The sequence below is a fragment of the Metapseudomonas otitidis genome, from assembly GCF_900111835.1.
GTDB lineage: Bacteria > Pseudomonadota > Gammaproteobacteria > Pseudomonadales > Pseudomonadaceae > Metapseudomonas > Metapseudomonas otitidis.
On the sequence record NZ_FOJP01000001.1, the window covers coordinates 109,236 to 330,301 of the forward strand.

Consider the following 221,066-nt stretch of genomic DNA (forward strand, 5'->3'; position numbering starts at 1 on the left):
TGATGTGCCCGTCCGAGCTGCTGTTGCTCGACGAGCCCACCAACCACCTGGACCTCGACGCCATCCTCTGGCTGGAGGAGTGGCTCAAGGGCTACCCCGGCACCCTGCTGCTGATCTCCCACGACCGCGACTTCCTCGATGCCGTGGTGGACAACGTCGCCCATCTGGAGCAGCAGAAGCTGACCCTCTACCGCGGCGGCTACTCGGCCTTCGAGCGCACCCGCGCCGAGCGCCTGGCGCAGCAGCAACAGGCCTACGAGAAGCAGCAGGCCCAGCGTGCGCACATGGAGAAGTACATCGCCCGCTTCAAGGCCCAGGCCACCAAGGCCCGCCAGGCGCAGAGCCGGATCAAGGCCCTGGAGCGCCTGGAGGAACTGGCGCCCGCCCACGTCGATTCGCCCTTCGATTTCGTCTTCCGCGAGGCGGACAAGATCTCCAGCCCGCTGCTGGACGTGTCCGAAGGCCAGCTCGGCTACGGCGACAAGGTGGTGCTGCAGCAGGTCAAACTGCAGCTCGTTCCCGGCGCGCGCATCGGCCTGCTCGGCCCCAACGGCGCGGGCAAGTCCACCCTGATCAAGACCCTTTCCGGTGAGCTGGCGCCTGTGGCCGGACGCCTGGCCCGCGGCGAGAACCTCGCCATCGGCTACTTCGCCCAGCACCAGCTGGACTCCCTCGATCCCAAGGCCAGCCCGTTGCTGCACCTGCAGCGCATCGCCCCGGCCGAGCGCGAGCAGACCCTGCGCGATTTCCTCGGCGGCTTCGACTTCCGCGGCGACCGCTGCGACGAGCCGGTGCTGAACTTCTCCGGTGGCGAGAAGGCGCGCCTGGCCCTGGCGCTGATCGCCTGGCAGAAGCCCAACCTGCTGCTGCTCGACGAACCCACCAACCACCTGGACCTGGAGATGCGCCTGGCGCTGACCATGGCCCTGCAGGAGTTCGCCGGCGCGGTGCTGGTGGTCTCCCACGATCGCCATCTGCTCAAGAGCACCACCGACGAGTTCCTGCTGGTGGCCGACGGCCGCATCCAGCCCTTCGATGGCGACCTCGACGACTACGCCCGCTGGCTCGTCGACTACCGTGCCCGCCAGGCGCCGGCCAGCAGCGCTCCCTCGGCTCCCAATGGCGCCGGCACCGACAAGCGCGCCCAGCGCCAGGCCGCCGCCGCCCTGCGTCAGCAACTGGCGCCGTTCAAGAAGCAGGCCGAGAAGCTGGAGAAGGATCTGGGCAAGGTCCACGAGCAACTGGTCGAGGTGGAAACCCGCCTGGGCGACGCCGGCCTCTACGAATCGGCGCGCAAGGACGAGCTACGTGAGGCCCTGGCCGAACAGGCCCGCCTGAAGGCCCGCGAGGCCGAGCTGGAAGAACAGTGGCTGGAAGCCCTGGAGCACCTCGAGTCGCTGCAGGCCCAACTGGAGGCCGCCGACTGATGGACGAGCTCGACCTGCTGGCCGCCTGGAGCGAGCCGCTGATCCGCAGCGCACAGGTGCTGCTCATCCTGTTCCTCGCCTGGCTGGTCCAGCGCCTGGTGACGCGGGGCATCACCCGCCTGGGCAATCGCTACCCGCAGCTGCCCCAGGAGTTGCTGCTGCCGCTGCGCGGCCTGCTGCGCTGGATGATCCTGGGCAGCGCCTTCATGTTGGTGCTGGAACGCCTGGGGGTGTCCGCCGAGGTGCTGTGGACGGCCATCACCGGCTTCACCGCCGTGGCAGCGGTGGCGTTCTTCGCCATCTGGAGCGTGCTCTCCAACATGTTCTGCGCGGTGCTGATCTTCTCCCTCGGGCCGTTCCGCCTGGGCGACACGGTGGAGGTGGTGGAGAGCGCCGACAAGCCCGGCGTGAAGGGCCGCGTGGTGGCCATCAACCTCTTCTACACCACCCTGCAGGACGTCACCGAAGGGGCCGCTGGCGCGCTCATCCAGGTGCCCAACAGCCTGTTCTTCCAGAAAGCCGTGCGCCGCTGGCGCTGAGCGCCGGCCGGGGGCTGTGCAGCGAACCCGCTGCGGAGTAGGCTGCCTGACCCCAACCCTGAAATTCCCGAGGTCCTGCCATGGCTCTACACACCTGGCTCGCATTTCTGGTCGCCTGCTGGGTGATCAGCCTGTCTCCTGGCGCGGGCGCCATCGCGTCCATGTCCTCCGGCCTGCAATACGGCTTCCTGCGTGGCTACTGGAACGCCATCGGCCTGCAACTGGGCCTGGCGCTGCAGATCGCCATCGTCGCTGCTGGCGTGGGCGCCATCCTCGCCACCTCGGCCATGGCCTTCGGCCTGATCAAGTGGTTCGGCGTGGCCTACCTCGCCTACCTGGCCTACCGCCAGTGGCGCGCGCTGCCCAGTGACCTCGACGCCGGTGCCGGCGAGCGTCCTCTCGGGCGGCCGCTGACCATGGTGCTGCGCGGCTTTCTGGTGAACGTGAGCAACCCCAAGGCGATCGTCTTCATGCTCGCCGTGCTGCCGCAGTTCATCGATCCCCACGCCCCGCTGCTGCCGCAGTACCTGGTGATGGGCGCGACCATGATCACCGTCGACCTGATCGTCATGGCCGGCTACACCGGCCTGGCTGCCAAGGTGCTGCGCCTGCTGCGCTCCCCGGCCCAGCAGCGCACCATGAACCGCACCTTCGCTGCACTGTTCGTCGGCGCTGCCGCCCTGCTGGCCACCGTGCGCCGCGCCCCGGCGTGATGCAGTCGATGCCCCAAGCGTGACCCGGCGCCGCGACAGCGCGGCGCCCGGCCAATAGGCTGCCGGTCTTCTTTTGCGGAGCACCGGCATGCCGCCATCCCATACCCACGCCGGGGTCTACGGCGACTCCCCCGACCTCGCCATCGCCCCCGTCAGCCACCCGCCGCTGGAGCGTGCGCTGCATGCCGCCTGCCGTGACATGGGCTTGACCGAGGCCTACCTGGCCGCCCTGCGCGACCCCGCCATCGGCCCCGAGCCGCGCCTGCTGCTGGGCGTGACGGGCTCCGACCTGGGCGGCCGTCGGCGCCTGGCGACGCTGGTGGCGCAGATGCTGCCGGATGAGCTGGAACTGGACCTGATCGAACTGGAGGACGACAGCCTCTCCAACGCCCTGCGCGAGTGCTGCCAGGCGTTCTACCGGGTCTGAGGGAATCGGACGGGCGACCCTGTGGGCCGCCCGTCGCATCGGGTCAGCGCAGGATGCGCGCCGGCTCGTCCGGCGGCAGCGCCGGTTGCATGGGCTGGACGTCGAAGGTGGTGGTGCCACCGCCCAGCTGCTCTTCCATCTGCCGGGCGACGTCCTCGCCCAGCGAGCGCGACACCTCGCGCACCACGCGGCCACGGTTGTGGCTGATGCGTGCATCACGGCCGTTCACCAGCTTCACGTCCTGGGCTTCGCCCATGGCGGTGAAGGCCGAGGACACCTGGAAGGTCTTGGTGTCGATCAGGCTGAAGTCCGCCACCAGGGTCAGGCCCAGCACGCTGGAGTAGCTGTCGGTGTTGTCCAGGGCGTTGGTGTCCTGGCGGAAGTCCGCATCCGACACGGTGCCGAACAGCACGTAGTCGGCACCGGGGAACTGCCCGTCACGGATGCGCTGGATCACGTCGTAGATCGCCTGGCTTTCCGGGTCGCCGCTGAAGGGGCGGGCCTGGACGAGCTGGAAGCGCCCGCGCTTGATGATCTCGCCACGGATGTCCCCGGAGAACTTGCGCAGCTCGCCGCGCTCGACGTAGCTGTAGTTGCCCTCTTCCTCGTGGTAGCTGCTGGAGGAATGCCCGGTGTAGGGGCCGTACTGGGCGTTGTCCCTGGAGTCGACGGTGCGGAAGTACTGGCTCACCTGCTGCTCGTAGGCCAGGTCCGCCACCGCCACCTTGGGTGCGGCCTGGCTGGCGAAGGCCAGGGCCGCGGCCAACAGGCCGATCAGTGCTCGCATGGGTCAGCGCTCCGTGGTCTTGCGGATTTCCTTCTCGTCCATCCACTCCGCCAGGCCGCTTTCCACGTCGATCAGCTGCAGGCTGAACTTGTAGAACACGTCCTTGTAGTCGCTGCTGCGCTTGACGATGGAGCTGATGGAGCCTTCGAGACGGTACTTGGCGGCGACCATGTTGCCGGTCTTGGCGACGGTGGAGTTCTTGTACAGGCCGCTCTGGTTCTGCAGCTTGAGCTGGTCCACCTGGCTCTGCATGTCGGTGTTGTCGCTGGCGAAGCGGGCGGTGCCGGATTTCAGCAACTGGGTCTTGATGCTGGTGGTGATCTCGCGGGTGTCGATGTATTCGCTGGTCTTGTTCTTCACGTCGTAGACCTGGATCACCGGGCGGCCGCGCAGCACGCCGGACTGGGCCAGGGAACGGGTCATGGACTCGGCGATCATCTGCAGATCGGTGGAGCCGAATTCGTTGGTGATCAGCTCGACGGCCTTGCTGTCGCCGTAGCTGATGTTGCCGCCGCCGAGCACCGGCGAGGGCTTGGAGGCGCAGCCGGAAACGGCGATGACGAAGGCGGCGATGCAGGTGGTGCGGAAAAGGCGCATGGGGGCTCTCGCTTGACGGTCGGGTTCAGGGTCAGTCAGGGGTGTTCATTTCCAGGCGGAAGTCGGTGGCCTGGGGCACCGGCGCGATGGCGGGCAGGTAGGTGGTCTGCGAGCCGTAGAGGGGCAGGGCCTTCCAGGCTTCCTCGCCGGCGACCGGGAAGCCGTCCTTGTCCAGCCAGGCGAAGCGGTAGTAGAGGGTGCGGTTCTGCTTGTGGGTGTTGACCAGCTTCACCTTGACGGTGAGGAAGCCGTTCTCGCGGGCGACGCGCATGGTGTCGACCTCGATGTCCTCCACCTCGCCCATGGGGGCCAGCTTGCTGGAGGCGGTTTCGTGGCTGCAGCCGGTGAGCAGGGCCAGGGTGAGCCCGGCGATCAGTAAGGTGCGCATGTGTGTCCTCAGGGCATGTGGGTGCTGGCCACGGCGGGCACGCCGGGCGTTGGGGTTCGGGTGGCGGCGCCGTGGGCGAAGACCTGGCCGGCCACCACGCGGACGGGGATGACCTGGTAGGGCCGTTCCACCTTCAGGTCCAACTCGGCGAGCCCGTGGGCGGTGGGCAGGGTGAGGCGGTGCTCGCCCCGGCTCAGGCGCAGGCGGGCGACGCGGATGCTGTTGGGCAGGGTGCGCCAGGTGCGTTCGTCGGCGCCTTCGGTGAGGGTCGACATCAGGCCCACGGCGAGGCTCGCCCAGGGGTTGCCGTTGTCGTTCAGCTGCTTCTGTGCCACCCCACGGGAGACGGCGCGCACGGTGGTGCGCAGGATGATCCCGGGCATGTCGTCCAGCAGGGCGCGGTAGGACATGGCGCGGATGCTGCCCAGCTCGGTGAGCTCGGCGGCCTCGCCGTCGATCAGCAGGTCGGAAGGCGGGCGGGTGGTGTTGTCGTCCCGCAGTACCGGGAAGGACACGGTGCTGACCACCAGGCCCGAATCCAGGGGCAGCGGCAGGGGGATGCGCACCGAGTCACGGGCCGGGGCGAAGCCACTCTGGATCACCACCAGCACCTCGCTTTCGTCCGCCTCCGGTGGCGGTGAGTCGAGGTCCAGCAGGGCCTGTTCCAGCAGCGGCGTCTCCGGGCGCAGTTCGGCGGCCTTGCGGTAGCCGGGGGCGGCCAGGCCGCGCTCGCCGAGGGCTTCGTAGACGAAGCCGGCGAGGTAGTGGCTGAAGGCGCTCTGGTAGCTGTTCTTCAGCCCCAGCACCTCGGGGGCGTTGAGGGCGCCCACCGGGTAGCCGTTGAGGTCCTTCAGCTCGGTGGTGACGCCCTGGCGCTCGGCCTCTTCCTCGCGCTCGAGGTATTCCTTGTCGCGCAGTTCGGCGATCAGCGCCTCGCGCTCGTGGGTCTTCTTGATCTCGGTGCGGGCGCTGTCGAAGTCGTTGAGGGCCAGGTCGTTGAGGGCCATCTGCGTGGTCAGCATGACCTTCTCGTAGTCGTAGCCCTCGTAGCGGCGCATCTTGTCGTTGATCAGGTAGGCGCTGAACTCGGCCAGGTAGCGGCCCGGGTCGGCCTTGACCGCCTCTTCCCACTGGTACACCTGCTGGTCGGCCTGGCGCCAGGCGGCCTGGCTGCCGGCGAAGTCGCCCCGGGAGCGCAGCAGCTCGCCCTTCTCCAGGTAATACAGCAGGTCCTTGTCCTCGCCGTCGTTGTTGGCTTCGAGCAGGCCGATGGCGCCGTCGACGTTGCCGCTGGCGAGGTACTGGCTGGTTTCGGTGAGTTCGCTCTGGTAGCTGCGAAAGACGGTACAACCGCTGAGCGCGAGGGGGATGCAGACCGCGAGGGCGGTAAGTGCACGGGGGAGCATGACGGCCTCTTCCAATCCTTGATACTGCCAGCCGGTGAGGGCTGATCCAGGCGTGCACTGGCTGTACGGCGGCGTCCTGCCAATCCCCACGCGAGGGGGCTTCGTCACGGTGCCGGGACGAGCCGGCGCAGTATATGCGAAAAGGCCGGGCGGTGATGGCGCCCTGGTGGCAATGAAGGGGCGTACGATTCGTCTCCCGTCGGCGTCGGAGCCCGTCCGCTGGCATACTGCGCGCCCATTTCCCAGCAGGAGACGCCCATGCGTGTGTGGATCGATGCCGATGCCTGCCCCCGGGCAGCCAAGGACCAGGTCATCAAGTTCGCCCTCAAGCGCCACTTCGAGGTGGTGCTGGTGGCCGGCCAGAGCCAGGTCAAGCCGGCCTTCGCCTGCGTGCGCCTGGTGGTGGTGCCCAGCGGGCCGGATGCGGCGGACGATCACCTGGTGGAGCAGGCCGAGCCGGGCGACCTGGTGATCTGCAGCGATGTGCCGCTGGCCGACCGGCTGATCAAGAAGGGTGTGGCGGCCCTCGACCCTCGGGGGCGCGAGTTCGACGAGCGCAACATGGGCGAGCGCCTGGCGGTGCGCAACCTGATGACCGACCTGCGCGACCAGGGCCAGATGGGCGGCGGCCAGGCCCCCTATGGCGAGCGCGAGCGCCAGGCCTTCGCCAATGCGCTGGACCGCCTGCTGACACGTCTCAGCCGGGGCTGATCAGCCGCAGAGGTAGGTACCCGTCCCCACCGCCACCAGCGTGCCGTCGTCGGCATGCAGTTCCGAGCGCACCACCGCCACCTTGTTGCCCGCGCGCAGCGGCACCGCCGTGGCGGTGAACCGCGCGCCGCGCCCGGGGCGCAGGTAGTCGATGCGCAGGTCGATGGTGCCGAGCTTCGAGAGCCGCGCCATGCGCTCGCCGGTGGACAGGTGCTGGTGCCGCTGGAAGGCACCGATCAGCGCCATGGCGCCGCCGGTGACGTCCAGCAGCGAGGCGATCACGCCGCCATGGAGGATGCCGTGGACGAAGTTGCCGATCAGCTCGGGCTTCATCGGCAGGTGCATGGTCACCCGCTCGGCGGACAGCTCGTCCAGCTGGATGCCGAGGGACTGGTTGAAGGGGATGCGCTCGAAGAACTGGCGCACCGCGTCCTGCAGCTCCGGGGTGAGGATGAAGGTGTTGTCGGGCATGGCGCACCTGGGCACGAAAGGCAGGGATTCGACGCTGCCGCAGCCGTGGGTGCTCGGACAAGGGGGCTGGCCCGTGCAGCGGAGGGAATGGCCGGATCGGCCTGGAGGGGCGGCCGGGCGGCCGCTCCTCACGGGTCAGGCGCGGGTCAGGCGTGGGTCAGTTCCAGCACCCGGTCCACCAGCTTGTAGATGCCGGAGGCGGCTTCGCTGATGGATTGCGCCAGCATGTAGGCCGGGGTGCTCACCAGCTTGCGGCCTTCGTCCTCGACGATGTCGCCGACAGCGCATTCGACGTGCTGGGCGCCCATGCTTTCCAGGGCCTTGGCGGTGTCGGCGTCGTTGCCGATGGTGCAGGCGACGCCCTCGCCGTAGATCTTCGCCGCCAGGTGCGGCGCGATGCAGATCAGGCCAACGGGCTTGCCGGCCTGGGCGAAGGCCTGGGCGGCGGCGAGCACGTCCGGCTGGACCTGGCAGGCAGGGCCGTTGAAGGCGAAGTCGCTGAGGTTCTTCGCGGCACCGAAACCACCGGGGATGATCAGCGCGTCGAAGTCCTCGGCCTTCAGCTCGCGCACGTCCTTCACGGCGCCACGGGCGATCCGCGCGGACTCGGTGAGCACGTTGCGGCTCTCGGGCATTTCCTCGCCGGTGAGGTGGTTGAGCACGTGGTGCTGGGCGACGTTGGGGGCGAAGCACTGCACCTTGGCCCCGCGCTGGTCCAGGCGCAGCAGGGTGATGACGCTCTCGTGGATCTCGGCGCCGTCGTAGACACCGCAGCCGGACAGGATGACGGCAACGTGCTTGTTCATGGTTCTCTCCTTTTCACGGGGCTGCCCCCAGGGTTTCCTGGAGGAAGGCCTGGGCTTGCCGATGGGCATCCTCGGCCAGCCCGGGTTGGTAGGTATTCAGGTCACTGCGCTGGTCGAACACATGGCCGGCCCCGGCGTACTGCACTACCTGCAGCCGCTCCGGCGAAAGCCCCTCCATGGCTGATAGACACTGGCGCGGGTCGGTGATTCGATCCGCCGTGCCGAGGAACATCAGCACGGGGGCGCTACGGGCCACGCCCTGGCGCAGGTGGGCGGGGAAGCCGCAGTAGGGGTAGAAGGCGATGGCGCCGCGCACGCCGTCGAGCGCGCCGTCTCCGGCGGCGGGGAAGCCGTGGCCGGCAGCGCCGTCGTAGGCGAGCGCGTCGAGGACGGTCCAGCCGCCATGGGAGTAGCCCAGCAGGGCCAGGCGCTGGCGGTCCACCTTGGGCATCGCGCGGGCCAGGTCGAGGGCGGCGTAGACATCCAGGGCGCGCTCGTTGCCCCACAGGCGCTTGCCGTCGCAGACCGGGTGCCAGTCGCGGATGTCGCGGGCGCCGAAGCTGTCGACGAACAGCAGGGCATAGCCCTGGGGCAGCAGCCAGTCGCGGACGTTGTCGACGAAGCCGGGGCTCTGCCCGCTGCAACCGTGGAACACCAGCACCGTGGGGAACGGGCCGTCACCGGCTGGGGTGTACAGGCTCAGGTGGTCGGCCAGGCGCTGGCGCGCGGTGGGCAGGTCGTCCGCCACCGGCAGCAAGGCCTGGCGATAGGGGTAGAGGCCCAGCAGGGCGGCGCTGGCGGTGGCCAGCAGGAGAAGCGAGAGCAGTCGTCTGAGAGGTGTATGCATCTGTCGTCATATGCCGGTCGGGCTGTCATGCCGCGCCAGGGGCGGCGGGCCGCTCGGGCGTAGCATCGAGGCTGGCAATCCTAGCCCCTGCAACGTCCGAACGATACGGCCTTCCCATGAATTACGTCCTCTACGCGGTTCCCGTGTTCTTCCTGCTGATCAGCCTCGAACTGCTCGCCGACCGCTGGCGCGGCGTGCGCACCTACCGCACCGCCGATGCGATCAACAGCCTCAGCGCGGGGGTGCTGTCCACCACCTGCGGCCTGCTCACCAAGACGGTGGGCGTTCTCACCTACACCCTCGCCTGGCAGCACCTGGGGTTGCTGGCGCCGGACCCGGCGAGCCCCTGGACCTGGGTGGCGGCCTTCGTCTTCTACGACTTCTGCTACTACTGGAACCACCGCCTGGGCCATGAGCGCAACGTGCTCTGGGCGGCGCATTCGGTGCACCACCAGAGCGAGGAGTACAACCTGTCCACGGCGCTGCGGCAGACCAGCACCGGCTTCATCTTCGGCTGGATCTTCTACCTGCCGATGGCTTTGGCCGGCATCCCGCCGCTGGTGTTCCTGACGGTGGCGGCGATGAACCTGCTCTACCAGTTCTGGGTGCACACCCGCCATGTGCCGAAGCTGGGGCCGCTGGAGTGGGTGTTCATCACCCCGTCCAACCACCGGGTGCACCACGCGCAGAACCCGGTGTACATGGATCGCAACTACGGTGGCGTGTTCATCCTCTGGGACCGGCTGTTCGGCACCTTCCAGGAGGAGCTGGACGAGGAGCCAGTGGTGTTCGGGGTGACCACGCCGCTGGCCAGCTGGAACCCGCTCTGGGCCAACCTGCAGTTCTACGCCCAGCTGTGGCAGGACGCGGTGCGGGCGCGCTCCTGGTGGGACCGGCTGCGCATCTGGTTCATGCGCACTGGCTGGCGGCCGGCGGACGTGGCCGAGCGCTACCCGCTGGCCAAGCCGGACCTGGCCCGCTTCCGCAAGTACGAGGTGCCGTTGTCGCCGGCCCGCACCGCCTACGCGGCGCTGCAGTTCACGCTGTACCTGCTGGGGGGCAGCTACCTGTTGGCGAAAGGCGACGGGATGGGGCTGCCGGCATTGCTGTTGGGCGGGGGCTGGCTGGCGTTCGGCCTGTTCGCCATCGGAGCCTGGCTGGAGAACCGGCCCTGGGCGATGGGGCTTGAGCTGGTGCGGCTGGCGTCCTGCGGGGTGCTTGCCGGGGCGGCTGGGTCGGTGGGGCTGGGTGTGGTGACGATGCCGGTCGGGGTGGGCCTGGGGCTGTACCTGGTGGTCAGCCTGGGGCTGCTGGCCGGGCTGCGCATGGCCCGGCCGGTGACGGCCTGAGTCAGCTTTCCTCGCTGCTTTCTCGGCGGCGTTCCTCGCGGATGGCGCGGCTGTTGCGGATGCGACGGCGCAGCCAGAGCGCCAGGCCGATCAGCACCAGGCCGCCCAGCACCATCAGCTCGTAGCGCTTGAGGTTGCCGAGCATGCCTTCGAGCACGGCCCCGAAGTGGTAGGCGGCAAAGCCCAGGGCCAGGGCCCAGACGATGGCACCGATGCCGTTGAGGATGAGGTAACGCAGCGGCGGGTAGCCGGACAGGCCGATGGCCACCGGCATCACGGTGCGCAGGCCGTAGACGAAGCGGAAGCTCAGTACCCAGATGTCCGGGTGGCGGCGGATGTGGTCCAGGGCCTTGTCGCCCATGGCCTGCCAGCGCGGCCGGCGGGAAAGGATCTGGCGGCCCTTGTGGCGGCCCAGGTAGTACCACAGCTGGTCACCGGCGTAGCTGCCGCAGAAGGCGGTGGCGACGACCACGTTGATGTCCATGTAGCCGCGGAACGCGAGGAATCCGGCCAGGACGAGAATGGTCTCGCCCTCGAAGAAGGTACCGAGGAAGAGGGCGAAGTACCCGAAATCCTGGAGGAATTGTTGCAGCATCATCAGGCAGCGCGGCAAAAATGAACGCGAAGCCTAACCGGGATGTGGTTGCGGGGAAAGCTCCCCGGGTTGGCCAATGGCCAGCCGATGGTCGGCTTGTGAACCCGTCGGGGCTTGCGCGGTCGGGTTTTGCGCCTGTCGACGCGACCAAGGGTCGCTGTCATGCATTGTTACCATTCGGTCATAATTGCCCGCTTAAAATGTCGCACTGTGTCCGCCCCCGGACCCTGGAGTATGCCGTGAGCTTTACCCCCGCCAACCGCCTGTTCCCTGCTACCCGCCTGCGCCGCAACCGCCGTGATGACTTCTCCCGCCGCCTGGTGCGCGAGAACACCCTGACCGTCGATGACCTGATCCTGCCGGTGTTCGTGCTCGATGGCGAAAACCGCCGCGAAGCCGTGCCCTCGATGCCGGGCGTGGAGCGCCTGTCCATCGACCTGCTGCTGGACGCGGCCGAGCATTGGGTGGCCCTGGGGATTCCGGCGCTGGCGCTGTTCCCGGTGACCCCGCTGGAGAAGAAGTCCCTCGACGGTGCCGAAGCCTGGAACCCGGACGGCATCGCCCAGCGCGCCATCCGCGCCCTGCGTGCCCGCTTCCCGGAGCTGGGGGTTATCAGCGACGTGGCCCTGGACCCGTTCACCACCCACGGCCAGGACGGCATCCTCGACGAGGACGGCTACGTCCAGAACGACATCACCGTGGACGCGCTGGTCAAGCAGGCCCTGTCCCATGCCGAGGCGGGTGCCCAGGTGGTGGCCCCCTCCGACATGATGGACGGCCGCATCCAGGCCATCCGCGAGGCCCTGGAACTGGCCGACTTCCCCAACGTGCGGATCATGGCCTACTCGGCCAAGTACGCCAGCGCCTACTACGGCCCCTTCCGTGACGCGGTGGGTTCGGCGGCCAACCTGGGCAAGGCCAACAAGGCCAGCTACCAGATGGACCCGGCCAACGGTGATGAAGCCCTGCACGAAGTGGCAGCGGACCTCGCCGAAGGCGCCGACATGGTCATGGTCAAGCCGGGCATGCCTTACCTGGACATCGTCTGGCGCGTGAAGGAGGCCTTCCGCGTACCGACCTTCGCCTACCAGGTCAGCGGCGAGTACGCCATGCACATGGCGGCCATCCAGAACGGCTGGCTGAGCGAATCGGTGATTCTCGAATCGCTGACCGCATTCAAACGCGCCGGCGCCGATGGCATTCTTACCTACTTCGCGGTGCGTGCCGCAGAAATGCTCAAGAAGGGAGCCTGACTCCCCAGCAGGAACTTGAATGAACACCGACGGATTGAATACAGCCGCAACCCCCGACACCCAGACCGCCCCGGAGCAGCCGGTGGTGGAGGCCCAGGTTCCCGTACCGGCTCCCGTGGAGGCGCCCCCGCCTCCCGCGCCGATCCCGGGCCTGGATGACAGCAGCCTGTACATCCATCGGGAGCTGTCGCAGCTGCAGTTCAACATCCGTGTCCTGGAGCAGGCGCTCGACGAGACCTACCCCCTGCTCGAGCGCCTCAAGTTCCTGCTGATCTTCTCCAGCAACCTCGACGAGTTCTTCGAGATCCGCGTCGCCGGCCTGAAGAAGCAGATCAATTTCGCCCGTGAACAGGCCGGTGCCGACGGCCTGCTGCCGCACCAGGCGCTGGCCCGCATCAGCGAGCTGGTGCACGAGCAGGTGGGGCGGCAGTACAGCATCCTCAACGACGTGCTGCTGCCGGAGCTGGCCAAGCACCAGGTCAACTTCATCCGCCGCCGCTACTGGACGCCCAAGCTCAAGACCTGGGTGCGCCGCTACTTCCGCGACGAGATCGCGCCGATCATCAGCCCCATCGGCCTCGACCCGACGCACCCCTTCCCGCTGCTGGTGAACAAGAGCCTCAACTTCATCGTCGAGCTGGAGGGCGTCGATGCCTTCGGTCGTGATTCCGGCCTGGCCATCATCCCGGCGCCGCGCCTGCTGCCGCGGGTGATCCGCGTGCCGGAGGAGATCAGCGGGCCGGGGGACAACTTCGTGTTCCTCTCCTCGATGATCCACGCCCACGCCGACGACCTGTTCCCCGGCATGAAGGTGAAGGGCTGCTACCAGTTCCGCCTGACCCGTAACGCCGACCTCGCGGTGGACACCGAGGACGTGGACGACCTGGCCCGCGCGCTGCGCGGCGAGCTGTTCTCCCGTCGCTACGGCGATGCGGTGCGCCTGGAGGTGGCGGACACCTGTCCGAAGCACCTGTCCGACTACCTGCTCAAGCAGTTCGGCCTCTCCGAGGGCGAGCTGTACCAGGTCAACGGCCCGGTGAACCTGACCCGCCTGTTCAGCATCACCGGGCTGGACAGCCACCCCGAGCTGCAGCACCCGAGCTTCACGCCGGTGATCCCCAAGCTGCTGCAGAAGGCCGAGAACCTGTTCAACGTGGTGGGCAAGCAGGACATTCTCCTGCTGCACCCCTTCGAGTCCTTCACCCCGGTGATCGACTTCCTGCGCCAGGCGGCCAAGGACCCCAACGTCCTCGCCATCAAGCAGACCCTGTACCGTGCCGGTGCCAACTCCGAGATCGTCGACTCCCTGGTGGAGGCGGCGCGCAACGGCAAGGAAGTGACGGCGGTGATCGAGCTGCGCGCGCGCTTCGACGAGGAGTCCAACCTGCAGCTGGCCAGCCGCCTGCAGCAGGCCGGCGCCGTGGTCATCTACGGCGTGGTGGGCTTCAAGACCCACGCCAAGATGATGCTCATCCTGCGTCGCGAAGGCGGTGAGCTGCGTCGCTACGCCCACCTGGGCACCGGCAACTACCACGCCGGCAACGCGCGCCTGTACACCGACTACAGCCTGCTGACGGCGGACGAGGCCCTCGGCGAGGACCTGCACAAGCTGTTCAACCAGCTCATCGGCATGGGCAAGACCCTGCGCATGAAGAAGCTGCTGCATGCGCCCTTCACGCTGAAGAAGACCATCCTCGACATGATCGCCCGCGAGGCCCAGCACGCCAGCGAGGGCAAGCCCGCGCACATCATGGTGAAGGTCAACGCACTGACCGACCCGAAGGTGATCCGCGCCCTCTACAAGGCCAGCCAGAGCGGCGTGAAGATCGACCTGGTGGTGCGTGGCATGTGCTGCCTGCGCCCGGGTATCCCGGGGGTGTCCCACAACATCCAGGTGCGTTCGATCATCGGCCGCTTCCTCGAGCACAGCCGGATCTACTACTTCCTCAACGACGGCGACGAGAAGCTCTACCTCTCCAGTGCCGACTGGATGGAGCGCAACCTCGACATGCGGGTGGAGACCTGCTTCCCGGTGGAAGGCAAGAAGCTCATCACCCGGGTGAAGAAGGAGCTGGAGACCTACCTGGCCGACAACACCCACAGCTGGGCCCTGCAGCCCGATGGCCGCTACCTGCGCAACAGCCCCAGCGGCAACCAGAACCCGCGCAACGCGCAGGCCATCCTGCTGGACAAGCTGCTCAACCCGCCGATCAGCGCGCGCTGAACGCGGACATGAAAACGGGGCCTTCGGGCCCCGTTTTTCTTGCCTGGCGAATCGCCCCGGTCAGCGCACGCTGAAGGTGAAGTCGATGCGCTTGAGCCAGGTGGCTTCCTGCTCGAAGTCCGCCTGGGTCAGCGGGTTGGCCGCCAGCCAGTTTTCCGGGAACTGCACGTCCAGGCTCTGCGGGCCCACTTTCAGGCGGACCTGGGGCGTTTCCTGGTTGGTGCGAATGTGGTGGAAAAGGATGGCGAAGCGCAGCAGCACGCAGAGGCGGATCAGCTTCTCGCCCTCGTCGCCGAACTCGGCGAACTTGTCCTTGGGGATGTTGCGCCGGTGGCCGCGTACCAGCAGGGCCAGCATCTGCTGGTCCTGGCGGGAGAAGCCCGGCAGGTCCGAGTGCTCGATCAGGTAGGCGCCGTGCTTGTGGTACTGGTAATGGGCGATGTCCATGCCGATTTCGTGGACGCGCGCGCCCCACACCAGCAGGTCGCGGTGCCACTCGTCGTCCAGCTGCCAGTCGCCGGCCACCTGCTCCAGGGCTTCCAGGGCCTTGGCCTCGACCCGTGCCGCCTGCTCCAGGTCCACGTGGCAGCGCTCCATCAGCGCGCTCAGGGTGCGCTCGCGCACGTCCTCGTGGTGGTGGCGACCGAGCAGGTCGTAGAGCACGCCTTCGCGCAGGGCGCCTTCGGAGTGGGTCATGTGCTTGAGTTCGAGGGCCTCGAAGATGGCTTCGAGGATCGCCAGACCGGCCGGGAAGATGGCGCGGCGGTCAGGCTTGATACCGTCGAGGTCGATCTTCTCCACCTCGCCCAGCTTGAACAGCTTGCGCTTGAGCCAGGCGATGCCTTCCGGGTTGATCTCGCCATTGCCCAGGCCGGCGGCCTGGATCGCCAGCCCCACGGCGCGGATGGTGCCGGAGGCGCCCACCGCCTGCTGCCAGCCGAGGCGGCGCAGGCTGTATTCGATGCCCATCAGCTCCAGGCGGGCAGCCGTGTAGGCCTGGGCGTAGCGCGCCGGGGTGATCTTGCCGTCGCGGAAATAGCGTTGGGTGAAGCTTACGCAGCCCATCTGCAGGCTCTCGCGCAGCTGCGATTCGAAGCGCTGGCCGATGATGAACTCGGTGCTGCCACCGCCGATGTCCGCCACCAGGCGCTTGCCGGGGGTGTCGGCGATGCTGTGGGACACGCCCAGGTAGATGAGGCGGGCCTCCTCGCGGCCGGAGATGACCTCCACCGGGTGGCCGAGGATGGCTTCGGCGCGGCGGATGAATTCGCTGCGGTTGCGGGCCTCGCGCAGGGCGTTGGTACCGACCACGCGCACGGCGCCTTCCGGCAGGCTGTTGGTCATCTGGGCGAAGCGCCGCAGGCAGTCGAGGCCGCGTTGCATGGCCTCTTCGCTGAGCACGCGCTCTTCGTCCAGGCCTGCGGCCAGTTGCACCTTGTCCCCCAGGCGCTCGAGGATTCGGATCTCACCGTGGTCGACCTTGGCCAGCACCATGTGGAAGCTGTTGGAGCCGAGGTCGATGGCGGCGATCAGGGACAGGTTGGCGGGGCGTCGGGTCGAAGGCATGGTCCGGTGTCTCGTTTCTTAACCGCGCCATCCTGCCACGATCACGGTGACACGCCAACGCGCGCCTTCCCCGCAGGCCGTCTCCGCTGATCGGCCGGCGCGCCATAGCGCTGCCCGGCCGGACCTGTGACCCGCGCGACCGATTGCCGCGCGGCCCTTCGCGATCCGCTGTCGATCAACTTTCGCCAGCGAGCCCATAGGCACACTCAATCGGCCGCGGCTTTCGGTCACGCCCGAGGCGGGCTATGATGGCCGCCTATTTCCGCTTCCGAATCCGGAGAACATCCATGAGCGAACTCATCTCCCACGTCACCGACGCCAGCTTCGAGCAGGACGTACTGAGCGCCGAGGGCGCGGTGCTGGTCGACTACTGGGCCGAATGGTGCGGTCCGTGCAAGATGATCGCCCCCGTCCTGGACGAGATCGCCAAGGACTACCAAGGCAAGCTGAAGGTCTGCAAGCTGAACATCGACGAGAACCAGGACACCCCGCCGAAGTACGGCGTGCGTGGCATCCCGACCCTGATGCTGTTCAAGAACGGCAATGTCGAGGCCACCAAGGTCGGCGCCCTGTCCAAGTCCCAGCTGGCTGCCTTCCTGGACGCCAACATCTGATTTTCCCTCCGGGAATCTCCGTAAAAACCCCGCTCGATGCGGGGTTTTTTGTCGGCGCAGTACTGGACTCACCCGAAACCCGGTGTTAAATTCGGGCTCGCAGCGTCATTCCGCTGCCCTCTGCAAGCCGCCGTCGACGCATTCCAACTCGAATCACGCGCAGCGATCTGTCGCCTCCCTCGGCGCGGCCTCTCAAGCTCACAAGCTTTCCTTCCCTCATTTCTCATCTACGTCATTCCTATGAATCTGACCGAACTCAAGCAAAAGCCGATTGCCGAACTGCTGGAAATGGCCGAACAGATGGGCCTCGAGAACATGGCCCGTTCGCGCAAGCAGGATGTGATCTTCGCCCTGCTGAAAAAGCACTCGAAGAGCGGCGAAGAAATTTCGGGCGACGGCGTGCTGGAGATTCTGCAGGACGGTTTCGGCTTCCTCCGCTCCGCCGACTCCTCCTACCTGGCCGGCCCTGACGACATCTACGTCTCGCCCAGCCAGATCCGCCGCTTCAACCTGCGTACCGGCGACACCATCATCGGCAAGATCCGCCCGCCGAAAGAGGGCGAGCGCTACTTCGCGCTGCTGAAGGTTGACTCGATCAACTTCGACCGCCCGGAAAACGCCAAGAACAAGATCCTGTTCGAGAACCTCACGCCCCTGTTCCCCAACGAGCGCCTGAAGATGGAAGCCGGCAACGGCTCCACCGAAGACCTCACCGGCCGCGTGATCGATCTCTGCGCCCCGATCGGCAAGGGCCAGCGCGGCCTGATCGTCGCCCCGCCGAAAGCGGGCAAGACGATCATGCTGCAGAACATCGCGGCCAACATCACCCGCAACAACCCCGAGTGCCACCTGATCGTCCTGCTGATCGACGAGCGCCCGGAAGAAGTGACCGAGATGCAGCGCACCGTGCGCGGCGAAGTGGTCGCCTCCACCTTCGACGAGCCGCCGACCCGCCACGTGCAGGTCGCCGAGATGGTGATCGAGAAGGCCAAGCGCCTGGTCGAGCACAAGAAGGACGTGGTCATCCTGCTGGACTCCATCACCCGCCTGGCGCGTGCCTACAACACCGTGATCCCCAGCTCCGGCAAGGTGCTCACCGGTGGTGTCGACGCCCATGCCCTGGAGAAGCCCAAGCGCTTCTTCGGTGCCGCCCGTAACATCGAGGAAGGCGGTTCGCTGACCATCATCGCCACCGCGCTGGTCGAGACCGGCTCGAAGATGGACGAGGTGATCTACGAAGAGTTCAAGGGCACCGGCAACATGGAACTGCCGCTGGACCGCCGCATCGCCGAGAAGCGCGTGTTCCCCGCCATCAACATCAACAAGTCCGGTACCCGCCGCGAAGAGCTGCTGACCGCCGAGGACGAACTGCAACGCATGTGGATCCTGCGCAAGCTGCTGCACCCGATGGACGAGATCGCCGCCATCGAGTTCCTGCTCGACAAGCTCAAGGACACCAAGACCAACGACGAGTTCTTCATGTCCATGAAGCGCAGCAAGTAACAGGTCGTGGTGCCACGAAGGCCGGGGAAACCCGGCCTTCGCGTTTCCGGGTGTTCATTCGTCCTTCTGGAAGGCCCCCATCGGCGCTAAACTCTGCGCCCCGACCTGCACGCCCCGAGAGGCTCACGCATGCAGTATCGCGACCTGCGCGAATTCATCAGCGGCCTGGAACAGCGTGGCGAGCTCAAGCGCGTCACCGCCCCGGTCTCGCCGATCCTGGAAATGACCGAAATCTGCGACCGCACCCTGCGCAAGCAAGGCCCGGCGCTGCTCTTCGAGAACCCCACCGGCTACGACATCCCCGTGCTCGGCAACCTGTTCGGCACCCCCGGACGCGTGGCCCTCGGCATGGGCGCGGACGACGTCTCCGAACTGCGCGAGATCGGCAAGCTGCTGGCCTTCCTCAAGGAGCCCGAGCCGCCCAAGGGGCTCAAGGATGCCTGGTCCAAGCTGCCGATCTTCAAGAAGGTCATCAGCATGGCGCCCAAGGTCCTCAAGGACGCCCCCTGCCATGACGTGATCGAGGAAGGCGACGACGTCGACCTCGGCAAGCTGCCGATCCAGCACTGCTGGCCCGGCGACGTGGCACCGCTGATCACCTGGGGCCTGACCATCACCCGCGGCCCCAACAAGGAGCGGCAGAACCTCGGCATCTACCGCCAGCAGGTGATCGGCCGCAACAAGGTCATCATGCGCTGGCTCAGCCACCGTGGCGGCGCGCTGGACTTCCGCGAGTGGTGCCAGAAGCACCCGAACACGCCCTACCCCGTCTGCGTCGCCCTCGGCGCCGACCCGGCGACCATCCTCGGCGCGGTGACCCCGGTGCCGGACACCCTCTCCGAGTACGCCTTCGCCGGCCTGCTGCGCGGCCACCGCACCGAGCTGGTCAAGGCCATCGGCTCCGACCTGCAGGTCCCGGCCAGTGCCGAGATCGTGCTGGAAGGCGTGATCCATCCCGGCGAGACAGCCCCGGAAGGCCCCTACGGCGACCACACCGGCTACTACAACGAGGTCGACACCTTCCCGGTGTTCACCGTCGAGCGCATCACCCGTCGCCGCAAGCCCATCTACCACAGCACCTACACCGGCCGGCCGCCGGATGAGCCGGCCATCCTCGGCGTGGCGCTGAACGAAGTCTTCGTGCCGATCCTGCAGAAGCAGTTCCCCGAGATCACCGACTTCTACCTGCCGCCCGAAGGCTGCTCCTACCGCATGGCGGTGGTGACCATGAAGAAGCAGTACCCCGGCCACGCCAAGCGCGTGATGCTCGGCGTCTGGTCGTTCCTGCGACAGTTCATGTACACCAAGTTCGTTATCGTCACCGACGACGACATCAACGCCCGCGACTGGAACGACGTGATCTGGGCCATCACCACCCGCATGGATCCCAAGCGCGACACGGTGATGATCGACAACACCCCCATCGACTACCTGGACTTCGCCTCGCCCATCTCCGGCCTCGGCTCCAAGATGGGCCTGGATGCCACCCACAAGTGGCCGGGCGAGACCACCCGCGAGTGGGGCCGCGCCATCGTCAAGGACGATGCGGTAACCCGTCGTGTGGACAAGATGTGGTCCAGCCTGGGTATAGATTGAGCACAGGGGCCAGGGCGCCCCTGAACGCCCGCCATAACAAAGAGAACACCTCTTGAGAGTGACCTTGCAGCCCTCCGGAGCGGTCCTGCAAACCGCCCCCGGGGAAAACATCCTCGCCGCCGCCCGGCGCCTGGGCTACGACTGCCCGCAGAGCTGCCGCAACGGCAATTGCCACGTCTGTGCCGCCCTGCTGGTGGAAGGCCGGGTGCGCCAGGGCGGCCGCGAGCTGGACCATGGCGAGCTGTTCACCTGCCTCGCCGAACCCTTGGAAGACTGCGTCCTGCACTGGGACGGCGTGCTCGCCCCCGGCGAACTGCCGGTGCGCAGCCTGAGCTGCCAACTCACCGCCTGCACCCCGGTCGGCGGGGACGTCTGGCGGGTCGGCCTGCGTGCTCCGGCCGGCAAGCCGCCGCGCTACCACGCCGGGCAGTACCTGCTGATCGAGCGGGACGATGGCGAAGCGTCCGCCTTCTCCATCGCCTCCGCCCCCAGCGCCGGGCGTGAACTCGAACTGCACGTCCTCGGCCGTGAGCCCAGCGCCGCCGCCCTCCTGCAGCAACTGCAGCGCGACGGCCTGGCCCGGGTACGCCTGCCCTTTGGCGACACCCACCTGGCCGAGCTGCCCGACGGCCCCCTGGTGCTGATCGCCGCCGGCACCGGCATGGGCCAGATGCAGAGCCTGATCGAACATTGCCGCGCCGCCGGGTTCGCCCACCCCGTGTACCTGTACTGGGGCATGCGCCGGCCGGAGGACTTCTACGAGCTGGCGCACTGGGACGACTGGCAGGGCCTGCCGAACCTCACCCTGCACCGGGTGGTCAGCGACCCCTGCGACTGGCCCGGCCGCCACGGCCTGCTGCACGAGGCCGTGCGCGAGGACTTCCCCGACCTCAAGCCGTTGCACGTCTACGCCAGCGGTTCGCCCGCGATGGTCTACGCCACCCTCGATGCCCTGGTGGAGGCCGGCATGGATGCCCACCAGATGCGCGCCGACGTCTTCGCCTACGCGCCCCGCTGAACCCCGCGACGCCGGGCGTGCCCGGCGTCAGGCCAGCTCCGGGAACTCCCGGCGCAGCTCCGCCGACAGCCAGTCGATGAACCACTCCACGTCCGTGCTGTGCGGCCCGGGCGGCAGCAGCGCCTGGTAGCGCTCCAGCGGTGCCTGCAGCGGCAGCGCACGCACCAGGCTGCCGGCGGCCAGCTCCTGGTGCACCAGCACCTCGTTGGCCAGGGCGATGCCGTGGCCCTTCTCCGCCATGCTCAGGGCGTGGTCGTTGCTGATGTAGAGCACCTCGGAGCTGACCCGCAGCGGGCAGCCCAGTGCCGCCAGCCAGGCGTTCCACCACTCGCCGTCGTCGACGTGGATCAGCTTGTGCGTCGCCAGCTCTTCCGGGCCCGCCAGCGGGCCATGGGCCGCCAGGTACGCGGGCGAGCAGACCGGGAACACGTTGGGGTGCAGCAGGGTGACCGTGCGGCGGCCGTATTGCCCGGGCAGGCCGTAGGCGATGCCCAGGTCCGCCCGCTGGCCGTCCACCGCCTCGAAGGTGGGGTTGGGCTCGATGGCGATCTTCAGCCCCGGTCGCTGTTCCAGCAGGGCTTCCAGGCGCGGCATCAGCCGGCGCTTGGCGAAGGCCGGCACCACCATGATCTTCAGCCAGCGCGCCGTCCCGCCCGGGGTCAGCTCATGGCCGGCATCGGCGATCTGTTGCAGCGCGCTGGCGATCTTCTCGTAGTAGCGCTGCCCGGCCGGGGTCAGCGACACGCCGCGTGGCGTGCGGTCGAACAGGCGCACCCCCAGCCACTCCTCCAGCAGCTTCACGTGGCGGCCGATGGCCGGCTGGGTGACATGCAGGTCCCGCGAGGCGGCAACGTAGCTGCCCAGGCGGGCGGCGGCCTCGAAGGCACGCACGGCATTGAGCGGCGGCAGGCGCTGGATCGACATGGCTGAAGGGCTCGCGGTCAGGTATTAAATTTTTTAACAGCGACTGTAAGAAAATTGAGCTTTCTGCTCAACCGCCTTTCCCCGACCATCCGTCCCCAGCAGCCCCACAACAACCGGGCCCCGAGCCTGACGCTGCACCTGTCTCTAGTCCTGCCAGAACAACGACAAGACCCCCGCCCACCGGGCGCAGGGGAAGGAACCGGAGGTATTCATGAGTGCCCTGCACAGCCCGTCGACCACCGCGGCGGTGTCCATCCGCGCCGTGCGCAAGGTCTACGGCGACCCCCAGAGCGGCCCGGTGGCGCTGAAGCGCGTCGACCTGGACATCCGCGACAACGAGTTCTTCACCCTGCTCGGCCCTTCCGGCTGCGGCAAGACCACCCTGCTGCGCATGATCGCCGGCTTCGAGTTCCCCACCGAAGGCGAGATCCGCCTGTTCGGCGAGAACATCGCCGACCGGCCGCCCTACGCCCGCCCGGTGAACACCGTGTTCCAGCACTACGCGCTGTTCCCGCACATGACGATCGCCGAGAACCTCGCCTTCGGCCTGGAATCCCACCCCATGGGCCGGCGCCTGAGCAAGGCCGCCGTGGCCGAGCGGGTGCGCGAGATGCTGGCGCTGGTGCAGATGGAGGCCTTCGCCGAGCGCCGTCCGGCCCAGCTCTCCGGCGGGCAGCAGCAGCGCATCGCCCTCGCCCGTGCCCTGGCGCCGCAGCCCAAGGTGCTGCTGCTGGACGAGCCGCTCTCCGCCCTCGACCTGAAGCTGCGCCAGGCCATGCGCGAGGAGCTGAAGAGCATCCAGACCCGCACCGGCATCACCTTCATCTTCGTCACCCATGACCAGGAAGAGGCCCTGGCCATGTCCGACCGCATCGCCGTGCTCGCCCAGGGCGAGGTGCAGCAGGTGGGCGGCCCGGACGACATCTACGAGCGCCCGCGCAACCGCTTCGTCGCCGACTTCATCGGCGAGACCAACTTCCTCCCGGCCCGCCTCGAAGCACTCGACGGCCAGGTCGCGCGCTTCCGCCTGCCCGGTGGCGCGGTGCTCCAGGCACCGGCCTGCAACGGCCTGGCCATCGGGGCCGAGGCCAGCCTCTCGGTGCGCCCCGAGCGCCTGCACCTGCTGGCGGACGCCACGCCCGACAGCCTGCCGTGCCAGGTGCTGGCACGGGTCTACCTGGGCACCGACCTGCAGTACCGCGTCGCCCTGGACGACGGCACGCCGCTCACCGTGCGCCTGCCCAACAACGCCATCCAGGGACGCCAGCCCGAGGTGGGCGCCCGTGCCGGCCTGCGGGTCGAGCCGGGCAGCGCCTGCGTGCTGCTGGACTGAGGAGGACAGGACCATGCGCACCCTCACCCACAGCCTGGAACGCCGCCGCGCCCTGGCCAGCCTGCTCGGCGTTTCGCCGGCGCTGGTCGCCATCGGCCTGTTCCTGGTGGTGCCGATCCTCATCGTGGTCGGCTATTCCCTCATGCAGGCCAACCCCTACGGCGGGGTGAACCCGCAGTTCAGCGTCGAGGCCTATGTCTCGCTGCTGTTCGAACGCCAGCTGGACGACAGCCTGGCCTTCGCCGATGCCTACCTGGTGATCGCCCTGCGCTCCATCGGCATCGCCGCTGCCACCACCGTCATCACCCTGCTGGTGGGCATTCCGGTGGCCGTCTGGCTGGCGATGCAGCCGGCGCACCGGCGGGGCCTGCTGATCTTCCTCATCACCGTGCCGTTCTGGGCCAACCTGTTGATCCGTACCTACGCCTGGATCCTGCTGCTGCGCGGCACCGGCGTGGTCAACGGCACGCTGATGGGCCTCGGCCTGATCCACCAGCCGCTGAACCTGCTGTACACCGACGGCGCCGTGCTGCTGGGGCTGGTGTACACCTACGCGCCCTTCGTGGTGCTGCCGATCTACGCCACCCTGGAGCGCATGGACCTGCGCCTGCTGGAGGCCGCCCAGGACCTCTACGCCGGGCGCTGGCGCACCCTGCGCAAGGTGGTGCTGCCCATCGCCCGGCCCGGCATCCTCGCCGGCGCCATCCTCACCTTCGTGCCCTGCCTGGGGGCGATGGTGGCTCCTGAGCTGCTTGGCGGTGGTACCCGCATGATGCTGGGCAACCTGATCTTCCGGCAGTTCAGCGACGCCCGTAACTGGCCGCTGGGCTCCGCCCTGTCGCTGGTGCTGATGGCGGCGGTGATGCTGGTGCTGATGGTCTACGCCTGGCGCGCCGGCCGTGCGGCGGGAGGTGCCCGATGATCCGTGCCCTGTTCCGCAGCCGTCGCCCCGGCGTGCGTGATTTTCCCGGCTTCGGCGCCCTCAGCCTGCTGTTCTACCTGTACCTCTACGCGCCGATCCTGGTGCTGGTGGTGCTGTCGTTCAACGCCAACCAGTCGGCCACCGTGTGGACCGGCTTCAGCCTGGACTGGTACCGCGCCGCCTTCGCCAACCAGGCCTTGCGCCAGGCGGCCGGCAACAGCCTGCTGATCGCCGTGTGCGCCAGCCTGGCAGCCACCGCCATCGCCACCCTGGCGGCCCTGGGCACCTCACGCGGGGCGCGCTTCAAGGGGCTGCGGCTGTCCATGGGGACGATCATGCTGCCGCTGGTGCTGCCGGAGATCGTGGTCGGCGTCGCCACCCTGGCGCTGTTCTCCACCCTCGGCCTGTCGCTGGGCTACGGCAACCTGATCATCGCCCACACGGTGTTCTGCATCCCGTTCGCCTACCTGCCGATCCGCGCCCGGCTGAACGACATGGACCTCTCCCTGGAGCAGGCCGCCGCCGACCTCTACGCCGGCCCCTGGCGGACCTTCCGCAAGGTCACCCTGCCGCTGCTGGCGCCGGGCATGGTCTCGGGGCTGATGCTGGCCTTCATCGTCTCGCTGGATAACTTCGTGATCTCGATGATGGTGGCCCAGGCCGGCACTACCACCCTGCCGATCTTCATCTTCGGGCTGTTGCGCATGGGCGTGACGCCTGACGTCAACGCCGTTTCCACCTTGATCCTCGGGGTCTCCGTGCTGTTCGTGACCCTCTCTTATCTGCTCGGCAAGAAGAAGGCCTGAGCCCAAACCGGAGCAAGACGATGAACACATTGAGCGCTGTTGCAGGTATTTCGCTGGCCCTGGGCCTGGCGTCGGCCACCCAGGCGGCCGAGCAGTTGAACGTGGTGAGCTGGAGCGGCTACTTCTCGCCGCCGATCCTGGCCAAGTTCGAGCAGGAGACCGGCATCAAGGTTACCGTGGACTCCTACGACTCCAACGAGACGCTGCTGGCCAAGCTCAAGCAGGGCGGCGCGGGCTACGACGTGGCCATCCCCTCCCACCAGTTCGTGCCGATCCTGGTGCAGGAGAAGCTGCTGGAACGCTTCGACCCGGCCAGCCAGCCCTACTACGCCAACATCCAGGACCAGCTGAAGAAGCCCGCCTGGGACCCGGAAGGCGCCTACGCCGTACCCTTCATCTGGGGCACCACCAGCGTGGTGCTCGATCGCGCCCGCTACGACGGCCCGGCCGACAGCTACGCCGTGCTGTTCACCCCGCCCGCTGCGCTGCAGGGGCGCATCAACATGTTCGATTCGGCCAGCGAGGTGATCGACACCGCCAGCCTCTACCTGGGCATCCCGCTGTGCAGCGAGGACCCGAAGGAGATGCAGCAGGTGCTGACGCTGCTGAAGAACCAGAAGCCCTTCGTGAAGACCTACAGCTCCAAGGCCGGCTCGATCCGCGAGAACCTGGCCTCGGGCGAGGTGGACATGTCGATGTTCTGGGGCGGCTCGTCCATGAGGGCGCGGGAGATGAAGCCGAGCCTCACCTACCTCTACCCGAAGGAGGGGGTGATGGCCTGGGTGGATAACCTGGTGACCCCTGCCGGGGCGAAGCACCCGGAGAACGCCAAGCGCTTCATCGCCTTCCTCAGCCAGCCGGAGAACGCGGCGCTGACCCAGAACTTCCTCAAGCACCAGAGCCCGATCAAGGGCGTGGAGCCCTACCTGGACGCCAGCCTCAAGGATGCGCCGGAGCTGCACATTCCCGAGGGCACCCGCGTGGTGTTCAGCCAGACCTGCGGCGAAGGCGCGATCCGCCTGGCGGACCGCATCTGGACCAGCCTGATGCGCTGACCCGACTCACCCGAGGCCTGACGATGCGCGCCTGCCCCGGCAGGCGCAGCGGCATCGCTCGCCTCGGCAACGCGCCCGCACCGCGAGCGACGCGACCCGAACCCCGATGGAACTGGAAGAAGGCTGCACGCCATGAGCCCGAACACGCTTCACCCCGAACTCGTCCAGCTGCAGGCCCATGAGCTGGCCGAACGCATCCGCCAGCGCCAAGTGTCCTGCCGCGAGGTGATGCAGGCCTATCTGGCGCAGATCGAGCGCTTCAACCCCGAGGTCAACGCCCTGGTCAGCCTGCAGCCGGAGGCGCAACTGCTGGCCGAGGCCGACCGGCGCGACGCCGAGCTGGCCCGCGGCGAGTACCGCGGCTGGATGCACGGGCTGCCCCACGCCATCAAGGACCTGTCGCTGACCCGGGGCATCCGCACCACCTTTGGTTCGCCGCTGTTCCGCGACCACGTGCCCGAGCGCGACGGCATCATGGTGGAGCGCATCCGCGCGGCCGGCGCGATCCTCATCGGCAAGACCAACACCCCCGAATTCGGCCTCGGTTCCCACAGCTACAACCCGGTCTTCGGCGTCACCGGCTGTGCCTACGACCCTGTTCGCAGCGCCGGGGGCAGCAGCGGCGGCGCGGCGGCGGCACTGGCGCTGCAGATGGTGCCGGTGGCCGACGGCAGCGACATGATGGGGTCGCTGCGCAACCCGGCGGCGTTCAACAACATCGTCGGCTTCCGCCCGTCCCAGGGACGGGTGCCCTTCGATGACAGCGCCGACCTGTTCGTCGACCAGCTCGGCTACGAGGGCCCCATGGGCCGCAGCGTGCGGGACGTGGCCTTGCTGCTCTCGGTGCAGGCCGGCTTCGACGCCCGCGCGCCGCTGTCCATCGCCGAATCCGGTGCAGCCTTCGCCGGTGCGCTGGAGCGGGACTTCAAGGGCGCGCGCCTGGGCTGGCTCGGTGACCTGGGCGGCTACCTGCCCATGGAGCCCGGCGTGCTGGCGCTGTGCGGCAGCGCCCTGGCGGACTTCGAGGCACTGGGCTGCCAGGTGGAGGAAGCGGCCCTGGGTTTTGCTCCGGAGCGCCTCTGGGCCTGCTGGCGAACCCTGCGCCACTGGCTGGTGGCCGGCTCGCTGGCGGCGGCCCATGCCGATCCGGCGCGGCGCGAGCGGCTCAAGCCCGAGGCGGTGTGGGAGGTGGAGAACGGCCTGCAGCTGTCGGCCATGGAGGTGTACCGCGCGTCCGTCACCCGCAGCGACTGGTACCGCGCCATCAGCCGGCTGTTCGAGCGTTATGACTTCCTGCTGCTGCCCAGCGCCCAGGTGTTTCCCTTCGACAAGCACTGGGATTGGCCGAAGGCCATCGCTGGCAGGTCCATGGACACCTACCACCGCTGGATGGAGGTGGTGATCCCCGGAACCCTGTCCGGCTGCCCGGTGGCCAGCGTGCCGGTGGGGTTCAACGAGATGGGGTTGCCGATGGGGATGCAGGTCATCGGCCGGCACCAGGCGGATCTGGCGGTGCTGCAACTGGCCCATGCCTACGAGCAGGCGACGCAGTGGTACGCGCGTCGCCCGCCACCCCTGCTGGCGCAGGGGTGATGGGGCTGGCCCCGGCGCTGCCGGGGTCAGGGTTCAGCGGACGGTGACCACCACCTTGCCCACGGCCTTGCGCTGGCCGAGGGCGTTGATGGCCTCGGCGGCCCGCTCCAGGGGGAAGGTCTGGGACACCAGCGGCTTGAGCTTGCCTTCGGCATGCCAGGCGAACAGCTGCTGGAAGTTGGCCAGGTTGTCCTGGGGCTGGCGCTGGGCGAAGGAGCCCCAGAACACGCCGACCACCGCCGCGCCCTTGAGCAGGGCCAGGTTCACCGGCAGCTCAGGGATGCGGCCGCTGGCGAAGCCGACCACCAGCAGGCGGCCGTTCCAGGCGATGGAGCGGATGGCTTCGTCGAACAGGTCGCCCCCCACCGGGTCGTAGATCACGTCCGCACCCTGGCCGCCGGTCAGTTCCTTGACCTTCTCCTTCAGGCTGCCGGTGCTGTAGTTGATCAGCAGGTCGGCGCCGGCGGCCTTGGCCACTTCCAGCTTCTCGTCACTGCTGGCGGCGGCGATGACCCGCGCGCCCATGGCCTTGCCGATCTCCACCGCCGCCAGGCCGACGCCGCCGGAGGCGCCGAGCACCAGCAGGGTTTCCCCCGGTTGCAGGTTGGCGCGCTGCTTGAGCGCGTGCATGGAGGTGCCGTAGGTCATGCCGAAGGCGGCGGCGGAATTGAAGTCGATGCCCTTGGGGATCGGCATCACGTTGTAACCGGGCACGGCCACCTGCTCGGCGAAGCTGCCCCAGCCGGTCAGCGCCATGACCCGGTCGCCGGGCTTGAGGTGGGTGATCTTCTCGCCGACAGCAGCAACGGTGCCGGCGGCTTCGCCACCCGGGGAGAAGGGGAACGGCGGCTTGAACTGGTACTTGCCTTCGATGATCAGGGTGTCGGGGAAGTTGACCCCGGCGGCGTGCACGTCGATCAGCACTTCGTTCTTCTTCGGCTCGGGGCTGGCAACCTCTTCGAGCACCAGGGTCTCGGCGGGGCCGAAGGCCTTGCACAGGACGGCTTTCATGGGGGATTCGATCCTCGTTGGCGACCGGCCCGGCGCCGGCCCTGTGGTCAGGCAGTGTAGGCGGGGGGCAGGGTCGGTCAACGAGCATGGCCGGTCCTGATAGGGCTGCATAAGCATCGGGCTTGGGCTCGCCCCGGGCTGTGGCTATGCTAGCGGGCACGCCCCATCAGGAATCCCTCCCGTGAAGACCACTCTCGCTCTGCTGCTGGCCCTGCTGATCCCCTTCTCCGCCTTCGCCTCGGAATCCAAGGAGGAGCCCAAGGAAGGTGAGGCGCCCAAGGTGCTTTATCTCGACCTGGTGCCTGCGCTGGTGGGCAATTACGGCGCCGGCCCGAAGCTGAAGTACTTCAAGGCCGACATTTCCCTGCGGGTCACCGGGGAGGACGCGAAGAAGTCGGTGGAGTACCACGAGCCGCTGATCCGCAACCAACTGGTGATGCTGTTCGCCCAGCAGACCGACGAGTCGCTCAGCTCGGTGGAGGGCAAGGAAGCACTGCGCCAGGAAGCGCTCAAACAGGTGCAGCAGGCGCTCAACCAGGAAGAAGGCAAGCCGCTGGTCGAGGACCTGTTGTTCAACAACCTGATCGTGCAGCCCTGACGGGCTGCGGTTTCAGCGCAGGGCCAGCACGGCCTGCCATTCGGCATCGGTCACCGGCATCACCGACAGGCGCGAGCCCTTCTGCACCAGCGGCATTGATTGCAGGGCCTCTGCCTCGCGCAGCTGCGCCAGAGGGATGACCCGCACGAAGGCCTCGACGAATTCCACGTCCAGTGCGCTCCAGGGGTTCTTCTCGTGGCTGGCCTTGGCGTCGAAGTAGTGGCTCTGCGGGTCCAGGGCCGTCGGGTCGGGGTAGGTGGCGCCGACGATGCGGGCAATGCCGGCGATACCCGGCTCCGGGCAGCTGGAGTGGTAGAAGAAGAACAGGTCGCCCGGGCTCATCGCGCGCATGAAGTTGCGCGCCTGGTAGTTGCGCACCCCGTCCCAGCGCGCTTGGCCGAGGCGTTGCAGGTCGTGGATCGACAGTTCGTCGGGTTCCGATTTCATCAGCCAGTGGGGCATGAACTTTGCTCCTGAAAAGTGGTCCTTGCGCCAACGGAAAGAAATGTAACGATTAGCCGACAATCGGTTGGCGTCATAATTGCGCGTTATCACGGCTTGCCTGAAAATGCCGCACTTCGAGCCGGACGTTGCCGCACAGCCCACTCAAAAAACCAGAAAATCGCCGCAAGTCATCGCGGGCACCATGCCTTGAAGGGGGAGGCATTTCGATGAAGCGTAAACCCGATCTTCTCTGGGTACTGGTCATCATCTTCGGGCTGGGCGTGGTCACCACGGGCTACACCCAGAGCCTCTGGGAGCAGCGTCAGGGCAGCGCTCCCGCTGGCGTGATCACCCAGCAGCAACAGCCCTGATCCCCCGGGCGCCTTTCCGGCGCCCTCAGCGGTACCAGCCGCCGTCCGTCACCGTGCCCTGGAGGCGGACGTCCCAGCTCGCCAGCGGCAGCCGATCCACCTTCTGGCATTCATGGGCCAGGCCCAATAACGTCGGTTTCTGCCCGTGCTTGCGGCGTGACCGGTAGGCCAGGCTGCGGTCGTAGAAGCCGCCGCCCATGCCCAGACGGCCGCCCTCCTCGTCGAATCCCACCAGCGGCATCAGCACCAGGTCCAGCGTCCACACCGGCCGCTGCCGCGCCGTATTGGTGCGCGGCTCTTCGATGCGGAAGCGGTTGCGCACCAGGCGCTCGCTGGGCATCAGGCGCTGGAAGGCCATGCGCGTGCGCGGCCAGGCATTGAGCACCGGCAGGTAGGTGGCCTTGCCCCGTCGCTGGGCCTCGCGCAGCAGCGGTCGTGGGTCGATCTCGCCGTCGTTGGGCAGGTACAGCGCCAGATGGCGGGCACGGCGGAACAGCGGGTGCTGTGCGAGCTGACGGTACAGCGCACGGGCGGCTTTCTTCTGCTGGAGGGGGGAGAGCTGGCGGCGTTGTTGCCTGAGGAGGCGCCGCAGGGCCGGGCGGGAGAGGGTGCCGGCAGTGATCATGAAAATATGACTCCCCGGTTATGCCGCTGTCGGGTTAGCCCTTGAACCCGAAAGTTCAAGGTGGAGGTTGCAGGAGGCGTTAAGGCTTTCCGTCAGGCGGACATGCACACCGGCCCCACTTACAACCCCCGTGGTTGTGCGTATCGGCTCAGGGACATCACCGACTGGCAAACAAACCAGGGAGCTGGCGGCGAGTATACCCCAAGAAAGGTCGGTGGCGTCAGGCCCCGGGTGCATCCTGATCGGTGGCCAGGGCGTGGTCGACCCGTTCCAGCAGGTCGCGCACCCGTTCGCGGGTGGACGTGGCCTCCTGGTCGAGGCGCTGCTGCTTGTGCAGGAGCTCGTGGGTGATGTTGAGCGCCGCCATCACGGCGACGCGATCGGCGCCGATCACCTTGCCGCTGTTGCGGATCTCGCGCATCTTGCCGTCCAGGTAGCGGGCAGCGCTTTCCAGGTTGGCGCGCTCGTCCGAGGGACATGCAATGCAGTAATCCTTGTCGAGGATGTGGACGGTGACGGTATTGGACTGGGTCATGAATCCTGCTCCAGGGCTTTCAGGCGCGAAATCATCGCTTCGACCTTCTGCCGGGCCAGTTCGTTCTTTTCGATCAGATGAGCGCGTTCTTCTTTCCACATCCTCTCGTTCGCGAGCAGTTGCCGGTTGTGCGCCTTGAGCTGCTCCACGCGCTGGATCAGGTGTTCCAGGCGGGTGGCGAGTGCTTTCAGGTCGGCATCTTCCATGGGCTTTCTACTCGGCGATGAGTGGACAGGGACTATACAGGACCGGCCCGATCCAGGGACAAACCCCGCGGCGACGTCGCATGGTCTTGGCGCGCGTGCCGATGCTAGGATACGAGGCCGTCATTCTAGTGATTGCGCCCCCCGGCGCCTAGCCACCCATGCCCAGCCCGAACTCCCCGTATTCCGCATTCGCCGCGCTGCTCGCCAGCACCGGCCAGCCCGTTTCCCCTGCCGAACTCCACGGCCTGCTCCTGGGGCGCAGTTGCGCCGGAGCCGGCTTCGAGCCCGAGCCCTGGCTGGAGGATGCTGCCGAACTGCTCGGCGCCTCGCCCGAGGACAACCTGCGCCAGGCCCTGATCGGCCTGCAGGAGATGGTCAAGGGCGAACTCACCGGCGGCGAGATGGCCGTCGTGCTGTTGCTGCCCGACGACGAAACGCCCCTGTCCGAACGCGCTGCGGCCCTGGGCCAGTGGTGCCAGGGATTCCTCGGCGGCTTCGGCCTCACCGCGCGTGAAGGTGCGCTGTCAGGCGAAGCGGTCGAAGTCCTACAGGACCTTGCTTCCATCGCCCAGGTGCAGAGCGCCCTGGAAGATTCCGAGGACGGTGAGACCGACTACATGGAAGTGATGGAGTACCTGCGCGTCGCCCCCCTGTTGCTGTTCAGCGAATGCAACCGGGGCGCCGCACCGGCGCCGAAGACCTACCTGCACTGACCCGCGTCACGGGTGCCATCCCGGCACCCTCGATCAAGGAGCGCGCATGACCCGTATCCCGAAGTCCGAATTCGCCCGTCGCCGCAAGGCGCTGATGGAGCAGATGGTGCCCAACAGCATCGCCATCCTGCCCGCCGCGCCGGTCTACATCCGCAACCGCGACGTCGAGCACGTCTACCGCCAGGACAGTGACTTCCAGTACCTCAGCGGTTTCCCCGAGCCGGAAGCGGTGATGGTGCTGATCCCCGGACGGGAACACGGCGAGTACGTGCTCTTCTGCCGCGAGCGTGACCCCGAGCGTGAACTGTGGGACGGCCTGCGTGCCGGCCAGGACGGCGCCACCCGCGACTACGGCGCGGACGACGCCTTCCCCATCGGCGACATCGACGACATCCTCCCCGGCCTGATCGAAGGCCGCTCGCGGGTCTACTACTCCATCGGCACCAACCCCGAGTTCGACCACCACCTCATGGAGTGGGTCAACGTGATCCGCTCCAAGGCCCGCCAGGGCGCCCAGCCGCCGAACGAGTTCGTCGCCCTGGACCACCTGCTGCACGACATGCGCCTGTACAAGTCCGCCGCCGAGATCAAGGTCATGCGCGAGGCCGGCGAAGTCTCCGCCCGTGCCCATGTCCGCGCCATGCAGGCCGCCCGCGCCGGTCTCTACGAATACAGCCTGGAAGCCGAGCTGGAATACGAGTTCCGCAAGGGCGGCGCGAAGATGCCCGCCTACGGCTCCATCGTCGCCGCCGGCAAGAACGCCTGCATCCTGCACTACCGCGAGAACGACGCCCTCCTCAAGGACGGCGACCTGGTCCTGATCGACGCCGCCTGCGAGCTGGATTGCTACGCCAGCGACATCACCCGCACCTTCCCCGTCAGCGGCCGCTTCAGCCCCGAGCAGAAGGCCATCTACGAGCTGGTGCTGGCCGCCCAGGAGGCTGCCTTCCTTGAGATCGCCCCCGGCAAGCACTGGAACGAAGCCCACGAAGCCACCGTGCGGGTCATCACCGCCGGCCTGGTGGAACTGGGGCTGCTGCAGGGCGAGGTGGACGAACTGATCGCCCGCGAAGCCTACAAGCCCTTCTACATGCACCGCGCCGGCCACTGGCTGGGCATGGACGTGCACGACGTCGGCGAATACAAGGTCGGCGGTGAGTGGCGCGTCCTCGAGCCCGGCATGGCGATGACCGTCGAGCCCGGTATCTACATCGGCGTCGACAACCAGGACGTGCCGAAGAAGTGGCGCGGCATCGGCGTGCGCATCGAAGACGATGTCGTGGTCACCCGGAAAGGCTGCGAGATCCTCACCGGCGGCGTACCCAAGACCGTCGCCGAGATCGAAGCCCTGATGGCCGCCGCCCGCAGCGAGGCCGCCTGACATGGCCCGCACCCAACTGGCGATCGTCGGCGGCGGCCTGGTGGGTGCCAGCCTGGCCCTGGCCCTGCAACAAGGTGCCCGCGAGCGGGGCTGGAAGATCGTCCTGATCGAGCCCTTCGCCCCCGGCAACAGCTACCAGCCCAGTTACGACGCCCGCTCCTCCGCCCTCTCCTTCGGCACCCGGCGCATCTACGAACGCCTCGGCCTGTGGCCGGCCATCGCCCAGCGCGCCGAGCCCATCCTGCAGATCCACGTCTCCGACCGCGGCCGCTTCGGCGCGGCGCGGCTGGCCGCCATCGAAGAGGGCGTCCCCGCCCTCGGTTACGTCGTGGAGAACGCCTGGCTCGGACAGTGCCTCTGGCAGGCCCTCGACCCGGACGTGGTCACCTGGCACTGCCCGGCGGAAGTGGTGCGCATGGAGCCGCTGGAAGGCGGCTACCGCCTCAGCCTCAACGACGAGACCCAGCTCGAATGCGACCTGGCGATCCTCGCCGACGGCGGCCGCTCCAGCCTGCGCGAGCAGCTGGGCATCGGCGTGCGCCGCAACCCCTATGGGCAGACCGCGCTGATCGCCAACGTCAGCCCGCTGGAATCCCACCGTGGCCAGGCCTTCGAGCGCTTCACCGACGAAGGCCCCATGGCCCTGCTGCCGCTGCCGGAAAACCGCTGCGCACTGGTCTGGACCCGGCCGGGCGATGACGCCCAGCGCCTGGCCGGCCTCGATGACCGCGCCTTCCTCGGCGAACTGCAGGCCACCTTCGGCTACCGCCTGGGCGCCTTCTCCCAGGTCGGCGCCCGCCACCTCTACCCGCTCACCCTGATCGAGGCCGAGGAGCAGGTGCGCCCCAACCTGGTGGTGCTCGGCAACGCCGCCCACAGCCTGCACCCCATCGCCGGCCAGGGCTACAACCTGTCCCTGCGCGACACCGTGGCCCTGGCGGAAACCCTGCTGGCCAGCACCGCGCCCCTGGGCGACCTGGCCACCCTGCAGGGCTACCTCGCCAGCCAGCGCCTGGACCAGGACCTCACCGTCGGCTTCTCCGACCAGGTCACGCGGCTGTTCTCCAACAAGGAACCGCTGCTGGCCACCGGGCGCAACCTGGGCCTGCTCGGCCTCGACCTGTTGCCCCCGGCCAAGCGCTGGTTCGCCCGCCAGGCCATGGGCCTGGGCACCCGCCCGGTCTGACCGCGCCATGGCGGACCGCCGACTGGCGCGCAAGGCGCGCATCCTGCGCTGGGCCTTGAACCTCTACCCGCCCTACCTCGGGGCGGGTATCCGCGTGCGGCAGATCAGCGCAGACTTCCGCCGGGTGCGGGTCAAGATGGGCCTGGGCTGGTACAACCGCAACTACGTCCGCACCCAGTTCGGCGGCTCGCTCTACAGCATGACCGACCCCTTCTACATGCTCATGCTGATGCAGCTGCTGGGGCGCGACTACATCGTCTGGGACAAGGCCGCCCACATCGACTTCATCGCCCCCGGGCGCGGGCCGGTGTACGCCGAGTTCCACATCGATGACGCGCTGATCGAGCGCATCCGCCAGCACACCGCCGGCGGCGACAAGTATCTGCCCGACCTGCACGTCGACGTGCATGACGGCCAAGGCACCCTGGTGGCCCGGGTGCGAAAGACCCTCTACGTGCGGCTCAAGCCGCAGGCGCGACAAGGCGCATAAGGAACGGACATGCAAGCGGATCTGATCATCGTCGGTGCAGGCATGGTGGGCAGCGCCCTGGCCCTGGCACTCAAGGACAGCGGGCTGGATATCCTCCTGATCGACGGCAGCCCCCTCAGCGTCAAGCCCTTCGATGCCGAGGCTGCATTCGAGCCCCGCGTCAGCGCCCTGTCCGCCGCCAGCCAGCGCATCCTCGACCGCCTCGGCGCCTGGCCGGGCGTCGTCGCGCGTCGCGCCAGCCCCTACGGCGAGATGCAGGTCTGGGATGGCACCGGCACCGGCGCCATCCACTTCTCCGCCGCCAGCGTCCATGCCGACGTGCTCGGCCACATCGTCGAGAACCGTGTGGTCCAGGACGCCCTGCTGGAGCCCCTGCACGACAGCGGCATCGGCCTCATGCCCAATGCCCGCCTCGAACACCTGCGCCATTCCGGTGACGACTGGCTGCTGACCCTGGTGGATGGCCGCCAGCTCCGTGCCCCGCTGGTGATCGCCGCCGACGGCGCCAATTCCGCCGTACGCCGCCTGGCCGGCTGCGCCACCCGCGAATGGGATTACCTGCACCACGCCATCGTCACCAGCGTGCGCTGCGAGCAGCCGCACCGGCGCACCGCCTGGCAGCGCTTCACCGACGACGGCCCGCTGGCCTTCCTGCCGCTGGACCGCCAGGGCGACGAGCACTGGTGCTCCATCGTCTGGTCCGTCACCCCGGAAGAAGCCGAGCGGCTCATGGCACTGGACGACGACGCCTTCTGCAGCGCCCTCGGCGAGGCCTTCGAGCACCGCCTGGGGCGCGTCGAGCACAGCGACCCGCGCCTGTGCATCCCCCTGCGCCAGCGCCATGCCAAGCGCTACGTCGAGCCCGGCCTGGCGCTGATCGGCGATGCCGCCCACACCATCCACCCGCTGGCGGGCCAGGGGGTCAACCTCGGCTTCCTCGACGCCGCCGTGCTGGCCGAAGTGCTGCTGCACGCCCACGCCCGTGGCGAGCGCCTGGCGGACGAGAAGGTGCTCAGCCGCTTCGAGCGCCGCCGCATGCCCTACAACCTCGGGATGATGGCCGCCATGGAGGGCTTCGAGCGCCTGTTCCAGGCCGACCCGCTGCCCCTGCGCTGGCTGCGCAATGCCGGCCTGCGCTGGGTCAACCAGCAGCCCGAGGCCAAGGCGCTGTTCGTGCGCCAGGCCCTCGGCCTCTCCGGGGACCTGCCGGACCTCGCCCGCGCCTGACCGTCCGGGGCCTCGCGCCCCGGAGAAACACCCGGTCATACATGGCCGGCCTGCATGCAACTGAGATTGATTACTATCGCCAGCCTTTCCGACCACGAGAGGCATGAGCAATGAAGGCGCGCAAGACCCTTCTCACCCTGATGGCCGTCGGCCTTGGCATCCCCAGCGTGCAAGCTGCCGACGAGGTGGTGGTGTACTCCTCGCGCATCGACGAGCTGATCAAGCCGGTGTTCGATGCCTACACCGCCAAGACCGGCGTCAAGGTCCGCTTCATCACCGACAAGGAGGCGCCGCTGATGCAGCGCATCAAGGCCGAGGGCGAGAACGGCGTCGCCGACCTGCTGCTCACCGTCGACGGGGGCAACCTCTGGCAGGCCGAGCAGATGGGCATCCTCCAGCCCCTGGGCTCGGATGCGGTCAAGGCCAACATCCCCGCCCAGTACCGTTCCAGCAGCGACCAGTGGACCGGCCTGTCCCTGCGGGCCCGCACCCTCGTCTACTCCACCGAGCGGGTGAAGCCCGACGACCTCTCCACCTACGAATCCCTCGCTGGCCCGGAATGGGAAGGCCGCCTGTGCCTGCGCTCCTCGAAGAAGGTCTACAACCAGTCGCTGACCGCCGCGCTGATCGAAGCCCAGGGTGCCGAGCGTGCCGAACAGGTGCTCAAGGGCTGGGTCGCCAACCTGGCCACCGACCCCTTCGCCGACGACAACGCGGTGATCCAGGCCGTGGACGCCGGCCAGTGCGACGTCGGCATCGTCAACACCTACTACTACGGGCGCCTGCACAAGCAGAACCCGCAGCTGCGCGCCAAGCTCTACTGGCCCAACCAGGCGGACCGTGGCGTGCACGTCAACCTCTCCGGCATCGGCCTGACCCGCCACGCGCCGCACCCGGAGGCGGCCCGCGCCCTGGTGGAGTGGATGACCGGCCCCGACGCCCAGGGCCTGTTCGCCAGCCTCAACCAGGAGTTCCCCGCCAACCCCAAAGTGAACCCGTCTGACGAAGTGGCCGCCTGGGGCCCCTTCAAGGCCGACGACATGCCGGTGGAAGTCACCGGCCAGCGCCAGGCCGAGGCCATCCGCATGATGGACCGGGTGGCGTGGCGCTGAGCCCCGCCCAAGGGGTTCTGGCGAACCCCGCCAGCGGCGAGCCGGCGCCCCCGCGCTCGCCGCGTCGCCACTGGCACTGGCCGGCGTTCGCCGCCGCCAGCCTGGTGGTCCTGCCGTTGCTGGTGCTGCTGCTGGCCTGGCAGGACGTGGACCGGGAGATCTGGGCCCACCTCTGGGACACCCAGCTCCCCCGCCTGCTGGGCAACAGCCTGGTGCTGGTACTCGGCGTCGGCACCGGCGTCACCCTGCTCGGGGTGAGCCTGGCCTGGCTGGTGGCGCTCTGCGAATTCCCCGGCCGGCGCTGGCTCGACTGGGCGCTGATGCTGCCCTTCGCCATCCCGGCCTATGTCCTGGCGTTCGTCTTCATCGGCCTGTTCGACTTCGCCGGCCCGGTGCAGAGCGCCCTGCGCGAGTGGTTCGGCAGCGGCGTGCGGCTGCCCCGGGTGCGCTCCACCGGGGGCGTCATCCTGGTGCTGTCGCTGGTGTTCTACCCCTACGTCTACCTGCTGGCGCGGGCCGCCTTCCTGGCCCAGGGGCGCGGCCTCATGGAAGCCGCCCGCACCCTCGGGCAGTCCCCCTGGCAGGCGTTCTGGCGGGTCGCTCTGCCGGTGGCCTGGCCGGCCATCGGTGCCGGGCTGGCACTGGCCATGATGGAGACCCTGGCGGACTTCGGCGCCGTCTCGGTGTTCAACTTCGACACCTTCACCACCGCCATCTACAAGACCTGGTACGGCTTCTTCAGCCTGTCCAGCGCCGCTCAGCTGGCCAGCCTGCTGCTGCTCGGCGTCGGCCTGGTGCTCTACGGCGAGCGCCGTGCCCGGGGCGTGCCGCGCCCGGCCAAGGAGCGCGGCCGCGGCTCACCGCTCTACCGGCTGCAGGGCTGGCGCGCCCTCGCCGCCAGCGGCTGGTGCACCCTGGTGTTCGCCTGCGCCTTCGTCATTCCCCTGCTGCAGCTGCTGGCCTGGTTCTGGCAGCGCGGCCGCTTCGACCTGGACGAACGCTACCAGGCACTGGTGCTGCACAGCCTGGCCCTGGCCGGCCTGGCGGCGCTGATCACCGTGGGCGTCGCCCTGCTGCTGGTATTCGCCCGGCGCCAGCAGCCGACGCGGCCGGTGCGGGCCGCCGTGGGCCTGGCCAACCTCGGCTACGCCCTGCCCGGTTCGGTGCTGGCGGTGGCGCTGATGCTGGTGTTCAGCCACCTGGACCGGGCCGTCGTCGTGCCGCTGTCCTCCGCCCTCGGCGGAGCCGGCAAGCCGCTGCTGCTGGGTGGGCTCAGTGCCCTGCTGGTGGCCTACCTGGTGCGCTTCCTGGCGGTGGCCCACGGCCCGCTGGAAGGCGCGCTGGCGCGGGTCCGCCCGTCACTGCCGGAGGCGTCCCGCAGCCTGGGCGTGGGTGGGCTCGGCCTGTTCCGCCGGGTCTACCTGCCGCTGCTCACACCGGGGCTGCTGAGCGCTGCACTGCTGGTGTTCGTCGATGTGCTCAAGGAAATGCCCGCCACCCTGCTGATGCGCCCCTTCGGCTGGGACACCCTGGCCGTGCGGGTCTTCGAGATGACCAGCGAAGGGGAGTGGGCACGGGCCTCGCTGCCGGCCCTCAGCCTGGTGCTGGTGGGGCTGCTGCCGGTGGTGCTGCTGATCCGCCGTTCGGCCCGCCCGATGGGCGGCGGATAGCCGCTCGACCAGCCGGTCACCCGTCGGGTGTCCAGTCTCCGACCTTGCAGCTACAATGCGCGCCATTCGTTGCGGCCCGCCCCTCGGACCCCGTGTCACGAAAGGCCCCCGGCAGCCCTGAACGCCAGGATTGGCGGGGGCTTGAGCGCGGATCGCAGTTCGCCAAGCCCGGAAGGAGAAACCCATGGGACAGCGCACACCGCTCCATGACCTGCACTTGGCCCTTGGCGCCAAGATGGTCGATTTCGGCGGTTGGGACATGCCGCTGCACTACGGCTCGCAAGTCGAGGAGCACCACCAGGTGCGCAGCGACTGCGGCGTCTTCGACGTGTCCCACATGACGGTCGTCGACGTTGCCGGCAGCCAGGCCACGGCCTACCTGCAGCGCCTGCTGGCCAACGACGTGAGCCGCCTGCAGAGCCCCGGCAAGGCGCTCTACAGCGTCATGCTCAACGAGCGGGGCGGCGTGGTGGACGACCTCATCGTCTACCTCACCGTCGAGGGCTACCGCGTGGTGGTCAACGCCGCCACCCGTGACAAGGACATCGCCTGGATGCAGCGCCACGCCGAAGCCTTCGACGTGCGCCTGGCCCTGCGCGACGACCTGGCCCTGCTGGCCATCCAGGGCCCCACCGCGCGCCAGCGCCTGGCCGACCTGGTGAGCAGCCCGCGCGCCGCGCTGATCCATGAACTCAAGCCCTTCCAGGGCCTGCCCGAAGGCGACTGGTTCATCGCCCGCACCGGCTACACCGGTGAAGACGGGCTGGAAATCATGTTCCCCCGCGACCAGGCCGTGGACATGCTCAACGAGCTGGTCGGCGCCGGCATCTCCCCCATCGGCCTCGGCGCCCGCGACACCCTGCGCCTGGAGGCCGGCCTGAACCTCTACGGCCAGGACATGGACGAGAACACCTCGCCCCTGGCCTCCAACCTCGGCTGGACCATCGCCTGGGAGCCCGCCGAGCGTGACTTCATCGGCCGCAGCGCCCTGGAGGCCGAGCGTGCCGCCGGCCCCCACCCGAAGCTGGTGGGCCTGGTGCTGGAAGAGCGCGGCGTGCTGCGGGCCCACCAGGTGGTGCGGGTCGAGGGCATCGGCGATGGCGAGATCACCAGCGGCAGCTTCTCCCCCACCCTGGGCAAGTCCATCGCCCTGGCGCGGGTCCCGGCGGCCACTGGTGAGCGCGCCGAAGTGGAGATCCGTGGCAAGTGGTACCCGGTTCGCGTGGTCCAGCCGAACTTCGTTCGCAATGGCAGGGCCTTGATCTAAATTTCCCAGGCGGGCTGCCCGCCACTGTCCTTAGGAGCCAGAACAATGAGCAACATTCCCGCCGACCTGCGTTACGCCGCCAGCCACGAGTGGGCGCGCCTGGAAGCCGACGGCACCGTGACCGTCGGCATTTCCGACCATGCCCAGGAGGCCCTGGGTGACGTGGTCTTCGTCGAGCTGCCGGAGCTGGGCAAGGCCCTGGCCGCTGGCCAGGAAGCCGGTGTGGTGGAGTCGGTGAAGGCCGCGTCCGACATCTATGCGCCGGTCTCCGGCGAAGTGATCGCCATCAACGAAGAACTGGCCGACTCGCCCGAGCTGGTCAACAGCGATCCCTACGGTGCCTGGTTCTTCAAGCTCAAGCCGGCCAATACCGCCGAGCTGGACAAGCTGCTGGACGCTGCCGGCTACGCCGCCGTCGCCGAAGCCTGATCACGCCTGCGCCCCGCAATGGGGCGCGCCCGGCCGGTGTCATCACCGGTCGGGGCTGCGTTTATTCCCAATCGTTTGCCTTTGGATGCCAGAGCGCTGCCCCTGCCGGGCGGTGGTGGCGTGCGCTCAGTTTTCGTCCTTCAGCTGCAGCCGCGAGAGCAGCCCGATCAGCAGCACGTTGAAGAGGATCATCAGGGCGTTGCTCATCATGGCGATGAGGCTGATCAGCTTGTCGGGGAGGATCTCGTAGAAGCTGAAGCCGAAGATCGACAGCAGGCGGTCGCCGAACCAGAACATGTCGACGGCGATGGTGAGGATCAGGATGACCTTGAGGGTGGGAATCGGATTGCCCATGGGGCGCGGTCCTTGTGCCGGTTGCGGGAGGCCAGTCTAACCCGGCCTCCCATTGCGTTCCGTGCGGCGTATCGTCCGTTTCGCGTTATTCGCTGGCGAGGATGGCGCTGGCCAGCTCCTCGTCGCTGGCGGTGAGGCCGGGGTTGTCGGCACGCACCTGGCGCAGTGCGGCCTCCAGGTAAGGGCCACGGATCTGCCCGTCGCTGGCGACGAAGCTGCTGGCATCCTCGCGGGCGGCGACGATCAGCTTGTGGTCCTTGAAGGTGACGTAGGTGGAGGCGGTGGTGGCGCCGGAGGAGATCACGTTGCGCCAGAAGGTGTCGGCCATGGCCGAACCGGCGGGGAGGGCGATCAGGGCGAGGACGGTGGCAGCAAGGCGGGTACGCATGGCGGGCTCCAGGGTGTTGGGGGGGGACCTGACACCTTGGATTCTAGGCCCGTGCCCGGAGTTCCGCCGGCTCGATGCGAACCGTCGTGGCGTTACTCGCGACGCAGCGCCGGGTCGTCCGGGTTCAGTTGCTCCAGCTCGGCCAGCAGGGCCTGCACCCGCTGGATCTGCCCCGCCTCGCGCCAGTAGGCGATCAGCGCCAGGCGGGCCTCGCGGTGGGCCGGCTGGCTTTCCAGCACCAGCTCCAGGCGCCGGCAGGCCTCCTCCAGCCGGCCGGCATCGTGCAGCAGCGTGGCCAGTGCGTAGCCGTAGCCCGGGTTGCCCGGCTCCAGCCGGACGGCGTGTTCGAGGGCCTGCAGCGCGCCGCTGCGATCACCCCGGCGCAGCAGGGCCAGGCCCCGTGCATGGTGCAGGGCGCCCGCCTCGGGGTGTTGGGCCAGGACCTGGTCCAGCAGGGCCAGGGCTTCGTCGCCGCGCTGGTTGGCGTCCAGCCACTGGGCCAGGGCGACGGTGCCGGGCAGGTAGTCCGGGTTGCGTGCCAGCAGGGTGCGCAGGCGGCCTTCCACCTGGTCGGCGCGGCCGTCGGCCTGTTGCAGGGCGGCCAGGGCCAACTGCACCTCCGGGCGCTCGGCCTGGCTGCTGAGGGCGGCCTCGTATTCACCGATGGCCTGGCTCCAGGCGCGCTGGTAGTTGCCCAGCCCGGTGGTGCGCATGCCCAGCAGGTCGCGGGCGGCGGCGATGCGCACGGCACGCACGCGGTCGCTCAGCAGCGGGCCCAGCAGGTCGCGGCGCTGCTCCGGCGGCAGCAGGGCACTGACGGCGCGGATGGCCGCCTCGCGCACCTGGGGCGCGGCGTGGTTGAGGTCGTTGGCGGCCACCTTCAGCGCGCGCTCGCTGGGGTAGGCCGGCAGCTCCGCCAGCAGGGTGGCGCGGCGGATGGCCGGCAGGTCGGCACGCTCCAGCTGCTGGAACAGCGCCCGCGAGGCGCCCGGCTTGCCCTGGCGCACCAGGGCCAGGCTCTCGTCATAACGTGGCGCACCGGCCTGGGTGCGGCCGTACCAGCGCTCGAACTCGCCCACCAGGGTCTCGTTGGGCAGGTTGGCGTGGCAGGCCTGGCAGGCATCCGAGGTGCCCAGCTTCAGGGCGTGGGCCGGGTCCGGCAGGCTGAAGCGGTGGTCGTGGCGCAGGTCGTTGCCCAGCAGCGTGCGTGACGGCATGTGGCAGTCGACGCAGCGCGAGCCGGCCTCGCCGGAACGGTGGTGATGGTGGTCGGGGCTGCTGTAGTCCCGCGCCCGCAGGCCCCGGTCGTCGATGCCGGCGACAAGGCTGCGGCCCTCGGGGTTGTGGCACTGGGTGCAGAGGCCGTCGCCTTCCACCTTCAGGGTGCCGGCGTGGGGATCGTGGCAGGTGGTGCAGCTCAGGCCGCGTGCGTACATGCGGCTCTGGGTGAAGGCGCCGTATTCGTAGACCTGCTCCTTGAAGTGGCCGTTCAGCTCGTACAGCTCGCGGGTCAGGGCGGCGGGCAGGTAGTCGTCCATGAAACGGTCCTGCACCTGGTAGCCCTCGCCCAGGGGCGTGCGACGGGCGTGGCAGCGCGCGCAGCTTTCCACCTGGAGGCGGCTGCTGGCGCGGCTGAGGTCCAGGCTGAAGCCGGCCTGGGCGTGCAGGCCGCTGAATCGCGCCCACTCCAGGTGGCGCGAGGCCGGGCCGTGGCAGGCCTGGCAGCCGACGCCGGGGCTCTGCCACTGGCTGGCATAGCGGTCGGTCGCGGCGTCGTAGTTCTTCTGGAAGCCGCTGGTGTGGCAGTCGATGCACTGCAGGTTGGCGTTCTGCCCGGGCTGGGCCCAGTGGCTGTCGGCCCTGCTGTCGACGCCCTGGCCCGCCGGCAGGCGGAACCAGGCCTGGCGCTGCACGTCCCAGGCGATGTCGAGGGCCTGGTAGCGCCCGTCCGGGAAGGCCAGCAGGACCTGCTGCAGCGGTTCGACGCCGATCACCCAGGCCACCCGGTAGTCGCCTTGCTGGCCGTCCGCTCCGGCCGTGTTCACCCAGAAGCCGCCGTCGCGCTGGAAGAAGCGCGTGGCGCCGGCGCCATCCTCGAAGCGGGCGTCATTGAAGTCGCCCTTCACCGTACTGGCGCTGGCTTCCTGCAGGGCGAGCTGGTGGTGGGAGCCCTTCCAGGCACGGGCCTGGGGCGCGTGGCAGGTGGCGCACTGCTGCTCGTCCACCCACTGCGCGGGGCTGTCGTCGAGGCTTGCGCGGGGCGTGCTGGCCGGCGTGTAGGGACGCCCGCCGGCGATCCACAGCCAACTGCCCAGTCCCAGCAGCACCGCCAGCGACAGCAGCACCGGCAGCACGTAGCTGCGGCGTGGGCGGGTGGAGGGCGTGGGGCTCGGATCAGGCATGCAGACGTCCGCTGTGGCGCATGGGCACGGAAGGCGGCAGCTTCCGTGAAGGCGTGGGGGCTGTCAAACCAGCGCCTGCGGCTCGCCCGGGTGGGGCCGCTCGCGGCGCAGGTCGCCGGTGGTGGCCTGCAGCTGGTGCCGCACCCAGTTGCCGAAGGCACGCACCGCCGGGCGTTCCGCCTTCAACGGGTCGGCCACCAGGTAGTAGCCCCGGGGCGAATCGATGCTGGTCTCGAAGGGGCGCACCAGCAGGCCCCGGGCCAGGGCATCGCCGCTGAGCAGGTTGTCGCCGATGGCCACGCCCTGGGCGGCGATGCAGGCCGACTGGGCGCAATGGGCATCGGAGAAGACGATGCCGCTGGAGGCGTCCACCTGGGAGGCGCCGGCGGTGGCCAGCCAGACCCGCCAGTCGCTGTGGTCGTTCATGTGCAGCAGGGGGAAGCCCGCCAGCTCGGTTGGGTGCTTGAGCCCGCCGTGGGCATTGATCAGGCGCGGGCTGCACACCGGGAAGAAGCGCAAGGCGACGATCTGCTCCACCCACTGGTCCGGCCAGTCGCCCATGCCGTAGGCGATGAACAGGTCGGCCTGGGGGTTGCGGGTGTCGTCCGGCGTGCGGGGCGAGACCACCTGCAGTTGCACCTGCGGGTACTGGCGCTGGAAGGAGCCGATGTGGTGGCACAGCCAATAGGTGGCGAAGCCGGGGTTGCAGCTTACGCAGAGCCGCCCGGAGACCTCCTGCTGGTCCAGCCCCAGCGCGGCCTCGCGCAGGCTGGACAGCGCCCGCTGCACCTCCCGGGCGTAGCGCTCGCCCCGGTAGGTGAGGCCGATGCCACGGCCGATGCGCTCGGTGAGGGCGAAGCCGAGGGCCTCTTCCAGGCTGCTGATCTGGTGGCTGATGGCGCTGCGGGTGAGGCTCAGCTCGCGGGCGGCGGCGGAGACGCTGCCCAGCCGGGCGACGGCGTCGAGGGCGCGCAGGGCGGTCATCGAAGGGAAGCGCATGGGCGGCTCCAGGGCGGCGGTAAAGGTCCAATGGTGAGCAGGATCGAACAATAAGGCAAAAACAATTCGATTGTAGTTGCGTGTCGTTCACCAATACTGGAGCCCTTCCTCCGGCGGAAGCCGGGAGCCCATAACCAGAACAAGAGGTGCTCGCATGGCCCGTTGTGCCCAGGCGCTCGTCCAGTTGCTCGAAGGCTACGGTGTCGACACCGTCTTCGGCATTCCCGGCGTGCATACCGTCGAGCTGTACCGCGGCCTGCACGGCAGCCGCCTGCGGCATGTCAGCCCGCGCCACGAGCAGGGGGCCGGCTTCATGGCCGACGGCTATGCCCGTGCCAGCGGCAAGCCGGGGGTGTGCTTCATCATCACCGGCCCGGGCATGACCAACATCCTCACCGCCATGGGCCAGGCCTACGCCGACTCGGTGCCCATGCTGGTGATCTCCACCACCAGCCGTCGCGAGCACCAGGCCCTGGGTCACGGCTACCTCCACGAGCTGCCGGACCAGCGCGCCATGGTCGCCGGCGTCTGCGCCTTCAGCCACACCCTGCAGCGCCCCGACGAACTGCCCGAGGTGCTGGCCCGCGCCTTCGGTCTGTTCCGTTGCGCCCGCCCGCGCCCGGTGCACATCGAGATTCCCCTGGACGTGCTGGAGATGCCCGCCGATGGCCTGGACCTGCGTCCGCGCCCGCTGCCCGAGGCCGCCGCGCCGGCACCGGCGGCCGTGGCCGAGGCGGTCGCCCTGCTGGCCCGCGCCCGGCGCCCGCTGATCCTCGCTGGCGGCGGGGCCCGGGGTGCCGGCCCTGCCCTGCGCCAGCTGGCCGAGCGCCTGCAGGCGCCGGTGGCCCTCACCACCAACGCCCGGGGCCTGCTGGAGCCCGGGCATCCGCTGCTGCTCGACGGGGTGCAGTCCGCTGCCCACGGCCGGGCGCTGTTCGCCGAGGCCGATGCGGTCCTGGCCGTCGGGACCGAGCTGGGCGAGACCGACTACGACTTCTTCGGCCTCGGCCCCTTCCGCGTCGAGGCGTCGCTGATCCGCCTGGACATCGATCCGTTGCAGGTACTCGGTGCCGCCCGGGCCGACGTCGGCCTGCTGGGCGATGCCCGTCTTGGCCTGGAGGCGCTGCTGGCGGCACTGCCCGCCGGAGCGGGCGACGGTGACTGGGCCCGGGCTGCCGTGGCGCGGGTCAATACCTGCGAGCGCGACGGCTGGAGCCCCCGGCAACGGGCGATGCAGGCCCTGCTGGACACCCTGCGCGACAGCCTGCCGGCACCGATCCTGGTGGGCGACTCCACCCAGCCGGTCTACCAGGGCGCCCTGGGCTACCGGGCCCCGGCGCCGGCCAGCTGGTTCAACGCCGGCACCGGCTACGGCACCCTCGGCTACGCCTTGCCGGCGGCCATCGGTGCCAAGCTGGCCTGCCCCCGTCGCCCGGTGCTGGCGCTGGTGGGCGACGGCGGCCTGCAGTTCTCCAGCGCCGAGCTGATCGCCGCCCGCGAGGCCGGGGCCGGGGTGATCCTGGTGCTATGGAACAACCGCTGCTACGGCGAGATCCGCGACAGCATGCTGGCCCGCGAGGTGCCGCCGCTGGGGGTGGACATCCTCGCGCCGGACTTCGCCGCCCTGGCCCGTGCCTGCCATGTCCGCCACCACCGCGTGGCCGGCCTGGAGGCGTTGGGTGCGCTGCTCGGCGAGCTGGACGGGAGCGCCGAGCCGCACCTGGTCGAGCTCGACGCCGCCGACTTCCTGCCTGCCTGAGCCCGGAGCGCCCATGTCTGCCAAAGCCTTTGCCCTCGATTGGGTGGAACGCCATCGCCAGCCGCTGTCCGACTGGCACCAGGTGATCTGGCACTTCGCCGAGCCGGCCTTCCGCGAGTACAAGTCCTGCGCCTGGTACGTCGACCTGCTGCGCCGCGAGGGCTTCACCGTGGAGGAGGCCAGCGGCGGCATGCCCACGGCCTTCTGCGCCACCTTCAGCACCGGCGACGGCCCGGTGCTGGCCAGCTACGCCGAGTACGACGCGGTGCCTGGCAACTGCCAGGCCGCCACCACCCGGCCGATGCCCCGGGAGGGCCTGTCGCGCTTCGCCCCGGGCCACACCGACCCGCACTCGGCCCTGGGTATCAGCGCCCTGGGTGGGGTGCTGGCCGCCAAGGCCGCCATGCAGGCGCACGGCCTCAAGGGCACCCTGCGCTTCTTCGGCGAGCCGGCGGAGAAGCTGCGCGCCTCCAAGCCGGTGCACGCGGCCAAGGGGTACTACGACGACCTCGACGCGGCCATCAGCTTCCACCCCACCTACATGCTGCCGCTGAACAACACCACCACCTGGGATACCCACTGCGGCATCGCCTACGCCTTCATCTACAGCTTCACCTGCGAGGCGCCCCAGGACTGGATCGCCGCCGACGCCTACAGCCCGATCCCGCAGAACCACCTGGCGGCCCGCGCGCCGGGCGCCAACGACGCGCTGGTGCACTTCTACACCCTCAACGAGAGCCTGCGTCGCTCCACCCTGCCGTTCACGGGCCTGTGGAGCTTCAACGAGGCCATCCTCACCGCCGGCCAGGCCACCGCCGACAACCTGCCGCCGCACCTGGCGCAGATCCAGTACCTGCTGCGCTGCGATTCCATCGAGCAGGCCGAGACCGTCTGCCGGGTGATGGACAACAACGCCGCGGCTGCGGCCTTGGCCACCGGCTGCCAGTGGAAGAAGACCTGGGTGTGCAAGTCCCGTGGCGGGTTGCCCAACCACGTGCTGGCCCAGGCCACCTACGACAACCTGGCCGCCGTCGGTGCGCCGCAGTGGGGCGATGCGGCCATCGCCGTGGCCCGGGAGATCCAGGCCAACCTGGGGCTGGAGCCCATGGAGCGGCCCTTCCTCGCGGCCACCGAGGCCCTCATCGACCCCCGCGAGTGCGAGCGCCAGTTGCGCCTGCAGATGCCGGCCTGGCAGCGCCACCTGACCTCCGACGACTACCCGGAATACACCTGGCATTGCCCGACGGTGCGCCTGCTGGTGGCGCGGCCGATGCTCGCCGCCGCCGGCACGCCCTACCCGGACTGGGTGGCCAATGCCCTGGGCGGCATCCGCGAGACCATCGACCCGATGATCCAGGTGGCGGCCAAGACCATCGCCGCGACCCTGGTGGACCTGCTCACCCGGCCCGAGCTGCTGGGGGCCGCGCGGGACGAGTTCGTCCGGCGCACCGGTGGCGGCATCGGCGGCGAGCACTGGCAGGCACCGCTGCTGCCGGCTGATTTCGAGGCGCCGCACCGCTTCCGCTGGCCGGAGTACATCCGCACCGTGCGGGGCGAAGAGTGGTGGATTCCGGCGCGGGACGACGAATGAACGGGAGCGAAGCGATGAACCAGGCATGTGACGGCGCCACCCCGGTGGTGGCCATCGAGGGGCTGCACAAGAGCTACGGCGACCATGCCGTGCTCAAGGGCATCTCCCTGGAGGCGCGGGAGGGCGACGTGGTGTCGCTGATCGGCGCCAGCGGCTCGGGCAAGAGCACCCTGCTGCGCTGCATCAACCTGCTGGAGATTCCCGATGCCGGCAGCCTGCGCATCAACGGCGAGGCCGTGCTGCTCAAGCGTGACCGCCACGGCCATGGGCGCATCGGCGACCCGCGCCAGGTGGAGCGGCTGCGGGCGCGGCTGGCGATGGTGTTCCAGAACTTCAACCTCTGGCCCCACCGCACGGTGCTGGAGAACGTCATCGAGGCGCCCGTGCACGTGCTCGGCGAGCCCCGCGCAGAGGCCATCGCCCACGCCGAGCAGTTGCTGGAGCGGGTCGGCCTGGCGGACAAGCGCCACGCCTACCCGGCCTTCCTCTCCGGCGGCCAGCAGCAGCGCGTGGCCATCGCCCGGGCACTGGCCGTGCGGCCCCGGGTGATGCTGTTCGACGAGCCCACCTCGGCGCTGGACCCGGAGCTGGTGGGCGACGTGCTGCGGGTGATCCGCAGCATCGCCGAGGAGGGCCGCACCATGATCCTGGTCACCCACGAGATGGCCTTTGCCCGTGATGTCTCCAGCCAGGTGGTGTTCCTCCACCAGGGCCGCATCGAGGAACAGGGCCCGCCCGAGCAGGTGCTGCTGGACCCGCGCAGCGAACGCTGCCGGCAGTTCGTGATGGCCCAGGACAACCGCTGAATCCCCTGACAACAACGACCACAACCGAGGGAATCCACATGAAGAAAACCCTTCTCGCCCTGCTCCTGGCCACCGCCAGCCACGCAGCGACGGCCCAGGAGACCATCGTCTTCGGCATCGCCCTGGAGCCCTACCCGCCGTTCTCCTTCAAGAGCGGCAAAGGTGAATGGAGCGGCTTCGAGCCGGAGCTGATCCGTGCGGTGTGCGAACGCCTGCAGGCCCAGTGCCCGCTCAACGAGATGGCCTGGGACGGGCTGATCCCCGCGCTCAAGGCGCAGCAGGTGGACGTGGTGCTGAACTCCCTGTCGATCACCCCCGAGCGGCGCCAGGTGGTGGACTTCAGCGAGCCCTATTTCTTCACCCCGGCGCTGTGGGTCGCCGACCGCAGCCTGGACGTGGCGCCCACGCCGGAGGGGCTCAAGGGCCTGATCATCGGCGTGCAGGGCTCCACCACCCACTCGGCGTACGTCAAGGCGCACTACGGCAAGACCTCCACGGTGCGCTACTACAACGACCAGGACGACCTGCTCGCCGACCTGCGCAGCGGCCGTGTCGACATCCTCCTCGCCGACCAGCTGGCGGTGGAGCCGCTGCTCGACCTGCCGGACAACGCCATGCTCGCCAGCAAGGGCGTGGCGCCCCAGGACCCGCTGCTGGGCGAAGGCGTCGGCGCGGCGGTACGCAAGGGCAACGATGCCCTGCGCGAGCGCCTCAACCAGACCCTGCAGGCGCTGCGCGACGACGGCACCTACGACGCCATCCGCAGCCGCTACTTCAAGACCGACATCGCGGCGCGGCCATGATGGCGCCCGACTTCTCCCGGCTGCTGTTCGCCGACGGCTGGCTGCAGGCCCTGGCCGAGGGTGCCATCCGCACCCTGGGCATCTCCCTGGGGGCGTTCGTCCTCGGGCTGGTGCTGGGGCTGAGCGTGGCCCTGCTGAAGCTGTGGGGGCCGCGCTGGCTGGTGATCTGGGCCAACTGCTACACCACGCTGTACCGCGCGGTGCCGGAGCTGCTGCTGATCCTGCTGCTGTACTACGCCGGCTCCGACCTGCTCAACCTGCTGATGGCCGCCGCCGGCCAGCCGCCGGTGGAGGTCAACGGCTTCCTCGCCGCCATCGTGGTGCTGGGCATCGTCCAGGGCGCCTATTCAGCGGAGATCATCCGTGGCGCCATCGAGGCCATTCCGGTGGGCCAGGTGGAGGCGGCGCGGGCCTACGGCATGCGCCCGCTGCTGGTGCTGCGCCGGGTGCTGCTGCCGAGCATGCTGCCCCACGTGGTCGCCGGGCTGTCCAACCTCTGGCTGGTGCTGGTCAAGGACAGCGCGCTGATCAGCGTGGTGGGCTACAGCGAACTGCTGGGCGCGGGGCGCCAGGCGGCGGCCTCGACCAAGCACTACCTGATGTTCTACCTGGTGGTCGCGGCCTTCTACTACGTCATCACCCTGTGTTCCGGGCTGGTCTTCCGCCGTATCGAAGCGCGCTTCGAGCGGTGGATGCCCCGGCTCGCCTAGGAGGCCCCATGGACTTTTCCTGGCTGGACGGTTTCATCGGCGAGCTTTCCCGTGGCGTGCTGCTGACGGTGCAGCTGCTGCTGGTGTCGGCGGTCTTCGGCTTCCTGCTGGCCGTTGCCGTAGCGCTGGCGCGGCTGGCCCGCAACCCGCTGCTGGCCGGCGCGGCGCGGTTCTACACCAGCGTGCTGCGGGGTACGCCGCTGCTGGTGCAGATCTACATCCTCTACTACGGCCTCGGCAGCGTGTTCGCCAGCTTCCCGCTGATCCGCCACAGCCTGCTCTGGCCGTACCTGCGCGAGGGCTTCTGGTACGTGGCGCTGGCCCTGACCCTGAGCGTGGGAGCCTATGTGGGCGAGGTGCTGCGCGGTGGCCTGCGGGCGGTGCCCCGGGGCGAACTGGAGGCGGCGCGGGCCTATGGCATGCGACCCGGGCAGGTGCTGCGGCGGGTGTGGATGCCACGGGCCCTGCAGATGCTGCGCCCGGCCCTGGCCGGGGAGAGCGTGATGCTGCTCAAGTCCACGGCGCTGGCCTCCACCGTGGCGGTGACCGACCTGCTGGGGGCGGCGAACCTGGTGCGCGCGCAGACGCTGAAGGTGTACGAGCCGTTGCTGGTGGTGGCGGTGGTGTACATCGTCCTCGCCTTCCTCATCGAACAGGGCTTCGCGCGCATCGGCCGTACGCCGCAGCGCCAGGCCTGAACCCATGGACCCGGACCCCAAGGAGCCGTGCATGAAGTATTCATCCCTGGTCGGGCGCATCAGCGGCGAGACCGTCAGCGCCTGGGACATCCACTACGCCGCCTGTGCCGCCCAGGCGCGTGGCGAGGACGCCATCGTCCTGAGCATCGGCGACCCGGACTTCACCACCGCCGAGCCGATCCGCGCGGCGGCCGTCGAGGCCCTGGCCCAGGGCGACACCCACTACACCGAAGTGATCGGCCGCGCTGCCCTGCGCGAGGCCATCGCCGCCAAGCAGCGCCGGCTGCTGGGCATCCCGGTGGGCGCCGAGCAGGTGGCGGTGGTCGCCGGGGCGCAGAACGGCCTGTTCGCCACGGCGCTGTGCCTGTTCGAGGCCGGCGACGAGGTGCTGGTGCCGGAGCCGATGTACCTGACCTACGCCGCCAGCATCCAGGCCTCCGGCGCCCGCCTGGTGAGCATCCCGCAGCCGGCGGAGGGCGACTTCCGCCTCACCGCCGACGCCCTGGCGGCGGTGCTCACGCCGCGCACCCGGGGCATCGCCCTGGCGACGCCGAACAACCCCACCGGGAACGTCTACACCGCCGAGGAGCTGCAGGCGGTGGCCGAGGTGGCCCGTCGTCATGACCTCTGGGTGATTTCCGACGAGGTGTACGGGCAGCTCACCTACGAGCGCAGCCACCGCAGCATCGCCAGCCTGGAGGGCATGGCGGCGCGCACCGTGGTGCTCAACAGCCTGTCCAAGACCCATGCGATGACCGGCTGGCGGGTGGGCTGGGTGGTGGCGCCGCCGGCGCTGATCGGCCACCTGGACAACCTGATGCTGTGCATGATCTACGGCCTGCCGGGCTTCATCCAGGCTGCCGCGCTGAAGGCCCTGGAGCTGGACGAGGCGGTGGTGGGGGACGCCCGCGAGACCTACCGCCGCCGCCGCGACCTGGTGGTGCGGGGGCTCACCAATGTGCCGCTGCTGCGCTGCAAGGTGCCGGAGGCGGGCATGTTCATGCTGGTGGACGTGCGCGAGACGGGGCTCTCGGGCATGGACTTCGCCTGGCAGCTGTTCCGCGAGACCGGGGTCTCGGTGCTCGATGCCGAAGCCTTCGGCGCCAGTTGCCGGGGCTTCGTGCGGCTCTCGTTCACCGTCTCCGATGCCGAGCTGGAGGAAGCCTGCCGTCGCATCGCCGGCTTTATCCAGCGCCTGCAACGCTCGCGCTGACCCACCGCAATTCCTGACCGAACCAGGCTCACGGTGCGTTCGCGCGCCGGGCCTGGCCACGCTCGAAAATCACAAGGTGCCGCCATGACTGACGCCGACAACTTCTCCTCGACCCATTCGGCCACGGGCCATTTTGCCGACCTGATCCTCGACAACGGCCGCTTCTACACCCAGGACCCGGCGCAGCCCTGGGCCGAGGCGGTGGCCATCGGCGGGGGGCGCCTGCTGGCCGTGGGCAGCCGTGCCGCCGTGCAGGCGCTGCGCGGCCCGCAGACCCGCGTGCACGACCTCGACGGGGCCTTCTGCATGCCCGGCCTGCACGACATGCACACCCACCCGGACCTGGCCCTGGCGCCGCGCTACAGCGACGACCTCGATGTCGGTATCGAGGACCCGACGCCGGCGCAGCTGGAGGCGGCGATCCGCGCCTATGCCGATGCCCACCCCGGCGAGGGCTGGATCCACGGCCAGTACTGGGTGCGCTACACCTTCCGCGAGGCGGGCCTTGTGCCCGGCCGCGCCTGGCTCGATGCGGTGATGCCGGACCGCCCGGTGGCCCTGCTCGATCGCATGTGGGGCACCATGATGGTCAACTCGAAGGCGCTGCAGCTGGCGGGCATCGACCGCCATACCCCCGACCCGCGCAACGGCTACCTGGAGCGCGACCCGCTGACCGGCGAGCCCACCGGGCTGATGATCGACGGCGCCTACGCGATGATCCACGCCGCCATGCCGCCGACCCCGGTGGCGGTGCTGCGCCGGGCCTACCGCGATGGCGTGCACTTCCAGAGTTCGCGCGGGGTCACGGCGAGCAAGTACGTGCACGTCTGCGAACACCGCCTGCAGGCGCTGAAGGCGCTGGACGACGCCGGCGAGCTGACCGTGCGCATCGAGGCGGCGATCAGCTGGCAGGACGACATCTTCCCGGTGCGTCGGCGCTGGGAGCTGCTGGCCGGCGAGCGCCACTACTACCGCAGCGCCCGGCTGAGCGCCAACGCGGTGAAGTTCCACTTCGACGGCACGGTGGAGCCGCGTTCTTCCTTCCTGCTGACGCCCTGGCCGAACGAGTCGGACTGGCGCGGCAAGCTCAACCTCACCCCGGAACACATCACCGACATGCTGGTGGACATGGACCGCCGGGGCATCCGCGTGATCGCCCACTGCACCGGCGATGGCGCGTCCGACGTGTTCCTCGATGCGGTGGCGGAGGCGCGGCGGCGCAACGGCTTCAGCGGGGTGCGTCACCAGTGCGCCCACAGCACGCTGCTGCACCCGGGTAACCTGGCGCGCTTCCAGGCGCTGCAGGTGATCGCCGAGTTCTCCCCGGCGGCCTGGTACCCGACGCCCTTCGCCAGTGGCGCGCGTTCGGGCTACGGCCAGGAGCGGCTGAAGCGCATCTACGACTTCAAAGGGGTGCTGGAGGCCGGCGGCACGGCGGTGTTCGGCACCGACTGGCCGGTGGCGTCCATCGATCCCTGGCTGGCGCTGGAGACGATGGTGACCCGGCAGAACCCCTGGAACGACGACCCGGCCTGCTTCGGAGAGCCCATCAGCCTGCCCCAGGCGCTGCGGGTGGCCACCCTGAACGGGGCGCTCGCCATGGGGCTGGAGGCCAGCACCGGCAGCCTGGAAGTGGGCAAGGCGGCGGACCTGATCGTGCTCGACCGCGACCTGTTCGCCCAGCCGGCGCGCAATTACATCCACCGCACCCAGGTGCTGCTGACCTTCGTCGAAGGGCAACTGGTGTACGACCGTGGCGAGGCGCTGGCGGGCCTGGGGCTGCAGGCGGTGTGGCGCGGCGAGCCGCCGGTGATCGAGTCGGGGGCACGCCAGGATGGCTGAGCGCATCGCGGTCACGGTGGTGGCGGGCTTTCTCGGCGCGGGCAAGACCACGCTGCTCAACCGCATGGTGCGGCAGGCCGGGGACAGCCGACTGGCGGTGATCGTCAACGATTTCGGTGCGCTGAACATCGATGCGGCGCTGGTGGCCGAGGTGACCGATGCGGTGTACAGCCTGCAGAACGGCTGCATCTGCTGCACGGTGCAGGAGGACCTGCTGGCGCAGCTGGCCAGCCTGGCGCAGCTCTCGCCGCGCCTGGAGCGCATCGTCATCGAGTGCAGCGGTGTTTCCGACCCCCAGCGCATCGTGCAGACCCTGGGTTATCCACAGTTGCGTGACCTGCTGCGGCTGGACCTGGTGATCACCCTGGTGGACGCCACGCGGCATCTTGCGCTGGAGGGCGACTACGCACGCCTGGCCCGCGCCCAGGTGGCGGCGGCCGACGTGCTGCTGCTGAACAAGGCGGACCTGGTGGACGAGGCCACGCTGGCCTCCGTGCGGCAGGCCCTGCCGGGGCGGTCGCTGGTGCATGTCGGGGTGCAGGCCGACCTGCCGGAGGCGCTGTGGCTGGAGCCGGCGCAGCGGGCGCTGGGGTTGGTGCCGGTGGCGGGCGTGGCCCACGCCGGGCTGTTCGAGAGCTGGCTGTGGTGCAGCGGCGAGCGTTTCGACGGTGCGCGCCTGCAGGCCTGGCTGGGGCAGGTGCCGGCGGAAATCTTCCGCATCAAGGGCTGCATACGCCTGGCCGGGCGGGAGGAGAGCCTCTGGCTGCAGCAGGTGGGCGGACGCAGCCAGTTCGAGGCGATGCGGGAGCGGGCGGAGGGTTCACAGCTGGTGTTCATCGCCCGGCAGGGGTTTGCCGGGCGTGAAGCCCTGGAGCGCGGTCTGCGCGACTGCCTGGGCTGAGTGGCTCAGCGGCCGTCGCGGAAGGCGGTCCAGATCTCGTCGCGGGTGGCGCCGAGCTTCTCGGGCAGCGGCTCCAGGGCGAACAGGCGGCGCTTGGTCTCCTTGTCCGGGTAGAGGCCGGGCTGGTCACGCAGGCTGGGTTCGAGGAACTGGCGCGAGTCGACGTTGCCGTTGGGGTAGAGCGTTTCGCTGGTGATCCGGGCGGCGACCTCGGGCTGCATCAGGAAGTCGATGAAGCGGTGGGCCAGGTCGGCGCGGTTGGCGCTCTTGGGGATGACCAGGTTGTCGATGAACAGCACCGAGCCTTCGTCGGGCACCACGAAGCGCACCGGCTGGCCGGCGGCTGCGGCGTTCAGGGCGTCGCCGACCCAGGCCATGGCGACGCACAGGTGGCCCTTGTTGAGGTCTTCGATGTAGCGCTCGCTGTCGATGTAGCGCAGGTTCGGGCGCAGGCCTGCCAGGACTTCGGCCGAGCGCTTGAGGCGGCTGGGCGCGGTGCGGGCGAGGCTGCGGCCCTGGTAGGTCATGAGTACGGAGAGGGCTTCGTCCGGGGCGTCCAGCACGCTCATGCCGCAGCTGGAGAGGCGCTTGCTCTGCGCGGGATCGAAGAGCACGGCCCAGCTGTTGGGCAGCGGACCGCCGAAGGCTTTCTCGGCCTGCGGGCCGTTCACGGCGAGGCCGACGGCGCCCCAGAGGTAGGGCACGGCGTAGCGGTTGTCGGGGTCGACGCCGGCGAGCTTGCTCATCAGCTGCGGGTCGAGGTGCTTGCGGTTGGGCAGGCGGGCGAGGTCCAGCGGCTGCAGCTTGCCGGCGCGGATCAGCTCGGGAAGGTTGTTGTGGGAGGGCACCACCACGTCGGCCGCTTCGCCGCTGTCGATGACCTTGAGCAGCTCTTCGGCGCTGGTGTAGGTGCGGTAGTCGACGCGGATGCCGGTCTGCTGCTCGAAGTCCTTGAGGACCTGGGGCGCGATGTAGTCATTCCAGTTGTAGACGCGGATGCTCTCGTCGGCGGCGGCAAGGGTCGGCAGCAGCGCGAGCAGCAATGGGGCGAGGAAGCGGGGCATGGAGTCCTCCCTGGTGGATGGCGCAGCATTGTGCGGCGGCATGAGGTTCAGCAGGTTGATTCACATCAGCGCCTGGGCCTCTCTAGCTCGGGCCTTTGCGCGTTTTCCACTGCCCATTCCGCACGCGGGGAGGCGGATTGCAGGCAAAAAAACGCCGGCCCTGGGGCCGGCGCTTCTGGACTCGATTACACGGTATGCAGGTACCAGTTGTATTCGAGGTCGGAGATGGAGTGCTCGAACTCCTCCAGCTCGCTTTCCTTGCACGCGACGAAGATGTCGATGTAGTCCGGGCTGATGTACTTGGCCAGGATTTCACTGTCATCCAGTTCGCGCAGGGCGTCGCGCAGGTTGTTCGGCAGGCTCTGCTCCAGCTGCTCGTACGAGTTGCCTTCGATGGGCGCACCGGGCTCGATCTTGTTGGTCAGGCCATGGTGGATGCCGGACAGGATGGCCGCCATCATCAGGTACGGGTTGGCGTCGGCACCGGCTACGCGGTGTTCGATGCGCACCGCATCGGAGCTGCCGGTGGGCACGCGAACGGCCACGGTGCGGTTGTCCAGGCCCCAGCTCGGCGCGTTCGGCACGTAGAACTGTGCGCCGAAGCGGCGGTAGGAGTTGACGTTGGGGCAGAGGAAGGCCATCGAGGCGGCCATGGTCTCGAGCACACCGCCGACCGCATGACGAAGGGCGGCGTTCTGCTCGGGATCATCGGCAGCGAAGATGTTCTTGCCGGTCTTCTTGTCGATCAGGGAGATGTGCACGTGCAGACCGTTGCCCGCCTGGCCCGGGTAGGGCTTGGCCATGAAGGTGCTGTCCATTTCATGGTCGTAGGCGATGTTCTTGATCAACCGCTTGAGCAGGACCGCGTAGTCGCACGCCTTGAGGGCGTCGGTCACGTGGTGCAGGTTGACTTCGAACTGGGCAGGGGCGCTTTCCTTGACGATGGCGTCGGCCGGGATGTCCTGGACCTTGGCACCTTCGAGGATGTCCTGCAGGCAATCGGCGTACTCGTCGAGGTCGTCGATGAGGTAGACCTGGGTGGACTGCGGGCGCTTGCCGGAGATCGGGGAGCGCGGCGGCTGCGGACGGCCGTTCACGTTCTCCTGGTCGATCAGGTAGAACTCCAGCTCGAACGCGGCGCAGATGGTCAGGCCCAGCTCGTCGAACTTCTCCACGACCTGGCGCAGGACTTCACGCGGGTCGGCGAAGAACGGCTCGCCTTCGATTTCGTGCATGGTCATCAGCAGTTGCGCGGTGGGGCGCTTCTGCCAGGGCTCGTCGCACAGGGTGCCGGGGATCGGGTAGCAGATACGGTCCGCATCGCCGATGTCCAGGCCGAGGCCGGTGCTTTCGACGGTGGAGCCGTTGATGTCGAGGGCAAATAAGGAGGCGGGGAGGTTGATACCTTTTTCGTAGACCTTGTGGAGACTGGCGCGTTCGATTCGCTTGCCTCGAACCACACCATTCATATCTGCGATCAGGAGATCGACGAACTGGACCTCAGGATGTTCCTTAAGGAACTCGTTCGCTTCTTGAAGCTGAACGGCACGCGGGGGTACCGACATGATGCAACACCTTTCTTGTTAAAAATATCAATCACGTATTGACTAGGGGTTGAGTCAATCGAAAAGCCCCCTGGATGTCAATAGCGCCCTATTTTGCCCTAAAGCGGGGCTCGATGGCCAATTTTGGGGCGTTTCAGGGCATCTTGGCCCTGCTCGGAGCCATGCCCGGCGCGGCGTCCAGTGGGGTGTGTTCAATTTTTTACAGCCCTATTGTGTAAAAAAATGAACAACGCTAAGCTCGGCCGAAACCCATAACAGCAATAAAACGGGTGCCCCATGTCTCGCCTGCCGTTGATCGGCGTAACCGCTTGCACCAAGCAGATCGGTCCACATCCCTACCATGTTGCAGGTGACAAATATCTTCGGGCGGTAGCCCTTGGGGCTGGCGGTATTCCCCTCATCATTCCGGCGCTGGGCGATATTCTGGACATCGATGCCCTGCTGGAGAGTCTAGACGGACTCCTGTTCACCGGTTCGCCTTCCAACGTAGAACCTCATCTTTATTCCGGCCCGGCCAGCGCGCCCGGCACCCTCCACGACCCTGATCGCGATGCCATCACCCTGCCCCTGCTGCGTGCTGCAGTGGAGCGTGGCGTGCCGGTGCTGGGCATCTGCCGGGGCTTCCAGGAAATGAACGTGGCCTTCGGCGGCTCGTTGCACCAGAAGGTGCATGAGGTCGAGGGCTTCATGGACCACCGCGAGCCTGAAGACCAGCCGCTGGAGGTCCAGTACGCACCGCGCCACCCGGTTTCCGTGCAACCGGGTGGCGTGCTCGCCGGCCTCGGTGTGCCGGGCGAGTTTCTCGTCAATTCCATCCACGGCCAGGGCGTTGAACGTCTGGCGCCCGGCCTTCGAGTTGAAGCGCTGGCGCCCGACGGGTTGGTCGAATCCGTATCGGTCGAAGGCGCCAGGTCCTTCGCACTCGGCGTACAGTGGCATCCCGAGTGGCAGGTTCGCTCCAACCCCGTATATCTCGCCATCTTCCAGGCCTTTGGTGAGGCTTGCAGGGAGAGGGCGGGGCAACGCTGAGCCCGGCTATTCCAGTCGAGGCTCTCAAACCCTGAGGTCTTTATGACTACCAAGCTCGACCAGCTCACCAGCTGGCTGAAAGAACGCAAAATCACCGAAGTTGAATGCTTGATCAGCGACCTTACCGGCATTGCGCGCGGCAAGATCTCGCCGACCAACAAGTTCCTCGACGAGAAGGGCATGCGCCTCCCCGAGAGTGTGCTGCTGCAGACCGTCACCGGCGACTATGTCGAGGACGACATCTATTACGACCTGCTCGACCCGGCGGACATCGACATGTTCTGCCGCCCGGACGAGAAGGCCGTCTACCTGGTGCCCTGGGCCATCGAGCCCACCGCCATGGTCATCCACGACACCTTCGACAAGCAGGGCAACCCCATCGAGCTGTCGCCCCGCAACCTGCTGAAGAAGGTGCTCAAGCTTTACGCGGACAAGGGCTGGAAGCCGATCGTCGCGCCGGAGATGGAGTTCTACCTGACCAAGCGCTGCGACGACCCGGATTTCCCGCTGCAGGCCCCGCTGGGCCGCTCCGGCCGTCCTGAAACCGGCCGCCAGTCCTTCTCCATCGATGCCGCGAACGAGTTCGACCCGCTGTTCGAGGACATGTACGACTGGTGCGAGACGCAGGACCTGGACCTGGACACCCTCATCCATGAGGAAGGCCCGGCGCAGATGGAGATCAACTTCCGTCACGGCGATGCCCTGGACCTGGCCGACCAGATCCTGGTGTTCAAGCGCACCATGCGCGAGGCCGCCCTCAAGCACAACGTGGCCGCCACCTTCATGGCCAAGCCGATCACCGACGAGCCGGGCAGCGCCATGCACCTGCACCAGAGCGTGATCGACATCAAGACGGGCAAGAACGTCTTCTCCAACGATGACGGTTCGATGAGCGACCTGTTCCTCCAGCACATCGGGGGCCTGCAGAAGTACATCCCCGAATTGCTGCCGCTGTTCGCCCCGAACGTGAACTCCTTCCGTCGTTTCCTGCCCGATACCTCGGCGCCGGTGAACGTGGAATGGGGCGAGGAGAACCGCACCGTCGGCCTGCGCGTGCCGGATGCCAACCCGCAGAACCGTCGAGTGGAGAACCGTTTGGCCGGCGCCGACGCCAACCCCTACCTGGCCATCGCGGCCAGCCTGCTGTGCGGGTACATGGGGATGGTGGAAGGCGTGAAGCCGAGTGCGCCGGTGAAGGGCCGTGGCTACGAGCGCCGCAACCTGCGCCTGCCGCTGACCATCGAGGCAGCACTGGAACGGATGGAATCCTGCCGGGAGATCGAGAAGTACCTGGGCAGCAAGTTCATCAAGGCCTATGTGGCCGTGAAACGTGCCGAGCACGAAAACTTCAAACGGGTGATCAGCTCCTGGGAACGTGAGTTCCTGCTGCTCTCCGTCTGATCAGGAACCGGCACGCCGGCCATGAAGGCCGGCGTCGCCGAAGAGTGTTTAACGAGGTATGGAAATGAACAGCCAAGTGACCAATCCAAGGACCCTTGAGTGGCAGGCCCTCAGCCGTGACCACCACCTGCCGCCCTTCACTGACTACAAGGCGCTGAATGCCAAGGGTGCACGCATCATCACCAAGGCCGAAGGCGTCTACGTCTGGGACAGTGAAGGCAACAAGATCCTGGACGGCATGGCCGGCCTGTGGTGCGTGAACGTCGGCTATGGTCGCGAGGAGCTGGTGCAGGCCGCGGCCAACCAGATGCGCGAACTGCCCTTCTACAACCTGTTCTTCCAGACCGCCCACCCGCCGGCCATCGAACTGGCCAAGGCCATTTCCGAGCTGGCGCCGGACGGCATGAACCACGTGTTCTTCACCGGCTCCGGCTCCGAGGCCAACGACACTGTGCTGCGCATGGTCCGCCACTACTGGGCGACCAAGGGCCAGCCGAAGAAGAAAGTGGTGATCGGCCGCTGGAACGGCTACCACGGCTCCACCGTCGCCGGCGTCAGCCTCGGCGGCATGAAGGCCCTGCATGGTCAGGGCGACCTGCCGATCCCCGGCATCGTGCACATTCCCCAGCCCTACTGGTACGGCGAGGGCGGCGACATGGCCCCGGCAGAGTTCGGCGTCTGGGCGGCCGAGCAGCTGGAGAAGAAGATTCTCGAAGTCGGCGAGGAGAACGTCGCCGCCTTCATCGCCGAGCCCATCCAGGGCGCCGGTGGCGTGATCGTCCCGCCGGAAACCTACTGGCCGAAAATCCGCGAGATCCTCGCCAAGTACGACATCCTGTTCATCGCCGACGAAGTGATCTGCGGCTTCGGCCGTACCGGCGAATGGTTCGGCAGCCAGTACTACGGCAACGCCCCGGACCTGATGCCGATCGCCAAGGGCCTGACCTCCGGCTACATCCCCATGGGCGGCGTGATCGTCCGTGACGAGATCGTCGAAGTCCTCAACCAGGGCGGCGAGTTCTACCACGGCTTTACCTACTCCGGTCACCCGGTGGCCGCCGCCGTTGCCCTGGAGAACATCCGTATCCTGCGTGACGAGAAGATCGTCGAGAAGGTGAAGGCGGAAACGGCACCATATTTGCAGCAACGCTGGCAGGAGCTGGCTGACCATCCCCTGGTCGGTGAAGCGCGTGGAGTGGGCATGGTTGGCGCACTCGAGCTGGTCAAGAACAAGAAGACCCGCGAACGCTTCAACGACCTGGGCGTGGGCATGCAGTGCCGCGAGCACTGCTTCCGCAATGGCCTGATCATGCGGGCGGTGGGCGATACGATGATCATTTCGCCCCCCCTGGTGATCACCAAGGACGAGATCGACGAACTGGTGACCAAGGCTCGCAAGTGCCTTGACCTCACCGCGAGTGCAGTTCTGGGTTGAGCAAATGGGCGAGTTTGCAAACAATCGCTACCGCGAGCTGTTGTAAGCACCGCCCCCCACCCTAGACTGTGCCAGTGCGTTGGCCAGGCTCACCGGGCGGTGGCGTATTCGGTTACGACGCCGCTCGGACACTTAAACAACAAACGGAGCTACCCGCATGTTCAAAACCTTCGGCAAGACCCTGCTCGCCGTGACGCTGGCTGGCGCTGTGGCCGGCGTGGCCCAGGCAGAAGAAAAGGTGTTGCACGTCTACAACTGGTCTGACTACATCGCCCCGGACACCGTGGAGAAGTTCACCAAGGAAACCGGGATCAAGGTGGTCTACGACGTCTTCGACTCCAACGAGACCCTCGAAGCCAAGCTCCTGGCCGGCAAGTCCGGTTATGACATCGTGGTGCCCTCCAACAACTTCCTGGCCAAGCAGATCAAGGCCAAGGTCTACCAGCCGCTGGACAAGTCCAAGCTGCCGAACTGGAAGAACCTGGACCCGAACCTGCTGAAGACCGTCGAAGTGTCCGACCCGGGCAACCAGTACGCCTTCCCCTACATGTGGGGCTCCATCGGCATCGGCTACAACCCGGAGAAGGTCAAGGCCGTCCTGGGTGACAATGCCCCGGTGAACTCCTGGGACCTGCTGTTCAAGCCCGAGAACATCGAGAAGCTGAAGTCCTGCGGCGTCTCCTTCCTCGACTCGCCCACCGAGATCCTCCCCATCGCCCTGCACTACCTGGGCTACAAGCCCACCAGCCAGGACCCGAAGGAGCTGAAGGAAGCCGAGGCCCTGTTCCTCAAGATCCGTCCCTACATCACCTACTTCCACTCCTCCAAGTACATCTCCGACCTGGCCAACGGCAACCTGTGCGTGGCAGTCGGCTACTCGGGTGACGTGTACCAGGCCAAGTCCCGCGCCGAAGAGGCCAAGGGTGGCGTGAAGGTCGCCTACAACATTCCGAAGGAAGGCGCCGGCACCTTCTTCGACATGGTCGCCATCCCCGCCGATGCCGCCAACCCCGACGCCGCCTACGCCTTCATGAACTTCATCATGAAGCCGGAGATCATGGCCGAGATCACCAACGTCGTTCAGTTCCCGAACGGCAACGCCGCCGCGACCCCGCTGGTGGATGAGGCGATCCGTACCGACCCGGGCATCTACCCGAGCCAGGAAACCATGGCCAAGCTCTATGCCTTCCCGGACCTGCCGGCCAAGGTGCAGCGCGTGATGACCCGTACCTGGACCACCATCAAGTCGGGCAAGTAAGCCGTCGTACCCCGTCCCCCGGTTGAGCCGGGGGACGGTCATCTCCGAGAGGATCGCTCATGCGAAAACGTCCCTGGCTGTACGGGTTGCTGGCCAGCGCCCTCCTCATGTCCGCCGTCAGCGCGGAAGAGCGGGTGGTGCGCGTCTACAACTGGTCGGACTACATCGCCCCCGGCACCCTGGAGAACTTCCAGAAGGAGACCGGCATCCGGGTGGTCTACGACGTCTTCGACTCCAACGAAACCCTCGACGGCAAGCTCGCCACTGGCCATTCCGGCTACGACGTGGTGGTGCCCACCAACCACTTCCTGGCCAAGCAGGTGCGGGCCGGTACCTACCAGAAACTGGACAAATCCAGGCTGCCCAACCTCGCCCATCTCGATCCCGCCGTGCTGGAACGCCTGGCCAGTGGTGATCCGGGCAACGAATACTCCGTCCCCTACCTGTGGGGGACCAACGGCATCGGCCTCAACGTCGACAAGGTCCGCGCCATCCTCGGCAACGACGCGGCCCTGGATTCCTGGTCGCTGCTCTTCGATCCTGCCGTGGTGAAGAAGCTGCACGCCTGCGGCGTCGCCCTGCTGGACACCGGCGACGAAGTCATCCCGCAGATGATCAACTACCTGGGCATGTCGCCCCACAGCCACGAGCGTGCCGACTTCGACAAGGCCACCGCCGCGTTGCTCCAGGTCCGCCCCTCGGTCACCTACTTCCACTCCTCCAAGTCCATCGCCGACCTGGCCAACGGCGACATCTGCATCGCCTTCGGCTATTCCGGCGACATGCTCCAGGCCGCCACCCGCGCCCGGGAAGCCGGGCGCCAGGACGAGATCCGCTACGTGATCCCCAAGGAAGGCACCGCCATGTGGGCGGACATGCTGGCCATCCCCCGCGACGCCCAGCATGTCGAGGAGGCCCATGCCTTCATCAACTACCTGATGCGGCCCGATGTGATCGCCAGCATCAGCAACTACGTGTCCTATGCCAATGCCAACAAGGACGCGACGCCGCTGGTGGATGCCAGCGTGCGCGACAACCCCGGCGTGTACCCTGCACCGGATGTGATGGCCAAGCTTTACGTGGCCCGGGAACGCCCCCGCGAAGTGCAGCGCTGGCTGACCCGTGACTGGACCCGGATAAAGAGCGGGCGCTGAACCCCGAACCCAATGACTGCCGCCCTGCCTGCGTGCGGGCGGCCCGGCGCAAACAAGAGGACTGAAGTGTGCGAGTTTCCTTCGGCAAAACCCTGATCACCGCTGCCGTCCTGACCCTGGCCAGCCAGGCCCAGGCAGAGCAGACGGTGCACATCTACAACTGGTCCGACTACATCGGCGAGACCACCCTGGCCGATTTCCAGAAGGAAACCGGTATCCGCCCGGTCTACGACGTCTTCGACTCCAACGAGACCCTCGAGGGCAAGCTGCTGGCCGGTCGCACCGGCTATGACGTGGTCGTCCCCTCGAACCACTTCCTCGGCAAGCAGATCAAGGCCGGCGCCTTCCAGAAGCTCGACCGCGCCCAGCTGAAGAACTGGGACAACCTCGACCCCGTGCTGCTCAAGCGCCTGGAGGCCAACGACGCCGGCAACCAGTACGCCGTTCCCTACCTCTGGGGCACCAACGGCATCGGCTACAACGAAGAGAAGGTCAAGGCCGCGCTGGGCGTCGACAAGATCGACTCCTGGTCCGTGCTCTTCGAGCCCGAGAACATCAAGAAGCTCAGCAGCTGCGGCGTCGCCTTCCTCGACTCGGCCGACGAGATGCTGCCGGCCGTGCTCAACTACCTGGGCCTGGACCCCAACAGCAAGAACCCCGCCGATTACAAGAAGGCCGAGGCCAAGCTGATGGCGGTGCGCCCCTACATCACCTACTTCCATTCCTCCAAGTACATCGGCGACCTGGCCAACGGCGACATCTGCGTGGCCGCCGGCTTCTCCGGTGATATCTTCCAGGCCGCTGCGCGCGCCGAGGAGGCCGGCAAGGGCGTGAAGATCGCCTACGCCATCCCGAAGGAAGGTGCCAACCTCTGGTTCGACATGATCGCCATCCCGGCCGACGCCACCAACGTCAGGGAGGCCCACGCCTTCATCGACTACCTGCTGCGTCCCGAGGTGATCGCCCAGGTCAGTGACAGCGTCGGCTATGCAAACCCCAACACCAAGGCCGGCGAGTTCATGAAGCAGGAAGTACGGACCGATGAGTCCGTCTATCCGCCACAAGCGGTCCTGGACAAGCTCTACGTATCGGCAGAGCTGCCGCCCAAGGTCCAGCGGCTGATGACCCGCACCTGGACCAAGGTGAAATCGGGCAAGTGATAACAGGGGCGCCGCGCGGCAGGGAGCGTGCGGTGCCTACACAAGCGGGCGCAGGGCGAACCAGGATGAATGGCTCGCGCCTTTCAGGCAGTACTGAACGCGACCGGCCATAATGGCCGGCTAAGCAAGAATCTGGGAGTGTGTGGTAATGGCTATAGCCTCCGGCGCCTACAAGAAAGCCCTCGAGGGCGGCCAGCAACCCAAAGAGGTGCTGGTCAAGATCGACCGGGTAACCAAGCAGTTCGACGAGACCCTCGCGGTCGACGACGTCTCGCTGACCATCAACAAGGGCGAGATCTTCGCCCTCCTGGGAGGCTCGGGCTCGGGCAAGTCGACCCTGTTGCGGATGCTCGCCGGTTTCGAACGCCCGACCGAAGGGCGCATCTACCTGGACGGTGTCGACATCACCGACATGCCGCCCTACGAGCGCCCCATCAACATGATGTTCCAGTCCTATGCGCTCTTCCCGCATATGACTGTCGCGCAGAACATCGCCTTCGGACTCAAACAAGATCGCCTGCCCGCAGCCGAGATCGAAGAGCGGGTCAACGAGATGCTGAAGCTCGTGCAGATGACCCAGTACGCCAAGCGCAAGCCGCACCAGCTGTCCGGCGGCCAGCGCCAGCGCGTGGCCCTGGCCCGCTCCCTGGCCAAGCGGCCCAAGCTGCTGCTGCTCGACGAGCCCATGGGCGCCCTGGACAAGAAGCTGCGTTCGCAGATGCAGCTGGAACTGGTGGAGATCATCGAGCGCGTGGGCGTGACCTGCGTGATGGTGACCCACGACCAGGAAGAGGCCATGACCATGGCCCAGCGCATCGCCATCATGCACCTGGGCTGCATCGAGCAGATCGGCAGCCCGGTGGACATCTACGAGACCCCCATCAGCCGCCTGGTGTGCGAGTTCATCGGCAACGTCAACCTGTTCGACGGCGAAGTGGTGGATGACGCCGAAGACCATGCCCTGATCGCCTGCGCCGAACTGGAGCGTCCGATCTACGTCGGCCACGGCGTGACCACCTCCGTGCAGGACAAGCGCATCACCTACGCCCTGCGTCCCGAGAAGCTGCTGGTCACCACCGAGCAGCCCACCTGCGAGTACAACTGGTCCCGCGGCAAGATCCACGACATCGCCTACCTCGGCGGCCATTCGGTGTTCTACGTGCAGCTGCCCGGCGGCTCCATCGTCCAGTCGTTCGTCGCCAACGCCGAACGTCGCGGTGCCCGGCCGACCTGGGAAGATGAAGTCTTCGTATGGTGGGAGGACGACAGCGGGGTGGTGCTGCGGTCATGAAAATATCCAGCATAAAGAAGCGCCTGCCCACGGGCCGGCATGCGGTGATCGGGGTCCCGTTCCTCTGGCTGTTCCTGTTCTTCCTGCTGCCCTTTGCCATCGTGCTGAAGATCAGCTTCGCGGAAGCGGACGTGGCCATCCCCCCGTACACCGAGATCTACACCTGGGCCGACAACCAGCTGCAGATCGTCCTCAACCTCGGCAACTACCTGATGCTGAACGAGGACGAACTCTACCTGGCGGCCTACCTGGGCTCGCTGAAGGTCGCCTTCTTCAGCACCCTGCTCTGCCTGCTGATCGGCTACCCGATGGCCTACGCCATCGCCCGCGCCAGCAAGGAGTCGCAGACCGTACTGCTGCTGCTGATCATGATGCCGACCTGGACCGCGATCCTGATCCGCGTCTACGCGTGGATGGGCATCCTCAGCAACAACGGCCTGCTCAACGGCTTCCTCATGACCATCGGAGTCATCAGCGAACCGCTGCAGATCCTCAACACCAACCTCGCGGTGTACATCGGCGTGGTCTATTCGTACCTGCCGTTCATGGTGCTGCCGCTGTACGCCAACCTGGTCAAGCACGACCTCAGCCTGCTGGAAGCCGCTTCCGACCTCGGTTCGAGCAACTTCAACAGCTTCTGGAAGATCACCGTGCCGCTGTCCAAGAACGGCATCATCGCCGGCTCCATGCTGGTGTTCATCCCGGTGGTGGGCGAGTTCGTGATCCCCGAGCTGCTCGGCGGACCGGAGACGCTGATGATCGGCAAGGTGTTGTGGCAGGAGTTCTTCAACAACCGCGACTGGCCGGTGGCATCCGCCCTGGCGGTGGTGATGCTGGCGATCCTGATCGTCCCGATCATCCTGTTCAACCGTAACCAGGCCAAGGAACTGGAGGGCAAGGTATGAAGCGCTTCAGTTTCTCCAACCTGATGCTGTGGGTGGGTCTGCTGTTCATCTACCTGCCGATGGTCATCCTGGTCATCTACTCCTTCAACGCCTCCAAGCTGGTGACGGTGTGGGGCGGCTGGTCGATCAAGTGGTACGTCGGCCTGCTGGACAACACCCAGTTGATGACCTCGGTGATGCGCTCCCTGGAGATCGCCTTCTACACCGCCATCTCCGCCGTGGCCCTGGGCACCCTGGCGGCCTTCGTGCTGACCCGCATCCCGCGCTTCCGTGGCCGCACGCTGTTCGGCGGCATGGTCACCGCGCCGCTGGTCATGCCCGAGGTGATCACCGGTCTGTCCCTGCTGCTGCTGTTCGTGGCCATGGCCCAGCTCATAGGCTGGCCCCAGGAGCGCGGGCTGGTGACCATCTGGATCGCCCACACCACCTTCTGCTCGGCCTACGTGGCCATCGTGGTGTCGGCGCGCCTGCGGGAGCTGGACCTGTCCATCGAGGAAGCGGCCATGGACCTGGGCGCTCGCCCGTGGAAGGTGTTCCTGCTGATCACCATCCCCATGATCGCGCCGTCCCTGGCGGCGGGCGGGATGATGTCCTTCGCCCTGTCCCTGGACGACCTGGTACTGGCGAGCTTCGTCTCCGGCCCCGGCTCCACCACCCTGCCGATGGAGGTCTTCTCCGCCGTGCGCCTGGGCGTGAAGCCGGAGATCAACGCCGTCGCCAGCCTGATCCTGCTGAGCGTGTCGTTGTTCACCTTCCTGGCCTGGTACTTCAGCCGCAAGGCCGAAGAGCGCCGCAAGCGCGCGATCCAGGAGGCCATGGAAGCCATGGCCCTGGAAGCCGCTTCCAGCAACAAGCGCAGCGCCCAGCCGGCTTCGGCCTGATCGCCGCGTGAAACGAGAAAGGCCACCTTCGGGTGGCCTTTTTCTTGGGCGTGTCCTGGCGTGGAGCTGTACAGGCCGGCCGTACCCTGCGCGTGGGGGAAGCAAGCGGGCCTGACGTACCACGAGCACGCCGTAGCAACGACAACGCCCCCGGCCCGCTGGGGCCGGGGGCGTGCTCGGGTCACTGGGCGCGTGGCACCAGCTTCAGCGTGTCGCGGGTGTTGGCCTGCACGTCCTCGTCGCTCATGTGCATCGGCACGTACTGGCCCTCGATGTAGCGCTCGGCCTGGTCCGCATAGTGACGGTCGAACGGTACGCCACTCTGCCCCACCGGGTTGATGCCGAGCCCGTGGGCCGGGTCGGCGAGGTCGATCAGGCGGCGGGTGGACGGCCCGTAGACCACCTCCCACGGCGCCGGGCCGACCCGGTTGGCCAGGTTGTTGGGCATCTCGTGGGCGCCCGGTGCTGCAAAGGGGCCGACGTTGAACAGGCGGTCCAGCGGCTTCTGCTGACCCAGCGGGTGGCCGTGGGTGAGGGTGTGGGCCCGGCCCCAGGTCCAGTTCGCGCGGTCGGTGCCGAAGGTCTTCTCCAGGTGCGCCAGGCTGGCCTGCCAGGCGGCCTTGACCACATCCGCCCGGCTCTCCCGGGCCTCGGTGCCGCGCACGTCCCACCAGGGCGACTGGGCGTCGGCGGCCAGGCGTGGCAGGGCCACGTCCAGCACACGGGTCGACAGCAGGTTGTCGAAGAAGGCATCGCCCAGTTCGTCGTGGAAGGCGCCCTTGGCCAGTTCGTAGATCAACTGCTCGAACAGCGTGGCGGCGGTGGAATCCAGCGGGTGATCGCCCTTCCAGGCGGCCAGTTGCTCCACCAGGGCGCGCTCGTCGTCGTTGCCGGCGGCGGCCCGCAGGTCGTCCAGCAGCGGTGCCAGCAGGCGCGGGCCGTAGCCGGTGGCGGTGTCCAGTTGCAGGGCCTGGCTGTTGTTCAGGTCCCACTTCACGCTGGCGTCGGCCAGGCGGCTGTCCAGGCGCTGGCCGCGGTCCGGCAGGTTGTAGTAGCCGGGGATGGCCACGCCGGTGGGCGATTGCGGCTGGTAGTTGGCCGAGACGATGTAGCCGCGCGCCGGGTTCTCCTCATGGGGGTTGGCGCTGAAGGGCAGGAAGCCCGGCTTGTCCGCCTCGCCCTGGCTGCCGTCGAGGATGAAGTACGGGTTCACCCCGGCCGGGCGGTTCGGCAGGCGCGCGGCGGCCCACCAGCCGATGTCGCCGTCGGCATTGGCCCAGACCACGTTGAGGCCGGGGGCGTGGATCTTCTCCGCCGCCGCCCGGGCCTTGTCCAGGGTGTCGGCGCGGTTGAGCTGGTAGAAGGCGTCCAGCACCGGGTTCTCGGTCTCCAGGAAGGCCCACCACATGGCGATCGGGGTCTTGCCGGCGGTGGCGCCCAGGGCGTCGTTGACGATGGGGCCGTGGGGCGAGCGGCGCAGGGTGAGGGTGATGGGGTCGGCGCCCTTCACCTTCAGCACTTCCTCGCGCTGGGTCATGTCCACCCACTGGCCCTGGTACCAGACCTGGTTGGGGTTGTCCGGGTTGACCTTCTCCGCCACCAGGTCCAGGTCATCGTTCTGGAACATGGTCAGGCTCCAGGCGAAGCGGGCGGTGTGCCCCAGCGACGCGGTGGGGTTGAGCGCCTGCAGGTGGCCGTAGAGGTCGAAGCCCGGGTAGCTCATCTGCGCCTCGTACCACACTGCCGGCACGGCGAAGCGGATGTGCGGGTCGCCGGCCAGCAGCGGCTTGCCACTGGCGGTGCGGCTGCCGGAAACCGCCCAGGCGTTGCTGCCCTCGAACTGCGGCAGGCCGGCTTCCACCAGCGCCTGGTGGCTGACCCGGGCGAGGCTGTTGAGGGCCTTCCAGTCGGCAGCCGCCAGCTTCTGGCCCACCACCCCTTCGGGGTGCCAGTCCAGGTCGAAGGCGCGCAGGTAGTCCGCGCCCAGCTCGTCGCGGATGTAGGTCAGCACCGGCTCGGTGCGGAAGGCTGCGGCAAAGCTGTAGGCCATGTAGCCGGCCACGGCGAAGGTGTCCTCGACGGTGAACGGCTGCTTCTGGATACCCAGCAGGTCGAACTCGACCGGGGCCGGACGGCTGGCCTGGTACTGGTTGATGCCGTCCAGGTAGGCCTCCAGCGCCTTGGCCGACGGGCTGTTGCGGTCCATCCGGCGCACGTATTCCTGGGCGTGGTGGCGCAGTTCGAGGGTGCGGAACAGGCGGTCGGTCTCCACCAGGCGCGGGCCCAGCACTTCGGCCAGCTCGCCCTTGGCCAGGCGGCGCAGCATCTCCATCTGGAACAGGCGGTCCTGGGCGTGGACGAAGCCCAGCGCGCGGTACATGTCGGCTTCGTTCTCGGCGCGGATGTGCGGCACGCCGCGTTCGTCGTAGCGGACGCTCACCGGGGCCTGGAGGTTGCTCAGGGCCAGTTCGCCATCGCGCACCGGCTTCTTGCTCTGGGTGTACCAGGTGGCGCCGGCAGCAGCGGCGGCCACCACCACGGCAAGGACGGTCAGGGTACGTTTCATGGGCGGATTCTCCTTGTTGTAGTGGGCGCCATTCTGCGCAGCGGCCGCTGCGCTGGCATTGACCAGATGCCGCGAAGCGCAGAGCATTTGGTCACTCCGGAGGTGCCATGGATTTCTCGCCGTTCCCCCGCCCTGCCCTGACCCATTCCTCGACCCTGCGCCGCCTGCTCTACGAAGCGTTGGCCGAGCTTGGCCTGGACCCCACCGACACCTACCGCCGGGTGTTCGGCCTGGCGCCGTCCGTGCCCTGGCTGGACGGTCGCGAGGACCACGACAGCGCCCCGCGCTTCTGGCTGGCCATGGCCGGCATGACCGGTGACGACGACATCGGCCTGCACCTGGGCGAGGTCATGCGCCCCCGGCCGATGGACGTGATGGGCTACCTGCTGCAGGCCGCCCGCGACCTGCGCCAGGGCCTGGAGGCTTTCGTGCGCTACCAGCACGTCGCCTCCGGCGGCTTCGCCGCGCGCCTGGAGGAGCACGGCGAAGTGGCCCGGCTGGTCATCGACCTGCACTACGTCGGGGTGGGGCACCTGCGCCAGCAGGTGGAGTGCGTCGCCCTGCTGCTGAGCCGCATGCTCGGCGCGGTGCTGGGGGAGCCGCTGCCGCTGCTGGGTGTGTGCTTCCGCCACCCCGCGCCCCGGCGCCTGGCTGAGCACCGTCGGCTGTTCGGGGTGGAGCCGCTGTTCGCCCAGCCCCACGATGCGTTGCTGTTACCCCGGTCGCTGCTGGCCCGCCCCCTGGGCAGCGCCAGTCCGAGGGTGTTCGAGGTGCTGGAGCGGGAGGCCGAGCGGCAACTGGCGGAGCTGGTGGAGAACCAGCTGCAGGAGCGGGTGCGCTATTGGCTGGCCCTGCGCCTGGAGCGTGGTGACTGCACGCTGGCTGCCTGCGCCCAGGCCCTGGGCATGACCCGCAGTGCCCTGCAGCGCAGCCTGGCCGAACAGGGCACGGGCTTTCGCGCCCTGCATGACGAGGTGCGGCGCATGCGTGCCCGGGAGCTGCTCGACGCCGGCCACGGCGTGCGCGAGGTGGCCCGTGCCTGCGGCTTCGCCGAGCTGTCGCCGTTCTACCGGGCCTTCCAGCGCTGGGAGGGGCATACGCCGGGCGCCCGGCACCTGTCGGTCGCATCGGCTGGTCTATGCTCGGAATGACACCGCGTCCTCAAGGGCCATCGCGGTGGCGGCAGGGAAGGCGACCGCAGTGACAGGGGCGTCGGCCAGACCTGGATGAGGGCGGTGCAATGCTCAGATGTGTGGCAATGCTGGGGCTGCTGGCCGGGGGCGCAGGCGCCTGGGCGGCGGAGCCGGTGAAGATCTGCCTCGGTGGCGGCAACGAGTGGCCACCCTTCACCTACTGGGAGCGCTATGACGGCAAGCCTGATCAATCGCGGCTCACCGGCTCGGCCGCGACCCTGGTGCTCACCGCGCTGAAGCACCTCGGATACGACTACGACGTTAGCTACCTGCCCTGGGCGCGGGTGCAGCAGGAGCTGGCGGACTACGCCTCCCGCCAGAACTGCGAGGTGACCTGGGACGCCAGCTACACCCCCGAGCGAGCGGCGTTCGCCCACTACAGCGAGCCGCTCTACCACACCCGCCTCGGGCTGTTCTATTCCGCCATCCGCTTTCCCACACCGCCGGACATCAAGGCGCCGGGTGCCCTGGCCAACCAGCGGCTGTGCGGCGTGATCGGCTACAACTACGACCCCTACGGCATCACCGATGAGCCCCAGCGGGTGGCCAGTGTGCAGCAGGCTTTGGACCTGGTGACGCGCCAGCGCTGCGATCTGTTCCCCAGCGAGATCGAACCGCTCTACGGCGGCATCGAACTCGGTGCCTACCGGGCCGACGGAACCCTGCGCTACCTCGTGCTGCCGTCGCGCAAGGCCTTCTACCTGCTGGTGGCGCGTAGTTCGCCCCGGGGCGAGGCCCTGGTGAAGGCGCTGAATGGGGAGCTGCGGGCAATGAACGCCAGCGGTGAAACGGAGGCCATCTTCCAGCGCTTCCGCCCGGCCGGGCTGGATCAGCCGCCGGCCGGCGCCCATTCGCAGTAGCAACCCACCGCCAGGGTGTGGGTCGCTTCCACGGCTCGGCCGGCGAGCAGCGCCTCGATGATGGGTTCGATGAAGCTGTTGGCCGAGTTGCACACCGCCCCCTCGCTGTAGGGGCCGAAGTAGGCCAGCTTGCCGTCGCGGTCCCAGATGCCCACGGCAGGCGTGGCGGGAATGGCCTCGGCCCCCGGCAGTCCGGCCAGCAGCTGCATGCGCTGCAGGTTCTGCGGCAGGTGCCCCTGGCTGCCGGGTTTCTGCACCGCATAGAAGGTCACGCCCTGGTCGGCGAAGCGTTCGATCAGCTCCCCCAGGTGCTGCTGGTTGCCGACGTTGCACGGGCAGGCCGGGTCGAAGAAGTGCACCAGGCGGATCGGCCCCGGCCCGGCGAGGGAGGCCGGCAGGTGCAGTGCATCGCCGGAGAACAGCGCCGTGCGCTCGTCGAAGGGGCGGATGTAGCGCCCCTCGTACCAGCGGTAGGCCAGGCCCAGGGCAATGACGACGGCCAGGGCCAGCAGGCCGAGGAGCAGGGACTTGAGGGGAAATGAACGCATGGGAGCCGACCTTGTGCGGGGCGCATAGCTTGCCATGGCCGGCCGTGCAGCTGAATATCGGCAGCCACTGCCGCCCCGAGAAGCGGCGAGCCCGACTGCCCTGCCGCCTGGAAGCCCCGATGTCCGACGCTCCGCAACCCGAACAACTGCGCCCGCTGTTGCGCCCGCTGGCCGCCGACGCCCCTGACCTGGAGCTGGCGGCGACCTATCGTCGCTACTACGGGCTGGACCTGGCGATGCGCAAGCCGGCGCCCCATGTGCGCCTCGGCAGCCTGGACGTGGGCGGCTACCGCATCGCCACCCAGGCCTGGTGGCCGGCACAGCCCCGCGCCACCCTGGTGATGCTGCACGGTTATTACGATCACATGGGGCTGTACCGCCACCTGGTGGATTGGGCGCTGGAGATGGGCTTTGCGGTGATCGCCTGCGACCTGCCCGGGCACGGCCTGTCCAGTGGCGAGCGGGCCAGCATCGGCGATTTCGCCGAGTACCAGGCGGTGCTGGTGGCGCTGCTGGGCGAGGCCGAGCGGCTGGGGTTGCCGCAGCCCTGGCACCTGGCCGGGCAGAGCACGGGCGGGGCCATCCTGCTGGACTTCCTGCTCACCGGCTCGCCCCCGCCCGGGCTGGGGCGCACCCTGTTGTTCGCCCCGCTGGTGCGCCCGCGTGCCTGGGGTTGGTCGCGTTTCAGCTACCTGATGCTGCGCCCGTTCGTGGAGTCCATCCCCCGGCGCTTCAGCGTCAACTCCAGCGATGCCGAGTTCATCGACTTCGTCCACAACCGCGACCCGCTGCAGCCGCGCAGCCTGCCCACCGCCTGGGTCGGAGCCCTGTCGCGCTGGGTGCCGCGCATCGAAGCCGCCCAGCGCAGCCCGCACCGGCCGCTGGTGATCCAGGGCGATGGCGACATGACGGTGGACTGGCGGCACAACCTGCAGGTGCTGCAGGCCAAGTTCGATGCGCCCGAGGTGCTGATGCTGCCCGGCGCCGGGCATCATCTGGTGAACGAGTCGGCGGCCTACCGCGAGCGCTACTTCGAATTCCTCAGGCAGCGCCTGGAGTAAGTGGGCGGGCCTCGCCTCAGGGGGCGAGGCTGGAGGCGTCCTGCCCCACCGCCAGGCTGGCGCGCACGGCGGCCAGGGCGGCCTGGTAATAGGCGCGGCCTTCTCGGGATTCGGCGAAGGTGACGAACTCTTCCATTTCCGGGTCCGACAGCCCGCGATAGACGTACAGCAGGGTGTTGTCCAGGTCGTTGCCGATCTGCTCCATCAGGCGCTGGCGCTGGCCGTCGAGCATGCCCTGGGCCTGGCCGCCGCCCAGCAAGCCGGGGAGCATCTGGCTCAGGCTGTCGGCGGCGACGCCGGCCAGGGCGAGGCTGACCTCGGCACCCGCCTCCCGCGCCGGCAGGGCCTGGGCCAGGTGGCGCACCTGCAACTGGCGGGTGGCGCTGGCTTCCATGCGCGGCAGGCCGTTGGCGTTCTTGGCGAGCTGGTCACGGCGGGTGGCCAGAACCTCGGCGGCGGTGACCTTGCGCCCCAGCGGCGATTGGAAGAAGGCCAGGGCCGGGCGTGGATCGTTCAGGTTGGCGCGCAGTGCGGCGAGGGCGCGCTGGTCCATGGCCTGGCCCTGGAAGCGGCGGTTGCTGTTGTCCACCAGTGCCTGGTAGACGGCCGGCGGCAGGCTCTTCTGGTAACGCTGCTGCGCGGCGCTCAGCGCGTCGGTGAAATGCGTCCGCTGTTCCGGCCAGCCCGCCGCCTGGTAAAGGCTGGCGTGGTCGTCGGCCAACGCCGGCAGACCGAGTAGCAGGAAGGTGACAGCGAGAAGCAGGCGCATGGGATCTCCTGGGGGGAAACGAGAGCCGGTGTTGTTCTAGGACCCGGAGGGGCGGGCTCGGTTCGGCCGGGGTGCCGACGATTCACGGGGGTGGTGCGGCGCGGGCTATTTTCCGGGGGCTTGGGGTGCTTGTCGAGGCATGCCGGGGCCCTGCGCACGAAATTCGTTCTAGGCTATGAACGCCAGGCCTGGCGGGCGGTTGCAGGGACGGTAAAGCGTGCTTGCAGGAGGCTTTCGTCGGGCGTGAAAGATTTTTCCTTTCGCCCTGTAGGCGGCGTTATAGCGCCCATTTAGAATGCCCCGACCATGCCGACCCCCCCTTTCGAATTTTCCCCGGACACGCTTGCCGATGGCCTTGCCCGCCAAGGCTGGTGCCTGCTCGCCAGCGCATTGGACAACGACTTCGTGGCGGCGCTGGCCGGCGAATGCAGGGCGCGTGCTGCGGCTGGGGTGCTGAGTCAGGCCGGTATCGGCCGTGGGGACGCGCTGCAGGTCCGCGAGGGCATCCGCGGCGACAGCATTGATTGGCTGGAGCCGGGGCAGGCCGAGGTTTCCGATCGCTACCTGGCGTTGATGGACGAGCTGCGGCTGGTGCTCAACCGCGAACTGTTCCTGGGGCTGGAGGATTTCGAGGCGCACTTTGCGCTCTACCCGCCCGGCGCCTTCTACCGGAAGCACGTGGACCGCTTCCGCGATGACGACCGCCGCACGGTCTCCGCCGTGCTCTACCTCAATCCCGATTGGCAGCCCGAGCAGGGCGGCCAGTTGCGGCTCTACTTCGCCGACGGTTCGATCCGAGACGTGGAGCCGGAGGCCGGCACCCTGGTGGTGTTCCTCTCCGGCGACCTGCCCCACGAGGTGCTGCCGGCCAACCGCGAGCGGCTGTCCCTCACCGGCTGGTTCCGCCGCCGGGGCGATACGCCGCTCTGATCGCCAGGGGGCTCAGTGCCCCCAGACCTTGAGGGTGCCGCGCAGGTCGACGATGTCGCGCACCTCGATGCTGCCCAGGCTGCTCTCGCCCACGTACATGTCGGCGGCCACCCGCATGCGGATGCGCTGGGCCGGCAGCCCGGACTGGATCAACTGGTCGTTGATGGTGGTCAGGTCCGGCAGGGTCAGCACCATCTGCTCGACGCCGCTGGCGTTCTTGATCACATCCACCATCAGGGTCGGCTGGTCGACGTTGAACACCGGCAGGGTCAGGCCCAGCTGCGCCGGGCCGAGGGCGAAGCTGCCACCGGCGCCGTTGGGGCAGTCGGCGGCGCTGAGGCAGCCGTTGTCGATGCGGATGTTGCGCAGGGAGGCGTTGCCGCCGTCATCGGTCCAGGTCAGCCGGTCGATGCGGGACATCACGTCCAGGCGGATGCTCAGGCCGGATTGGCCGGTCACCTGGCCGAGTTGGCCGTTGTCCAGGACCTGGAGGTCCGCGTGGCTGGTGTTGGCGGCCAGCAGGGTGAGGCAGGCGAGGAGCGGGGGCAGGGCTTTTCTTGTTATGGGCATGGCGACTGTCCTTCGCGAAGGGGCGGCCGCAGTGTGGGCGGGGCCTGTGGCGGATGCCAGGGCCGGACGGCGTTTCCCGCCGAAGGATGGGCCAGCCAAAGGTGGGTGCGACGGGGTGTGGGGCCTCGGGCTGTTACCGGGTGTGGCCCGGGAGTACCCTGCGCGCCGAGGAGATCACCATGCAGAAGATTCTGATCAGCCGCTGCCTGCTCGGGCAGCGGGTGCGTTACGACGGCGGCGCCCACGGCCCCTATGACCTGCTGCAACGCTGGCAGGACGAGGGGCGCGTGGTGCCGGTGTGCCCCGAGGTGGAAGGCGGGCTGCCGACGCCGCGCCCGCCGGCCGAGATTCCCGGTGGGCAGGGCCTCCAGGTGCTGGAGGGGCAGGCGCGGGTGATGACCGATGGCGGTGAGGACGTCACCACGGCTTTCGTCGCCGGCGCGCGCCTGGCCCTGGAGCTGGTGCGGCACCACGGCATCGCGGTGGCCGTGCTCAAGGCGCGGAGCCCGTCCTGCGGAAACGAAGAGGCCTACGACGGTACCTTCACCGGCACCCGTATCCCCGGGGAGGGGGTGACGGCCGCCTTGTTACGGCAGGCCGGGGTGCGGGTGTTCAACGAGACGCAGCTGGAGGCCGCGCAGGCCTGCCTCGCAGCCCTGGAGGCGGACGACCTACTCTGAGGCCGCCGGTTCGGGGGTGGGCTCCGGCGCCGAAGCGGGCGCCTGCGGTGCTGTCGCGGCGGGTGCCTCGTGGCCGCCGTGCCATTTCTGTTCCAACTGCTCCAGGTGGCCCGTGCTGCGCAGCTTGCCCAGTGCATTGTTCAGGGCGCTGCGGAAGGCCGGGTTGTCGCGGCGGAAGGGAATGCCCTCCACCGGGGCGGCTGGCTTCGACGGGCTGGGCGCCAGGCCCTGGGGGGCCGGGTTCGTGGCGGCAGTCGGTGGTGCAGGTGTGTGGGTGTAGGGCTCGCTGAGTTCCAGTTGCGGGTCCTCGTAGGCGGTCTTCAGGCTGCTGCCTAGGGCGATGTCCACCTTGCCGCTGCGCAGGCTCTCCATCAGTTCCTCGGGGCTGACCGGGATGAAGTCCGCCTTCACGTTCAGCTCGTCGGCCAGGGCGTTGCCCAGGTCCACCCCGTAGCCCTGCAGCTGTTCGCCGTCGCGCAGGGCGAAGGCTGCATCGTTTTCCACCAGGGCGATCCGCAGGCTGCCCCGCTCCCACACGTCGTCGATGAGGTCCGCCCGGACCGACGGCGAAGCCAGGGGCAGTAGAAACAACAGGCAGTACAACAGGCGCATGGGAAAACCTCGGTTATGTTCTGATGGGTGCCTTCCCGCTTCTCCAGCGTAGACCTGGCGGAACGATCCGGCGGTGAACCTACGCGGCGGCGGGAGGTCTGTGTAGCTCACGAAACAAGGAGATTCGTCATGAAGCTTGCGTACGCCCCCCTTGGCCTGGCGGCCCTGCTCTCGGCCTTTTCCGCGGCCGCTCTTGCGGACATGCCCCGCACGCCAGCACCCGAGGGTGCCAAGGTCTACTTCATCGAGCCCGCCAACGGCGCCACTGTGGACAAGACGTTTACCGTCAAGTTCGGTCTCAAGGGCATGGGCGTCGCGCCGGCAGGCGTGGATGCACCGGCGACCGGCCACCACCACCTGCTGATCGACCTGGATCAGGAGCCGGCGATGAACATGCCGCTGCCGATGACCGACAACCTCAAGCACTTCGGCAAGGGCCAGACCGAAACCGAAGTGACCCTGCCGCCGGGCAAGCACACCCTGCAACTGCTGGTGGGCGACAAGAACCACGTCCCGCTGGACCCGCCGGTGATCTCCGAGAAAATCACGGTCACCGTGAAATGAGCGTGAAAACGCACGCATGAAAAAGGGAGGCCAAGGCCTCCCTTTTTACTGTCCAGCTCCGTCGTCAGGGCTCGCGAGCCAGGCGAGACAAGGCGGGAATGGTCGATAGGCGCGGTGTTCCCGACTGTGAATGAGTACTTCGGGGCCATTCTCACGGCGCATCGTTGATGCACGTGAAATCGCAGGCACGAAAAAGGGAGGCCGAGGCCTCCCTTTTACTGACCAGCTCCGTCGTCAGGGCTCGCGAGTTGGAGCGAGACAAGGCGGGAATGGCCGAGAAGCGCGGAGTTTACGACTGTGAATGAGCACTTCGGGGCCATTCTCACGTCGCATCGTTGATGCACGTGAAATCGCAGGCACGAAAAAGGGAGGCCGAGGCCTCCCTTTTTACTGTCCAGCTCCGTCGTCAGGGCTCGCGAGCTAGAGCGATACAAGGCGGGAATGGTCGAGAAGCGCGGAGTTTACGACTGTAAATGAGCACTTCGAGGCCGTTCCCAACGCCGTATCGCCGACGCGCAGCAGCCCTGAGGTTAGAACAGGACGCGGCTGCGAATGGTGCCATTCACGTGCTGCAGCTTCTCCAGCGCCAGGTCCGAGTACTCGGCGTCGACGTCGATCACCACGTAGCCGACCTTGTCGTTTGTCTGCAGGTACTGGCCGGAGATGTTGATGCCGTTGTCGGCGAACACCTTGTTGATCTCGCTCATCACACCCGGGATGTTCTGGTGGATGTGCAGCAGGCGGTGCTTGCCCGGGTGCGACGGCAGGGCCACTTCGGGGAAGTTCACGGAGGACACGGAGGTGCCGTTGTCGCTGTACTTCACCAGCTTCTCGGCCACTTCCAGGCCGATGTTGGCCTGGGCTTCGGCGGTGGAGCCGCCGATGTGCGGGGTCAGGATCACGCGGTCCAGGCCACGCAGCGGGCTGGCGAATTCCTCGTCGTTGGACTTGGGTTCCACCGGGAACACGTCGATGGCGGCGCCGATCAGGTGCTCGTCCTTGATGGCTTCGGCCAGGTGGTCCAGCTCGACCACGGTGCCGCGTGCGGCGTTGATCAGGATGCCGCCCTTCTTGATGGCGCGGATTTCCTTCTCGCCGATCATCCACTGGGTGGACGGCAGTTCCGGCACGTGCAGGGAGACGATGTCGCTCATGCCCAGCAGCTCGTGCAGGTTGCCCACCTGCTGGGCGTTGCCCAGGGGCAGCTTGGTGACCACGTCGTAGAAGTAGACCTGCATGCCCAGGGCCTCGGCGAGGACGGACAGCTGGGTGCCGATGGAGCCGTAGCCGACGATGCCGAGCTTCTTGCCACGGATCTCGAAGGAGTTGGCTGCGGACTTGATCCAGCCGCCACGGTGGCAGGAGGCGTTCTTCTCCGGAATGCCGCGCAGCAGCAGGATGGCCTCGGCCAGGACCAGCTCGGCGACCGAGCGGGTGTTGGAATAGGGGGCGTTGAACACCGCGATGCCACGGGCACGGGCGGCGTCGAGGTCGACCTGGTTGGTGCCGATGCAGAAGCAGCCCACGGCGATCAGTTTCTTCGCGCAGTCGAACACTTCTTCGGTCAGTTGGGTACGGGAGCGGATGCCGATGAAGTGGGCATCGGCGATCTTTTCCTTCAGCTCGTCACCCGAGAGCGCGCCCTTGAGGTACTCGATGTTGCTGTAGCCGGCGGCCTTCAGGGTGTCGACGGCGTTCTGGTGGACGCCTTCGAGGAGAAGGAACTTGATCTTGCTCTTTTCGAGAGAGGTCTTGCTCATCTGCGTACCTATTTGTCCCGGTAGTGAAGTCAGAAGCAGGCTGTGCGGCAGCTACCCCGTAAAACGCCTGTAAGGCATGATTCACGGGGTGCGTATGCTAGCATGCCTTCCTTTTTCCTTGCTCGGTTGCGACCTGAAACGTTCTCAGGGCGACCATGAATGATTCGAGAGTTCCTCTGATGACCAACGCCGCCCTGATCGAAGAACTGAAGACCCTGGTCGAACCCGGCAAGGTGCTGACCGACGCCGCCTCCCTGGAGGCCTACGGCAAGGATTGGACCAAGCATTTCGCCCCGGCACCGACCGCCATCGTCTTCCCCAAGACCATCGAGCAGGTGCAGGCCATCGTGCGCTGGGCCAACCAGCACAAGGTGGCGCTGGTGCCGTCCGGCGGGCGTACCGGGCTTTCGGCCGCTGCGGTGGCGGCCAACGGCGAGGTGGTGGTGGCGTTCGACTACATGAACCAGATCCTCGCCTTCAACGAATACGATCGCACGGCGGTGTGCCAGCCGGGCGTGGTGACCGAGCAGCTGCAGAACTTCGCGGAAGAGAAGGGCCTGTACTACCCGGTTGATTTCGCCTCGGCAGGTTCCAGCCAGATTGGCGGCAACATCGGTACCAATGCCGGCGGGATCAAGGTCATTCGCTACGGCATGACCCGCAACTGGGTCGCTGGCCTGAAGGTGGTCACCGGCACCGGCGAGCTGCTGGAGCTGAACCGCGACCTGATCAAGAACGCCACCGGCTATGACCTGCGCCAGCTGTTCATCGGTGCCGAGGGCACCCTGGGCTTCGTGGTCGAGGCCACCATGCGCCTGGACCGCGCGCCGAAGAACCTCACCGCCATGGTCCTCGGCACCCCGGACTTCGATTCGATCATGCCGGTGCTGCACGCCTTCCAGAACAAGCTGGACCTCACCGCCTTCGAATTCTTCTCCGACAAGGCCCTGGCCAAGGTGCTGGCCCGTGGTGATGTGCCGGCGGCCTTCGAGACGCCCTGCCCCTTCTATGCGCTGCTGGAGTTCGAGGCCACCACCGAGGAAGTCGCCAACGACGCACTGGCCACCTTCGAGCACTGCGTCGAGCAGGGTTGGGTGCTGGACGGCGTGATGAGCCAGAGCGAGCAACAGCTGCAGAACCTGTGGAAGCTGCGCGAGTACATCTCCGAGACCATCTCCCACTGGACGCCGTACAAGAACGACATCTCGGTCACCGTCGGCCAGGTCCCGGCCTTCCTCCACGACATCGACCGCATCGTCGAGGCCAACTACCCCGACTTCGAAGTGGTCTGGTTCGGCCATATCGGCGACGGCAACCTGCACCTGAACATCCTCAAGCCGGACGCCCTGTCCAAGGACGAGTTCTTCGCCAAGTGCGCCACCGTGAACAAGTGGGTGTTCGAGACCGTGCAGAAGTACAACGGCTCGATCTCCGCCGAGCACGGCGTGGGCATGACCAAGCGCGACTACCTGGGCTACAGCCGTTCCGAGCCGGAGATCGCGATCATGAAGGCGATCAAGGCGGTGTTCGATCCCAACGGGATCATGAACCCCGGCAAGATCTTCAACTGACCAGGCAGGCGGTGGAGCGATCCACCGCCTGTTTCGTATTCACCGTTCAGGAGTCGGTTAATGAGCTACCAGCACCAGTACGTCGACGGCACCCGTATCCACTTCCCCCTCGGCAAGGTCGTATGCATCGGCCGCAACTACGCCGAGCACGCCAAGGAGCTGAACAACCCGGTGCCCACCGAGCCGCTGCTGTTCATCAAGCCGGCGTCCAGCGTGGTGGCCATCGAGGGCGGGTTCTCCATTCCCGAGGACCGGGGGGCCGTGCACTACGAGGCGGAGATCGCCGTGCTGATCGGCAAGCCGCTGTCGCGCCACCCCAGTGCCGAAGAGGCCCGTGACGCCATTTCCGGCTTCGCCCCGGCGCTGGACCTGACCCTGCGTGACGTCCAGGCCAAGCTGAAGGAAAAGGGCTGGCCCTGGGAGGTCGCCAAGGCCTTCGACGGCGCCTGCGTGCTGGCGCCCTTCGTTCCGGGAGATGCCGTCGAGGCCCTGGACGACATCGGCATCCGCCTGAGCATCAATGGCGAGGTGCGCCAGGACGGCAACAGCCGCGACATGCTCAACCCCATCCTCCCGCTGCTCCAGGCCATCAGCCAGCACTTCAGCCTGCAGCCGGGCGACGTGGTATTGACCGGCACGCCGGTCGGCGTCGGCCCGCTCAGCAAGGGCGATGCGCTGGTGCTGGAGCTGGTCGGCCACAGCACCTTCGAAAGCGGCGTCATCTGAAATTCACTGGCGGGGAACTTTTCGGCTGGCATAGCATCAGACGGCCATTCGCCCGAAGCAGTCGTCGGCCATGAAGTTCCCCCGCACCCTCCGCTATTCCCTCCTGGGCGCCGCGCTGATCCTCGGTGGCGGCGCCCTGCGCTACCTGCACCTCGATGACCGTGCCCAGCTCTGGCTGAGCGAGCGCAACCTGAGCAAGGGCGAGCAGGCCGACAGCATCTGGCTGCCGGGCTACCGGGCGGTCCTCCAGGGCAAGCCGCTGGCGGGCCTGGAGAATGATGAAGCCTCGGACCTGGCCTACAACCCGGTGACGCGCACCCTGTTCACCGTGACCGGCAAGACGCCGATGCTGGTGGAAATCTCCCGCGAGGGCGAGGTGCTGCGGCGCATCCCGCTCAATGGGTTCGCCAACCTCGAAGGCGTGGCGGTGCTGGAGAACGGCAATGTCGCCGTGACGGACGAACGCCGTCGCACCCTGTCGATCTTCACCCTCGATCCGCTGACCCGCGAGCTGGATGTCCACGACGCCGACGAGTTCGACCTGGGCTTTGCCGACTCCGGCAACAAGGGGTTCGAAGGCATCGCCTGGGACCCGGCCCAAGGGCGCCTGCTGCTGGGCAAGGAGCGCGAGCCCACCGCGATGTTCAGCCTCGCCTCTGATGGCAGCCGCCACCTGGCGGGTGAACTCCAGCCACTGCCCAGCTATGGGCTGGGCATGCGCAACCTGTCGGCCCTCAGTGTCGACCCGCGTACCGGGCACGTCCTGGCACTTTCCGCGCAATCCAACCTGCTGCTGGAGCTGGACGAGTCCGGTGAGCCGGTGAGCTTCATCAGCCTGCTGGGCGGCTTCAATGGCCTGGAAAGCCGCATCCCCCGTGCCGAAGGCGTGGCCATGGATGAGGCCGGTGACATCTACATGGTCAGCGAGCCCAACCTGTTCTACGTCTTCCGCCGCAGCGCGCCCCAGGTGACGGAGCGCGGTTGAGCCGCCCTGACCGCTTAAGGTTCGCTTAAGGGGCTTTTAAGCCTCGTTTCAGCGCCCGGCCCTAGCCTGATCCCGTCAACCACACACCGATACGGGATCACTACCATGAACGCCAAATACCTTGCCCTGCTGATCGCCCCGCTGTTCTCCACCGCCGCCCTGGCGTCCAGCTACACCGGCCCCGGCGCCAACCAGGCGATCACCACCGTCGCCGCTGCCATGCAGGCCAGCGACGATGCGACCGTTGTCCTCCAGGGGCAGATCGTCAAGCGCATCAAGGGCGATATCTACGAGTTCAAGGACGCCACCGGCACCATCAAGGTTGAGATCGACGACGAGGATTGGCCGACCCAGTCCATCGACGACAAGGCCACCGTGAAGCTCACCGGTGAGGTGGATCGCGACCTGATGGGCCGCGAGATCGACGTGGAGTTCGTCGAGCGGGTGAACTGATCGCTCACGCGGAGCTGTCTCCCCTCCCCAAGGCGCACCAGCGTGCGCCCTGCGCTCCATCCGGCGGCAGCACTGTCATTGATCTGGGGAATGGTGTGTTCCGCCGGGAACATTCCTCAAGCCGAAGTGGGGTTCGCCTACAGCGGCCCCTTGAACCGAGTCACTACCATCGCCTCTCGCTCGAAGACTTAGTCATAGACCGACGAGGTGAGTCAGATGAATGTCCTGATGCTCGGCCTGGGGTTGCACGAGGATCGTTTCGTCCGTGAGCTGATTCATGAGGCGGGCACACGCTCCGGATTGGCCATCCACATTGTCGAGGACCTCTCCCTGCCTTCGCTTGAGCGCTGCGACCTGGTGGTGCTCTCCCCTGATTCCCCCTTCTCCCGCTATGCGACCGAACTGGGCCGCCGCAAGGGCCTGTCGTTGAAGGTCGTTCCTTTCATTGCCGATGGCGGCCCGCAGGACCCGCACCTCAGCTTCGCCAGTACGGTCGATGACCTTCTCCGTTTGGTCCGCCGTGCAGACAGGTCTTTCGACGGAACGCTGGTCGAGCAGCTCTGGGACATCGTCCGCCTGCAACTGGGCGGCAGCTACGTGCTCAGCGGCGCGCGCCACTCGCTCTATCTGGACTTCGATGCCGGGCGTTTCTGCGTGGAATCGGACACCGCGCCCAGTGCCTCGGAACTCCGTGCCCTGCTCCTGGAAGGCGGAACGCTGCTGGTTGCCCGGCACAAGCCCCAGGCAGAGCAGATCAACTGGCGCTCGCTGGGCGGACTGCTCTGGCAGGCCGGCCTTGCGCATCCCCGCTTGCTCAAGGGGCTGGATGGCGATGGGGCATTCTCCCTGACCAGCTGGCCCCTTCAGCCGTTGCGATCAGGCGCCTTGCAACTCGCGTCCCTGCTGAGACGCGGTTACCTGAGCGTGGACCAGATGGCCCGGCACGTGAGTCTTGCCCGTGCGGATATCCATGGGTTGCTGAACGCCTGCGCACTGAGTGGCAAGTTGCAGCAGAGGAGCGCGGATGCCGCCAGCCAGATCTCGGGTATCGGCAGGGGGTTCTTCCAGCGCCTGCGCAGCACCTTGGGGCTGAGCCTGTGACCGTGGCGACTTACAAGATCCTCTTCCTCGGCGCGAGCGGTGCCGGCAAGACGACGGCCATCGGCAGCATCAGCCACACACCACCGGTACGCACCGAGGTGGCGAACAACGATCCGTCCTTGTCCAAGGCGTTGACCACCGTGGGCCTGGATTACGGGGAAGTCACCGCCCCGGGCCAGGGCGATCAGTTGATGCTCTACGACTGCCCGGGCCAGCAGCGCTATGAATTCATGTGGGAGATCCTCGCCCGTGGCTCCCTGGGCGTGGTGATTCTCTGTGACAACCAGTCCGCGAACCCCCTGGATGAACTGCGCCACTACCTCGATGTGCTGCAGCGCTACCTGGAGGGCGACGTGGCCGTCGTGATCGGGGTGGTCAAGATGGACCTCTCCCCGACCCCGGAGCTGGAGCGCTATGCGGAGGTCCTGGAGGCTCAGGGGCTCGCGTTCCCCGTGATGGGGGTGGATGTCCGTCAGCGCGACGAGGTGCTGCTCCTGCTCGAAGCAGTGGTCTGCCAGGTTGAGGCCCGTGCCCTGTTGGAAGGTGCCCATTGAAAGAGATGACGGATATGACCAGGCGCTTGCTGGAGCGCCTGATCAACCGGTTCCGCGAAGAAAACAGCGAGATACGAAGCCTGCTCCTGACCACCGAGGACGGCTTCGTGGTGACGGCCAGCCATCACGAGGGCGATGAGTATTCCCGTCGTTTGGCGGCCATGAGCAGCTCAGCCCAGGCCATCGGCCAGGCCATGCTGCGTGAACTCGGTGCGAGGGACTACAAGCGCACCGTTCTGGAGAGCAGCGACCGGGTCGTGGTCCTGCTGTCCGTGCCTTTGCCCACCTCCATGCTGGTGCTGATGTCGGTGTCCACGAAAGACACCGCGCTGGGCCAGCAGCTCTGGAAGCTGGAGCGGTTGGTGACGAGCCTGGCTCAACTGACTGCAGATGCCTTTGAATCGTGAACCCAAGGAGTAAGGAAGACCCATGAGCAATCATCAGCAACTACTGGAAAGTCTGATCAGTGAAACCACTGGCTCCCTTTGCGCGGCGCTGGTCGACAGCAACAGCGGCATGATCCTGGCGTCGGCGGGGAGCGGGCTGGACCTGGAGATCGCCGCAGCGGGCAACACGGAGGTGGTGCGCGCCAAGCTCAAGACCATGAAGCTGCTGGGCGTGAAGGACCAGATCGATGACATCCTCATCACGCTGGGCAAGCAGTATCACATCCTCTGCCCGATCTCCCGCTTCGAGGGCGTGTTCGTCTACTTCGTGCTGGACCGGTCCCAGGCCAACCTGGCGCTGGCGCGCCGAATGGTCCACGAAACCGGCGAGCGTCTTGACTGACATGCGATTGGCCCGTTCTTGAGCGGGCCGATCAGCTGGAGATGCATTCGCACAGCCTCCTGCCAGCATGTGCCGGCAGGGGGCTGCTGGTTCAGGGCCTGGCGCTTTCGAAACCCTGCAGCACGTTGACGGCGTTGATGCCGATTTCTTCCACCGCGTAACCCCCCTCCATCACGAACAGGGTCTGCAGGCCGAGCTGGCCGATGACCTCGCCCATGCGCAGGTAATCCGGGCTATCCAGCTTGAACTGCGAGATCGGGTCTTCCTTGAAGGTATCCACCCCCAGCGACACCACAAGCGCGTCCGCGCCGTAGGCGGCGATGCGGCGGCAGGCATCGTTCAGCGCCTGGCCCCACACCGACCAGTCGCTGCCCGAGGCCAGCGGGTAGTTGACGTTGAACCCCTCGCCCACACCGGCCCCGCGCTCATCGGCAAAGCCGAGGAAGTACGGGTACTCGAAGCGCGGGTCGCCGTGGATCGAGGTGAAGAGCACGTCGGCACGGTCGTAGAAGATGTCCTGGGTGCCGTTGCCGTGGTGGTAGTCCACGTCGAGGATGGCCACCCGCTTGGCGCCGGCGTCCAGCAGGGCCTGGGCGGCGATGGCAGCGTTGTTCAGGTAGCAGTAGCCGCCCATGTAGTCGGCGGCGGCGTGGTGGCCCGGCGGGCGGCACAGGGAGAACACGCCCCGCGCGCCCTTGCGCAGTTCTGCCTGCCCGGTGAGGGCGACGTTGGCCGAGCTGGTGATGGCCTGCCAGGTGCCGGCGGTGATCGGCGCGCCGGCGTCGAAGGAGTAGTAGCCCAGGCGGCCGTCGATGTCGGTGGGTTCGGCCTGGCGCAGGCGGCGGGTCGGCCAGGCGATGGGCAGCATGTCGTGGTTGCGGCCCTTGGCCTGCCAGTCGCTCCAGGCCGTGCGCAGGAAGTTCACGAAGCCCTCGCTGTGCACCCGCATGATCGGCTCCAGGCCGAAATCGATGGGCGCCTGCACCGGGCCCAGGTTCACCGCACGGGCGCGGTCGAGCACCATGTCGGCGCGGCTGGGCTTCTCGAAGCAGGGGGTGAACTGGCCGCCGATGAGTTCGTGCTTGCCGTGGTGCAGGTGGTGGTCGTCGCTGTAGATGACGAGCATGTCGTGTCCTCCTTGGGGTCAGTGCTCGGAAAACTGCACCTGCGGCGCCGGACGGCGGAACCCGCGGGTGAAGACGGTGAGGTAGATGAAGCCGATGGCGAACCAGGCCAGGCCGAAGACCAGGGTCTGGTGGCTGAGGCTGGTCCACAGCCAGGCGATCAGGCCGAAGCCGATCAGCGGCACCAGCCCGTAGCGGAGCAGGTCGGCCGGGCCGTGGCGCTGGCCGTCCAGCAGGTGGGTGCGGATCACCGCCAGGTTCACCACCGAGAAGGCCACCAGGGCGCCGAAGCTGATCATCGAGGCCAGGGTGCCGAGGTCGATCACCACCGCCAGCAGGGAAATCAGCGACACCAGCAGGATCGCCAGGGTCGGTGTGTGGAAGCGCTGGGACAGGTGGGCGAACACCCGGCGCGGCAGGATACCGTCGCGGCCCATGCTGTAGAGGATGCGCGACACCGAAGCCTGGGAGGCCAGCGCCGAGCCGGCCGCACCCGCCACGTAGGCAGCGGTGAAAAAGGCCTGGAGGAAGCCGCCCCCGGCCTTGAGCATCACCTCGGCGGCTGCGGCGTCGGCGTCCTGGAAGTGGCTGCCGGGGAACACCAGCTGGCTGACCATGGCCAGCAGGATGAACAGCACCCCCGCGCCCAGGGTGGTGATCAGGATCGCCCGGGGGATGTCCCGGCGCGGCTCACGGGCCTCCTCGGCGAGCGTGGACACCGCGTCGAAACCGAGGAACGACAGGCAGAGGATCGCCGCGCCCGCCATCACCGGGGCGAAGCCTGCTTGGGAGCCATCACCCTGCCAGGGCGCCATCCAGTCGATCGGCGCGCCCCCCAGCAGGCGCCAGGCCATGGCCAGGAACACCACCACGAACACCAGCTGGGCGATCACGATCAGGTTGCTCATGCCCGATACCGAGCCGATGCCCAGCAGGTTGAGCACGGTGACCAGGCCGATGGCACCGACCACGAAGACCCAGGCCGGCACCTCGGGGAAGGCGATGTTGAGGAACAGGCCGATCACCAGGTAATTGATCATCGGCAGGAACAGGTAATCGAGCAGCAGCGACCAGCCGGCGAGAAAGCCGATGCCGGGGCCGAAGCTGAGGCTGGCATAGGAGTAGGCCGAGCCGGCCACCGGGTAGCGGCGCACCATGAAGCCGTAGGACAGCGCGGTGAACAGCATCGCCGCCAGGGTCACCACGTAGGCCAGGGCGGTGCGCCCGCCGGTGGTCTCGGTGACCACGCCGTAGGTGGTGAAGACCGTCAGCGGCACCATGTAGACCAGGCCGAAGAAGACCAGGGCCGGCAGCCCGAGGATGCGCCGCAGGCGGGTGCCCTGGGCGCTGTGGACGAAGGCTCCGCTGGCGGAGGCGGTGTCGAGGGTGGACGTGTTCATGGCAGTACCTCGCTGGGCAGCCTGCAGGGCAGGCCGCCAGTCTGGGGAGTCGGCGGTTCGGGTCGGGTCCGGGACGATCCGGCGCGTCAGTCGGCGGGCAGTCCGCCGGTCAGCAGGAGGGTGGTGCGGGTCAGGCAAGGCATGGCGGTTTCTCTCTTTCTTCGATGGCCAGCGGGTGCGCCGCATCGGGCAACACCCTCGGGTGCGGCATGCACCGGCCTGTGCATGCCGTGCGGCGACCCGCCGAGGCGGGCCGCTGCGGGATCACTTCTTCAGCTTGGTCCACACCTTGCTGCGCAGGGACAGGGCCTTGGGCGAGCAGAGCTTGAAGGTCTTCAGGCGGTCCAGCTTGTCCTGCGGGGTGTTGATGGCCGGGTCATCGAACAGCTCCTTCTCCATGAACTGCTCGGAGCCGGCGACGGCGTTGTTGTACTTGGCGAAGTTGGAGGCCGCGGCGATGTTCTCCGGCTGCATCATCCAGTTGATGAAGGCGTGGGCCTCCTCGACGTTGACCGCATCCTTGGGGATCACCAGGTTGTCGATGAAGACGTGGATGCCTTCCTTCGGATAGACATAGACCAGGCTGTCGCGCTGGGCATGGGCGCGGTGGTAGGCACCGTTCCACTGCATGTGCATGGCGACTTCGCCGGCGGCCATGCGCTCGATGGTGCCGTCGCTGTTGTACATGGCCAGCAGCGGCTTCTGGCCCAGCAGCAGGTCCTGGATCTTCTTCGCGTCCTTCGGGTCCTCGGTGCACTGGTCGATGGACAGGTAGTGGGACGCGGCGATGTACAGGTCCTCTATGGAGTTCAGCGCCACCACCTTGCCCTTGAGTTCGGCCGGCGGTTCGAAGAAGGGCTTCCAGCTTTCCTCCAGCGTGCCGCCGGGCACCTGCTTGCTGTCGTAGCTGTAGCCGGTGGTGCCCCAGAGGTAGGGCACGCTGTAGTCGTGGGCGGGGTCGAAATCCAGGGTCTGGAAGTTGGGCTTGAGGTTCTTCAGGTTCGGCAGCTTGCTCTTGTCGAATTTCTGCAGCAGACCGTCCTGCACCATGATCTGGATGAAGCTGTCGGAGGGCACCACCACGTCGTAGGCGCCACCGCCGGCCTTCAGCTTGGCCAGCAGGGTCTCGTTGCTGTCGTAGGCGTCCAGGGTGGCCTTGATGCCGGTGTCCTGCTCGAACTTCTTCAACAGCTCCGGCGGGTAGTAGTCGGACCAGTTGGCGAAGTGCAGGGTGCCGGCCGCCTGGGCGGTACCGGCCAGGCCGAGGGTCAGCAGCAGGGACAGGGCGAACGGTGGGGTACGGCTCATGTCGGGCTCCTTGGGCTCAGCGCTTGCGCTGGCCGATGTAGTAGGACAACGCAACGAACGCAATGGAGATCACCAGGATCAGTGAGGAAATGGCATTGATCTTCGGGGAAATGCCCATCCGGATGGAGCTGAAGATGTACACCGGCAGGGTCGTCGAGCCGGCCCCGGCGACGAAGTAGGTGATGACGAAATCGTCCATCGAGATGATGAAGGCCAGCATCGCCCCGGAGAGGATGCCGGGCATCAGCAGGGGGAAGGTCACTTTCCAGAAGGCCTTCCACGGCGAGGCGTAGAGGTCGGCGGCCGCCTCCCCGAGGCGCGGGTCCAGGCCCTCCAGGCGGGCGCGGATCGGCAGGTAGGCGAAGGGGATGCAGAACACCACGTGGGCGATGAGGATGGTGAACAGCGACAGCTTCAGGCCGATGAAGGCGAAGAACATCAGCGTGGCCACCGCAGTGACGATCTCCGGCACCAGCAGCGGCAGGCCCAGCACCCCGCTCATCAGCCCCTGGCCGCGGAAGGTGCGGCCGCGCATGCCCAGGGCTGCCAGGGTCGCCAGGGTGGTGGCGATCAGGGTGGCCAAGCTGGCGACGATCAGCGAATTCTTCGCGGCGCGGACGATCTCCGGGTCATTGGCCACCACCGCGTACCACTTCAGGCTGAAGCTCTCCCAGATGGTCGCCGACTGGCCACCGTTGAAGCTCAGCACCACCAGCACCAGGATCGGCACGTAGAGGAAGGCGAAGAACAGCCAGGCGACGGGGCGCACACCGGTGAAGCGCCACAGCGGGTTGCGCATGTTCATGGGTGGCCTCCGGCGGCGCCCTTGAAGCGCAGGCTGTAGAGCAGCATGGCCGCCAGCACGAAGCCGAGCAGGGCGAACGACAGGGCGGCACCCAGGGGCCAGTTGTGCGAGGCGCCGAACTGCAGCTGGATGAGGTTGCCGATCATCAGCGACTTACCGCCCCCCAGCAGCTCGGGAATGATGTAGTTGCCGAGCGAGGGGATGAACACCAGGATCACCCCGGCCATGATGCCCGGCATGGCCAGCGGCACGATGATCCGGCGCAGGGCGTGGAAGCGGTTGGCGCCCAGGTCGAAGGCCGCTTCCACCAGGCGCCAGTCGAGCTTCTCCAGGCTGGTGTAGATGGGCAGCACCATGAACGGCAGGAAGGTGTAGAGCAGGCCGATGATCACCGCCGTGTCCGTGTAGAGGACGCCCAGCACCCCGTCGGTCAGGCCCAGGCCATGCAGGCCGCTGTCCACCAGGCCGCCGTTGCGCAGCAGCAGGATCCAGGCATAGACCCGCACCAGCAGGTTGGTCCAGAACGGTACGGTGACCAGGAACAGCAGCAAGTTGCGCCGGCGTTCGTCCTGCAGGGCCAGGTAGAGCGCCGTGGGGAAGCCGATCAGCAGGCAGCCGGCGGTGGTCATCACCGAGAGCCAGAAGGAGCGCTGGAAGATCTGCAGGTAGTCGGTGTTGAAGGCGAGGCTGTCGTCCAGGTCGCGCTCGTAGAGGAAGTTGATGTACGCCTCCAGCGAGTACTCGCCCCACTTCACGCCGCCGTAGTCGCCCGGCTGCAGGAAGGACACCAGCAGCATGATGCCCAGCGGCAACAGCAGGAACAGCACCAGGCAGAGCATGGCCGGCGACACCAGCGCCAGGCGGCGCCTCAGGTGCCGCGCCTCGGCCAGCACGCGCGGGCTGCTCATCGCGGCAGCACCCGGATGGCGGTGGGCGGGACCTGCACGCGCACGCGGGTGCCGGTGGCCAGGGCATCGCCCGCGCCGTCGCGGTTCTGCCGGCGGACGCGGAAGCCGCTCTGGCCGGCGACCCGCAGCAGGTAGAGGGTGTCGGTGCCGACGTAGACCACGGTTTCCACCTCGCCTTCGAGGTTCCCCGCCGCATCCAGCTCCACCCGCTCCGGGCGGATGGCCAGGGTCACCGGGCCACGGCGCTCGCCTTGCGCGAGCTGCAGGCGCTGGCCGTCGCCGAGCAGCAGGCCGCTCTCGCTGGCTTCGGCGTCGAGGAAGTTGGTCTCACCGATGAAGTCGGCCACGGTGCGGTCCACCGGGGCTTCGTAGATTTCGGTGGGCGAGCCCACCTGCAGCACCTGCCCCTTGCTCATCACCGCGATGCGGTCGGACATGGTCAGGGCTTCTTCCTGGTCGTGGGTGACGAAGATGAAGGTGATGCCGGTCTCATGCTGCAGGCGCTTGAGCTCGATCTGCATCTCCTTGCGCAGCTTCATGTCCAGTGCAGAGAGAGACTCATCCAGAAGCAGCACCTTGGGCTGGCTGGCCAGGGCACGGGCCAGGGCGATGCGCTGCTGCTGGCCGCCGGAGAGCTGGTCGGCGCGGCGCTTGCCCACGTCCGGCAGCTTCACCAGCTGCAGCATGCGTTGCACGGTGGCGTCGATCTCCGCGCGGGGGCGGCCCTGCATCTCCAGGCCGAAGGCGATGTTCTGCGCCACCGTCATGTGCGGGAACAGCGCGTAGCTCTGGAACACGGTGTTGACCGGCCGGCGGAAGGGCGGCAGGTCCTGCATTTCCTCGCCGTAGAGGCGGATGGCGCCGGAGGTGGGTTGCTCGAAGCCGGCGATCAGGCGCAACAGGGTGGTCTTGCCGCAGCCGGAGGGTCCCAGGAGGGTGAAGAACTCGTTGGGGCGGATTTCCAGGGAGACCTCGTCCAGGGCGCGCACGCCGTGCCCCGGGTCGCCGAACTCCATGCACACTCGGTCGATGCTGATCGCGCTGGACATGCTGATCACACGCTCTAAGGGATTGTTCTTATTGGGGTTTGCGGGCGTTGCTGGCCACCCCTGATGGCTTCGATTCTGTCAGCGGCGAGGGAGGGCCAGAACGATAGAAACGGTCAAAAGGGGATAATTCCGGACAACCTGTCGAGGCCTTCTGCGCGTCCTACACGGCGCGCAGGCGAGCGCCCGCCGCCGCGTAGGCAGGCGGTGACGGAATGGGTGGGCGGGCTTTTTCCGAGGGCGTCGGTCAGCGGCGGTACTGGCTCGGCGGCTGGCCGCTCCAGCGCTGGAAGGCGTGGCGGAAGCTGGCCGTTTCGGCGTAGCCGAGCTGTTCGGCGATCAGGTAGATCGGCAGGTCCGTCTGCAGCAGCAGGTGGCGGGCCTTCTCGTAGCGCACCTGGTCGAGCAGGCGCTGGTAGCTGGTGTTCATGCGCTGCAGGTGGCGGCGCAGGGTGCGCTCGGAGCGGTGCAGGCGGCGGGCGATGCCGTCGAGGTTGATGTCCTCGGCGAGGTTGTCCTCCAGCTGCTCGCGGATCTGCTCCAGCACGTCGTGGCGCTGGGTGAGCTGGGCCGAGAGCCGCTGGCACTGCTGCAGCCCGTGGTGGCAGCTGACCGGGTCGGCCAGGGGCAGCGGGCGGTCCAGCAGGGAGGCGTTGAAGCACAGGGCGGTGTGGGCGGCGCCGAAGTCCACCGGGCAGCCGAGCCGCTCGGTGTAGGCCGCCGCATGCAGCGGCGGGCGATAGGGCAGCGCCACCCGGCGCGGGCGGATGGCCTCGCCGAGCAGGTCGCGGATCACCGTGAGCAGCGAGGTCAGGCACAGCTCGCTGTTGAACACCATCAGCTCCGGCGCATAGCGGTAGCGGGTGGCGACCAGGCGCGCTTCGGCGCCGTCCTCTTCCAGGGTCAGCTTGAAGTAGCTGCCGAGCAGCGCCGAATGGGTCAGGGCCAGGTTCAGCGCGTCACGCAGGGTGCGGCTGGCGAGCATGGTGTAGCCGAGGATGCCGTAGGCGGAGACGTGCATCCGCAGGCCCAGGGACAGGCCCAGCGCCGGGTCGCGGGTGCAGGCCAGGGCGTTGGCGAAGACGCGCAGTTCCTGGGCGTGGTTGATCAGCTTGTCAGGGGTGTCGAGATCGCGGCAGGCGACACCGCTGCCTTCCAGCAAGCGCGTGCGCGGCACCTCGTCGGCCAGTGCCTGGACCGCGAGTGCGACGGTGTGGAGGGTGGTCAGGACCCGTTCGGGTAGCAATGACGCCGCCATGGTTCGTCCCCTTTGGTAACGGTGAGGGCACGGTTCGTGCGCTGTGGGCGGGCATTAAGGTTGGTTTCAGGCATCACCCTGGCGCACTGCGGTATTCTCGCCGCGCCTCCTGAATCCCCTGAGTCCGTCCCGATGCGCTCCTTCCTGCGTCCCCGTTGGCTGGTTTCCGGCCTGTTGTTCTGTGTGTTCGTGCTACTGGGCATCGCTGCCCAGGAGTTTCGCCTGTTCGAGCGAGGCTGGTTCAGCTTGCAAGAATGGCGCCACGCCTCGGAATGGCGGGAGCGCTCCATCTGGCTGCCCGACTACCAGGTGGCGGTGGAGGCGCGCCCCATCGAGGGGCTGGATGCCGATGTGTCGGCGCTGACCTACGACCCGGAACGCCACAGCCTGCTCACGGTGACCAACAAGCGCCCGCAGATCATTGAACTCTCGCTGGACGGCCACATCGTCCGGCGCATCGACCTGGACGGTTTCGGCGACCCGGAGGCCATCGAGTACGTCGCACCCGGCACTTACGTCATCACCGACGAGCGCCAGCAGCGGCTGATCAAGGTGAAGCTGGACGAGCACACCACCCGCGTCGATGCCGCCGAGTCCCAGCAGCTCTCCCTGGGCATCGGCCTGAACGGCAACAAGGGCTTCGAGGGCCTGGCCTACGACACGGCTGGCCAGCGCCTGTTCGTGGCCAAGGAGCGCGACCCGGTGCGCATCTACGAGATCCACGGCTTCCCACACACCAACCCGGAGAAACCCTTTGCCGTGCACGTGGTGGATGACCCCGAGCGCGATGCCGGGCTGTTCGTTCGCGACCTGTCGAGCCTGCAATACGACGACCGCAGCGGCCATCTGCTGGCGCTGTCCGACGAGTCGCGGCTGGTGCTGGAGATCAACGCCGACGGCCGCCCCATCAGCACCCTGTCCCTGCTGCGCGGCATGCACGGGCTGAAGGCCAGCGTCCCCCAGGCGGAGGGCGTGGCGATGGATAACGAGGGGAACCTGTACCTGGTGAGCGAGCCGAACCTGTTCTACGTGTTCAGCCGGCCGGCCAGGGATTGAATCCGGGCGCCTCGGGAGAGGCGCCCGGACAGCCCCGTCAGTACCAGGGGCGTTCGACCAGGGGAAGGTCGAGGGATTTGTCGCGGTAGTTCGCCTGGGCGGTCTTGATGTCGCTGCGCAGGGTCTTGGCCTGCTGGACGAGGTCGTTCATTTCTGCCTCCGACGGGCTGTAGCCGGCACCCGCCAGCAGCACCAGGGCCGTTTTGCCGTCCTGGTTGCCATCGGCCAGGGCCACGCTGGCCCAGATGAACGTCTGCTTGAAGTCGCGCTTGAGCAGGTTGAGGGCGGTGGCGTTGCTCTGGCCAAAGGCCGAGCCCGTGCGGGCGTCGGCATCGCACCAGGCCAGCACCTGTTCCGCCTGGGCGGGGTCGCCACGACCCATCTTGCGTTTCAGGGGCGGGGCGAACAGGCGGCAACCCAGTTCGGAAGCGAGTCGATCGCCTTTGGCGGATGTCTCGGCCAGCAGCGCGCGATAGTCGGCCTCGCTGATCAGGGCGTCCTCGCCATCACCGATGGCGCCGGCCAGGTAGAGCAGCTTCACCCGGGCGTTGCTCTCGGCGTACTGCTCGAAGACGGCGCGGCGGCGGGCTTCATCCGCCAGTGCGGGGATGTGGCCGTCGAACAGACCCATGAGGATCGGCGGGTAGCCGTAGGGCCCGTGTTGTGCCAGGTACTCATAGGCCGTAACGACCTTCTCCGGGGCGAGCTTGCCCAGGGTGGGGTTGGCATAGAGGTTGGCCAGCCCCAGGTTGGCGTGCAGGCGGTGGCCTTCCACTGGGTCCTTCTCGGCGACTTCGAGCAGGAGGCGTTCGCCCTGATCGACGTCCTGGCGGAACGGCGGGTTGCCGTTCAGCAGGGCCAGGCCCAGCAGCAGCTTGGCGGTGTAGGAGCCCTGGCTGGCGCCCTTTTCCAGGAAGTTCTTCGCCTGCTGCACGTCCACCTTCTGGCCGAACTGCGCGTCTTCGACGTAGCGGCTCAGCATGTAGGAGGCGTCGCCGTTGCCGTTGAGGGACGACTGGGTGTAGAGCGCGAAGGCCTTGTTGTAGTCCTGGGCGACGCCGTCGCCACGCTCGTACATCTTGGCCAGCATGTACTGCGCACGGGGCTCCTTGTCTTCGGCAGCGCTCTCCAGCAGCTCATGGGCTTCCTGCAACTGCTGCGCAGCGGTGGTGTCGGGGCGGTAGAGGCTGATGGCCTTGTCGGTCTTCTCGATGGGGGTTTCGAAGCAGCCCGTCAGCAGGGCGCACAGCGCCAGGGGGATGAAGGTTTCCTTCTTCATGGCATTCCTTGAGGGGTGGGGGATGTATCGCGGCGCAGAGCCTAACAGAGCCTCAAGGCTGATGGCACTTTGATGGTCGATGGCGAGCGTCTGAAGACGCCGGTGTTGCAGGGCGGCCCGGCGCGTTGCGCGCCGGGCGCTGTTGGTCAGGCCTTGAGCGTCTTCACGCCTTCGGCGGTGCCGAGCAGCAGCAGGTCGGCCGGGCGGGCGGCGAAGAGGCCGTTGGTGACCACGCCGACGATGGCGTTGATCTGCGCTTCCAGGCCCTTCGGGTCGACGATGGAGAGGTTGTGCACGTCGAGGATTATGTTGCCGTTGTCGGTGACGACACCTTCGCGGTAGACCGGGTCGCCGCCCAGTTTCACCAGTTGGCGGGCCACGTGGCTGCGGGCCATGGGGATGACTTCCACCGGCAGCGGGAAGGCGCCGAGCACCGGCACCAGCTTGCTGGCGTCGGCGATGCAGATGAAGGTGCGTGCCACGGCGGCGACGATCTTCTCGCGGGTCAGTGCGGCACCGCCGCCCTTGATCAGGTTCAGGTGCTCGTCGCTCTCGTCGGCGCCGTCCACGTAGAACTCCAGGGCGTCCACGGTGTTCAGGTCGTAGACCGGGATGCCATGGCCCTTCAGGCGCTGCGCAGTGGCCTCGGAGCTGGCGACGGCGCCGTCGAAGGCCATCTTGTGGCGGGCCAGGGCGTCGATGAAGAAGTTGGCGGTGGAGCCGGTGCCGACGCCGATGACGCTTTTGCTGTCGATCAGCGGAAGGATGTGGTCGACGGCGGCCTGGGCGACGGCCTGCTTGAGCTGGTCCTGGTTCATGCGGGGGTCCACGTTGTGAGGGGTATCCGAGGGCGCGCAGTATAGCCGCTCGCCACGGCAAAACCCCGCATCCCGTGTGGTCGGTCGACGGACGCCTGCGGTAGACTCGCCGCTCCCGCCCCGCCCGCCAGTGAAGCCGTGATGCTCGAAGACTACGTCAAGAAGACCCTCACCTCGCGCGTTTATGACGTCGCGGTGGAAACCCCGCTGCAACGCGCGCCACGCCTGACCGAGCGCCTCGGCAACCAGGTGCTGCTCAAGCGTGAGGACCTGCAGCCGGTCTTCTCCTTCAAGATCCGCGGGGCCTACAACAAGCTGGCCCAGCTGTCCGCCGAGGAACTGGCCCGTGGCGTGGTCACCGCCTCGGCCGGCAATCACGCCCAGGGCCTGGCCCTGGCGGCCCGCGAGCTGGGCATCGAAGCCACCATCGTCATGCCGCGCACCACCCCCGAGCTGAAGGTCCAGGGCGTGCGCGCCCGGGGCGGCAAGGTGGTGCTGCACGGCGACGCCTTCCCCGAGGCGCTGGCCTATTCGCTGAAGCTGGTGGAGGAGAAGGGCTTCGTCTACATCCACCCCTACGATGACCCCCATGTGATCGCCGGGCAGGGCACCGTGGCGATGGAGATCCTCCGCCAGCACCCGGGGCGCCTGGACGCCATCTTCGTGCCGGTGGGCGGCGGCGGGCTGATCGCCGGCATCGCCGCCTACGTGAAGTACCTGCGCCCGGAAGTGAAGGTGATCGGCGTCGAGCCGGACGACTCCAACTGCCTGCAGGCCGCCATGGCCGCCGGCGAGCGCGTGGTGCTGGGCCAGGTCGGGCTGTTCGCCGATGGCGTGGCGGTGGCGCAGATCGGCCAGCACACCTTCGACATCTGCCGCCATCACGTCGATGAAGTGGTGACCGTCAGCACCGACGAGATCTGCGCGGCGATCAAGGACATCTACGACGACACCCGCTCCATCACCGAGCCCGCCGGCGCCCTGGCCGTGGCAGGCATCAAGCGCTACGTCGAGCGCGAGGGCATCGAGGGCCAGACCCTGGTGGCCATCGACTCCGGCGCCAACATCAACTTCGACCGCCTGCGCCACGTGGCCGAGCGCGCGGAGCTGGGCGAGAAGCGCGAGGCGATTATCGCGGTAACCATTCCCGAGCGCCCGGGCAGCTTCAAGGCGTTCTGCGAGGCCATCGGCAAGCGCCAGATCACCGAGTTCAACTACCGCTACAACACCGACAACGAGGCGCACATCTTCGTCGGCGTGCAGACCCACCCGCTCAACGACCCCCGCGAGGCGCTGGTCAACGGCCTGCGCGAGCAGGGCTTCCCGGTGCTGGACCTGACCGACAACGAGCTGGCCAAGCTGCACATCCGCCACATGGTGGGCGGCCGTGCGCCCCGGGTGGAGGACGAGTCGATCTTCCGCTTCGAATTCCCCGAGCGCCCCGGTGCGCTGTTCAACTTCCTCGACAAGCTGGGCGGGCGCTGGAACATCACCCTGTTCCACTACCGCAACCACGGCGCCGCCGACGGTCGCGTGGTGGCGGGGCTGCAGGTGCCGGCGGAGGAGCGCCACCTGGTGCCCGAGGCCCTCGCCGCCATCGGCTACCCCTACTGGGACGAAACGGAAAACCCGGCCTACCGGCTGTTCCTCAGCTGAGGTCGAAGACCGGGCGACTACACTGAGCCCGTCGCCCGATTGGAGGAAGGATGATGGACGCTGACCTGCTGCTGGGCCTCAACGGCCTGGCGATCGCCCTGCTGATGGCGGTGGCCCTCCTGCTGTTCTGGTTCGTCCTGCGAGCCTGGCACGGCGCCCTGCCAGGCTGGGCACCGAGCCCGCGCCAGGCCGCGCTGTTCGGCGTGCCGGCCTTGCTGCTGCTGGGCCTCGCTGCGCCCGTGTCCGGCTGGCTGGTGCTGGACCAGCGCGGCATTCCCCTGGGCCTGACCTGGGTACTAGGCAGCAGCCTGCTCTACCTGCTGGCCGGCATCGCCTGGCTGCTGGCCAGTCGCCGCCTGCTGGTGCTGCATGCCGGCCCGGCCGAACTGGCCGCCCCGCGCGGGCGCTTCCTCGGCTTCAGCCTTGGCTATGCCGCCCTGGGCCTGATCCTGCTGCTGGTGATCCTCGGCCTCATCCTCGTGCGGCCGGTCTGACTTGGCGTTCAACCGCATCCTGCTGGTCGGTGCCGGCGGTTTCATCGGCCAGCGTCTGCTGGCCGCTCTCCTTGGCGCGGGCCACAGCCTGGTGGCCACGTCGCGCACCGGCAGCGGCCCCCCCTGCCCGGGCGTGGAGTGGCGCGCCCTCGACCTCGAGCGCTTGGCAGGCGACCCCGACGGCTTCCCCTGGCCGGCGGGCGTGGATTTGGTGATCAACGCCGCCGGTGCGCTGTTGTCCGATTCCGCACGACTGGAAAGGCTGCAGGCGGATGGGCCCAAGGCTCTCTTCGACCTCGCGGCCCGCCATGGCGCGGCGGTGCTGCAGCTTTCCGCGCTGGGGGCGGGTGATCACCCGGATGTGCCCTTCCTGGCCAGCAAGGCGCAGGCGGATGCGCACCTGCTCGGCCTCGGCATACCCGCCGTGGTGCTGCGCCCGTCCCTGGTGCTGGGTGAAGGCGGCGCCAGCAGCGGCTGGCTGGAAGCCCTGGCCTGCCTGCCCGTCGCGCCCCTGCCGGATGTCGGCGCGCGTAGTCGCCCGGTGCATGTAGACGACCTGGCCGGTGCGGTGCTGGCACTGATTCGTCGCTGGCCGGCACAGCCCTGCGCGGTGCCGCTGGTGGGCCCTGACATCCTTACCCAGGGTGGCCTGCTGGACCTGCTCCGCCGTATGCGCGGGCGTGGCCCCGGTCGCTGGCTGCGTCTGCCCGGTGCGCTCGCGGCGCTGGGCGCGCGGGTGGCCCGTGGGTTCGGCTGGCGGGCCCTCGACCCTCAACTGATGACCCTGGCACGGCGCGACAACCTCGCCGAGCCGGATGCCCTGGCGGCGCTCTGCGGCTATCGCGCGGTGCCCCTGGGCCTGCGCCTGACGGGTGGCTGGCCGCAGCCGGAGCGGGTCATCACCCGCCTGATGCGCCCCGCCATGCTGGCCGTGCTGGCACTGATCTGGCTGGGGACGGCCTTCGTCTGCCTGGGGCCGGGGTACGACTGGGGGCTGCGCATCATGGCCGACATGGGTGTGAACGGCTGGCCGGCGAGCCTGGCGGTGGTCAGCGGTTCGCTGCTGGATGCCGCGCTGGGGCTCGGGCTGCTGGTCCGTCGCTGGCGCGTGCGCGCCTTGCAGGCCCAACTGGGCCTGATGCTGGTCTACACCCTGCTGATCACTCTGCTGCTGCCCCACTACTGGGCCGACCCCTATGCGGCGGTCGGCAAGAACCTGGTGCTCATGGTCGCCACCCTCTGGGTGCTGTGGCTGGAGCCCCCACCACGGACGCCTGCCCGATGAGCCTGTACCTGCTGCTGAAGACCCTGCACATCCTCTCCTCCACCCTGCTGTTCGGCACCGGGCTGGGGTCGGCCTACTACGCCCTGCGGGCCTGGCGCAGCCAACGGCTGGAGGTGATCGCGGTGACCTTCCGCCACCTGGTCACCGCCGACTGGCTGTTCATCGCCACCACGGCGGTGTTCCAGCCCCTCAGCGGGCTGGCGCTGGCGAAGGTGGCGGGCTGGCCGCTGAACCAGTTCTGGATTCTGTGGAGCGTGGGGCTCTACGTGTTCGCCGGGCTGTGCTGGCTGCCGGTGGTGTGGTTGCAGATCCGCGTGCGCGACATGGCCGCCCAGGCGCTGGCCAGCGGCCAGGCCCTGCCGGAGCGGGCCTTCCTCTATATGCGCATCTGGTTCGTGCTGGGCTGGCCGGCGTTCATCGCCTTCGTGGCGATCTTCTTCCTGATGGTGGCCAAGCCGCTCTGACGGGCCGCCGGGCGCGGCCCGCGTGGGTCAGCGCAGCGAGATCACCGCCCAGCCACGGGCCTGGGCCTCGGCACGCAGGCGGTCGTCCGGGTCGACGGCCACCGGGCGGCTGACCCGCTCCAGCAGGGGCATGTCGTTCACCGAGTCGCTGTAGAAGCTGGCGTCGTCCAGGCTCAGGCCGTTCTCCGCCAGCCAGCGCTCCAGGCGCACCACCTTGCCTTCGCGGAAGCACGGCACGTCGGTGCTGCGGCCGGTGTAGCGGCCGTCCACCACCTCACACTCGGTGGCCAGCAGGTCGTCCACGCCCAGGCGCTCGGCGATCGGGCCGGTGATGAAGCGGTTGGTGGCAGTGATGATCACCAGGCGGTCGCCGGCGGCGCGGTGCTCGGCCAGCAGTGCCTCGCCCTTGGCCAGCAGGATCGGCTCGATGCGGTCGCGCATGAACTCACGGTGCCAGGTGGCCAGCTGCTCCAGGTCGTGGCGGCCGAGGATCTCCTGGCAGAAGTCCTGGTAGGCCTGCACGTCGAGGGTGCCGGCCAGGTAGTCCTGGTAGAAGGCGTCGTTGCGCGCCCGGTAGGTGGAGGCGTCCACCAGGCCGCGTTCGCAGAGGTATTCGCCCCAGGCGTGGTCGCTGTCGCCGCCGAGGAGGGTGTTGTCGAGGTCGAAAAGGGCCAGGCGCACGTCTATCACCTTGCTGGAAGCTGCCGAAGGCCGCGCAGGATACCCCCTTTTCCGGGGGCTGCCCATTGCGTGAACAGCCCGCATTGCCGCGTTTACAGGCTTTGTGGAACAATGCCGCGACATGCGCAAGCGAGGTTGTCCGCTGTGATCGATCCCGATGGTTTCCGCCCTAATGTCGGCATCATTCTCGCCAATGATGTCGGGCAGGTGCTGTGGGCGCGACGCATCAATCAGGACGCCTGGCAGTTCCCCCAGGGGGGCATCAACCCGCGTGAAACGCCTGAAGAAGCGCTGTTCCGCGAATTGAACGAAGAAGTCGGCCTCGAAGAGCAGGATGTGAAGATCCTGGCATGCACCCGTGGCTGGCTGCGCTATCGTCTGCCGCAGCGCCTGGTGCGCACGCACAGCCAGCCGCTGTGCATCGGCCAGAAGCAGAAGTGGTTCCTGTTGCGCCTGAAGTCCGATGAGACCCGGGTGCGCATGGACCTGACCGGCAAGCCCGAGTTCGATGGGTGGCGCTGGGTCAGCTACTGGTACCCGCTTGGACAGGTCGTGACCTTCAAGCGAGAAGTCTATCGTCGCGCCCTCAAGGAACTCGCCCCGCGCCTGCTGGCGCAAGACTGACCCGGAGAAAGGCTACACGGCCATGCTCAATACCCTGCGCAAGATCGTCCAGGAAGTGAACGCCGCCAAGGATCTCAAGGCGGCGCTGGCGATCATCGTGCAGCGGGTGAAGGAGGCCATGGGCAGCCAGGTCTGCTCGGTGTACCTGCTCGACCCCGAGGCCAACCGCTTCGTGCTGATGGCCACCGAGGGCCTCAACAAGCGCTCCATCGGCAAGGTCAGCATGGCCCCCAACGAAGGCCTGGTGGGCCTGGTGGGCACCCGCGAAGAGCCGCTGAACCTCGAGAACGCCGCCGACCACCCCCGCTACCGCTACTTCGCCGAGACCGGCGAGGAGCGCTACGCCTCCTTCCTCGGCGCGCCGATCATCCACCACCGTCGGGTGATGGGCGTGCTGGTGGTGCAGCAGAAGGAGCGTCGCCAGTTCGACGAGGGCGAGGAAGCCTTCCTCGTCACCATGAGCGCCCAGCTCGCGGGCGTCATCGCCCATGCCGAGGCCACCGGCTCCATCCGTGGCCTGGGCCGCCAGGGCAAGGGTATCCAGGAAGCCAAGTTCGTCGGTGTGCCCGGTGCGCCGGGTGCCGCCGTGGGCACCGCCGTGGTGGTGCTGCCGCCGGCCGACCTGGAAGTGGTGCCCGACCGCCCGGTGGATGACATCGAGGCCGAGGTCGCCCGCTTCAAGCAGGCCCTGGAGTCCGTGCGCGAGGACATGCGCCGCCTCTCCAGCAAGCTGGCCAGCCAGCTGCGCCCGGAAGAGCGGGCCCTGTTCGACGTCTACCTGATGATGCTCGACGACGATTCCATCGGCCTGGAAGTGAAGAAGGTCATCCGCTCCGGCCAGTGGGCCCAGGGTGCCCTGCGCCAGGTGGTGATGGAGCACGTCAAGCGCTTCGAGCTGATGGACGACGCCTACCTGCGCGAGCGCGCCTCCGACGTCAAGGACCTCGGCCGCCGCCTGCTCGCCTACCTGCAGGAAGAGCGCAAGCAGAACCTGGTCTACCAGGACAACACCATCCTGGTCAGCGAGGAGCTGTCCCCGGCCATGCTCGGCGAAGTGCCGGAAGGCAAGCTGGTGGGCCTGATCTCCGTGCTCGGTTCCGGCAACTCCCACGTCGCCATCCTGGCCCGGGCCATGGGGATTCCCACGGTCATGGGCGTGGTCGACCTGCCCTATTCCAAGGTCGACGGCATCGAGCTGATCGTCGACGGCTACCACGGCGAAGTCTTCACCAACCCCTCCGAGGAACTGCGCAAGCAGTACGGCGAAGTGGTCGAGGAGGAACGCCAGCTGGTCAAGGGCCTCGACGCCCTGCGCAGCCTGCCGTGCGAGACCCTCGACGGCCACCGCATGCCGCTGTGGGTCAACACCGGCCTGCTGGCCGACGTGACCCGCGCCCAGGAGCGCGGTGCCGAAGGCGTCGGCCTGTACCGCACCGAAGTGCCGTTCATGATCAACGAGCGCTTCCCCAGCGAGAAGGAGCAGCTCGCCATCTACCGCGAGCAGCTCGCCGCCTTCCACCCGCTGCCGGTGACCATGCGCACCCTGGACATCGGTGGCGACAAGGCGCTGTCCTATTTCCCCATCAAGGAAAGCAACCCCTTCCTCGGCTGGCGCGGCATCCGCGTCACCCTCGACCACCCCGAGATCTTCCTGGTGCAGGTGCGCGCCATGCTCAAGGCCAGCGAAGGCCTGAACAACCTGCGCATCCTGCTGCCGATGATTTCCGGCGTGCAGGAGCTGGAAGAGTCCCTGCACCTGATCCACCGCGCCTGGGGCGAGGTGCGCGACGAGGGCGTGGACATCCCCATGCCGCCGGTCGGCGTGATGATCGAGATCCCCGCCGCCGTGTACCAGACCCGCGAGCTGGCGCGCCAGGTGGACTTCCTCTCGGTCGGTTCCAACGACCTCACCCAGTACCTGCTGGCGGTGGACCGCAACAACCCGCGCGTGGCCGACCTCTACGACTACCTGCACCCCGCCGTGCTCCAGGCGCTGCTCAAGGTGGTCAACGACGCCCATGCCGAAGGCAAGCCCGTCAGCATCTGCGGCGAGATGGCCGGTGACCCGGCGGCCGCCGTGCTGCTGCTGGCCATGGGCTTCGACAGCCTGTCGATGAACGCCACCAACCTGCCCAAGGTGAAATGGCTGCTTCGTCAGCTCAGCCTGAGCAAGGCCCGCGAGCTCCTTGACCAGTTGATGGGCATCGACAACCCTCAAGTCATCCACAGCGCGCTGCACCTCGCCCTGCGCAACCTGGGCCTGGGCCGCGTGATCAACCCGGCCGCGACCATCCAGGCCTGAGCCGCCTCCAGCGGGCGGCTCCGCGTGCCGCCCGACCCGATGCCCCGCGCCTGCGGGCATCCAGGAGCTGCCGCTTATGGACGAGCCCTCCGCCACCGACCGCGATGTGGAACGCACCCTGCACCACGCCCTGGAGATCGTCAGCGACGGCATCTGGGACTGGGACATGCGCAGCGGCCACGTCACCCGCAGCCCCGGCTGGTACGCCATGCTCGGCTTCCCCCGCAACAGCCTGCCCGAGGACGTCGACACCTGGGAGAACATCATCCACCCCGACGACCTGCCTCGCGTCATGCAGAGCTTCAACGCCTACCTGGAAGGCCGCTCCGAGGTCTATGAAGAGGAATACCGCTGCCGCTGCCAGGACGGCCGCTACCTGTGGATCAGCGATCACGGGCGCTTCGTCGAGTTCGACGAGGACGGCCAGCCAACCCGCATGATCGGCGCCCACCGGGACGTCCACCAGCGCAAGCTAGCCGAGCTGGAGCTGCAGCAGCGCAACCAGGAACTGCTGCGCATCAATGGCGACCTGGAGGCCCTGGTGGCCTGCCGCACCGAGGCCCTGGCCCAGGCCAACCGGGCCCTGGCCGAGCAGGTGGAGGCCGCCATCCGTCTCAGCGAGACCGACCCGCTCACCGGCATCGCCAACCGCCGCTGTTTCGAGACCCGGCTGCAGCGGGAATGGCAGCGCTTCCAGCGGCACCACTGCCCCACCGGCCTGGTGATGCTGGACCTCGATCACTTCAAGCGCATCAACGACGAGCACGGCCATGCCGAAGGCGACCGCATCCTCCAGGCCGTGGCCGAGCAGATTCGGGCTGTGTTGCGAGAGGAGGACTGCTTCGCCCGTTGGGGCGGCGAGGAATTCATCCTGCTGCTGCCGGACACCGGCCCCGAGGCCCTGCTGCAGCTGGCCCGGCGTCTGCACCGGCGGATTCCCGAGGCCGGGACGGACCTGCCCCAGCGCCTCAGTGCCAGCTTCGCCGTGGCCAGCCTGGTGGAGGGCGAGGACATCACCGCCCTGCTCAAGCGGCTGGACGACGGCCTCTATCGCGCCAAGCAGCAGCGCGACTGCGTCATCGTCTGCCCGACGCCCTAGCGGGTGCGCAGGTTCAGGTGCACGTCGTCCAGCGGCTTGCCGAACGGGCCGAAGCCGCGCTCCACCACCTCGCGGCTGCCGTCCCCGCGCACGATCAGGGCCGTCGTGGCGCGGGTGCCATAGGTGCGGCTGGCGATGAACACCGGCGACAGCATGCGCTCGGTCTCCAGCCCTACGCCGGTGTCCGGCAGGGTCGCGTCCGAGGCCGGCTGCGGGTCGTGCATGAGGTTGAGCAGGTCCGCCGGGCGCACCACGTCCAGGCACTCGGCCAGGGCGGCCTTGGTCTTGCGCACCTTCGGCCAGGGTGTGTCGAGGTCGGCGTTGGACAGCCCGTAGAGCCCCGCCTCCAGGCGGCGCGGGCCCGGGCCTCGGGAATGCAGGAACCACAGCTCGCGCCCGTCGCCCACCAGCAGGTTGAAGCCCGCGTAGTCGGCCGCGCGACGGTGCGCCTCGGCCATGAAGGCCTCCGGGGTCTGGGTGCCGCCGAGGAAGCCCACGCACAGCTCGCCGCGGGTACGGCCGGTGGCCGGATGGCGTGGGTCGCGGATGTTGGTCAGCGCCGCGAATCGCCCGCCCTGCCCCAGGCCGAGCCAGGTGCCGCCGGCTTCCAGGTCACGCCCGGCATGCAGGCCCGGCACGTCGTGCCAGGCGCCGAGGGCGCGGGTCGGTCGCTCGTAGAACTCGTCGCGATTGGCGGCCAGTACCAAGGGGGTGGCATGTCCCGGGCGCCAGGCGAAGTTGATCAGGCACATGGTGAGGCTCCTTCTCCGTGATCCTCGGCCGAGTCTAGGGGCTGTAGGAAAAGGCGTCGAGAATACCGACGATTCGCGCAGCGGGGCGGGAACGGCCGTCGCCCTGATTGGAGCGGCAAGCGGCCTTCCGTTACCATGCCGCTTTGCTTCCGGGGGTGTCGCTTGGAATTCCTGCTCTACCTGGTGCTCGGCGCCTTCGCCGGGGTGCTGGCCGGCCTGTTCGGCGTCGGCGGCGGCATGATCATCGTGCCGGTGCTGGTGTTCAGCTTCACCGCCCAGGGGTTCGATCCGAGCGTCCTCACCCACCTGGCGGTGGGCACCTCCCTGGCGACCATCATCTTCACCTCGATCAACGCCGTGCGCGAACACCACCGCAAGGGCGCGGTGCGCTGGGCGATCTTCGCCTGGATGACCCTGGGCATCCTGCTCGGCGCCGCCATCGGCGCCTACACCGCCAAGCTGATCCAGGGCCCGATGCTGCAGAAGATCATCGGCTGCTTCGCCATCCTGGTGTCCCTGCAGATGGCCCTCGACTTCAAGCCCAAGGCCAGCCGTGACGTGCCCGGCAAACCCGGCCTCACCGCCGCCGGCGTATTCATCGGCTGGGCCTCGGCGATCTTCGGTATCGGCGGCGGCTCCCTCACCGTGCCTTTCCTCAGCTGGCGCAGCGTGCCGATGCAGCAGGCCGTGGCCACCTCCTCCGCCTGCGGCCTGCCGATCGCCATCGCCAGCGCCCTGTCGTTCATGGTGCTGGGCTGGAACCACGAACACCTGCCGCCGCACAGTGTCGGATACGTCTACCTCCCGGCGCTGGTGGGGATTGCCCTCACCAGCATGTTCTTCGCCCGCCTGGGCGCGCGCCTGGCCCACCGGCTGCCCCCGCGTCTGCTCAAGCGCCTGTTCGCCCTGCTGCTGTTCGCGGTCGGGCTGAGTTTTCTGATCTAAGGAGTCGTGATGCTGGCTTATCCCCAGATCGATCCGGTGGCGTTCAGCCTCGGACCCCTGAAAATCCACTGGTACGGGCTCATGTACCTGATCGGCATCGGCGGTGCCTGGTTGCTGGCCTCGCGCCGGCTGGAGCGCTTCGACCCGACCTGGACCAAGGAGAAGCTCTCCGACCTGGTGTTCTGGGTCGCCCTCGGGGTGATCGCCGGCGGGCGCCTGGGCTACGTGCTGTTCTACGACCTGCCCGCCTACCTGGCCAACCCGCTGCTGATCCTCGAAGTCTGGAAAGGCGGCATGTCCTTCCACGGCGGCCTGATCGGCGTGATGCTCGCCACCCTCTGGTTCGGCAAGCGCAACAACAAGAGCTTCTTCCAGCTCATGGACTTCATCGCGCCGCTGGTGCCCATCGGCCTCGGCGCCGGGCGCATCGGCAACTTCATCAACGCCGAGCTGTGGGGCAAGGCCAGCGACGTGCCCTGGGCGATGATCTTCCCCACCGACCCGGCGCACCTGCCGCGCCACCCGTCGCAGCTCTACCAGTTCGCCCTGGAAGGCGTCGCGCTGTTCGTCATCCTCTGGTTCTACTCGCGCAAGCCGCGCCCGACCATGGCGGTTTCCGGGATGTTCGCGTTGTTCTACGGCATCTTCCGCTTCGCCGTGGAGTTCGTCCGCGTACCGGACGCTCAGCTCGGCTACCTGGCCTTCGGCTGGGTCACCATGGGCCAGATCCTCTGCCTGCCGATGATCATCGGCGGCCTCGCACTGATCGTCTGGGCGCACCGTCGTGAAGCCGCCCAAGGAGTCACCCCGTGAAGCAGTACCTCGACCTGATGCGCCTGGTGCGCGAAACCGGCACCTTCAAGAGCGACCGCACCGGCACCGGCACCTACAGCGTGTTCGGCCACCAGATGCGCTTCGACCTGGCCGAGGGCTTCCCCCTGGTGACCACCAAGAAGTGCCACCTGAAGTCCATCATCCACGAGCTGCTGTGGTTCCTGCAGGGCGACACCAACATCCGCTACCTCAAGGAAAACGGCGTCTCCATCTGGGACGAGTGGGCCGACGAGAACGGCGACCTGGGCCCGGTCTACGGCTACCAGTGGCGCAGCTGGCCGGCGCCCAACGGCGAATCCATCGACCAGATCGCCAAGCTGATCGAGATGATCCGCAAGAACCCCGACTCGCGCCGCCTGATCGTCTCCGCCTGGAACCCGGCCCTGGTGGACCAGATGGCCCTGCCGCCCTGCCACGCGCTGTTCCAGTTCTACGTGGCCGACGGCAAGCTCAGCTGCCAGCTGTACCAGCGCTCGGCGGACATCTTCCTCGGCGTGCCCTTCAACATCGCCAGCTACGCCCTGCTGACCCTGATGGTGGCTCAGGTCTGCGACCTGGCCCCCGGCGAGTTCATCTGGACCGGCGGCGACTGCCACCTGTACGCCAACCACATCGAGCAGACCGACCTGCAGCTCACCCGCGAGCCGCTGCCGCTGCCCACCATGAAGCTCAACCCCGAGGTGAAGGACCTGTTCGCCTTCAAGTTCGAGGACTTCGAACTGGTCGGCTACCAGGCCCACCCGCACATCAAGGCCCCGGTCGCCGTCTGACCCCCCGGCCGGGGCGCCCGCCCCGGCCCGCCTGCACCAGGACAGCCCGCCATGAACGCCCCGCTCGCCGCCCTGCTCACCGGTCTCGTCGGCCTCTGGACCCTCGCCGCCCATGCCGAGCCCGCCCAGGGCGGCTTCGTCGCCTCGCAGCGTTGCGAGGCCTACCAGTCGATCCGCAAGCGCAGCAACCCCGATGGCGCCACCCTGCAACCGGGGCAGCGCTACCGGGTGGTGGAGGTCAACAAGCGGGACTACGACTGGCTGCGGGTGCGCCTGCCGGACAACGCCACGCCGCTGCGCTGGGTGCCGGTCGGCTGTGGCCAGGTGGAAGACCTCAGCCTTGGCGCCCGCCAGGGCAGCGGAAATGCCGCCCAGGGCGAGGCCTGCAACCTGCCGGGCCAGCACGACGGCTACGTCCTTGCCGCCACCTGGCAGCCCGGCTTCTGCGAGCACGTCGCCTACAAGGGGCGCAAGCCGGAGTGCGACGCCCTGGCCAGCGGTGACCTGCAACTGAACCACCTCACCCTCCACGGCCTCTGGCCCAACCGCCAGGCCTGCGGCACCCGCTACGGGCACTGCGCAGGGCCGGCGCTGGTGCTGGACGAAAGCACCCGCGCGACCCTGCGGCCGTGGATGCCCAACGTCGGCTACGGCGACGACTTCAGCCGCTACCAGTGGGAGAAGCACGGCACCTGCCAGACCGACATGGACGCCAACGCCTACTTCCGCCGCGCCGCCGAGCTGGTGGCCCAGCTGGATGCCACCCGCGCCGGGCAGTACATCGCCAGCAACGTCGGCGGCGCCATCTCCCAGGCCGCGTTCTACCAGAAGGTCAGTGAGGAGTTCGGCAACCCCCGGGCCGGCAACAACTTCCTGCTGGTGTGCACCCAGGGTGGCTATCTGCAGGAGGTGCGGGTGAGCCTGCCCCGCGCGCTCAAACCCGCCGACAGCCTGGTGGGAGTGATGGATGGCCAGTTCGCCGAGCGCCGTCCCGGTGACCGCAATGCCTGCCGGGACGATCGCGTTTTCATCGAGGCCCCGGGCCTCTAGCCGCCCACGCCAACGTTCTTAAGCGGCCAGTTCGGCTGCCAGGCGCTCCAGCTCGGCCTGGCGCTCGGCCTGCTCCAGCTCCGCGCCGGGGTTCAACGAGGACCATTCCGGGTGGGCCCGCGCCTTGCCCAGGGCGGCAGGCAGCTTGCCCTGGCGCCATTGCTCGTCCGCCGGCGCGTCCACGCGGATCGCTTCGAACGCCGCATGGCCGCGCAGCTCCAGTGCCCGCAGCAACTCCATCTGGCGCAGCGCCAGGAGCCGCAGGATGCCGTCGTCCACCGTCAGCTCGCGGTGCCCGCGCAGCTTGCCCAGCAGGCGCTGGCCGTAATGCCCGACCGTCTGCCAGGCGCCGCCGGCCAGTGCGCCGATGGCGGCCGCAGCCCCCAGGGTCAGCCCGCCCACCAGCAGGTCCACCCCGGCACCGGCCGCCGCGCCTGCGGCCACGCCGCTGCCCAGGCGCACGCCGAGCTGGCGCAAGGTTTCCGGGTTGAACAGGTCATCACCCCAGCGCCCGTCCAGCAGCGGCAGGTCGCTGGCGGCGGCATCCTCGCGGCTGAAGGCGTACAGCCGCAGCAGGGCTTCCACGCAACGCTGCTCGCGCTGGCGCACCTGCTGGCGCAAGGCTTCGGTTGCGGCCTGCAGGGCCTCGGCCTCGGTGGCCACGCTGCGGCGGCAGGCCGCCACGTCCAGCAGCAGCTCGGCCACCAGGCGCTCACCGGCCTGGCGGCGCAGCTGGCGCTGGGCCTGCTGGTCGTCCACCAGCCGCTGCAGTTGCGGGCGGCCCCGCTCCAGCAGCAGGGCCAGGCTGTCGTAGAGGCGCGGCTCGCCGTCCAGCGGCGGCGCCACGCTGTCGAAGCGCACCAGGGCGTGCAGGCCCAGCCGGGCCAGGGCCTCGCGCCAGGGCTCGCCACGCTGGTCATGGCCGGCCACGAAGTTCAGCACCGGCAGCAGCGGCCGGCCGCACATGGCCAGCACCGCCAGCTCGTCGCGGTACTTGGCCAGCACCGGCTCGCGGGCGTCGATGACGTACAGGCCGGCGTCGGAGGCCATCAGCTGGCGCAGCACCTTGGCTTCCTGCTCGAAGCGCTGGCGCGCCTCGGCGCTGTCGAGGAAGCGCGCCAGGCGGGCCGGGCCGTCCAGCCGCTCGCCGGGCCGGTCTAGGCGCTCCAGGTAGTCCAGCAGGGCGATGGCGTCCTCCAGGCCGGGGGTGTCGTACAGCTCCAGCAGTGGCTGACCGTCGACGGACAGCCGCGCGCCCTCGACATGGCGGGTGGTGCTGGGGCGGTGGGAGACCTCGCCGAAGCTGCGGTCCCGCAGCAGGGTGCGCAGCAGCGAGGTCTTGCCGACGTTGGTGTGGCCGACCACGGCCAGGCGCAGGGGCTCAGTCATGGCCGTGCTCCAGCCAGTGGAAGGGGGCGCTGTCGGCGTGGCGCAGGCCCTGGCGGTCGAGGGCCTGGTGCCATTCCTCCAGGCGCCGGCTGTCCAGCGCCTCGCCGGCCGGGGCCGGCAGCAGCCAGACCCGGGCCTCGACGGTGCTGCGCGCCAGTTCGCCGATCAGCGCCAGGGTGCCCCGGTCCGGCGAGCGGCGCGGGTCGCAGGCGATCGCCAGGCGCTGGGGCGGGAAGCGGCTGAGCTGGTCCAGCAGGCGCTGGCGCTGCTCGCGGCTGTCCAGCACCCCGGCGTCGCCCACGCCCTTGGGCAGCGCGGGCGGCCAGGGGCGGCTGTCGTCCAGTTCGATCCCCACCAGCAGGGCACCCGCCCCTTCGAAGGGCAGTGCGGCCTCGGCCATCGGCCCTTGGGGGCCGGGGTCTGCGTCCACCACGCCCAGGCGTTGGCTGGCCGGGTTGAGGCGTTCGCGCAGCAGGGCATAGCCGGGCAGGCCGGGCTCAACAACCAGCCCGGCGCGGCCACGGCTCCAGCGCCACAGGCACAGCAGCATCAGGCCCAGGCGCGGCAGCAGGCCGTAGACCAGGGTGACCCCCAGCAGCCAGCCGGACCAGGCCTGGCGGGGCGCGGCGTCGGCGAGCATGTCGCTGCTGGCGCGGATGGTGTCGCTGTCCGGCAGGCTGAAGCCGAGCAGCGCCGGCAGGGCGCCGAGGCCCTGGGTGAGGGCGACGAAGGTGTCGCTGCCAAGCAGTGTGGTTTCCCAGACGAAGCCATAGCGGCGGGTGGAAAGCAGGGCCAGCAGGGTCAGCAGCGCGGTGCCCAGCACCAGCGTCCAGAAACCGTGGACCAGCACGCCCAGGCCCCAGCGCGTCAGGCGGCGGCGTTGCAGCATCACCAGCAGCGCCGGGCCCAGCTGGGCGGCCGCGGCGTCCCGCGAGAGGCGTGCGCACAGCCACCACCACAGGCGGCCGAGGGCGCTGGCGTGGCCGCCGGCCAGGAGGCCCAGGCTCCAGCCCAGCAGGGTCAGCAGGTGCAGGCCGAGCAGCCCGCCCAGGGCCCAGAACACGTTGACCGGGCGCTGCCCGTCGCCCAGGGCCGCTGCCGCCAGGGTGGCGCCGCTGGCCAGGGCCAGCAGCACCAGGGCCCAGGCCGCCAGGCGGGCGCCTTGCAGCCAGTGGACGAGGGCGCCGAGCTGGCCGTCGCGCTGGGCGAGGAACAGTGCGCGGGCCTGGATGCGCTGGGCGAGGTCGCCCCCGCCGGCGTTGGCGCGGCGGTTGGCTTCGCTGTCCTCCAGCGGGCCGGCGTGCTCTTCGCGCAGGCGGATCGCTTCGGTGAGCCAGAGGCGTTGCAGATCGGTGAGGGTGGGGTTCGCGGAGTCGGTCACGCGGCTTCTCTTCCCATGGGACGAGGCAGAAGCATAACCGCTGACGCCAGGGGTGGTGCAGCGGGCGGCCGGTGGACCGCCCGCCTGTGGGCGCGCTACGGCGCCGCGCGCGCGTCGCGGACCTGCACGGCCACGTCCGGCTGGTCGATGAACAGCCCGTCGATGCCGGCGTCGAGGAAGGCGCGGATCTCCGCCTGGATGTCGCCCCGTGCCTGCGGGTCACTGCCCTGGCGCAGGTTGGTGGGCAGGAAGGCGTTCTCCGCGCGGAAGGTGTAGGGGTGCACCTTGAGGCCCGCCGCATGGGCGTCGGCGACGAAGCGGGTGGGCTGGCCCAGGTTGCCGGCGGCATCGCGGGGGATGATATAGCCCTTCTCCGGCCCGACCCCGGCGGCGTAGCGGGCGACGGTGCGCAGCCCTTCGGGGCTGGCCATCCGCGCATAGGTCAGGCCGGTGCCCAGCACCTGTTGGTCGTAGGGCTGCCCGCTGCCATACAGCTGCACCAGGCGCAGGCTGCTCTGACGGGCGATGCGCTGCAGGTTGTCCACCTCGAAGGACTGGATGTACACCGGCGCGCGGCGGTCGGTGTAGCCGTTGCGTTGCAGGGTGCGCAGCAGCGGCCTCTCCATGGCCAGGCCGAGCTGCTGGAAGTGGGTGGGGTGCTTGGTCTCGATGTACAGGCCGATGCGGCGCTGCTGGCTGAGCTGGAGGCTTTTCACCAGGTCGATGATCTCCTGCAGGGTGGGGATCTCGAAGGCGCCGTCCAGCCGCGCATTGCCGGGGCGCACCTGGGGGATGCGCTCGATGGCGCGCAGGGTCTTCAGCTCGGCCAGGGTGAAATCCTCGCTGAACCAGCCGGTGAGCGGCACGCCGTCGACGCTCTGGGTGCGCTTGCGGTCGGCGAACTCGGGGTGGCGGCTGACGTCGGTGGTCAGCCCCAGCTCGTTGTCGTGGCGGGCCACCAGGTGGCCGTCGCGGGTCATCACCAGGTCCGGCTCCACGTAGTCGGCACCTTGCAGGGCGGCCAGGGCGTAGGACGCCAGGGTGTGCTCCGGCACGTAGCCGCTGGCGCCGCGATGGCCGATCACCAGGGGCTGGCCCTCGGCGCGCGCCGGGGCGCGGGTGGCCTGGGGCTGCTGGGTGGCCCAGTCGAGGGCGGATTGCACCGGGTCCGGTGCGGCGAAGGTGCAGAGGGGCAACGTCAGGCTGCAGGCCGCCAGCCAATGCCGCAGGGTCGGGGTGGATGCCATGGGGCGTCTCCTTGCGGTAGGGAAGCGCAAGCCTGCGGCAGGATAGATGACGGTTTGTCGTGCGCCGTCCGGGCATCTGTTGCCGGGCGTGACACCGTTGGCGGCGACAGAAGGAAAGGCCGGCTGGCGGTGGCCATGGCCTCTGGTATTCTCGCCGCCATGAAAAAGACCCTCCCCCTCGCCCTCATCGCCGCCCAGGCCCGCAACCGGGTCATCGGCCGCGACAACCAACTGCCCTGGCACCTGCCGGCGGACCTCAAGCACTTCAAAGCCCTGACCCTGGGCAAGCCCATCATCATGGGCCGCAAGACCTGGGACTCCCTGGGCCGCCCGCTGCCGGGGCGCCTGAACCTGGTGGTCAGCCGCCAGGCCGGCCTGCAGCTGGAGGGCGCCGAGGTGTTCGCCAGCCTGGAAGAGGCCGTGGCCCGCGCCGAGGTGTGGGCCCGCGAGGAGGACGCCGAGGAAGTGATGCTGATCGGCGGCGCCCAGCTCTACGCCCAGGGCCTGGCCCATGGCGACCGCCTGTACCTGACCCAGGTGGAGCTGGAGCCGGAAGGCGATGCCTTCTTCCCCGAGGTGCCCACCGCCGACTGGCACCTGGCTTCCAGCATCGAGTACCCCGTCAGCGACACCACCCCCGCCTACGCCTTCCAGGTGTGGGAGCGGCGCTGAGCCGGTTGGCACAGCGCGGGTGGACGTAAGAAACGACGTCCACCCCATGCCCGGATCGGCCCTTTAGGCGGGCCGGGCGCCCCCCGTTCAGATGTCCAGCTCGCGCAGTTCCGCGCGGACTCGCCCGTCCTCGATCAGCAGCGACCCCACCGCTATCGGCAGCTTGAAGCGCCGGGGCCCGGCGCTGCCCGGGTTGATGTGGAGGATGCCGTCGCGCTGGGTGATCAGCGGCTTGTGGGAGTGGCCGGTGACGATGGCGTCGACGCCGCGCGTGGCGAGGTCGGCGGGGATATCGGCCTGGTCGTGGACCAGGTAGAGGTGGACCCCACCCAACTGCAGGCTGAGGTCGTGGGGGATGGCCTGGGCCCAGTCCTGGGTGTCGTTGTTGCCGCGCACCACGCTGAGGGGCGCGAGCTGGCGCAGGGCGTCGAGGATCTCGGGTTTGCCGATGTCACCTGCGTGGAGGATGTGGTCGCAGCCTTCCAGGGCCGCCAGGGCCTGGGGCCTCAGCAGGCCGTGGGTGTCGGCGATCAGGCCGATGCGCAGGGTCATGGAAGGGGCCTCGTGGGGGAACGAGGCCCATTCTGCCTCACGCGGCGGAGCGCGGGGTTTCCGGCAGGAACCAGTTCAGCACCAGGGCGCACAGGCCGCCGGTGGCCACGCCGGACTCCAGCACGTTGCGCACCGCTGCCGGCATGTGGGCGAGGAACTCCGGCACCTGGGACACCCCCAGGCCCAGGGCCAGGGACACGGCGATGATCAGCAGGGCGCGGCGGTCCAGCTCGATGCCGGCGAGGATGTTGATGCCCGAGGCGGCCACGGCGCCGAACATCACCATCACGGCGCCGCCGAGCACCGGTTCGGGCATGGCCTGGAGCACGCCGGCCACGGCCGGGAACAGGCCCAGCAGGATCAGCATCAGGGCGATCCAGCCGCCGATGTGACGGCTGGCGATGCCGGTGAGCTGGATCACCCCGTTGTTCTGGGCGAACACCGAGCTGGGGAAGGTATTGAGCACGCCGGCCAGCAGGGAGTTGGCGCCGTTGACCAGCACGCCGCCCTTGATCCTTTGCATCCACAGCGGGCCTTCCACCGGTTGGCGGGAGACCTTGCTGGTAGCGGTGACGTCGCCGATGGCTTCCAGGGAGGTCACCAGGTAGATGACCAGCATCGGCACGAACAGCGACCAGGAGAAGCCGAGGCCGAAGTGCAGCGGGGTCGGCACCTGGATCAGCGGCGCCTCGTGTATGCCGCTGAAGTCCAGGCGGCCCAGGGCGCCGGCCAGGGCGTAGCCCACCAGCAGGGCGATGACGATGGCGCAGCTGCGCATCCACACCACCGGGATGCGGTTGAGCACCAGGATCACCGCCAGCACGGTGCCGGAGAGCAGCAGGTTCTCGCCGTTGGCGAAGGTGCCGTTGGCCATGGCGCCGAAGCCGCCGCCCATGCTGATGAGGCCGACCTTGATCAGGGTGAGGCCGATCATCAGCACCACGATGCCGGTCACCAGCGGGCTGATCAGGCGCTTGATGAACGGCAGGATGCGCGACACGCCCATCTCGATGAAGGCGCCGGCCATGACCACGCCGAAGATCGCCGCCATCACCGCTTCCACCGGGGTGCCCTGCTTGACCATCAGCGCGCCGCCGGCGATCAGCGGGCCGACGAAGTTGAAGCTGGTGCCCTGGACGATCAGCAGCCCGGCACCGAAGGGGCCGAAGCGGCGGCACTGCACGTAGGTGGCGATGCCGGAGACCACCAGGGACATGGAGACGATGAGGTTGGTGTCGCGGGCCGACACGCCCAGCGCCTGGCAGATCAGCAGGCCGGGGGTGACGATGGGGACGATGATCGCCAGCAGGTGCTGCAGGGCTGCCAGGATGGTCGCCAGCGGGCGCGGCTTGTCCTCCAGGCCGTAGACCAGTTCGTTGCGGGACTCGGGGGCGGAGGGGTTTTCCAGTGAGGTCATGGTGGGGGCGGCCGGCGAAAAAGCGGCGATTCTACCTGAATGGCCGGGGGCGGCGAGGGGCGTCGGTCAGCTGTCGGGTTGGTGCCTTTCCAAGGCGTTGAGCGCTTCGTAGGAGCGAGCTCTGCTCGCGAATCGCCTGCTGATGATGCGTTTGTGTAGGGGCGAATTGATTCGCCCGCTTCGGGTCGGGCATGGGGCCGCTGCACGGCCTTGGGCGACTGAAGTCGCCCCTACATGACAGGTGCACCCTACGGAGCACTGAAGGCGCGAATGATCAGGCTCGTTTCGCGGTTATCGGTGGAGCGTTGGCACCGGTCCAGTGCATCGATCATGCGTTGTAGCGTGGGCTGTGGGTCTATGCCGAGTTCGGCCAGGGCGTCGAGCTCGTCGAAGTCTTCCAGAACCTCCATCAACTCCGTGCTGATAGAGGTGGTTGCCAGGGCGTTGCGCAATACAGGGCGGCCCAGGGACCAGATTCCGGTCTCCGCAGTCAGGGCGCCGCTCTTGATGCCTTCGAGAATTCCTCTCGCAAGCGAGGCGATGTAGAACTCGACGGCGTTCTCTTCGAATTCGAGCTTCAGGTTCTGCATGAGGTCCGGCAGGCTCCTGATGAACAGCAATGGGAATAAAAAGCCCGGCACGAGGCCGGGCTTTTCCGTTCGCAGGCAGCGCTTACAGGTCTTCCAGCATCGCCTTGTTGCGCACGGCGCCCTTGTCGGCGCTGGTGGCCAGCAGGGCGTAGGCCTTGAGGGCGGTGGAGACCTTGCGGGCGCGGGGCTGCGCGGGTTTCCAGCCTTTCTTGTCCTGCTCGACGCGGCGGGCGGCCAGCTCTTCATCGGACACCAGCAGGTTGATGCTGCGGTTGGGGATGTCGATCAGCACCTTGTCGCCGTCCTTCACCAGGCCGATGGCGCCACCGGCGGCGGCTTCAGGGGAAGCGTGGCCGATGGACAGGCCCGAGGTGCCGCCGGAGAAGCGGCCGTCGGTGAGCAGGGCGCACTGCTTGCCCAGGCCCTTGGACTTCAGGTAGCTGGTGGGGTACAGCATTTCCTGCATGCCCGGGCCGCCTTTCGGGCCTTCGTAGCGGATGATGACGATGTCACCCGGCTTCACTTCGTCAGCGAGGATGCCCTTCACGGCGCCGTCCTGGCTTTCGAAGATCTTCGCGGTGCCTTCGAACACATGGATGGACTCGTCCACGCCGGCAGTCTTCACCACGCAGCCGTCCAGGGCGATGTTGCCGTAGAGCACGGCCAGGCCGCCCTCCTGGGAGTAGGCATGCTCGACGGAGCGGATGCAGCCGTTGGCGCGGTCGTCGTCCAGGCTGTCCCAGCGGGTGCTCTGGCTGAAGGCGACCTGGGTCGGGATGCCGGCCGGGCCTGCCTTGAAGAAGGTGTGCACGGCTTCGTCGTTGGTCTGGGTGATGTCCCAATGGGCGATGGCGTCGGCCATGCTCGGGCTGTGCACGGTGGGCACGTCGGTGTGCAGCAGGCCGCCACGGGCCAGCTCGCCGAGGATGCTGAAGATGCCGCCGGCACGGTGCACGTCTTCCATGTGGTACTTCTGGATGTTCGGCGCCACCTTGCACAGCTGCGGCACCTTGCGCGACAGGCGATCGATGTCGCGCAGGTCGAAGGCCACTTCCGCCTCCTGGGCGGCGGCCAGCAGGTGCAGGATGGTATTGGTGGAGCCGCCCATGGCGATGTCCAGGGTCATGGCGTTCTCGAACGCCTTGAAGTTGGCGATGTTGCGCGGCAGCACGGAGGCGTCGCCTTCGCCGTAGTAGCGCTGGCACAGCTCGACGGCCAGGCGGCCGGCACGCAGGAATAGCTGCTCGCGGTCGCTGTGGGTGGCCAGGGTGGAGCCGTTGCCCGGCAGCGACAGGCCCAGGGCCTCGGTCAGGCAGTTCATTGAGTTGGCGGTGAACATGCCGGAGCAGGAACCGCAGGTGGGGCAGGCGCTGCGCTCGTACTCGGCGACCTTCTCGTCGGAGCAGGAGTCGTCGGCGGCCACCACCATGGCGTCCACCAGGTCCAGGCCGTGGTTGGCCAGCTTGGTCTTGCCGGCTTCCATCGGGCCGCCGGAGACGAACACCACGGGGATGTTCAGGCGCAGGGCGGCCATCAGCATGCCGGGGGTGATCTTGTCGCAGTTGCTGATGCAGACGATGGCATCGGCGCAGTGGGCGTTGACCATGTACTCCACGGAGTCGGCGATGATCTCGCGGCTCGGCAGGGAATAGAGCATGCCGTCGTGGCCCATGGCGATGCCGTCGTCCACAGCGATGGTGTTGAATTCCTTGGCCACACCGCCGTGCTTCTCGATCTCGCGGGCGACCAGCTGGCCCAGGTCCTTCAGGTGCACGTGGCCGGGCACGAACTGGGTGAAGGAGTTGGCGATGGCGATGATCGGTTTCTTGAAGTCTTCGTCCTTCATCCCGGTGGCGCGCCAGAGGGCGCGGGCGCCGGCCATGTTGCGGCCGTGGGTGGAGGTCTTCGAGCGGTAATCGGGCATTTCGGTGTCCTGCAGGCTGATCAGGTAATGGTCGTGTCGTGAGCGTGAAGGTGCCGGTGGAGAGGGGATGTACCCGTCGTGTCCGGAGATGGCGTGAGGGCGCTGCGGGATCACCGTGCGCTCGGCCGGGGCTCACTGGCCCGCCTGAGGGTGTGGCAGGGGGAGTCGGGATTCTAATCCCAGGCAGGCGCCGGGCGGAAGGCCGGCGCGACCGGTGCTCAGGGCTGCCGGCGACAGGCCTGCATCAGCGCGTCGGCACTGTGCTGCGGCCAAGGCCGGGTTGCCCGTGCCGGGCGCCGTGGACCCACAGGTCCGGGCCGTCGGCGCTGCCGAAGGCCCGGACCTGCGGGGTGGTCATGCTCAGCTGTTGGGCAGCAGGCGGACGGTGAGGCTCTTGATGTAGCGGGTTTCGACGATGGCCGGGTGCACTGGGTGGTCCGGGCCCTGGCCGCCGCGCTCCAGCAGCTGGATGTTGCGGTCCAGGTGGCGGGCGCTGCCGAGCAGGATGTTTTGCAGGTCGTCCTCGGGCAGGTGCATGGAGCAGGAGGCGCTGACCAGGATGCCGTCCTTGTTCAGCAGGCGCATGGCCTGTTCGTTGAGGCGGCGGTAGGCGGCCTCGCCGTTCTTCAGGTCCTTCTTGCGCTTGATGAAGGCCGGCGGGTCGGCCACCACCACGTCGAAGCGCTCTTCGGCGGCCTTCAGCTCCTTCAGGGCTTCGAACACGTCGCCTTCCACGCAGGTGACCTTCTCGGCCACGCCGTTGAGGGTGGCGTTGCGCTCGACGCCGTCGAGGGCGAAGCCGGAGGCGTCGACGCAGAACACTTCACTGGCGCCGAAGGCCGCGGCCTGCACGCCCCAGCCGCCGATGTAGCTGAACAGGTCGAGCACGCGCTTGCCTTCCACGTAGGGGGCCAGGCGGGCGCGGTTCATGCGGTGGTCGTAGAACCAGCCGGTCTTCTGGCCTTCCAGCACCGGGGCTTCGAACTTCACGCCGTTCTCTTCCAGGGCGACCCACTCGGGCACCACGCCGAAGGCGGTGTCCACGTAGCGCTCCAGGCCTTCGGCATCACGGGCGGCGGAGTCGTTCTTCCACAGCACGCCACGGGGCTTGAGCACCTGCACCAGGGCATCCAGTACGGCGTCCTTGTTGCGCTCCATGGCGGCGGAGGCCAGCTGCACCACGAGGTGGTCGCCGAAGCGGTCCACCACCAGGCCGGGGAGCAGGTCGGAGTCGCCGTAGACCAGGCGGTAGAAGGGTTTGTCGAACAGGCGCTCGCGCAGGCTCAGTGCGACGTTGAGGCGGTGCACCAGCAGGGACTTGTCCAGCACGTGCTTGACGTCGCGGGAGACCAGGCGGGCGCAGATCAGGTTGTTCGGGCTCAGGGCGACCACGCCCAGGGGCTTGCCGCCGGCGGCTTCGAGGATGGCCTGGTCGCCCGGCTGGAAGGCGTTCAGCGGGGTGGCGACCACGTCCACCTCGTTGCTGTAGACCCACAGGTGGCCGGCGCGCAGGCGTCGATCGGCATTGGCTTTGAGGCGCAGGCTGGGCAGGGACATGGGTCGCTCTCCGGAAAAAAGAGCGGAAGTATACCCGAAGGCGCCCGCCGAGCCTGCTACCGGCGGGCGTCGGCTCAGGCGGCCAGGGCCTCCAGCAGGCGCTGGTTGAAGGCAGGGATGTCGTCGGGCTTGCGGCTGCTGATCAGCCTGCCGTCGACCACCACTTCCTGGTCCACCCAGTGGGCGCCGGCGTTCCTCAGGTCGTCGGTGAGGGACGGCCAGCTGGTGAGGGTCTTGCCCTTCACCAGGTCGGCGCTGGCCAGCAGCCAGGCGCCGTGGCAGATCACCGCGATGGGCTTGTCGGTCCGGGCGGCGTCGCGCACCAGTTCCTGGGCCAGCGGGTCCGTGCGCAGGGTGTCGGCATTGACCACGCCACCGGGCAGGACCAGGGCGTCGTAGTCGTCGATGCGCACGCTGTCGAGGGTGTGGTCGACCCGGAAGCGGTCCGCCGGGGTGGTGTGGTGCCAGCCGGTCACGGTGCCGGCCGTCGGGGCGAGGATGTGGACGGTGGCGCCGGCCTGCTCCAGCGCCTGGCGGGGGCCGGTCAGTTCCACCTGTTCGAAGCCATCGGTAACCAGCAGCGCCACGCGCTTGCCCTTGATCGAGGGGTTCATGCTGCCTCCTGTTCGCGTTGGGGGTATGCAGGTTCCGAGCCGTGGTGCCGCCGGAAAGTTCAGCTCAAAGGAGTGTTCTGGCCATCGCCGGCTAGAGTTAGACTGTCGTCCCGAATTCCCTCCCTTGGTCTCCGTTGTCATGGCCCAAGAACTCTCCGCCGAACAGATCCGCCACTTCCTCCAGGGGATCAGCGTGCCGCCGCAGCCGCAGATCATGGTGGACCTGCAGATGGAACAGGTCATGCCGAACCCGGACCTGCGCACCATCGCCAAGCTCATCAGTCACGACCCGGGGCTCTCCGGGGCGCTGCTGAAGATCGTCAACTCGCCGTTCTACGGGCTCACCAACCGCATCGCCTCGATCCAGCAGGCGGTGAACCTGCTGGGCTGCAACACGGTGATCAACCTGATCAACGCGCAGTCGATCAAGGGCGAGATGACCGACGAGACCATCGTCACCCTCAACCGCTTCTGGGACACCGCCCAGGATGTGGCCATGACCTGCCTGACCCTGGCCAAGCGCATCGGCTACCAGCAGGCGGACGAAGCCTACGCGCTGGGGCTGTTCCACAACTGCGGCATCCCGCTGATGCTCAAGCGCTTCCCGGACTACATGACGGTGCTGGAGGAGGCCTACGCCAGCGCCTGCGACGAGCGCCGCATCGTCGACACCGAGAACCGCCTGCTGAACACCAACCACGCGGTGGTGGGCTATTTCACCGCGCGTTCCTGGCGCCTGCCGGAGCACCTGTGCGAGGCCATCGCCAATCACCACAACGCCCTGGCCATCTTCAGCGACGACTCCGGTCGCGACGCGCCGCTGAAGACCCTGCTGGCGATCCTGAAGATGTCCGAGCACATCTGCTCGTCGCACCTGGTCCTGGGTGGCCAGGCGGACGACCACGAGTGGGACAGCATCCACCGGCTGGTGCTCGACTACGTCGGTCTCTCCGACTACGACTTCGACAACCTCAAGGAAAACATCCGCGAACTGGGCGCCAACTGAGCGCCCTCCCCGCTGTCTGCCGAGATCCACATGCCTGAACTACCCGAAGTCGAAACCACGCGGCGGGGCATCGCCCCCTACCTCGAAGGGCAGCGCGTGAGTCGCGTCGTCGTGCGTGAGCGCCGCCTGCGCTGGCCCATCCCCGAGGACCTGGACGTGCGCCTGTCCGGGCAGCGCTTCGTTGCCGTCGAGCGGCGGGCGAAGTACCTGCTGCTGCAGGCCGAGGCGGGAACGCTGATCAGCCACCTGGGGATGTCCGGCAGCCTGCGCCTGGTGGAAGCCGGGCTGGAGGCCGCGCGCCACGAGCACGTGGACATCGAGCTGGAATCGGGCCTGGCGCTGCGCTACACCGACCCGCGCCGCTTCGGGGCGCTGCTCTGGAGCCTCGACCCCCATGGGCACGAGCTGCTGCGCAACCTGGGGCCGGAGCCGCTGACCGAGGCCTTCGACGGTGACCGGCTGTTCAGCCTGTCCCGCGGACGCAGCATGGCTGTGAAGCCCTTCATCATGGACAACGCGGTGGTGGTGGGCGTGGGCAACATCTACGCCACCGAGGCGCTGTTCGCCGCCGGCATCGACCCGCGCCGGGAGGCCGGCAGCGTGTCCCGCGCCCGCTACCTGAAGCTCGCCGGGGAGATCAAGCGCATCCTCGCCAATGCCATCGAGCGCGGCGGCACCACGCTGCGGGACTTCGTCGGCGGCGATGGCCAGCCCGGCTACTTCCAGCAGGAACTGTTCGCCTACGGGCGTGGCGGGGACTTCTGCAAGGTCTGCGGCTCCACCCTGCGGGAGGTCAGGCTGGGCCAGCGCGCCAGCGTCTACTGCCCCCGCTGCCAGCGCTAGGGGCTGCTACCGACACCTGCCGAGAACAAGAACAAGAGGTGAACGATGTCCGGCAACTACCTGCCCCGCAATGCGTTTGCGGAGGCACTCGGCCATGCCGTCTTCCGGCTCATGGGTTGGCGTATCGAGGGACAGCTGCCGCCCCTCGACAAGTTCGTGGTGATCGGCGCCCACCACACCTCCAACTGGGATTTCGTGCTGTTCATCGCTGCCAAGTTCATCCTGCGGTTAAACGCCCGCTGGTTCGGCAAGCACAGCATCTTCCGCTGGCCCTTCGGCGCCCTGATGCGCTACTGGGGCGGTATTCCCATTCGCCGGCACCTGAAGCTCAACACCGTGGAGCAGGCCATCGAGGCCTTCGCCGAACACCGCCAGTTCATCCTGGTGCTGTCGCCGGAGGGCACGCGGCGCAAGGTGGAACGCTGGAAGAGCGGCTTCTACCACATCGCCTGCGGGGCCGGCGTGCCCATCGTGCCGGCGGCGCTGGACTTCCAGCACCGGCGCATCGTCATCGGTGCGCCGTTCCAGCCCACCGGGAACGAGGAGGCCGATCTGCGCCAGTTGCTGGCCTTCTACCGCCCCTATGTACCGAAGAATCCCGACTACGCTTTTAACGGCGATTGATGGCCGTCACGCTGACAAGGCAAACGGCGCTGTTATAGTTAGCCGCACGATTACTCCTACAAATAGCCGAAGGATTGCATCATGAACCTGTTTCGCACTTCCGCTGCCGTCCTGGCGCTGACCACCGGCCTCATGGCGCTCCCGGCGCAGGCCGAGACGGTGCAGCAGCAGAATGCCAGCGGCGACCCTACCTACACCGTCGAAGCGCCCCCCGCCTTCGCCATGGCCGGCGACCTGCTGATCGCCCGTCCGCTGCTGATCGGTGCCACCGTGATCGGTGCCGGCCTGTTCGTGGTCAGCCTGCCGTTCAGCGCCCTGGGCGGTAACGTCGGCGCCGCCGGCAAGGCCCTGGTGGTCGATCCGGGCAAGGAAGCCTTCGTGCGTTGCCTGGGCTGCACCAGCAGCGGCTACCAGAAGGACTGATCCGTTTCGGCTGCGGCCTGCCAGGCCGTTCACGGCCCCTTGCCCGGTAGCGGGCAAGGGGCCGTTTGCATTGGGGGCCGACACGGGACCGGCCCTGCCAGGGATGGAGGGAGTGGATGAAGGGGTTTCAACTGATCGCGCTGCTGGTGTTGGGAGCGGCCGGGCTGGCGGCGAGTTTCTGGTACAGCCCGGGCTGGTTGCAGCTGTGCGCGGGGCTGGCGCTGTTCCTGTTCGGCATGCAGTGCCTGGAGGACGGGCTGCGGCAACTGGCCGGCGGCAAGCTGGAGCAGGTGCTGGCTCGCAGCACCGCAACGCCCTTCAAGGGACTGATGTTCGGCGTGGGCGGCACGCTGTTGCTGCAGTCGAGCACCCTGGTGGCGCTGCTCACCATCGCCTTCATCAGCACCGGGCTGATCCAGCTGGCCGGCGGCATCGCCATCCTCTTCGGCGCCAACCTCGGCGCCACCAGCGGTATCTGGCTGCTGGCCTTGGCCGGGCAGAACCTCAGCCTCTCGCCGCTGGCCCTGCCGTTGCTGGTATTCGGTGTGCTGGCCGGCTTCATCGGCCCGCGCAGCAAGGCCGCCGGGCGCATCGTGCTGGGCATAGCCTTCGTCTTCCTCGGCATCGACCAGATCAAGGACGGCTTCTCCACCTTCGGTGACGGCTTCGACATGACCGGGCTGCGGGTCGATGGCGTGCTCGGCAGCCTGCTGTTCATGGCGGTGGGGATGCTGGTGACCGTGGTGCTGCAGTCCAGCCACGCGGCCCTGATGCTGACCCTCGCGGCCCTGGCCGGCGGGCAGCTGGAGTTGGGCCAGAGCCTGGCGATCGCCATCGGCTCCAATGTTGGCAGCAGCGTCACCACGGCCTTCGTCGGCTCCCTCGGGGGCAACCGCAGCGGCCAGCGGCTGGCCCTGGCCCACGTGCTGTTCAACGTGGTGACGGCGGTGGTGGCCTTCACCCTGCTCACGCCCCTGACCTGGCTGGTACGGGCGCTGGCCGAGCCGGTGGGGCTGGAAGGCAACGCACTGATCCAGCTGGCGATGTTCCACACCCTGTTCAACGCCCTGGGCGTGGCCCTGTTCTGGCCCTGGCAGCAGCGCCTGGCCGGGTTGCTGGTGCGCTGGCTGCCGGAACGCGAGGAACCCCAGGTGCTGATCACCGAGCTGGTGGCCGGTCCGGTGGAGCCGGAGCGGACCACGGCCCGCTACCTGAGCGCCCGGGCGCTGGACTCCTCCGAGGCGGCCTGCAGCGCGGTGCTGCAGGAGCTGCGGCACCTGGGGCGGCTGAGCCTTGAGGTGATCTGCCACGCGCTCTACCTGCCGGTGGACCAGCTCAACCGCTCGCGCCCGGACGAGGCTGCCCTGCAGATCATCCCCGAGCGTCTGCATCTGGATGCCGAGGCGCTCTACCAGCGCCATGTGAAGGGCGTCTACGGCGACCTGCTGAGTTTCATGGGGCGCCTGGAAGTGCAGCTGGACGAACCCCACCAGCGCCTCTGGCTGAGCTGCCAGGTGGCGGCCCTGCAGCTGGTGGACGCAGTCAAGGACGCCAAGCACCTGCAGAAGAACCTCGGCCGCTACCTCGGCGAAGGCCCCTCATCGGTGCGCGATGCCTACCTGGACCTGCGCCGCCACCTGCTGGGCGCCTTGCAGAAGGTGCGTGAGCTGGGGCGTTCGGAGCTGCCCGAGGAGGTCTGGAACCAGCACCTAGAGTGGCTGGACGAGCAGGCGGCGGCCTTCGACGGCGCCTTCCGCGAACACCTGTTCGCGGCGGTGCGGGCGGGGCAGCTGGACGGCTTGCAGACCAGCTCGCTGATGAACGACCTGGGCTATGCCAGCCGCATCATCCAGAGCCTGCGCAACGTCCTGATGATCGGCCAGGGACAGGGGCTGTTCAGCGTGATGCGCACCCTCGAGGACGAGGGCGAAGGGAGCCTCATCGAGCTCCGCTGACCGCCTCGGGCGTCCGGGGTGCCAGGGTTTCCGCCAGGCCCACGCCCCGGGGGTCGCTGGCCACCTCGATCTGCCCGCCGCGCTTGTCCCAGAGCAGCACCTGCTGGTTGCCGTAGCGGCGGTCCACCTGCTTGAGGCTGTAGCCACGGGCCTGCAGCTCGGCCTTCTCGGCGGCGCTGAAGGTGTCCGGCTCGTGCTCGACCACGTCCGGCAGGTACTGGTGGTGGTAGCGCGGCACCGCTGCCCAGCGGCTCACCGGCTGGTCGTCGAGGTATTCGAGGATCGACAGCAGCACCATGCTGGGGATGCGGCTGCCGCCCGGGGTGCCGAAGGCGGTGAACTGTGCGTCGCTCTCGATGAAGGTGGGGCTCATGCTCGACAGCGGGCGCTTGCCGGCGGCCACGGCGTTGGCCTGGCTGCCGGCCAGGCCGTAGGCGTTGGCGCCGTTGGGATCGGCGGCGAAGTCGTCCATCTCGTTGTTGAGCAGCACACCGGTGCCGGGCGGCACGAAGGCGGCGCCGAAGGGCAGGTTCACCGAGAGGGTGGCGGCAACCGCGTTGCCGTCCTGGTCGATGACCACGAAGTGGGTGGTGTGGTCGCCCTCGCGCCAGGCGGGCGCGGGCGGCAGGCTGGCGCTGGGGGTGGCCCGGCGTGGGTCGATGCCGGCGGCGAGCTGCTTCAGGTAGGCCGGTGCGAGCAGGTTGTCCAGCGGGTTGCGGACGAAGTCCGGGTCGCCCAGCAGGCCCCGGTCACGGTAGGCGCGGCGCAGCGCCTCGACCACGTAATGGGTGCGTTGCAGGCGGTCACCATCGCGCCAGGGCAGTTGCTGCAGCATCGCCAGGCTCTGGGCCAGGGCCACGCCACCGGCGGAGGGTGGCGGTGCGCCGATCAGTTCGCGGCCGTCGGCCAGGGGGTAGCGCAGCGGCTGGCGCTCCACCACGCGGTAGCTGTCCAGGTCCTTCAGGGTCCAGATGCCGCCGGCCTTGCGCACGCCGGCCACCAGCTTCTCGGCGGTCTCGCCTGCGTAGAAACCGGCCTTGCCGTAGCGCGCCAGGCGCTCCAGGGTCCGCGCCAGCTCCGGCTGGCGCAGCAGGCTGAATTCTTCGGGCACCTGGCCCTTGGCGTCGAGGAAGATGCGCGCGGTCTCGGGGTCGTCGCGCATGGCGGCAGCCCGGAAACCGGCACGTTCGATGTACACCCGGTCCACCGAGATGCCGTCCTTTGCCAGGCGGATCGCCGGGGCCAGGCTGTCGGCCAGGGGCAGGCGGCCGTGGTGGCCGGCCAGGTCCGCCAGGGCGGCGGGCAGGCCGGGAATGGCGGCGGCCAGCGGCCCGTTGATGGACAGCTGCGGCTGCACCTTGCCGTCGCGCACGTAGAGGTCGGGGCGGGCAGCCAGGGGCGCGCGCTCGCGGGCGTCGAGGAACAGGTATTCGGGCTTGGCGCCACCCTTGCGCAGCAGGAAGAACCCGCCGCCGCCGAGGCCCGAGCCATGGGGCTCGGTGACCGCCAGGGCGGCGCTGATGGCGACGGCGGCGTCGAAGGCATTGCCGCCCAGGGCCAGGGTTTCCAGGCCGGCGACGGTGGCGGCGGGCTGGGCGCTGGCAACGGCGGCGCGTTGCGGGGTGGCGGCCTGGAGGGCGGTGCTGGCCAGCAGGGCCAGGGCCGCGATCAGCCCCCGCTGCCAGGGTCTGCCGAGCACCGGGCTGCCCATGCCGGTCAGGCCTTGCCGGTGAGCTTGAGGTACTTGGCCATCAGCTCGTCGCGGCTTTCGACGTTGGCGTCGTCGAGGGGAATGCAGTCCACCGGGCAGACCTGCTGGCACTGCGGTTCGTCGTAGTGGCCGACGCACTCGGTGCAGAGGTTGGGGTCGATGACGTAGATCTCTTCACCCTGGGAGATGGCGCCGTTGGGGCACTCGGGTTCGCAGACGTCGCAGTTGATGCAATCGTCGGTGATCTTGAGGGACATGGAACAACTCCAGCCGTCCAAACACGGCGGTCTATCGGAACAGGAGCGGAATTGTGCCGGAATGCGGGGGCCGGCGCACCACCTGTGCGCGCCGGCCGGCGGTCAGCGCTTGAAGCGCTCGGCGAGGGCGTCGGCCACGGCGGGGTGGACGAACTTACTGATGTCGCCGCCCAGGGCCGCGATCTCGCGCACCAGGGTGGAGGAGATGAAGGAGTACTTCTCGGACGGGGTGAGGAACATGCTTTCCACGTCCGGGGCGAGCTGGCGGTTCATGTTGGCCAGCTGGAATTCGTACTCGAAGTCGGAGACGGCGCGCAGCCCACGGAGGAACACGTTGGCGTTCTGTTCCTTGACGAAGTGCGCCAGCAGGGTGGAGAAGCCCACCACTTCGACGTTGGGCAGGTGCTTGGTGACTTCCTTGGCCAGCCCGACGCGCTGTTCCAGGGAGAACAGGGGGTTCTTCTTGGGGCTGGCGGCGACCGCGATGATCACGGTGTCGAACAGGCGGGAGGCACGCTCGATCAGATCGGCATGGCCCTTGGTAATCGGGTCGAAGGTGCCCGGATACAGCACTCGGTTCATCGCTACGTCCTGGGGTGGGTCCGTAAGGGAGTCGGATGGTAGCGCAGGCCGCACCCTGCGGCAAAGACGCACAGGTGCGGTTCACGCGGTCCGTCGGATGCCGGGCCCGCCGGGCGCGGGCCCGGGGGGGCGTCAGGCCTTGCCCAGGCGCTTGGCCAGCTCGGTGGAGAGCTGGGCGGTGAGGCCGTAGACCGACAACTGGGGGTTGGCGCCGATGCTGGTGGGGAACAGCGAACCGTCGTGGATCGACAGGTTTTCCAGCTGGTGGTGACGCCCGAGGCTGTCGGTGACAGCCTGCTTCGGGTCCTCGCCCATGGCGCAGCCGCCCATGACGTGGGCGCTGCCCAGGCGGGTGCGGTACAGCTCCAGGGACAGGCGGTCGATCAGTTCGCGGGCTTCGGCCGGGGTCTTCACGTAGTCGGCATCGGCGTGCAGCGGCAGCACGGCCTTGGCGCCGGCGGCGAACTGGATCTCGGCCATGGTGTGGAAGGCCCGGCGCAGGCCGTCCCAGGTGTAGTCGGTGAGCCGGTAGTCGAGCACCGGGCTGCCGTCGCCGCGCAGCTCCACGGTCCCTTCGGCGCTCTCCGGGTGGAAGCCGTCGCGCAGCAGCGCCAGCATCACGTTGGTGTGGGGCAGCTGCTCCATACGCAGGGCGTTGTCCTCGCCGAAGCGGCCGAGCAGGGTGGCGGTGAGCGCCGGTTGCAGCGGCGGCACTTCGAGTTTGTAGGACATGCGCCCGGTGGTGCCGTCGTCCCACTGGTAGTGGTCGGAATAGATGGATTGCGGCGCGCCGTAGAACGGGTTGATGACCTGGTCGAACTGCGCGGCGGAGAAGTTCACCAGGTGCAGGAAGGTGCGCTTGCCGGCGCGGCCATGGGGGTCGGGGGCGTCGGAGCGCAGCAGCAGGCCGGGTGTGTTGATGCCGCCGCCGGCCAGCACGTAGTGGCGGGCCTTGACGGTGATGGTGCGGCCGGTGGGGGCGACGCAGCGCTCGTCCATGGCCTGGCATTCGATGCCGGTGACCTTGTCGCCCTGGATCAGCAGGCGCTGGGCACGGGCGAGGTAGAGCAGCTCGCCGCCCTTGTCGAGGGTGGCGGGGATGGTGGTGACCAGCATCGACTGCTTGGCGTTGGTCGGGCACCCCATGCCGCAGTAGCCGAGGTTCCAGCAGCCGCGCACGTTACGCGGGATGACCTTCCAGTGCAGGCCGAGCTTCTCGCAGCCCTGGCGCAGCACGTCGTTGTTGGCGTTCGGCGGGATGGCCCAGGGCGCGACGCCCAGGCGCTGTTCCATCTTCTCGAACCAGGGGGCCATCTCGGCCGGGCTGTGCCCTTTGACGCCGTGCTCCTTGGCCCAGTGCTCCAGGGTCGGCTCGGGGGTGCGGAAGCTGGAGGTCCAGTTCACCAGGGTGGTACCGCCTACGGCGCGGCCTTGCATGATGGTGACGGCGCCGTCCTTGGACATGCGGCCGATGCCTTCCTGGTAGAGGGAGGGGTAGGCCTCGGCTTCCTGCATCTTGAAGTCGCTGCTGGTCTTCAGCGGACCTTCCTCGATGATCAGCACCTTGTAGCCGGCGGCGCTGAGGATCTCGGCGGTGGTGCCGCCACCGGCGCCGCTGCCGACGATGGCGACGTCGGCTTCCAGGGTCAGGTCCTGCTCCAGGCGGGAGCCATTGTGGGTTTTCCAGCCGCGGGCCAGGCCCTCGGCGAACAGATCAGGTACGGGCATCAGCTCAATCCTCGGTCGCGCCGGCCGACCTGGCGGTCGGGGCGCGGGGTTCTTGTTGTGGTAGCGGCGCTCAGACGGTCGGCGGACCGGGGTAGCCGCAGTGCGCCCAGGCTTCCTGCCGGCTGTACCAGGCCATCATCACCAGCTGCAGCAGGGAGGCGTGCCCCATCTTCAGCAGGCCGATGAAGCTGTTCTGCCAGCGCGAGAGGAAGGTGCGCACGTCGTCGGCGCTGGCGTTCTCCCAGCTGCCCCAGATGCCGGTGAGCGGGCCCCGGGTGATGGGCAGGGCGAGCACGTCGAACAGCTGCACGGTGAGCTTGAGCATCTCCGGGGAGAGGTGGGCCAGGGCGTTGTCCAGGCTCTGGATGGTGCCGGCGACGGCCTGGGGCATCTGCTCGGCGGCGACGGCGCCGGCGAGCATCACCGGGATCAGCGCCTTCAGGCAGGGCAGGTCGGAGTCCCGCAGCACGACCATGCCGTTGGCCGGCGTGGAGGCGGAGCAGCCGGTGAGGGTGGCGGTGACCCCGGCGGTGGCGAGGAATGCGCCGCCGACGAGGCCGACTTTCAGCAGGCCGCGCCGGGTAAGCCCCGGCGCTTGGAGGGTGGTGTCTGTCATTGTTGTTGTGACCCCATCAGGTCCCTTGCAGGGTTAGCGAACGAACAGCTTGTAGACCAGTTTCTGAATGGCTTTGCCGTAAGGCGGGTAGATCATCCGGGCGGCGTTGAAGCGTTGCTTGGCGAACACCGCCTTGGCCTTGCTGAAGGTGAGGAAACCCTCGTGGCCATGGTAGTGGCCCATGCCGGACGGGCCGATGCCGCCGAAGGGCATGTCGTCCTGGGCGACGTGCAGCAGGGTGTCGTTCAGGCAGACGCCGCCGGAGTGGGTCTGCTCCAGCACGTGCTGCTGCTCGCGCTTGTCGTAACCGAAGTAGTAGAGGGCCAGGGGGCGCGGACGCTGGTTGACGTAGGCGAGGGCGTCGTCGAGGCGGTCGTAGGGCACCACCGGCAGCAGCGGGCCGAAGATCTCGTCCTGCATCAGCTTCATGTCGTCGTTCACGTCCAGCACCAGGGTGTGGGCCAGGCGGCGGGCTTGGTCGCCGGGGAACAGCGGGATGAGCCGCGCGCCCTTGGCTTCGGCGTCCTGCAGGTAGCCTTTCAGGCGCTGCAGCTGGCGCTCGTTGATGATGGCGGTGTAGTCGGGGTTGTCCGCCAGCTTCGGGTAGAAGCGGTTGACCGCCTCGCGGTAGGCGTCGATGAAGCCCTGCACGCGCTCCCGCGGGACCAGCACGTAGTCGGGGGCGACGCAGGTCTGGCCGGCGTTCATGGTCTTGCCGAAGGCGATGCGTTCGGCGGCGTCCGCCAGGGGGACGCCGGCGGAAACGATGGCCGGCGACTTGCCGCCCAGCTCCAGGGTCACCGGGGTGAGGTTCTCGGCGGCGGCGCGCATCACGTGGCGGCCGATGCTGGTGGCACCGGTGAACAGCAGGTGGTCGAAGGGCAGCTTGGAGAAGGCGACGCCCACGTCGGCCTCGCCCAGCACCACGGCGACCTGGTCCTCGGGGAAGATGCGCGCCATCAGCTCCTTGAACAGCTGGGAGGTGGCCGGGGTGGATTCGCTCATCTTGATCATCACCCGGTTGCCGGCGGCCAGCGCCCCCACCAGCGGGCCGATTGCGAGGAACAGCGGGTAGTTCCACGGCACGATCACGCCGACCACGCCCAGGGGCTGGTAGACCACCTTGGCGGAGGCGGGCTGGAAGGCCAGGCCGACGGCGCGGCGGGAGGGCTTCATCCAGCGGCGGATGCGGCGGCGGGCGTAGTGGATGCCGTGCAGGCTGGGCATGATCTCGGCCAGCAGGGTCTCGTCCGCCGAGCGGTTGCTGAAATCCTGGCTGACGGCGCGGATCAGGGCGTCCTGCTCGTTGAAGATCAGGTCGCGCAGTGACTGCAGCCACTGCATGCGCTGCTCGGCGCTGGGCATCGGGTGGTTGCCATAGGCGGCACGTTGGCGGGCGAACAGTTCTTCCAGCTGGCTGATCTGCTGCTGGGTCTGCTGCAGGTAGGCGACATCGGCGACCATGGCGGCACCTCTTCGTTATTGTTAGACATGCCGATTTCTAGAGTAATTGCTCTAGAGTGTCAAATAGCATGACGCGGCCGGCCGACCCTTGCCTACCAAACGAAAAGTTGGGCTGCCCGCCCCCGGGGCGCCGATTCACGGCCTCTGGGTAGTTTTGTTACCCTCGGCCACCTTTTTGGCGCCTGTGAGACCGACCCGCCCATGGCCCCACGCATCAAGACCCGCGAACGCATCGTGCAGAGCAGCCTGGAGCTGTTCAACGCCCAGGGCGAGCGGACGGTCACCACCAACCACATCGCCGCGCACCTGGGGATGTCACCGGGCAACCTGTACTACCACTTCCGCAACAAGCAGATGATCATCGCGGAGCTGTTCGCCGAGTACGAGGCGCGGGTGGACACCTTCCTGCGCCTGCCCCAGGACCGGCCGCTGAACATGGACGACAAGACCTTCTACCTGGAGGCGCTGCTGGCGGCCATGTGGCACTACCGCTTCCTGCACCGCGACCTGGAGCACCTGCTGGAGTCCGATGACGAGCTGGCAGCGCGCTACCGGGTGTTCGCCCAGCGCTGCCTGGGGCATGCCCAGGCGATCTACCGGGGCTTCGTCGAGGTGGGGATCCTGCGCATGGATGCGGCGCAGATCGAGGCGCTGGCGCTGAACAGCTGGATCATCATGACCTCCTGGGTGCGCTTCCTGTGCACCACCCGCAGCGCCCCGGGCGACCTGGACCAGCGCCTGCTGATGCGCGGCATCTACCAGGTGCTGGCGCTGGAGGCTGGCTACGTCACCGAGGGCTGCCGGGAGGCCGTTGCGGCACTCCAGGCCCGGTTGTTCGTGCCGCTGGAGCAGGTGGTGCCGCCGCTGGGCTGACGTTGGCCAGGCGCAGGCCTGTCAGCGCGGCAGCGCGGCCAGCCAGGCGGGGATGCGCCGTTCCAGGTAGTAGTCGGGCTGGCGCGGCGAGCCGCCGATGAAGCCCACGTGACCCCCCTTGTCGTGCAGCTCCAGCCGGGTGCTGGCGGACAGCTCGTGGGCCTCCGGCACGCTGTGGCGGAACACGAAGGGGTCGTCCGCCGACTGGATCAGCAGCGTCGGCACGCGGATGGCACCGAGGAAAAAGCGGCTGGAGGCGCGCCGGTAGTAGTCGTCGGCATCGGCGTAGCCGTGCAGCGGCGCGGTGATGCGCCCGTCGAAGTCCCAGAAGGTGCGCAGGCCGTCCAGCGGGCCGAGTTGCTCCAGCACCGACAGGCGGTCGGCCATACCCTGGTGGGCGAACAGGCGCTGCTTGTCGCGCACGTAGGCGACCATCTCGCGCATGAAGTGCCGCTGGTAGACCCTGGAGAAACCCAGGCCGATGCGGTCGGCGCACTGGTCCAGGCGGAACGGCACCGACACCGCCACAGCGCCCTGCAGTGGGCATGCGTCGCTGGACTCCCCCAGGTACTTCAGCAGCACGTTGCCGCCCAGGGAGTAGCCCACCGCGTGGAGCGGCGCCAGGGGGCGGGTGCGGCGCAGGTGTTCCACGGTGGCGGCCAGGTCTTCGCTGGCGCCGGAGTGGTAGCCCCGGGGCAGCAGATTGGGCTCGCCGGAGCAGCCGCGCCAGTTGATCGCCACGCTGGCCCAGCCCTGCTCCGCCAGGCGCTGCTGCAGGCCGAGCACGTAGAGCGAGCTGGACGAGCCGGTCAGCCCGTGGAGCACCAGCACCAGTGGGGCATGGGCGTCATGGGGGCCGTACCAGTCCAGGTCGATGAAGTCGCCGTCCTCCAGCCACAGGCGCTCGCGCTGGCGTTCCAGCCGGGGCGGGTTGCGAAAGAAGGGCGACCACAGCGTCTGCAGGTGCGGGCCGGGCAGCCACCAGGCGGGGCGGAAGTCGTTCACGCGGTGCGGTGCCAGAGGGCGTAGTGGACGTTGCCGGTCTTCTTCTCCCGGTGCAGCCGCCAGTTGCCGGGCAGGCCGAGGGAGGAAGGTGCGGCTTCGCTTTCGGTGTAGACCCAGGCGTCGTTGGCCAGCCAGCCACGCTCCTCCAGCAACGTGCACACCGGTTGCAGCAGGCCGAGATTGAACGGCGGGTCGAGGAACACCAGGTCGTAGGGCGTCGCGGCCTGGTTGGCCAGGTAGCGCAGGGCGTCGGCCTGCAGCAGTTGGCCGGTGCCGCAGCGCAGGGTGTCCAGGGTGCCGCGCAGGGCGGCCACCGAGTCGGGGTTGAGGTCCAGCGCCAGGGCTTCGCGGGCGCCACGAGAGAGTGCCTCCAGGTAGAGCGCGCCGCTGCCGGTGAAGGGGTCCAGCACCCGCGCGCCCTCTATATAGGGGGCGAGCCAGTTGAACAGCGTTTCGCGGACGCGGTCAGGCGTCGGGCGCAGGCCGGGACCGTCGGGGAAGGCGAAGCGGCGCGAACGCCACTCGCCGCCGATGATGCGCAGCTGGCCCTGGCCGCCATGGGCCGAGGGCTTCTTCGGGGTACGTGTGGCCATCAGTGCTCCGGGATGCCAAAGCTGGGTTTGAAGCGCTTCTCGGTCGGTGCCGGCAGTTCCTTCTGGGGAACCGTGGGGCCGGCGGTGACGATGATGAAGCGGTCCGGGTCGAGGTGGCGGGCCATGGCCGCTTTCACCTGGTCGACGCTGAGGCCTTGGACCTGCTTCATGAAGTCCTCCAGGTAGGTCAGTGGCAGGCCGTAGAAGCCGATGGCGCCCAGTTGGCCGACGATGTCGGCGTTGCTGGCGGTGGACAGCGGGAAGCTGCCGGCCAGTTCGCGCTTGGCGTCGTCCAGTTCCTTCTGGGTCGGGCCCTGGGCCAGGTAGTCGCGGACGATGTCCTTGACCAGCTTGAGGGTGCCGTCGCTGAGTTCGGCGCGGGTCTGCAGGCCGATCATGAACGGGCCCTGCACCTGCATGGCGGTGAAGCCGGAGCTGACGCCGTAGGTGAGGCCGCGCTTCTCCCGCACTTCCTCCATCAGGCGGGTGCCGAAGCCACCGCCACCGAGGATCTGGTTGCCCAGGTAGAGCGCGGCGTAGTCCGGTTCGGCGCGGTCGATGCCGAGCTGGGCCAGCAGCAGGTGGGTCTGCGCCGAGGGGAACTCGATGTGGGTGGTGCCGGGCTCCGGCGCCTTGGGCGCCTCGGTCCTGGCCAGGCGCGGGCCCTTGGGCAGCGCCTGGGAAACGCGGTTGGCGATGGCCTCGGCTTCCTCGCGGGAGAGGTCGCCGACCAGGGCGATCACCACGTTGCCGGCGGCGTAGCCCTTCTGGTGGAAGGCCTTGAGCTGGGCGACGGTGATGCCCGGCACGCTCTTCGCGTCGCCTTCGCTGGGGTGGGCGTAGGGGTGCTGGCCGTAGAGCTTCTCGAACAGGGCGAGGCCGGCGAGCTTGCCGGGGTTCTGCTTCTGGTACTCGAAGCCGGCGAGCATCTGGTTCTTGATGCGGGCCAGGGAGTCCTCGGGGAAGGTCGGCGCGCCCACCACCTGGGTGAACAGCTCCAGGGCCGGCTCGCGCTGGGCCGGGTCGGTGAGGCTGCGCAGGCCGGCGATGGCCATGTCGCGGTAGGCACCGTTGCTGAAGTCCGCGCCCAGGCCTTCGAAGCCCTGGGCGATGGCGGTGACGTCCTTGCCCTTCACGCCTTCGTTGAGCATGGCGTTGGTCAGGGTGGCCAGGCCGGGGGTGTCACCGTCCTGGCTGCTGCCGGCGGCGAAGGTCAGGCGCAGGTCGAACATCGGCAGCTCGGGGGCGGCGACGAACAGCACCCGGGCGCCTTCGGCGGTTTCCCACTGCTGGATGTCCAGCTTGCGGCTGGCCGGGGCCTTGCCATCGAGTTCGGCGATGGAGGCCAGCTTGGGGGCGTCGCTCGCCTCGGTGGCGGCCACGGCCTCCCCGGGGCGGTTGACGATCAGGACGAGCACGCCCAGCAGGGCGATCAGGGCCAGGCCGAGCAGGCCGTAACGCAGGCCGTTGCGCTCACTCATGGCGGGGTTCCTCGGGCAGTACGTGGGCGACGCTGAGGCGGTCGCGGGTGAAGAAGGTGCGGGCAGCGGCCTGGATATCCGCCGGGGTGACGGCTTCCAGGGCAGCGAGATCCTGCTCCATCAGGCGCCAGGACAGGCCGACGGTCTCCAACTGGCCGATGGTGGAGGCCTGGCTGGTGATGGAGTCGCGCTCGTAGACCAGGCCGGCGATCACCTGGGCGCGCACGCGCTGGAGCTCGTCCTCGCTGGGCGGCGTCTGCTTGAGGGCCTCCAGCTCGCGCCAGAGGCCGGCTTCGGCCTGCTCCAGGGTCTTGCCCTTCTGGGCGTTGGGGGTGGCGCTGAGGGTGAACAGGCTGTCGCCCCGGCTGTAGCCGTCGTAGCTGGCGGATGCGCCGCTCACCAGTTCTTCGCCGCGCTCCAGGTGGCTGGGCAGGCGCGCGCTGTAGCCGCCGTCGAGCAGGGCCGAGGCCAGGCGCAGGGCATGTACCTGGCGGGCGTCCTTGGCGGTGGCGAGGCTGGGCACGTTGAAGGCCATCAGCAGGCTGGGCAGCTGGGTCTTCACGTGCACGACGAGGCGTCGCTCGCCGGGCGCGGGTAGCTCCAGGGGTTGCTTCGCCGGCGGCACCGGGCGCGCGGGGATGGCGCCGAACCAGCGCTGGGCCAGGGCCTTGACCTCGTCACCGGTGACGTCGCCAACCACCACCAGGGTGGCGTTGTTCGGCACGTACCAGGCCTCATACCAATGGCGCAGCTCCTCGACCTTCATGCGTTCGAGGTCGGCCATCCAGCCGATGGTGGGGGTGTGGTAGCCGCTGGCCGGGTAGGCCATGGCCTTGAAGCGTTCGAAGGCCTTGGCGCCGGGGCGGTCGTCGGTGCGCAGGCGACGCTCTTCCTTGATCACCTCGATCTCGCGCTGGAACTCCTCGGGCGGCAGGCGGAGGCTGGCCATGCGGTCGGCCTCCAGCTCGAAGGCCACGCCGAGGCGGTCCTTGGCCAGCACCTGGTAGTAGGCGGTGTAGTCGTCGCTGGTGAAGGCGTTCTCCTCCGCGCCGAGGTCGCGCAGGACGAGGGACGCCTCGCCGGGGCCGAGCTTGCTGCTGCCCTTGAACATCATGTGTTCGAGGGCGTGGGAGAGGCCGGTCTGGCCGGGCGTTTCGTAGCTGGAGCCGACCTTGTACCAAAGTTGTGAAACCACCACGGGGGCCCTGTGGTCTTCTCTGACGATGACTTTCAGGCCGTTTTCGAGGGTGTATTCATGGGTGGGTTGGGTCTCGGCGGCGAAGGCCGCTATGGGCAGCAACAGGCTGCCGAGCAGCAGGCCGGTGGCCTGGCGGGTGATCGCTTTCATCAATACTGGGGACCTGTCCGACGGGCCCGCGGGGCGTACCGCCTGCGGGCGAAGAGGTGCTAGGATACTCCATCCTTTTCCGGCGCGGCCAAGCTGTCGGGCCAGGCCCGCAGCGGCCGCTCCTTGAGATGCAAGCTACCCATGTTTGGTTCCAACGACGACAAGAAGACGCCGGCCGAGCCGGCCGAGAAAAAATCCCTGTTCGGCTGGTTCCGCCGCAAGTCCCAGGACGCGGCGCCGGCCCAGCCCGAGCCCACCCCTGAGGCCGCACCGGCCGTCGAAGCCGCCGAGGTTCCGACGCCCGCTCCAGCGTCCGAGTCGGTGAGCGCCGCTCAGCCCGAGTCGGTTGCGCCCGCGCCCATCGTCCCCGAGCCTGCTGCACCTGCACCTGCACCTGCACCTGCACCTGCACCTGCACCTGAAGTGGTCGCCCCCGCCGAGCCGACGGTACCCGTCGAACCGGTTGCGCCGGTCGAGCCCGTCGTGGCCCAGGCCGAGCAGCCCGTTGCAGAGGCCCCCGCCGTGGTGCCCTCGCCGGCGCCGGTTGCCGTGCCGGTGGAGCCGCTGCCCGAGGTGGCGGCGGTCGTTCCGGCTGCCGAGGCTCAGCCCGTGGTCGAGGCCGTCCCCGAGGCGGTTGCACCGGTGGCCGCCGAGCCGGCCCGCGCCGGCTTCTTCGCCCGCCTCAAGCAGGGTCTGTCGAAGACCAGCGCCAGCATCGGCGAGGGCATGGCCAGCCTGTTCCTCGGGCGCAAGGCCATCGATGACGACCTGCTGGACGAGATCGAGACCCGCCTGCTGACCGCCGACGTCGGCGTCGAGGCCACCACCTCCATCGTCCAGAGCCTGACCCAGAAGGTCGCGCGCAAGCAGCTGGCCGACGCCGATGCGCTGTACAAGGCGCTGCAGGACGAACTGGCCAGCCTGCTCAAGCCCGTCGAGCAGAAGCTGGTGATCGACAGCGCCAAGCGCCCCTACGTGATCCTCGTGGTCGGCGTGAACGGCGTCGGCAAGACCACCACCATCGGCAAGCTGGCCAAGAAGCTGCAGCTGGAGGGCAAGAAGGTCATGCTCGCCGCCGGTGACACCTTCCGCGCCGCCGCCGTCGAGCAGCTGCAGGTATGGGGCGAACGCAACAACATCGCCGTGATCGCCCAGCACACCGGCGCCGACTCCGCCTCGGTGATCTTCGACGCCGTGCAGGCCGCCAAGGCCCGTGGTGTGGATGTGCTGATCGCCGACACCGCCGGGCGCCTGCACACCAAGGACAACCTCATGGAGGAGCTGAAGAAGGTGCGCCGCGTGATCGGCAAGCTGGACGAGACCGCTCCCCACGAAGTGCTGCTGGTGCTGGACGCCGGCACCGGCCAGAACGCCATCAACCAGGCCAAGCAGTTCCACCAGGCGGTGAGCCTGTCGGGCCTGGCGCTGACCAAGCTGGACGGCACCGCCAAGGGCGGCGTGATCTTCGCCCTGGCCAAGCAGTTCGCCCTGCCGATCCGCTACATCGGCGTGGGTGAAGGTATCGACGACCTGCGCGACTTCGAGGCCGAGGCCTTCGTCCGCGCCCTGTTCGCCGAGCAGGAGCGCGCATGATCCGCTTCGAGCAGGTCGGCAAGCGCTATCCCAATGGCCATGTCGGCCTGCATGAACTGAGTTTCCGCGTCCGCCGGGGCGAGTTCCTCTTCGTCACCGGCCACTCCGGCGCCGGCAAGAGCACCCTGCTGCGGCTGCTGCTGGCCATGGAGCGTCCCACCACCGGCAAGCTGCTGCTGGCCGGGCAGGACCTCTCCACCATCACCAACTCCCAGATCCCCTTCCTGCGCCGGCAGATCGGCGTGGTGTTCCAGAACCACCAGCTGCTGTTCGACCGCACCGTGTTCGACAACGTGGCGCTGCCGCTGCAGATCCACGGCCTGTCCAAGCCGGAGATCGCCAAGCGCGTGGGCATCGCCCTGGAGCGCGTGTCCCTGTCGGACAAGGCCGAGCTGTTCCCGGCCGACCTGTCCACCGGCCAGCAACAGCGCGTGGGCATCGCCCGCGCCGTGGTGCATCGCCCGGCCCTGCTGCTGGCGGATGAACCCACCGGCAACCTGGACCCGCGCCTGGCCGCCGAGATCATGGGCGTTTTCGAGGACATCAACCGCTTGGGCACCACGGTTCTGATCGCCAGCCACGACCTGGCACTGATCGCCCGCATGCGCCACCGCATGCTGACCCTGCAACGCGGCCGCCTGATCGGCGACGGGGAGGCCGGCTGATGAGCGCATCCCGCATGCCGCCGCCCAAGCCCGCCGAGCGCGTGGGCGCCACGGCCCGTCCCGAGGAGCCGCAGAAAGACGGTGATGACGGCCCGGATTTCCGCACCCTGCTGGCGGCCTGGCTGGAAAGCCACCGTGCTAGCCTGATGGACAGCCTGCGCCGCCTGGGCCGGCAGCCCATCGGCAGCTTCTTCACCAGCCTGGTGATGGCCATTGCCCTGAGCCTGCCCATGGGGCTGTCGCTGCTGCTCAACAACGTCGAACGCCTGGGCGGCTCCTGGCAGCGCGCGGCGCAGATTTCCCTGTTCCTGCAGATGGACGCCAGCGAAGCCGACGGCCGCAAGCTGCGCGACGAGATCGCCGGCATGCTCGACGTGGCCGAAGCCGAGTGGATCAGCCGCGAGCAGGCGCTGGAAGAGTTCCAGCAGCAGACCGGGCTGGGCCAGGCACTCAAGGAGCTGCCGGAGAACCCCTTGCCCGGCGTGATCCTGGTGACGCCCAAGGAAGTCGACAAGACCACCCTGGAAGCCCTGCGCCTGCGCCTGGCCGAGCTGCCACGGGTGCAGCAGGCCCAGCTCGACCTGGTGTGGGTCGAGCGCCTGAGCGCCATCCTCAAGCTGGGCGAGCGTTTCATCTTCGGGCTCACCGTGCTGCTGGTGCTGGCGCTGTTGCTGGTGATCGGCAACACCATCCGCCTGCACATCGAGAACCGCCGGATCGAGATCGAGGTGATCAAACTGGTGGGTGGAACCGACAGCTACGTGCGGCGTCCCTTCCTTTATATGGGCGCGCTGTATGGCGTGGGTGCCGGCCTGCTGGCCTGGCTGGTGCTGGCCTACGGACTGGACTGGCTGAACGACGCCGTGGTGCGCCTAGCTGGTTTGTACGGCAGTGACTTCGCCCTCGCCGGCGTGCCGCTGGGCGACGGATTGTCGCTGTTGCTCGGCGCCATCCTGCTGGGCTACATCGGCGCCTGGCTGGCGGTGGCGCGCCACCTCAGCGAGCTGGCGCCGCGCTAGCAGAACCGCCCCGGGACGGGGCGGAAACGAGGGGTGTAACGAAACTTTTACGCCCCCTTGCAGTCATAAAGGCCAGTGCTACACTGCGCGAGCTTAGTGAATCGGAGGATTCGCATGACCACTTCCCTGCAACCTGTCTATGCCCTGGCCCCCGGTGCGAACCTGGATGCCTACGTGCATGCAGTCAACGGCATCCCGCTGCTGACGGTCGAACAGGAGCGCGAACTGGCCGAACGCCTCTTCTACCAACAGGATCTGGAAGCGGCGCGGCAAATGGTGTTGGCGCACCTGCGCTTCGTTGTACACATCGCCAAGAGTTATTCCGGTTACGGCCTGGCCCAGGCCGACCTGATCCAGGAAGGCAACGTCGGCCTGATGAAGGCCGTGAAGCGCTTCAACCCCGAGATGGGTGTGCGCCTGGTGTCCTTCGCGGTGCACTGGATCAAGGCCGAGATCCACGAGTTCATCCTGCGCAACTGGCGCATCGTCAAGGTCGCCACCACCAAGGCGCAGCGCAAGCTGTTCTTCAACCTGCGCAGCCAGAAGAAGCGCCTGTCCTGGCTGAACAACGAAGAAGTCCATGCCGTGGCCCAGAGCCTGGGCGTGGAACCCCATGAAGTACGCGAGATGGAAAGCCGGCTGACCGGCCATGACATGGCCTTCGACCCGGCGGCGGATGCCGACGACGACGCGGCCTACCAGTCCCCCGCGCACTACCTGGAAGACCACCGCTACGACCCGGCGCGTCAGCTGGAGGAAGCGGATTGGAGTGACAGCTCCACCGCCAACCTGCACGAAGCGCTGGAAGGCCTGGACGAGCGCAGCCGCGACATCCTCTACCAGCGCTGGCTGGCCGAGGAGAAGGCCACGCTGCACGACCTGGCCGCCAAGTACAACGTCTCCGCCGAGCGTATTCGCCAGCTGGAGAAGAACGCGATGAACAAGCTCAAGGGCTTCATCCAGGCCTGAGCCGTCGCATGATCGAAAGCCGCCCCAACGGGCGGCTTTTTTCTGCCCGGAGAAATCGACCATGGCGATGCCGTCCCTGCGCCCCGCCCACGGCGTGCTGTTTGTGCTGGTAGCCGTGTTGTTCTTCGGCCTGGCGATGTGGATGCAGCGGGGTGGCGAGCCTGCCGCCCCCCTGGCCTGCCTGGAAGCCTGGCAATCGCCGCTGCTGGAACCCATGGCCGAAGGCACGCTGACCCTGGCGGCGCTGGACGGCCAGGCCCACGGCGAGCTCTGGCTGCGCAACGCCGGCGAAGGCCCGCAACTGCTGTTCCGCAGCGAAGGGGAAGGCGAGGATGCCTGCAACCTGGAAGGTGAACTGGCCCTGGACGACGCCGAGCGTACGAGTCTGCTCAAGGCCCTGGGCGGACACTCCCCGGAGGGCGAGCAGCCCCTCAGCCGGCAGATGCTCGACCAACTGGGGCAGCACCGCTTGTCGGCCCTGGAAGTCCGCCCCCAGCAGCTGCCGGACGCGGAGCGGCTGGTGGCCAGCGTCGGCCAGCCCCGCCTGCGGCTCCAGTTGGGAGTGGGAGAAGCCTGGGTCTACCCGGTGGAAGGCCTGACCGCCCAGGTGGTGGATGGCCAGGTGCACCGCATCCGCGTGGTGCCCCGCGCCACCCTCAAGCAGTGATCAGAACGGCACGGCCGGCTTGAGCTGCTCCAGGTATTGGCTGCCCCCCAGCTGGCTCATCTGCTGGCGGATCCAGCCGGCGCGGCGGGCGACATAGCTGCCCGGGCGCCCGGCATTCCATTCCCGGGGGTTGGGCAGCACGGCGGCCAGCAGGCTGGCCTGGCGCCGTGACAGGTAGGGCGCGCCGATGCCGAAGTGGTGGCGTGCGGCGGCCTCGGCGCCGAACACGCCGTCACCCCATTCCACGCTGTTGAGGTAGACCTCGAGGATGCGCTGCTTCGGCCAGAGCGTCTCGATCAGCACCGTGAACCAGGCTTCCAGCCCCTTGCGCAGCCAGCTGCGGCCGGACCAGAGGAACAGGTTCTTGGCCACCTGCTGACTCAGGGTGCTGGCCCCGCGCAGGGAGCCGCCGCGCTCGTTGTGTGCCAGGGCGGCACGGATGGCGGGTACGTCGAAGCCCCAGTGCTCGGCGAACTTCTGATCCTCGGCGGCGATAACCGCCACCTTCAGGTCGTCGGGCAGTTCCTTCCAGGGGCGCCAGGTGCGCTGCAGGTCGATGGGTTCGCCATCGAACCACGACTCCACCTTGCGCTCCACCATGATCATGCTGCCGGGCGGCGGCACCCAGCGGAACAGCAGCACCAGCAGGACGGAACCGGCGGCGAACCAGATCAGCAGCTTCAACAGGCGACGACTCAGGGATCGGATCATGCGTGGCTTGGCCTGGGCGGGTTGGCGCGCCATTATAGCGGCCGCTCTCATCCTGTCTGGAGTGCCCAATGGCCCGGTTGTTCCTGCTGCTCGCCGCCTTCACCGGCTTCACCGGCGTCGCCCTCGGCGCCTTCGCTGCCCACGGCCTCAAGGCCCGGCTGAGCCCGGAGCACCTGGCGGTGTTCCAGACCGGCACCCACTACCAGCTGATCCACGCCCTGGCGCTGTTCGGCGTCGCCCTGCTCAGCCTCCACGCACCGGGGCGCCTGGTGAACGCGGCCGGCGGCTGCTTCGCCCTCGGCATCCTGCTGTTCTCCGGCAGCCTCTACCTGCTCACCCTCAGCGGCATCGGCAAGCTGGGCATCATCACCCCCTTCGGCGGCGTGTCCTTCCTGGCCGGCTGGCTGTGCCTGGGGCTCGCTGCTTGGCGCCTCGCCGCGCGCTGAAGCAGGCCTGACCCTGGCGTCAAAAAGCAGGACGAATGGCGTCATTCAGCCTTGGTCATCCCCAAGGTTCGGGGCTAGAATGCGGGCCCCCCAATGTTGTGACCGTCCCGTCATGCGCATCCAGTTGAACGGCGAATCCCACGAACTGCCCGACGGCCTGACCGTCGCGGACCTGATCGTCCGACTCGACCTGGCTGGCCGCCGTGTCGCGGTCGAGCTCAACCTCGACATCGTGCCGCGCAGCCAGCATGCCGCCACCGTCCTGCGCGATGGCGACCAGGTGGAAGTGGTACACGCCATCGGAGGCGGCTAGCCGCCCGCAAGGAGTCCACATGAGTCAGAAGCCGATCGACAAGCCATTCACCCTGGCAGGTCGGACCTATGAGTCGCGCCTGCTGGTCGGCACCGGCAAGTACAAGGACCTCGACGAGACCCGTCTGGCCATCGAGGCCTCCGGCGCCGAGATCGTCACCGTGGCGGTGCGCCGCACCAACATCGGCCAGAACCCCGGCGAGCCCAACCTGCTCGACGTGATTCCGCCCAGCCGCTACACCATCCTGCCGAACACCGCTGGCTGCTACGACGCCATCGAGGCCGTGCGCACCTGCCGCCTGGCCCGTGAGCTGCTGGATGGCCACAACCTGGTGAAGCTGGAAGTCCTGGCCGACCAGAAGACCCTCTTCCCCAACGTCATCGAGACCCTCAAGGCCGCCGAAGTGCTGGTCAAGGAAGGCTTCGACGTGATGGTGTACACCAGCGACGACCCCATCGTCGCCCGCCAGCTGGCCGAGATCGGCTGCATCGCCATCATGCCGCTGGCCGGCCTGATCGGCTCCGGCCTTGGCATCTGCAACCCCTACAACCTGCGGATCATCCTCGAGGAGACCCGGGTGCCCGTGCTGGTCGACGCCGGTGTCGGCACCGCCTCCGACGCCACCATCGCCATGGAGATGGGCTGCGACGCGGTGCTGATGAACAGCGCCATCGCCCACGCCCAGGACCCGGTGATGATGGGCGAGGCCATGAAGCACGCCATCGTCGCCGGCCGCCTGGCCTACCTGGCCGGCCGCATGCCCCGCAAGCTCTACGCCAGCGCCTCCTCGCCGCTGGATGGTCTGATTCGCTGAGAACCTCCATGACTGAACAGCTGGATTCGCCGAACGAGAACGGCGAAGTACGCCACCGCACCATCAAGAGCTTCGTGATGCGCGCCGGCCGCATGACCGACGGCCAGCAGCGCGGGCTCGACCAGGGCCTGCCGCGCTTCGGCCTGGAGCTGGCCGACGGCCTGCAGGACTTCGACGCGGTGTTCGGACGCCGTGCACCGCGCACCTTCGAGATCGGCTTCGGCATGGGGCACTCGACCCTGGAAATGGCCGCTGCCTCGCGGGACGAGGACTTCATCGGCGTCGAGGTGCACCGACCCGGCGTCGGCGCGCTGCTCAACGGCATGCTGACCCAGAACCTCGACAACATCCGCGTCTACACCTGCGATGCCCTCGAAGTCCTGCGGGACTGCGTCGCCGACGCCAGCCTCGACCGCGTCCTGCTGTTCTTCCCGGACCCGTGGCACAAGGCCCGCCATCACAAGCGCCGTATCGTCCAGCCCAGCTTCGCCGAACTGGTGCGCAGCAAGCTCAAGGTCGGCGGCGTGCTGCACATGGCCACCGACTGGGAACACTACGCCGAGCACATGCTCGAGGTGATGAACGCCGCCCCGGGCTACCGCAACCTCGCCGAGGACGGCCGCTACGTGCCGCGCCCCGAAGAGCGCCCGGTGACCAAGTTCGAACGCCGTGGCGAGCGCCTCGGCCACGGTGTCTGGGACCTGAAGTTCCAGCGCATCGACTGATCCACCGCAGTACCCGCCCCGTGCCCTGGCAGCACGGGGCATTCAGGAACGACCCCATACACAGACCGGGACCACCCGGCCGCCAGGACGGCACCCCTCACCTGATCCGACACTGAACAGGCCCCGCCCCGCCGGCGGTGGCACAAGAACAAGAGCGACGCCACCCATGAGCGCCGCGAGGAGAAGGCTGTGTTGAGAAAGTTAGCAATTCTGCTGCTGGCGTCCTGCGCCCTGCAGGCCCAGGCCAAGGTCGACGCCGACCAGGCCGCGCGTTTGGGAGGGGAGCTGACGCCGCTGGGCGGCCAGCGCGCCGGCAACGCCGAGGGTTCCATTCCCGCCTGGGACGGCGGCCTGTCCACCCCGCCCGCCAGCTACCAGCCGGGCATGCACCACCCCGATCCCTACGCCGGCGAATCGCCCAAGTACGTGATCACGGCCCGCAATGCCAGCCAGTACGCCGCGCACCTGCCTGCCGGCCTGAAGGCGCTGGTGGAAACCTACCCCGACTATTCCATCCGGGTCTTCCCGACCCACCGCAGCGCAGCCGCCCCCCAGCGCATCTACGACGCGACCCGCCTCAATGCCCTCAATGGCGAGCTGATCGCCGGCGGCAACGGCGTGCAGGGCGTGGCGGCGGGCATCCCGTTCCCGATCCCGGCCAGCGGGCTGGAGGTGATCTGGAACCACATCCTGCGCTACCGCGGTGACCAGATCCATTTCGTCACCAACCAGGCGGCGGTGCTGGCCAACGGCAGCTACAACCTGCTGAAGCTGGATCGCAACATCTACTTCGTCTACGGCCGCGACGGCGTGACCCCGAAGGACCTGGAAAACACCATCTTCTATTACAAGTACGCGGTGGTGGCCCCGGCCAAGCTCGCGGGCTCGGCGCTGGTGGTGCAGGAAACCCTCGACCAGGTGCTGTCCATCCGCAAGGCCTGGCGCTTCAATCGGGGCGAGCGTCGCGTCCGCCGCCTGCCGATGCTTGCCTACGACACCCTGCAGCCGGACACCAACGGCATGGCCACCGCCGACGTGGTCGACTCCTACAACGGTGCACCGGAGCGCTACGACTGGACGCTGGTGGGCAAGCAGGAAATGCTCGTGCCGTACAACAGCTACGCCGTGCACCAGAAGGGAATCCCCTACGATCAGATCCTCAAGACCAAGTTCGTCAACCCGGACCTGCTGCGGTACGAGCTGCACCGCGTCTGGATCGTCGAAGCCTCGCTGCGCAAGGGCTTCACCCACCCCTACGCCAAGCGCCGCTTCTACATCGATGAGGACAGCTGGCAGATCCTCGCGGTGGACCTGTACGACAAGGACGGAAAACTGACCGGCCTGCAGGAAAGTCACCCGATCAGCTACTACGATGTCCCCATGTTCGGCAGCACCCTGGAGACCATCTACGACTTCGCCGGCTCGCGCTATTTCGCCGATGGCCTGGACAACAACGAACCGATGTACGACTTCAAGGCGCCCCTCGGCCCGCGTGACTTCACGCCCCAGGCCCTGCGCCGCGAAGGCAACTGATATTCCGGCCTGCCTGGCCACGCTCCAACCGCCCTTCGGGGCGGTTTTTTATTGCCGCTGATTCCCGGGGAGAAGGGCTGTCGACTTCGGTCGGTGCTTTGAGAGGGGGGCACCCTGCCTGGCAGGCAGGGTACGGACTCAGCTCCGATCAGCCAGGACGCCGATCAGGAAGAACACCAGGAGCAGCACGGGGGCCAGGGTGTAGTTGTTGAAGTAGCCCAGGCCCTTGGCCAGCCAGGGCGTGAGGAAGATCATCGCCAGCCCGTAGCCCAGCGCGCACAGGGTGACGAACAGCAGGGTGCGGAAGAGGAAGTTGAGCCCGCCGATGCGCTGCTGGATCCAGGCGTTGATGCCCGGGCCGAGCAGCACCAGCAGGGTGGCCATGATGGCCAGGGAGATGTCGTAGAGGTGGCCACGGCTCCAGCGCGAGAGGGTGGCTACCAGGTCCAGGATCAGGTCCATCGATCGTCCTTAGCCCTCAGGGCAGGAAGCGTTGCAGCAGGTCGTTGAGAAACAGCTGGCCCTTGGGCGTGGCCGCCAGGCGCGCGGGGTCGGCCTGGAGCAGGCCCTGGGCCTCGGCCTCGCGGCGTGAAGCTGCCAGGTCGGCCAGGGACAGCCCGGTGCGCTGGGGGTAGAGCCCGGCGGGGACGCCGTCGGTGAGGCGCAGGGCGTTCATCAGGAACTCGAACGGCAGCTCGTCGGCGTCCAGCTCCCGTGCGCCGGCCTGGAAGGCCTTGGCCGGGTCGAGGTAGTCCTTGGGCAGGCGGGTCTTCCAGGTGCGCTGGATGCGGCCCTCGGGGCTGCTCAGCTTGGCGTGGGCGCCGGCGCCGATGCCGAGGAAGTCGCCGAAGGTCCAGTAGTTGAGGTTGTGCCGGGCCTGGCGCCCGGCGCGGGCGTAGGCGGACACCTCGTACTGGGCGTAGCCGGCCTCGGCCAGGAGGGCCTGGCCGGCTTCCTGGATGTCCCACAGCAGGTCGTCTTCCGGCAACTGGGGCGGCTGGGACCAGAACACCGTGTTCGGCTCCATGGTCAGCTGGTACCAGGAGAGGTGGGTCGGCCCCTCGGCGATGGCGGTGCGCAGGTCGTACAGCGCGTCCTCCAGGCTCTGGTCCGGCAGGCCGTGCATCAGGTCCAGGTTGAAGTTGTCGAAGCCGGCGTTGCGCGCCATGTCGGCGGCGCGGATCGCCTCGCTGCCGTCGTGGATGCGTCCCAGGGCCTTGAGCTTGTCGCCCTGAAAGCTCTGCACGCCGATGGACAGGCGGTTGATGCCGAGCTGGCGGTAGGCGGAGAACTTGGCTTGCTCGAAGGTGCCCGGGTTGGCTTCCAGGGTGATCTCGATGTCAGGGGCGAAGGGCACCCGGCGCTCGATGCCTTCCAGCAGCCGGCCCAGGGCCGCGGCGCTGAACAGGCTGGGGGTGCCGCCGCCGAAGAAGATCGAGGTCAGCGGGCGGCCGTGGACGTGGACGAGGTCCTGTTCCAGGTCCGCCAGCACGGCGTCGACGTAGTCCGTCTCAGGCAGCTCCGGGCCGGCGGCGTGGGAGTTGAAGTCGCAGTACGGGCATTTGCGCACGCACCAGGGGATGTGCACGTAGGCCGCCAGGGGCGGCAGCTGGAAGCCCTGGGGCAGGTGCTCCGGTGCGTCGGGTGTGGCGTGCGACGCGGGGCTTCCGGCGTCCGGCTTCATATCCCCAACCGCTGCTTGAGCAGGGCCATGGCGCGGGCGCGGTGGCTCAGGCGGTTCTTGTCCGCCGGGGCCAGTTCGGCGGCGGAGGCGTTGCATTCGGCGACCCAGAACAGCGGGTCGTAGCCGAAGCCGTGCTCGCCGCGTGCTTCGAAGAGGATGCTGCCGCGCCAGAGACCCTCACAGAGGATCGGCAACGGATCGTCGGCGTGGCGCATCAGCGCCAGGGAGCAGATGAACTGCGCACCACGGCCGGCTTCCGGTACGTCCTTCAGGGCGTCCAGCAGCTTGGCGTTGTTGGCGGCATCGCCCTGGCCACCTGCGTAGCGCGCGGAGTAGATGCCCGGCGCACCGCCGAGGACGTCCACCGCCAGGCCAGAGTCGTCCGCCAGGGCCGGCAGGCCCGAGACGCGCGCGGCGTTGCGGGCCTTGAGGATGGCGTTCTCGACGAAGGTCAGGCCGGTTTCCTCGGGTTCGATGTCGCTGAACTCGCCGATGGAGCGCACGCGCACGCTGTCACCCAGCATGGCCTGGAGTTCCTTGAGCTTGCCGGCGTTGTGACTGGCCAGCACCAGTTCCTTGAAGGGCATCATTCGTCTGGGAAGAATTCCTGGTCGAAGGTGAAGGTATGCGGGGCGCTGTCGCCCTGCTGCACCGTGAGGGTGAACTTGAGCATTTCGCGCTGGGTGAAGGGGAACTGCGCCAGGTAGTAGATGGCGCCCCCTTCGCTGACCTGGCGGAAGGCCAGGGGCGTGACCTTGCCGAGCAGGTCCTTGACCTGGCCGCTGACCTGGGCGGTGCTGGGCTTGCCGGCCTTGAGCACGGCGATGTTCACCACGCCCTGGGTCTTGCTGCGCACCAGGCCGGCTGCGGCGGCGATGTCCGGCTGCAGGAAGCCGGAGTTGAAGGCGCTGTAGTGCACGTCGAGCTCGCCGAAGGTCTGTTTGCGCTCCGCGACGGCGGGCAGGGACAGGCAGAGGGCGAAGAGGCAGAAGATGAGGCGACGCATGGTGGAGGTCCTCCAGGTCAGATCGCGATGCGGCTTTCAGGCAGGCCGGGGCCACTGACTCGATAGATGCCGATTTCGCCCAGCAGGTTGGGCCACAGGCGGCTCGGCAGATTGTGCCTGTGCAGGCGGTCGACGGCCAGGCGATCCAGCACCCGTACCCTGAGGTCCTGACAGAGGGCCTCGAAGTCGTGGAAGGTGCAGAAGTGGATGTTCGGCGTGTTGTACCAGGTGTAGGGCAGGAAGTCGGAAACCGGCATCCGCCCGTTGCGCGCCAGGTACCAGCGGCAGCGCCAGTGGCCGAAGTTGGGGAAGGTGATGATGCACTCGCGGCCGACGCGGAGCATTTCCTCCAGCAGCTTGTCCGGGTAGTGCACGGCCTGCAGGGCCTGGGTCATGACCACCACGTCGAAGCTGTTGCTGGCGAAGTTGCCGAGGCCCTTGTCCAGGTCCTGTTCGATGACGTTGACGCCGTTCTGCAGGCAGCGGGCGATGTTGTCCGGGTCGATCTCCAGGCCGTAGCCGGTGACCTCCTTGTGGTCACGCAGCCAGGCCAGCAGGTCGCCGTCGCCGCAGCCCAGGTCGAGCACGCGGCTGCCGGCGGGGATCCAGTCCTTGATGATTTCGAGGTCGGCTCGCACGGAAGGGCTTCCTAGTCAGAGGGCGATGCGGTTCATGTAGCCGCTGAAGGCCTGCAGATAACGCGGGATCGGTATGAGGAAGGCGTCGTGGCCCTGGGGCGCGTCGATTTCCAGGTAGCTGACGTTCTTCCGCGCGGCGGTCAGGGCGTCGACGATCTCCCGCGAGCGGGCCGGGGAGAAGCGCCAGTCGGTGGTGAAGGACATCACCAGGAAGTTCGCCTTGGACGCCGACAGGGTGCGCGCCAGGTCACCGCCATGGGCGGCGGCGGGGTCGAAGTAGTCCAGCGCCTTGGTCATCAGCAGGTAGGTGTTGGCGTCGAAGCGCCCGGAGAACTCCTCGCCCTGGTAGCGCAGGTAGCTTTCCACCTGGAACTCGACGCTGTGGAAGTCGTAGTTGAGCTTCTCGCTCTTCAGGCCACGGCCGAATTTCTCGCCCATGGCGTCGTCGGAGAGGTAGGTGATGTGGCCGACCATGCGCGCCAGCATCAGGCCGCGCTTGGGGATCACGCCCTGTTCCTGGAAGTGCCCGCCGTGGAATTCCGGGTCGGTGAGGATGGCCTGGCGGGCCACCTCGTTGAAGGCGATGTTCTGGGCCGACAGCTTGGGCGCCGAGGCGATGGCCAGGCAATGGCGGACGCGGTCCGGGTAGCTGATGGTCCACTGCAGCGCCTGCATGCCACCGAGGCTGCCGCCCACCACCGCGGCCCATTGGCCGATGCCCAGGGCGTCGGCGAGGCGGGCCTGGCTGTGCACCCAGTCCTCCACCGTCATCACCGGGAAGTCAGCGCCATAGGGCTTGCCGGTGGCCGGGTTGAGGCTGGAAGGGCCGGTGGAACCGTTGCAGCCGCCGAGGTTGTTGAGGCTGACGACGAAGAAGCGGCGGGTGTCGATGGCCTTGCCGGGGCCGATGCAGCTGTCCCACCAGCCGGGCTTGCGGTCTTCCATGCTGTGGTAGCCGGCGGCGTGGTGGTGGCCGGACAGCGCATGGCAGATGAGGACCGCGTTGCTGCGGCTGGCGTTGAGTTCGCCGTAGGTCTCGTAGACCAGTTCGTAGTCGGTGAGGGTGCGGCCGCAGGCCAGCGACAGCGGTTCGCTGAAGCGCTGCACCTGGGGCGTCACCAGGCCGACGGAGTCTTCGGGAATGACGGTGGGCATCGCAACCGCTGCTCTTTTTTCAGGAAGGGCGCCAGTCTAAAGAGCACCGCAGCACCCGGCAAGCGCGCGGCTGCGCGTGCCGGGAGGGGGCTGGATCACTGCTGGCGGGCCACTCGCGGCAGGGTGACCACCTTGCCCTGGCGCTGGATCGGCGCCGGGCGGCGCAGGGCGCGGAGCATGTCGTTGGCCTGGCTGAGCTGGCGTTCCAGTTCGTCCACGTAGCGGGTCAGCTGGAGCACGCGCTGGCGGGCCTGCTGGGTGTCCTGGGCGAGGGCCTTGAGGCGCAGCATGTGGGTTTCCAGCAGCTGCTTGTGCTCCAGGGTGTTCTGCATCAGCGGCATCAGCGCTTCGGCAGCCCATTGGGCGACCTCCTGGCGCAGGCGCTGGTGCAGGCCGATCACTTCCTGCACCAGGGTGGAGAAGAAGCGCCGGGTCAGCAGGCGCTGCTCGGTGAGCAGGGTCTTCAGGTGCAGGCGGAACTGATCGCCCTTCTGCCGCAGTTGCCCCAGTTCGCGGTAGTAGCGGGTGAGGTCGAACTGTGGCGCGTCGACGCCCTGCAGCGGGCTTTCCTCGTTATGCCGGCGGTACAGCGCGGCGACCATGCGGTTGGCGGCGTCGGCCTCGTGGTCGAGGGCGTGCAGGTCGGTCTCCACGGCACGGAAGAAGTGCAGGATGGCCTGGTTGATGCCGACGGTGGTCCAGCTGCCGGTCAGGTCGCGGCGCACGCGCGCCAGGTGTTCCTCCAGGCGCTCGGGGCGCACGGCAGCGCGCAGCAGCTCGCCCTGGCGCTTGACCAGGCGTTGGTTGGTCTTCAGGCCCAGCAGCCGGCGATGGTGCCGGGCGTGGTCTTCCTTGGTGCGGGCGGTCAGCTCGAACAGCAGCTGGCCGTTGTCGTTCTGGTGGGTGCTGAGCAGCGCCTGCTGCTCGCGGACCTTCTCCAGGCGCAGGTTGAGCACGTGCTGGCTGTTCTGCAGCAGCGCCAGGACCTGGTTGACCACGCGGGTCTCCAGCAGGCGTTCCTTCTGGGCGACGATGCGCTCGCAGAGCAGGTGCTCGAGGTTGGCCATCTGGCTGCGGGCGAGCAGTTCGTCGTCCTTGCGCACCTTGGCCAGCAGGGCCTGCTTGGCCGAGAGCGGCAGCACGTCCTCGCGGCGGATGCCGAGCTGGCGGGCGGTGGCGTCCTGGATCTGGCGGATGGCGTTCTGCACGAAGGTCTCGCCGGCCAGGTCGTCCCAGAGCACGTCGATCTTGTTCAGCACGGCGAACAGGCTGGTCTGGGTGTCGTCGTCCAGCTGGCGGATGTGCTGCAGCCAGATGTCCATGTCGCTGGCGGTCACGCCGGTGTCGGCAGACAGCAGGAATATCACCGCCTGGGCGGCGGGCAGCATGGACAGGGTGAGTTCGGGTTCGGCACCCAGGGCGTTCAGGCCGGGGGTGTCGAGGATGCGCAGGCCCTGGCGCAGCAGCGGGTGGTCGAAGTTGACCATGGCATGGCGCCAGGCGGGTACCAGCACCATGCCGGGACGGCCGGCGGGTTCCAGGGTGTCGGGGTGGAAGCCGAGCTGGATGGCCTGCTCAACGGGCATCGGCTTGGTCTTGGCCACCTGGGTGAAGGCCTGGACCATGTTGTCCGGGTCGCTGGTGTCCAGGGGGATGTTCACCCAGTGGCGGGGGATGCGCTTGAACTGGGCGACGCTGGCCGAGGCGGTGCGGGTCTCGATGGGCAGCAGGCGGATGTAGGGACGTTCCGAGCGCGGGTCGTGGAACAGCTCGGTGGGGCACATGGTGGTGCGCCCGGCCTGGGACGGCAGCATGCGCTGGCCGTACTCGGAGAAGAACAGGCTGTTGATCAGCTCGGTCTTGCCGCGGGAGAACTCGCCGACGAAGGCCAGGGTGATGTGGTCGGTGCGCAGCAGGCGCAGGGCGCGCTCGAGCTTGTCCTGCACGGCGGCGGTGCTCAGGCGGCTGTGTTCCAGCCAGCTGCGGTAGCGGGTGATTTCCCGCATCAGCTCGCGCTTCCAGGCGACGTAGGCGTCCACCTGCTGACTCAGTCGTTCCATGCTCATCCTGGCTCTCCTTCCGCTCACGCGTCCTGCGTTCAGAAACTAAGGGGGGAACTCGACAACGATGGTACGGCCGTCTCGACAGCGGGCCGATGCCTGGGCGGGCGTTCGGCAATTATCCGCCGTCCCGGCTGGCCGTCAATCGAGCGGCTTCACAGTCCCGCCTTAAGGTCTGTCAGGGTTGCCGAGCGGTCAGGCCGGGCAGCGCCGGCAGGGTGCGCGGGGTGCGGATGCGCACGCGCTTCTGGCGGTTAAGCTCGCCGCCTTCCAGGCTCACCTGGCTCTTGGCGACGCCGAAGGCGTCGGCGAGGAAGGCCATCAGGTGGGCATTGGCCCGGCCTTCGATGGGCGGTGCGGTGAGGCGGATCTTCAGGCGATCCCCGTGCAGCCCGGCGAACTCGTCGCGGCTCGCCTTGGGCTGCAGGTGGCAGGCGAGGATCAGGTCCTCGCCGTCCCAGCGGAACCAGCTCATCAGAGGAAGGGGCTGAGCTGCGGCGGCATCTGGGTCATGGCGGCCAGGCCGCCGATGACGAAGCGATCCAGCAGGTTCAGCGCGATGAAGGCGAAGATCGGCGAGATATCCAGCCCGCCCAGGTTCGGCAGCAGCTTGCGGAAGGGGGCCAGCAGCGGCTCGCAGATCTGGTTCACCAGCTGGGCGCCGGGGTTGTAGCTGCCGGGGGAGACCCAGGAGAGGATCACGCTGATGATCATGGCGAAGAAGAACACCTTGAGGAACAGCGAGGTGATGCTGATCACCGACCACACCAGCAGCTGCGGCAGCGCGCCCAGGGGGTTGGCGCCCATCAGCAGCACCACCACGATCATCAGCAGCCACTGCAGCAGCACGGCCAGCACCAGGGAGGCCAGGTCGAGCCCGCCGAGGCCGGGGATGACCTTGCGCAGCGGGTTCAGCAGGGGCTTGGTGGCCCGCACCACGAACTGGCTGAGGGGGTTGTAGAAGTCGGCCCGTACCAGCTGCAGGATGAAGCGCAGCAGTACGACCAGCAGGTAGAGGCTGCCAAGGGTCTGGATCACATAGATCGCGGCGGAGGCGAGTCCGGTCATTGGGCGTTCCTTGTGGAGGTGGGCGCACGGCCAGCGGGGATGCCGGCGATGCGGGCTACTTTATCGGGATTCCCGGTGCGCATGGAGGGTGTCACTGCCCGGCCATCAGGTCCGGTCCGTTACAGCGCGTGTCCTCATGGTCGCCGAGAGTCATCAGGGTGAAGCCGTCGGGTCGCTGGAGGATGGTGGCGTAGGCATAGGCCAGGTCGTGCAGGTCCTTCTTGCTGTCGTACAGCTGGATCTCCACCTGGAAGCGGCCGGCGTCCTTGCAGGCACGTACCGGGCCGTAGAGCAGGGTGATGCCGGGCTCAGCGCGCTGCGCCTTGAGCTGTTCGCGGGCGGTCAGGTTCTGCTGGCGCTGTTCCGGGGCGCTCCAGTCGCCGGCCAGCGCATCGTCCACCATCAGCCATTCGTCGACGAAGCCCCGGCCGTTGCTGGCGGCCGGCTGGATGCGCTGCAGGGCGTCGCCATCCAGGCGGTAGCGGTAGATGCCGGCGCGGGTCATGCGGTCGGCGTCCAGGCTGCCCACTTCGGCGCGTAGCTCGAAGCCGTCGGGCCGGGCCTTCAGGCGTGGCTCGGTTTCGTCGCGCACGTAGCCCTGCTGCAGGTGGTGCAGGGTGCGCTGGGCGGTCTCGCCATTGCGCGGCTGCACCACATCCACGGCCAGCCGGCTCCAGCGCGAGGTGCACCAGGGGGTGCCGTGGGCGATGACGAACTGCCCGCCGGCCAGGCGCACGTATTGGTAGAAGTCGCCGTAGGCGTCGGAGAGCTCCTTCAGCGGCGGGCTGCGCCATTCCAGGGTGCGCACCCAGCGGTCGCCTTCCCGGGCATAGCCGAGCAGCAGGATGTCGCCGCCGCAGGGGATGGAGGTGACGGCCTGGACCACCACCATCGGCGGCAGCCCCGGCTCGTCGTGACGCGCCACGGCATAGGGGCTCACCGAGGTTTCCTCGCCTTCCGGCGCCGGCTGGGCGGGCATCAGCTCGCGGGCCATTTCCTGCTGCAGGGCGTCGGCATCGAGGTCGGCACCGCTGCACGCCAGGCGCGCATCCAGGGCGCGGGTGATGGCGTCCTTGTGGGCTTCCACGGCGGTGGCGATGGCCGGGGAAACGTCGGTGGGCAGCTCTTCGTCCTGCCCGTCAAGGCCGGCCTGGACCTGCTCGAAGGCGGTGCGGGTGGCCTGGGCCAGGTCGGGTTGCAGGGCGCAGGTGTCCGCCAGCGCTGGCAGGCCCAGCGAGAGCAGCAGGGGCGCCAGTGACCAGGCGACTGAGCGCGGCATGCTCATTGCCCGAGCTGGTCGGCCAGTTCGGCGGAACGGCGGTCGGCAGCGCCCAGAGCCTGCTCCACCAGGGATTCGAAGCCATTGCCCTGGAAGGATTTGATGGCCGCCTCGGTGGTGCCGTTGGGGGAGGTGACGCGGCGGCGCAGCTCGGCCGGGCCGACATCGCTGCCCACGGCCATGCGTGCGGCGCCCAGGGCGGTCTGCAGGGTCAGCCGGGCGGCCACTTCGGGGCTCAGGCCCAGCTTCTCGCCGGCGGCGGTCATGGCTTCCATCAGCAGGAAGAAGTAGGCCGGGCCGCTGCCGGAGACGGCGGTGACGGCGTCGATCTGCTTCTCCTCGTCGAGCCACAGGGCGATGCCCACGGCTTGCAGCAGCTGCTCGGCCTGGCGGCGTTGCTCGTCGCTGACGGCGGCGGTGGCGTACAGGCCGCTGGCGCCTTCGCCCAGCAGGGCCGGGGTGTTGGGCATGCAGCGCACGATGGAGTCGACGCCCAGCCAGCGGGCCAGGCTGGCGCAGGGGATGCCGGCAGCGATGGACACGATCAGCTGGCCAGCGGACAGGCTCGGGGCCAGCGCTTCGCACACGGCCTTCATGACCTGGGGCTTGGTGGCCAGGACCACCACATCGGCGCCGCGCACGGCGTCGGCGTTGCTCTCGACCACTTCGATGCCGTGCTCGGCGGCGATGCGGGCGCGCTGCTCGGCGCCGGGGTCGCTGGCGCGGATGTGGTCGGCCGGAACGCCCTGGGCGCGCAGGCCACCGATCAGGCTGGCAGCCATGTTGCCGGCGCCGATGAATGCAATGCGGGGAGTGCTCATGTCGTGTTCCTTCCTTATTAGGGGGCCGGCTGCCCGTAGTCGCGGGCGCCGAACAGGGCGGTGCCGATGCGCACCCAGGTGGCGCCTTCGGCGATCGCCGCTTCGAGGTCGTGGCTCATGCCCATGGACAGGGTGTCGAGGGCGAGGTCCAGGTCGGTCATCAGCTGGCGCAGGCGGGCGAAGGCAGCGTGCTGGGCTGCGACGTCGTCGGTGGGTTCGGGAATCGCCATCAGCCCGCGCAGGCGCAGGTTCGGCAGGCCGGCCACGGCCTTGGCCAGGGCCGGGAGGTCTTCCGGTGCGCAGCCCGACTTGCTGGCCTCGCCGCTGACGTTGACCTGCAGGCAGATGTTCAGCGGCGCCAGGTGGGTGGGGCGCTGGGCGGAAAGGCGCTCGGCGATCTTCAGCCGGTCCACCGAGTGCACCCAGTGGAAGTGCTCGGCGATGGGCTTGGTCTTGTTCGACTGGATCGGGCCGATGAAATGCCAGGTCAGCGGCAGGTCGGTGAGTTCGGCCTGCTTGGCCAGCGCTTCCTGGAGGTAGTTCTCGCCGAAATCGGCCACGCCCTCGGCGTGGGCCTCGCGAATGGCGTCGGCGGGTTTGGTCTTGCTCACGGCCAGCAGGCCGATGGTGGATGAATCCCTTTCAGAGGCTTGCGCCGCCTCACGGATACGCGCGCGAACCTTTGCAATATTCTTTGCTATCGTGGACATTACCTGCGCTCTACAGCCCGGCCTGAGTGGGTCTGCGGCATTCTAACCGCTTGGAATTGGGGAGTCCCATGGATATTACTGAGCTGCTTGCGTTCAGCGCCAAGCAGGGCGCTTCGGACCTGCATCTCTCGGCCGGGCTGCCGCCCATGATCCGCGTCGACGGCGATGTTCGCCGTATCAACCTGCCCCCCCTGGACCACAAGCAGGTGCACGCGCTGATCTACGACATCATGAACGACAAGCAGCGCAAGGATTACGAGGAATTCCTCGAAACCGACTTCTCGTTCGAGGTGCCCGGCGTGGCCCGCTTCCGGGTCAACGCCTTCAACCAGAACCGCGGCGCCGGCGCCGTGTTCCGGACCATTCCCTCCAAGGTGCTGTCCATGGAGGACCTGGGCATGGGCGAGATCTTCAAGAAGATCTCCGACGTGCCGCGCGGCCTGGTGCTGGTCACCGGCCCCACCGGTTCGGGCAAGTCCACCACCCTGGCGGCGATGCTCGACTACCTCAACGGCACCAAGTACCACCACATCCTGACCGTGGAAGACCCGATCGAATTCGTCCACGAGTCGAAGAAGTGCCTGATCAACCAGCGTGAGGTGCACCGCGACACCCTCGGCTTCAACGAGGCGCTGCGCTCGGCCCTGCGGGAAGACCCGGACATCATCCTGGTGGGCGAGATGCGCGACCTGGAGACCATCCGCCTGGCGCTGACCGCCGCGGAAACCGGGCACCTGGTGTTCGGCACCCTGCACACCACCTCCGCCGCCAAGACCATCGACCGGGTGGTCGATGTGTTCCCGGCCGAGGAGAAGGCGATGGTGCGTTCCATGCTCTCCGAATCCCTGCAGGCGGTCATTTCCCAGACCCTGCTGAAGAAGATCGGCGGCGGCCGGGTGGCGGCCCACGAGATCATGATCGGCACCCCCGCCATCCGTAACCTGATCCGCGAGGACAAGGTGGCGCAGATGTATTCCGCCATCCAGACCGGCGGCGCCCTGGGCATGCAGACCCTGGACAGCTGCCTGAAGGGCCTGGTGGCCAAGGGCCTGGTCAGCCGCGAAAGCGCGCGCGAAAAGGCCAAGACGCCGGAAAACTTCTAGACCCGACAGGGCGCCCCGGCAGGCGCCCTGTCTGCTTGAACGGGGCGGCTGCCCGAACTGGCCTGTACGCGAGCGAACAGGTCGGCCATCCACATTGCGAGAAAGACCATGGAATTCGAGAAACTGTTGCGCCTGATGGTCGAGAAGGGCGGTTCGGACCTGTTCATCACGGCCGGTGTGCCGCCGTCGATGAAGGTCAACGGCAAGGTCATGCCGGTCACCAAGAACCCCATGTCGCCGGAGCAGACCCGGGAAACCGTGCTGGGGGTGATGAACGAGCAGCAGCGCCGCGACTTCGCCGAGAACCACGAGTGCAACTTCGCCATCAGCGCCCGGGGCATCGGCCGTTTCCGCGTCAGCGCCTTCTACCAGCGCAACCTGGTGGGCATGGTGCTGCGCCGCATCGAGACCAACATTCCCACCCTGGAGCAGCTCAAGCTGCCCGAGGTGCTGAAGAAGCTGGCCATGACCAAGCGCGGCCTGGTGCTCTTCGTCGGCGCCACCGGCACCGGCAAGTCCACGTCGCTGGCGGCGATGATCGGCTACCGCAACAAGAACAGTTCCGGCCACATCATCTCCATCGAAGACCCCATCGAGTACATCCACCAGCACCAGGGCTGCATCGTCACCCAGCGTGAAGTGGGGATCGACACCGAATCCTTCGAGGTGGCCCTGAAGAACACCCTGCGCCAGGCGCCGGACGTGATCCTCATCGGCGAGGTGCGGACCCGCGAGACCATGGACCACGCCGTGGCCTTCGCCGAAACCGGCCACCTGTGCCTGGCCACCCTGCACGCCAACAACGCCAACCAGGCGCTGGACCGGATCATCAACTTCTTCCCTGCCGACCGTCAGCAGCAGGTGTGGATGGACCTGTCCCTCAACCTCAAGGCCATCGTCGCCCAGCAACTGGTGCCGACCCCGGATGGCAAGGGGCGCCGCGCGGTGATCGAGGTGCTGATCAACACCCCGCTGGTGGCCGACCTGATCCGCAAGGGCGAGGTCCACGAGCTCAAGCCGCTGATGAAACGCTCCACCGAGCAGGGTATGCAGACCTTCGACCAGGCGCTGTACAACCTCTACTCCCAGGGCGAGATCACCTACGAAGACGCCCTGCTCTACGCCGACTCGGCGAACGACCTGCGCCTGATGATCAAGCTCGGTTCCGAGACCGACGGCGAACACCTGACCAGCATCAGTGGCGGGCTGTCCCTGGAAGTCTCGGAAGACGATCCGGGCCGCCGCTTCCGCTGAGTGGCGCCAGCCACTGCGCCGCCCGGCGCGCCAAGGCCTCCAGTGTGTCGTTCCCCGCAGGCCAGGGAATCACGATCCAGGCGCCGAAAGGCGCCTGGATCGTTTCCAGCACCTCGCCACCGTGTTCCGCCAGGTGCGGTGGAATGAAACCGCGCAGGGCCGCACGGGCGCCGTCGCCCAGGGCGATCACCAGTCGTGGCCGGAGCTGCTGCAGCTCCGCCTCCAGCCAGGGGGCACAGGCCGTCAGTTCGGCTTCCGTCACCGGCAGCGCCTCGCGCTCGCTGCGCAGCCCCTGGCTGTGCCAGGCGAAGTGCTTCACGGCGTGGGTGAAGTACAGGCGTTCGCGGGCCAGCCCGGCGCTGGCCAGGGCTTCGCGCAGGCGGATGCCGGCGGGGTCGCTGAAGGGCTGCCCGCTCAGGTCGTCCTGATCGGAAGGCTGGCTGCCGAGCACCATCACATCGGCGGTTTCCAGACCTTGCCCGGCCACGGCGCAGGTCGCGGCGTGCCAGCGCGGGCAGGCCTGGCAACGCTCCAGGGCCGAGGTGGCCTCGCGCACCGGCTGGGCTTTCAGCGGGCTGATCAGCACTGTCTTGCCGTCCTGGGCGCCGACCGCCGGGGCCTGGGCCAGGCGCTGCTGGCCGGTGCGGGCCGCGCTGACCAGGGCGGGGATCAGCGGCCCTTCCGGCAGGTGGCGCCAGAAGCGTGCGGGCATGTGGCCGCGCATCACCTTCGGGTTGAGCCGGGCCGGGTTGAAGGTGCTGCGGTAGTAGGCCTGCCACAGCGATTGATCCGGGTCGTCGCGCTCCTCGATGGCGGCCTGCAGGCCGGGTGGCCCCGGGGGCAGGTAGGCCAGGCGCTCGCCGTTGAAGCAGGCCACGCCGTCGGGCGTGGCGATCAGCCAGCTGTGCCGCCCCATGCGCGGGACGAAGTGTTCGGCGGCGAGGTCGAGCACCTCGTGTGCCGGTTCGATCCAGGCCAGGTAGTCCGGCTCGCCGCGTTGGGCCTGGCCCGGGCGGAAGCGCAGGAAGGCGTGGAGGTGGTGGGCTTCCCGCCGCACGGCCTTGAGCCGCCGGTGCAGCTCGGCGCCGTCGCGGTCGCCCGGCAGCATGGCGCTGCGGTCACCCCGGGCAGCCCGCCAGAGCACCCGGTAGAGCAGGCCCCAGCGGTCCTGCTGGCGGAAGCGTGCGGCCTGGGCCAGCAATTCCGGCAGTTCGCGAGGAATGCGCACCGTGCCGCCTGGGGCGTCCGCCGGGGCGGGGTCGAGGCTGTCGAACAGGCCGGCATCCGGCGTCCAGTCCACCTGGTGCGGGGCGATCCCGGCCTGCAGCAGGCGCCGGGCTTCGCTGCGCCAGCCTTCGAAGCTGCCGTCGAAGCGGGGCCGGTGCATCACCAGAGCGCCATCTGTGCCGGGGCGTCGCCGAGCTGGCGGCGCAGGGCGGTGGATTCGAGGTCGGCCAGCCGGGGCCTGTAGTCCTGGGTGATGATGAACGGCCGGGCCTTGTCCATGGCACAGCGCAGGCGCACCACGTCCTGGTAGCGGATGCGCCGCTCGCGGCGCAGGTCCGCCAGGCGACGGGCGCTGAGCACGCCGATGCCGGGCACGCGGGCGATCATCGCCGGCTCGGCGCGGTTGAGGTCGAGTGGGAACTGCTCGCGGTTGGCCAGCGCCCAGGCCAGCTTGGGGTCGATGTCCAGTGGCAGGTTGCCTGGGCTGCTGATCAGCTCCTCGACGCGGAAGCCGTAGCCGCGCAGGAGGAAGTCGGCCTGGTACAGGCGGTGTTCGCGCATGAGCGGTGGCGGCTCGGCCGGCAGCCCGCCGGGGGCGCTGGGGATAGGGCTGAAGGCGGAGTAGTAGACGCGCTTGAGCCGGTAGGCGCTGTAGAGCGATTGGGCGGTGCCGAGGATGGTGCGGTCGTCGGTGGCGTCGGCGCCGACGATCATCTGGGTGCTCTGCCCGGCCGGGGCGAAGGCGGGTCCACGCCGTTCCTCCTGCGCTTCTTCCACGCCTAGGCGGATGCGGCCCATGGCGCGCCGGATCGGCGCCACACGCTTCTCCGGCGCCAGGCGCACCAGCCCGGATTCGGTGGGCAGCTCGATGTTCACGCTCAGGCGGTCGGCGTACAGGCCGGCCTCGGCGATCAGCTCCGGGCTGGCGTCGGGGATGGTCTTCAGGTGGATGTAGCCGCGGAACTGGTGTTCTTCCCGCAGCAGCCGGGCTACGCGCACCAGTTGCTCCATGGTGTAGTCCGCGGAGCGGATGATCCCGGAGCTGAGGAACAGCCCGCTGATGCAGTTGCGCCGGTAGAAGTCGAGGGTCAGCCGGACCACTTCTTCCGGGGTGAAGCGGGCGCGCGGTACATCGCTGGAGCGGCGGTTGACGCAGTACTGGCAGTCGTAGATGCAGAAGTTGGTGAGCAGGATCTTCAGCAGGGCCACGCAGCGGCCATCGGGGGTGAAACTGTGGCAGATGCCCATGCCGTTGGTGGACCCGATGCCGGCCTTGCCGGTGGAGCCACGCTTGGGTGCGCCGCTGCTGGCGCAGGACACGTCGTACTTGGCGGCGTCGGCCAGCACGGTTAGCTTGTCGATCAGTTCCATGGTCGGATTCTGAAATTAACTGTACGTGCATACAGTATTTCGGCGACCGGAACCTGTGCAAGTCCGTCGACGACCTTCGGTCGCCGGCCCGTCATCAGGAGATCACATGCAACGCCCGGATACCCACAGCACCCTGATCGGCTACCTCCTGTGGATCTTCGGATTCCTCGGGGCGCACCGCTTCTACTACGGCCGGCCGGTGACCGGCACCCTGTGGTTCTTCACCCTGGGGCTGTTCTTCATCGGCTGGATCATCGACCTGTTCCTGATCCCGTCCATGGAGCGCGAGGCCGCCCTGCGCTTCAACGCGGGCTCCTACGACTACACGGTGGCCTGGCTGCTGCTGACCTTCCTCGGTGTGTTCGGTGTGCACCGCATGTACCAGGGCAAATGGATCACCGGCATCCTCTACCTGTTCACCGGTGGGTTCTTCCTGCTGGGCGTGCTCTACGACTTCTGGACCTTGAACACGCAGATATCGGTGCTCAACGCCCAGCGTTGAGCCGGAAAGCAAAAGGGGCCGTCGATGACGGCCCCTTTCGTTTGCAGCGGTTTCAGCTTCAGCCCTGGAAGGTCAGGTGGCCGTCCATGAAGGTGTAGCGCACGCGCCCGGGCAGTGAGTCGCCGATGAACGGGCAGTTGCGCCCGCGCGAGTGCCAGGCCTCGCCGGCCTGGGTGCGGCCCTTCGGGTCGAACAGCACCAGGTCTGCCGGGGCACCGACTGCCACGCGGCCAGCCGGCAAGCGCAGGGCGCGGGCCGGGCCGGCGGTGAGGCGGGCGAGCAGGGTGGGCAGGTCCAGCAGGCCGTCTTCCACCAGGCTCATGGCCAGCGGCAACAGCAGTTCGACGCTGCTGATGCCGGGCTCGGTGGCGGCGAAGGGCGCCAGCTTGGCGTCGGCTTCGTGGGGCTGGTGGTGGCTGGCGATGGCGCCGATCACGCCGCTCTTCACCGCCTGGCGCAGGCCTTCGCGGTCCGCCTGGCTGCGCAGCGGCGGCTGCACGTGGTAGAGGCTGGAGAAGCCGGTGAGGGCGTCGTCGGTCAGCAGCAGCTGGTACATGGCGACATCGGCGGTGACCGGCAGGCCGCGGGCCTGGGCCTCGGCGATCATCTCGGCACCACGGGCGCTGGTGATCTGGCTGAAGTGCGCGCGCACGCCGCTCTGCTCCACCAGCAGCAGGTCACGGGCCAGGGCCACGGTCTCGGCGCTCTCGGGGATCCCGGCCAGGCCGAGGAAGCCCGCGGTGGCGCCTTCGTGGGCGAGGCCGCCTTCCGCCAGGTCGGCGTCCTGGGGCTGCAGCACCAGGGTCAGGTCGAAGGTGGCGGCGTACTCCATGGCGCGACGCAGGGTGCGGCTGCTGCTCATGGGCGCCAGGCCGTTGCCGAAGGCGACGCAGCCGGTGTCACGCAGGGCGACCAGCTCGGCCAGCTGCTCGCCGGCGAGGTTGCGGGTGAGGGCGCCGATGGGGAAGACCTTGGCGTGTCCGGCTTCGCGGGCGCGGTCGAGGATCAGTTCGGCCACGGCGGGGGTGTCCAGCACCGGGCGGGCCAGCGGCGGGCAGCACAGGCTGGTCACGCCACCGGCGGCGGCGGCGCGGGTCTCGCTGTCGACGTTGCCCTTGCGGCTGTAGCCGGGCTCGCGCAGGGCGGCGTTGAGGTCCACCAGGCCGGGGGCGGCCACCAGGCCCTGGGCGTCGATGCGGGTCTCGGCCTCGAAGCCGGCCGGTGCCTGGCCGATGGCGGTGACCTTGCCGGCCTGGAGGAACAGGTCGGTGACCTGGTCGGTGCCGCTGGCGGGATCGATGAGGCGGGCGCCGATGATGTGGGTACGCATCAGTTCTGCACCTCGGCTTCCTGATTGATCTGGCGTTGGGTGTTCTGGCCGCTCATGGCCATGGAGAGCACGGCCATGCGGATGGCGATGCCGTAGGTGACCTGGTTGAGGATCACCGAGTGGCTGCCGTCGGCGACGGCGGACTCGATCTCCACGCCTCGGTTGATCGGCCCCGGGTGCATGACGATGGCGTCGGGCTTGGCCAGTTTGAGGCGCTGGGTGGTCAGCCCGTAGAGGCGGTAGAACTCGCCTTCGCTGGGCAGCAGGCCGCCCTGCATGCGCTCGCGCTGCAGGCGCAGCATGATCACCACGTCCACGTCCTTGAGCCCTTCGGCCAGGTCGGTGTGGACGCTGACGCCGTACTGCTCGATGCCGATGGGCAGCAGGGTGCGCGGCGCGATCACGCGGATGTCCGGGCAGCCCAGGGCCTTGAGGGCGAGCATGTCGGAGCGGGCGACGCGCGAGTGCAGAATGTCGCCGACGATGGCCACCGATAGGTTCTCGAAGCTGCCTTTGTGGCGGCGGATGGTGAGCATGTCGAGCATGCCCTGGGTCGGGTGCGCATGGCGCCCGTCGCCGCCGTTGATGATGGCGACGTCAGGGCAGACGTGCTCGGCGATGAAGTGGGCGGCGCCGGAGTCGGCATGGCGGACCACGAACATGTCGGCCGCCATGGCCTCCAGGTTGCGCAGGGTGTCGAACAGCGTCTCGCCCTTGCTGGTGGAGGAGGTGGAGACGTTCAGGCTGATGACGTCGGCGGAGAGGCGCTGGGCCGCCAGCTCGAAGGTGGTGCGGGTGCGCGTGGAGTTCTCGAAGAACACGTTGCACACCGTCTTGCCGCGCAGCAGGGGCACCTTCTTGACGGCGCGGGCGCCGACTTCGAGGAAGGAGTCGGCGGTGTCGAGGATTTCGGTCAGCAGCTCACGGGGCAGGCCGTCGAGCGAGAGGAAGTGGCGCAGCTGGCCCTGGTCGTTGAGCTGCAGCGGGCGCTTGGCGTTCGGCATGGGGCGGGCCCTGGGGGTCGGGTTTTCAGGAGGCGGCGAGGACCTGGCGCTCGAGTGCGAGCGGCGCGGGGCCGAGCAATTTTACCCGCTCGTGGGTGGCCAGGGACAGGGTGGCGCCGACCACGTCGGGGCGGATCGGCAGCTCTCGGGCGTTGAGGTCCAGCAGGCAGACCAGGGTCACGCTGGCCGGGCGGCCATAGTCGAACAGCTCGTTGAGGGCGGCGCGCACGGTGCGCCCGCTCATCAGCACGTCATCGATCAGCACCAGGTGCTGGCCTTCGATCTCGAAGGGCAGTTCGGAGGGCTGCACCTGGGGATGCAGGCCGTTCTGGGTGAAGTCGTCGCGGTAGAAGGAAACGTCGAGCACGCCCATGGCGTCGTCGCGGCCCAGGGCTTCCATCAGGGCCTGGGCGACCCAGACGCCGCCGGTGCGGATGCCGATGAAGCGCGGTGTGTCGATGTGCCGGGCCGCCAGGTGGTCGGTCAGGGCGCGGGCCATCTGCGGCAGCAGTTCGGCCGGGTTGGGCAATGTCATGGGCGTTCCTCGCTAGTCGTGTCCGGGGTGCTCGGCCAGCCAGCCTTCCAGCAGCAGGGCGGCGGCCAGGGCGTCCACCGGGCGCTCGCGGTAGCCGCCGCGCTGGCCCTGCGCCAGGCGGTGGCCCTTGGCTTCGAAGGTGGTCAGGCGTTCGTCGTGGGTGAAGACGGGCAGGTTGAAGCGGCCATTGAGGCGCCGGCCGAATTTCTCGGCGCGCTCGCTCATCTCGCTGGGGGTGCCGTCCATGTTCAGCGGCAGGCCGACGACGATGGCGTCGGGCTGCCACTCCTTGATCAGGGCCTCGACCTTCTGCCAGTCGGGTACGCCGTTCTGCGCCTTGAGCACGCACAGCTCGCGGGCCTGGCCGGTGACGGCCTGGCCGACGGCGACGCCGATCTGGCGGGTGCCGTAGTCGAAGCCGAGGAGCAGCCGGGGCGCGGTTGTCGGGCCGGCCATCAGGCGTGCCCGGCCTGGCTGGTGAGCAGGTTGAGGTTGACCCCCAGCCGTGCAGCGGCGGCGGCGAGGCGCTGGTCGCTGGGGGTGTCGAAGAGGATGGCCGGGTCGGCGGGGCAGGTGAGCCAGGCGTTTTCGGCCAGCTCGGCCTCCAGTTGCCCGGCCTGCCAGCCGGCATAGCCGAGGGCGATGAGGCTCTTCTGCGGGCCGCTGCCGTCGGCGATGGCGAACAGCACGTCCTGGGAGGTGGACAGCGCCAGGTCGCCCAGGTCCAGGGTGGCCTGGTACTGCGGGCCGCTGGGGTGCAGGACGAAGCCGCGGTCGGTCTGCACGGGGCCGCCGGCGTAGATGGGCAGGTTCTGGCAGTGGGCGGGGGCGGTGTCGTCGGGGCGCAGTTGTTCGAGCACGTCACCGAGGTTGAGGCCGTTGGGGCGGTTGATCACAAGTCCCATGGCGCCCTGGTCGTTGTGTTCGACCAGGTAGGTGACGGTCTGCGCGAAATTGGGATCGTCCATGTGCGGCATGGCGATCAGGAAGTGGTGCTTGAGGTAGCTGGGCGCGGTGCTTTTCATGGGCGCTAGTGTCGATCTTCGCGCCGTCGGCTTCAAGGGTGCCGGTTCAGTTGCTGGAGAGCCTGTCGCCCCGCTCGAAACGCCAGGTGCGGATGATTTCCAGGCGGTCGATGTCGGCCAGGTCGCCGGTGAAGGGGGCGAAGGGGGCGGCGAGGCGGACGATGCGCATGGCGGCCTGGTCCAGTACCGGCTGGCCGGATGACTCCAGCACCTGCACCTCATAAAGAGTGCCGTCGCGGTTGATCGATACCAGCAGCCTCAGCGAGCCGTAGATGCGCTGGCGGCGGGCCTCTTCAGGGTAGTTGAGGTTGCCGACGCGCTCGATCTTCTTGCGCCATTCGTCCTTGTACCAGGCACCCTTGTCGCGCATGGTCGAGGCCGCGTTGAGGCGGTGGATGCGCGGGCGCTTGGCGTAGCGCTGCTGCTCCTGTGACAGCTCGGCCTCAAGGCTGGCGATCTCGGAGGACAGTTGGGCACTGTCGAATACGGGGGCGGGCGGCGCCTCGGGCTCGGGCTTGGCTTCCTCGCGCTTGACCGGGGTCTTCTGCGGCTTGGGTGCCGTGGTGGCGATGGCCGCTTTGGGGGCTTCCTGGCGCTTGGTCTGCTGGGGCGCGGCGGGCGGAGTGACCTTGCGGATCTCCTGGTCCTGGAACATCGCCTGCTCGGTGGTCTTGGGCGTGTCCTTGTGCTCAAGGGTGCCGCTGCCTTGCTGGTTGTTCTGGGCCAGGTAGTCGGCTTCCTTCGGCTTCTCGTCACTCTTGAAGGTGGCGAGGGTGACTTCCAGCGTCTTGCTGATCTGGCTGGGGTCGCTGAAGGTGAAGCCGACACCGAGGATGAGCGCGATGTGCAGCACCGCGGCGAGGAACAGGGTGAAGCCGAGCCTGTCCGCCGGGCGCACGCTGGCGGAGGGGAAGCGGGGGAGGTCAGCGGCTGCGTTCATCGCACATCGGGTCTGCTCAAAGTGGCGCGCAGTCTGCCGAACTGGGGCGGCAGGCTGCAAGCCGCAAGCTGCAAGGTGTTGACTGCGTCAAGCTTGCGGCTTGCTCTGGTTCGCCTCCAGGCGGGTGGCGATGACGTCCATCAGGCGTTCGCCGATGCGGGTGTCGTACGCCGCGTCGATCTCGCGGATGCAGGTCGGGCTGGTGACGTTGATCTCGGTGAGGTGGTCGCCGATCACGTCGAGGCCGACGAACAGCAGGCCCTTCTCCCGCAGTACCGGACCGACGGTGGCGGCGATCTCGCGGTCCCGCTCGGTCAGTGGGCGGGCTTCGCCCCGACCACCGGCGGCGAGGTTGCCACGGGTCTCGCCGGCAGCGGGAATGCGCGCCAGGCAGTAAGGTACCGGTTCGCCGTCTATCATCAGGATACGTTTGTCCCCGTCGACGATCGCCGGCAGGTAGCGCTGCGCCATGATCTGCTCGGCGCCGTGGCGGGTGAGGGTCTCCAGGATCACCGAAAGGTTCGGGTCGCCCTCGCGGTGACGAAAAATCATCGAACCGCCCATGCCATCAAGGGGTTTGAGAATGATGTCACGCTGCTCTTTTGCAAACTCGCGCAGAATGTCGGGCCGTCGACTCACCAGGGTCGTCGGGGTGAGGTGCGGGAAGAGCGTGGCAAAGAACTTCTCGTTGCAGTCGCGCAGGCTCTGCGGACGGTTCACCACCAGCACGCCGGCGCGTTCGGCCTGCTCCAGCAGGTAGGTGGAGTAGATGAACTCGTTGTCGAAGGGCGGATCCTTGCGCATGAGGATCACATCGAGGTCGGCGAGCGGGGTGTCCTGCTCATTCCCGAGGACATACCAGCCCGCAGGGTCGGCCTTCACCTCGAGCGGTTTCATGCGGGCACGGGCTACGCCCGCTGCCTGGTAAAGGTCCTGCTGCTCCATATAGAAGAGGGACCAGCCGCGAGCCTGGGCCGCGAGAAGCATGGCCAGGGAGCTGTCCTTCTTGAAGTTGATCTGCGCAATGGGGTCCATGACGATCCCGAGGCGAACGCTCATGGGTGGTGTCTCCGCAACTCGTGAAGTGAAGAAAGGGGCCTCGATCGGGTCCCGGAAGAGGCGCTCAGGGTGGCGCTGGAGGCGGTTGCGGTCAAGGGAAACCTCGCCGTGCGAACTGGCAAATCCATGGCGTAGGCGGTTTCTGGCTTGCGTCTGGAGAGTGTGCTAAAAAGGCCCGACGATTGGGTCGCAGCCCGTCGCTGACAGGGCCTCAGGCGCACTGAACGAAGCTAATAACGACTCACCGAGGCGATGGTAGGGCGAACATGGAACAGCATTCCGAGGGTTTGAAGGTGATGGTGATCGACGATTCGAAGACGATTCGTCGCACCGCTGAAACTCTGCTGAAGAAGGTGGGTTGCGAGGTCATCACGGCTGTCGACGGTTTCGATGCCCTGGCCAAGATCGCGGACACACACCCGAACATCATCTTTGTCGACATCATGATGCCGCGTCTCGACGGTTATCAGACCTGCGCCCTGATCAAGAACAACAGTGCTTTCAAGTCCACCCCGGTGATCATGCTGTCCTCCAAGGACGGCCTGTTCGACAAGGCCAAGGGTCGCATCGTCGGTTCCGACCAGTACCTCACCAAGCCCTTCAGCAAGGAAGAACTGCTCGGCGCGATCAAGACCCACGTGCCTGATTTCACCCCGGTGGAACAAGCCTCCTGAAGTCCGGCCCTCGTGGCTGGAAGTGCCTTTCCGTATTGGGGACAAACATGGCTCGTATTCTGATTGTTGATGACTCGCCGACCGAAATGTACAAGCTGACCGCCATGCTCGAAAAACATGGCCATCAGGTACTGAAGGCGGAAAATGGCGCCGACGGCGTCGCCCTGGCTCGCCAGGAAAAGCCCGACGCCGTGCTGATGGACATCGTCATGCCCGGCCTCAATGGCTTCCAGGCGACCCGTCAGCTGACCAAGGACGCCGAAACCAGCCACATCCCGGTGATCATCGTCACCACCAAGGATCAGGAAACCGACAAGGTCTGGGGCAAGCGCCAGGGCGCGAAGGACTACCTGACCAAGCCGATCGACGAAGACACGCTGCTGAAAACCCTCAACGCGGTGCTGGCCGGCTGATGCCGGTAGCACCGTGATGCCCTAGAAGAAGGCTCAGTCCCGCATGTCGGACGCAAAGACCCCATTCCAGATACTCCTCGAGATCGACCAGCGCTGCCGCGCCCTGGCGGCGGGCTTGCCCGCCCAGCAGGAGACGGTCCAGACCTGGAGTGGGATCGGTTTCCGCATGGGCGAGCGCTTCTTCGTGGCGTCCATGGGCGAAGTGGGCGAAGTGCTCCACGAGCCCCGCTACACCCAGCTGCCGGGGGTGAAACCCTGGGTCAAGGGAGTCGCCAACGTCCGTGGCCGGTTGCTGCCGATCATGGACCTGTGCGGCTTCTTCGGCGGCGAACTCTCGTCCCTGCGCAAGCAGCGTCGGGTGCTGGTGGTCGACCACCAGGAAATCTTCGCCGGCCTCATCGTCGACGAAGTCTTCGGCATGCAGCACTTCCCGGTGGGCTCGTTCTCCGAGGAACTGCCGCCGCTGGAGGCCACCATCCAACCCTTCATCCACGGCGTGTTCCAGCGTGAACATCCCTGGCTGGTGTTCAGCCCTCATGCGCTGGCCCAGCACCAGGTGTTCCTGGACGTCGCGGTCTAGTTCCCAACGCGCAGGCCTTCGGGCCTGCGCGCAGGGCCGTTTCCGGGAGGGGCGGCCCGATCGGCCGGAGTGCAGTGTCTCCGGCTGACCCAGGCACCAGCGTGTGCCGTTGATCCAAGGTTGGGCCGGTCTATACCGGCCCTTGGCGTTACATGGAAATCGTTGTGTAGTTGGTCCAGGCGGGGGCCCGATAATGAAAAAACTGAACGCAGGCAATCTACTCGCGGGAGCGCGCAGCAGTACGTTGATCGCCGGACTCTTCGTGGTCCTGATCGTCTCCATCGTGCTGCTGTTCGCCAACTTCGCGTACCTCAACACGCAGGCGAACCACGACCAGGAATACCTCGGCCACTCCGGTGAGCTGCGGGTCCTGTCCCAGCGTATCGCGAAGAACGCCACCGAAGCGGCGGCGGGCAAGCCCGAGGCCTTCGCCCTGTTGAAGGAAGCGCGCAACGACTTCGAGAAGCGCTGGAACATCCTGCTCAACGGTGACGCGGAAACCGGCCTGCCGCCGGCGCCCGAAGCCGTCAAGGCCCAGATGGACGCCGTGCAGGCGGACTGGAACAGCCTGCGGCAGAACTCCGACGCCATCCTGGCCAGCGAGCAGACCGTACTCTCCCTGCACCAGGTAGCCGGCACCCTCGCCGAGACCATCCCGCAGCTGCAGGTCGAGTACGAGGAAGTCGTGGACATCCTGCTGGAAAGCGGCGCGCCCGCTGCCCAGGTGTCCGTGGCCCAGCGCCAGTCGCTGCTGGCCGAACGGATCCTCGGCTCCGTGAACAAGGTACTGGCCGGTGACCAGGACTCCGTACAGGCCGCCGACATGTTCGGCCGCGACGCCAGCCTGTTCGGCCGTGTACTGAACGCGATGCTCGAAGGCAACGCCGCCATGGAAATCTCCAAGGTGACCGACACCGAGGCCCTGGAGCGCCTGCAGGAGATTTCCGAGCTGTTCGAGTTCGTCTCCGGTTCCGTGGACGAGATCCTCGAGACCTCGCCCGAACTCTTCCAGGTCCGTGAATCCGCCAACACCATCTTCACCGGCTCCCAGACCCTGCTGGACAAGGCGTCCCAGCTGGCCGCCGGCTTCGAAGAGCAAGCCGCTGGCCGTAGCCTGAACACCCTGGCTGGCTACATCCTCGGTGCCCTGGCACTGGGTTCGATCATCCTGATCGGCCTGGTCATGGTTCAGACCACCCGCCAGCGTCTGGCCGAGACCGCCGAGAAGAACGAACGTAACCAGGCCGCGATTCTGCGACTGCTCGACGAAATCGCCGACCTTGCAGACGGTGACTTGACCGTAGCGGCGACCGTAACCGAGGACTTCACCGGTGCGATCGCGGACTCGATCAACTACTCCATCGACCAGCTCCGCGAACTGGTAGAGACCATCAACCTGACCGCCGTGCAGGTAGCCGCCGCTGCCCAGGAAACCCAGGCCACCGCCATGCACCTGGCCGAGGCTTCCGAGCACCAGGCCCAGGAAATCGCCGGTGCGTCCGCCGCGATCAACGAAATGGCCGTGTCGATTGACCAGGTATCGGCGAACGCCTCGGAATCCTCCGCGGTAGCGGAACGTTCCGTAGCCATCGCCAACAAGGGCAACGAAGTGGTGCACAACACCATCACCGGCATGGACAACATCCGCGAGCAGATCCAGGACACCTCCAAGCGAATCAAGCGTCTCGGTGAATCGTCCCAGGAGATCGGTGACATCGTGAGCCTGATTAACGACATTGCCGACCAGACCAACATCCTTGCACTGAACGCCGCGATCCAGGCGTCCATGGCGGGTGACGCCGGTCGAGGCTTCGCCGTGGTAGCGGACGAGGTACAGCGCCTCGCAGAACGTTCCTCTGCCGCAACCAAGCAGATCGAGGCCCTGGTTAAGACCATTCAGACCGACACCAACGAAGCGGTTATCTCCATGGAGCAGACCACCTCCGAAGTGGTACGCGGTGCCCGCCTCGCACAGGACGCCGGTGTGGCCCTGGAAGAGATCGAGAAGGTATCCAAGACCCTCGCGGCCCTGATCCAGAACATCTCCAACGCGGCACGCCAGCAGGCGTCGTCCGCGGGCCACATTTCCAACACCATGAACGTCATTCAGGAGATCACCTCGCAGACCTCCGCCGGTACCACGGCAACCGCCAAGAGCATCGGTAACCTCGCCAAGATGGCGAGCGAGATGCGCAAGTCGGTATCCGGCTTCAACCTGCCGGACGCAGACCGGGCCTGACCAAGGGAGGTGCCGCAGCCTGAGGCTGCGGCGCAACGGCCATGAGCGAGAGGCACGACAGCATGCAGCCTGGCGGCGTGTGGGCCTTGAAACCCATGGCCGACATGACCCCCGCGCAGTTCCATGACTGGCAATCGCTGCTCGAGGAACGTACCGGCGTGGTCATCAACGAGCAGCGACGCTCGTTCCTGCAGACCAACCTCACCGCGCGGATGCGAGAGCTGGGCGTAGACGACTACACCCTCTACTTCCGCCAGGTCACCGACGGGCCGCGTGGTGCCGTCGAATGGTCGACCTTGCTGGACCGCCTCACCGTTCAGGAAACCCGTTTTTTCCGCCACGGACCCTCGTTCGACCTGCTCGGCGCCTATCTGCGCGAGCGTGTTGCCAAGGGACTGGACAGCCCCCTCGCCCTCTGGAGCGTCGGTTGTTCCAGCGGCGAAGAGCCGTATTCCCTGGCCATCGCGGCCGCCGAGGCCCTCACGGGTAGCGAGCGGCCCGACTATTTTGGTGTGACCGGCACCGACATCAGCCTCAGCGCCCTGAACAAGGCCCGCGAGGGGGTGTACGGCGCACGGCGCCTGGAGCACCTGGAAGGCGACATGGGCGAGCGCTACTTCCAGCCTCTGGGCGATGGCCGTTTCAAAGTTGTGGAGAGCCTGGCCGCGCGCGTGTGTTGCGCCCGGCTCAATGTGCTGGAACTGGCGAAGGCGCCAATGTCCGGCATGGACGTAATTTTCTGCCAGAACCTGCTGATCTATTTCCGCCGCTGGCGTCGCCGTGAAATCCTCAACCGCCTGGCCGAGCGCCTGGCGCCCGGTGGGCTCATGGTGATCGGCGTCGGTGAAGTGGTTGGTTGGCACCATCCGGACCTGGAGCCGGTGGCCGACGATCAGGTTCTGGCATTCACCCGGAAGGGATAGCAGACGGCTATGAGTGATCGGCACGATTATGTCGCCCTGGAGTGGGTCAAGGGCGAGATCGCGGAAACCCTGAAGCAGGCCCGCCAGGCCCTGGAGGCGTTCGTCGAGAACACCCAGGACCCGACGCGCATGCGTTTCTGCCAGACCTACGTGCACCAGGTCCACGGCACCCTGCAGATGGTCGAGTTCTACGGCGCGGCCCTGCTCGCCGAGGAAATGGAGCAGCTCGCCCAGGCACTGATGGAAGGCCGCGTGACCAACCAGGGCGAAGCCCTGGAAGTGCTCATGCAGGCCATCCTGCAGTTGCCGGTCTACCTGGATCGCATCCAGAGCGCGCGCCGTGACCTGCCCATGGTCGTCCTGCCGCTGCTCAACGACCTGCGCGCCGCCCGTGGCGAGAAGCTGCTGTCCGAAACCAGCCTGTTCTCCCCCGATCTCTCCAGCCGCACCCCCGCGCTCTCGGTGGATGCGCTGGCCCGCATGCGCACCGCCGAACTGCCGGTACTGCTGCGCAAGCTGCGGCAGATGCTGCAGATGGCCCTGGTGGGGATCATCCGTGGCCAGGACCTGGCCACCAACCTCGGTTACATGGCCCGCGTCTTCGCCCGCCTCGAATCGCTGTGCAAGGAAGCCCCGCTGGGCACCTTGTGGCCCATCGCCTCCGGCATGGTCGAAGGCCTGGCCAATGGCAGCGTGGTCAACGGCACCTCCGTCCGCACCCTGCTGCGCCAGATCGACAAGGAACTCAAGCGCCTGGTCGACCAGGGCGCCGATGGCATCAACCAGCCGGCCCCGGACGAACTGGTCAAGAACCTGCTGTTCTACATCGCCAAGGCCCCGGCCCAGTCGCCGCGCATCCGTGCCCTCAAGGAACAGTACCGTCTCGACGAAGCCCTGCCCGACACCGACGTGGTGGACGAGGAGCGTGCCCGCCTGGCCGGCCCCGACCGCGACGCCATGCGCTCGGTGGTCACCGCCCTTTGCGAGGAACTGGTCCGCGTCAAGGACAGCCTCGACATCTTCGTGCGCAGCGACCGCCGCGGCGTCACCGAGCTGGATGCCCTGCTCGCGCCCCTCAAGCAGATCGCTGACACCCTGGCCGTGCTCGGCTTCGGCCAACCGCGCCGGGTCATCCTCGACCAGATTGACGTCATCCACAGCCTGTCCCTCGGCCAGCGCGAGCCCAACGACGCCGTTCTCATGGACGTCGCCGGCGCCCTGCTGTACGTCGAGGCGACCCTCGCCGGCATGGTCGGCCCGGCCGATGACGGTTCCCGTGAAGAGAGCCACCTGCCCACCACCGACGTGGCGCAGATCCACCAACTGGTGATCAAGGAAGCGCGCAATGGTCTCGAACAGGCCAAGGACGCGATCATCGAGTTCATCGCCTCCCAGTGGAACCACGAGCACCTGGCCCGCGTGCCCGACCTGCTGACCCAGGTCCGTGGCGGCCTGGCGATGATCCCCCTGGCCCGCGCCGCTGCCCTGCTGGAAGCCTGCAACCGCTATATCCAGGAACAGCTCCTGGCCCGCAAGGCCGTGCCCAACTGGCAGAGCCTGGACACCCTGGCCGACGCCATCACCAGTGTCGAGTACTACCTGGAGCGCCTCTCCGAGGACCACGCCACCCAAGGCGACATGATCCTCGACGTGGCCGAGGAGAGCCTGGAGAACCTGGGCTACCCGCTCAAGGCCAAGCCCTCCATCCTCGATCTCCCGGAGTTCCAGGCCGAAGAGCCCGCTCCGCTGGCCGACCCGGTGGAGGAGATCGAAGTCCTCGCCGAGGAAGCGCCCGAGCCGGTCGAGCCCCTGGCCTTCGAACCCCAGCCGGCCGAGCCGGAAATCACGCTCGATGCCGATTTCGCCGAGCCTTCCGCCCCGGTGGAAGAGGCCCCCGCACTGGATGCCCTGCCTGAACTCGAACCGCTGGACAGCGCCGAGCCGGTAGCCTTCGACGCACTGCCCGAACTGGAGCCGCTGCCCGAGCTGGAGGCCCAGCCGCTGCTGGACGAGCCCCTTGAGCTGGGCTCCCTCGACAGCTTCGAGACCACCGAGCTGAAGGCCGATGACGCGCCGACGCTGCTGGTCTCCGATGACAACTGGAACCTCGGCGAGCCGGAGGTCCAGGCCCCCGAGGTCATCGACTTCAGCCTCGACGCCCCGTTGGAGCTGGAATCCCTCGATCAGCCCAAGCCGGCCGACGAGCCCTTCGCCTCCTTCGACCTCGAGGCCCTTGAGCCGCTGCCGGCTGCCGAGCCCCTTGAACCGATGCTGGACGAGCCCCTCAGCCTCGAGCCGCTGCCCGAGTCCACCCCCAACTGGGACGACGTGGAGCTGAGCGGCCTCGACCTGCCGGAGGTCGACCTGCCTTCCGCTCCGCTGGAGCCCGTCGCCGCCCCGGTCGAGGAAGCGCCCCGCGCGCTGTCCATGGCCGATGTCATGGCCGCCCCGGTGCAGCCCATCAACCCGCCCGCTGGCGAGGTCCCGCCCAGCCTGCTGCCGCCGCCTGCCGACGAAGAGCCGGTGGACGACGAGCTGCTGGAAGTCTTCATCGAAGAGGCCGGCGAAGTGCTGGAGACCATCGGCGACTACCTGCCGCGCTGGTGTGCCAATACGGACGACAAGGATGCGCTGACCGAAGTCCGCCGTGCCTTCCACACCCTCAAGGGCAGCGGCCGCATGGTCCGCGCGCTGGTCATCGGCGAGCTGTCCTGGTCCATCGAGAACCTGCTCAACCGCGTACTCGACCGCAGCATCCAGCCGGATGAAGACGTCAAAGGCGTGGTCAACGACGTGGTCGCCCTGCTGCCGCAACTGGTGGACGAATTCGCCGCCAAGGCCCAGCGCCAGCGGGACGATGTCGACCACCTGGCCGCCGAGGCGCACGCCCTGGCCAAGGGGCAGCGCCTCCCAAAATCTGAAGCCCCGGTCTCCGTACAGGCTGCCGAGCCCGTGGGCGAGCTTCCTTCTCAGCCCGAAGTGGCCGCGCCGACCGTTGCCTCCAGCGCGTCGACCGATGAAGAGCCGCTCGACCCGCAGTTGCTGGACATCTTCCGCAACGAGGCCGAAGCCCACCTGGAAACCCTCGTCGGCTTCCTCGCCGATTGCGCGCAGTCCCTGCCGCAGCCGGTGACCGACAACCTCCAGCGCGCCCTGCACACCCTCAAGGGCAGTGCGCACATGGCCGGCATCCTGCCGATCGCCGCCATCGCCATGCCGCTGGAAAAGCTGGCCAAGGAATACAAGACCAACCTGATCCAGATGGACCTGGTGGATGCCGAACTGCTGCGCGATGCCGAGCAACTGTTCCGCATCGGACTGGAGCAGCTGGAAACCGCACCGCTGCGCCCGATCCCCGGGACCGAGGCCTTCCTCGAACGCGTCCAGCGCCTGCATGCCGAGCGCATCGGCGCGGCCGAAGCCGCTCGCCTGGGCGAGCAGGGCCAGGCCGGGCGCGACCCGCAACTGATCTCCATCTTCCTCGCCGAAGGCATGGATATCCTCCTGGATGCCGAGGATCTGCTGCGCCGCTGGCGCGAGCACCCCTCCGAGCGCCAGGAACTGGGCGCCCTGCTGGAAGAACTGAACACCCTCGGCCGTGGCGCCGAGATGGCCGAGCTGCCGCAGATCGAAGAGCTCTGCGAAGCCCTGCTGGACACCTACGGTGCTGTCGAGGAAGGCAGCCTGCCGGTCAGCGAACGCTTCTTCGACGAGGCCGAACGGGCCCACGAAGCGCTGATCAGCATGATGGACCAGGTCGCCGCGGCCCTTCAGGTCACCCCCCAGCCGGAGCGGGTCCAGGCCCTGCGCGACCTGCTCCAGCAGGCCGTCGATCCGGCAGCCCTCGCGCTGCTGGACATGGACCGCGACACCGGACTGCGGGTCGAAGAGCCGGACCAGCCGCTGCCGCCCGCCGCCGAAGCCGAGCTGACGCTCGCGGACGACGACGCACTGCCGCCGCTGCCCGAACTGGATGAAGTGCCGGCCCTTGAACCGGTCACCCTGCCGGAGCTGCTCGACGAGCCCACCGAGGCCATCGAGCCGGTGCCCGTCCCGGTCGCCGCGGTCGAACCGGCCGCCGCACCGCTGGCCTACGAGAACCTCGACGAGGAGATGGTTTCCATCTTCCTCGAAGAGGCCGTGGACATCCTGGAAAGCTCCGGCCAGGCGCTGGAACGCTGGCTCGACGAGCCGGACAACCACGCGCCGCTGCACTCGCTGCAGCGTGACCTGCACACCCTCAAGGGTGGCGCGCGCATGGCCGAGATCGCCCCCATCGGCGACCTCGCCCACGAACTCGAATCCCTCTACGAAGGGCTGGTGGACCGTCGCTTCAACCATTCCCCGGCATTGGCCGGCCTGCTCCAGGCCAGCCATGACGACCTGGCCGTGATGCTCGACCAGCTCCAGGCACGCCAACCACTGCGCAACCCGGAGGCGCTGATCCAAGCGATTCGTGCGTTTCGCCAAGGCGGCACGGTAAGCCTGCCCGTCGCGCCGGTGGCCGAGGCCCCGGTGAATGAGGTCATCGCCCCGCCGGCAGAGGCAGAAGCGGAAGCGCCTGCGTTGCCGGATGAGGTGTCCGAAGCGCCCCTCGAACTGGATGCCGGCCTGCCTGAGCTGGACGATGACGTCCTGCCGTTGCCGACCCTCGACGAGCCCGACGCCCCGCTGGTGCTGGAAGACCTGCCCCTGCCGGAGACCGACGAGCCGGCGCTCGTGGAAAGCGCCGAGGCCGAGGCCTGGCTGCTTGACGAGACCGAAGGCGACCTGTCGCCTGCCCCCGAAGCCGAAGCCGAAGCCGAAGCCGAAGCCGAAGCCGAAGCCGAAGCCGAAGCCGAAGCCGAAGCCGAAGCCGAAGCCGAAGCCACACTTTCTCCCGAGCCCGAGCCCGAGCCCGAGCCCGAGCCCGAGCCCGAGCTGGACGCCGAATGGCTGCCGGTGGATGAAGCCCCGGCGCTGCCGGAGGTGGACGACGAGCCGAGCATCGAGCTGGCGCTGCCCGAGGTGGCCGAGACGCCCGCCCCGGTCGAGCCGGTTGCGCCGGCTCCGGTGGTGAGCGAGCCGGTCCACAGCGCCTTCGATGACCGTGATCCCGAACTGGTGGAAATCTTCCTCGAGGAAGGCTTCGACATCATCGAAAGCGCCGGCAACGCCTTGCAACGCTGGATGGAGGACGTCGACAACCTGCTGGAAGTCGAGGCCCTGCAACGCGACCTGCACACCCTCAAGGGTGGTGCGCGCATGGCCGAGATCCGCGAGATCGGCGACCTCGCCCACGAACTGGAATTTCTCTACGAAGGCCTCTGTGGCGGCCGCCTGCGTGCCAGCCCGACGCTGTTCGGGTTGCTGCAGTCCTGCCACGACCGCCTTGCCGAGATGCTCGAAGCCGTGCGCGACAAGCGCGCGGTGCCGGATGGCAGCGTGCTGATCGAGGCGATCCGCCGCTTCCGTGCCAACCCCGACGAACAACTGAGCATGCCCTCCAGCGTGCACCTGCAGCCTGTCGCCGCGCCCGTGGTGGAGGACGATGAGGCGGAAGCCGACATCCTCGACATCTTCCTCGAAGAGGGTGATGACCTGCTGGAGGCGATGGAGCGCACCATCGGCCGCTGGGAAGAGAACCGCGACGACAGCGCCCAGATCGACGACCTCCTGCGCCTGCTGCACACCCTCAAGGGCGGTGCGCGCCTGGCCGGCCAGAAACGCCTGGGCGACCTCAGCCACGACCTGGAACAGCACCTGACCGAGGCGCTGCAACAGGGTGCGCCCTGGCCCGAAAGCCTGTTCCTCGACGTGCAGTCCGGCTTCGAAGGCCTGCAGGCCGAGCTGGACCAGCTGCGCCAGCGCCTGGACGCCAGCCTGGCGGACGAGCCCGAAGCGCCTGCCGAGATCCATGAGCCGGCGCCCCAGCCGACCCTCGCAGCCCCCATCGTGGCGGCGAGCGCCGTGCCGGTGGCGGTGACCGAGGACAAGGTCCTGCCGTTCGTGCTCAAGGCCCAGGAAGCCGCCCAGGATGCCGCCGCACGTCGTGCGCCGCAGGAAATGGTCAAGGTCCCGGCCGACCTGCTGGAAGGCCTGGTCAACCTGGCGGGTGAAACGTCGATCTTCCGGGGCCGTGTCGAGCAGCAGGTGAGCGACTTCAGCTTCACCCTGAGCGAGATGGAATCCACCATCGAGCGGGTACGTGACCAGCTCCGCCGCCTCGACACCGAGACCCAGGCGCAGATCCTCAGCCGCTACCAGGCCGAGGCCGAGCGCGCCGGCTACGAGGACTTCGACCCGCTGGAAATGGACCGCCACTCCCAGCTGCAGCAGCTCTCCCGCGCACTGTTCGAGTCCGCGTCCGACTTGCTGGACCTGAAGGAAACCCTGGCCGCGCGTAACCGCGACGCCGAGACCCTGCTGCTGCAACAGGCACGGGTCAACACCGAGCTGCAGGAAGGCCTCATGCGGACCCGCATGGTGCCCTTCGACCGCCTCGTACCGCGCCTGCGCCGCATCGTGCGCCAGGTGGCCAGCGAGCTGGGCAAGCAGGTGGAATTCCTCGTCGGCAACGCCGAGGGCGAAATGGACCGGACCGTGCTTGAGCGCATCGTCGCGCCCCTGGAGCACATGCTGCGCAACGCCGTCGACCACGGCATCGAGCCGGTCGAACTGCGCCGCGCCGCCGGCAAGCCCGACGCCGGTACCATCCGCCTGACCCTGGGCCGCGAGGGTGGCGACATCCTCCTGACCCTGTCCGACGACGGTGGCGGCATCCGCCTCGACGCCGTACGCCGCAAGGCCATCGAGCGCGGGCTGATGGATGCCGACTCCCAGCTCTCCGACCACGAGGTGCTGCAGTTCATCCTCGAGGCCGGCTTCTCCACCGCCGAGAAGGTCACGCAGATCTCCGGGCGTGGCGTGGGCATGGACGTGGTGCACTCCGAGGTCAAGCAGCTCGGTGGCTCCATGAGCATCGAGTCGACCCCGGGCGAGGGCTCGCGCTTCCTCATCCGCCTGCCGTTCACCGTGTCGGTGAACCGCGCGCTGATGGTGCTCTCCGGCGAAGACCTCTACGCCATCCCGCTGAACACCATCGAAGGTATCGTGCGGGTGTCCCCGTATGAGCTGGAGGCCTACTACCAGCCGGATGCACCGCGCTTCGAGTACGCCGGCCAGGCCTATGAGCTGAAGTACCTGGGCGACCTGCTGAACAATGGCCAGCATCCCAAGCTGGTGGGCCAGAGCCTGCCACTGCCGGTGATCCTGGTGCGTTCCACCGAGCACGCCGTGGCCGTTCAGGTGGACGCCCTGGCCGGCTCCCGCGAGATCGTGGTAAAGGGCCTCGGCCCGCAGTTCGCCGGGGTGCAGGGCATCTCCGGTGCCACCATCCTCGGGGACGGCCGCGTGGTGGTGATTCTCGACCTGCTGGCGACCATCCGCGCCCGCCACGCCCATCAGGTGCAGATGCTGCCGCGCACCACCAGCCAGGCCGCCCTGCCGGCGGAGCTGGACCACGACCGCCCGCCGGTGGTCATGGTGGTGGACGACTCGGTCACCGTGCGCAAGGTCACCAGCCGCCTGCTGGAACGCAACGGCATGAACGTGCTGACGGCCAAGGACGGGGTGGACGCCATCGCCCAGCTGCAGGAACACCGCCCCGACGTCATGCTGCTGGACATCGAGATGCCGCGCATGGACGGCTTCGAAGTGGCCACCCTGGTGCGCCACGACGCGAGCTTGAAGGACCTGCCGATCATCATGATCACCTCCCGTACCGGCGAGAAACACCGCGAGCGGGCGATGGCCATCGGCGTGAACGACTACCTGGGCAAGCCGTACCAGGAGTCCCTGCTGCTTGAAACCATCCAGCGACTGGTCAAGGGACATGACTGAGAAAACCTCTGCACGCATCGCCGTCATCGCCGACACCTCGCTGCAGCGCCATGTGCTGCAGCAGGCGCTGGTCGGCAACGGCTACCAGGTGATCCTCAACAGTGACCCGGCCCGCCTCGACGACGACGCCCTGAGCGCCTGCGACGCCGACCTCTGGTTGGTGGACCTGGCCCAGTCGGAAGATTCGCCACTGGTGGACAGCCTGCTGGAGCGCGCCAGCGCCCCGGTGCTGTTCGGCGAAGGGCACGCCCCGGAACGCCATTCGGAAAACTACCCGCGCTGGGAGCGCCGCCTGTTCGGCAAGCTCAAGCGCCTGGTGGGGGACCCCGCCGTGGCGGTCGGCCCGAGCCTGGAGGCCCTGATGGCCGAGGCCCAGCGCCCCGCCCGCCTGGACCTGCCGCGTGCCCTGGCGGACACCCCGCTGGTGGCGGGCGAGCCGGCGCGCCAGGTCTGGCTGCTGGCCGCGTCCCTTGGAGGTCCGGCGGCGGTCAAGGCCTTCCTTGATGCACTGCCCGGCGGCCTGCCGGTGGGTTTCCTCTACGCCCAGCACATCGATCCCGCCTTCGAAAGCATCCTGCCCCAGGCCGTCGGCCGCCACAGCCAGTGGCCGGTCAACCTGGCCCGCCCCGGCGACCACGTGCGCGCCGGCGAGGTGGTGGTGGTGCCGATCGCCCAGGAGCTGACCTTCGCCGAAGACGGCGCGATGCTCATGGGCAACCGCCCCTGGCCCGAGCCCTACAGCCCGTCCATCGACCAGATCATGCTCAACCTCGCCCAGCACTTCGGCGAGCAGTGCGGCGTGATCGCCTTCAGCGGCATGGGCAGCGATGGCAGCGCCGCAGCGGCCTACGTGCGTCGCCAGGGTGCGCCGATCTGGACCCAGCGGGCCGAGAGCTGCGTCTGTTCGAGCATGCCCGACAGCCTGCGTGAAGGCGGCTACAGCAGTTTCAGTGCCGACCCGCGCGAGCTGGCCCAGGCGCTGGTGAACCACCTGGCCGAGCAGTGCGCCTGACGCGCCGCCGGTGGTCTTGAAGAATCGTTGAAGGAAACGCCATGAGCCAAGCCGTCGCCAACACCCAGAGCGCCAACAGCCTGACCGGGCTGCTGCTGTCGCTGACCGACCGCACCCTGCTGGTACCCAACGTGGCGGTGGCGGAGCTGATCCCCTACCGGGCGCCCCAGGCGTCCGCCGGGATGCCGGCCTGGTTCCTCGGTCAGGTGGCCTGGCGCGACCTGCGCCTGCCCCTGCTGTCGTTCGAAGCCGCCAGCGGTGGCCAGCCCCAGGTGGGCTCCAGCGCGCGGGTGGTGGTGCTCAACGCCCTGGGCAGCCGTGCCCATGTGAAGTTCATCGCCCTGCTGGTGCAGGGCATTCCGCGCTCCCTCAAGGTCGACACCGACCTGCCCTCGGCCAATGCCGAGCTGCTACCCTTGGAGCTGGGTTCGGTGCAGCTGGAGGACGGCATCGCCAAGATCCCGGACCTGGTCGGTCTGGAGCAACTCCTGGCGGACGCCGGCCTGATCTGAGCCGCTGAGCCGGCCTGTCCCCTTAGAAATCCCCCCACAACTGCTGGGCGACGCTCAGCGCCACCACCGGCGCGGTTTCCGTGCGCAGTACGCGTGGGCCCATGCGTGCCGCCTGGAAGCCTTGCTGCTGGGCCGCTTCCACTTCGGCGTCGGACAGCCCGCCCTCCGGGCCGATGAGGAACGCCAGCGTGGCTGGTCGTGCATGGCTGGCCAGGGGCTCGGCCACCGGGTGCAGGACCAGCTTGAGGTCCGCCTCCACCTGCTTCTGCCACTCCCCCAGCGTCACCGGTGGGTGGATCACCGGCAGCACCGAGCGGCCGCATTGCTCGCAGGCGCTGATGGCCACCTGGCGCCAGTGGGCCAGGCGCTTGTCGGCGCGTTCATCCTTCAGGCGCACTTCGCAGCGCTCGCTCACCAGGGGGGTGATCTCCGCCACGCCCAGCTCGGTGGCCTTCTGGATGGCCCAGTCCATGCGCTCGCCCCGGGACAGGCCTTGGCCGAGGTGGACCCGCAACGGCGACTCGGCCAGGCCGGCAAAGGCTTCGCGCAGTTCGACGCGGACGCTTTTCTTGCCGACCTCCACCAGTTCGCCTATGAATTCCTGGCCTGAACCGTCGAACAGCTGGACGGCATCACCTTCGGCCAGCCGCAGCACGCGACCGATGTAGTGGGCCTGGGCTTCGGGCAGGGCGTGTTGCCCGAGGGCGAGGGCGGCGTCGATGAAAAAGCGGGAAAGGCGCATGGATTCGGCGGGCTGAAGAGGGAAAGCCGCAAGCTTACCCGCTTCGCCGCCCGCCGTTAAACCGCCTGCTAGCCCGGATCGCGGTGATTGGGGTGCAGGTCGGCGGCGACGGCCACGCTCACCCCGTCACGGGTGGCGATGTCGATGCCTTCGCTGGCCACCTCGGCGAGGAAGTCGATCTCCTCCGGGGTGATCACGTAGGGCGGCAGGAAGTACACCACGTTGCCCAGCGGGCGCAGCAGGGCGCCGCGCTCCAGGGCGTGCTGGAACACCTTCAGGCCACGGCGCTCCTGCCAGGGGTAGGGCGTGCGGCTGGCCTTGTCCTGGACCATCTCCATGGCCAGCACCATGCCGGTCTGGCGGATCTCGGCGACGTGGGCGTGGTCGGCCAGGTGTGCGGTGGCGCTGGCCATGCGCGTGGCCAGGGCGCGGTTGGCCTCGATGACGTTGTCCTGCTCGAAGATGTCCAGGGTCGCCAGGGCGGCGGCGCAGGCCAGCGGGTTGCCGGTGTAGGTGTGCGAGTGGAGGAAGGCGCGCAGGGTCTGGTAGTCGTCGTAGAACCCCTGGTAGACGGCCTCCGAGGTGAGCACGGCGGCCATCGGCAGGTAGCCGCCGGTGAGTGCCTTGGAGAGCACCAGGAAGTCCGGGGCGATGCCGGCCTGCTCGCAGGCGAACATCGTGCCGGTGCGGCCGAAGCCGACGGCGATCTCGTCATGGATCAGGTGCACGCCGTAGCGGTCGCAGGCCTCGCGCAGCAGCGTGAGGTAGATCGGGTGGTACATGCGCATGCCGCCGGCGCCCTGGATCAGCGGCTCGACGATCACGGCGGCGACCTCTTCGTGGTGCTCGGCGAGGGTCTGCTCCATGTGGACGAACATGGCCCGCGAATGGGCCTCCCAGCTGACGCCTTCCGGGCGCAGGTAGCAGTCCGGGGTCGGCACCTTGAGGGTGTCCATCAGCAGGGATTTGTAGGTTTCGGTGAACAGCGCCACGTCGCCCACCGACATCGCCGCGACGGTTTCACCGTGGTAGCTGTTGGTCAGGGTAACGAAGCGCTTCTTGCGCTCCAGGCCCTGGTTGCGCCAGAAGTGGTAGCTCATCTTCAGCGCCACCTCGATGCCCGAGGAGCCGTTGTCGGCATAGAAGACCCGGTCCAGGCCCTGGGGCGTGAGCTTCACCAGGCGCTCGGACAGCTCGATCACCGGCTGGTGGCTGAAGCCGGCGAGGATGACGTGCTCCAGTTGCTCGACCTGGTCCTTGATGCGCTGGTTGATGCGCGGGTTGGCGTGGCCGAACACGTTGACCCACCAGGAGCTGACCGCGTCCAGGTAGCGCTTGCCTTCGAAGTCCTCCAGCCACACGCCCTCGCCACGGCGGATCGGTACCACCGGCAGGCGCTCGTGGTCCTTCATCTGGGTACAGGGGTGCCACAGCACGGCGAGGTCGCGCTGCATCCAGTCGGCGTTTTGGCCCATGGTCGGTCTCCGGAAAGGTCGGGGAAGCCTATGCAATAGGGGTGAGATGGACAAGCCGGCCGATCCGGCACATCGCCGACGGGGTTCTCTGGTGGGCCGGGGGCGCCTGGCGTATCCTGCGCGCCATTTGAAAGACGCTCGCTTTTCCTTGGGGGAACCAATGTCTGCTGCCTGGCTGCGCGGGTGCGCGCTGATCCTGATCGGTTTGTTCTGCGCCGGTGCGCAGGGCAAGGAGAAACAACCCGCTGCCATCGTCGTCGGTGGCGGCATGGCCGGCCTGACGGCGGCCTATGAACTGCAGCAGCAGGGCTGGCAGGTCACCCTGCTGGAGGCCAAGCCGTCCATCGGCGGCCGATCCGGCCTGGCCACCACCGAGTGGATCGGCTCCGCCAAGCTGCAGCCGACCCTGCATGCCTACCTCAAGGACTTCAAGCTCGGCACCGTCCCGGCGCCGGACTACGTGCGCGCCCCCGGCTACCTGGTGAATGGCCGCTACTTCACCGAGGCCGACCTGCTGAAGGAGGCGCCTTCCACCGTCGAGGGCCTGAAGCGCTTCGACAAGAGCCTGGATGACCTCGCCGCGTCCATCGAGGACCCGCTCAAGCCGCTGGTCAACCACACCCTGCAGAGCCTGGACGCCATCACCGCGTCCCGTTGGCTGGACAAGCTGGCCCTGCCGCCCACCGCCCGCGCCCTGGTGGACCAGCGCATCCGCTCCCGCTACGACGAGCCGTCGCGCCTGTCGCTGCTCTACCTGGCCCAGCAGGCCCGCGTCTACCGGGGCCTGCCGGAAGGCGACCTGCGCGCCGCGCGACTGCCCGGTGGCAGCGCGGCCCTGGCCCAGGCCGTGGCGAAGAAGCTGAAGACGGTGAAGACCAACGCCCGCGTCTCGGCCATCGTCCAGGACAAGGACGGCGTGACCGTGAAGGTCGGCGGCGCCGGCTACCGTGCCGACTACGTGGTGCTGGCCGTGCCGCTGCCGGCGATGGACAAGATCAGCCTCACCCCGGCGCTGTCGGCGCTGCAGCTCAAGGCGCTGAAGGACATCAACTACGGCTGGCGCGACCAGTTGCTGCTCAAGTTCAAGAAGCCGGTGTGGGGCAAGAGCCGCCTTTCCGGCGAGGTCTACAGCGACCAGGGCCTGGGCATGCTGTGGGTCGAGCCGGCCCTGAAGGGCGGCGCCAACCTGCTGGTGAACATCTCCGGCGACAGCGCGCGCCTGCTGCAGGCTTTCGGTGACCGGCAGATGGTGGACCAGGTGCTGATCCGCCTGGACAAGTTCTTCCCCGGTGCCCGCGAGCAGTTCCAGGGCTTCGAGGTCCGCCGCTATGGCAAGGATGCGCTGGCCGGTGGCGCCTACCTGGCCTACGGCCCGGGCGAGATCAGCCAGTACTGGCGCCTGTGGGAAAAGCCGCTGCAGCGGGTGATCTTCGCCGGCGAGCACACCGACGCCCTCTACCCGGGCACTCTGGAAGGCGCCCTGCGCAGTGGCCAGCGCGCCGCCGGCCAGGCCCGCGACCTGTTCGCCGGCAAACCGCTGGAGCCTGTGGAACCGGTCGCCGCCGCTGCACCTGCGGCCCCGGCCAAGGCCGAGGCCGCCAAGTCGGAGAAGAAGGGCTTCTTCTCCTGGCTGTTCTGATCCTCTCGCCCCTCCACCCGTCCGGCGGCTGTGCCAGCCGTCGGACATCTCTGTCAGGCCTGTCCTATCGCTAAATTTTCGGCGCGCTGGGTCGTCTTCAATGATCGTATTGCTCGATATTTCAAAGCGACATTTTCTACTTTAATTCGATCTTTTTGCCGCTAGGCTTGTGGCCATTCGTTTTCAAGGGACCCTTCCTGATGCAGTGGCGCAACACTTCCGACCGCTTCGGCGCAATCAGCATTTTCCTGCACTGGGGCGTAGCCCTGGTGGTCTTCGGCCTGTTCGGGCTGGGGCTGTGGATGGTCGGCCTGGACTACTACAGCAGCTGGTACAAGACCGCCCCGGATATCCACAAGGGCATCGGCGTGCTGCTGTTCCTGGTGATGGGCCTGCGCCTGGTGTGGCGCTTCCTGAGCCCGCCGCCGCCGGCACCCGCCAATCACGGCCGCATGACCCGCCTGGGTTCGAAGCTGGGCCACCTGGCGTTGTACGCCGGCCTCTTCGCCCTGATGATCTCCGGCTACCTGATCTCCACCGCCGATGGCCGTGGCATCGAGGTATTCGGTCTGTTCGAAGTGCCCGCCACCCTGACCACCATTCCCGACCAGGAAGACGTGGCCGGTGTGGTCCACGAGTACCTCGCCTGGGGCCTGGTGATCTTCGCCGGCCTGCATGCCCTGGCCGCCCTCAAGCACCACTTCATCGATCGCGACGCCACCCTGGTCCGCATGCTCGGGCGCGCCGCCAAATAACGCTGCACCCTCACAAGGAGAAACACCGATGCTGAAGAAATCCCTCGCCGCGCTGACCCTCGGTGCCGCCCTGTTCGCTGGCCAGGCCATGGCTGCCGACTACGTCATCGACAAGCAGGGCCAGCACGCCTTCGTCAACTTCAAGATCAGCCACCTGGGCTACAGCTGGCTCTACGGCACCTTCAAGGACTTCGACGGCACCTTCAGCTTCGACGCCAAGGCGCCCGAAGCCAGCAAGGTGAAGGTCGAGCTGAAGACCGGCAGTGTCGACACCAACCATGCCGAGCGTGACAAGCACATCAAGAGCGGTGACTTCCTGAACGTCAGCAAGCACCCGACCGCCACCTTCGAGTCCACCGGTGTGAAATCCACCGGCGAAGGCACCGCCGACGTGACCGGCAACCTGACCCTCAACGGCGTGACCAAGCCGGTGGTGATCAAGGCCAAGTTCATCGGCGAAGGCAGCGACCCGTGGGGCGGCTACCGTGCCGGTTTCGAAGGCACCACCACCCTGAAGCTGAAGGACTTCGACATCCAGAAGGACCTCGGCCCGGCTTCCCAGGAAGTCGAGCTGATCATCTCCTTCGAAGGTGTGCGCAAGTAACCTTCCCCAAGGAAATGGAAACGCCGGCGCAAGCCGGCGTTTCTGTTTCTGGCAGTTGGCCTGGCGTTACCGGGCACTGCACATGAAAACGCCGGCTTTGGCCGGCGTTTTCAATGGGGCTTGCTGTCAGCGGTTGCGGGTCAGCAGGGCGGGCTTCTCACCGCGCGGCCGGTTGCCGTTGCTCAGCTCATCCAGTTGCTCCGGCGTCGGGAAACGGTCGGCGCGGGATTCCTTGTGGATGATCTTCGGGGCTGGCTTGCGCGGCTCCTGAACGGCCGGCTCCTCGCGACGACGGGGTTCTTCCCGACGACCCTGGTTGCCGCCGCCCTGGGCGCGCTGGCCGCCACTGCCGCCACGGCGCTGGCCATTGCCACCACCGCTGCCGCCGGCGCCACCCTGGTTGCGGGAGCGACCGCCATTGCCAGCGCCGCCGCCGCCGTTGCTGCGGGCGCCCTGGCCTTGGCCTTGACCATTGCCGCCGCGACGGCCGCGGCCCTTGTCCTGGTACGGGCTGACGTAGTCGGCGCGGTTGCCGAAGTTGTCCACGTCATCGTCCAGGAACTCTTCCGGGTCGCGGTCCCTCGGGACCGGCGGCGGGCCGGCAGGGCGGGAGTTCTGCTTGCCGGCCGGGTTCGCCGACTGCTGCTGCGGCTGGGCGCCGTCCGCCTTGCCCTTGCCTTTGCCGCGACGCTTGCGGCTCTTCTTGGCCTTGCCTTCGCCATCGGCGGCAGCCGTCTGGGCGGCCTGGGGCTTGTCGCCGTTGCTCGGCTCGCGCTTGGGCTTGTCGGCGCGGGGCTTGCGCTCCGGCTTCGGCGGGCGGGCCTCGGGGCGCTCGGCCTCGACGGTGGAGGGATCGAAGCCCTGCAGGTCGCCGTCGGGGATGCGCTGCTTGGTCAGGCGCTCGATAGCCTTGAGCAGTTTCTCTTCGTCCGGGGCCACCAGCGAGATGGCCTCGCCACTGCGCCCGGCACGGCCGGTACGGCCGATGCGGTGGACGTAGTCTTCCTCGACGTTGGGCAGCTCGTAGTTGACCACGTGGGGCAACTGGTCGATGTCCAGGCCGCGCGCGGCGATGTCGGTGGCCACGAGGATGCGGATGGCGTTGGCCTTGAAGTCGGCCAGGGCCTTGGTGCGGGCGTTCTGGCTCTTGTTGCCGTGGATCGCGGCGGCCGGCAGGCCGTGCTTGTCCAGGTACTCGGCCAGGCGGTTGGCGCCGTGCTTGGTGCGGGTGAAGACCAGCACCTGTTCCCAGGCGCCGACGGTGACCAGGTGCGCCAGCAGGGCGCGCTTCTGGTTGGCCGGCAGGCGGAACACGCGCTGCTCGATGCGTTCGACCGTGGTGTTCGGCGGCGTGACCTCGATGCGCTCGGGGTCTTGCAGCAGCTTGTTCGCCAGGTCGGTGATGTCCTTGGAGAAGGTCGCCGAGAACAGCAGGTTCTGGCGCTGCGCAGGCAGGCGCGCGAGGACCTTCTTGACGTCGTGGATGAAGCCCATGTCGAGCATGCGGTCGGCTTCGTCCAGCACCAGGATCTCCACGTGGGAGAGGTCGATGCTGCCCTGGCCCATCAGGTCCAGCAGGCGGCCGGGGCAGGCCACCAGCACGTCGACGCCCTTGGACAGGGCCTGCACCTGGGGATTCATGCCGACACCGCCGAAGATGCAGGCGCTGGCCAGGGGCAGGTCGCGCGCATACACCTTGAAGCTGTCGTGCACCTGGGCAGCCAGCTCGCGGGTCGGGGTCAGGACCAGTACCCGGGCCTGGCGCGCGGCGCGGCGGTGGGACTTGTCCGGGTGACCGTTGGGGAAGAGGCGTTCGAGAACCGGAAGGGCGAAGCCCCCGGTCTTGCCAGTGCCAGTCTGCGCCGCAACCATCAGGTCGCGACCTTGCAACACGGCGGGAATGGCCCGCTGTTGCACGGGAGTGGGCTGGGCGTAGCCGGCGGCTTCCACCGCGCCGACTAATGCCTCGGAGAGACCGAGGGAGGCAAAGGACATGGATGATCCTGTCTAGTTAGGGCTGGGCCCGGGGGACTTGTCAGCCTGGCGAGGTACTGGACGAAAAATGCTTTTCGTACAGGCCTTAGCAGCCGCTACGGGGAGCGCGGTGCCGTCCGGTCCCACTGGCGGAATGGAGGGCCAGTGTCCGGGCGAATGCCTGGCGGGAGCGCGGAGTATAACAGAGGCTTTCCCGTGTGCAGCCCATTCAACTGCTCAACGGTTCGACCGATTCACATCCCGGCGCGTTCAAGGATTCAGCAGGAACACCACATAGCCCCTGAACCAGGGGCTCGCTGCCAGGTAGTCGGGCGCCTGCCATTCACCGTTCTGCACCAGGCCGATGCGGAACGGCAGGCGCAGGCGTGCCACGCGCGGCAGGTAGCGGCCGTACTCGGGGATGGTGTGGCGGCCCTGGTAGGTCTGCACCACCACTTCGTCCACCACCTGGGCCAGGCGGTTGATCACCTCGGGATCGCCGTTGCTGCCCCAGTCGAGCAGGCCGGTGATGCTCAGGCGGTACTCGGGCGGCAGGCGCTGGCGCAGGCCCTGGAGGAAGTCGGCGTACTCGGCCAGGTAGAGGGTGCCGGCGTCGAAGTCGATCTGGATGCCGGTGACGGTGTTGCCGGCACGCTTCCAGCGTGACAGCTGGGCCAGCAGGGTCCGGTGCACGTCCTCGGTCCAGCGCAGGGTGTGGGCGCGATAGACCACCCAGATCTCGCCCTGGCGCAGGCGTGGCACGGCCATGCCCTGGGCGATGAAGCGCGCCGCCGGATCGCCCGCACGGCGCGGCCCGTCGATCTGGCCCTGGAGGATGTAGAGGGTCTTGGCCTTGGCCAGCAGGGGTTGCGGACGCACGCCGCTCCACAGCCAGAAGGCATCGTGGGCGGCGGCGTCGACCCGCTCGCTGGCGCCGAGCAGCGGGCTGGCCAGGATCAGGCCGAGGGCCAGGAGCCTGGCGAACCCGAGGGGCATCACCAGTAGTACTTCAGCGCCTCGGCCCAGGGGCTCTTGGCGTAGCGCGTCTTCAGCGCCTGGAACCACTGCTTGCGCTGGGCCTTGCTGATGTCCTGGCCGTCGCAGGTGTTGTAGCCGGCGGGGGCGTAGCAGTTCACGGCGCGGTACAGGGCGTAGGCGCGGTCGTCATCGCTGGCCTTGGCGTCGTCGATCACCGCCATGTAGCCGACCAGGCGCGAGTACGGCTTGCCGGGGAACTGGCTGGCCGAGCCGCCCAGTTCGTCCTTCGGCGGCTGGGTGTTGAGGCTGAAGCCGTCGAAGCCGTTGGTGCGGATGAACTCGCCGAGGCAGTTGCCGGCCTGGGCGTCCTTGGCGTTGCCCTGCAGGCGGGTGGCCACCTCGGTCAGGCTCGGGCAGGCATAGCCGTCCTGCTGGCCGGTCCAGGCGAACCGACCCACCGCCAGCTCGTTGCCGTCCTCGACCTTGGGCGCCGGGGAGGGGATCAGCGGCTGGTCCTTGAGGAAGGCGGCGTAGTCGCCGAACACCAGGTCCTTGTAGAGCAGGGTGAACAGTGCGGTGTCGCGTTCGCGCTGCGGCGCGGCGCTTTCCACCGCCTGGCGGCGCAGCAGGTCGGCGGAGGCGACGTTGCGCAGGAGGATCTCCCGGATCGGCGCGGTGCGCACCGGCGAGTCGGCGGTGAACAGGGCATCGACCTGGCCCACACGGGAGCGGTTGAGGGCGATGGCCAGTTCCAGCTGGCCGCGCTGCAGCTCGCTGGGCTGGCGTTGCAGCAGGCGCTGCCAGAGCGCGTAGGCGCCTTCGGCATCCCCCTTGGCTTCCAGGGCCAGGCCGCGCAGGGTTTCCTGGCTGAAGGTGACCAGGTCCAGGCGCGCCTGCGGGTCTTCCGCCGGCAGGGCCGCCAGGGCCTTGGCGGCATCGTGGCCCCGGTAGAAGTGCCAGGCGGCGACCAGGTAGGCGTGCAGCGCCGGGCGGTCGGCGAAGCGCTGCTTCTGTGCCTGCAGTTGCTCCAGGCTGATCAGCGGCGGCTCGCCTTCGGCCGGGCGACGCAGGCGCATCAGGTCGGCCATGGCCAGCAGGGCAGTGTCCTGCAGGTCCTCGGGCTTCAGCGCGGGCAGCAGCTTGACGTCCAACTCTTCCACCAGCTCGGGCAGGCCGAGGTTGCGCTTGGCGTCGTCCTGGGCGAACTGCCAGGCGAATTCGGCGGCGAAGCGACGGTTGTCGTCCAGTAGCCAGTAGATGCGGCGCAGCAGGCCGCGTGCGGAGGCGGCGTAGGCGCCTTCCGGGTAGGCGGCGAGGTAGGCCTTGAATTCGTTGTCGCTGGCGTCCAGCAGGGTGCGGTCCACCTTGGCCAGGTCAGGGATGCCGTATTCGTCGAACGCACCTTCCTGGGCCTGGTTCAGCGAGACACGGGCCTTCAGGTACAGGGCGGCTTCCTTGATCCAGGGCTGGGGGCTGTCGGCCAGTTGGGTGAAGCGCTCGCGGGCTGTGCCGAAGTCACCCCGGTAGAAGGCGTCGGCGCCCGTCAGGTAGGCGAGGTACGCCTGGCCGTCGGCGGAGGTGACGGTGCCGGCGGTCGGCAGCACGTCGGCCGGTTGCGGGTCGCCTTCGCCACACACGGTCAGCAGGTTCACCCGGCTGATGGCCAGGGCCTTGCGCTCTTCGGCAGACAGGCTGCTGGTGCTGGCCAACTGCTCGACGAAGGCCTGGGTGGTGTCCAGGTTGTTGGTGCGGCAGCGGCTGCCTTCGCCTTCGGCGAACTGCTGTTCGGCCAGGGCGCCGTCCTCCAGCTTCACGCCGATCTGCTCCAGGGCCAGGGACAGGTTCTCCACCCGCGGCGAGACCGACTCGGTGGCGGTGGTGTCCACGTCCGTCGGCGCCTCGGTGGCTTCGCTCTCCGGGGCGGCCGGGTTGAGCATGTCCAGGGCGAAGGGCGCCTGGGCGTAGCCGCCTTCGTAGTCACTGGATGCTTGCAGCGGGCTCGGCAGGCTCAGGCGGCCCGCATCGGCGAGCAGCAGCTTGAGGTTGGCGCGGCTGTCGTTGCCCGGGCTGAGGAAGGGCAGGTTGCTGCAGGTGTTCAGGTTGTCTTCCACCAGCGCCCAGGTGGGGCTGCAGAAGAAGTCGAAGCTGGCGTGTGCGGCAGGGCTGGCGAGCCCGCCGAGGATCAGCAGCGGGAGGAGGCGTGGCGAGGTCTTCATGGCATCGTCCTTGGAAGGAGGGGCCGGTGCGGTTCCGCCACCGGCCTTGGTCTCTAACGGGTCTCTAAACGCTACCTGCGTTGTCATCGCCGCGTTGAGAACAGGCTCAAAGTGCTCATTCGCGCCGGATGAATTGCGCGCTTTTGCCTGTGCCTGCCTGTGCGCCGATGGCCTCGCCCGGGTTTCCGGATGCGCCCTAGCGCGGCAGCTTGAGGTTGTTCCAGATCGCGAGGCTGGGCTCGGCCTGGTTCAGGGTGTAGAAGTGCAGGCCCGGGGCGCCGCCTTGCAGCAGGCGTTCGCACATCTCGGTGATCACCTGCTCGCCGAAGGCCTGGATGCTGGCCGTGTCGTCGGCGTAGGCCTCCAGTTGCTTGCGCACCCAGCGCGGGATCTCTGCGCCGCAGGCGTCGGAGAAGCGTGCCAGCTTGCTGTAGTTGGTGATCGGCATGATGCCCGGGACGATCGGGATCTCGACGCCTTGCTGGCGGACGCGATCGACGAAGTAGAAGTAGCTGTCGGCGTTGAAGAAGTACTGGGTGATGGCGCTGTCGGCACCGGCCTTCACCTTGTTGACGAAGTGCTTGAGGTCTTCTTCGAAATTGCGTGCCTGGGGGTGCACCTCGGGGTAGGCGGCCACTTCGATGTGGAAGTGATCACCGGTCTCGGCGCGGATGAATTCCACCAGGTCGTTGGCGTGGCGCAGCTCGCCGCTGGCCATGCCCATGCCGGAGGGCAGGTCGCCGCGCAGGGCGACGATGCGCCGGATGCCGGCGTCCTTGTAGTGGGCCAGCAGGGCACGCAGTTCGGCTTTGCTGTCGCCGACGCAGGACAGGTGCGGGGCGGTCGGCACCTGGATCTCGCCATCCAGTTGCAGCACGGTCTGCAGGGTGCGGTCGCGGGTGGAACCACCGGCGCCGTAGGTGCAGGAGAAGAAATCAGGTTTGTAGCCGGCGAAGGTGCGGGCAGTGGCCAGGAGCTTCTCGTGGCCGGCCTCGGTCTTCGCGGGGAAGAATTCGAAGCTGTAACGACGGTCTTGGGACATGGAAAGCAGTCTCTTTCCAGCGGCAGGCCGCGGACCGCGTTTGCGGTCCACGGCCTGGGGCTGTCAGTAGCGGTAGGTGTCCGGCTTGAACGGGCCTTCGACAGTGACGCCGATGTAGTCGGCCTGCTGCTTGGTCAGTTGGGTGACCACGCCGCCGAAGCCCTTGACCATCTCCAAGGCCACTTCCTCGTCCAGCTTCTTGGGCAGGACTTCCACGGTCAGGCGCTCGGCTTTCTTCTCGGCAGAGAGGTCGGCGAACTTCTGTTCGAACAGGAAGATCTGCGCCAGTACCTGGTTGGCGAAGGAGCCGTCCATGATGCGGCTCGGGTGGCCGGTGGCGTTGCCCAGGTTCACCAGGCGGCCTTCGGCCAGCAGGATCAGGTAGTCGTCGTTGGCCGGATCGAAGCTGCCGGCGCCGGTGCGGTGGATCTTGTGCACCTGCGGCTTGACCTCTTCCCACGCCCAGTTCTTGCGCATGAAAGCGGTGTCGATCTCGTTGTCGAAGTGGCCGATGTTGCACACCACGGCGCGCTTCTTCAGCGCCTTGAGCATGTGGGCGTCGCAGACGTTGACGTTGCCGGTGGTGGTGACGATCAGGTCGATCTTGCCCAGCAGGGCGGCGTCGATGCTGGCTTCGGTGCCGTCATTGATGCCGTCCTTGTAGGGGGAGACCAGCTCGAAGCCGTCCATGCAGGCCTGCATGGCGCAGATCGGGTCGATCTCGGAGACCTTCACGATCATGCCTTCCTGGCGCAGGGACTGGGCGGAGCCCTTGCCCACGTCGCCGTAGCCGATTACCAGGGCCTGCTTGCCGGACAGCAGGTGGTCGGTGCCGCGCTTGATGGCGTCGTTCAGGCTGTGGCGGCAACCGTACTTGTTGTCGTTCTTGCTCTTGGTGACCGCGTCGTTGACGTTGATCGCCGGGACTTTCAGGGTGCCCGCCTTGAGCATGTCCAGCAGGCGGTGCACGCCGGTGGTGGTCTCTTCGGTGATGCCGTGGATCCTGTCCAGCATCTGCGGGTACTTCTTGTGCAGGATCTCGGTCAGGTCACCGCCGTCGTCCAGCACCATGTTGGCGTCCCAGGGCTTGCCGTCCTTGAGGATGGTCTGCTCGATGCACCACTCGTACTCCTGCTCGGTCTCGCCCTTCCAGGCGAACACCGGGATGCCGGCGGCGGCGATGGCGGCAGCGGCCTGGTCCTGGGTGGAGAAGATGTTGCAGGACGACCAGCGCACTTCGGCGCCCAGGGCGACCAGGGTCTCGATCAGGACGCCGGTCTGGATGGTCATGTGGATGCAGCCGAGGATCTTCGCGCCTTTCAGCGGTTGGCTGGCAGCGTACTTGCGACGCAGGCCCATCAGGGCCGGCATCTCGGACTCGGCGATGGTCAGTTCCTTGCGGCCCCAGTCGGCCAGGGAAATGTCGGCGACCTTGTAATCGTTGAAATCGGCAGGCGTGATGACAGCGCTCATGCGAACTCTCCATTCGTTGGGTGCGAATGGGCGCCGTTGATGCGTTTGGGGAACGCCCCATCCGAGCCTGACAGGCGCCATCGAAGACAGCCCTGCTGCAGCGCCCCTCGGACAGGTGGCGGGAACGGCCCGGTGGGCCGTTTGAAGCGGTGGAGATTATAGCGGCCCGAACGGCACTCCCCAAGGCTTTCCGTCTGCTGCTATCGAGGCGATTGAGTGCGTCGCTTGGACGAGCCGACAGCACCCTGCGATCATCGCGCCGTCACTCGCCAACCGGAGGGATTCCATGAATTTCCACACCCGCAAATGGGTCAAGCCCGAGGACCTCAACCCCAACGGCACGCTGTTCGGCGGCAGCCTGCTGAAGTGGATCGACGAAGAGGCCGCCATCTACGCCATCATCCAGCTGGGCAGCCAGCGGGTGGTGACCAAGCTGATGTCGGAGATCAATTTCGTCAGCTCCGCGCGCCAGGGCGACATCATCGAGCTGGGCATCACCGCCACCGAGTTCGGCCGCACCTCCCTGACCCTGCGCTGCGAAGTGCGCAACAAGATCACCCGCAAGAGCATCCTCACCATCGACCGCATGGTCTTCGTCAACCTCGGCGACGACGGCAAGCCTGCTGCCCACGGCAAGACCGAGATCACCTACATCCGCGACCAGTTCAAGGACTAGCGCCGGATTGGCCGCCGTGCCGCGACCCCGGTTGCGGCGGCCATGGACAGCCCCGGCCAGGGCTGGGAGGCTCCGCGCTCCCCTTCCTGACTGGAGCCCGCCATGACCCTTGCCTACTGGTGCCTGCTGATCGCCCTGTTCCTGCCCTACCTCTCCACGGGGGTGGCGAAGTTCACCGGGGGTGATTTCGGGCCCCGGCAGAACCACGACCCGCGCACCTTCCTCGCCGGCCTCACCGGCTGGCGCAAGCGTGCCGACAACGCCCAGCACAACGCCTTCGAGGTCACGCCGGCCTTTGCCGCCGCGCTGCTGGCCGCTCACCAGATCGGCCAGGCGCCGCAGCAGACCCTCGACCTGCTGGCCGTCGGTTTCGTGGTCAGTCGCGTGGTGTATTTCGTCTGCTACCTGGCGGACTGGGCGCTGCTGCGTTCGCTGGTGTGGTTCATCGGCATGGCACTGATCGCCGCGTTCTTCTTCGTGTCCGCTTGACGGGCGACGCCGCCGGGCGGACAGGGCTGCGACAAACTGTCGCCACCCTTGGTATTTGCCCGGCGGGTGTCGATACTGTGCGCCCCCGCCGCCAGCCGTTCGGTGCACCGCTCCCATGAAGACGATCCCTGCCCTGATCCTGCTTTCCGCCTGCCTCGCCCTGACCGCCTGTGGCGGTGTCGACCCCAACTCCCCGCTGGGCAAGCGCCAGGCACTGTTCAAGCAGATGCTCCATGTCAGCGAAGACATGGGCGGCATGCTGCGCGGGCGGGTGACCTTCGACGAGCAGAAATTCGCCGACAACGCCAAGCAGCTGGACCAGTTGGCCCACCAGCCTTGGCAGCACTTCCCCCAGGTTCGCGAGGATGAGCACGGCAGCGATGCCCGTGACGAAGTGTGGCAGCGCCAGGAGCGCTTCCAGACCCTGGCTCGCGAGCTGGAGGCCGCCACCGGCCAACTGGCGACTGCCACGGCCAACCGCCCGCTGCAGCCCCAGGCCATGGCGCCGCTGGTGCAGAAGGTGGAAGACGCCTGCGAGGCCTGCCACAAGGAATTCCGCGCCTACTGAGCCGGCGCGAAACCCTCCACGCCCGCCGCTTCCAGGCGGGCGGCCAGGTCGGCGACCTGCGGATGATGAAAGAACGCCTTTAGCTGCGCGGCCCGCTTCGGGCCCACGCCAGGGCGCTGTCGCCAATCGGCCTCATCGAGCGCGGCCAGCGCTCGCCAGTCTGCTCCTTCAGCGACGCTATGCCCCGGCGGTGCCCCCAGTGCCTTCAGCCAGTCGGCGAATGGTCGGCTCAGGGCCCGCTCCCGGGCCTCGTGGAAGGCCTGGCTGCGCGCGTGGGAAAAGCCCGGCACCGTGTCGAGGCGGGTGGTTTCCAGGTCCAGCCAGTCCAGCAGCCCCTCCAGCGTTCCGGCCTGCAGCAACTGTTCCCAGGTGCCGGCGCCGATGCCGCGCATGTCCAGCCCCTGCTTGCCCGAGAGCCAGTCCAGGCGGGCGAGAAACTGGGGGCGACACATGGCCTCCGGCGTCCAGCAGCTCAGGGGGTGGAACAGGGCCGGGTCGGGCGCCTCCAGTGCCGGGCGTTCCACCGCGCGGGTCACCACCGCGTCCACCCTCGGAATGGTCAGCCCGGCCAGTGCGACCGCGACCCGATCACCGGGGCGGACGTCCAGCGCTTGCCAGCGTTCCAGGGAGCCCAGGCCGACACGCTGGATGCGTCGGTCCTCCAGGGTGACCGGCTCCAGGTGCAGCAGGGGTGTGATGCGCCCGGTGCGGCCGATTCGGAACTCCACCCGGCGCACTTCGGCCAGTGCCTGGGCGAAGGGGTACTTCCAGGCCACTGCCCAGTGGGGCGGTCGTGGCTCCCAGGTGTGTGGTGCCGGCGCGCGACCCTGGCGCACCACGATGCCGTCGCTGGCGAAGGGCAGGGGCGAGCGGTACCACTGCTCGCGCAGCTTCTCGACCTCGGCGGCGCTGTGCACCGGGCGGGTCAGTCGACGGGTGTCGTCCAGGCCCAGTTGTGCCAGGCGATCGAGCCGCGCCGCCATCTCGAGCGGGCCGCCGGGCCAGTCCCAGACGAACAAGCCAATGCCTGCTGCATCCTCGTCACTCAGTCGCTGGCGCGCCATCAGTCCGGCGACCCGTCCCCGCGCACCCTGGCCGCCTGCTTGTGCCTGCACGTGGCCGGGGCGCTTCCAGTACAGCTCACCCTGCAGGACCTGCCGCCCGGCCAGTCCCGGCAGCTCGGTGGGGACTGCCGGCAACTGGCGGGCGCGGGCCGTCCAGTCTTCGCCCTGGCGCCCGTCGCCCCGGCTGATCGCCTGGGCCAGGTGGCCGTCCTGGTACACCAGGGTCACGGCCACGCCGTCCACCTTGGGTTGCACCCAGAAGTCCTCGCGCCCCCGCATCCAGCGGGCGAGGGCGCTGGCATCGGCCAGCTTGTCGAGGCCGGTCTGGGGCACCGGGTGCAGCTGCTTGCCGCCGGCGCCGTCGAGCGGATCGGGTGGGGTGCCCGCCACGGTGGGGAAGCACCGGCCGAGTCGGTCGCGTTCGGCCAGTGCCTGGTCGTACAGCTCGTCCGCTACGGGCGAGTGACCTTCGAGGTGATAGGCCTGGTTCCAGGCGGCGAGCTGGGTGTCCAGGGCGGTGAGTTCCTGGTGGGCCTTGTCTGCAGGCCAGTCGGGGCAGGAGGGGGTGGCGAAGGTGGCGACGGGGAGGGTCAGCAGGAGCAGCAGGGTGGCGATGCGCATGGTGCCTCCAATGAGCGCGTCCTGGCGGAAGAGTCTCGGTGCTGCAGGGCGCGGAGGGGGGGGGGCGCGGTGAAATGCATGGAAGGGCAGGGCGGTGGGCGCCCTGCCCGGGCATCAGCCCTCGCTGGCGTCGTCGGGGTCGCCGCAGGCGTCATCGAGGTGCTTGCTCACCTCTTTTTTCACCGAGCCCAGTAGGGAGGCGGCCAGGCCGCCGCTGCTTTTCTCCGAACCGTCCTTCTCGGCCTGCAGTTCGGCGCGCTGCTTGTCGCATGCCTTCTGCTTGGCCTTCTCCAACTGCCCTTGCAGCTCGTCTGCCTGGACGCTGCCCAGGGTGGTTGCCAGGCCGGCGGCTGCCAGCAATGCCATCAACTTCTGCATGTCGTTCTCTCTCCTTGAATCGCCGGACGCAACGGCCCGCCGCGTCGTCCGGGCATACAGGAATGCGGCGGGGGCGCCAGTCTCGTCGAGGGAGCGTGCTTCGTGGGCCGAGAGGGCTGTGGGAAAGTGCCGGTGATCGCGCGGGGTTTTGGGGGGATGCCGGCAGGGCGAGGGCAAAACAAAAAGCCCCGCACGATGGCGGGGCTTTTTGCTTCGCGTCGGCTTAGAGGCCGGCGGCGGCACGCAGGGCGTCGACCTTGTCGGTCTTCTCCCAGGTGAAGGTGCTGAAGGTGTCGTTGCCGACGGTCTTCTGCTGCGGGGTGCGGCCGAAGTGGCCGTACGCGGCGGTCTCGCGGTACATCGGGTGGAGCAGGTCGAGCATCTTGGTGATGGCGTAGGGACGCAGGTCGAAGACTTCGCGCACCAGCTTGATGATCTTGTCTTCGGCGATCTTGTGGGTGCCGAAGGTGTTGATCGAGATGGAGGTGGGCTGGGCCACGCCGATGGCGTAGGAAACCTGGATCTCGCAGCGGTCGGCCAGGCCGGCGGCGACGATGTTCTTGGCCACGTAGCGGCCGGCGTAGGCAGCGGAACGGTCCACCTTGGACGGGTCCTTGCCGGAGAAGGCGCCGCCGCCGTGGCGGGCCATGCCGCCATAGGAGTCGACGATGATCTTGCGGCCGGTCAGGCCGCAGTCGCCCACCGGGCCGCCGATCACGAAGTTGCCGGTCGGGTTGATGTGGAACTGGGTGTCCTTGTGCAGCAGCTCGGCGGGCAGGCTGTGCTTGATGATCAGCTCCATCACGCCTTCGCGCAGGTCGGCCATGGATACTTCGGGGTTGTGCTGGGTGGACAGCACCACGGCGTCGATGCCGGCGACCTTGCCGTTCTCGTAGCGGCAGGTGACCTGGCTCTTGGCGTCCGGGCGCAGCCACGGCAGCAGGCCGGACTTGCGGGCCTCGGCCTGGCGCTCGACCAGGGCGTGGGAGAAGCGGATCGGGGCCGGCATCAGCACGTCGGTTTCGTTGCTGGCGTAGCCGAACATCAGGCCCTGGTCACCGGCGCCCTGGTCTTCCGGCTTGGAGCGGTCGACGCCCTGGGCGATGTCCACGGACTGCTTGCCGATGATGTTGATCACGCCGCAGGTGGCGCCGTCGAAGCCGACGTTGGAGCTGGTGTAGCCGATGTCGTTGATCACGTCGCGGACGATCTGTTCGAGGTCGACCCAGGCGCTGGTGGTCACTTCGCCGGCGACGATGGCGACACCGGTCTTGACCAGGGTTTCCACGGCCACGCGGGCGTGCTTGTCCTGCTCGATGATGGCGTCGAGGACGGCATCGGAAATCTGGTCGGCGATCTTGTCCGGATGGCCTTCGGACACGGATTCGGAGGTAAACAGGGAGTATTCGCTCATCTATCGGTTTCCTTTACTACCGGTGGGTGAGGTCGCTTCGCGAGTCCGGTTTGGCGAAGTGCCGCACCTGAATCTGAAAGCCGTTCTTCAAGCCAATGTAGAGGCTCTCGCCGGGCGTGAGCCCCGCGGCATCGGCCCAACGGGCCAAATCGTCCTGTTCGAAGCCCAACCAGAGATCGCCGCAGGCCTCCCTGGCCCAACTCTGGTTGTGGCTGCACAACTCGGTCACCAGCAGGGCGCCGCCGGGTAGCAGGTGGCGGGCCAGCTGTTTCAGGGCCTCGGCCGGGGCGGCGAAATGGTGCAGGACCATGTTCAGCACCACGCAGTCGGCGGCTTCCTGTTCGTCATCCAGGGCGTCGGCGAGCTTCAGCTCGACGTTCCCCAGCCCTTCGGCCTCGCAGCGCAGGCGCGCCAGCTCCAGCATCGCCGGGCTGTTGTCCAGCGCGACCACCCGCCGGAAGCGGCGAGCGAGGTCAGGCAGGAACCCGCCGTCGCCCGGGCCGATCTCCACGGCGCTGGCCGCATCAGGCAGACGCAGCGCGTCCAGCAATGCCAGCACACTGTCACGGTATTGCGGCAGTCCTGCGATCAGGTCCTGCTGGGCCTGGAACTTCTCCGCCGTGCGGGCGAAGAACTCGCGGCTGGCGGCTTCACGCCGTGCATGCACCTCGGCGATGCGGGCCAGTACGTCGTCCGGCAGCGCCAGGGCGTCCACCTCGACCAGCAGCGCGGCGTGCAGGGCGCCACCCAGGCTGTCGCTGCGGGCGATGGCGCGGCGGTAGAAGATCGCGTTGCCTTCGCGGCGCGTCGCTACCAGCCCGGCCTGGGCCAATACCTTGAGGTGGTGGCTCATGCCCGATTGGCCGATGGCGAAGATCTGCGCCAGTTCCAGGACACCGAACGAATCGTTGGCCAGCGCCCGCAGCACGTTCAGCCGCAGCGGGTCGCCGCCGGCCTTGCACAGGGCGGCCAGCTCGTCGCAGTCGTCATGGCGGATCTGGGGCACGCGCAGGTTCATGGGGGCGCAGTCTAGTCAGCGCTCCCCGGGCTCGCAATCCCAATATCAAGATTCTTTGATATTGCTGATCGGCGGCGCCTGGCCGTCCAGGGCCAGCGCCAGGAAGGCCGCCGGCGCCGGGGCCAGGCTGCGGCCCTGCAGCCAGAGCACATGCAGCTCACGCTCGATGTGCAGGTCGTCCACCGTCAGGGCGATCAGGCGCCCCGCAGCCAGCTCGTCCGCCACCGCCCGGCGGGACAGCCAGGCCAGGCCGGGGCCCTGGGCCACCAGGTGCTTCAGCGCCTCGGTGCTGCCGATCGCCAGGCGCGGGTCGGTGTCGAGGCCGTGGGCGTGGTAGGCCTGCTCGATACTGGCGCGGGTGCCGGAACCCTCTTCCCGCAGGTACAGCGGGTAGTCGGCCAGGTCGCGGGCCCGCAGGGTGCCTCGCCGGGCCAACGGGTGATCGGGGGCGCACACCGCCACCAGGCTGTCCTGCTCCAGGCGCTGGAAGGCGCAGGCCTGGCGGTCGAATTCGCCCTCCACGAAGCCGAGGGCGATGCGCTGGTCCTGCAGGTCACGGAGGATGCTGCGGGTGTTACCGACCCGCAGTTCGACGCGAATCTGCGGGTGGGCCTGGTGGAAGCGCGCGATCAGCGGCGGCAGCACGTAGCTGCCGAGGGTGGCGCTGGCGCCCAGTTGCAGCTCGCCGTCGCCCAGCCCGGCGAAGGCCTGCAGCTCGCGCTCGGCGGCCTGCTCCAGGGCGAAGATGCGCTCGGCGTAGGCCAGCAGGCGCTGGCCGGCTTCGGTCAGGGTGACGCCGCGGGGCTGGCGATCGAACAGCGACAGGCCCAGGCGCCCTTCCAGCTCGCGGATTTCCCGCGTGACCGCCGGCTGGCTGATGTGCAGGCGCTCGGCGCCGGCGCTGATGGCGCCGGTTTCGGCGACGGCGAGAAAGACCTTGAGGTGGTGCAGATTCATAAATGAAAGGCATGCCTGGTATATCGAAGATGTATTTTTCGTATAGCACGCCCGGCCGTATCGTGCAGGCATCGTCTGACACGGGACCGCCCGACCGGAGCCGCCATGCCTCGCCCCTTCACCCGCCTCGATCATCCCAGCGCCCTGGTGCGCCATTTCATCCCCGGCTGGTTCGCCGTGACCATGGGCACCGGCGTGCTGGCGCTGGTGCTGGGCAACCTGCCGGGCCCACTGGTCGCCCTGCGTCCACTGGGGGAGGTGGTCTGGGCGCTGGACCTGGTGCTGTTCCTGGCCTTCAGCCTGCTGTTCATCGGTCGCCTGGTGGCGTTCCCGGAAACCATCGGGCCCATGCTGGCGCACCCGGTCCAGTCGATGTTCCTGGGGGCCATCCCTATGGGGCTGGCGACGCTGATCAACGGGCTGGTGCTCTACGGCGGACCGCGCTGGGGCGAGGCGGCCTATGCCCTGGCCCACGGGCTGTGGTGGCTGGACATGCTGCTGGCCCTGGGCAGCGCCTTGCTGGTGCCGTACCTGATGTTCACCCACCAGCGCCATGCCCTGGAGTCCCTGACGGCGGTGTGGCTGCTACCCATCGTCGCACCCGAGGTGGCGGCGGCCAGTGCCGGGGTACTGGCGCCGCACCTGGCGCCGGAGCTGGCGCGGCCGCTGCTGGTGAGCGGCTACCTGCTGTGGGGCCTGTCCCTGACCCTGGCGTTCTCCCTGATCACCCTGGTGCTGCTGCGCCTGGCCCTGCACAAGCTGCCGGACACCGCTTTCGCCGCCACCAGCTGGCTGCCCCTGGGGCCGCTGGCCACCGGCTGCCTGGGGCTGATGACCCTGGGCCACGCCGCCCCGGCGGCCTTCGCCGGTACGCCCCTGGAAGGGCTGGGCAGCCTGGCGCCCGCCGCCGGTCTGATGGGCGCGTTCGTGCTCTGGGGGGCCGGGTTCTGGTGGCTGGTGATCGCCCTGCTGTTCACCCTGCATTACCGGCGCCAGAGCATGGCCTTCAACCTGGGGTGGTGGGGCTTCACCTTCCCGCTGGGGGTGTTCGCCCTGGCCAGCCTGGAGCTGCAGCGGCAGACCGACATGGTCGCCTTCGGGGGCTTCGGGCTGCTGCTGGCCGCCGGCCTGGCGCTGGTCTGGGGCCTGGTGATGCGCCGCACGCTGGCCGGCCTGTGGCATGGCGAACTGTTCCGTGCGCCCTGCCTGAGCAGCCCGGCCTGAGGGAAGCGTCGCCTCTTCGACCATCTGTCATTGCCCCGAGCCTGCCCGCTGGGCGAAAATAGCCGCCTTTTTTCGTTCAGCGTCATTCAACCCGCAGGAGATCAGCGATGCCCAGCCGTCGTGAGCGTGCCAATGCCATTCGTGCCCTCAGCATGGATGCGGTGCAAAAAGCCAACAGCGGCCACCCCGGCGCCCCCATGGGCATGGCCGATATCGCCGAAGTGCTCTGGCGTGACTACATGCAGCACAACCCGAGCAACCCGCAGTGGGCCAACCGCGACCGCTTCGTGCTGTCCAACGGCCACGGCTCGATGCTCATCTATTCCCTGCTGCACCTGACCGGTTACGACCTGTCCATCGATGACCTGAAGAACTTCCGCCAACTGCACAGCCGCACCCCGGGTCACCCGGAGTACGGCTACACCGCCGGCGTCGAGACCACCACCGGCCCGCTGGGCCAGGGCATCGCCAACGCCGTGGGCTTCGCCATCGCCGAGAAGGTGCTGGCCGCCCAGTTCAACCGTGAAGGCCACACCATCGTCGACCACAACACCTACGTGTTCCTGGGCGACGGTTGCATGATGGAAGGCATCTCCCACGAGGTCTGCTCCCTGGCCGGCACCCTGGGCCTGGGCAAGCTGATCGCCTTCTACGACGACAACGGCATTTCCATCGACGGCGAAGTCCATGGCTGGTTCAGCGACGACACGCCGAAGCGCTTCGAAGCCTACGGCTGGCAGGTGATCCGCAATGTCGACGGCCATGACGCCGAAGAGATCCGCACCGCCATCGAGACCGCGCGCAAGACCACCGACCGCCCGACCCTGATCTGCTGCAAGACCGTGATCGGCTTCGGCTCGCCGAACAAGCAGGGCAAGGAAGAGTGTCACGGCGCGCCCCTGGGCAACGACGAGATCGCCCTGACCCGCGCCACCCTGGGCTGGAACCACGGTCCGTTCGAAATCCCCGCCGACATCTATGCCGAGTGGGACGCCAAGGCCGCCGGTGCTGCCCGCGAGAGCGAGTGGAACCAGCGTTTTGCCGCCTACGCCGCTGCTCACCCGGAGCTGGCCGCCGAGTTCGAGCGCCGCATCAAGGGCGAACTGCCAGCCGACTTCGCCGAGAAGGCCGCTGCCTACGTCGCTGAAGTGGCCGCCAAGGGCGAGACCATCGCCAGCCGCAAGGCCAGCCAGAACGCCCTGAACGCCTTCGGCCCGCTGCTGCCCGAGTTCCTCGGCGGCTCTGCCGACCTGGCCGGCTCCAACCTGACCCTGTGGAAAGGCTGCAAGGGCGTCTCCGCCGATGATGCAGCCGGCAACTACCTGTTTTACGGCGTCCGTGAGTTCGGCATGAGCGCCATCATGAACGGCATCGCCCTGCACGGCGGCTTCATCCCCTACGGCGCGACCTTCCTGATCTTCATGGAATACGCCCGCAACGCCGTGCGCATGTCCGCCCTGATGAAGCAGCGCGTGCTCTACGTCTTCACCCACGACTCCATCGGCCTGGGCGAAGACGGCCCGACCCACCAGCCCATCGAGCAGCTCACCAGCCTGCGTTCGACCCCGAACCTGGACACCTGGCGCCCCGCCGATGCGGTGGAATCCGCCGTGGCCTGGAAAGCCGCCATCGAGCGCAAGGACGGCCCGAGTGCGCTGATCTTCTCCCGCCAGAACCTGCCTCACCAGGCCCGTGATGCCGCCCAGCTGGCCGACATCGCCCGGGGTGGCTACGTGCTCAAGGACAGCGACGGCGAGCCTGAGCTGATCCTCATCGCCACCGGTTCCGAAGTGGGCCTGGCAGTGCAGGCCCATGACGCCCTGACCGCTGCCGGCCGCAAGGTGCGCGTGGTGTCCATGCCGTCCACCAGCCTGTTCGACCAGCAGGACGCCGCCTATAAGCAGGCCGTGCTGCCGGTCCAGGTGGGCGCGCGCATCGCCATCGAAGCCGCCCATGCCGACTACTGGTACAAGTACGTGGGCCTGGAAGGCCGCGTGATCGGCATGACCAGCTTCGGTGAATCCGCCCCCGCGCCGGCGCTGTTCGAGCATTTCGGCTTCACCGTCGACAACATCGTCGCCACCGCCGAAGAACTGCTGGACGTCTGACCTGCACGGACCCGGGCCGTCATGGCCCGGGTCCGGGGTTCTCATTCCTTTCGGCCCAGCGAGCGCCCATGTCCAGCCATCGCCCCTTCAAAGTCGCCCTGAACGGCTACGGCCGCATCGGTCGTTGCGTCCTGCGCGCGTTGTACGAGCGTGGCGGTCGTGACGGCTTCGAGATCGTCGCCCTCAATGACCTGGCCGACCAGGCCAGCATCGAGTACCTGACCCGCTTCGACTCTACCCACGGCCGTTTCCCCGGCGAGGTGAAGGTGGACGGCGACTGCCTGCACATCAACGGCAACTGCGTGAAGGTGCTGCGCAGCGCCGAGCCCGAGGGCATCGACTGGGCCGCGCTGGGCGTCGACCTGGTGCTGGAGTGCTCCGGCCAGTACACCACCCGCGCCGAGGGCGAGCGCTTCCTCGCCGCCGGTGCGCCGCGGGTGCTGTTCTCCCAGCCCATGGCCAGCGAGGCGGACATCGACGCCACGGTGGTCTTCGGCGTCAACCAGGCCAGCCTCAGCGGCTCCGAGCGCCTGGTCTCCAACGCCTCCTGCACCACCAACTGCGGCGTGCCGCTGCTGAAACTTCTCGACGAGGCGGTGGGTCTGGAGTACGTCTCCATCACCACCATCCACTCGGCCATGAACGACCAGCCCGTGATCGACGCCTACCACCATGAAGACCTGCGCCGCACGCGCTCGGCCTTCCAGTCGGTGATCCCGGTGTCCACCGGCCTGGCCCGGGGCATCGAGCGCCTGCTGCCGGAACTGGCCGGGCGTATCCAGGCCAAGGCGATCCGTGTGCCGACGGTGAACGTGTCCTGCCTCGACATCACCCTGCAGACCGCCCGCGACACCTCCGCCGCCGCCATCAACCGCGTGCTGCGCGAGGCGGCCGAAAGCGGCCCGTTGCAGGGCCTGCTGGCCTACACCGAGTTGCCCCACGCCAGTTGCGACTTCAACCATGACCCCCATTCGGCCATCGTCGACGGCAGCCAGACCCGTGTGTCCGGCCCGCGCCTGGTGAATCTGCTGGCCTGGTTCGACAACGAATGGGGCTTCGCCAACCGCATGCTCGACACCGCAGGCCACTACCTGCGGGCTGCTACTACAACCCGTTGACCTCCAGCCCCGTGAAGGACTGACCCCATGACCGTGTTGAAAATGACCGACCTCGACCTCCAGGGTAAGCGCGTGCTGATCCGCGAGGATCTCAACGTGCCGGTGAAGGATGGCGTCGTGAAGAGTGACGCACGCATCCTCGCTTCCCTGCCGACCATCAAGCTGGCACTGGAGAAGGGCGCGGCGGTGATGGTCTGCTCGCACCTGGGCCGCCCCACCGAGGGCGAGTTCTCCGAGGAGAACAGCCTCAAGCCGGTGGCCGACTACCTGTCCAAGGCCCTGGGCCGCGAAGTGCCGCTGGTGGCCGACTACCTGGGTGGCGTCGACGTCGCCCCCGGTCAGGTCGTGCTGTTCGAGAACGTGCGCTTCAACAAGGGCGAGAAGAAGAACGCCGACGAGCTGGCGCAGCAATACGCCGCCCTGTGCGACGTGTTCGTGATGGACGCCTTCGGCACCGCCCACCGCGCCGAGGGTTCGACCCACGGCGTGGCCAAGTTCGCCAAGGTCGCCGCTGCCGGCCCGCTGCTGGCCGCCGAGCTGGACGCCCTGGGCAAGGCCCTGGGCAACCCGGCCCGCCCGATGGCCGCCATCGTCGCTGGCTCCAAGGTCTCCACCAAGCTGGACGTGCTCAACTCCCTGAGCCAGATCTGCGACCAGCTGATCGTCGGTGGCGGCATCGCCAACACCTTCCTCGCTGCGGCGGGCTACAAGGTCGGCAAGTCCCTCTACGAAGCCGACCTGGTGGACACCGCCAAGGCCATCGCCGCCAAGGTCAGCGTGCCGCTGCCGGTGGACGTGGTGGTTGCCAAGGAGTTCGCCGAAACCGCCGCTGCCACCGTCAAGCTCATCGCCGACGTGGCGGATGACGACATGATCCTCGACATCGGCCCGCAGACCGCTGCCCAGTTCGCCGAGCTGCTGAAGTCGTCGAAGACCATCCTCTGGAACGGCCCGGTCGGCGTGTTCGAGTTCGACCAGTTCGGCGAAGGCACCAAGGCCCTGGCCCTGGCCATCGCCGAGAGCGATGCCTTCTCCATCGCCGGCGGTGGCGACACCCTGGCCGCCATCGACAAGTACGACGTGGCCCAGCGCATCTCCTACATTTCCACTGGTGGTGGCGCGTTCCTCGAGTTCGTCGAGGGCAAGGTGCTGCCGGCCGTAGAGGTGCTGGAGCAGCGGGCCAAGGCCTGAAAGATGGCCTGAATCATGGCGATGGCATGCGGTCTCTCGTTCAGGGAAACCGATAAAGGAGTCATCGCCATGTGGATCAGAACGTTGCTGTTGCCCTTGTTCGTCGTGCTCGGCGGGTGTGCCGGAGGCCTGGCGCCCCAGCCCTGCGAGGTGCTCAGCCCGCCCCAGGTCGTCCTGCCGCAGACGCGCGACGACCAGCGGGTGGAAGCCCAGAGCAGCGGGGACCCGACATTGGGCAGCAGCGCGGAACAGCATTGTCAGTGAGCCGACGGCAACGCCCGGCCATGGAGTGAAGGATGAAAGGCATTCTCGCCCTCGCAGCGCTGCTGGCGCTGGCCGGGTGCGCCAGCCAGAAGGCGCCCGAGGACAACTGGACCCACTGGGTCTGCGACAGCCAGGCCGAAGTGTTCTGGCGCTACGCCGACAAGGCCCAGCAGGAAGTGGACGTGCGCCTGGGCGGCGGTGACATCGTTTATCGCCTCAAGGCAGAACCTTCCGGCTCCGGCGCGCTCTACAGCGACGACCGCCTGGCCTTCCACACCAAGGGTGACGAAGGCCTGGTCTACTGGGTGGCCACCGACGACCTGATCGGTCGCGGCTGCAAGGCGCCCTGAGTCGCACCACCCTTGAGAACATCCGCTTTCGCGGTGGGTTCCACCGCGAAGCTTGAACCCGGCCTGCCCCTGCGGCAGGCTTCGCATTTCGACAGCCCACCCCACTTGGGAGACTGAAACACCATGGCACTCATCAGCATGCGCCAGATGCTGGACCACGCCGCCGAGTTCGGCTACGGCGTCCCGGCCTTCAACGTCAACAACCTGGAACAGATGCGCGCCATCATGGAAGCGGCCGACAAGACCGATTCCCCGGTGATCGTCCAGGCCTCCGCCGGTGCCCGCAAATACGCCGGTGCGCCCTTCCTGCGCCACCTGATCCTGGCTGCCATCGAAGAGTTCCCCCACATCCCGGTGTGCATGCACCAGGACCACGGCACCAGCCCCGACGTGTGCCAGCGCTCCATCCAGCTTGGCTTCAGCTCGGTGATGATGGACGGCTCCCTGCGTGAAGACGGCAAGACCCCGGCCGACTACGAGTACAACGTCCGCGTGACCCAGCAGACCGTGGCATTCGCCCACGCCTGCGGCGTTTCCGTGGAAGGCGAGCTGGGCTGCCTGGGCAGCCTGGAGACCGGCCAGGCCGGCGAAGAAGACGGCGTCGGCGCCGAGGGCATCCTCGACCACAGCCAGATGCTGACCGATCCGGAAGAGGCCGCCGACTTCGTCAAGAAGACCCAGGTGGACGCCCTGGCCATCGCCATCGGCACCAGCCACGGCGCCTACAAGTTCACCAAGCCGCCGACCGGTGACATCCTCGCCATCGACCGCATCAAGGAAATCCACAAGCGCATCCCCAACACCCACCTGGTGATGCACGGCTCCTCCTCGGTGCCCCAGGACTGGCTGGCGATCATCAACGAATTCGGCGGCGACATTAAGGAAACCTACGGTGTTCCGGTCGAAGAGATCGTCGAAGGCATCAAGCACGGCGTGCGCAAGGTGAACATCGACACCGACCTGCGTCTGGCCTCCACCGGCGCTATCCGCCGCTACATGAGCCAGCACCCGAGCGAGTTCGACCCGCGCAAATTCTTCAGCGAAACCGTGAAGGCCATGCGCGACATCTGCATCGCCCGTTACGAAGCCTTCGGCACCGCCGGCAATGCCTCCAAGATCAAGCCGATCTCCCTGGAAGGCATGTTCCAGCGCTATGCCAAGGGTGAACTGGACGCCAAGGTCAACTGATCCGGCGTCGGTGCATGGAGAAAGCCCCGCTTCGGCGGGGCTTTTTCATGGGCGCTCGTCGGGCTGGGCTCAGTTCGCGGCAGTCAGCGCCCGGTGCTCGGTCTTCAGGTTGTAGAAGGTCGCGCTGCCGGCCTCGCTGCCGTTCCCAACGTTGTCCTGGGTGTAGACGCCGGCCTTGAAGTAGAGCGGCTTGGGCGCCCAGGTGCCGTCGAGCTGCTGGCTGAACTGGGTGCCGTTCACCAGGATGCTCAGGCGGCCCTGGGGCGACAGGTTGATCACGTAGGTGAAGCGCTGGCCCAGCTTCACGCCGCTGAGCAGGGTGCTCACTGCGCCGTCGGGGTCCGCCGGGGTGTTGCGGATCTTGGCGACGATGTTCCCGGTGCCGGTCTTGGTCTTGTACTGGTACTCCAGCTTCAGCAGCGGGCTGGTGCTGCCGTAGGAGTGGATCTGGCCGATCACGATCTTGCCGGTGGAGGGCACCTGGTCCACTGCCAGGTTCGCGCTCATGTAGTTGTCCGCCGCGCTGTAGTTCCAGTTGCGCAGGCGGCCGTCGGCGAAGGTCTCGCGCAGCTCGCTGCGGGGGTAGATGGCGTTGGCGGTGGTGCTGCCGTTCACTGGTGTCCAGAAGAACAGCGTGCCGTTGCTGGCCTTGAAGTAGTTGTCCTGGTAACCGCCGACCAGGGCGGGGGTATCGATGGTGACAGAGGGGGCGCCGACGGGGATGGTCAGGTTCCAGGTTCCAAGGTCGATCATGACTGAGTTCTCGAAGAGAACTTTCAGTGGGGTGCAACTCATCCACGAGCATGTAATCACTTGCGGGCATCTCCAAAAACGATCTGCGTTGTCATCGCTGCGCTTTTAGAGACGCCCTTACACTGGCAATCCGGCCAACTGCACACGAACCAAAAGTAGGGCGGTTAAGTGCGGCCTGAGCCGCTGTTCGTACCGGGTGTCCCGAGAGGGGCCACCTGGCGGATGGCTTTATACGGCGTGCAAAACCGCCCGTGAATCACTGATCGTCAAATTCATGCCGTCATAAAAATGGCGAAATCAGTGTTTGACATCGCAATGCCATCGCGAAAAGTAACCAGCCGGTACATCGCCTTTTCAGGGAAGCCGCGTGCCGTGCGGAGGCGCTCCGGCGCGGCTGTCAAATAGCCGTAAGCGAGGCGGTTGGAAGGGGCCTGAATTGCCCCGACGAACGGCGATGCTGGCGCTGTGATGGTCATGACAAATCCCGGCACCTGCTGCCGCGCCCGGTACAATGGGCGCCCTTCCACGAACCCCCTTTCGACCATGGATCCGCTGCGCTATCTGAAGGCCTACCCCACTCACCTGCAGGCGCAGGTGCGGCAGATGATCGACCAGGGCCGCCTGGGCGAATACCTGGCCCGCCGCTACCCCGACCGCCACGACGTGCAGAGTGACCGTGCGCTCTACGGCTACACCAATGCCTTGCGCCAGGAACACATGCGCAGTGCACCGGCCATCGACAAGGTGGTCTACGACAACAAGCTGGACGTGGTGCAGAAGGCGCTCGGCCTGCACACCGCCGTGTCCCGCGTGCAGGGTGGGCGGCTGAAGGCGAAGAAGGAGATCCGCGTCGCCTCGCTGTTCAAGGAGGCCGCGCCGGAGTTCCTGAGGATGATCGTGGTTCACGAGCTGGCGCACCTGCGCGAGCGGGACCACAACAAGGCGTTCTACCAGCTCTGCGAGCACATGCTGCCGGGGTATCACCAACTGGAGTTCGACCTGCGCTTGTACCTGACCTGGCGCGACCTCGGGGAGAAGGGCTGAGGAGCCATGCCCGCCCCAGCTGTGGAGGGCTGCAGGATGCGCAGTCCTGAGGCGGGCATGACGAGCGGACTATAGTCATTGCGCTAGGGCGCCGGTTGTAGGGGCTTTCTGAGAGAGGCTGACGCAACTGCCTGACGAGGGCGTAAAGCCTGCTAGGCTCTGACGCTGTCCCTCTGCGAGATTCCCTTAGGCATGAAGCGCACGTCCTGGTTGCCCGGTCTGGTGTTGTCGTGCCTGCTGTTCTGCCCCCTGGCCCAAGCCCGGGAATGGTTGGCCGTCGGCACCGATTTCCCGCAACTGTACGAACAGGATGGCCAGGGCCGTTTCATCGGCCTGGGCGCCGATCTGCTGCGCGTGGTGCTGGGCGAGATGGGCGATACCGTGCGCTTCGAGCTGTATCCCTGGGCCCGCGCCCAGCTCATGGTCGCCGAAGGCCGCGCTGACATCCTCGTCGGCCCCTACCGCACCCCCGAGCGGGAAATGCGCATGCTCTTCACCCGCCACGCCTTCTACCGCGACCGCCTGGTGTTCTATGCCCGCAGCGACCAGCCCCTCGAATGGGGCGGTGACTACGCGCGTCTGCAGGGGCAGCGGGTCGCTGCGATCCGTGGCTGGGTCTACGGCGACCGCTTCGACCATGCCCGTGCCCACCTCGACCTGCGCAGCGTCGAGGGTGTGGGCAATGCCCTGCTGATGCTGCAGCACGGGCGCATCGACCTGCTGGCCACCAACGAGCGCAACTCCCGCCCCTGGATCGAAGCCCTGCCGGCCGGCAGCCTGGTCCAGTTGCAGCCGGCCATCGACAGCAAGGATGGCTACTTCGCCTTCCCCCGGCGCGAGCCTTACGAGGCGCTCAAGGACCGTTTCGACGAGACCTTCCAGCGCCTGCTGGAAGACGGCCGCTTCGCCCGCATGGCGGCCGAGGCTGGTGTCCAGGTGCCCGAATAACGTGCGTCGCCCCACTGTGTGGGCCTCCGGCGGCTGGCTAGAATGGCAAAGGGCCACGTGAGGAACATCGGTGAGTACTGAAGAGTCGGGTTATTCGATCTACCGCAAGCTGGTTTCCCAGCTGATGAATGGCGAGGAACAGCTGCCCAGCCTGCCCATGATCACCATGGAGATCCGCCGTGCCCTGGCCGATCCCAACGCCACCACCGGCTCCCTGGCCCGGGCCATCAGCAAGGACCCGGCACTGAGCGCCACCCTGGTCAAGCACGCCTCCAGCGCCCGCCTGCGCGGCACACCGCCGCCCAGGAGCCTGGAGGAGGTCATCCGCCAGCTGGGCATGCTGGAGGTGGACCGCATCACCATGGTCCACAGCATCAAGAGCCTGTTCCCGCTGCACAGCCCGGCGCACAAGAAACTGTTCCTCGACACCTGGCACCGTCTGGCCCGTCGCGCGGCCATCAGTGCCGTGCTGGGGCGCCTGCTCGGTCATGTTTCCGGTGAGCATGTGCTGTTGGCGACTATCCTCAGTGAGGTGGGCGCCATGGCCATCCTTTCCGCGTTCAAGGCGGCTGACCAGGTGCCCGCCACCGAGCTCTACAACCGCCTGTGCCGGGAATACGGCAAGTCGCTGGGGGTGGTGGTGCTGAAGAAGTGGGCGGTGGACCAGAGCTACATCGAGGTGGTGCGTGGTGCTGGGCTATGGGGCGAATCCCCGGGGCCCGGCATCGGCCTGGTGGACCTGGTCAACCTCGGGCTCTACCACGCGATCCGTGAAAACGGGCCCACTGCCCAATTGCCGCCTATCGTGGAGTTGGCGGCCTACCGCAAGCTGCTGCCACCGCAGAACGCGTTGGACCCCAGCGGCAACGGCCTGGCCCTGGTGGCCAGCCAGCGGGTAGAGATCCAGCGGATGGAGTCGCTGCTGCATTGAGTCACGGCATGCCGCCTGGCATGCCCGGTCCCGCGTAAGGAGCCGTCGCGGGGCTTGATGGCCGGAGCGCCTCTTGTACGACCACGGCCAGGGGCCGACCGGATTCAGAGAGGTCTCGTCATGAACGCACTGTTCAGCCCGGGTGTCCGCCTCCTCGAGGGGTTCAGCTTCGCCCGCAAGTTCCAGATCCTGTTCCTGCTGTTCATCCTGCCCCTGGGCTATGCCCTGTGGATCATCGCCGGCACTTATCAGGAGCGCCTGGCGCTGATCGACGGCGAGCTCAGCGGCCTGCGGGTGATCGTCGTCCTCGACGATGCCCTCAACGAGACCATTGCTCAGCGCACCCTGCTGGCACGCTGGAAAGGCACCGAGGTCGCAGCCAAGGCCACCCTGGAGCAACGTGCCGGGCAACTGGAGGCGATGCTGGACAAGGTCGACGCGCAGCTGAAGGCCGAATCACTGGAAGGGGCCAACCGCGCGCTGTTCGACGAACTGAAGAGCCGCAGCGAAGCCATCCGCCCCCAGGCGCTGGCGAGCGTCGCCCTGCCCGATGCCCTGGACCGCTACCAGGCGGTGCTGCAGAGCCTGCAGTCCCTGCGCGAGCAGGTGGCCACCAGCACCGGGCTGATCCTCGATCCGGTGATGGACACCTACCTGATGATGGAGCAGGTCACCTATGTGCAGCCGCGCACCCGCGAGCTGCTCGGCAACTTCGTCGCCAGCGCCCATGGCGCGGTGGTCTCCCGGCATTTCACCCTGCAGAGCCGGGTCGGCGTGCGTGACCTGCGCCGCGCCCTCGACGACTCCGTCCGCCAGTTGCGCAAGGCCCGTGAAGCCATTGCCGGGAAGGGCCTGCCCAACACCGAACTCGACGGACCGTTCGGCCAGGCCGAAGAGGCCCTGTCGGGTTATCTCGCCGCTGTCGACAAGGGCATGTTCGACGCCAACCCCTTCACCCTCGAAGTGGCGGACTTCATCAGCCAGGCCGAGCAGGCCGAGCGCCAGCTCACGGCCCTGCAGGTGGCGCTGGACGAGCGGCTGCGTCTGCGCCTTGGCGTGTTCCGTGGCGAGGCCCTGGCCAGCATGGCCCAGGTGATCGGTGGCTTCGCCGTGCTGACCCTGCTGGCGCTGTACATGCTGCTGTGCCTGAACGCGGCGATCCGTCGGGGCACTACCGCCATCACCGAGGCCGCCGAAGGCCTGCGTGCGGGGGACCTGCGGGTCAGCGCCGCCGTGCATGGGCGTGACGACCTGGCGCAGATCGCCGAGGCCCTCAACGCCGCGCTGGTGCAGCTGCGCAATTCCCTGGACGGGGTCAATCGCGAAAGCCAGCAACTGGGCGGTACCGTGCGCCAATTGAACGACCAGGCCGAGGAAACCCTCGTCTCGGTGGAGCAGCAGCAAGGCCAGGTCAGCCAGATCGCCGCCGCTGCGCATCAGTTGGCCGCCACGGCCCAGACGGTGGCGGAAAGCTGCGAAGGTGCCGCTGCCGACGCCCAGCAGACCCGCCAGATCGCCATGCAGAGCAACCAGCGCAGCGCCCGTACCGGGGCCAGCATGCGCGAGTTGAGCGGCCGCCTCGGCGAGACGGTCACGGCCTTGCAGCAACTGCGCGACCAGACCCAGCAGATCAACCGTGTGGTGGACGTGATCAAGGGCATTGCCGAGCAGACCAACCTGCTGGCCCTCAACGCCGCCATCGAAGCCGCCCGCGCCGGCGAACAGGGCCGGGGCTTCGCCGTGGTGGCCGATGAGGTGCGCAGCCTGTCCCAGCGCACCCAGGACTCCACCCAGGAGATCGGTGACACCGTCTCCAGCCTGCAAGGCGTGGTCAGCCAGGCCGTGGCGCTGATGGAGGCCGCCTACCGCCAGGCCGAGGGGGACGTCGGCAGCGTGCTGAGCATGGGCGACGATCTGTCGGGCATTGCCGACGCCGTGCAGCGGGTCAGTGACCGCCTGGCGCAGATTGCCACCGCCGCCGAACAGCAGGCCGCCACCGCCGACGAGGTCAGCGGCAACATCCAGCAGGTGGACCAGGCCGCCGCGCTGCTGCTGGGCGGGGCACGCTCGGTGCAGAGCGTGGCCGAGCAGTTGCGCCTGGGCAGCCAGGCCCTGCACGACAACACCTCGCGCTTCCGCCTGGGGTGAGCCACTAGCCGCGCCAGAACGGCTTGAGCCCTTCCTCCAGCGCCTGGGCGCGGGTCAGGCCGATGTCCTTCAGCGCGTGCTCGTCCAGCTCCAGCAGCGCCTTGCGGGTCGACAGGCGCAGCCAGAAGCGCTGCCAGGGGCTGCCGGACAGCCGCACCGACGTGGCGGCGCGTTCGCCGGCCTGTATCAGTTCCTGTGGGTGAAGGGTCAGCCGTACATCGCTCAAGCCGCTCATCTCCGGACTCCTGGTGTTTTCTGGGGGCGGAGCCATTGTCCGGTGGCAGGTCGTGTTCGATACAGATTCAAGGCTGTGGAATTTTCTTCATACAGATTGCCGGCTTCGGCATCTGAATCCACAATCGACGGCGAATCTGTATGGTCGGCGGCTACACGTAAGTCGCCAGGGAGAACAGCATGACGCTCTACAGCCAGCTCGCCGAAACCCTGGGCGAGCGCATCGAGCAGGGCTACTACCGCCCTGGCGACCGCTTGCCCTCGGTGCGCGCCCTGAGCCAGGAGCACGGCGTCAGCCTCAGTACCGTGCAGCAGGCCTACCGGGTGCTGGAGGACCAGGGCCTGGCGGAGCCCCGGCCCAAGTCCGGCTACTTCGTTTCCCTGCGCCGGCAGATGCCCGAGTTGCCCGCCGTGGCGCGGGCCGCCCAGCGGCCGGTGGAGGTGTCGCAGTGGAGCGACCTGCTGGAGCTGGTGCGCCGTGGCGCGCGGGACGGCCTGGTGCAACTGGGGCGCGGCATGCCCGACATCACCAGCCCCACCCTGCGCCCGCTGCTGCGCAACCTGGCCCAGGCGGCCCGGCGCAGTGACCTCGGCGGCCTGTACTACGACAGCCTGCAGGGCTCCCAGGCGCTGCGCGAACAGGTCGCGCGGCTGCTGCTGGACAGCGGCAGCCGCATCCCCGCCAGCGACCTGATCATCACCACCGGCTGCCACGAGGCGCTCTCCACGGCCATCCGCACCGTGTGCCAGCCCGGCGACATCGTCGCGGTGGACTCGCCCAGCTTCCACGGCGCCATGCAGGCCTTGAAGGGCTTCGGCATGAAGGCCCTGGAACTGCCCACAGACCCGCTCAACGGCATCAGTCTGGAGGCGCTGGAGATGGCCCTGGAGCAGTGGCCGATCAAGCTCATCCAGCTCACCCCCAGCTGCAACAACCCGCTGGGCTACATCATGCCCGAGGCCCGCAAGCGCGCCCTGCTGGAGCTGGCCCAGCGCTACGACGTGGCGATCCTCGAGGACGACGTCTACGGCGATCTGGCCTACCGCTACCCGCGTCCGCGCACCATCAAGTCCTTCGACGAGGACGGCCGCGTGCTGCTCTGCAGCTCCTTCTCCAAGACCGTCGCGCCGGGCCTGCGCATGGGCTGGATCGCACCCGGGCGCTACTTCGACCGCCTGCTGCACATGAAGTACATCTCCTCCGGCGCCACCGCCACCCAGCCGCAGCTGGCACTGGCCGAGTTCATCGCCAGTGGCGCCTACGAGCCCCACGTACGGCGCATGCGTGCCCAGTACCAGCAGGGCCGGGACCAGATGATCGACTGGGTGATGAGGTACTTCCCCGAGGGCACCCGCGTCAGCCGCCCCCAGGGCGGCTTCATGCTGTGGGTGGAACTGGCGGCCGGCTTCGACACCCTGCGCCTCAACCGCGAGTTGCTGCAGGACGGGGTGCAGATCGCCCCCGGCAGCCTCTTCTCCGCCTCCGGCAAGTACCGCAACTGCCTGCGCATGAACTACGCCCCCCGCCCCAGCGCCGCCCAGGAAGCCGCCGTGCGCAAGGTGGGCGAGCGGGTGAAGGTGTTGATGGCGCAAAGCGAGGGTGCACAGGAGGAGGGCCCTGTGGGAGCGAATTCATTCGCGAGGGTATGAGCACCGATGGCTTCCGGCGTGCGATAGCCGTCCTACCCACTGATCCGATGTTTCCGGCGCTCACCCTTGCGACCGAACGGCCCTTGCCTGGCTAGAGTCCGTTCTTTCCACCGGAAGAGGAGAGGCTCGTGGGCAGCCGTGATCTGCGCAAGGGGCGTGTTTCCCAACTCGGCAGGGTCTATCTCGTTACCGCGACAACCGCTGATCGACGCCCGTTCTTCGCCCACTTCGGCCATGCCCGGTTGCTGGTCGGCGAGTTGAGGCGCCTGCAGCGCCTCGAGCTGGCGTATTCATTGGCCTGGGTGGTCATGCCCGATCACTTCCACTGGTTGATGCGGCTCGATGCACCGGTGTCGTTGTCTTCAGTGGTCAAGGTCTTGAAGGGGCGTACGGCCAGGCATCTGGGGCTGTTGATGGGAGAACGCAGTGTGGTCTGGCAGCCGGGTTTCCATGACCGGGCGTTGCGGCGCGAGAGCGAGCTGTTGCCGGTTGCGCGCTATGTGGTGGCGAACCCGCTGAGGGCTGGTTTGGTGAAACGCCTGGGTGATTACCCGCATTGGGATGCCATGTGGCTGTGAGTGCCTGGCGGCCCTTCGGGCCGTATCGCGAATGAATTCGCTCCCACAGGTTCAGGGGAGTGCGCTCCGCTACTCCGTCTTCGCCCCACCCGCCAGATGCCCCGCCAATGTCCGCAGTGCGCCGAGCTGGCGGCAGATCAGGGCCAGTTCGGTCTGCACCAGGCGTACGCGCTCGTCCATGTCGTCCGGCAGCTGCTCCAGCGTCTTGGCCAGGGCCTCTTCGCTGTCGCTGTGGATGGCCACCGGCTGGCGCTGGGCCATGGCGGCGGCGATGGCTTCCAGGGTCGCGGCGATGCATTCGCCGGCCTCGGCCAGGGTCGGCTCCAGCACCAGCGGCTCGGCACTGCGGTGGGCGCCCAGGGCGGAGAGGTAGCTGAGCAGGGTGTGGGACAGCACGAGGAAGCGGAAGCCCATGTCGGCGTCCTTCCGGAAGTGCCCGGGTTCCATGAGCATGTTGGCCAGGGTGGTGGACAGCGCCGCGTCGGCGTTGTGGGCGTTGCGCCGGGCCAGGCGGTAGGCCAGGTCGTCGCGCTTGCCGCTGGCGTACTGCTGGAGGATCTGCCGCAGGTAGTGGGCGTTGTAGACCAGGGTGGTGGAGACCACCCGGTGCAGCCCGCGCCCCTGCCAGTCGGGGAGGATGAAGATCACCGCCAGGGCGGCGATCAGGCTGCCCAGCAGGGTGTCCACCAGGCGCGGCACGAACAGGCCGTAGCTGTCGCCGATCTGGTTGAAGCAGAACAGCACCATCAGGGTGATCGCCGCCGTCGCCAGGGTGTAGCGGGTGGCGCGGTTGGTGAAGAAGATCACCCCGGCCACCACGGCGAACATCGATTGCACCAGGGCGCTGGGGAACAGGTCGAACAGCGCCCAGCCCAGGGCCAGGCCGATCACCGTACCGATGATCCGCTGCACCAGCTTGCGCCGCGTGGCGCCGAAGTTGGGCTGGCAGACGAAGACCGTGGTCAGCAGGATCCAGTAGCCCTGGCTCGGGTGGATCAGGTGCAGCACGCCGTAGCCGGCGGACAGGGCGATGGCCATGCGCAGGGCATGGCGGAACACCACCGAGGTGGGGGTGAAGTTCTGCTTCAGGCGCTCCCAGACGTCCTTCAGCCCTTTGGGCGAGCGGTCCAGCAGGCTGCTGTCCTGGGCGTCGGCGAGGGCGTCGGGGTTGCTGGCGTCGGTCAGCAGCCGGTCCAGGGTGGAGAGGTTGCTGGCCAGGGCGTTGAGCGAGCGCAGCAGGCCGCGCCAGGCCGGGTTGCTCTGGATGCGCAGGTGCTCCAGGGAGCGGTGCAGGTCCTGCAGGGCCTGGGTGCCGTCGTGGTACTCGAACGGCTGGCGCATCTGGATG

At 68.0% G+C, this 221,066-nt stretch carries 212 protein-coding genes, 1 other RNA gene, 2 pseudogenes and 1 riboswitch (2 of these 216 cut by a window edge); of the genes and pseudogenes, 119 read left to right on the top strand and 96 right to left on the bottom strand.

What is annotated here, in order from left to right:
- From BM198_RS00535 to BM198_RS00550, 4 genes are all read left to right on the top strand, one after another.
- Window positions 1–1,427 carry the 3' portion of an ATP-binding cassette domain-containing protein gene (locus BM198_RS00535; RefSeq protein ID WP_074967017.1) on the top strand. Its footprint begins 490 nt before the window's first position, so only the last 1,427 of its 1,917 coding nucleotides appear in the window; its start codon lies off the left edge, out of view; it ends in the stop codon at window positions 1,425–1,427.
- Complete coding sequence (locus BM198_RS00540; RefSeq protein ID WP_074967019.1) at window positions 1,427–1,966, top strand: mechanosensitive ion channel family protein; 540 nt, start codon at window positions 1,427–1,429, stop codon at window positions 1,964–1,966. The genes BM198_RS00535 and BM198_RS00540 overlap by 1 nt, the downstream gene beginning before the upstream one ends.
- Window positions 1,967–2,046: 80 nt before the next feature.
- A complete protein-coding gene (locus tag BM198_RS00545) occupies window positions 2,047–2,679 on the top strand; it encodes a LysE family transporter (protein ID WP_044400877.1) in 633 nt (210 codons plus the stop codon).
- A gap of 88 nt (window positions 2,680–2,767) precedes the next feature.
- Window positions 2,768–3,106 (top strand): hypothetical protein, encoded by a 339-nt coding sequence (locus BM198_RS00550; RefSeq protein WP_044400880.1) that lies wholly within the window; start codon window positions 2,768–2,770, stop codon window positions 3,104–3,106.
- Between the two features lie 43 nt (window positions 3,107–3,149).
- Here BM198_RS00550 and BM198_RS00555 read toward each other — a convergent pair whose 3' ends face one another.
- Genes BM198_RS00555 through BM198_RS00570 form a run of 4 tightly spaced genes read right to left on the bottom strand, consistent with a single transcriptional unit; the run spans window position 3,150 to window position 6,284 of the window.
- Complete coding sequence (locus tag BM198_RS00555) at window positions 3,150–3,893, bottom strand: penicillin-binding protein activator LpoB (protein ID WP_074967021.1); 744 nt, start codon at window positions 3,891–3,893, stop codon at window positions 3,150–3,152.
- A 3-nt stretch (window positions 3,894–3,896) separates the two neighbouring features.
- Window positions 3,897–4,490: a penicillin-binding protein activator LpoB gene (gene lpoB, locus BM198_RS00560; RefSeq protein ID WP_044400886.1), complete on the bottom strand. Its 594-nt coding sequence runs from the start codon at window positions 4,488–4,490 to the stop codon at window positions 3,897–3,899.
- A gap of 31 nt (window positions 4,491–4,521) precedes the next feature.
- Window positions 4,522–4,878 (bottom strand): YcfL family putative periplasmic lipoprotein, encoded by a 357-nt coding sequence (locus BM198_RS00565; protein WP_069559515.1) that lies wholly within the window; start codon window positions 4,876–4,878, stop codon window positions 4,522–4,524.
- An 8-nt stretch (window positions 4,879–4,886) separates the two neighbouring features.
- Entirely contained in the window at window positions 4,887–6,284 is a 1,398-nt protein-coding gene (locus tag BM198_RS00570; RefSeq protein WP_074967023.1) for a COG3014 family protein, read from the bottom strand.
- A 258-nt stretch (window positions 6,285–6,542) separates the two neighbouring features.
- Between BM198_RS00570 and BM198_RS00575 the strand changes: the two genes are divergently transcribed.
- Window positions 6,543–6,995, top strand: a complete 453-nt coding sequence (locus tag BM198_RS00575) for a YaiI/YqxD family protein (RefSeq protein WP_044400895.1) — start codon at window positions 6,543–6,545, stop codon at window positions 6,993–6,995.
- Here BM198_RS00575 and BM198_RS00580 read toward each other — a convergent pair whose 3' ends face one another.
- The 3 genes from BM198_RS00580 to BM198_RS00590 all read right to left on the bottom strand — a co-directional run bounded on the left by BM198_RS00580 (window position 6,996) and on the right by BM198_RS00590 (window position 9,119).
- Window positions 6,996–7,466, bottom strand: a complete 471-nt coding sequence (locus BM198_RS00580; RefSeq protein ID WP_074967025.1) for a thioesterase family protein — start codon at window positions 7,464–7,466, stop codon at window positions 6,996–6,998.
- Between the two features lie 146 nt (window positions 7,467–7,612).
- Window positions 7,613–8,272: an isoprenoid biosynthesis glyoxalase ElbB gene (gene elbB / locus BM198_RS00585; RefSeq protein ID WP_044400901.1), complete on the bottom strand. Its 660-nt coding sequence runs from the start codon at window positions 8,270–8,272 to the stop codon at window positions 7,613–7,615.
- Between the two features lie 13 nt (window positions 8,273–8,285).
- Window positions 8,286–9,119, bottom strand: a complete 834-nt coding sequence (locus BM198_RS00590; RefSeq protein WP_074967027.1) for a dienelactone hydrolase family protein — start codon at window positions 9,117–9,119, stop codon at window positions 8,286–8,288.
- A 116-nt stretch (window positions 9,120–9,235) separates the two neighbouring features.
- Between BM198_RS00590 and BM198_RS00595 the strand changes: the two genes are divergently transcribed.
- The gene (locus BM198_RS00595) at window positions 9,236–10,468 is read left to right on the top strand and encodes a sterol desaturase family protein (RefSeq protein ID WP_074967028.1); all 1,233 of its coding nucleotides are present in this window, start codon (window positions 9,236–9,238) and stop codon (window positions 10,466–10,468) included.
- A 1-nt stretch (window position 10,469) separates the two neighbouring features.
- On the opposite strand, the gene BM198_RS00600 is transcribed toward BM198_RS00595, so the two are convergent.
- Complete coding sequence (locus BM198_RS00600; protein WP_044400932.1) at window positions 10,470–11,063, bottom strand: DedA family protein; 594 nt, start codon at window positions 11,061–11,063, stop codon at window positions 10,470–10,472.
- A gap of 239 nt (window positions 11,064–11,302) precedes the next feature.
- On the opposite strand from BM198_RS00600, the gene hemB reads away from it, so the two are divergent.
- Both hemB and ppk1 read left to right on the top strand, forming a co-directional pair.
- Window positions 11,303–12,316: a porphobilinogen synthase gene (gene hemB / locus BM198_RS00605; protein WP_044400911.1), complete on the top strand. Its 1,014-nt coding sequence runs from the start codon at window positions 11,303–11,305 to the stop codon at window positions 12,314–12,316.
- Between the two features lie 19 nt (window positions 12,317–12,335).
- A complete protein-coding gene (ppk1, locus tag BM198_RS00610) occupies window positions 12,336–14,540 on the top strand; it encodes a polyphosphate kinase 1 (RefSeq protein ID WP_074967030.1) in 2,205 nt (734 codons plus the stop codon).
- 60 nt (window positions 14,541–14,600) lie between these two features.
- Here ppk1 and ppx read toward each other — a convergent pair whose 3' ends face one another.
- A complete protein-coding gene (ppx, locus tag BM198_RS00615; protein WP_044400917.1) occupies window positions 14,601–16,106 on the bottom strand; it encodes an exopolyphosphatase in 1,506 nt (501 codons plus the stop codon).
- A 287-nt stretch (window positions 16,107–16,393) separates the two neighbouring features.
- Between ppx and trxA the strand changes: the two genes are divergently transcribed.
- From trxA to BM198_RS00635, 4 genes are all read left to right on the top strand, one after another.
- Window positions 16,394–16,720 carry a thioredoxin TrxA gene (gene trxA / locus BM198_RS00620; protein WP_044400919.1) on the top strand — a complete coding sequence of 109 codons (327 nt, stop codon included), beginning with the start codon at window positions 16,394–16,396 and terminating at the stop codon, window positions 16,718–16,720.
- Between the two features lie 240 nt (window positions 16,721–16,960).
- Window positions 16,961–18,223: a transcription termination factor Rho gene (gene rho / locus BM198_RS00625; RefSeq protein ID WP_044400922.1), complete on the top strand. Its 1,263-nt coding sequence runs from the start codon at window positions 16,961–16,963 to the stop codon at window positions 18,221–18,223.
- A 129-nt stretch (window positions 18,224–18,352) separates the two neighbouring features.
- Complete coding sequence (gene ubiD / locus BM198_RS00630) at window positions 18,353–19,819, top strand: 4-hydroxy-3-polyprenylbenzoate decarboxylase (RefSeq protein ID WP_074967032.1); 1,467 nt, start codon at window positions 18,353–18,355, stop codon at window positions 19,817–19,819.
- A gap of 52 nt (window positions 19,820–19,871) precedes the next feature.
- Window positions 19,872–20,837 carry a CDP-6-deoxy-delta-3,4-glucoseen reductase gene (locus BM198_RS00635; RefSeq protein ID WP_074967034.1) on the top strand — a complete coding sequence of 322 codons (966 nt, stop codon included), beginning with the start codon at window positions 19,872–19,874 and terminating at the stop codon, window positions 20,835–20,837.
- A 27-nt stretch (window positions 20,838–20,864) separates the two neighbouring features.
- On the opposite strand, the gene BM198_RS00640 is transcribed toward BM198_RS00635, so the two are convergent.
- Window positions 20,865–21,761, bottom strand: coding sequence for a LysR substrate-binding domain-containing protein (locus BM198_RS00640; RefSeq protein ID WP_074967036.1), 897 nt, complete (start codon window positions 21,759–21,761; stop codon window positions 20,865–20,867).
- Between the two features lie 211 nt (window positions 21,762–21,972).
- Here BM198_RS00640 and BM198_RS00645 point away from each other — a divergent pair, with 211 nt between their 5' ends.
- The 5 genes from BM198_RS00645 to BM198_RS00665 all read left to right on the top strand — a co-directional run bounded on the left by BM198_RS00645 (window position 21,973) and on the right by BM198_RS00665 (window position 27,470).
- Window positions 21,973–23,094 carry an ABC transporter ATP-binding protein gene (locus BM198_RS00645; protein WP_074967039.1) on the top strand — a complete coding sequence of 374 codons (1,122 nt, stop codon included), beginning with the start codon at window positions 21,973–21,975 and terminating at the stop codon, window positions 23,092–23,094.
- A 13-nt stretch (window positions 23,095–23,107) separates the two neighbouring features.
- Complete coding sequence (locus BM198_RS00650; protein ID WP_074967041.1) at window positions 23,108–24,016, top strand: ABC transporter permease; 909 nt, start codon at window positions 23,108–23,110, stop codon at window positions 24,014–24,016.
- Window positions 24,013–24,822: an ABC transporter permease gene (locus BM198_RS00655; protein WP_044402114.1), complete on the top strand. Its 810-nt coding sequence runs from the start codon at window positions 24,013–24,015 to the stop codon at window positions 24,820–24,822. The genes BM198_RS00650 and BM198_RS00655 overlap by 4 nt, the downstream gene beginning before the upstream one ends.
- 20 nt (window positions 24,823–24,842) lie before the next feature.
- Window positions 24,843–25,877 (top strand): ABC transporter substrate-binding protein, encoded by a 1,035-nt coding sequence (locus BM198_RS00660; RefSeq protein WP_074967043.1) that lies wholly within the window; start codon window positions 24,843–24,845, stop codon window positions 25,875–25,877.
- Window positions 25,878–26,009: 132 nt separating this feature from the next.
- Entirely contained in the window at window positions 26,010–27,470 is a 1,461-nt protein-coding gene (locus BM198_RS00665; protein ID WP_074967046.1) for an amidase, read from the top strand.
- Between the two features lie 33 nt (window positions 27,471–27,503).
- On the opposite strand, the gene BM198_RS00670 is transcribed toward BM198_RS00665, so the two are convergent.
- Window positions 27,504–28,481 carry an NADPH:quinone oxidoreductase family protein gene (locus BM198_RS00670; RefSeq protein ID WP_074967049.1) on the bottom strand — a complete coding sequence of 326 codons (978 nt, stop codon included), beginning with the start codon at window positions 28,479–28,481 and terminating at the stop codon, window positions 27,504–27,506.
- 181 nt (window positions 28,482–28,662) lie between these two features.
- Here BM198_RS00670 and BM198_RS00675 point away from each other — a divergent pair, with 181 nt between their 5' ends.
- Window positions 28,663–29,079 (top strand): flagellar basal body-associated protein FliL, encoded by a 417-nt coding sequence (locus tag BM198_RS00675; RefSeq protein WP_074967051.1) that lies wholly within the window; start codon window positions 28,663–28,665, stop codon window positions 29,077–29,079.
- A 12-nt stretch (window positions 29,080–29,091) separates the two neighbouring features.
- Here BM198_RS00675 and BM198_RS00680 read toward each other — a convergent pair whose 3' ends face one another.
- The gene (locus BM198_RS00680) at window positions 29,092–29,541 is read right to left on the bottom strand and encodes an EVE domain-containing protein (protein ID WP_074967053.1); all 450 of its coding nucleotides are present in this window, start codon (window positions 29,539–29,541) and stop codon (window positions 29,092–29,094) included.
- Between the two features lie 209 nt (window positions 29,542–29,750).
- Between BM198_RS00680 and BM198_RS30055 the strand changes: the two genes are divergently transcribed.
- On the top strand, window positions 29,751–29,894 hold the full coding sequence (locus BM198_RS30055; RefSeq protein ID WP_164707296.1) for a hypothetical protein: 144 nt from the start codon (window positions 29,751–29,753) through the stop codon (window positions 29,892–29,894).
- 25 nt (window positions 29,895–29,919) lie between these two features.
- Here the strand turns inward: BM198_RS30055 and BM198_RS00685 are convergent, their stop codons facing one another.
- The 4 genes from BM198_RS00685 to BM198_RS00700 form a co-directional block, all read right to left on the bottom strand.
- A complete protein-coding gene (locus tag BM198_RS00685) occupies window positions 29,920–30,519 on the bottom strand; it encodes a 5-formyltetrahydrofolate cyclo-ligase (protein ID WP_074967055.1) in 600 nt (199 codons plus the stop codon).
- Window positions 30,520–30,526: 7 nt separating this feature from the next.
- Window positions 30,527–30,705, bottom strand: a non-coding RNA gene (gene ssrS / locus BM198_RS00690) — 6S RNA.
- A 34-nt stretch (window positions 30,706–30,739) separates the two neighbouring features.
- A complete protein-coding gene (locus BM198_RS00695) occupies window positions 30,740–31,054 on the bottom strand; it encodes a cell division protein ZapA (RefSeq protein WP_044402134.1) in 315 nt (104 codons plus the stop codon).
- A complete protein-coding gene (locus tag BM198_RS00700) occupies window positions 31,051–31,260 on the bottom strand; it encodes a TIGR02449 family protein (RefSeq protein WP_044402137.1) in 210 nt (69 codons plus the stop codon). Before BM198_RS00700 ends, BM198_RS00695 begins: the two co-directional genes overlap by 4 nt.
- A 158-nt stretch (window positions 31,261–31,418) precedes the next feature.
- On the opposite strand from BM198_RS00700, the gene BM198_RS00705 reads away from it, so the two are divergent.
- The 9 genes from BM198_RS00705 (at window position 31,419) to gcvH (ending at window position 40,735) form a co-directional block, all read left to right on the top strand.
- Entirely contained in the window at window positions 31,419–31,973 is a 555-nt protein-coding gene (locus BM198_RS00705; RefSeq protein WP_074967057.1) for a YecA/YgfB family protein, read from the top strand.
- A 46-nt stretch (window positions 31,974–32,019) separates the two neighbouring features.
- Window positions 32,020–33,354: a Xaa-Pro aminopeptidase gene (gene pepP, locus BM198_RS00710; protein WP_044402143.1), complete on the top strand. Its 1,335-nt coding sequence runs from the start codon at window positions 32,020–32,022 to the stop codon at window positions 33,352–33,354.
- 1 nt (window position 33,355) lies between these two features.
- Complete coding sequence (gene ubiH, locus BM198_RS00715; protein WP_074967059.1) at window positions 33,356–34,540, top strand: 2-octaprenyl-6-methoxyphenyl hydroxylase; 1,185 nt, start codon at window positions 33,356–33,358, stop codon at window positions 34,538–34,540.
- A 7-nt stretch (window positions 34,541–34,547) separates the two neighbouring features.
- Complete coding sequence (locus BM198_RS00720; protein WP_074967061.1) at window positions 34,548–35,030, top strand: DUF4442 domain-containing protein; 483 nt, start codon at window positions 34,548–34,550, stop codon at window positions 35,028–35,030.
- A gap of 9 nt (window positions 35,031–35,039) precedes the next feature.
- Window positions 35,040–36,257, top strand: coding sequence for a 2-octaprenyl-3-methyl-6-methoxy-1,4-benzoquinol hydroxylase (locus BM198_RS00725; RefSeq protein ID WP_074967063.1), 1,218 nt, complete (start codon window positions 35,040–35,042; stop codon window positions 36,255–36,257).
- Window positions 36,258–36,367: 110 nt separating this feature from the next.
- A complete protein-coding gene (locus BM198_RS00730; protein ID WP_074967065.1) occupies window positions 36,368–37,369 on the top strand; it encodes an extracellular solute-binding protein in 1,002 nt (333 codons plus the stop codon).
- Between the two features lie 101 nt (window positions 37,370–37,470).
- Complete coding sequence (locus tag BM198_RS00735; protein WP_244165661.1) at window positions 37,471–39,039, top strand: ABC transporter permease; 1,569 nt, start codon at window positions 37,471–37,473, stop codon at window positions 39,037–39,039.
- Between the two features lie 184 nt (window positions 39,040–39,223).
- On the top strand, window positions 39,224–40,306 hold the full coding sequence (gcvT, locus tag BM198_RS00740) for a glycine cleavage system aminomethyltransferase GcvT (protein WP_074967067.1): 1,083 nt from the start codon (window positions 39,224–39,226) through the stop codon (window positions 40,304–40,306).
- A 45-nt stretch (window positions 40,307–40,351) separates the two neighbouring features.
- Entirely contained in the window at window positions 40,352–40,735 is a 384-nt protein-coding gene (gene gcvH, locus BM198_RS00745) for a glycine cleavage system protein GcvH (protein ID WP_044402162.1), read from the top strand.
- Window positions 40,736–40,861: 126 nt separating this feature from the next.
- Here the strand turns inward: gcvH and BM198_RS00750 are convergent, their stop codons facing one another.
- From BM198_RS00750 to BM198_RS00765, 4 genes are all read right to left on the bottom strand, one after another.
- The gene (locus BM198_RS00750) at window positions 40,862–41,089 is read right to left on the bottom strand and encodes a hypothetical protein (protein ID WP_074967069.1); all 228 of its coding nucleotides are present in this window, start codon (window positions 41,087–41,089) and stop codon (window positions 40,862–40,864) included.
- An 85-nt stretch (window positions 41,090–41,174) separates the two neighbouring features.
- Window positions 41,175–41,477: a DUF2388 domain-containing protein gene (locus BM198_RS00755; protein WP_044402169.1), complete on the bottom strand. Its 303-nt coding sequence runs from the start codon at window positions 41,475–41,477 to the stop codon at window positions 41,175–41,177.
- Window positions 41,478–41,569: 92 nt separating this feature from the next.
- Window positions 41,570–43,879 carry a tetratricopeptide repeat protein gene (locus BM198_RS00760; protein ID WP_074967071.1) on the bottom strand — a complete coding sequence of 770 codons (2,310 nt, stop codon included), beginning with the start codon at window positions 43,877–43,879 and terminating at the stop codon, window positions 41,570–41,572.
- A 63-nt stretch (window positions 43,880–43,942) separates the two neighbouring features.
- Window positions 43,943–44,878 carry a LysR substrate-binding domain-containing protein gene (locus BM198_RS00765; protein WP_074967073.1) on the bottom strand — a complete coding sequence of 312 codons (936 nt, stop codon included), beginning with the start codon at window positions 44,876–44,878 and terminating at the stop codon, window positions 43,943–43,945.
- 154 nt (window positions 44,879–45,032) lie between these two features.
- Here BM198_RS00765 and BM198_RS00770 point away from each other — a divergent pair, with 154 nt between their 5' ends.
- The 9 genes and pseudogenes from BM198_RS00770 to BM198_RS00810 all read left to right on the top strand — a co-directional run bounded on the left by BM198_RS00770 (window position 45,033) and on the right by BM198_RS00810 (window position 55,201).
- Entirely contained in the window at window positions 45,033–46,637 is a 1,605-nt protein-coding gene (locus tag BM198_RS00770) for a 5-guanidino-2-oxopentanoate decarboxylase (protein WP_074967075.1), read from the top strand.
- Between the two features lie 13 nt (window positions 46,638–46,650).
- On the top strand, window positions 46,651–48,228 hold the full coding sequence (locus BM198_RS00775; RefSeq protein ID WP_074967077.1) for a zinc-binding metallopeptidase family protein: 1,578 nt from the start codon (window positions 46,651–46,653) through the stop codon (window positions 48,226–48,228).
- A gap of 83 nt (window positions 48,229–48,311) precedes the next feature.
- A pseudogene (locus tag BM198_RS00780) lies at window positions 48,312–49,034 on the top strand (ABC transporter ATP-binding protein); the annotation flags it as partial.
- Window positions 49,035–49,072: 38 nt separating this feature from the next.
- On the top strand, window positions 49,073–49,837 hold the full coding sequence (locus BM198_RS00785; RefSeq protein WP_044402187.1) for a transporter substrate-binding domain-containing protein: 765 nt from the start codon (window positions 49,073–49,075) through the stop codon (window positions 49,835–49,837).
- Window positions 49,837–50,547: an ABC transporter permease gene (locus BM198_RS00790; protein ID WP_074967529.1), complete on the top strand. Its 711-nt coding sequence runs from the start codon at window positions 49,837–49,839 to the stop codon at window positions 50,545–50,547. The genes BM198_RS00785 and BM198_RS00790 overlap by 1 nt, the downstream gene beginning before the upstream one ends.
- Window positions 50,548–50,555: 8 nt before the next feature.
- A complete protein-coding gene (locus BM198_RS00795; RefSeq protein WP_044402190.1) occupies window positions 50,556–51,245 on the top strand; it encodes an ABC transporter permease subunit in 690 nt (229 codons plus the stop codon).
- Between the two features lie 31 nt (window positions 51,246–51,276).
- A complete protein-coding gene (locus BM198_RS00800) occupies window positions 51,277–52,458 on the top strand; it encodes a pyridoxal phosphate-dependent aminotransferase (RefSeq protein WP_074967079.1) in 1,182 nt (393 codons plus the stop codon).
- A gap of 84 nt (window positions 52,459–52,542) precedes the next feature.
- Entirely contained in the window at window positions 52,543–54,300 is a 1,758-nt protein-coding gene (locus BM198_RS00805; protein ID WP_074967081.1) for an amidohydrolase, read from the top strand.
- Window positions 54,293–55,201 carry a CobW family GTP-binding protein gene (locus BM198_RS00810; protein WP_074967083.1) on the top strand — a complete coding sequence of 303 codons (909 nt, stop codon included), beginning with the start codon at window positions 54,293–54,295 and terminating at the stop codon, window positions 55,199–55,201. Before BM198_RS00805 ends, BM198_RS00810 begins: the two co-directional genes overlap by 8 nt.
- Before the next feature lie 5 nt (window positions 55,202–55,206).
- Here the strand turns inward: BM198_RS00810 and BM198_RS00815 are convergent, their stop codons facing one another.
- Both BM198_RS00815 and BM198_RS00820 read right to left on the bottom strand, forming a co-directional pair.
- Complete coding sequence (locus BM198_RS00815; protein ID WP_044402202.1) at window positions 55,207–56,265, bottom strand: polyamine ABC transporter substrate-binding protein; 1,059 nt, start codon at window positions 56,263–56,265, stop codon at window positions 55,207–55,209.
- 185 nt (window positions 56,266–56,450) lie between these two features.
- The gene (locus BM198_RS00820; protein ID WP_074967085.1) at window positions 56,451–57,830 is read right to left on the bottom strand and encodes a glutamine synthetase family protein; all 1,380 of its coding nucleotides are present in this window, start codon (window positions 57,828–57,830) and stop codon (window positions 56,451–56,453) included.
- Between the two features lie 276 nt (window positions 57,831–58,106).
- On the opposite strand from BM198_RS00820, the gene BM198_RS00825 reads away from it, so the two are divergent.
- From BM198_RS00825 to BM198_RS00865, 9 genes are all read left to right on the top strand, one after another.
- Window positions 58,107–58,859, top strand: a complete 753-nt coding sequence (locus BM198_RS00825) for a gamma-glutamyl-gamma-aminobutyrate hydrolase family protein (RefSeq protein ID WP_044402208.1) — start codon at window positions 58,107–58,109, stop codon at window positions 58,857–58,859.
- A gap of 42 nt (window positions 58,860–58,901) precedes the next feature.
- Window positions 58,902–60,260 carry a glutamine synthetase family protein gene (locus tag BM198_RS00830; protein ID WP_044402210.1) on the top strand — a complete coding sequence of 453 codons (1,359 nt, stop codon included), beginning with the start codon at window positions 58,902–58,904 and terminating at the stop codon, window positions 60,258–60,260.
- A gap of 64 nt (window positions 60,261–60,324) precedes the next feature.
- Window positions 60,325–61,695 carry an aspartate aminotransferase family protein gene (locus BM198_RS00835; protein ID WP_107328487.1) on the top strand — a complete coding sequence of 457 codons (1,371 nt, stop codon included), beginning with the start codon at window positions 60,325–60,327 and terminating at the stop codon, window positions 61,693–61,695.
- 157 nt (window positions 61,696–61,852) lie between these two features.
- On the top strand, window positions 61,853–62,953 hold the full coding sequence (locus tag BM198_RS00840) for a polyamine ABC transporter substrate-binding protein (protein WP_074967087.1): 1,101 nt from the start codon (window positions 61,853–61,855) through the stop codon (window positions 62,951–62,953).
- Window positions 62,954–63,012: 59 nt separating this feature from the next.
- Window positions 63,013–64,107: a polyamine ABC transporter substrate-binding protein gene (locus tag BM198_RS00845; protein WP_074967088.1), complete on the top strand. Its 1,095-nt coding sequence runs from the start codon at window positions 63,013–63,015 to the stop codon at window positions 64,105–64,107.
- Window positions 64,108–64,175: 68 nt separating this feature from the next.
- Entirely contained in the window at window positions 64,176–65,267 is a 1,092-nt protein-coding gene (locus BM198_RS00850; RefSeq protein WP_074967090.1) for a polyamine ABC transporter substrate-binding protein, read from the top strand.
- Between the two features lie 148 nt (window positions 65,268–65,415).
- A complete protein-coding gene (locus BM198_RS00855; protein ID WP_074967092.1) occupies window positions 65,416–66,558 on the top strand; it encodes an ABC transporter ATP-binding protein in 1,143 nt (380 codons plus the stop codon).
- Window positions 66,555–67,463, top strand: a complete 909-nt coding sequence (locus BM198_RS00860) for an ABC transporter permease subunit (protein WP_074967094.1) — start codon at window positions 66,555–66,557, stop codon at window positions 67,461–67,463. The genes BM198_RS00855 and BM198_RS00860 overlap by 4 nt, the downstream gene beginning before the upstream one ends.
- On the top strand, window positions 67,460–68,344 hold the full coding sequence (locus tag BM198_RS00865) for an ABC transporter permease subunit (protein ID WP_044402221.1): 885 nt from the start codon (window positions 67,460–67,462) through the stop codon (window positions 68,342–68,344). The genes BM198_RS00860 and BM198_RS00865 overlap by 4 nt, the downstream gene beginning before the upstream one ends.
- 181 nt (window positions 68,345–68,525) lie before the next feature.
- On the opposite strand, the gene BM198_RS00870 is transcribed toward BM198_RS00865, so the two are convergent.
- The gene (locus BM198_RS00870; RefSeq protein ID WP_074967531.1) at window positions 68,526–70,910 is read right to left on the bottom strand and encodes a penicillin acylase family protein; all 2,385 of its coding nucleotides are present in this window, start codon (window positions 70,908–70,910) and stop codon (window positions 68,526–68,528) included.
- A 107-nt stretch (window positions 70,911–71,017) separates the two neighbouring features.
- Between BM198_RS00870 and BM198_RS00875 the strand changes: the two genes are divergently transcribed.
- Both BM198_RS00875 and BM198_RS00880 read left to right on the top strand, forming a co-directional pair.
- Window positions 71,018–72,061 carry an AraC family transcriptional regulator gene (locus BM198_RS00875; RefSeq protein ID WP_044402223.1) on the top strand — a complete coding sequence of 348 codons (1,044 nt, stop codon included), beginning with the start codon at window positions 71,018–71,020 and terminating at the stop codon, window positions 72,059–72,061.
- A gap of 107 nt (window positions 72,062–72,168) precedes the next feature.
- Window positions 72,169–72,963, top strand: coding sequence for a substrate-binding periplasmic protein (locus tag BM198_RS00880; protein WP_208610341.1), 795 nt, complete (start codon window positions 72,169–72,171; stop codon window positions 72,961–72,963).
- On the opposite strand, the gene BM198_RS00885 is transcribed toward BM198_RS00880, so the two are convergent.
- On the bottom strand, window positions 72,933–73,547 hold the full coding sequence (locus tag BM198_RS00885) for a DUF6436 domain-containing protein (RefSeq protein WP_394328311.1): 615 nt from the start codon (window positions 73,545–73,547) through the stop codon (window positions 72,933–72,935). The genes BM198_RS00880 and BM198_RS00885 overlap by 31 nt on opposite strands.
- Before the next feature lie 83 nt (window positions 73,548–73,630).
- On the opposite strand from BM198_RS00885, the gene BM198_RS00890 reads away from it, so the two are divergent.
- Entirely contained in the window at window positions 73,631–74,572 is a 942-nt protein-coding gene (locus BM198_RS00890) for a phospholipase BipL (RefSeq protein WP_074967098.1), read from the top strand.
- Window positions 74,573–74,588: 16 nt separating this feature from the next.
- Here BM198_RS00890 and BM198_RS00895 read toward each other — a convergent pair whose 3' ends face one another.
- Window positions 74,589–75,341, bottom strand: a complete 753-nt coding sequence (locus tag BM198_RS00895; RefSeq protein ID WP_074967101.1) for a DUF2059 domain-containing protein — start codon at window positions 75,339–75,341, stop codon at window positions 74,589–74,591.
- Between the two features lie 306 nt (window positions 75,342–75,647).
- Here BM198_RS00895 and BM198_RS00900 point away from each other — a divergent pair, with 306 nt between their 5' ends.
- Window positions 75,648–76,271 (top strand): 2OG-Fe(II) oxygenase, encoded by a 624-nt coding sequence (locus tag BM198_RS00900; RefSeq protein WP_044402234.1) that lies wholly within the window; start codon window positions 75,648–75,650, stop codon window positions 76,269–76,271.
- A gap of 12 nt (window positions 76,272–76,283) precedes the next feature.
- Here the strand turns inward: BM198_RS00900 and BM198_RS00905 are convergent, their stop codons facing one another.
- The gene (locus BM198_RS00905) at window positions 76,284–76,841 is read right to left on the bottom strand and encodes a DUF6160 family protein (RefSeq protein WP_074967103.1); all 558 of its coding nucleotides are present in this window, start codon (window positions 76,839–76,841) and stop codon (window positions 76,284–76,286) included.
- A 179-nt stretch (window positions 76,842–77,020) separates the two neighbouring features.
- Here BM198_RS00905 and BM198_RS00910 point away from each other — a divergent pair, with 179 nt between their 5' ends.
- Window positions 77,021–77,521, top strand: a complete 501-nt coding sequence (locus BM198_RS00910) for a 2-thiouracil desulfurase family protein (protein ID WP_044402239.1) — start codon at window positions 77,021–77,023, stop codon at window positions 77,519–77,521.
- On the opposite strand, the gene BM198_RS00915 is transcribed toward BM198_RS00910, so the two are convergent.
- Window positions 77,513–78,133, bottom strand: a complete 621-nt coding sequence (locus BM198_RS00915; protein WP_074967105.1) for a substrate-binding periplasmic protein — start codon at window positions 78,131–78,133, stop codon at window positions 77,513–77,515. The two genes, BM198_RS00910 and BM198_RS00915, sit on opposite strands and share 9 nt — an antisense overlap.
- Before the next feature lie 129 nt (window positions 78,134–78,262).
- Between BM198_RS00915 and BM198_RS00920 the strand changes: the two genes are divergently transcribed.
- A complete protein-coding gene (locus BM198_RS00920; protein ID WP_044402242.1) occupies window positions 78,263–78,697 on the top strand; it encodes a DUF4399 domain-containing protein in 435 nt (144 codons plus the stop codon).
- A 530-nt stretch (window positions 78,698–79,227) separates the two neighbouring features.
- Here the strand turns inward: BM198_RS00920 and serA are convergent.
- Window positions 79,228–80,457 carry a phosphoglycerate dehydrogenase gene (serA, locus tag BM198_RS00925; RefSeq protein ID WP_044402243.1) on the bottom strand — a complete coding sequence of 410 codons (1,230 nt, stop codon included), beginning with the start codon at window positions 80,455–80,457 and terminating at the stop codon, window positions 79,228–79,230.
- 179 nt (window positions 80,458–80,636) lie between these two features.
- On the opposite strand from serA, the gene BM198_RS00930 reads away from it, so the two are divergent.
- From BM198_RS00930 to BM198_RS00965, 8 genes are all read left to right on the top strand, one after another.
- Complete coding sequence (locus BM198_RS00930; RefSeq protein ID WP_044402245.1) at window positions 80,637–82,028, top strand: FAD-binding oxidoreductase; 1,392 nt, start codon at window positions 80,637–80,639, stop codon at window positions 82,026–82,028.
- A gap of 60 nt (window positions 82,029–82,088) precedes the next feature.
- Entirely contained in the window at window positions 82,089–82,754 is a 666-nt protein-coding gene (locus tag BM198_RS00935; protein WP_074967107.1) for a fumarylacetoacetate hydrolase family protein, read from the top strand.
- Between the two features lie 70 nt (window positions 82,755–82,824).
- A complete protein-coding gene (locus tag BM198_RS00940; RefSeq protein ID WP_074967109.1) occupies window positions 82,825–83,739 on the top strand; it encodes an SdiA-regulated domain-containing protein in 915 nt (304 codons plus the stop codon).
- Between the two features lie 105 nt (window positions 83,740–83,844).
- On the top strand, window positions 83,845–84,192 hold the full coding sequence (locus tag BM198_RS00945; RefSeq protein WP_074967111.1) for a NirD/YgiW/YdeI family stress tolerance protein: 348 nt from the start codon (window positions 83,845–83,847) through the stop codon (window positions 84,190–84,192).
- 216 nt (window positions 84,193–84,408) lie between these two features.
- Complete coding sequence (locus BM198_RS00950) at window positions 84,409–85,293, top strand: hypothetical protein (protein ID WP_074967113.1); 885 nt, start codon at window positions 84,409–84,411, stop codon at window positions 85,291–85,293.
- 2 nt (window positions 85,294–85,295) lie between these two features.
- Complete coding sequence (locus tag BM198_RS00955; RefSeq protein ID WP_074967115.1) at window positions 85,296–85,847, top strand: GTP-binding protein; 552 nt, start codon at window positions 85,296–85,298, stop codon at window positions 85,845–85,847.
- Between the two features lie 5 nt (window positions 85,848–85,852).
- The gene (locus BM198_RS00960; RefSeq protein WP_082078142.1) at window positions 85,853–86,254 is read left to right on the top strand and encodes a roadblock/LC7 domain-containing protein; all 402 of its coding nucleotides are present in this window, start codon (window positions 85,853–85,855) and stop codon (window positions 86,252–86,254) included.
- A 22-nt stretch (window positions 86,255–86,276) separates the two neighbouring features.
- Window positions 86,277–86,636 (top strand): hypothetical protein, encoded by a 360-nt coding sequence (locus tag BM198_RS00965; RefSeq protein ID WP_044402260.1) that lies wholly within the window; start codon window positions 86,277–86,279, stop codon window positions 86,634–86,636.
- A 91-nt stretch (window positions 86,637–86,727) separates the two neighbouring features.
- Here BM198_RS00965 and BM198_RS00970 read toward each other — a convergent pair whose 3' ends face one another.
- The 7 genes from BM198_RS00970 to BM198_RS01000 all read right to left on the bottom strand — a co-directional run bounded on the left by BM198_RS00970 (window position 86,728) and on the right by BM198_RS01000 (window position 94,485).
- Window positions 86,728–87,762, bottom strand: coding sequence for a histone deacetylase family protein (locus BM198_RS00970; protein ID WP_074967117.1), 1,035 nt, complete (start codon window positions 87,760–87,762; stop codon window positions 86,728–86,730).
- 18 nt (window positions 87,763–87,780) lie between these two features.
- On the bottom strand, window positions 87,781–89,160 hold the full coding sequence (locus BM198_RS00975; RefSeq protein WP_107328471.1) for an APC family permease: 1,380 nt from the start codon (window positions 89,158–89,160) through the stop codon (window positions 87,781–87,783).
- Window positions 89,161–89,424: 264 nt separating this feature from the next.
- A complete protein-coding gene (locus BM198_RS00980) occupies window positions 89,425–90,468 on the bottom strand; it encodes an ABC transporter substrate-binding protein (protein WP_044402264.1) in 1,044 nt (347 codons plus the stop codon).
- A gap of 16 nt (window positions 90,469–90,484) precedes the next feature.
- Window positions 90,485–91,273: an ABC transporter permease gene (locus BM198_RS00985; protein ID WP_044402266.1), complete on the bottom strand. Its 789-nt coding sequence runs from the start codon at window positions 91,271–91,273 to the stop codon at window positions 90,485–90,487.
- On the bottom strand, window positions 91,270–92,181 hold the full coding sequence (locus BM198_RS00990) for an ABC transporter permease (RefSeq protein ID WP_074967119.1): 912 nt from the start codon (window positions 92,179–92,181) through the stop codon (window positions 91,270–91,272). The genes BM198_RS00985 and BM198_RS00990 overlap by 4 nt, the downstream gene beginning before the upstream one ends.
- Complete coding sequence (locus tag BM198_RS00995) at window positions 92,178–93,230, bottom strand: ABC transporter ATP-binding protein (RefSeq protein WP_074967121.1); 1,053 nt, start codon at window positions 93,228–93,230, stop codon at window positions 92,178–92,180. The genes BM198_RS00990 and BM198_RS00995 overlap by 4 nt, the downstream gene beginning before the upstream one ends.
- A gap of 244 nt (window positions 93,231–93,474) precedes the next feature.
- Entirely contained in the window at window positions 93,475–94,485 is a 1,011-nt protein-coding gene (locus tag BM198_RS01000) for an AraC family transcriptional regulator (protein ID WP_044402271.1), read from the bottom strand.
- Window positions 94,486–94,617: 132 nt separating this feature from the next.
- On the opposite strand from BM198_RS01000, the gene BM198_RS01005 reads away from it, so the two are divergent.
- Window positions 94,618–95,541: an SdiA-regulated domain-containing protein gene (locus BM198_RS01005; protein ID WP_074967123.1), complete on the top strand. Its 924-nt coding sequence runs from the start codon at window positions 94,618–94,620 to the stop codon at window positions 95,539–95,541.
- A gap of 37 nt (window positions 95,542–95,578) precedes the next feature.
- On the opposite strand, the gene BM198_RS01010 is transcribed toward BM198_RS01005, so the two are convergent.
- Together BM198_RS01010 and rpiA are read right to left on the bottom strand one after the other, a co-directional pair.
- Window positions 95,579–96,820 carry a tetratricopeptide repeat protein gene (locus tag BM198_RS01010; protein ID WP_074967125.1) on the bottom strand — a complete coding sequence of 414 codons (1,242 nt, stop codon included), beginning with the start codon at window positions 96,818–96,820 and terminating at the stop codon, window positions 95,579–95,581.
- Window positions 96,821–96,966: 146 nt separating this feature from the next.
- The gene (gene rpiA / locus BM198_RS01015; protein WP_044402277.1) at window positions 96,967–97,638 is read right to left on the bottom strand and encodes a ribose-5-phosphate isomerase RpiA; all 672 of its coding nucleotides are present in this window, start codon (window positions 97,636–97,638) and stop codon (window positions 96,967–96,969) included.
- A 141-nt stretch (window positions 97,639–97,779) separates the two neighbouring features.
- Between rpiA and ilvA the strand changes: the two genes are divergently transcribed.
- The 4 genes from ilvA to BM198_RS01035 are packed head-to-tail and all read left to right on the top strand — an operon-like array spanning window position 97,780 to window position 101,537.
- Window positions 97,780–99,294: a threonine ammonia-lyase, biosynthetic gene (ilvA, locus tag BM198_RS01020; protein WP_044402280.1), complete on the top strand. Its 1,515-nt coding sequence runs from the start codon at window positions 97,780–97,782 to the stop codon at window positions 99,292–99,294.
- 53 nt (window positions 99,295–99,347) lie between these two features.
- Window positions 99,348–99,788, top strand: a complete 441-nt coding sequence (locus tag BM198_RS01025) for a DUF2269 family protein (RefSeq protein ID WP_044402283.1) — start codon at window positions 99,348–99,350, stop codon at window positions 99,786–99,788.
- A 1-nt stretch (window position 99,789) separates the two neighbouring features.
- Window positions 99,790–101,073: an SDR family oxidoreductase gene (locus BM198_RS01030; protein WP_074967127.1), complete on the top strand. Its 1,284-nt coding sequence runs from the start codon at window positions 99,790–99,792 to the stop codon at window positions 101,071–101,073.
- Window positions 101,070–101,537, top strand: a complete 468-nt coding sequence (locus tag BM198_RS01035) for a DUF2269 family protein (RefSeq protein WP_069559437.1) — start codon at window positions 101,070–101,072, stop codon at window positions 101,535–101,537. Before BM198_RS01030 ends, BM198_RS01035 begins: the two co-directional genes overlap by 4 nt.
- 27 nt (window positions 101,538–101,564) lie before the next feature.
- Here BM198_RS01035 and BM198_RS01040 read toward each other — a convergent pair whose 3' ends face one another.
- On the bottom strand, window positions 101,565–102,218 hold the full coding sequence (locus tag BM198_RS01040) for a histidinol-phosphatase (protein ID WP_074967129.1): 654 nt from the start codon (window positions 102,216–102,218) through the stop codon (window positions 101,565–101,567).
- 144 nt (window positions 102,219–102,362) lie between these two features.
- Between BM198_RS01040 and BM198_RS01045 the strand changes: the two genes are divergently transcribed.
- The 3 genes from BM198_RS01045 (at window position 102,363) to BM198_RS01055 (ending at window position 106,243) form a co-directional block, all read left to right on the top strand.
- Window positions 102,363–102,842 carry an RNA pyrophosphohydrolase gene (locus tag BM198_RS01045; protein ID WP_044402295.1) on the top strand — a complete coding sequence of 160 codons (480 nt, stop codon included), beginning with the start codon at window positions 102,363–102,365 and terminating at the stop codon, window positions 102,840–102,842.
- Window positions 102,843–102,864: 22 nt separating this feature from the next.
- Entirely contained in the window at window positions 102,865–105,144 is a 2,280-nt protein-coding gene (gene ptsP / locus BM198_RS01050) for a phosphoenolpyruvate--protein phosphotransferase (protein WP_044402299.1), read from the top strand.
- A 76-nt stretch (window positions 105,145–105,220) separates the two neighbouring features.
- Entirely contained in the window at window positions 105,221–106,243 is a 1,023-nt protein-coding gene (locus BM198_RS01055) for a GGDEF domain-containing protein (protein WP_139233537.1), read from the top strand.
- On the opposite strand, the gene BM198_RS01060 is transcribed toward BM198_RS01055, so the two are convergent.
- Entirely contained in the window at window positions 106,240–106,995 is a 756-nt protein-coding gene (locus tag BM198_RS01060; RefSeq protein ID WP_074967133.1) for an NRDE family protein, read from the bottom strand. The two genes, BM198_RS01055 and BM198_RS01060, sit on opposite strands and share 4 nt — an antisense overlap.
- Before the next feature lie 162 nt (window positions 106,996–107,157).
- On the opposite strand from BM198_RS01060, the gene BM198_RS01065 reads away from it, so the two are divergent.
- From BM198_RS01065 to BM198_RS01080, 4 genes are read left to right on the top strand one after another with little or no spacing between them, the layout of a single operon-like run.
- Window positions 107,158–107,940 (top strand): sulfite exporter TauE/SafE family protein, encoded by a 783-nt coding sequence (locus tag BM198_RS01065; RefSeq protein ID WP_074967135.1) that lies wholly within the window; start codon window positions 107,158–107,160, stop codon window positions 107,938–107,940.
- 9 nt (window positions 107,941–107,949) lie between these two features.
- The gene (gene lgt / locus BM198_RS01070) at window positions 107,950–108,753 is read left to right on the top strand and encodes a prolipoprotein diacylglyceryl transferase (RefSeq protein ID WP_044402306.1); all 804 of its coding nucleotides are present in this window, start codon (window positions 107,950–107,952) and stop codon (window positions 108,751–108,753) included.
- Window positions 108,750–109,544 carry a thymidylate synthase gene (locus BM198_RS01075; protein WP_044402308.1) on the top strand — a complete coding sequence of 265 codons (795 nt, stop codon included), beginning with the start codon at window positions 108,750–108,752 and terminating at the stop codon, window positions 109,542–109,544. The genes lgt and BM198_RS01075 overlap by 4 nt, the downstream gene beginning before the upstream one ends.
- A gap of 51 nt (window positions 109,545–109,595) precedes the next feature.
- Window positions 109,596–110,594: a ribonuclease T2 family protein gene (locus BM198_RS01080; protein WP_074967137.1), complete on the top strand. Its 999-nt coding sequence runs from the start codon at window positions 109,596–109,598 to the stop codon at window positions 110,592–110,594.
- Window positions 110,595–110,612: 18 nt separating this feature from the next.
- Here the strand turns inward: BM198_RS01080 and BM198_RS01085 are convergent, their stop codons facing one another.
- The 3 genes from BM198_RS01085 to BM198_RS01095 all read right to left on the bottom strand — a co-directional run bounded on the left by BM198_RS01085 (window position 110,613) and on the right by BM198_RS01095 (window position 114,611).
- Entirely contained in the window at window positions 110,613–111,983 is a 1,371-nt protein-coding gene (locus BM198_RS01085) for a GTPase/DUF3482 domain-containing protein (protein ID WP_074967139.1), read from the bottom strand.
- The gene (locus tag BM198_RS01090; RefSeq protein ID WP_074967141.1) at window positions 111,976–113,364 is read right to left on the bottom strand and encodes a DUF2868 domain-containing protein; all 1,389 of its coding nucleotides are present in this window, start codon (window positions 113,362–113,364) and stop codon (window positions 111,976–111,978) included. The genes BM198_RS01085 and BM198_RS01090 overlap by 8 nt, the downstream gene beginning before the upstream one ends.
- Window positions 113,365–113,459: 95 nt before the next feature.
- Entirely contained in the window at window positions 113,460–114,611 is a 1,152-nt protein-coding gene (locus BM198_RS01095; protein ID WP_074967143.1) for a glycerophosphodiester phosphodiesterase, read from the bottom strand.
- Between the two features lie 159 nt (window positions 114,612–114,770).
- Here BM198_RS01095 and BM198_RS01100 point away from each other — a divergent pair, with 159 nt between their 5' ends.
- The gene (locus BM198_RS01100) at window positions 114,771–115,283 is read left to right on the top strand and encodes a dihydrofolate reductase (RefSeq protein ID WP_139233538.1); all 513 of its coding nucleotides are present in this window, start codon (window positions 114,771–114,773) and stop codon (window positions 115,281–115,283) included.
- Window positions 115,284–115,370: 87 nt separating this feature from the next.
- Here the strand turns inward: BM198_RS01100 and BM198_RS01105 are convergent, their stop codons facing one another.
- The 6 genes from BM198_RS01105 to BM198_RS01130 all read right to left on the bottom strand — a co-directional run bounded on the left by BM198_RS01105 (window position 115,371) and on the right by BM198_RS01130 (window position 121,937).
- A complete protein-coding gene (locus BM198_RS01105; RefSeq protein ID WP_139233539.1) occupies window positions 115,371–115,835 on the bottom strand; it encodes a metallophosphoesterase family protein in 465 nt (154 codons plus the stop codon).
- Window positions 115,836–115,872: 37 nt separating this feature from the next.
- The gene (locus BM198_RS01110; protein WP_074967145.1) at window positions 115,873–117,252 is read right to left on the bottom strand and encodes a uracil-xanthine permease family protein; all 1,380 of its coding nucleotides are present in this window, start codon (window positions 117,250–117,252) and stop codon (window positions 115,873–115,875) included.
- 248 nt (window positions 117,253–117,500) lie between these two features.
- Window positions 117,501–117,842: a hypothetical protein gene (locus BM198_RS01115; RefSeq protein ID WP_139233540.1), complete on the bottom strand. Its 342-nt coding sequence runs from the start codon at window positions 117,840–117,842 to the stop codon at window positions 117,501–117,503.
- A gap of 82 nt (window positions 117,843–117,924) precedes the next feature.
- Complete coding sequence (ilvD, locus tag BM198_RS01120) at window positions 117,925–119,766, bottom strand: dihydroxy-acid dehydratase (protein ID WP_074967147.1); 1,842 nt, start codon at window positions 119,764–119,766, stop codon at window positions 117,925–117,927.
- A gap of 360 nt (window positions 119,767–120,126) precedes the next feature.
- Window positions 120,127–121,323: a class I SAM-dependent rRNA methyltransferase gene (locus BM198_RS01125; RefSeq protein WP_074967150.1), complete on the bottom strand. Its 1,197-nt coding sequence runs from the start codon at window positions 121,321–121,323 to the stop codon at window positions 120,127–120,129.
- Window positions 121,324–121,397: 74 nt separating this feature from the next.
- The gene (locus BM198_RS01130) at window positions 121,398–121,937 is read right to left on the bottom strand and encodes a type 1 glutamine amidotransferase domain-containing protein (RefSeq protein WP_074967152.1); all 540 of its coding nucleotides are present in this window, start codon (window positions 121,935–121,937) and stop codon (window positions 121,398–121,400) included.
- 139 nt (window positions 121,938–122,076) lie between these two features.
- On the opposite strand from BM198_RS01130, the gene BM198_RS01135 reads away from it, so the two are divergent.
- The 5 genes from BM198_RS01135 to BM198_RS01155 all read left to right on the top strand — a co-directional run bounded on the left by BM198_RS01135 (window position 122,077) and on the right by BM198_RS01155 (window position 126,788).
- The gene (locus BM198_RS01135; RefSeq protein ID WP_074967154.1) at window positions 122,077–122,943 is read left to right on the top strand and encodes an HDOD domain-containing protein; all 867 of its coding nucleotides are present in this window, start codon (window positions 122,077–122,079) and stop codon (window positions 122,941–122,943) included.
- A gap of 30 nt (window positions 122,944–122,973) precedes the next feature.
- Window positions 122,974–123,786, top strand: coding sequence for a bifunctional DNA-formamidopyrimidine glycosylase/DNA-(apurinic or apyrimidinic site) lyase (mutM, locus tag BM198_RS01140; RefSeq protein WP_074967157.1), 813 nt, complete (start codon window positions 122,974–122,976; stop codon window positions 123,784–123,786).
- Window positions 123,787–123,831: 45 nt separating this feature from the next.
- On the top strand, window positions 123,832–124,410 hold the full coding sequence (locus BM198_RS01145; RefSeq protein ID WP_074967160.1) for a lysophospholipid acyltransferase family protein: 579 nt from the start codon (window positions 123,832–123,834) through the stop codon (window positions 124,408–124,410).
- 81 nt (window positions 124,411–124,491) lie between these two features.
- A complete protein-coding gene (locus BM198_RS01150) occupies window positions 124,492–124,833 on the top strand; it encodes a multidrug transporter (RefSeq protein WP_074967162.1) in 342 nt (113 codons plus the stop codon).
- Window positions 124,834–124,949: 116 nt separating this feature from the next.
- Window positions 124,950–126,788 (top strand): Na/Pi cotransporter family protein, encoded by a 1,839-nt coding sequence (locus BM198_RS01155; protein ID WP_074967165.1) that lies wholly within the window; start codon window positions 124,950–124,952, stop codon window positions 126,786–126,788.
- On the opposite strand, the gene ggt is transcribed toward BM198_RS01155, so the two are convergent.
- The 6 genes from ggt to BM198_RS01185 form a co-directional block, all read right to left on the bottom strand.
- Window positions 126,772–128,499: a gamma-glutamyltransferase gene (ggt, locus tag BM198_RS01160; RefSeq protein WP_074967167.1), complete on the bottom strand. Its 1,728-nt coding sequence runs from the start codon at window positions 128,497–128,499 to the stop codon at window positions 126,772–126,774. The two genes, BM198_RS01155 and ggt, sit on opposite strands and share 17 nt — an antisense overlap.
- Window positions 128,500–128,504: 5 nt before the next feature.
- Window positions 128,505–128,756, bottom strand: coding sequence for a YfhL family 4Fe-4S dicluster ferredoxin (locus BM198_RS01165; protein ID WP_044403636.1), 252 nt, complete (start codon window positions 128,754–128,756; stop codon window positions 128,505–128,507).
- Between the two features lie 102 nt (window positions 128,757–128,858).
- Window positions 128,859–129,338, bottom strand: a complete 480-nt coding sequence (gene coaD / locus BM198_RS01170; RefSeq protein ID WP_044403635.1) for a pantetheine-phosphate adenylyltransferase — start codon at window positions 129,336–129,338, stop codon at window positions 128,859–128,861.
- Between the two features lie 132 nt (window positions 129,339–129,470).
- Window positions 129,471–131,066 carry a GMC family oxidoreductase gene (locus BM198_RS01175; protein WP_044403634.1) on the bottom strand — a complete coding sequence of 532 codons (1,596 nt, stop codon included), beginning with the start codon at window positions 131,064–131,066 and terminating at the stop codon, window positions 129,471–129,473.
- Window positions 131,067–131,136: 70 nt separating this feature from the next.
- A complete protein-coding gene (locus tag BM198_RS01180) occupies window positions 131,137–131,682 on the bottom strand; it encodes a twin-arginine translocation pathway signal protein (protein WP_074967169.1) in 546 nt (181 codons plus the stop codon).
- A gap of 33 nt (window positions 131,683–131,715) precedes the next feature.
- Window positions 131,716–133,146: a coniferyl aldehyde dehydrogenase gene (locus tag BM198_RS01185; protein ID WP_074967171.1), complete on the bottom strand. Its 1,431-nt coding sequence runs from the start codon at window positions 133,144–133,146 to the stop codon at window positions 131,716–131,718.
- Window positions 133,147–133,347: 201 nt separating this feature from the next.
- On the opposite strand from BM198_RS01185, the gene BM198_RS01190 reads away from it, so the two are divergent.
- Window positions 133,348–134,019 (top strand): TetR/AcrR family transcriptional regulator, encoded by a 672-nt coding sequence (locus BM198_RS01190; RefSeq protein WP_044403631.1) that lies wholly within the window; start codon window positions 133,348–133,350, stop codon window positions 134,017–134,019.
- A 21-nt stretch (window positions 134,020–134,040) separates the two neighbouring features.
- Here BM198_RS01190 and BM198_RS01195 read toward each other — a convergent pair whose 3' ends face one another.
- Genes BM198_RS01195 through BM198_RS01210 form a run of 4 tightly spaced genes read right to left on the bottom strand, consistent with a single transcriptional unit; the run spans window position 134,041 to window position 138,446 of the window.
- Entirely contained in the window at window positions 134,041–135,024 is a 984-nt protein-coding gene (locus BM198_RS01195; protein ID WP_074967173.1) for a hydrolase, read from the bottom strand.
- Window positions 135,021–135,617 (bottom strand): 16S rRNA (guanine(966)-N(2))-methyltransferase RsmD, encoded by a 597-nt coding sequence (gene rsmD / locus BM198_RS01200; RefSeq protein WP_074967175.1) that lies wholly within the window; start codon window positions 135,615–135,617, stop codon window positions 135,021–135,023. The genes BM198_RS01195 and rsmD overlap by 4 nt, the downstream gene beginning before the upstream one ends.
- Window positions 135,617–137,098 carry a M16 family metallopeptidase gene (locus BM198_RS01205; RefSeq protein WP_074967177.1) on the bottom strand — a complete coding sequence of 494 codons (1,482 nt, stop codon included), beginning with the start codon at window positions 137,096–137,098 and terminating at the stop codon, window positions 135,617–135,619. The genes rsmD and BM198_RS01205 overlap by 1 nt, the downstream gene beginning before the upstream one ends.
- Complete coding sequence (locus tag BM198_RS01210; protein ID WP_074967178.1) at window positions 137,091–138,446, bottom strand: M16 family metallopeptidase; 1,356 nt, start codon at window positions 138,444–138,446, stop codon at window positions 137,091–137,093. Before BM198_RS01210 ends, BM198_RS01205 begins: the two co-directional genes overlap by 8 nt.
- A gap of 141 nt (window positions 138,447–138,587) precedes the next feature.
- Here BM198_RS01210 and ftsY point away from each other — a divergent pair, with 141 nt between their 5' ends.
- The 5 genes from ftsY (at window position 138,588) to BM198_RS01235 (ending at window position 143,359) form a co-directional block, all read left to right on the top strand.
- On the top strand, window positions 138,588–140,039 hold the full coding sequence (ftsY, locus tag BM198_RS01215) for a signal recognition particle-docking protein FtsY (RefSeq protein ID WP_074967180.1): 1,452 nt from the start codon (window positions 138,588–138,590) through the stop codon (window positions 140,037–140,039).
- On the top strand, window positions 140,036–140,704 hold the full coding sequence (gene ftsE, locus BM198_RS01220) for a cell division ATP-binding protein FtsE (RefSeq protein WP_044403625.1): 669 nt from the start codon (window positions 140,036–140,038) through the stop codon (window positions 140,702–140,704). Before ftsY ends, ftsE begins: the two co-directional genes overlap by 4 nt.
- Window positions 140,704–141,723 (top strand): permease-like cell division protein FtsX, encoded by a 1,020-nt coding sequence (gene ftsX / locus BM198_RS01225; protein WP_074967182.1) that lies wholly within the window; start codon window positions 140,704–140,706, stop codon window positions 141,721–141,723. The genes ftsE and ftsX overlap by 1 nt, the downstream gene beginning before the upstream one ends.
- A gap of 114 nt (window positions 141,724–141,837) precedes the next feature.
- On the top strand, window positions 141,838–142,692 hold the full coding sequence (rpoH, locus tag BM198_RS01230) for an RNA polymerase sigma factor RpoH (RefSeq protein WP_044403623.1): 855 nt from the start codon (window positions 141,838–141,840) through the stop codon (window positions 142,690–142,692).
- A 61-nt stretch (window positions 142,693–142,753) separates the two neighbouring features.
- The gene (locus tag BM198_RS01235) at window positions 142,754–143,359 is read left to right on the top strand and encodes a hypothetical protein (protein ID WP_083422289.1); all 606 of its coding nucleotides are present in this window, start codon (window positions 142,754–142,756) and stop codon (window positions 143,357–143,359) included.
- On the opposite strand, the gene mtgA is transcribed toward BM198_RS01235, so the two are convergent.
- Window positions 143,360–144,070 carry a monofunctional biosynthetic peptidoglycan transglycosylase gene (gene mtgA / locus BM198_RS01240; RefSeq protein ID WP_074967543.1) on the bottom strand — a complete coding sequence of 237 codons (711 nt, stop codon included), beginning with the start codon at window positions 144,068–144,070 and terminating at the stop codon, window positions 143,360–143,362. It lies immediately after the preceding gene.
- Between the two features lie 68 nt (window positions 144,071–144,138).
- Between mtgA and BM198_RS01245 the strand changes: the two genes are divergently transcribed.
- The 5 genes from BM198_RS01245 to BM198_RS01265 all read left to right on the top strand — a co-directional run bounded on the left by BM198_RS01245 (window position 144,139) and on the right by BM198_RS01265 (window position 147,901).
- Complete coding sequence (locus tag BM198_RS01245) at window positions 144,139–144,516, top strand: DUF423 domain-containing protein (protein WP_074967184.1); 378 nt, start codon at window positions 144,139–144,141, stop codon at window positions 144,514–144,516.
- Window positions 144,517–144,628: 112 nt separating this feature from the next.
- On the top strand, window positions 144,629–144,829 hold the full coding sequence (gene thiS, locus BM198_RS01250) for a sulfur carrier protein ThiS (RefSeq protein WP_044403619.1): 201 nt from the start codon (window positions 144,629–144,631) through the stop codon (window positions 144,827–144,829).
- A 19-nt stretch (window positions 144,830–144,848) separates the two neighbouring features.
- The gene (locus BM198_RS01255; RefSeq protein ID WP_044403617.1) at window positions 144,849–145,643 is read left to right on the top strand and encodes a thiazole synthase; all 795 of its coding nucleotides are present in this window, start codon (window positions 144,849–144,851) and stop codon (window positions 145,641–145,643) included.
- An 8-nt stretch (window positions 145,644–145,651) separates the two neighbouring features.
- On the top strand, window positions 145,652–146,368 hold the full coding sequence (gene trmB / locus BM198_RS01260) for a tRNA (guanosine(46)-N7)-methyltransferase TrmB (RefSeq protein WP_044403615.1): 717 nt from the start codon (window positions 145,652–145,654) through the stop codon (window positions 146,366–146,368).
- Between the two features lie 189 nt (window positions 146,369–146,557).
- Window positions 146,558–147,901, top strand: coding sequence for a DUF1329 domain-containing protein (locus BM198_RS01265; protein WP_044403613.1), 1,344 nt, complete (start codon window positions 146,558–146,560; stop codon window positions 147,899–147,901).
- 138 nt (window positions 147,902–148,039) lie between these two features.
- Here BM198_RS01265 and BM198_RS01270 read toward each other — a convergent pair whose 3' ends face one another.
- From BM198_RS01270 to BM198_RS01325, 12 genes are all read right to left on the bottom strand, one after another.
- The gene (locus BM198_RS01270) at window positions 148,040–148,363 is read right to left on the bottom strand and encodes a DUF3392 domain-containing protein (RefSeq protein WP_044403610.1); all 324 of its coding nucleotides are present in this window, start codon (window positions 148,361–148,363) and stop codon (window positions 148,040–148,042) included.
- Between the two features lie 16 nt (window positions 148,364–148,379).
- On the bottom strand, window positions 148,380–149,585 hold the full coding sequence (gene hemW / locus BM198_RS01275) for a radical SAM family heme chaperone HemW (protein ID WP_083422290.1): 1,206 nt from the start codon (window positions 149,583–149,585) through the stop codon (window positions 148,380–148,382).
- On the bottom strand, window positions 149,582–150,175 hold the full coding sequence (gene rdgB / locus BM198_RS01280; RefSeq protein ID WP_074967186.1) for an RdgB/HAM1 family non-canonical purine NTP pyrophosphatase: 594 nt from the start codon (window positions 150,173–150,175) through the stop codon (window positions 149,582–149,584). Before rdgB ends, hemW begins: the two co-directional genes overlap by 4 nt.
- The gene (locus BM198_RS01285) at window positions 150,172–150,591 is read right to left on the bottom strand and encodes a DUF4426 domain-containing protein (protein WP_074967188.1); all 420 of its coding nucleotides are present in this window, start codon (window positions 150,589–150,591) and stop codon (window positions 150,172–150,174) included. Before BM198_RS01285 ends, rdgB begins: the two co-directional genes overlap by 4 nt.
- A gap of 17 nt (window positions 150,592–150,608) precedes the next feature.
- Complete coding sequence (metW, locus tag BM198_RS01290) at window positions 150,609–151,229, bottom strand: methionine biosynthesis protein MetW (protein WP_044403603.1); 621 nt, start codon at window positions 151,227–151,229, stop codon at window positions 150,609–150,611.
- 15 nt (window positions 151,230–151,244) lie between these two features.
- On the bottom strand, window positions 151,245–152,384 hold the full coding sequence (metX, locus tag BM198_RS01295; RefSeq protein WP_074967190.1) for a homoserine O-succinyltransferase MetX: 1,140 nt from the start codon (window positions 152,382–152,384) through the stop codon (window positions 151,245–151,247).
- Between the two features lie 95 nt (window positions 152,385–152,479).
- A complete protein-coding gene (locus BM198_RS01300) occupies window positions 152,480–154,450 on the bottom strand; it encodes a dynamin-like GTPase family protein (protein WP_074967192.1) in 1,971 nt (656 codons plus the stop codon).
- Window positions 154,451–154,622: 172 nt separating this feature from the next.
- Window positions 154,623–154,919 carry a DUF167 domain-containing protein gene (locus BM198_RS01305; protein WP_044403598.1) on the bottom strand — a complete coding sequence of 99 codons (297 nt, stop codon included), beginning with the start codon at window positions 154,917–154,919 and terminating at the stop codon, window positions 154,623–154,625.
- Window positions 154,919–155,512 carry a YggT family protein gene (locus BM198_RS01310; RefSeq protein WP_074967194.1) on the bottom strand — a complete coding sequence of 198 codons (594 nt, stop codon included), beginning with the start codon at window positions 155,510–155,512 and terminating at the stop codon, window positions 154,919–154,921. Before BM198_RS01310 ends, BM198_RS01305 begins: the two co-directional genes overlap by 1 nt.
- Window positions 155,513–155,603: 91 nt before the next feature.
- Window positions 155,604–156,791 carry a hypothetical protein gene (locus BM198_RS01315; RefSeq protein WP_074967196.1) on the bottom strand — a complete coding sequence of 396 codons (1,188 nt, stop codon included), beginning with the start codon at window positions 156,789–156,791 and terminating at the stop codon, window positions 155,604–155,606.
- A gap of 2 nt (window positions 156,792–156,793) precedes the next feature.
- Window positions 156,794–157,612, bottom strand: coding sequence for a pyrroline-5-carboxylate reductase (proC, locus tag BM198_RS01320; protein WP_074967198.1), 819 nt, complete (start codon window positions 157,610–157,612; stop codon window positions 156,794–156,796).
- A 17-nt stretch (window positions 157,613–157,629) separates the two neighbouring features.
- Window positions 157,630–158,322, bottom strand: coding sequence for a YggS family pyridoxal phosphate-dependent enzyme (locus BM198_RS01325; RefSeq protein ID WP_074967200.1), 693 nt, complete (start codon window positions 158,320–158,322; stop codon window positions 157,630–157,632).
- 68 nt (window positions 158,323–158,390) lie between these two features.
- Here BM198_RS01325 and pilT point away from each other — a divergent pair, with 68 nt between their 5' ends.
- The gene (gene pilT, locus BM198_RS01330; protein WP_044403590.1) at window positions 158,391–159,425 is read left to right on the top strand and encodes a type IV pilus twitching motility protein PilT; all 1,035 of its coding nucleotides are present in this window, start codon (window positions 158,391–158,393) and stop codon (window positions 159,423–159,425) included.
- Window positions 159,426–159,533: 108 nt separating this feature from the next.
- The gene (locus BM198_RS01335; protein WP_044403589.1) at window positions 159,534–160,679 is read left to right on the top strand and encodes a PilT/PilU family type 4a pilus ATPase; all 1,146 of its coding nucleotides are present in this window, start codon (window positions 159,534–159,536) and stop codon (window positions 160,677–160,679) included.
- Here BM198_RS01335 and BM198_RS30705 read toward each other — a convergent pair.
- Together BM198_RS30705 and BM198_RS01345 are read right to left on the bottom strand one after the other, a co-directional pair.
- Window positions 160,621–162,066: a TIGR03915 family putative DNA repair protein gene (locus tag BM198_RS30705; RefSeq protein WP_074967202.1), complete on the bottom strand. Its 1,446-nt coding sequence runs from the start codon at window positions 162,064–162,066 to the stop codon at window positions 160,621–160,623. The two genes, BM198_RS01335 and BM198_RS30705, sit on opposite strands and share 59 nt — an antisense overlap.
- A complete protein-coding gene (locus BM198_RS01345) occupies window positions 162,066–163,277 on the bottom strand; it encodes a putative DNA modification/repair radical SAM protein (protein ID WP_069566424.1) in 1,212 nt (403 codons plus the stop codon). The genes BM198_RS30705 and BM198_RS01345 overlap by 1 nt, the downstream gene beginning before the upstream one ends.
- A gap of 106 nt (window positions 163,278–163,383) precedes the next feature.
- On the opposite strand from BM198_RS01345, the gene BM198_RS01350 reads away from it, so the two are divergent.
- Window positions 163,384–163,779: an NINE protein gene (locus BM198_RS01350; protein ID WP_074967204.1), complete on the top strand. Its 396-nt coding sequence runs from the start codon at window positions 163,384–163,386 to the stop codon at window positions 163,777–163,779.
- Window positions 163,780–163,837: 58 nt separating this feature from the next.
- On the opposite strand, the gene BM198_RS01355 is transcribed toward BM198_RS01350, so the two are convergent.
- The 7 genes from BM198_RS01355 to gshB form a co-directional block, all read right to left on the bottom strand.
- A complete protein-coding gene (locus tag BM198_RS01355) occupies window positions 163,838–165,109 on the bottom strand; it encodes a dihydroorotase (RefSeq protein WP_074967206.1) in 1,272 nt (423 codons plus the stop codon).
- Window positions 165,109–166,113, bottom strand: a complete 1,005-nt coding sequence (locus tag BM198_RS01360; RefSeq protein ID WP_044403578.1) for an aspartate carbamoyltransferase catalytic subunit — start codon at window positions 166,111–166,113, stop codon at window positions 165,109–165,111. Before BM198_RS01360 ends, BM198_RS01355 begins: the two co-directional genes overlap by 1 nt.
- Before the next feature lie 25 nt (window positions 166,114–166,138).
- Entirely contained in the window at window positions 166,139–166,648 is a 510-nt protein-coding gene (gene pyrR / locus BM198_RS01365; RefSeq protein WP_044403576.1) for a bifunctional pyr operon transcriptional regulator/uracil phosphoribosyltransferase PyrR, read from the bottom strand.
- Window positions 166,649–166,660: 12 nt separating this feature from the next.
- Entirely contained in the window at window positions 166,661–167,104 is a 444-nt protein-coding gene (gene ruvX / locus BM198_RS01370) for a Holliday junction resolvase RuvX (RefSeq protein ID WP_044403573.1), read from the bottom strand.
- Window positions 167,104–167,673 carry a YqgE/AlgH family protein gene (locus tag BM198_RS01375; protein ID WP_044403571.1) on the bottom strand — a complete coding sequence of 190 codons (570 nt, stop codon included), beginning with the start codon at window positions 167,671–167,673 and terminating at the stop codon, window positions 167,104–167,106. The genes ruvX and BM198_RS01375 overlap by 1 nt, the downstream gene beginning before the upstream one ends.
- A gap of 46 nt (window positions 167,674–167,719) precedes the next feature.
- Window positions 167,720–168,613 carry an energy transducer TonB gene (locus BM198_RS01380; protein ID WP_074967208.1) on the bottom strand — a complete coding sequence of 298 codons (894 nt, stop codon included), beginning with the start codon at window positions 168,611–168,613 and terminating at the stop codon, window positions 167,720–167,722.
- An 87-nt stretch (window positions 168,614–168,700) separates the two neighbouring features.
- Window positions 168,701–169,672, bottom strand: coding sequence for a glutathione synthase (gene gshB / locus BM198_RS01385; protein WP_074967210.1), 972 nt, complete (start codon window positions 169,670–169,672; stop codon window positions 168,701–168,703).
- A 266-nt stretch (window positions 169,673–169,938) separates the two neighbouring features.
- Between gshB and pilG the strand changes: the two genes are divergently transcribed.
- From pilG to BM198_RS01425, 8 genes are all read left to right on the top strand, one after another.
- Window positions 169,939–170,346, top strand: a complete 408-nt coding sequence (gene pilG, locus BM198_RS01390) for a twitching motility response regulator PilG (RefSeq protein ID WP_021218373.1) — start codon at window positions 169,939–169,941, stop codon at window positions 170,344–170,346.
- 47 nt (window positions 170,347–170,393) lie between these two features.
- Window positions 170,394–170,759, top strand: coding sequence for a twitching motility response regulator PilH (pilH, locus tag BM198_RS01395; protein ID WP_003458790.1), 366 nt, complete (start codon window positions 170,394–170,396; stop codon window positions 170,757–170,759).
- A 43-nt stretch (window positions 170,760–170,802) separates the two neighbouring features.
- Complete coding sequence (locus tag BM198_RS01400; protein WP_044403557.1) at window positions 170,803–171,339, top strand: chemotaxis protein CheW; 537 nt, start codon at window positions 170,803–170,805, stop codon at window positions 171,337–171,339.
- Between the two features lie 193 nt (window positions 171,340–171,532).
- A complete protein-coding gene (locus BM198_RS01405; protein WP_044403555.1) occupies window positions 171,533–173,578 on the top strand; it encodes a methyl-accepting chemotaxis protein in 2,046 nt (681 codons plus the stop codon).
- 62 nt (window positions 173,579–173,640) lie between these two features.
- Window positions 173,641–174,501: a CheR family methyltransferase gene (locus BM198_RS01410; RefSeq protein ID WP_044403650.1), complete on the top strand. Its 861-nt coding sequence runs from the start codon at window positions 173,641–173,643 to the stop codon at window positions 174,499–174,501.
- Window positions 174,502–174,510: 9 nt separating this feature from the next.
- Window positions 174,511–182,382, top strand: a complete 7,872-nt coding sequence (locus BM198_RS01415) for an Hpt domain-containing protein (RefSeq protein WP_074967212.1) — start codon at window positions 174,511–174,513, stop codon at window positions 182,380–182,382.
- The gene (locus BM198_RS01420; protein ID WP_044403551.1) at window positions 182,375–183,394 is read left to right on the top strand and encodes a chemotaxis protein CheB; all 1,020 of its coding nucleotides are present in this window, start codon (window positions 182,375–182,377) and stop codon (window positions 183,392–183,394) included. The genes BM198_RS01415 and BM198_RS01420 overlap by 8 nt, the downstream gene beginning before the upstream one ends.
- A 41-nt stretch (window positions 183,395–183,435) precedes the next feature.
- On the top strand, window positions 183,436–183,906 hold the full coding sequence (locus tag BM198_RS01425) for a chemotaxis protein CheW (protein WP_044403550.1): 471 nt from the start codon (window positions 183,436–183,438) through the stop codon (window positions 183,904–183,906).
- A 22-nt stretch (window positions 183,907–183,928) separates the two neighbouring features.
- On the opposite strand, the gene BM198_RS01430 is transcribed toward BM198_RS01425, so the two are convergent.
- Both BM198_RS01430 and BM198_RS01435 read right to left on the bottom strand, forming a co-directional pair.
- Window positions 183,929–184,648 carry a 16S rRNA (uracil(1498)-N(3))-methyltransferase gene (locus tag BM198_RS01430; RefSeq protein ID WP_074967214.1) on the bottom strand — a complete coding sequence of 240 codons (720 nt, stop codon included), beginning with the start codon at window positions 184,646–184,648 and terminating at the stop codon, window positions 183,929–183,931.
- A 68-nt stretch (window positions 184,649–184,716) separates the two neighbouring features.
- Window positions 184,717–186,123, bottom strand: coding sequence for an adenosylmethionine--8-amino-7-oxononanoate transaminase (locus BM198_RS01435; RefSeq protein WP_074967216.1), 1,407 nt, complete (start codon window positions 186,121–186,123; stop codon window positions 184,717–184,719).
- Between the two features lie 160 nt (window positions 186,124–186,283).
- Between BM198_RS01435 and BM198_RS01440 the strand changes: the two are divergent.
- The 3 genes and pseudogenes from BM198_RS01440 to BM198_RS01450 all read left to right on the top strand — a co-directional run.
- Window positions 186,284–187,759 (top strand): annotated as a pseudogene (locus BM198_RS01440) (flavin monoamine oxidase family protein); the annotation flags it as partial.
- Window positions 187,760–187,962: 203 nt separating this feature from the next.
- Window positions 187,963–188,517: a cytochrome b gene (locus tag BM198_RS01445; protein WP_074967218.1), complete on the top strand. Its 555-nt coding sequence runs from the start codon at window positions 187,963–187,965 to the stop codon at window positions 188,515–188,517.
- Between the two features lie 28 nt (window positions 188,518–188,545).
- Complete coding sequence (locus BM198_RS01450; protein ID WP_044403540.1) at window positions 188,546–189,121, top strand: YceI family protein; 576 nt, start codon at window positions 188,546–188,548, stop codon at window positions 189,119–189,121.
- 126 nt (window positions 189,122–189,247) lie between these two features.
- Here BM198_RS01450 and BM198_RS01455 read toward each other — a convergent pair whose 3' ends face one another.
- From BM198_RS01455 to ahcY, 5 genes are all read right to left on the bottom strand, one after another.
- Window positions 189,248–191,116, bottom strand: a complete 1,869-nt coding sequence (locus tag BM198_RS01455) for an RNA helicase RhlE2 (RefSeq protein WP_074967220.1) — start codon at window positions 191,114–191,116, stop codon at window positions 189,248–189,250.
- 249 nt (window positions 191,117–191,365) lie between these two features.
- A complete protein-coding gene (locus BM198_RS01460; RefSeq protein WP_074967222.1) occupies window positions 191,366–192,091 on the bottom strand; it encodes a DUF3142 domain-containing protein in 726 nt (241 codons plus the stop codon).
- Window positions 192,091–194,289 carry a PA5441 family protein gene (locus tag BM198_RS01465; protein ID WP_074967225.1) on the bottom strand — a complete coding sequence of 733 codons (2,199 nt, stop codon included), beginning with the start codon at window positions 194,287–194,289 and terminating at the stop codon, window positions 192,091–192,093. Before BM198_RS01465 ends, BM198_RS01460 begins: the two co-directional genes overlap by 1 nt.
- Window positions 194,290–194,485: 196 nt before the next feature.
- Window positions 194,486–195,331, bottom strand: coding sequence for a methylenetetrahydrofolate reductase [NAD(P)H] (metF, locus tag BM198_RS01470; RefSeq protein WP_074967227.1), 846 nt, complete (start codon window positions 195,329–195,331; stop codon window positions 194,486–194,488).
- A 63-nt stretch (window positions 195,332–195,394) separates the two neighbouring features.
- Window positions 195,395–196,804, bottom strand: a complete 1,410-nt coding sequence (ahcY, locus tag BM198_RS01475) for an adenosylhomocysteinase (RefSeq protein WP_074967229.1) — start codon at window positions 196,802–196,804, stop codon at window positions 195,395–195,397.
- 21 nt (window positions 196,805–196,825) lie between these two features.
- Window positions 196,826–196,919: riboswitch (S-adenosyl-L-homocysteine riboswitch) on the bottom strand.
- Between the two features lie 171 nt (window positions 196,920–197,090).
- Here ahcY and BM198_RS01480 point away from each other — a divergent pair.
- From BM198_RS01480 to BM198_RS01490, 3 genes are all read left to right on the top strand, one after another.
- The gene (locus tag BM198_RS01480; RefSeq protein ID WP_069559169.1) at window positions 197,091–197,480 is read left to right on the top strand and encodes an acyl-CoA thioesterase; all 390 of its coding nucleotides are present in this window, start codon (window positions 197,091–197,093) and stop codon (window positions 197,478–197,480) included.
- 102 nt (window positions 197,481–197,582) lie between these two features.
- On the top strand, window positions 197,583–197,969 hold the full coding sequence (locus BM198_RS01485) for an MAPEG family protein (protein WP_074967231.1): 387 nt from the start codon (window positions 197,583–197,585) through the stop codon (window positions 197,967–197,969).
- Between the two features lie 115 nt (window positions 197,970–198,084).
- Window positions 198,085–198,537 carry a c-type cytochrome gene (locus tag BM198_RS01490; RefSeq protein ID WP_074967233.1) on the top strand — a complete coding sequence of 151 codons (453 nt, stop codon included), beginning with the start codon at window positions 198,085–198,087 and terminating at the stop codon, window positions 198,535–198,537.
- Here BM198_RS01490 and ligB read toward each other — a convergent pair.
- From ligB to BM198_RS01515, 5 genes are all read right to left on the bottom strand, one after another.
- A complete protein-coding gene (gene ligB / locus BM198_RS01495) occupies window positions 198,531–200,222 on the bottom strand; it encodes an NAD-dependent DNA ligase LigB (RefSeq protein WP_074967235.1) in 1,692 nt (563 codons plus the stop codon). The genes BM198_RS01490 and ligB overlap by 7 nt on opposite strands.
- A gap of 114 nt (window positions 200,223–200,336) precedes the next feature.
- On the bottom strand, window positions 200,337–200,600 hold the full coding sequence (locus tag BM198_RS01500; protein WP_074967237.1) for a hypothetical protein: 264 nt from the start codon (window positions 200,598–200,600) through the stop codon (window positions 200,337–200,339).
- A 223-nt stretch (window positions 200,601–200,823) separates the two neighbouring features.
- Complete coding sequence (gene metK / locus BM198_RS01505) at window positions 200,824–202,014, bottom strand: methionine adenosyltransferase (protein ID WP_074967239.1); 1,191 nt, start codon at window positions 202,012–202,014, stop codon at window positions 200,824–200,826.
- Between the two features lie 16 nt (window positions 202,015–202,030).
- The gene (locus BM198_RS01510; protein WP_074967241.1) at window positions 202,031–203,032 is read right to left on the bottom strand and encodes an ArsR/SmtB family transcription factor; all 1,002 of its coding nucleotides are present in this window, start codon (window positions 203,030–203,032) and stop codon (window positions 202,031–202,033) included.
- 45 nt (window positions 203,033–203,077) lie between these two features.
- The gene (locus BM198_RS01515) at window positions 203,078–203,989 is read right to left on the bottom strand and encodes a LysR family transcriptional regulator (protein ID WP_074967243.1); all 912 of its coding nucleotides are present in this window, start codon (window positions 203,987–203,989) and stop codon (window positions 203,078–203,080) included.
- Between the two features lie 105 nt (window positions 203,990–204,094).
- On the opposite strand from BM198_RS01515, the gene BM198_RS01520 reads away from it, so the two are divergent.
- The 7 genes from BM198_RS01520 to fba all read left to right on the top strand — a co-directional run bounded on the left by BM198_RS01520 (window position 204,095) and on the right by fba (window position 211,432).
- Entirely contained in the window at window positions 204,095–205,213 is a 1,119-nt protein-coding gene (locus BM198_RS01520; protein ID WP_074967244.1) for a TDT family transporter, read from the top strand.
- 107 nt (window positions 205,214–205,320) lie between these two features.
- Window positions 205,321–207,321, top strand: coding sequence for a transketolase (gene tkt, locus BM198_RS01525; RefSeq protein WP_074967246.1), 2,001 nt, complete (start codon window positions 205,321–205,323; stop codon window positions 207,319–207,321).
- A gap of 68 nt (window positions 207,322–207,389) precedes the next feature.
- On the top strand, window positions 207,390–208,439 hold the full coding sequence (epd, locus tag BM198_RS01530) for an erythrose-4-phosphate dehydrogenase (protein ID WP_044403510.1): 1,050 nt from the start codon (window positions 207,390–207,392) through the stop codon (window positions 208,437–208,439).
- A gap of 27 nt (window positions 208,440–208,466) precedes the next feature.
- Window positions 208,467–209,630, top strand: coding sequence for a phosphoglycerate kinase (locus BM198_RS01535; RefSeq protein ID WP_074967248.1), 1,164 nt, complete (start codon window positions 208,467–208,469; stop codon window positions 209,628–209,630).
- Window positions 209,631–209,699: 69 nt separating this feature from the next.
- The gene (locus tag BM198_RS01540; RefSeq protein WP_074967250.1) at window positions 209,700–209,894 is read left to right on the top strand and encodes a hypothetical protein; all 195 of its coding nucleotides are present in this window, start codon (window positions 209,700–209,702) and stop codon (window positions 209,892–209,894) included.
- 32 nt (window positions 209,895–209,926) lie between these two features.
- On the top strand, window positions 209,927–210,244 hold the full coding sequence (locus BM198_RS01545; RefSeq protein WP_074967252.1) for an MliC family protein: 318 nt from the start codon (window positions 209,927–209,929) through the stop codon (window positions 210,242–210,244).
- Window positions 210,245–210,367: 123 nt separating this feature from the next.
- Complete coding sequence (gene fba / locus BM198_RS01550) at window positions 210,368–211,432, top strand: class II fructose-bisphosphate aldolase (RefSeq protein ID WP_044403502.1); 1,065 nt, start codon at window positions 210,368–210,370, stop codon at window positions 211,430–211,432.
- Between the two features lie 69 nt (window positions 211,433–211,501).
- Here fba and BM198_RS01555 read toward each other — a convergent pair whose 3' ends face one another.
- Window positions 211,502–212,185 (bottom strand): polysaccharide lyase family 7 protein, encoded by a 684-nt coding sequence (locus BM198_RS01555; RefSeq protein ID WP_074967254.1) that lies wholly within the window; start codon window positions 212,183–212,185, stop codon window positions 211,502–211,504.
- A 272-nt stretch (window positions 212,186–212,457) separates the two neighbouring features.
- Window positions 212,458–212,661, bottom strand: coding sequence for a hypothetical protein (locus BM198_RS01560; protein WP_139233541.1), 204 nt, complete (start codon window positions 212,659–212,661; stop codon window positions 212,458–212,460).
- A 67-nt stretch (window positions 212,662–212,728) separates the two neighbouring features.
- Here BM198_RS01560 and BM198_RS01565 point away from each other — a divergent pair, with 67 nt between their 5' ends.
- From BM198_RS01565 to BM198_RS01580, 4 genes are all read left to right on the top strand, one after another.
- The gene (locus BM198_RS01565) at window positions 212,729–213,229 is read left to right on the top strand and encodes a M48 metallopeptidase family protein (protein WP_074967258.1); all 501 of its coding nucleotides are present in this window, start codon (window positions 212,729–212,731) and stop codon (window positions 213,227–213,229) included.
- 192 nt (window positions 213,230–213,421) lie between these two features.
- On the top strand, window positions 213,422–214,177 hold the full coding sequence (locus tag BM198_RS01570; protein ID WP_074967260.1) for a substrate-binding periplasmic protein: 756 nt from the start codon (window positions 213,422–213,424) through the stop codon (window positions 214,175–214,177).
- A gap of 70 nt (window positions 214,178–214,247) precedes the next feature.
- Window positions 214,248–215,108, top strand: coding sequence for an HDOD domain-containing protein (locus BM198_RS01575; RefSeq protein ID WP_074967262.1), 861 nt, complete (start codon window positions 214,248–214,250; stop codon window positions 215,106–215,108).
- Window positions 215,109–215,228: 120 nt separating this feature from the next.
- Window positions 215,229–217,256, top strand: coding sequence for a methyl-accepting chemotaxis protein (locus BM198_RS01580; protein ID WP_074967265.1), 2,028 nt, complete (start codon window positions 215,229–215,231; stop codon window positions 217,254–217,256).
- A gap of 4 nt (window positions 217,257–217,260) precedes the next feature.
- Here the strand turns inward: BM198_RS01580 and BM198_RS01585 are convergent, their stop codons facing one another.
- Window positions 217,261–217,491: a DUF1127 domain-containing protein gene (locus tag BM198_RS01585; protein ID WP_074967267.1), complete on the bottom strand. Its 231-nt coding sequence runs from the start codon at window positions 217,489–217,491 to the stop codon at window positions 217,261–217,263.
- Window positions 217,492–217,670: 179 nt separating this feature from the next.
- Here BM198_RS01585 and BM198_RS01590 point away from each other — a divergent pair, with 179 nt between their 5' ends.
- Both BM198_RS01590 and BM198_RS01595 read left to right on the top strand, forming a co-directional pair.
- The gene (locus tag BM198_RS01590) at window positions 217,671–219,140 is read left to right on the top strand and encodes an aminotransferase-like domain-containing protein (protein WP_074967269.1); all 1,470 of its coding nucleotides are present in this window, start codon (window positions 217,671–217,673) and stop codon (window positions 219,138–219,140) included.
- A 128-nt stretch (window positions 219,141–219,268) separates the two neighbouring features.
- On the top strand, window positions 219,269–219,718 hold the full coding sequence (locus tag BM198_RS01595; protein ID WP_074967271.1) for an REP-associated tyrosine transposase: 450 nt from the start codon (window positions 219,269–219,271) through the stop codon (window positions 219,716–219,718).
- A gap of 69 nt (window positions 219,719–219,787) precedes the next feature.
- Here the strand turns inward: BM198_RS01595 and yccS are convergent, their stop codons facing one another.
- A protein-coding gene (gene yccS / locus BM198_RS01600) for a YccS family putative transporter (RefSeq protein WP_074967273.1) crosses the window boundary here: on the bottom strand, window positions 219,788–221,066 show its 3' portion. Its footprint extends 896 nt past the window's final position; the window shows 1,279 of its 2,175 coding nt (coding positions 897–2,175); the start codon falls outside the window, past its right edge; the stop codon is at window positions 219,788–219,790.

Excerpts from the sequence above, each read along its gene's own strand:
- BM198_RS01055 (WP_139233537.1), top strand. The coding sequence starts at position 105,221 with ATGGACGAGCCCTCCGCCACCGACCGCGATGTGGAACGCACCCTGCAC.
- BM198_RS01510 (WP_074967241.1), bottom strand. The coding sequence starts at position 203,032 with ATGAACCTGCGCGTGCCCCAGATCCGCCATGACGACTGCGACGAGCTG.
- ftsY (WP_074967180.1), top strand. The coding sequence starts at position 138,588 with ATGTTTGGTTCCAACGACGACAAGAAGACGCCGGCCGAGCCGGCCGAG.
- BM198_RS01205 (WP_074967177.1), bottom strand. The coding sequence starts at position 137,098 with ATGAGTGAGCGCAACGGCCTGCGTTACGGCCTGCTCGGCCTGGCCCTG.
- BM198_RS01535 (WP_074967248.1), top strand. The coding sequence starts at position 208,467 with ATGACCGTGTTGAAAATGACCGACCTCGACCTCCAGGGTAAGCGCGTG.
- BM198_RS01210 (WP_074967178.1), bottom strand. The coding sequence starts at position 138,446 with ATGAAAGCGATCACCCGCCAGGCCACCGGCCTGCTGCTCGGCAGCCTG.
- BM198_RS00890 (WP_074967098.1), top strand. The coding sequence starts at position 73,631 with ATGTCCGACGCTCCGCAACCCGAACAACTGCGCCCGCTGTTGCGCCCG.
- BM198_RS01465 (WP_074967225.1), bottom strand. The coding sequence starts at position 194,289 with ATGAAGACCTCGCCACGCCTCCTCCCGCTGCTGATCCTCGGCGGGCTC.
- lpoB (WP_044400886.1), bottom strand. The coding sequence starts at position 4,490 with ATGCGCCTTTTCCGCACCACCTGCATCGCCGCCTTCGTCATCGCCGTT.
- BM198_RS00755 (WP_044402169.1), bottom strand. The coding sequence starts at position 41,477 with ATGCGTACCCGCCTTGCTGCCACCGTCCTCGCCCTGATCGCCCTCCCC.
- BM198_RS01545 (WP_074967252.1), top strand. The coding sequence starts at position 209,927 with ATGAAAGGCATTCTCGCCCTCGCAGCGCTGCTGGCGCTGGCCGGGTGC.
- BM198_RS00640 (WP_074967036.1), bottom strand. The coding sequence starts at position 21,761 with ATGTCGATCCAGCGCCTGCCGCCGCTCAATGCCGTGCGTGCCTTCGAG.
- BM198_RS00975 (WP_107328471.1), bottom strand. The coding sequence starts at position 89,160 with ATGAACACGTCCACCCTCGACACCGCCTCCGCCAGCGGAGCCTTCGTC.
- BM198_RS01405 (WP_044403555.1), top strand. The coding sequence starts at position 171,533 with ATGAAAAAACTGAACGCAGGCAATCTACTCGCGGGAGCGCGCAGCAGT.
- BM198_RS00905 (WP_074967103.1), bottom strand. The coding sequence starts at position 76,841 with ATGCCCATAACAAGAAAAGCCCTGCCCCCGCTCCTCGCCTGCCTCACC.
- rpiA (WP_044402277.1), bottom strand. The coding sequence starts at position 97,638 with ATGAACCAGGACCAGCTCAAGCAGGCCGTCGCCCAGGCCGCCGTCGAC.
- BM198_RS01570 (WP_074967260.1), top strand. The coding sequence starts at position 213,422 with ATGAAGCGCACGTCCTGGTTGCCCGGTCTGGTGTTGTCGTGCCTGCTG.
- metK (WP_074967239.1), bottom strand. The coding sequence starts at position 202,014 with ATGAGCGAATACTCCCTGTTTACCTCCGAATCCGTGTCCGAAGGCCAT.
- BM198_RS00790 (WP_074967529.1), top strand. The coding sequence starts at position 49,837 with ATGGCGCCCGACTTCTCCCGGCTGCTGTTCGCCGACGGCTGGCTGCAG.
- BM198_RS01420 (WP_044403551.1), top strand. The coding sequence starts at position 182,375 with ATGACTGAGAAAACCTCTGCACGCATCGCCGTCATCGCCGACACCTCG.
- pilG (WP_021218373.1), top strand. The coding sequence starts at position 169,939 with ATGGAACAGCATTCCGAGGGTTTGAAGGTGATGGTGATCGACGATTCG.
- BM198_RS01555 (WP_074967254.1), bottom strand. The coding sequence starts at position 212,185 with ATGATCGACCTTGGAACCTGGAACCTGACCATCCCCGTCGGCGCCCCC.
- BM198_RS00980 (WP_044402264.1), bottom strand. The coding sequence starts at position 90,468 with ATGAGCCGTACCCCACCGTTCGCCCTGTCCCTGCTGCTGACCCTCGGC.
- BM198_RS01500 (WP_074967237.1), bottom strand. The coding sequence starts at position 200,600 with ATGCAGAAGTTGATGGCATTGCTGGCAGCCGCCGGCCTGGCAACCACC.
- BM198_RS01305 (WP_044403598.1), bottom strand. The coding sequence starts at position 154,919 with ATGAGCTGGTTCCGCTGGGACGGCGAGGACCTGATCCTCGCCTGCCAC.
- BM198_RS00915 (WP_074967105.1), bottom strand. The coding sequence starts at position 78,133 with ATGCGCCTGTTGTACTGCCTGTTGTTTCTACTGCCCCTGGCTTCGCCG.
- BM198_RS01310 (WP_074967194.1), bottom strand. The coding sequence starts at position 155,512 with ATGACCGGACTCGCCTCCGCCGCGATCTATGTGATCCAGACCCTTGGC.
- BM198_RS00805 (WP_074967081.1), top strand. The coding sequence starts at position 52,543 with ATGACTGACGCCGACAACTTCTCCTCGACCCATTCGGCCACGGGCCAT.
- BM198_RS01005 (WP_074967123.1), top strand. The coding sequence starts at position 94,618 with ATGCGCTCCTTCCTGCGTCCCCGTTGGCTGGTTTCCGGCCTGTTGTTC.
- BM198_RS01130 (WP_074967152.1), bottom strand. The coding sequence starts at position 121,937 with ATGAACCCCTCGATCAAGGGCAAGCGCGTGGCGCTGCTGGTTACCGAT.
- BM198_RS00650 (WP_074967041.1), top strand. The coding sequence starts at position 23,108 with ATGCGCACCCTCACCCACAGCCTGGAACGCCGCCGCGCCCTGGCCAGC.
- BM198_RS01540 (WP_074967250.1), top strand. The coding sequence starts at position 209,700 with ATGTGGATCAGAACGTTGCTGTTGCCCTTGTTCGTCGTGCTCGGCGGG.
- BM198_RS00940 (WP_074967109.1), top strand. The coding sequence starts at position 82,825 with ATGAAGTTCCCCCGCACCCTCCGCTATTCCCTCCTGGGCGCCGCGCTG.
- BM198_RS01180 (WP_074967169.1), bottom strand. The coding sequence starts at position 131,682 with ATGACAGACACCACCCTCCAAGCGCCGGGGCTTACCCGGCGCGGCCTG.
- BM198_RS01125 (WP_074967150.1), bottom strand. The coding sequence starts at position 121,323 with ATGTCCCTGCCCAGCCTGCGCCTCAAAGCCAATGCCGATCGACGCCTG.
- tkt (WP_074967246.1), top strand. The coding sequence starts at position 205,321 with ATGCCCAGCCGTCGTGAGCGTGCCAATGCCATTCGTGCCCTCAGCATG.
- BM198_RS01490 (WP_074967233.1), top strand. The coding sequence starts at position 198,085 with ATGAAGACGATCCCTGCCCTGATCCTGCTTTCCGCCTGCCTCGCCCTG.
- BM198_RS00875 (WP_044402223.1), top strand. The coding sequence starts at position 71,018 with ATGGATTTCTCGCCGTTCCCCCGCCCTGCCCTGACCCATTCCTCGACC.
- BM198_RS00840 (WP_074967087.1), top strand. The coding sequence starts at position 61,853 with ATGTTCAAAACCTTCGGCAAGACCCTGCTCGCCGTGACGCTGGCTGGC.
- BM198_RS00570 (WP_074967023.1), bottom strand. The coding sequence starts at position 6,284 with ATGCTCCCCCGTGCACTTACCGCCCTCGCGGTCTGCATCCCCCTCGCG.
- BM198_RS01060 (WP_074967133.1), bottom strand. The coding sequence starts at position 106,995 with ATGTGCCTGATCAACTTCGCCTGGCGCCCGGGACATGCCACCCCCTTG.
- BM198_RS01445 (WP_074967218.1), top strand. The coding sequence starts at position 187,963 with ATGCAGTGGCGCAACACTTCCGACCGCTTCGGCGCAATCAGCATTTTC.
- pilT (WP_044403590.1), top strand. The coding sequence starts at position 158,391 with ATGGATATTACTGAGCTGCTTGCGTTCAGCGCCAAGCAGGGCGCTTCG.
- mutM (WP_074967157.1), top strand. The coding sequence starts at position 122,974 with ATGCCTGAACTACCCGAAGTCGAAACCACGCGGCGGGGCATCGCCCCC.
- hemW (WP_083422290.1), bottom strand. The coding sequence starts at position 149,585 with ATGAAGCCGGACGCCGGAAGCCCCGCGTCGCACGCCACACCCGACGCA.
- BM198_RS00960 (WP_082078142.1), top strand. The coding sequence starts at position 85,853 with ATGACGGATATGACCAGGCGCTTGCTGGAGCGCCTGATCAACCGGTTC.
- BM198_RS00945 (WP_074967111.1), top strand. The coding sequence starts at position 83,845 with ATGAACGCCAAATACCTTGCCCTGCTGATCGCCCCGCTGTTCTCCACC.
- ubiD (WP_074967032.1), top strand. The coding sequence starts at position 18,353 with ATGCAGTATCGCGACCTGCGCGAATTCATCAGCGGCCTGGAACAGCGT.
- BM198_RS01585 (WP_074967267.1), bottom strand. The coding sequence starts at position 217,491 with ATGAGCGGCTTGAGCGATGTACGGCTGACCCTTCACCCACAGGAACTG.
- BM198_RS00935 (WP_074967107.1), top strand. The coding sequence starts at position 82,089 with ATGAGCTACCAGCACCAGTACGTCGACGGCACCCGTATCCACTTCCCC.
- BM198_RS00845 (WP_074967088.1), top strand. The coding sequence starts at position 63,013 with ATGCGAAAACGTCCCTGGCTGTACGGGTTGCTGGCCAGCGCCCTCCTC.
- rsmD (WP_074967175.1), bottom strand. The coding sequence starts at position 135,617 with ATGGCCACACGTACCCCGAAGAAGCCCTCGGCCCATGGCGGCCAGGGC.
- BM198_RS00705 (WP_074967057.1), top strand. The coding sequence starts at position 31,419 with ATGCCCAGCCCGAACTCCCCGTATTCCGCATTCGCCGCGCTGCTCGCC.
- BM198_RS00720 (WP_074967061.1), top strand. The coding sequence starts at position 34,548 with ATGGCGGACCGCCGACTGGCGCGCAAGGCGCGCATCCTGCGCTGGGCC.
- BM198_RS00590 (WP_074967027.1), bottom strand. The coding sequence starts at position 9,119 with ATGCATACACCTCTCAGACGACTGCTCTCGCTTCTCCTGCTGGCCACC.
- BM198_RS01375 (WP_044403571.1), bottom strand. The coding sequence starts at position 167,673 with ATGAAAAGCACCGCGCCCAGCTACCTCAAGCACCACTTCCTGATCGCC.
- BM198_RS01245 (WP_074967184.1), top strand. The coding sequence starts at position 144,139 with ATGGCCCGGTTGTTCCTGCTGCTCGCCGCCTTCACCGGCTTCACCGGC.
- BM198_RS00665 (WP_074967046.1), top strand. The coding sequence starts at position 26,010 with ATGAGCCCGAACACGCTTCACCCCGAACTCGTCCAGCTGCAGGCCCAT.
- BM198_RS01460 (WP_074967222.1), bottom strand. The coding sequence starts at position 192,091 with ATGCCCCTCGGGTTCGCCAGGCTCCTGGCCCTCGGCCTGATCCTGGCC.
- BM198_RS00985 (WP_044402266.1), bottom strand. The coding sequence starts at position 91,273 with ATGAACATGCGCAACCCGCTGTGGCGCTTCACCGGTGTGCGCCCCGTC.
- BM198_RS01325 (WP_074967200.1), bottom strand. The coding sequence starts at position 158,322 with ATGTCCACGATAGCAAAGAATATTGCAAAGGTTCGCGCGCGTATCCGT.
- BM198_RS01255 (WP_044403617.1), top strand. The coding sequence starts at position 144,849 with ATGAGTCAGAAGCCGATCGACAAGCCATTCACCCTGGCAGGTCGGACC.
- BM198_RS01235 (WP_083422289.1), top strand. The coding sequence starts at position 142,754 with ATGGCGATGCCGTCCCTGCGCCCCGCCCACGGCGTGCTGTTTGTGCTG.
- ptsP (WP_044402299.1), top strand. The coding sequence starts at position 102,865 with ATGCTCAATACCCTGCGCAAGATCGTCCAGGAAGTGAACGCCGCCAAG.
- BM198_RS00775 (WP_074967077.1), top strand. The coding sequence starts at position 46,651 with ATGTCTGCCAAAGCCTTTGCCCTCGATTGGGTGGAACGCCATCGCCAG.
- BM198_RS01400 (WP_044403557.1), top strand. The coding sequence starts at position 170,803 with ATGTCGGACGCAAAGACCCCATTCCAGATACTCCTCGAGATCGACCAG.
- BM198_RS00725 (WP_074967063.1), top strand. The coding sequence starts at position 35,040 with ATGCAAGCGGATCTGATCATCGTCGGTGCAGGCATGGTGGGCAGCGCC.
- ilvA (WP_044402280.1), top strand. The coding sequence starts at position 97,780 with ATGCTCGAAGACTACGTCAAGAAGACCCTCACCTCGCGCGTTTATGAC.
- BM198_RS00730 (WP_074967065.1), top strand. The coding sequence starts at position 36,368 with ATGAAGGCGCGCAAGACCCTTCTCACCCTGATGGCCGTCGGCCTTGGC.
- BM198_RS00685 (WP_074967055.1), bottom strand. The coding sequence starts at position 30,519 with ATGATCACTGCCGGCACCCTCTCCCGCCCGGCCCTGCGGCGCCTCCTC.
- BM198_RS01165 (WP_044403636.1), bottom strand. The coding sequence starts at position 128,756 with ATGTCCCTCAAGATCACCGACGATTGCATCAACTGCGACGTCTGCGAA.
- BM198_RS00900 (WP_044402234.1), top strand. The coding sequence starts at position 75,648 with ATGCCGACCCCCCCTTTCGAATTTTCCCCGGACACGCTTGCCGATGGC.
- BM198_RS01025 (WP_044402283.1), top strand. The coding sequence starts at position 99,348 with ATGGACGCTGACCTGCTGCTGGGCCTCAACGGCCTGGCGATCGCCCTG.
- BM198_RS00965 (WP_044402260.1), top strand. The coding sequence starts at position 86,277 with ATGAGCAATCATCAGCAACTACTGGAAAGTCTGATCAGTGAAACCACT.
- BM198_RS01455 (WP_074967220.1), bottom strand. The coding sequence starts at position 191,116 with ATGTCCTTTGCCTCCCTCGGTCTCTCCGAGGCATTAGTCGGCGCGGTG.
- rdgB (WP_074967186.1), bottom strand. The coding sequence starts at position 150,175 with ATGATGCCCTTCAAGGAACTGGTGCTGGCCAGTCACAACGCCGGCAAG.
- BM198_RS00825 (WP_044402208.1), top strand. The coding sequence starts at position 58,107 with ATGTCTCGCCTGCCGTTGATCGGCGTAACCGCTTGCACCAAGCAGATC.
- BM198_RS00815 (WP_044402202.1), bottom strand. The coding sequence starts at position 56,265 with ATGCCCCGCTTCCTCGCCCCATTGCTGCTCGCGCTGCTGCCGACCCTT.
- BM198_RS01150 (WP_074967162.1), top strand. The coding sequence starts at position 124,492 with ATGAACCTGTTTCGCACTTCCGCTGCCGTCCTGGCGCTGACCACCGGC.
- BM198_RS00810 (WP_074967083.1), top strand. The coding sequence starts at position 54,293 with ATGGCTGAGCGCATCGCGGTCACGGTGGTGGCGGGCTTTCTCGGCGCG.
- BM198_RS01560 (WP_139233541.1), bottom strand. The coding sequence starts at position 212,661 with ATGACCATCACAGCGCCAGCATCGCCGTTCGTCGGGGCAATTCAGGCC.
- BM198_RS01035 (WP_069559437.1), top strand. The coding sequence starts at position 101,070 with ATGAGCCTGTACCTGCTGCTGAAGACCCTGCACATCCTCTCCTCCACC.
- BM198_RS01270 (WP_044403610.1), bottom strand. The coding sequence starts at position 148,363 with ATGGACCTGATCCTGGACCTGGTAGCCACCCTCTCGCGCTGGAGCCGT.
- BM198_RS00540 (WP_074967019.1), top strand. The coding sequence starts at position 1,427 with ATGGACGAGCTCGACCTGCTGGCCGCCTGGAGCGAGCCGCTGATCCGC.
- BM198_RS00550 (WP_044400880.1), top strand. The coding sequence starts at position 2,768 with ATGCCGCCATCCCATACCCACGCCGGGGTCTACGGCGACTCCCCCGAC.
- fba (WP_044403502.1), top strand. The coding sequence starts at position 210,368 with ATGGCACTCATCAGCATGCGCCAGATGCTGGACCACGCCGCCGAGTTC.
- trxA (WP_044400919.1), top strand. The coding sequence starts at position 16,394 with ATGAGCGAACTCATCTCCCACGTCACCGACGCCAGCTTCGAGCAGGAC.
- BM198_RS01355 (WP_074967206.1), bottom strand. The coding sequence starts at position 165,109 with ATGCGTACCCACATCATCGGCGCCCGCCTCATCGATCCCGCCAGCGGC.
- BM198_RS30055 (WP_164707296.1), top strand. The coding sequence starts at position 29,751 with ATGAAGCGTAAACCCGATCTTCTCTGGGTACTGGTCATCATCTTCGGG.
- BM198_RS01010 (WP_074967125.1), bottom strand. The coding sequence starts at position 96,820 with ATGAAGAAGGAAACCTTCATCCCCCTGGCGCTGTGCGCCCTGCTGACG.
- BM198_RS01580 (WP_074967265.1), top strand. The coding sequence starts at position 215,229 with ATGAACGCACTGTTCAGCCCGGGTGTCCGCCTCCTCGAGGGGTTCAGC.
- BM198_RS00600 (WP_044400932.1), bottom strand. The coding sequence starts at position 11,063 with ATGCTGCAACAATTCCTCCAGGATTTCGGGTACTTCGCCCTCTTCCTC.
- BM198_RS00645 (WP_074967039.1), top strand. The coding sequence starts at position 21,973 with ATGAGTGCCCTGCACAGCCCGTCGACCACCGCGGCGGTGTCCATCCGC.
- rpoH (WP_044403623.1), top strand. The coding sequence starts at position 141,838 with ATGACCACTTCCCTGCAACCTGTCTATGCCCTGGCCCCCGGTGCGAAC.
- BM198_RS01430 (WP_074967214.1), bottom strand. The coding sequence starts at position 184,648 with ATGCGCCTTTCCCGCTTTTTCATCGACGCCGCCCTCGCCCTCGGGCAA.
- gcvH (WP_044402162.1), top strand. The coding sequence starts at position 40,352 with ATGAGCAACATTCCCGCCGACCTGCGTTACGCCGCCAGCCACGAGTGG.
- thiS (WP_044403619.1), top strand. The coding sequence starts at position 144,629 with ATGCGCATCCAGTTGAACGGCGAATCCCACGAACTGCCCGACGGCCTG.
- BM198_RS00695 (WP_044402134.1), bottom strand. The coding sequence starts at position 31,054 with ATGACCCAGTCCAATACCGTCACCGTCCACATCCTCGACAAGGATTAC.
- BM198_RS00800 (WP_074967079.1), top strand. The coding sequence starts at position 51,277 with ATGAAGTATTCATCCCTGGTCGGGCGCATCAGCGGCGAGACCGTCAGC.
- BM198_RS01450 (WP_044403540.1), top strand. The coding sequence starts at position 188,546 with ATGCTGAAGAAATCCCTCGCCGCGCTGACCCTCGGTGCCGCCCTGTTC.
- BM198_RS00920 (WP_044402242.1), top strand. The coding sequence starts at position 78,263 with ATGAAGCTTGCGTACGCCCCCCTTGGCCTGGCGGCCCTGCTCTCGGCC.
- BM198_RS00580 (WP_074967025.1), bottom strand. The coding sequence starts at position 7,466 with ATGCCCGACAACACCTTCATCCTCACCCCGGAGCTGCAGGACGCGGTG.
- gcvT (WP_074967067.1), top strand. The coding sequence starts at position 39,224 with ATGGGACAGCGCACACCGCTCCATGACCTGCACTTGGCCCTTGGCGCC.
- BM198_RS01145 (WP_074967160.1), top strand. The coding sequence starts at position 123,832 with ATGTCCGGCAACTACCTGCCCCGCAATGCGTTTGCGGAGGCACTCGGC.
- trmB (WP_044403615.1), top strand. The coding sequence starts at position 145,652 with ATGACTGAACAGCTGGATTCGCCGAACGAGAACGGCGAAGTACGCCAC.
- BM198_RS01100 (WP_139233538.1), top strand. The coding sequence starts at position 114,771 with ATGAAAAAGACCCTCCCCCTCGCCCTCATCGCCGCCCAGGCCCGCAAC.
- BM198_RS01345 (WP_069566424.1), bottom strand. The coding sequence starts at position 163,277 with ATGGAACTGATCGACAAGCTAACCGTGCTGGCCGACGCCGCCAAGTAC.
- BM198_RS01105 (WP_139233539.1), bottom strand. The coding sequence starts at position 115,835 with ATGACCCTGCGCATCGGCCTGATCGCCGACACCCACGGCCTGCTGAGG.
- BM198_RS30705 (WP_074967202.1), bottom strand. The coding sequence starts at position 162,066 with ATGCACCGGCCCCGCTTCGACGGCAGCTTCGAAGGCTGGCGCAGCGAA.
- BM198_RS01410 (WP_044403650.1), top strand. The coding sequence starts at position 173,641 with ATGCAGCCTGGCGGCGTGTGGGCCTTGAAACCCATGGCCGACATGACC.
- BM198_RS01350 (WP_074967204.1), top strand. The coding sequence starts at position 163,384 with ATGCAACGCCCGGATACCCACAGCACCCTGATCGGCTACCTCCTGTGG.
- BM198_RS01415 (WP_074967212.1), top strand. The coding sequence starts at position 174,511 with ATGAGTGATCGGCACGATTATGTCGCCCTGGAGTGGGTCAAGGGCGAG.
- BM198_RS00795 (WP_044402190.1), top strand. The coding sequence starts at position 50,556 with ATGGACTTTTCCTGGCTGGACGGTTTCATCGGCGAGCTTTCCCGTGGC.
- BM198_RS00700 (WP_044402137.1), bottom strand. The coding sequence starts at position 31,260 with ATGGAAGATGCCGACCTGAAAGCACTCGCCACCCGCCTGGAACACCTG.
- BM198_RS00830 (WP_044402210.1), top strand. The coding sequence starts at position 58,902 with ATGACTACCAAGCTCGACCAGCTCACCAGCTGGCTGAAAGAACGCAAA.
- ftsE (WP_044403625.1), top strand. The coding sequence starts at position 140,036 with ATGATCCGCTTCGAGCAGGTCGGCAAGCGCTATCCCAATGGCCATGTC.
- BM198_RS00835 (WP_107328487.1), top strand. The coding sequence starts at position 60,325 with ATGAACAGCCAAGTGACCAATCCAAGGACCCTTGAGTGGCAGGCCCTC.
- metF (WP_074967227.1), bottom strand. The coding sequence starts at position 195,331 with ATGTCCCAAGACCGTCGTTACAGCTTCGAATTCTTCCCCGCGAAGACC.
- BM198_RS01285 (WP_074967188.1), bottom strand. The coding sequence starts at position 150,591 with ATGCGTCGCCTCATCTTCTGCCTCTTCGCCCTCTGCCTGTCCCTGCCC.
- BM198_RS01590 (WP_074967269.1), top strand. The coding sequence starts at position 217,671 with ATGACGCTCTACAGCCAGCTCGCCGAAACCCTGGGCGAGCGCATCGAG.
- BM198_RS00660 (WP_074967043.1), top strand. The coding sequence starts at position 24,843 with ATGAACACATTGAGCGCTGTTGCAGGTATTTCGCTGGCCCTGGGCCTG.
- BM198_RS00820 (WP_074967085.1), bottom strand. The coding sequence starts at position 57,830 with ATGTCGGTACCCCCGCGTGCCGTTCAGCTTCAAGAAGCGAACGAGTTC.
- BM198_RS00680 (WP_074967053.1), bottom strand. The coding sequence starts at position 29,541 with ATGCCCCACTGGCTGATGAAATCGGAACCCGACGAACTGTCGATCCAC.
- BM198_RS01565 (WP_074967258.1), top strand. The coding sequence starts at position 212,729 with ATGGATCCGCTGCGCTATCTGAAGGCCTACCCCACTCACCTGCAGGCG.
- serA (WP_044402243.1), bottom strand. The coding sequence starts at position 80,457 with ATGAGCAAGACCTCTCTCGAAAAGAGCAAGATCAAGTTCCTTCTCCTC.
- BM198_RS00970 (WP_074967117.1), bottom strand. The coding sequence starts at position 87,762 with ATGCTCGTCATCTACAGCGACGACCACCACCTGCACCACGGCAAGCAC.
- BM198_RS01000 (WP_044402271.1), bottom strand. The coding sequence starts at position 94,485 with ATGGCGGCGTCATTGCTACCCGAACGGGTCCTGACCACCCTCCACACC.
- BM198_RS01185 (WP_074967171.1), bottom strand. The coding sequence starts at position 133,146 with ATGGTCGCCGATGTCGCCTACCTGCAGCAGACCCAGCAGCAGATCAGC.
- BM198_RS01425 (WP_044403550.1), top strand. The coding sequence starts at position 183,436 with ATGAGCCAAGCCGTCGCCAACACCCAGAGCGCCAACAGCCTGACCGGG.
- BM198_RS00655 (WP_044402114.1), top strand. The coding sequence starts at position 24,013 with ATGATCCGTGCCCTGTTCCGCAGCCGTCGCCCCGGCGTGCGTGATTTT.
- BM198_RS01135 (WP_074967154.1), top strand. The coding sequence starts at position 122,077 with ATGGCCCAAGAACTCTCCGCCGAACAGATCCGCCACTTCCTCCAGGGG.
- pepP (WP_044402143.1), top strand. The coding sequence starts at position 32,020 with ATGACCCGTATCCCGAAGTCCGAATTCGCCCGTCGCCGCAAGGCGCTG.
- BM198_RS01485 (WP_074967231.1), top strand. The coding sequence starts at position 197,583 with ATGACCCTTGCCTACTGGTGCCTGCTGATCGCCCTGTTCCTGCCCTAC.
- BM198_RS00555 (WP_074967021.1), bottom strand. The coding sequence starts at position 3,893 with ATGCGAGCACTGATCGGCCTGTTGGCCGCGGCCCTGGCCTTCGCCAGC.
- pilH (WP_003458790.1), top strand. The coding sequence starts at position 170,394 with ATGGCTCGTATTCTGATTGTTGATGACTCGCCGACCGAAATGTACAAG.
- gshB (WP_074967210.1), bottom strand. The coding sequence starts at position 169,672 with ATGAGCGTTCGCCTCGGGATCGTCATGGACCCCATTGCGCAGATCAAC.
- BM198_RS01380 (WP_074967208.1), bottom strand. The coding sequence starts at position 168,613 with ATGAACGCAGCCGCTGACCTCCCCCGCTTCCCCTCCGCCAGCGTGCGC.
- BM198_RS01520 (WP_074967244.1), top strand. The coding sequence starts at position 204,095 with ATGCCTCGCCCCTTCACCCGCCTCGATCATCCCAGCGCCCTGGTGCGC.
- BM198_RS00870 (WP_074967531.1), bottom strand. The coding sequence starts at position 70,910 with ATGAAACGTACCCTGACCGTCCTTGCCGTGGTGGTGGCCGCCGCTGCT.
- BM198_RS00880 (WP_208610341.1), top strand. The coding sequence starts at position 72,169 with ATGCTGGGGCTGCTGGCCGGGGGCGCAGGCGCCTGGGCGGCGGAGCCG.
- ftsX (WP_074967182.1), top strand. The coding sequence starts at position 140,704 with ATGAGCGCATCCCGCATGCCGCCGCCCAAGCCCGCCGAGCGCGTGGGC.
- elbB (WP_044400901.1), bottom strand. The coding sequence starts at position 8,272 with ATGAACAAGCACGTTGCCGTCATCCTGTCCGGCTGCGGTGTCTACGAC.
- BM198_RS00750 (WP_074967069.1), bottom strand. The coding sequence starts at position 41,089 with ATGGGCAATCCGATTCCCACCCTCAAGGTCATCCTGATCCTCACCATC.
- metX (WP_074967190.1), bottom strand. The coding sequence starts at position 152,384 with ATGCCCACCGTCATTCCCGAAGACTCCGTCGGCCTGGTGACGCCCCAG.
- BM198_RS00785 (WP_044402187.1), top strand. The coding sequence starts at position 49,073 with ATGAAGAAAACCCTTCTCGCCCTGCTCCTGGCCACCGCCAGCCACGCA.
- BM198_RS00670 (WP_074967049.1), bottom strand. The coding sequence starts at position 28,481 with ATGAAAGCCGTCCTGTGCAAGGCCTTCGGCCCCGCCGAGACCCTGGTG.
- BM198_RS01175 (WP_044403634.1), bottom strand. The coding sequence starts at position 131,066 with ATGCCCGTACCTGATCTGTTCGCCGAGGGCCTGGCCCGCGGCTGGAAA.
- mtgA (WP_074967543.1), bottom strand. The coding sequence starts at position 144,070 with ATGATCCGATCCCTGAGTCGTCGCCTGTTGAAGCTGCTGATCTGGTTC.
- BM198_RS01515 (WP_074967243.1), bottom strand. The coding sequence starts at position 203,989 with ATGAATCTGCACCACCTCAAGGTCTTTCTCGCCGTCGCCGAAACCGGC.
- BM198_RS00885 (WP_394328311.1), bottom strand. The coding sequence starts at position 73,547 with ATGGCAAGCTATGCGCCCCGCACAAGGTCGGCTCCCATGCGTTCATTT.
- ilvD (WP_074967147.1), bottom strand. The coding sequence starts at position 119,766 with ATGCCCGATTACCGCTCGAAGACCTCCACCCACGGCCGCAACATGGCC.
- BM198_RS00565 (WP_069559515.1), bottom strand. The coding sequence starts at position 4,878 with ATGCGCACCTTACTGATCGCCGGGCTCACCCTGGCCCTGCTCACCGGC.
- BM198_RS01300 (WP_074967192.1), bottom strand. The coding sequence starts at position 154,450 with ATGAGCATGGAACGACTGAGTCAGCAGGTGGACGCCTACGTCGCCTGG.
- BM198_RS01315 (WP_074967196.1), bottom strand. The coding sequence starts at position 156,791 with ATGCCGCGCTCAGTCGCCTGGTCACTGGCGCCCCTGCTGCTCTCGCTG.
- BM198_RS00910 (WP_044402239.1), top strand. The coding sequence starts at position 77,021 with ATGCAGAAGATTCTGATCAGCCGCTGCCTGCTCGGGCAGCGGGTGCGT.
- lgt (WP_044402306.1), top strand. The coding sequence starts at position 107,950 with ATGCTGGCTTATCCCCAGATCGATCCGGTGGCGTTCAGCCTCGGACCC.
- ppk1 (WP_074967030.1), top strand. The coding sequence starts at position 12,336 with ATGAACACCGACGGATTGAATACAGCCGCAACCCCCGACACCCAGACC.
- ubiH (WP_074967059.1), top strand. The coding sequence starts at position 33,356 with ATGGCCCGCACCCAACTGGCGATCGTCGGCGGCGGCCTGGTGGGTGCC.
- BM198_RS00990 (WP_074967119.1), bottom strand. The coding sequence starts at position 92,181 with ATGAGCAGCCCGCGCGTGCTGGCCGAGGCGCGGCACCTGAGGCGCCGC.
- BM198_RS00865 (WP_044402221.1), top strand. The coding sequence starts at position 67,460 with ATGAAGCGCTTCAGTTTCTCCAACCTGATGCTGTGGGTGGGTCTGCTG.
- BM198_RS01110 (WP_074967145.1), bottom strand. The coding sequence starts at position 117,252 with ATGACCTCACTGGAAAACCCCTCCGCCCCCGAGTCCCGCAACGAACTG.
- BM198_RS01190 (WP_044403631.1), top strand. The coding sequence starts at position 133,348 with ATGGCCCCACGCATCAAGACCCGCGAACGCATCGTGCAGAGCAGCCTG.
- BM198_RS00575 (WP_044400895.1), top strand. The coding sequence starts at position 6,543 with ATGCGTGTGTGGATCGATGCCGATGCCTGCCCCCGGGCAGCCAAGGAC.
- BM198_RS00950 (WP_074967113.1), top strand. The coding sequence starts at position 84,409 with ATGAATGTCCTGATGCTCGGCCTGGGGTTGCACGAGGATCGTTTCGTC.
- BM198_RS00860 (WP_074967094.1), top strand. The coding sequence starts at position 66,555 with ATGAAAATATCCAGCATAAAGAAGCGCCTGCCCACGGGCCGGCATGCG.
- BM198_RS01480 (WP_069559169.1), top strand. The coding sequence starts at position 197,091 with ATGAATTTCCACACCCGCAAATGGGTCAAGCCCGAGGACCTCAACCCC.
- BM198_RS01095 (WP_074967143.1), bottom strand. The coding sequence starts at position 114,611 with ATGGCATCCACCCCGACCCTGCGGCATTGGCTGGCGGCCTGCAGCCTG.
- proC (WP_074967198.1), bottom strand. The coding sequence starts at position 157,612 with ATGAGCACTCCCCGCATTGCATTCATCGGCGCCGGCAACATGGCTGCC.
- ggt (WP_074967167.1), bottom strand. The coding sequence starts at position 128,499 with ATGGGCAGCCCGGTGCTCGGCAGACCCTGGCAGCGGGGGCTGATCGCG.
- BM198_RS01080 (WP_074967137.1), top strand. The coding sequence starts at position 109,596 with ATGAACGCCCCGCTCGCCGCCCTGCTCACCGGTCTCGTCGGCCTCTGG.
- BM198_RS01435 (WP_074967216.1), bottom strand. The coding sequence starts at position 186,123 with ATGGGCCAAAACGCCGACTGGATGCAGCGCGACCTCGCCGTGCTGTGG.
- BM198_RS01360 (WP_044403578.1), bottom strand. The coding sequence starts at position 166,113 with ATGCCGAACGCCAAGCGCCCGCTGCAGCTCAACGACCAGGGCCAGCTG.
- BM198_RS01085 (WP_074967139.1), bottom strand. The coding sequence starts at position 111,983 with ATGACTGAGCCCCTGCGCCTGGCCGTGGTCGGCCACACCAACGTCGGC.
- rho (WP_044400922.1), top strand. The coding sequence starts at position 16,961 with ATGAATCTGACCGAACTCAAGCAAAAGCCGATTGCCGAACTGCTGGAA.
- BM198_RS00930 (WP_044402245.1), top strand. The coding sequence starts at position 80,637 with ATGACCAACGCCGCCCTGATCGAAGAACTGAAGACCCTGGTCGAACCC.
- BM198_RS00855 (WP_074967092.1), top strand. The coding sequence starts at position 65,416 with ATGGCTATAGCCTCCGGCGCCTACAAGAAAGCCCTCGAGGGCGGCCAG.
- BM198_RS00770 (WP_074967075.1), top strand. The coding sequence starts at position 45,033 with ATGGCCCGTTGTGCCCAGGCGCTCGTCCAGTTGCTCGAAGGCTACGGT.
- ruvX (WP_044403573.1), bottom strand. The coding sequence starts at position 167,104 with ATGGCCGGCCCGACAACCGCGCCCCGGCTGCTCCTCGGCTTCGACTAC.
- ahcY (WP_074967229.1), bottom strand. The coding sequence starts at position 196,804 with ATGAGCGCTGTCATCACGCCTGCCGATTTCAACGATTACAAGGTCGCC.
- BM198_RS01115 (WP_139233540.1), bottom strand. The coding sequence starts at position 117,842 with ATGCAGAACCTGAAGCTCGAATTCGAAGAGAACGCCGTCGAGTTCTAC.
- epd (WP_044403510.1), top strand. The coding sequence starts at position 207,390 with ATGTCCAGCCATCGCCCCTTCAAAGTCGCCCTGAACGGCTACGGCCGC.
- BM198_RS00545 (WP_044400877.1), top strand. The coding sequence starts at position 2,047 with ATGGCTCTACACACCTGGCTCGCATTTCTGGTCGCCTGCTGGGTGATC.
- ligB (WP_074967235.1), bottom strand. The coding sequence starts at position 200,222 with ATGCGCATCGCCACCCTGCTGCTCCTGCTGACCCTCCCCGTCGCCACC.
- pyrR (WP_044403576.1), bottom strand. The coding sequence starts at position 166,648 with ATGACATTGCCCAACCCGGCCGAACTGCTGCCGCAGATGGCCCGCGCC.
- BM198_RS01335 (WP_044403589.1), top strand. The coding sequence starts at position 159,534 with ATGGAATTCGAGAAACTGTTGCGCCTGATGGTCGAGAAGGGCGGTTCG.
- ppx (WP_044400917.1), bottom strand. The coding sequence starts at position 16,106 with ATGCCTTCGACCCGACGCCCCGCCAACCTGTCCCTGATCGCCGCCATC.
- BM198_RS00895 (WP_074967101.1), bottom strand. The coding sequence starts at position 75,341 with ATGCGCCTGCTTCTCGCTGTCACCTTCCTGCTACTCGGTCTGCCGGCG.
- BM198_RS01155 (WP_074967165.1), top strand. The coding sequence starts at position 124,950 with ATGAAGGGGTTTCAACTGATCGCGCTGCTGGTGTTGGGAGCGGCCGGG.
- BM198_RS00765 (WP_074967073.1), bottom strand. The coding sequence starts at position 44,878 with ATGCGCTTCCCTTCGATGACCGCCCTGCGCGCCCTCGACGCCGTCGCC.
- BM198_RS00995 (WP_074967121.1), bottom strand. The coding sequence starts at position 93,230 with ATGTCCAGCGCGATCAGCATCGACCGAGTGTGCATGGAGTTCGGCGAC.
- BM198_RS00760 (WP_074967071.1), bottom strand. The coding sequence starts at position 43,879 with ATGCCTGATCCGAGCCCCACGCCCTCCACCCGCCCACGCCGCAGCTAC.
- coaD (WP_044403635.1), bottom strand. The coding sequence starts at position 129,338 with ATGAACCGAGTGCTGTATCCGGGCACCTTCGACCCGATTACCAAGGGC.
- BM198_RS00595 (WP_074967028.1), top strand. The coding sequence starts at position 9,236 with ATGAATTACGTCCTCTACGCGGTTCCCGTGTTCTTCCTGCTGATCAGC.